Here is a 230,686-nt window from a genome sequence, read left to right as displayed (position 1 = left end):
GCTCGCGCAAGCCCCTGCAGGACGTGATGACGGCCACCCGGCTCAACCGCCCCCTGCATGCCTGCGGCGGGGCCCTGCAGCCGCATGCAGAGCGCCATCTGCGCAGCCGCCTGCGCCTGAGCCAGATCTACCCGGCGGACACCCTGGCCGAGACCCTGCAGATCGCCTCCCTGTGCCATTTCTCGCTGGATGAACTGCGCTACCAGTACCCCGAGGAAGTGGTGCCAGCCGGCTACACGGCCCGGAGCTGGCTGCGCAAGATGACCTACGACGGCATGCTGGCGCGATGGCCGCAAGGCGTTCCGCCCGAGCACCGCCAGACCATCGAGGACGAGCTGGCCCTGATCTGCGAGCTGGGCTATGAGCACTACTTCCTCACCGTGGCGGACATCGTGCGCTTCGCCCGCTCCCGCCAGATCCTCTGCCAGGGCCGGGGCTCGGCGGCCAACAGCCTGGTCTGCTACAGCCTGCACATCACCAGCATCGGCCCCGAGCGCGGCAACCTCCTCTTCGGCCGCTTCATCAGCCGCGAGCGCAACGAGCCGCCAGACATCGACGTCGACTTCGAACACGAGCGCCGCGAGGAGGTCATCCAGTACCTCTACGAACGCTACGGCCGTGACCGCGCCGCGCTGACCGCCGTGGTGATCCGCTACCGCGCCCGCAGCGCCCTGCGCGACGTGGGCCGTGCGCTGGGCATCGAGGAGGCGCTGGTCGAGCGCCTGGCCAAGGACCATTCCGGCTGGAGCCAGGAGATCCTGCCCGAGGACCGGCTGCAGGCGCTGCAGCAGGAGATCCTGGAACGCCAGGGCCGGGATCTCGTGCAGGAGCTGCCCCTGCGCCAGCTGATCGTGCTCGCGCGCCAGCTGATGGGCATGCCCCGCCACCTGAGCCAGCATGTGGGCGGTTTCGTGCTGACACAGGGCCGGCTCTCGCGCCTGGTACCCATAGAGAACGCCACCATGCCCGGCCGCAGCGTCATCGAGTGGGACAAGGACGACCTCGACGCCCTGAACCTGCTCAAGGTGGATGTGCTGGCCCTGGGCATGCTGTCCGCCCTGCGCCGCTGCTTCGGGCTGGTCAACGGCCTGCGCGAGGAGTACCGGGACCGCCCCCTGGATCTGGCCAGCATTCCCGAGGGCGACGACAGCACCTACGACATGATCTGCGAGGCCGACACCGTCGGCACCTTCCAGATCGAGAGCCGGGCCCAGATGTCCATGCTGCCCCGCCTGCGGCCTCGCTGCTTCTATGACCTGGTGGTGGAGGTGGCCATCGTGCGGCCGGGGCCCATCGAGGGCGGCATGGTCCACCCGTATCTTGAGAACCGGCGCAAGGGCAAGGACGGCATCCGCTACCCAAAGGAGGCGCTGAAGCAGGCGCTGGAGCGCACCTACGGCATTCCGATCTTTCAGGAACAGGTGATGCAGGTGGCCATGATTGCCGCCGGTTTCACCCCAGGCGAGGCAGACCAGCTGCGCCGCGCCATGGCTGCCTGGAAGCGCCCCGGCGACCTGGCCCAGTTCCATGCGCGCATCCTGAGCGGCATGCGGGCTCGCGGCTACGAGGACGCGTTCGCCGAGGCCATCTTCCGGCAGATCCAGGGCTTTGCGTCCTATGGATTTCCGGAGTCGCACGCGGCAAGCTTTGCCCTGCTGACCTATGCCAGTTGCTGGTTCAAGAGGCATGAGCCGGCGGCCTTTCTGTGCGCCTTGCTCAACTCCCAGCCCCTGGGTTTCTACACCCCTGCGCAGCTGGTGCAGGATGCGCGGCGCCATGGCGTCGAGGTGCGCCCCGCCGATGTGAACCTGAGCGATTGGGACTGCAGCCTGGAAGCCGCCCCTCGTACCGGCGAACTCGAGCGCAGCTGGATGCCGCCCGCCGCAGCGACACCCCCACAGGGCCAGGCCCGGGCCTTTTCCCACACCCGCCCGCAGCCGGCCGTGCGCCTGGGTCTGCGCCTGGTCGCCGGGCTCAGCGAGGACACGGGGCGACGCATCGTGGCCCTGAGAGACGGCCAGGCCCTGCCAAGGCCGAGCGGCCGCGCGCCCCAGCGGGATGCGCCCGCGAGCACGACCTGCAGCGCGCAGGAGCACCCGCCGCTGCCTATGCATGGGCAGCGGCCCTCGGACAATGCGCCGCCGGGCACGGGCACGGGCACGGGCACGGGCATGGGCATGGGCATGGGCATGGGCATGGGCATGGGCATGGGCATGGGCATGGGCATGGGCATGACATCGTCGGGCCCCTATCTGGATGCGCAAGACCTGGCCCTTCGCGCCCGCCTGGACGGGCGCGAGATGCAATTGCTGGCCGCCGCCGATGCCCTGCACAGCCTGGCCGGTCACCGCCGCCAGCAGATCTGGGAAGCCAGCGCGCAGGGGCATACCCCGGCCCTGCTGCAGCAAGCACCCATCCAGGAAGCCCCCCTGCAGCTGAGCCTGGCCCCCGAGGGCGAGGAACTGCTGTGGGACTACCGCTCCCTGGGCCTGACCCTGCGCCGCCATCCACTGGCTTTGTTGCGCCAGCGCCTGCAGGACCATGGCCTGCGGAGTTCGGCCCAGCTGGCCCGCGTCCCGAACGGCCGCAAGGTCCGGACTGGCGGCCTGGTCACGGTGCGCCAGAAGCCTCAGACGGCCAAGGGCACGCTCTTCATCAGCCTGGAAGACGAGCACGGCAGCATCCAGGTCATCGTCTGGGCGGATGTCTATGCCCGGCATCGCAGCACCATCCTCGGCGCGCGCCTGCTCGCGGTCCAGGGCCGCTGGCAGCGCAGCCGAGAGGGCATCTGCAATCTCCTGGCAGAGAGCTTTGAGGACCTCAGCCCCTGGCTGGGGCGCATGGCGGAGGAAGCGGGGAGCCGGGATTTCCGATAGGCCGTTGGCCTGCAACGGGGGCGCCACCCAGGCACTCTTGGCCAGGTCAATAGCAACGGTATTAGCATCCATGGCGGACTCCTCTCGTTTGAAGACCTGATCCCCACACCCATGAAGACCAGTGAGCGCATCTTGCGGCCCGAACAAACGGGGGAGTCCATCCCATCACTCAACCGGACCCGCAACGGCATGCCGCCTACGGGCCTCACTTCATTCTGGCCCTGCGGCGTCCTGCCGTCGCGGGCCGGTCAGCTCAAACGTTAGGTTCGTAAACCCACCCACCCTACCCCATGCGCGCATCAAATCTACTCGCGGGTCTTTTCTGGATCGTTCCCGCTATCGCCGTTTCCCAGGGCCTTACGGCTCACACCGCAGCGGTCGCCGAAGTTCAGGCGCTGCATGAGAAGGTGCTACGCGCTCACCGAGAGAGCAATGTCGAGATACTGCTGGAAGACGAAGCGGCCGACTATGTTGTGGCAAGTCGAGGCGAGATAACCAGACCAACGATTCAGCAACGCCGCGAGCGCCTAGGCGCATACCTCAGAGCGAGTACGTTCGCTGAATACAGAGACTTGGTCGAACCAGTAGTCTCAGTGTCGGCAGATTCAACGCTTGGCTGGGTGGTTGTTCAAGTCACTGCGCGTGGCAGGCAGAAGGCATCGTCGGGTGAGGAAGTACCCATCGAGTTCACGAGCGCCTGGATAGAGCTATACGAGAAGCGTGCGGGCAGATGGCAGCGCACCGGGAACGTCTCAAACTTCAAGCCGTAGCGCCGCAGGATGCGAGAGCCGAATATGGAGCCGCGGGCGACGTGCCCGCCATGCTTCGCCAGCTCTCAGGGTTGCCTACGTCCGAAGGCGAAAGCGAACCGTGGCTCACGTTGTGGAGTTCGCTCGCTCACCGCGTCAACACTGTCGCATTGATTCCCTCATCAAGACCTGACCCCGATTGATCTGCATTGCACACGTCGACCCGGACGAAGGGCTGAACAGCGAATAGACTGCCGCTCTACAGAAAGCCCCATTGCAGTCGCGAGAACGGTTCCGCGCGTCGTGGAGAAGCGGCTCGCTGGTCTCAAGGCCTTCTGCGAACACCAGCCCAGCCATGAAGCCCCTAGTCCCTGAGCTGTCCTGATCTTCAGACCCGCCATGCAAATCACACCCCAGGCTCCCCGATACCAGCTGAGCATCAATGCAGATGGCCTGCAGGCGGCCATTCCCGCGCGGCGCAGCACCTTCGCCCTGCTCTTCCTGCTGCTCTGGCTGGGCGGTTGGGCCTTCGGTGAGATGCAGGCCATCGAGCAGTTGCTGCATCCCTCGGACATGGCCCCCACCGCCTTCCTCGCCTTGTGGCTGGCCGGCTGGACGGCCGGCGGTCTGGCGGCCGTCGGCACCCTGCTCTGGCAGATCGCCGGGAGGGAGCTGCTGACGGTCAATGCCACGGCGCTGGCGCACCGCATCGAGGTCTTCGGACTGGGGCTCACGCGGAACTATGCCGCCCATGAGGTCAAGGCCCTGCGCGCGGCGCCGGACAGCGCCCTGGCGCAGTACCAGGCCTTGCTGCCGCCCTTCATGGGCCCGGCACGCGGCGCATTGGCCTTCGACTACGGCGCCAGGACCATACGCCTGGCTCCGGGCATCGACGAGGCCGAGGCCAGAGAACTGGCGGCACAACTGGCCAGCCGCCTGCCAGCCGCGGCGCGGGCCGCGGCCTGAACGCGGCAGTGAACGCAGCGGTACAGGCCGAAGGCAAGAACTGACCCTCACGGAGCATTCCCTTATGGGCATCTGCTGCAGCATCTACGCCCTCGACCCCGAGCAGCTGGCGCGGCTGCGCGCCGATCCACCCCTGATCTGGCGGCTTGTGGAACCCGAGGACGAGCGCCCCTACCTCGCGGAGTTCGCAGCCACGCAGCGGGTCTCCTGGCTGCAGCGGCTCTTCGGCCGCGGCAGGACGCCTGCCACGCCTGCGGTGGCCGTGCCGGATCTTCCAAAGCAGGCGCTGGACGTGCTGGACCTCGACAAGTCCTGGGACGGCCTGCGGCACTGCATAGGCCTGTGCGCCCCCGACGCGCCGGACTTCTTCGCCGGCGACGGCACCATCGGTCACATCGAGGTGGGCTATGGTCCGGCCCTCGGCGTCGACGTCAACACCCTGGCCCGCTATGCCGCGGCGCTGGAGGGGGTCGACGAGGACCGCCTGCTGCTGCAGCTGAGTGCCTCGGGCTTGCAGGACGTCTACCTCGGGAATCTCTGGCGCAGCCGGGATGCAGACGCCGAAGCCTATCTGCTGGACAATTTCCGCGAACTCCTCGGTTTCGTGCGGCAGGCCGCCGCACTGGGGCTGGCCGCCGTGATCTGCTACAGCTAGCGGCCCCGGCACGCAGCCGGGGAGCGAAACCCCGCTGGGAGACTCCATGCCCTCCTCCTTCATCCAGCCGATCTCGATCGCTGCGCTGGCCCTGGCTGCCGTCGGCGCCGCCCTCCCCGCCCGGGCGCAATCCGTGGACGGCATGGCCTGGCTGGCTGGCTGCTGGCGCGGGCATTTCGGCGAGGCCGGCACGCTGGAGCAGTGGCTGGCGCCCGCAGGCGGCACCATGCTGGGCATGAGCCGGACGGTCAAGCAGGGCAGGACCGTGGAGTTCGAGTTCCTGCAGCTGAGGCAGCTGGCGGACGGCACCCTGGCGCTGATGCCCCAGCCGGCGGGCAAGCCCGCGACGGTCTTCCGCCTGCTGAGCAGCGGCCCTCAGGAGGCCGTCTTCGAGAACCCGGCGCACGATTTCCCCCAGCGCATCGCCTACGCGCGGCCGGAGGAGTCGCGACTGCTCGCCAGCATCGAGGGCCTGCGCGAAGGGACGCCGCGGCGTATCGAGTTCGCCTTCTCGCGGGTGGCCTGCGAGGCCCCCCTCGAGCAGGACTGAAGCGGGAGCAGCCAGCCCTCGCCACGGCGCCCCTGCTGGCGCTCCGCCGCCACAGGGCCCGCGCGTCGGCGGGCTGCGGGCATCGTTCGCACCGCCCAGCCCCGGGCAGAAAGGACTGGAACGGCCCGCCCTGCACCGCCAGCAGCCAGCGCTGGCCCCCGCAGCCCTGCTTCTGGCATGCTGCACAGCGGCACTGGTGATGCGGCGCAGGCCATGGCTCCCATCCTGCAGGCCCGGTCACGCAAGCCCCGCCACGCAACACCTGGCCCCTCGAAGCACGCCACGCTGGCGCTGTCCAGCGCGCGGTGCAGAACCAGGTCCAGCACAAAGCCCAGCACAAAGCCCAGCACAAAGCCCAGCACAAAGCCCAGCACAAAGCCCAGCACAAAGCCCAGCACAAAACCCAACACAAGGGAGACCCCGTGTCCGGAGGAGATTGGAAAGCGCTGTTCCATGCGGCCTGCAGTGGGGACCTGGCCCTGGTCGGCTATCACGCCCGTAGCGGGGTGGACCTCAACGACGCCCACCCGGAGTTCCTGGGCACGCCGCTGGTGGCCTGCATCCTGGCCGGGCAGGAGGCGGTGGCGCTGTACCTGCTGGCGCAGGGTGCCGACCCGCAGCTGCGCTCCGAATTCGACGGCGCCACGCCGCTGCAGGCGGCTCGTCGAGCCGGCCTGGCCAGCGTGGAGCAGTGTCTGCTGGCGATGGGCGCGCAAGAGGCGCCGGCCACCCCGCTGCACCGCAAGGGGTTCGGCAGATGGCTGCTGCGCCGGGTCGGTCTGGCGGTCTAGGCTCGCCGGACTGCCCCGCAAGGGCTGCCGCGCCCACGCCAGGGGCCGGGTGGCTTCAGCCCCGGCCCGCAAGACCTGACCCTCGCCAGCCGGGGCCCGCTGCCGGCCCCACTTCCTCTTGAGCCAGAAGTGCTGCCTTGAGACACCTTGCCAGGCCCCTGCCGCTGGCGGCCACCACCGGGCTGGCGCACGGCCGGCTGCGCGTCCGGGTGAAGTCCGAGGCCTCCGAGCCTGCTGCCTTCGCCCCCTGGGCTGGTCCAGCGAACGGCCAGGGGCCGGGGTGGCCGGGGCATCTCGCGTCTCCTCTTGAAGGCCGGCGTCCGGCAGGGGTGCCGGGGCATTCACCTCGGCCTCAAAATCACGGCGACCTGGCCAGCGGCGCCCTGCGGCGCCGTTCCCCTCCAAGGAGACCCCATGTTCGACCACGTCAAGTTCGGCGTCAGCGACTACGAAGCCAGCAAGGCCTTCTTCCTTGAGGCGCTCGCGCCGCTGGGCGTTGCCGCCGTCGGCGAGGGCGTTCCCAGCTATGGGATCGAACTCTGCCAGGCGGGCAGCGAGATCTCGCTGTGCCTGCACCTCAGCCACGAGAAGCCGGCCCCCCTGCACCTGGCCTTCCGCGCCGGCAGCCGGGAGCAGGTCGATGCCTTCTACCAGGCCGCACTGGCCGCCGGTGGCAGGGACAACGGCCCGCCCGGCCTGCGCCCGCATTACCACGCGGGCTACTACGCGGCCTTCGTCATCGGCCCGGACGGGCACAACATCGAGGCCGTGTTCCATGAGCGCGGGGCCGCCTGAAGGCCTAGGTCCGGGTGATGGACACCCCGCCGTCGACCAGCAGGGCCGCGCCGGTGGTGAAGGACGAAGCCTCCGAGGCCAGGTACAGCACGGTGCCGGCGATCTCCTCGGGTGTCGCCAAGCGCTTCAGCGCATGCAGGCTGCCGACATGCCGGACCTTGTCCTCGGTGTCCGCAAGCTGCCGGCCCATGGGCGTGTCCGTGCCGCCGGGCAGGAGGGCGTTGACCCGGATGCCCTGCGCGCCAAACTCCGCGGCCAGGGCCTGCGTCAGGCCCAGCAGGCCGGACTTGCTCGCTGCATAGGCGGCCATGCCGGGGAAGCCCACCGTATAGCCGACGAAGGTGGAGGTGAAGATCACCGAGCCCTGCCCCCGCCGCAGCATCACGGGGATTTGGTGCTTGGCCGCCAGGAAGGCACTGCTGAGGTTGACGGCCAGGGTCTCGTCCCAGGCCTCGCGGGCGATCGAGGGGCTCTCGCCCATCGCGCCCAGGGTACCGGCGTTGTTGAAGGCGATATCCAGGCCACCGAAGGCCGACACCGCCTGCCCGACCAGGGCCTGCGCATAGGCCTCATCCTGCACATCGCCGGCACAGGCGCAGGCCTGCCCTCCGGCCTGGCGGATCTCCTCGGCCACGGCCTCCAGTCGTTCCCGGCTGCGCGCCCCCAGGACCAGGCGCGCGCCCTCCCTGGCCATGGCCAGGGCCGCTGCCCTGCCTATGCCTGAACTCGCGCCCGTCACCAGGGCCACCTTGCCTGCCAGACATGCCATCGTTCACTCCTTTGACGTTGATTGAGGCAGGGCATGCTCGCCGCCCTGACCGCAAATGGCATTCCGTTTCTTGCGGCCACGCCAGCGGCAGGCCAGGGCAGGCAGTCGGAGGGCTATCATCCCCGGCCATGCCTGCGGCCCGATCCATGGGCTGACGCCGCCCGCCTCCGGCAGCGACAGGACCCTTCGGATGTTGAACGCACACGCAAGCCCCGCGGCCCGGCCGGCCGCATCCCGCGCAGCTCCCGGCCAGGCGTCTGCGCGGCTGTGGTGCGCTGCACTGCTGCTATACGCCGCGCAGGCCGCGCAGGCCGCGCAGGCCGCAGATCGCCCCGGCTTCGCGCTCAGCTTCCACCCCGTGGGCAGTTCGGCCTTCGACGGCCCGCCCCGGATCGGCGAGCCGGGCTTCATCCCGCCCGTGGCGCTGACCATCGTCGCGCCCCAGGACGCCCGCTGCCTCGCACGCAAGCCCGCGGGCGAGTACGAAGCCCTGATCGAGGCCGACGGCCGCGTGGCCGGCGTGCACTCGCACCACGAGCCCGTGGAGGGCGATGCCTGCGAGAGGACGCAGCTCTTTCCCTACATCCGCCAGTGGCGCTTCGCACCGGCCATCTGGGAGGGCAAGCCCATTCCGGTCTACCTCTGGATAGGCATCGAAGGATCGATCGAGATCAGCCCACGGCGTCGCTGACGCCTGGCCGCAGGCAGCAAGGCCCGTGACCAAGGCCCGCTCCAGAAACGACAAGGCCCCGGGCAGGGGTGCCCAGGGCCTTGACGCTCCTCGTCCTCCAAAGGCCTGACGGCCTTTCCGGCACTCAGTACTTGTAGCTGGCGTTCACGTAGAAGGTGCGGCCCAGCGGATTGGCATAGCGCGCATCAAAGCCGATCTGGTTGCCGCCGCCTGCGGTGCGCAGCGAGAAGGGCGGCGCCTGGTCCAGCACGTTGCGGATGCCCACGGTCAGCGCGGTGGACTTCAGCAACTGCATGCGGGTCTGCCAGTCCAGTGTGCCGTAGGACTCGACGTCACGGATGACCGTGGCATAGGCGCCCAGGCTGCCGTCGGCATTGACCACGCGCACCTTGCCGTCCGCGGCGGACTGCTCCTTGTCGTGGTAACCGCTGCGCCAGTTCCAGGTGGCCGTGTGGCTGAACATGCCGTGGCTCAACGTGGCGCTGGCGCGCTGGATCACGCGGAAGGTCACGGTGTTGTAGGCGTCGAAGCGGCCCACCGAGTTCTCCACATTGCCCGCGCCGTCGTCGATCTCGGACTTGAGCATGTAAGTGCCCGACCAGCTCAGCGCCAGCCGCCCCAGGCCCTCGAGCTTGTGGGCGTAGGCCAGTTCCCAGTCCACGCCGCTGTAGCGGGAGCTGCCGAGGTTGTAGCTGGGCAGCAGTACGGCCAGCTTGTCCGAACCCCGGGCCGGGTCGTAGACGGTGCGGATCAGGCTGTCATAGGCCGTCGGGTTGCCGAAGACCAGGGTCTCGGGCAGCGAGACGATCTGGTGCTTCATCTTGACCGCCCAGTAGTCGAGGCCGGCGCTCAGGCCCTTCAGGGGCTCGAACTTGAGGCCCAGGGTCATGTTGCGGGACTCCTCCGGCTTCAGGCCGTTGGCGCCGGACAGCGGATTGCCGCCGCTGAGCAGGTCGTACTGCGTCGTGCCCTCGCAATTGACGGCGCGCGGGTCCGGCGCCTTGACCGGGCAGGCATAGGAGCCGCTGGTGTTGGTGCCTCCGGAGATGGCCCGGGTGATCAGGTCCATCTCGGGCACCTTGAAGCCCGTGCCGTAAGAGCCGCGCATCAGCAGGGTCTCCAGGGGCTGGAACTTGAAGGCCAGCTTGTAGGTTGCCTTGCTGTTGGCATTGCCCTGCTTGGCCGGCGCTGCGAGCTTGCCCAGCTCGTTCAGCACGATGTTGTTCTGCACGGCGGTGTAGTCGTCGTAGCGCAGCGCGGCCGTGGTCTCCAGGGTCTTGGTGAGCGGCAGGGCCAGCTCGGCGAAGAGGCCCCAGTTGCGGCGGCTGGCCTCGATGGGCAGGGCGCCGGTGCCGCGGCCAAAGGCGGTGTCGGTGCCGCTGTGCAGGGCATTGGGCCCCATGGCCAGGGCGCTGGGGTCGTAGTCGTACTTCTGGCGGCTCAGGTCACCGCCGGCACCCAGCATGGCCGGGCCGGCCGGCAGGCGGAAGAGCTCGCCGGACATGCGTGCGCTCACGGTGTCCAGCGCGGTGCGAGTGCTGTCGTTGCGCTCCTTCAGGATGCAGGGCGCGAAGGCACTGGCATTGCCGCCCACGGGCGCGAAGGGATTGAACTTGCCGCTGTCCAGCAGGCCCTGGTAGCAGCTCTGGCGCAGGTAGCCACCGTCGTAGTAGGTGTCGGCGCGGCTGGTGGAGTGCACGTAGCTGGCGCTGTAGTCGAAGTCGCGCCAGACGCCTTCCACGCCCACGGCGAGGTGGCGGGCATCCGTCTTGAACAGGTCGGAGCGGCCGCCGGCATCGCTGAAGCGGTTGTTGGTCGTGGCCTTGCTGACATTGGCCGGGTCAATGCCCAGCTTGGCCAGGTGGGGCTGAACGTTGGCGGCATAGAGCGGATCGCTGAGGCTCAGCGAGATGGCCTGGGCCACCGGCGCATGGCGCTCCTTCAGCTCGAACTTGGAAGCCACGGCCTCGAAGAAGGCGCTGGTGCTCTCGTTGAGCTTGACGGTGCCGGACGCGAAGAGGCTGTCGCGCTTGGTGGAGGGCAGCAGCTGTACGGTAGCGGCGTAGTCGAACTGGCAGGCCTGGTCCAGGCTCACCGTGGCCAGCACGGTGTTGGGACCGCACTTGCCGTTCTTGAGGTAGTCCGGCGAGAAGGTCACCGCGCTGACGGCGCTACCGCCCGGGCCGGTGAGCGGATTCTTGAGACCCAGGGTCACCGAGGACGGCGCCGTGTTGCGGGCCGATTCATACAGGGTGTAGGCCTTGCCCTCGTGGGTGAACGGCACGACGCCGGAGCGGGCGAAGTCCCGGTCGGATGCATTGAGCTCGTTCTGACGCTCGTGGGCGAAGGCCAGCATCAGGTTGTAGCCGTCTACGGGATAGTCGCCAAAGCCCTTGCTGAGGTTGATGCTGCTGGAGCGGCCACCGTGCTTCTGAGGCACGGAGACCGAGGCATCCAGTACCAGGTGGGTCTGGTTCTTCTTCAGGATGAAGTTCACGACACCGGCCACGGCATCGGAGCCATAGAGGGCCGAGGCGCCGTCGGTCAGCACTTCCACCCGCTCGATGGCGGCCAGGGGAATGCTGGAGAGGTTGACCGCAGAGCCCGCGTTGTAGGCAGCCAGGCGACGGCCGTTCAGCAGCACCAGGGTGTAGGAGGCGCCGATGTTGTGCAGCGAGGCGTTCTGCACGCCGCCGGGGCCGTCTCCGTTGACGGAAGCGGACGAGGTCTGGAAGCCTTGCATGGCCGGCAGGGCCTGGATCAGGTCCTCCACATTGCGGGCGCCTGAACGCTCGATGTCAGCACGGCTGAGCGTCTGCACCGGCAGCGCGCCCTCGTTGGCAATGCGCTTGATCGAGGAGCCCGTGACTTCCACGCGCTCCAGCGTCTCCTGGGCCAGCACCCCTCCGGTGGCGGCCAGCCCCAGCGAGAGGAGGATGGCCTTCGTGATCAGATTTTTTTTCAAGATTGCACCTGTGTTGCACCTCGTGGTGCAGCGGTTGTTGGGCGGCGGAACCGTGTGTCCCGGCCTGGGAGCCCTGCGTGTCCCGGTGGTTCCGCTGACCGTGCCGTGGGCTTGGCTGCACGTTGGCGATCTTGTATATCGCTCGCGCTTTTGTAATATATTGAATGTCGACTAACTAGCAGGATAGGTGTTTCCAGCAAGACAAAGCGGGCCTCGCCGTGCTAGTCACCTGCGCGCGGCACGCGTGGGCGGGCAGGTGGCACACTCGCGGCTCTGGCAGGGAGATGCGATGTTCGACACGTGGAACTACATGGGCCTGGGCGCCGTGCTGCTGCTGGCGCTGCACGCGCTGTGGCAGCAATGGCAGCTGCGCAGGCTGCGGCGCTGCGGCCTCTATCCGGCGCGCGGCCAGGCGAGGGCCGAGGATGTGCGCCGACTGGTCCAGGCCGGCGCATTTCACTGGGCCATGCGCTGCCACCGCGAAGTGCATGGCAGCAGCCTGCTCGAGGCTCGGGCCGCGGTGCAGTCGCTGCGCGAGGGCAGCGCCTCGGACGGCATCCTGGAGGTCGCCCCCCTGCAGCTGCGCCCCGGCACGGCAGGGGACTTCGAGAAGGCCTTCGCCCAGGCCCAGGCCCTGATCGAGTCCATGCCCGGCTACCGCAGCCACGCGCTGCAGCGCTGCCTGGCGCGGCCGGACCACTACCTGCTGCTGGTGCGCTGGGACAGCGTGGCCCACCACGAACAGGGCTTCCGCCAGTCCCCCGAGTACCAGCAGTGGCGCGCCCTGCTGCATCACTTCTACGACCCCTTCCCCACCGTGCTTCACTACGAAGCCGTCACCGCCTGCACCTCCCCCCAAGGCGCATCAGCCTGAGCCTGCACTCCATGCCCCGATACATCGCCCTCCTGCGCGGCGTCAGCCCGCAAAATGCCAAGATGCCCGTGCTCAAGGCCTGCCTCGAAGAAGCCGGCTACACCGAGGTCCGCACCCTGCTGTCCAGCGGCAACGTGGTCTTCGACAGCCGCGCCACGCCGCTGCCCACCCTGGAGCGGCGCCTGGAGCAGGTGATCGAGGCCGGCATGGGCCGACATTTCCCCGTCATCCTGCGCAGGCAGGACCAGCTGCAGTCCTGGCTGGCGGCAGACCCCTTCGCAGCCCACGAGCTGCCTGCCGATGCCAAGCGCATCGTCACCTTCCTGCGCTGCCCGCCCGAGACGGCACCCGCCCTGCCCTGGATCGCCGACGGGGTGCACGTCCTGGCACTCAGTGGCAGCGAGGTGCTCAGCGCCTACCGGCCCCATGAGGAGGGCCCTGTCTTCATGCGCATGCTGGAGAAGGCCTTCGGGAAGGACATCACCACCCGCACGCTGGACACCGTGCGCAAGTGCGCCCAGGCCTGAGCGCCCGAGGCGCCGCCATGCACCAGCGCCCCGAGCCCGGGCACCCGATGCCCCTTCTTGCAGCGAATCGGGGCGAGGTTCACACTGCCCCTGGTCCGTAGCCAAGGAGCCGCTCATGGCGCTTTCCCATGTCACCTCCGGCCAGCCCGTGCTGGTCCAGCCCCTGGGCCCCCGCTTGCGGGACGCCAAGACCAGCGCGCTGTTCAAGTCCCAGGACCTGGAGCTGATCCACCTGGTGCTGCTCAAGGGCAAGTCCCTGCCGCCGCACAAGGTGGCGGGCGAGATCACCGTCCACTGCCTGGAAGGGCGGCTGGAGGTCAGCGTGGACGGGCACAGCCAGGTGCTGGCGCCCGGCCAGCTGCTCTTCCTGCAGCGCAATGTCCTGCACGGCGTCACAGCCCTGGAGGACGCCTCCGGCCTGGTGACCATCGCGCTGCGCCCCGGCCCCTAAGGCCGTCCCGCCCCTGACTTGCGGCGCCCCGGCCGCGCCCGGGCACAATCGCCGGGCTGGCCGCCGCCTCCCGTGGCGGCCCCCCGGACGCCGCCGCCATGCAAGACCAAGACCCCCACGACCAGCGCCTCACCGAGCTGGAAATCAAGGCCGCCTACACCGAGGACATGCTCGACGAGCTGAACCGCGTCATCGTGCGTCAGCAGCAGCAGATTGACGCCCTGCTGCGCGAGCTGCTGCAGCTGCGCGACCGCATGCCCGACGGCGTTGGCGGCTCCACTCGCAACCTGCGCGACGAACTGCCGCCGCACTACTGAAGCCCCCATGAGCGCACCACAGCCCCAGGCCCTGCTGATCATCGACGTGCAGCAGGCCCTCTTCGAACCGCCGCCCTTCGAGGCCGCGGCTGTCATCGAACGCATCAATGCCCTGGCCGAACGCTTCCGCGCCCGGGGTCTGCCGGTCTTCCTCATCCAGCACCAGAGCGCGCAAGGCGTGCTGCAGGCCGGCTCGCCCGGCTGGGCCTTTGCCCAGGGGCTGCAGACGCAGCCCACGGACACCGTCACGCCCAAGACCACGCCCGACTCCTTCCTGCGCACCCCGCTGGAGCCGGCCCTGCGCGAAGCCGGCGTGAGCCATGTGGCCGTGTGCGGCTATGCCAGCGAGTTCTGCGTGGACACCACCGTGCGGCGCGCGGCCGCCCTGGGTTTCGAAGTGAGCCTCGTGGCGGACGCCCACACCACGCACGACAAGGCCCATGCCAGCGGCGCGCAGATCAGGGCCCACGAGAACGCCACGCTGCCCAGCATCAGCAGCTTCGGCCCGCGCATCCGCGCCCTGCCGGCAGCGGAACTGGCTCTGTAACGCCTGTAACGCGAGGCGCAGGCTCGTGAAGCCCGGACGGCATCACCACCCGGACCACAATGCCGCCGTGAGCCCCGACATCCGCCCCCTCGCCACCGATCCCGCCGGCCCACCGCTGGTGATCGCCCTCGACAGCCAGCAGCTCACGCTGAAGGAGGGAGACGCCCCGCCCCGGCGCCTGCGCAATCGCCTCCTGCCCCGCCTGCTCGCCGCTCTGCTCCTGGCCCATGCCGAGGGGCAGGCCTGCGAGGCCCGGCCCTGCAGCCGCAAGGCCCTGCAGCAGCGCCTGGGTGACCGTGCCGAGCTGCACCGCACCCAGCTGTGGCGCGCCCTGCAGGCCCTGGACGACAGCCCGCTGTGCGGCCTGATCCGCCACGGTGCCCGCTCCGCCGGCCCCTTCTGGCTGGACGAAGAACTGCTGGCCCGCTGCCGCTGGCAACGCCACGGCCTGGCCCTGGTCCAGGCGGACTGGCTGGCCCTGCTGGCTCCCTCGCCCACGGACGCCCGGATCGCAAGCCCTGCCCTGCCCCGCCAGGCCCTGCCCCTGGCCTATGTCCAGGCCCTCTCACGCGCCGACCTGGCCCTGGAACGCGGCGAGCTCTATCCCGCCCGCCTGGCCCTGGCCCAGGCGACGGACCATATACCCGTGGGCGACCTCGCCGCCCAACTGTCCTTGAGCCTGCGCCGGGCCCGCATCGCACGCCGCCTGGGCGACTGGGCCACGCTGCAGCAGGAGCTGCGCACCCTGCGCCAGGGCCTGGAGCAGCCCGGCCTGCCCCTGGGCCAGGCCCGCCAGATCGGCTGGCGCCTGGCGGTGCTGGAAGCCTGGCACTGCCATGGCAGCCTGGGCGAGAGTGCCGTGGCCCTGCAGAAGCTGGCCGGGCTGGATGAGCAAGACCTGGCCCTGGACGCCGGCCTGCTGGTCGACTACCTCAATCTGCGCGGCATGGCCGGCCGCGAGCTGGCCCTGCAGGCGGCCTCGGCCGAGCAGGCCTGCGCCGCGCTGGAGGACCTTGCGGCCGCCCTGCGCCAGGCCAGCCTGGCCGGCCTGCCGGACGCCCTGCAGGTCAGCGCCGCCAACCTTTCCAATGCGCTGTGCCTGCTGCAGGGCGCCGGCCTGCTGCCGCCCCGGCGCGGGGCCGAGGCCTGGGGCTGGCTGCTGCTCAGCGAGAGCGTCTGCGAACGCTGGGGCCTGGCCCGGCATTCCCTGCTCAACACCATCTTCCTGCTGCGCATCGCGGAGCAGCAGGGCTGGACCTTTGCCCAGGCCCAGCAGCGGGCCGAGGCCGAGGGCCTGCCCCTGGCGGGCGACAGCTTCCGCAGCCTGGCCGCCGAACGCTGGGAGACCTGCCGCCGCCTGCATTCCCAGCTGCCAGCCGAGCAGCGCTGCGCCTTCCTGCTGCTGTGGGCCCGCCATGCCTGGCGCGAGGGCGACGCCCTGTGCGCCGCCGAGCTGGTGCAGCAGGCCCGCCACCACGGACGCAAGCTGCGCGCCGAGTCCCAGCGCGAGCGCTACGAGGGTGAGGCGCGACAGCTGATGGCCGCCCTGGGCCTGAGCGCGCAACAAGCGTAACGCCGCATTGGCGCTGACACGCCGCGGCCCCGCAGACACACTGCCATCTCCCATCCACGAGGAGATTTCATGAGCTTCCCCGCAGTAGTCCGCCGCGCCCTTCCCGCGCTGGCCACCTCCGCAGTCTCTGCCGCACTCACCGCTTGTACCGCACTCGCCACCCTGAGCCTGGCCCTGTACTGCGGCACGGCCTCGGCCGGCGCCGCCGAGCAGTTCCGCATCGCGCCCGAGCTGGACCAGGGCTTCCGCGCCCTGGGCACGCACGGCGTGTTCGTGCTCTACGACGAACAGGCCCAGCGCTGGACGGTGTCCGATGCCCGCCGCGCCTACCAGGCCTTCCGCCCGGCCTCCACCTACAAGATCCCCAACACCCTGATTGCGCTGGAAGCCGGCGTCGCGCAGGACGAGACCCAGGTCTTCAAGTGGGACGGCCAGAAGCGCTGGAACGAGGACTGGAACCAGGACCAGACCCTGCAGACCGCCTTCCACTTCTCCGCGGTATGGGTCCACCAGGAGATCGCCCGCAAGGTCGGCGCCGAAGGCCTGCAGTCCCGGCTCTGGGCCTGGCGCTATGGCAATGCCGTGGCCGGCCCCCGGCACGACAGCTACTGGCTGGACGGCGATCTGCGCATCACCGCCGTGCAGCAGGTCGAGTTCCTGCGCCGCTTCGCCGAGCACCGCCTGCCCATCAGCGAGCGCACCGAGACCGTCGCCCGCCGCGTCTTCCTGCGCGAGGAAACGCCGGGCTGGCGCCTCTTCGCCAAGACCGGCTGGGACGGCAGCGGCCCGGTGGAGCTGGGCTGGTTCGTGGGCTGGACCGAGCGACGCAACGGCGCCGGCCGCTGCGTCTTCGCGCTCAACATGGACATGCAGGTCGACCCCAAGTCCCTGCCTGCGGGCAGCAAGCCGCCATCGCAGCATGAGCTGATCCGCCAGCTGGGCCCGCATCGCGAGCGTCTGGCGCGCCAGACGCTGCAGGCGCAGGGCTGCCTGGACTGAGGATCAGGCCTGGGCTGGCGAGCCAGCCAGGTCGCCCCCGGCCTGCAGCCAGGCGATGGTGTCGCCGATCAGGTGGCCGGCGATGCTGAAGCGTGGCGGCAGGCCCGGCAGGGCGTCGAGCTCGAACCAGTCGGCATGCTCGATCTCGCCGGGCTGCTCGCGGATCTCGCCGCCCGCCCACTCACAGCGGAAGGCCAGCATCAGGCTGTGCGGGAAGGGCCAGCTCTGGCTGGCGTAATAGTGCAGGTGCCGGACCTGCACGCCCACCTCCTCCGCCACCTCGCGGTGCAGGCAGGCCTCCAGCGACTCGCCGGCCTCCACGAAGCCGGCCAGGGCGCTGTAGAAGCCCGGCTTGAAATTCGGCGAGCGGGCCAGCAGCAGTTGCGGCCGACCCTCATGACGGCGCCACACCAGGGCCATCATGGCCGGGTTGATGCGGGGATAGGCCACATGGCTGCAGGACGGGCAGCGCCGCGCACGCTCCTGCGCCTGGCGCTCGGTGGGCGTGCCGCAGACGCCGCAGAAGCGGTGCGCGCGGTCCCACTCCATCACCTGGGCGGCGCGGCTGGCGAGCTGCAGCAGGGGCGCGTCCATCTGCATCATGGCGGCACGCAGGCCCTGTGCCTCCCAACCCTCGGGCACCGCGGCGGCCTGCTGGGTCCAGCAGTCCAGGCCGCCGAGCCGGCCGAGGTAGTGGCGCTCGGCAGTCGCGGTGAAGGCGTCGGGCTGCGGGCTCAGGCCTTGCCCCTCGATGTGCACCAGCAGCTGGCCCTCGACAAAGACCAGGTGCCAGCCCAGCGCGCTGGGTGCAGCCGGCGCCTCGATGCCGGGGATGAAGCCTGCGGAGTCGTCCAGGTGTGTCATGCACCGCACTGTAGAGGCATTCAGGCCGGACCGCTGCGTCGGCGTGCGCGTGGCGCGCGCGGGGCTGGCAGGGCTGCGAAGCCCTCGACCAGATGGTCCACCAGGGCCCGCACCCGCTGCGGCAGGAAGCGCTGGCTGGGCATCACGGCGTGCAGGGGCAGCTCGTCCCCCAGCCAGCCGGGCAGCACGCGCACCAGCTGCCCCTCCAGCAGCGCCCGGCGCACGTCCAGCTCGCTCTTGTAGATCAGCCCCTGGCCTTGCAGCGCCCAGCGGTGGGCGATCTCGCCGTCGTCGGTGCTCAGCCGGCCCTGAACGGGATAGCTCTGCGGCTCGGCCTCGGGTGTTTCGGTCGGCCGCAGGCGCCAGGCGCGCTCGTGGCGGTTGCGGATGCGGAAGGTGATGCAGTCGTGCCGGGCCAGGTCTTCCGGCGTGCGCGGCATGCCGGCCCGCTTCAGGTAATCCGGGCTGGCCACGATGTGCCGCCGCACCAGGGCCAGGCGGCGCGCAACCAGGCTGGAGTCCGGCAGCTGGCCGTAGCGCAGGGCGACGTCGATCTCGTCCTTGTAGATGTCCTGCAGGGAATCGCTGACGCTCAGGTGCAGCTCGACCGCCGGATGCCGCGCCATGAAGTCCTGCAGCAGGGGCAGCAGCCACTGCCGCGTGAGGTCGCTGGAGGCGCTCAGGCGGATACGACCGCGCAGCCGCTGCGCAGCCTTGCCCTTGAGGCTCAGCGGTGCCTCGCTGACCTGGGCCAGGCCTTCCTCCAGCAGCTCCAGGGCGCGCTGGGCGTAGTCCCGCAGCTGTTCGCCAGCGGCGGTGAGGCGCAGGGCGCGGGTGCTGCGCTCCATGAGGCGCACGCCCAGCCGGGCCTCCATGCGCTTGAGCATGGCGCTGGCGGCGGCGGGGCTGAGCTGCATCTCCCGCGAGGCGGCGCTGAGGCTGCCGCGGCGGGCGCATTCCACCAGCAGGCGAAGTTCGGCGGTATTTTCAATCTGCATTTGAAAGTGAATGATGCCAGAGACTCTGGTTTGAAAGTGAGCCTGGCCGCAAAGTCTGCCCCATGCACACCGCTGTGGTCTGCAACAGCCTCAACAGGAGTCCCTCATGAAAGCCGTCGGCTACTACCAGTCCCTGCCCATCAGCGCCCCCGAGTCCCTGATCGACCTGACCCTGCCCGAGCCCCAGCCCGGGCCCCGGGACCTGCTGGTCGAGGTGCGCGCCATCGCCGTCAACCCCGTGGACGTGAAGGTGCGCCAGCGCCGCCCCTCCCCCGACGGACAGGCCCAGATCCTGGGCTGGGATGGCGTGGGCGTGGTGCGCGCCCTGGGTGCCGAGGTGAAGGGCTTCGCCGTGGGCGATCGCGTCTGGTGGGCCGGCGAAATCACCCGCCCGGGCAGCTATGCCGAGCTGCAGGCCGTGGACCACCGCATCGCCGCCCACGCCCCCGCGCGCTGGACGGACGCGCGGGCCGCCGCCCTGCCCCTCACTGGCATCACCGCCTGGGAGCTGCTGTTCGACCGCCTGCAGGTGCAGCAGTCGCCCGAGCGCCCTGTGAGCCTGCTGGTGACGGCGGCTGCGGGTGGCGTGGGCTCCATCCTGCTGCAGCTGGCCCGCAAGCAGCCGCATCTCACCGTCATCGCCACGCTGGGCGACGCGGCCTCGCGCCCTGAGGAAGTCGCACGCCTGAAGGCCCTGGGCGCCCACCACGTGATCGACCACCGCCAGCCCCTGGCCCCGCAGGTCGCCGCCCTGCAGGCGCAAGGCGTGCCGCCGGTGCGCCACATCGCCAGCCTCTCGCACACGCCCCAGCATTTCGCCGACTTCATCGCGCTCATCGAGCCCCAGGGCCGCCTGGCCATGATCGACGACTTCGAGCCCGGCGCCCTGGACGTCATGCTGCTCAAGGGCAAGGCCCTGTCCCTGCACTGGGAGATGATGTTCGCCCGCCCCCTGCACCAGACGCACGACATCGCCGAGCAGGGCCGCCTGCTGGCCCAGCTGGCGCAATGGGCCGATGCCGGCCAGCTGCAGAGCACGCTCAGCGAGGTGCTGGGGCCCATCGACGCGAAGCACCTCAAGCTGGCGCATGAGCGGCTGGAAAGCGGGCATACGCAGGGCAAGTTGGTCCTCGAGTACTGACGTCCCCCCCCCTACGGCCTCCGGCCGCCCCCCCAGGGGGGCACACCCGTAGGGCCGGCGGAGCCGGACCCTCGGGTGTCGTGCCGGGGCGAGCGCCGGCTGCGCCGGGCGCTCTTGGAGGGTCGGGTGGGCGGGCGGGTGGATGGGCGGGCGGGCGGTCGGTCGGGCTTGGGCGTGACGCTTGGTTCGTGGCGATTGGCCAGGTCGGGGAAGCGCGGGGCACTTGAGCACATGGCGCCTCGCGAGCATGCCGGTAGGGCCGGCGGAGCCGGACCCTCGGGTGTCGTGCCGGGGCGAGCGCCGGCTGCGCCGGGCGCTCTTGGTTCTTGGTTCTTGGTGGAGGCAGGGTCCGCGGATAGGGGCCAGGCCCCGACCCCGCCACGTCGCTCAGGCGGGCTGCAGGGCAGCCTGCAGCGCAGGTGCCGGACGCTGGACCGTCCGGCGCTCCAGCAGCAGCAGGCTCAGCGCCGCAGGCAGCCCGCCCGGCATCACCATGGCCAGCCAGAGAGCGCGGCGGCCGGTCGACAGGGAGCTGCCGCGCAGCCACCAGAGCGTCAGCGCCAAGGCAGTCAGGTGCAGCAGCAGCGCCGCTACGACAACGCGGGCCGGCCGCGCCGGCAGCAGTTCTGCCGGCAGTTGGCGGCCCTCGCCCAAGCGATGCGGCAGCTCGCGCAGGGCGTACTGCAGGGGGGACAACCACCAGGCCACGTTCTCGTAGAGCATGCCAAAGTCCCCACTGATCGGCCGGCTGGCCATGACCTCGCTGCGGCCGTCGGGCGCCGCATGGACCAGCAGTTGGCGGATCGCCTCGCCCTTGTAGAAACCGCCGAAGGTCAGGCCGAAGAGCCAGCCATCACCGAGCTTCACGTGATCCAGTCGCGAGAGGCTGCCGTGGCCGCTGCTGGTTTGCATCGGCTGCATGAAGGGCAGTCCTGGCAGCTGCAGCTGCACAAGCGGGGCACCGGCCCGGCCCTGCGCCAGGGCATGGACGCGCAGGCCGCCGCTGCTGACGACGATCAGGTGAGCGCCGTCCGGCTCGAAGACCGGGGGCGCGATGAAGACCTCGCCAGGCGGCAGGCGCAGGACCTCCGTGCTGGCCTGGCTGGGGCGGTCGATGGCATAGAGCCGGTCGCTCGTCATCAGGAAGCGCTGCTCGATCACCAGGGGCACGGCGGGGAACGGCCTCAGGTCCCCGACCCCGCCCACACCCCAGCGGCCCTGCGCCCGGCCGCTGCGGGTGTCGTGACCGTGGAAGAGCAGATCGTCGTGGCTGAAGGTCCATTCGATGTGGCGCTTGTCGTCCACCCACTGGAGGGGGCGCCGCTGGTAGGCCTGGTGGCGCACTGGATACTCCCGCAGCCGCGTGAACTCGAGCTCGGGCCCCCAGGGCCCGTCAGCCCGGGCCAGGGCCTCGGACCAGGCCGGCGCCCGTGGGTCGGCGCTGAGCTTGAGCAGTGTCGCCAGGAGCTCACGCGGCTCCATGCGCTGCGACTCGGTGTAGCCCCCCGACGGCGGCACCGGCATGTTGAGCGAATGCCTGCCGGCAAACATCAGCAAGAACTCATAGCCTATGGCCGCCACCACCAGGGCATAGCCGATGCCGATCTGCAGCGGGAGTGCACCCAGCACGACGAGCAGCGGATGGCGCACCGGGGCCTCGCGGTCAGGTTTGAACTGCGAAACCGCAACGGCAAGCAGCCAGACGAGGCCCGTGATCTCCAGCATCAGCAGCGGCAGGCTTGCCGCGAAGGACCACATCAGCCAGACAGGGATGATGGCCACGACGATGGCAAGGGGGCGCGGGCTCAGCACCGTGCACACCCCGGCGACCCAGGCCATGCAGGCCAGCACCCAGGCGTGCAGGGGCATCAGGTAGTGGTGTGAATCGACGAGCCGCGGCGTCAGCAGGTCCACACCGGCCAGCATGAGCAGCCGGGGCAGCGTCACGGCAACCAGCAGCAGCACAGCCGCTGCGGCCACGATGGAAAAGCAGATCGCGCGATGCGGCAGCGGCCGGTGCAACAGCCACAGCCAGCGCGAGGGGCGCCTGTAGACGCCGAGCTGGTAGAGCCCCAGCGCAAAGGCGCCGGCCATATAGACCGCCATGAAGAGGCGCTCGACCTCATGAGGCTGCTGCTGCATGTCGGTCATGCGGTTGAGGAACAGCAGCACCAGCAGGTGCGCAGCAGCCAGCAGGGCAGCGAGCAGACGGAAGCGCCGCAGCTCGCCCAGAAACAGGTCTCGGTTGATGGACATGGGGGCCTCGATTCAGTGCTGGGGCGCCGCGTGATTGCGGGACAGGAAGGCGTTCACCGCTCGGTCGAGCCCAACCGGCATCGGCCTTGCGGAGCGCGCGCCCAGCCTGGTGAGGTGCTCGCCGAAGTCCTCGCCCTGCTCGAACACCAGGCAATGAGTCAGGCCGTCGATCTTCTGCAGCTGCAGCAGCCCCGGCAGCTCGCGCAGCTGGGACGGCGCCGCGAAGGGGATGTCCGCAACCCACAGCTGCACGCGCTCGCAGAAGTCGTCGGGTGCAGACATGTGCTTCAACTCGCCGCGCTCCAGGATGATGAGGTTGTCGGCCACTCGCTCGATCTCCTCCATCTGGTGAGAACAGTAGACGATGGTGCAGGCGCCCTGCAGATTGCAGAACATCAGCGCCTCCAGGAAGGCTCTCTTGGCAACCACGTCCAGTCCCAGGGTGGGCTCGTCCAGGATCAGCAGCTCGGGCGACTGCGCCAGCGCCATCGCCAGGCTCAGGCCGGCGCGCTCACCGCGTGAGAGCTCGCTGATGCGCTGGCCGGGATCGATGTGGAAGTTGCCGACGACCTCCCGGTAGCGGGCGTGGTCCCAGCGCGGGTACTGGCGCTGCTGCATGGCCACGGCATCGGCCACGCGCAGCCAGTCGGGCAGGGTGTGTTCCTCGTTGACGTAGCCGATGCGCGCGCGCTGTGCCGGCGCCAGCGCCTCGGGCGCCACGCCCAGCACGCGCGCGCTGCCGGAGCTGGGCGACTGGAAGCCCAGCAACACCCGGAACAGCGAGGACTTGCCCGCACCATTGGCACCGACGATGGCGTGGATGTGGCCGCGCGGCACCTTCAGGCTCAGCTCGTGCAGCGCACGCTTGTGGCCGTAGTGCAGACACAGCCGCTCGGTCTCGATCACGTAGTCTGACGTGGCGGGGGCGGTCTGGCCCTCGGAGGGCCCGCCGTCCCCCGTCGGCGCGGGCATTTCGACAAGGCGCAGCTGCGCCTGTTCGGACATGGCATTCATGGAGATATCCTGTTGAGGAGGCCTGGGACCCAGGGATCAGGCGGACTTCTTGGCTGCCAGCGGCGCGAGCTCCTGCTCCACGCGGGACAGCACGCTCGCGGGAAGAAAGCCGAGCCCGATGACGTCGTTGACGAAGCGCTGCACCGCCTCGTCCAGCCGCCGCTCGCGCTCACCCTTGCTGAGCCGCTGGCGTGGCGCGGCGACGTAGAGACCCAGGCCCTGACGCGCCTCCAGCCAGCCCTCTGCGGCCAGCTCGCCATAGGCCTTGGCGACGGTGTTGGGGTTGATCATCAATTGCATCGCAAGTCCGCGCACACTGGGCAGCTGCTGGCCGACCTCCAGCTCACCGGCGGCAATCGCGCGGCGCACGCCATCGACGATCTGCTTGGCAATGGGGCGCGGATCGCCGGTGGCAATCTGGATCATCAAGGGCGTGGTGCGGGACATGGCCGGCTCCTGGTGGTGTATTTACTGTACTAGTGTTCGTAGTACAGCATGAGCTTCGTAGGCCGTCAAGGGTCTTTGCGGCACACTGCACGGCATGACTGCCGTCAAGCCAGCGCTTCCAGCCCCTGCCTCACCGGCCTTGTTCGGGAATGCCCGGGCCTTCGAGGCCTGGCTGCGCAAGCATCACGCCAAGTCTGACGGCCTCTGGCTCCAGATCGCCAAGCGCGGCGCGCCCGAGCCCAGCGTCAGCTACGCCGAGGCGATGGAGATCGCGCTGTGCTGGGGCTGGATCGACGGGCAGAAGAAAAGCCTCGATGACCATCACTATCTCCAGCGCTTCACGCTGCGGAGGCCGCGCAGCATCTGGTCCAAGGTCAATGTCGAGAAGGTGGCCGCGCTGATCGAGGCCGGCCGCATGCAGGCACCTGGCCTGGCGCAGGTCGCGGCCGCCCGGGCCGATGGGCGCTGGGCGCGGGCCTATGACGGCGCGCGCACGTCCGTGGTGCCCGAGGACCTGCTGGCGGCGCTCGAGGCCGCGCCCGATGCCAAAGCCTTCTTTGCGACCCTCAATGCCAGCAATCGCTACGCCGTGCTGTGGCGCATCCAGACCGCCGTGAAGCCCGTGACGCGCGCCCGGCGCATCGCCCAGCTGGTGGCCATGCTGGCGCGCGGGGAAGCCATCCACCTCTTCAAGCGCCGCGACAAGAGCTGAGCCGCCAGCCTGCGGGCAAGCGCCCTCGACCGCACGGGCGCCAGGGCGTTGCCCATGAGCGGCTGCGTCCTCAGGCAAGACCCTCTGCCCGAGAGTCAGCGCATCGGCCGCAGCGCCCTTGACGCCTGCACGGACGATCCACGCGGCGCCTACCAGCTCGCCTGGAGAGAGCCGCCGCGGAAGCGGCTGTCGCGGGTGATGGCGCCCAGGTCCACGAACTCGAAGTCCGAGGCCTTGAGTGTCTTGAGTTGCGAGATCGTCGCGTCCTGCCATTGGGCGCTGGGCTCGCCCTGCACATAGAGGTCGGAACCGATGTCCGCCACATAGAGGCCGTAGCGCTGCATGGCCAGGGCCAGGGCCTTGGCCTGGGCGCTCCAGGAGGCGGGCGGCGTGAAGCCGGCCTTCAGGCGCAGGACGGCGCCGAAGGGCACGCCGCCCGGGGTGTCGCCACCGGCATGGTGGCGGGCCGGCCAGACGTTGCTGCGGGCCAGGACGCTGTCGCGCAGGGTGACGCGCAAGGCGTGGCGGATGTCGCCCGTGCTGGCCTCGGCGGCGCGCGCCAGCAGGGGCAGCAGAGGCAGGCCGGCTGCATCGCCCGAGGTCCAGGTGTCGGGGCGCAGGGCGTTGCTCTTCAGGTCCCATGCGGCGGTCGAGTAGGCGTACCACTGGCCGCCCAGCTGGTAGCTGGCGTAGCTCTCCCACAGCCGGCAGCGGCCCTGCTCGACGACCAGGACGTGCCGATCCCCACACAGCTGCGCATCGTTGCAGGCGCCGCCTTCGGCCTTGAGCAGATCGTCTCGCGGGTAGGGGAAGCGGCGGTTACCGGCAGGCAGCGTGGTGCAGTCGCGCACGATGTCGTAGCCGCCGGCCACGGGCGTCGCGCAGTCGCTCTCGTCAGGCGCGCTGTCGCCGCTGCCAGCGCGCGGGTCGGTCGGGTTGAAGGCCACCGTGGGCCAGCTCGTCGTGGCGGAGGCCGTGCTGCTGCCGTCCACCACGTTGTAGGGGATGCCGTAGTAGTCGGCCGTCTGCTGCGGGTTCTCGTTCGTCCCCCAGTCCGGATGGAAGGCCCGCGTGGCGCCGATGCTGGCGATCCAGCCGGCGCTGCTGGCGTGCACGGGGAAGCGCTGCACGTCGTCGATGCGGGTGTTGAAGACGGCCGAGGCGGGGAAGAGCTCGCAGCCGCCGAGCTGGGGAGCAGCGCTGGGCGTGGGCGTGGGCGTGGGCGTGGGCGTGGGTGTGGGTGTGGGTGTGGGTGTAGGCGTCGGAGTCGGAGTCGGGGTCGGTGCCGGCGAGGGCGCGTCGGCGCCACCGCCACCACCGCAGGCTGAAAGGGCGATGGAACTGGCCAGCAGGGAGGCCTGGCCCGCCCGCTTGATCTGGTTGCTACGCATGGCTCACTCCGCGCGACGAGAGGCGCCGCGTCTCCGGCTGGCATTGAAGCAGGGGCGCTGGGCACTCGCTGCAATCATTTGTGACAGCGCCGATGCGGGATCGGTGCAGGGTGCCAGCCCGCACAGCACGCCCCTCCCCTGACAATGCCCGCCAGACCCGGAGGACCGAACGATGACGAAATTCCTGATCTCCTTCCCCGCCCAGGCCATGGATGTCCCCGCTAAGGACCTGCCCGCCGTGGGCGAAGCCGCGCGCCAGGTCATCCGCGAGGCCAAGGCGGCCGGCGTGTACGTGTTCGCGGGCGGTCTCAACGGGGCCGTCCCGCCGCTGAGGGTGGCCGCCGACGGCACGGCAACACACGACACCTATCCCCAGACCAAGGACTTCGACGGCGGCTTCTGCGTGCTGGAGCTGCCCTCACGCGAGGCGGCCCTCCATTGGGCCGCGAAGCTCGCCGAGGCCTGCCGGTGTGCGCAGGAGCTGCGAGAGTTCGGGCATGACCCGGAGAGCTGATAACGGCGCCTGTGGCGATGGCCTCGCAGGCGCCCCAGGGGCGACATGACCGCCCGCCCGATTCAGGCTTTCCTGCTGCACGCCGTGGCCGGCAGGGCGACGCCGGTCCGCATCGCGTCATCAACGAGCGGCCCCGTTGCCTTGCGCATGATGTGCATGTCGGGGAACTGCACATCCCTGCCCCTGTCGACCCAGCCATGCCTGGCATAGAACGCGAGGGCACGACCGTTGGTGGAAGACACCCGCAGCCACGCGCCTGACAGGCCGCAATCCCGCAGCAGCGTCAGCGCATAACCCTCCAGCTGGGCGCCCAGACCGCACCCTCGGCGGTCGGCCCGGAGGTAGAACAGGTTCACCTTGCCTGCCGAGGGCTCCTCGGGGTCGCGAATCAGCTCGATCTGCCCGACGATCTCATCGCCCAGCCAGGCATGGACACAGCTCCCGGGTAACGCTGCCATGTAGCTCGCCAGCCGCTGGAGATAGGCCTCGCCTGCGGGACCGGCCGTAGCCCAGAAGCGGCGATCATCGCCATCTCCGCAGACATAGGAGTCGGCGCGGAACTCGACGCACAGGGCGCCGTGGCGATCGAGGTCGATCGGACGGAAAGTGAGCAGTGGCGTCTGCATGGACATGCACAGCGGCCCCTATCAGAACTCAGCCCGCCATCAGAAGTGAATGCCCCGCATCATCTGCTGCAGCGCAATCGCCTCCGGCGAGAGCTGCGGCTTGCCGCCCTTCTCGCCCTTGGCCGCATCGCTGTCGGGGAACATGCGGAAGCTGGTGTTCATCACGATCTGGGCCACACGCGGCATCAGCGCATGCAGCAGCTCGCCAGTGATGCCCAGGCGGGTGGCGATGCGCACGGGCTTGGCGATGCAGGCCTGGGCGATCATGTCCGCGGCTTCCTCGGGGGCCAGCGTGGGCACATTGTTGTAGATCTTGGTAGGCGCGATCATGGGCGTGCGCACCAGGGGCATGTTGATGGTGGTGAAGGTGATGCCCAGGTCGGCGTACTCGCTGGAAGCGCAGCGGGTCCAGGCGTCCAGCGCGGCCTTGGAGGCCACGTAGGCCGAGAAGCGCGGTGCGTTGGTCAGCACGCCGATGGAGGAGATGTTGACCACATGCCCCTTCCTCTTCGCGACCATGCCCGGCAGCAGGCCCATGGTGACGCGCAGGCAGCCGAAGTAGTTCAGCTGCATGGTGCGCTCGTAGTCGTGGAAGCGGTCGTAGCTGGACTCGATGGCGCGGCGGATGGAGCGGCCGGCGTTGTTGATGAGGAAGTCGACGCCGCCGAACTGCTCGTTGATCCAGGCGATCATGCCGGCGCAGCTCTCCTCGTTGGCGATGTCGGCCGAGTAGCTGTGCACCTGAGCACCCTTGCCGGCGTGCTCGCGGATCTCCTTCACGGCCTCGTCCAGCTTGCCCTCGTCGCGGGCGCAGATGATGGTGATGGCGCCGGCCTCGGCAAACTTCTTGGCCGCGGCCAGGCCAATGCCGGAGGAGCCGCCCGTCACCAGCACGACCTTGCCGCCGGTCGCGCCGCGCAGGCTGCGGTCGATGAAGAGGTCCGGGTCGAGATGGCGCTCCCAGTAGTCCCACAGGCGCCAGGCGTAGTCATGCAGATTGGGGCAGGCAATACCTGACCCCTTCAACGCCTTGTCGGTCTCGCGGCAGTCGAAGCGCGTGGGGTAGTTGATGAAGGTGAACATGTCCTCGGGCAGGCCGAGGTCCTTCATCACGGCCTGGCGGATGCGGCGCACCGGCGCCAGCGCCATCAGGCCCTTCTTGACGCTCTTGGGGATGAAGCCCAGCAGGGCCGCATTCACGAAGAGGTTCATCTTGGGCGCATGCGCGGCCTTGGAGAAGATGTCCAGCACATCGCCCACGCGGTAGCCCACCGGGTCCACGAGGTGGTAGCAGCCGCCGCCCGCCTTCACATGGTGGCTGATGTGGTCCAGGGCGTTGACCACGTAGTCCACGGGCACGATGTTGACGCGACCGCCTTCCAGGCCGATGGAGGGCATCCAGGGCGGCAGGATCTGGCGCAGGCGCTGGATGGGCTTGAAGAAGTAGTAGGGGCCGTCGACCTTGTCCATCTCGCCGGTCTGCGAGTCCCCCACCACCATGGCGGGGCGGTAGACGGTCCAGGGCTTCTTGCAGTCCTTGCGCACGAGCTTCTCGCTCTCGTGCTTGGTCATGAAGTAGGGGTGATCGAGGTTTTCCGCCTCGTCAAACATGTCTTCGCGGAACACGCCTTCGTAGAGGCCGGCCGCGGCGATGGAGGACACATGGTGCACATGCCCGGCGTCGATGGCCGCGGCAAAGTCCAGCATGTTGCGTGTGCCCTCGATGTTGGTGCGGACCTGGCTTTCCTCGTCCGCCTTCAGGTCGTAGACGGCGGCAAGGTGGTAGAGGTGGTCGATCTGACCCTTGAGGCTCTTGATGTCCTCGCTGCTGACGCCCAGCTTGCGCCCGGTGAGGTCGCCGTAGACCGCAATCGCCCGGCTCTTGCTGACGCCCCAGTAGGCCAGCAGCTCGGGCAGCTTGTCGCGGCTTTCCTCGCGCATCAGGAAGTACACCGTGCTGCCGCGCCTGGCCAGGAGCTTCCTGACCAGCCGCTTGCCGATGAAGCCTGTGGCGCCCGTGACGAAGTACTGCATCGTGTCTCTCCTGTGTTCTTGATTGGCCTGTGGGAGGGAGGTGTCGGCTGATTCTTGTCCAAACCCCGGGTTTCACCGCTGCGCGCTTTCCCCAGGGCCGACTCTAGAGCATAGAGACCGCACACTAGGATTGGGCAAGCGGCGCCGTGTGGCCGGGCCTATAGTGGTTCCATCCCTGCTGGAGGGCCTGCGCTGGCGCCACAATGCCGCGTGGAAAGTTTCAGCGACTCTCGCGTAGTTCCACCTCAAGAAAAGGACTCAACAATGGTCAAGAAGCTGCAGAAAATGGCTGCCAAGAACAAGGCCTCCGCCAACAGCGCTTTCGGTGGTGCACTGCCCGCCGGCCTGCTGGACAACCAGGTGGCCCAGACGATCAAGGATTCCGCACAGCAGATCTGGGCGGCCGGCCTGGGCGCCTTCTCCAAGGCTCAGGGCGAAGGCGGCAAGGTCTTCGAAACCCTGGTGAAGGAAGGCATGAAGCTGCAGAAGAAGACCCAGTCTGCCGCCGAGGAAAAGCTCGGCGCCGTGGCCAACAAGATGAGTGGCATGGCCGGTGAAGTCGGCGCCAAGGCCGGCCAGCACTGGGACAAGCTGGAAACCATCTTCGAGGAGCGCGTGGCCCGCGCCCTGAACCGCCTGGGCGTGCCCAGCAGCAAGGATGTGGAGCAGTTGATCGCCCGCATCGACGCGCTGAGTGCCGCCGTGGGCATCGTCCCGGCCAAAAAGCCAGCCAGGAAGGCGTCCGCGGCAAAGCCTGCAGCCAAGGCTGTCGCCAAGCCCGCGGCCAAGCCCGCAACCAAGGCTGCCGCCAAGCCCGCGGCCAAGGCTGCTCCCAAGGCTGCGCCCAAGAAGGCTGCCGTGAAGGCGGCTGCCAAGCCTGCTGCAAAGAAGGCAGCTGCCAAGCCGGCCACCAAGCCTGCGGCGAAGGAAGCCGTGTTCAAGTCCGCCGCCAAGCCCGCCCGCAAGGCGGCCGCCAAGCCGGCTGCACCGGCACCGGCAGCCCCGACCGCCGAGGCCACCCAGGCCTGATTGCCACGGCAAGCCACATCAGGGCCCGGCCATGACCGGGCCCGCAAGGCGCCCACAGAGCGCCCCCAGACCAGCCGCCTCGCGCCAGTCCCGATCCAACGGGGCGAGGCTCATCGAGGCGGCTTGTCCATTTCTTGAGCGAGACAAACAGGATCCGCCATCGCATGAACGCCCGTTCCCGCACCAGCACCCCGAAGGTCCCTGCCGCTCCTGCGGCGCCCCGGCGGCGGCGCGCTGACCAGCCCAAGGGCGGACCGCGCATCGGCCTGGCGCTGGCCGGCGGCGGGCCGCTGGGCGCGATCTACGAGATCGGCGCGCTGTGCGCGCTGGAAGAATCCATCGAAGGCCTGGACCTGCGCAATTGCGACAGCTACATCGGCGTCAGCGCAGGCGGCTTCATCGCCGCGGGCCTGATCAACGGTCTCTCGCCGCGCGATCTCTCCGAGGCCTTCATCGAGAACAGCGCCCGCTCGCCCGACAGCTTCGACCCCTCGGTCCTGCTGCATCCGGCCTGGGACGAATACTGGCGCCGCCTGCGCACGGTGCCAGAGCTGGTCGGCACAGCCCTGTGGCAGACCCTGGTGCAGGGCCGCTCCGTGCTGGGGGCCTTCGAGCGCCTGGGCCGCGCCCTGCCGGCGGGGCTGCTGTCCGGCGAGGCCCTGGCCGAGCAACTGCACGCGCAGTTCAGCCGCCCTGGCCGCAGCGACGACTTCCGCGAACTGCGCCACCGCCTGGTCCTGGTGGCCACCGACCTCGACAGCGGCGAGGCCGTGCCCTTCGGCCTGCCGGGCTGGGACCATGTGCCCGTCTCCAAGGCCGTGCAGGCCAGCGCCGCCCTGCCCGGCCTGTTCCCGCCCGTGGAGATAGACGGCCGCTTCTACGTGGACGGCGCCCTCAAGAAGACCATCCACGCCTCCGTGCTGCTGCAGGAAGGCCTGGACCTGCTGCTGTGCCTGAACCCGCTGGTGCCCTACGAGGGCGAGCCCGGCGTGCAGGAACACGAGCCGCACCGCAGCAGCCGCCCCAAGGGCCAGCGCATCCCGCGCCTGGTCGACGGCGGCCTGCCGGTGGTGCTGTCCCAGACGCTTCGCTCGCTGATCCATTCCCGCCTGGAACTGGGCATGAAGGGCTATGCGCGCAGTCATCCGGGCACCGACATCCTGCTCTTCGAGCCCAGCAAGCGGGATGCCGAGCTCTTCATGGCCAACACCTTCAGCTACTCGCAGCGCCGCCATCTGGCCGAGCACGCCTACCAGGCCACGCGCCGCCAGTTGCTGGAGCGCGCGCAAGACCTGACCCCCCAGTTGGCGCGCCACGGCCTGACCCTGCGCATCGATCGCCTGTGCGACAGCAAGCGTGAACTAGTACCGGGGGCGCTCAAGCAGCCCAGCCGCGCGGCCATCGCCATGGCACGCCTGGATCAGGCCCTGAGCCTGCTCGAATCAAGGCATGGCGTGCGCACGCCCTGAACACAGGATGTCGAAAGGCGAGGTCCGCGTGAAGGGCTTCACAGCCCACAAGGCCTGACCCCACAGGCTGAGGGGGCCTCCGGCTGAACAACTCAAAGAACAATGGCGCCATCGCACCGCTGGTGTTTCTTTCAGCTGTTGAATCCGTGTCCAAGAAGTTCCTCATCGCCCTCGGCCTGAGCGCCGCCTCCCTGCTGGCCCAGGCCACGCCGGTCAACCTGATCAGCAATGGCAGCTTCGAGTCCGTCTCGCTGGCCAATGGCAGTTGGACCACCCTCGGCAGCCTGAGCGGCTGGACCATCGGCCCGCAGAACGTCGAGGTGCGCCACAACGTCGCGGGGTCGGCCTTCGCCGGCCTGAACTTCGTCGAGCTGGACACCAGTCGCAACAGCTGGATCTCCCAGACCTTCACGACCACCGTCGGGCAAACCTACCACCTGAGCTTCATGTGGGCCAACCGTCCTGACCAACTGGGCGCCAGCAGCAATGGCATCAGCTGGCAGGTCGATGCCCTGAATGGCGTGGTCGGCAACAACACCGTCACGGCCTGGACCCAGTTCGAGCAGGACTTCGTGGCCACCAGCACCAGCACCACCCTGCGCCTGGGCGCCTCGGGCAGCTCCGACGGCATGGGCACCTCGCTGGACGCCGTGTCCATCACCCAGTTGCCGGCCGCTGCCAGGAGCACCGTGCCCGAGCCCGGCAGCCTGGCCCTGCTGGCCATGGCTGCTGGTGCCCTGTTCGCGGCACGCCGCCGCAAGGCTTGAATTTCAGGACAAGTACAAGAGACGTCGTTGGGTAGATAGAGCGGGCCCCACCCGCAGCCTGCAGCTCCGAGCTGCTGTTCCATTAGAAGAAGCGAGAAGAGGCCCCGTGTGTGGGGCCTCTTCTTGTTTTCGGCGCAGGTTCTCAGCCCAGGTAGCGGGCGCGCAGATGAGCCTGGAAGTGCGTCGGGTTGAGCGGCTCGCCGCTGGCGCGACGCACCAGCTCCGGGGTCTCCCAGCGGCTGCCTTCGCTCCAGATGCGGCTGCGCAGCCAGTCGAAGACCAGGCCCAGCTCGCCGCGCACGATGCGGGCGTCCAGGTCCGGGGTCTCGCGCCGCATGGCCGCGAAGAACTGGGCGGCGTACATGGCGCCCAGGGTGTAGCAGGGGAAGTAGCCGAAGAGGCCGGCGCCCCAGTGCACGTCCTGCATGGGGCCGTCGCTGAAGTTGCCGCGGGTGTCCAGGCCCAGCAGCTCCTGCATCTTGGCGTCCCACAGGGCGGGGATGTCGTCCACCTCGATCTGGCCCTCGATCAGCGGGCGCTCGATTTCGTAGCGCAGGATCACATGGGCCGGGTAGGTGACCTCGTCGGCATCGACGCGGATGTAGCCGGGCTTCACACGGGTCAGCAGGCGGTGCAGATTGCCCACCTCGAAGGCCGGCTGATCGCCCAGGTGCTTCAGCAGCAAGGGGCGCAGCAGGCCGGCGAAGCCGGGGTGGCTGCCCAGCTGCATCTCGAAGGAGAGGCTCTGGCTTTCGTGCAGGCCCATGGAGCGCGCATTGGCGATGGGCAGGCCCAGCCAGTCGCGCCGCAGGTTCTGCTCGTAGCGGCCGTGGCCGGTCTCGTGGATGGTGCCCATCAGGCTGGGCAGGAAGTCGTCCTCGCGATAGCGCGTGGTCATGCGCACGTCCTCGGGCACGCCGCCGCAGAAGGGGTGGGCGCTCTCGTCCAGGCGGCCGGCCTCGAAGTCGAAACCCATCAACTGCATGGCGTCGTGGCCCAGGGCCTTCTGGGCCGCCTGCGCGAAAGGCGGCACCGGGCGGACCACCGCCTCTCGCGATTGTTTCTCCAGCACGTCGCGGATCAGGCCAGGCAGCCACTGGCGCAGATCGCCGAAGACGCGATCCACCTCGGCCGAGCGCATGCCGGGCTCGTACTGGTCCATGAGGGCGTCGTAGGGGGCAAGACCTGTCACCGCCGAGAGGCAGCGGGCCTCCTCGCGGGCCAGGCGCACGACCTCGCGCAGGTTCTCGGCATAGCCAGCCCAGTCATTGGCGGGGCGCTGGCTGCGCCAGGCATGCTCGCAGCGCGAGTTGGCCAGGCTCTTGGCCTCGACCAACGCCTGCGGCAGCGCATTGCTGGCGCGCCAGGCGCGCTGCATCTCACGCAGGTTGGCGCGCTCGATGTCGTCGAGTTCCTCCTGCGCTGCAGCCTCCAGCAGGCGCTGGAGTTCGGGCTCGGTGGCCAGTTGGTGCAGGAGCCCCCCCATCTCGGCCAGAGCCAGAGAGCGGGCCTCGTTGCCCTTGACAGGCATGTTGGCTGACTGGTCCCAGGACGCGATCGAGTGCAGATGGGACAGGCGGTGCATGCGCACATGGCGTGCGCACAGCGTTTGATAGGCGGTCTTGCTCATGGTCTTGTCTCTTGTCCGATGGCAGCGCGGCCATCGTCATTCATGAAAGGGCGCTTCCTCGACGCCCGGCCGGCGGCATCCAGGCGGCCGGCCACTCGTGGCTGCGATTGTGGCCGCCTTTGAGCCGCATCAAGCGCCCCACTGGCCCGGGAAAACCCACAGCAGCAGGGCCGTCATGCAGAGATAGCGCAGGAACTTGCCCATGCTCATGTAGAGCAGGCAAGGCCAGAAGGGCAGCTTCAGCCAGCCTGCCACCGCGCACAGGGGATCCCCCACCAAGGGCAGCCAACTCAGCAGGCAGGCCCGCGGCCCGAAGCGCTCCAGCCAGCGCAGGGCCTTGTTGGCCGGGCTGTGGTGGGATCGCCCTTCATAGAGCCGCTCCGCGCCATAGCCCATGCCCCAGGTGATGGCACCGCCCAGGGTATTGCCCGCCGTGGCCACCAGCACGGCCGGCCAGAACAGGGCCGGCTCCAGTTTGACCAAGGCCAGCACAGCAGGCTCCGACCCCAGCGGCAGCAGCGTGGCCGACACCAGGGCAATCACGAAGATCGCCGGCAGGCCCACCTGAGGCAAGGAGAAATAAGCCAGCACAGCGGCCAGCGCGTCCATCACCGATTGCTCCATGCGGGCCATTATGCGAGGGACGCCACAGTTCCCTGATCCATCGGCTTGCAGCCATGACGGAAGGCATGCACACTCAGCGGTTCAGGGAGCGCACAACTGGACCGGGGCAGTACGACCCTGTCCGGGCTTGGCCATCAAAGAGGTCACGGGCAATGCTGAATTTCGCAAGGACTGGGTTCGTCTGTTTCGGGCTCTTGGGCTCGACGCTGGGTCTGGTCCACCCAGCCATGGCACAAGACAGCTGCAAGCACCTGCTGGCCTCCGGCAACCCGCAGTACCCGCCCTATCTGTGGCGCGCCCCGGAAGACGAAGGCAAGCTCGTCGGCGCCAACGCCGAGATGATGCAGTGGCTGTCCAAGGAGATTGGCATCCCCATCGAAGTCCGTTACGTAGGCCCCTGGGGCCGTGTGCAGGAAGAGGTGCGGGCCGGCAAGGTGGACCTGATCGCAGGCGCCTTCTTCACCGTGCCGCGCACCGAGTACATGGATTACTTCCACCCGCCCTTCCGCGACACCCGCTCGGCGGTCTGGACCAAGGACGGCAGCAAGCTCAAGTACCGCCGTTGGGGCGATCTGCAGGGCCGCCAGGGCGTCACCGTGATCAACAACAGCTTCGGTGAGGAGTTCGACCGCTACGCCCGCGAGAACCTCAAGATCACGCAGGTGGCCAGCCTGGAGCAGGCCATCCAGATCCTGCAGAAGGGCCGCGCCGACTACCTGGTCTACGAGGACAGCCCCGGCGACGCCTTCCTGGCCAAGATGGCCATCACCGACGTCAAGCAGCTCGAGGGTGCTGTGGCCAAGGAGCCGCTGTACCTGACGCTCTCGCACAAGTCTGCCTGCAACACGCCCGAGCTGCGCGGCAAGCTGGCGCGGGCCGTCTACAAGCTCTCCAAGACCACGCAGATGAACGACTGGATCAGCCAGTCCATCCAGCTCTGGCGCAAGCAGAACGTGCCGGCGCAATGACCGCGCGGCCGGCATGAGCCTCGGCCAGCGCGCCTGTGCGTGAAGGTTTGCGCGCTGGACGTCATCCGCTGGGGCCTCATGCCGGGCCCGCACCGGCCCTGCGCGGACCTCCGGGGTGGCGGGCGTTATAATCTTGCCTCTTTTTTGAGCAGCCGCCAGCCCCTCCCCATGCCCTCCATCCTGCCCACACCGCTGCGGCTAGGCGCCCATGTGCTGCCGAACAATCTGTTCGTGGCGCCCATGGCCGGGGTGACGGACCGCCCTTTTCGCATGCTGTGCAAGCGTCTGGGCGCGGGCTATGCCGTCTCCGAGATGGTGACTTCGCGCAAGGACCTCTGGAACAGCCTCAAGACTTCGCGCCGTGCCAACCACGAGGGTGAGACAGCCCCTATCGCCGTGCAGATTGCCGGCACCGAGGCCCAGATGATGGCCGAGGCCGCGGTCTACAACATCCAGCGTGGCGCTCAGATCATCGACATCAACATGGGCTGCCCCGCCAAGAAGGTCTGCAACAAATGGGCCGGCTCGGCCCTGATGCAGAACGAGCCCCTGGCGCAGGAGATCGTGCGCGCGGTGGTCGAGGCCTGCCGGCCTTTCGACGTGCCCGTGACGCTGAAGATGCGCACCGGCTGGAGCGCCGAGGCCCGCAATGCCCTCGTCCTGGCCCGCATGGCCGAGGACGCCGGCATCGCCATGCTGACCATCCACGGTCGCACCCGCGAGCAGGGCTACAAGGGCCTGGCCGAGTACGACACCCTGCGCAGCGTGAAGGCGGCGGTGGGCATCCCCGTGGTCGCCAACGGCGACATCGACAGCCCCGAGAAGGCCCTGCAGGTGTTGCAGCACACCGGCGCCGATGCGCTGATGGTGGGCCGCGCCGCCCAGGGCCGGCCCTGGATCTTCCGCGAGATCGCCCATTTCCTCGCCACCGGTGAGCAGCTCCCCGCACCGCGGGTGCTGGAGGCGCGCGACTGGCTGCTGGAGCATCTACAGGACCACTACAGCCTCTACGGCAGCGACAGCGGCATGCGCAGCGCGCGCAAGCACATCGCCTGGGCCGTGAAGGCACTGCCCGGCGGAGAGGATTTCCGCCAGGCCATGAACCGGCTGGACAGCTGCGAGGCGCAGGTCCGGGCCCTCTCCGACTGGTTTGCCGCCCTGGCCGACCAGCACGAGCGCCTGCCCTACCTCCCGCCCGCCCTGGACGCGGCCAACGACGACGACGCAGAAGAACAAAGGCTATCGGCATGACGCCCAAACCCATCGACCAGTGCATCCGCGAGAACCTCGAGGCTTACTTCCGCGACCTCGACGGCGAGGTGCCGCACTCCATGCACGACATGCTGATCAAGCTGGTCGAGAAGCCCCTGCTGGAAGTCGTGATGGCCAAGGCCGACGGCAACCAGAGCAAGGCCGCCGAATGGCTGGGCATCAACCGCAACACCCTGCGCCGCAAGCTCAGCGACCACGAGCTGCTCTGAGCGCCCTGGCCCGCGCTGCTCCACCGAACCCCCACCATCCCGAGTCCACCATGACGCAACTGACTGCCCTGATCTCCGTGTCCGACAAGACCGGCATCGTCGATTTCGCCAAGGCCCTGCACGCCCTGGACGTGCGCCTGCTCTCCACCGGCGGCACCGCCAAGCTGCTGGCCGACGCCGGCCTGCCGGTGACCGAAGTCGCCGACCACACCGGCTTCCCCGAGATGCTGGACGGTCGCGTCAAGACCCTGCACCCCAAGATCCACGGCGGCTTGCTGGCCCGCCGCGATGTGCCCGAACACATGAAGGCCCTGGCCGACCATGGCATCGCCACCATCGACATCCTGGCCGTCAACCTCTACCCCTTTGAAGCCACCGTGGCCAAGGCAGGCTGCACGCTGGAAGACGCCATCGAGAACATCGACATCGGCGGCCCGGCCATGGTGCGCAGCGCCGCCAAGAACTGGAAGGACGTCACCGTGCTGACCGACGCCTCCCAGTACGCAGACGTGCTGGAAGAGCTCAAGGCCGCCGGCAAGACCAGCGACAAGACCCGCTTCGCCTGCAGCGTGGCCGCCTTCAACCGCATCGCCCAGTACGACGCCGCGATCAGCAACTACCTCAGCGCCCGCCAGGACGACGGCAGCCTGGCCACCTACCCGGCCCAGATGAACAGCACCTTCGTGAAGGTGCAGGACCTGCGCTACGGCGAGAACAGCCACCAGACCGCCGCGCTGTACCGCGACCTCTTCCCCGCCCCCGGCTCCCTGGTGACGGGCAAGCAACTGCAGGGCAAGGAGCTGTCCTACAACAACATCGCCGATGCCGACGCCGCCTGGGAATGCGTCAAGTCCTTCCAGGCCCCGGCCTGCGTGATCGTCAAGCACGCCAACCCCTGCGGCGTGGCCGTGGCCGCAACGCCGGCCGAGGCCTATGCCAAGGCCTTCAAGACCGACCCGACCAGCGCCTTCGGCGGCATCATCGCCTTCAACCGCGAGGTGGATGGCGCGGCGGCCGAGCTGGTGGCCAAGCAGTTCGTCGAGGTGCTGATGGCCCCGGGCTTCACCGCCGAGGCCCGCGAGATCTTCAAGAGCAAGGTCAACGTCCGCCTGATGGAGATCGCCCTGCCCCCGGGCGGCGACACCCCGTGGCTGCAGGGCCGCAACCTGGGCGACAGCAAGCGCATCGGCTCGGGCCTGCTGCTGCAGAGCGCCGACAACCACTTCCTGCAGAAGTCCGACCTCAAGGTCGTGACCACACTGCAGCCCACGGCCCAGCAGCTCGATGACCTGATGTTCGCCTGGACCGTGGCCCAGTACGTCAAGAGCAATGCCATCGTCTTCTGCGGCGGCGGCATGACCCTGGGCGTGGGCGCCGGCCAGATGAGCCGCGTGGACTCCACCAAGATCGCCGCCATCAAGGCCGCCAACGCCAGCCTGGACCTGAAGGGCTCCGTCGTGGCGAGCGATGCCTTCTTCCCCTTCCGCGACGGCCTGGACGTGCTGGCCGATGCCGGCGCCAGCTGCGTCATCCAGCCGGGCGGCTCCATGCGTGATGAAGAGGTGATCGCCGCCGCCAACGAGCGCGGCGTGGCCATGGTCTTCACCGGCGTTCGCCACTTCCGGCACTGAAGGCTCCCCCCCTACCGGCTTCGCCGGCCCCCTCGAGGGGGCACGCCTGACGGCCCGGCAAAGCCGGATCCGCAGGCGTCGCTCTGAACGAAGCCCACCGGGTTGCACCGGTGGGCTTCTTCACTTGGGCGCTGGTGTCGCGAAGAACAGCTCGTGCGGCGCGCTCGCTACGTTGCAACACCTCAGTCATCGAGTCAGTACTCCCTCGTGCAAGAGCCGGGATGCGGGGGCGGGATTGCGTAGGTAAAGGAGGAGCCGGCGCCGCAGGCGCCGGCGGGGGACACGGAGCAATCGCGCCCCCGCGTCCCGGCGATGCTCAAGTCGGCGCAGACATACCGACACCCACTGTCACCTCCGCGACTAGACCCGTCTCTCTAGCCCCGGGTCGCCACGCTTGGTGGTCGGGCGGTTTGGCCTTAGCCTCCCGGCAGGAGACACACCGCCATGGAACATTCGACCCAGGAAGCCCTGCAGCTGGCCTTCGAGACGCAGCGCGCCGCCTATGCACGCGAGCCCATGCCGACCCTCGCGGTGCGCAAGGACCGCCTGCAGCGCCTCATCGCGATGACGCGGCAGCACGAGCAGGCGCTGTGCGAAGCCATCGCGCAGGACTTCGGCCACCGCGCCCACCAGGAAACCCTGCTGGCCGAGATCTTCACCACCATCACCGGCGCCGAGCACGCCCTCAAGCACCTGCGCGGCTGGATGAAGACCCGCCGCATGCCCACGGCCCTGCACTTCATGCCCGGCCGCAATGCCCTCATGCCCCAACCCCTGGGCGTGGTGGGCATCATCGCGCCCTGGAACTACCCCTACTACCTCACCACCGGCCCCGCCATTGCCGCTCTGGCCGCCGGCAACCGCGTGATGATCAAGCCCTCGGAGCTGACGCCCGCCACCTCGGCGCTCATGGCCCGCATGGTCGCCGAGCACTTCAGCCCCGAGGAGATGACGGTGCTGACCGGCGACGCCGACCTCGCCCGCGCCTTCTCCGCCCTGCCCTTCGATCACCTCTTCTTCACCGGCTCCACCGCCGTCGGCCGCCATGTGGCCCAGGCCGCGGCCAAGAACCTCACCCCGGTCACGCTGGAGCTGGGCGGCAAGTCCCCCGCGATCTTCGACCGCAGCTGCGACCTGGAGCTCAGCGCCTCGCGCCTGGCCTACGGCAAGCTGCTCAACGCCGGCCAGACCTGCGTCGCCCCCGACTACGTGCTGGCCCCGCGCGACATGGTCCGCCCCCTGGCCGAGGCGGTGCTGCGCCACTGGCGCCGCATGACGCCCACCGTGCACGCCAACCCCGACTACACCAGCATCGCCACGCCCCGCCACCGCGCCCGCCTGCAACAGCTGCTGGACGACGCCCGGGCCCAGGGCGCCGAGCTCCTGCCCAGCCACCCGCAGGAGCTGGACCCCGGCGCCGGCCGCAAGCTCACGCCCCATGTGGTGCTGGAGGCCAAGGCCTCCATGCAGCTGATGCAGGAGGAGATCTTCGGCCCCATCCTGCCCATCCTCCCCTATGACGGCCTGGACCAGGCCATCGCCCAGGTGAATGCCGGCGACCGCCCCCTGGCCCTCTACTTCTTCGGCGAGGACCGTCAGGCCCGCGAGCAGGTGCTGAGCCAGACGCACGCCGGTGGCGTCACCATCAACGACTGCATCTGGCACCTGGGCCAGGAATCGCAGCCCTTCGGCGGTGTGGGCGCCAGCGGCATGGGCGCCTACCACGGTGAATGGGGCTTCGACACCTTCAGCAAGCTCAAGCCCATCTTCATCCAGTCCCGCTTCGCCGGCAGCCGCCTGTTCCAGCCGCCCTATGGCGAGACCTTCAAGACCCTGCTCGGCCTGCTGCGCAAGATTGCCTGAGCCACCGGGGGTCTAGGCAAGACCTGACCCCATGTCCCGACAAGGAGCCAGCGCATGATCTTCGACCAGAGCCATGACTACCTGATCGTCGGCGGCGGCTCCGCCGGCTGTGCCCTCGCGGCGCGCCTCAGCGAGGATCCGACGGTCGACGTGCTGCTCATCGAGGCCGGCGGCCCCGGCAACAGTTGGGTGGTGAACACGCCCACGGCAGGCGTCTTCCAGATCCCCACCTCGCTCAACAACTGGGCCTTCGAGACCGTGCCCCAGGCCGGCCTGAACGGCCGTCGCGGCTACCAGCCCCGCGGCCGAGCCCTGGGCGGATCCTCGGCCATCAATGCCATGGTCTATGTGCGCGGCCACCGCGCGGACTACGATCACTGGGCCGCCCTGGGCAACCCCGGCTGGTCCTTCGAGGAGCTGCTGCCGCTGTTCATCAAGAACGAGTGCAACGAGCGCCTGAGCGCCCCCTGGCATGGACAGGACGGCCCGCTCAAGGTCAGCGACCTGCGCACCGACAGCCCCCTGCACCAGGCCTGGCTGGACGCCGGCCGCGCCATGGGCCTGAAGATCACCGACGACTTCAACGGCCCTGATCAGGAAGGCATCGGCGTCTACCAGGTCACGCAGCACCAGGGCGAGCGCTGGAGCGCCGCCCGCGCCTACATCGAGCCCAACCGCCACCGCCCCAACCTGCGCGTGATCACCGGCGCCCAGGTCGAGCGCGTGCTCTTTGAAGGGCGCCGCGCCGTGGGCGTGCAAATGCGCCTGGGTGGCCCCCGCGTGCAGATCCAGGCCCGGCGAGAGGTGGTGCTCAGTGCGGGCGCGCTGCAGACGCCGCAGCTGCTGATGCTCTCCGGCATAGGCCCGGGCGCACATCTGCAGGACCTGGGCATCCCCGTTCTGCACCACCTGCCAGGCGTGGGCGAGAACCTGCAGGACCACCCCGACTTCGTCCACGGCTACCTCAGCGACAGCCTGGACACCGTGGGCATCTCGCTCAAGGGCGGTGTGCGCCTGGTGCAGAACATCGCCCGCTACCAGCGCGAGCGCCGGGGCATGATCAGCTCCAACTTCGCCGAGTGCGGCGGTTTCCTCAAGACCCGGCCGGATCTGGCCCTGCCCAATGTGCAGCTGCATTTCGTCGTGGCCCTGGTCAACGACCACGCCCGCGAGCTGGGCCTGGGCCATGGCCTCTCCTGCCATGTGTGCCTGCTGCGCCCCAGCAGCCGCGGCAGCGTGCGCCTGGGCGGCCCGCGCGTCGAGGACCGGCCCCTGATCGACCCAGCCTTCCTGGCTGACCCGGCCGATGTGGACGAGCTGGTCGAAGGCTTCAAGCTCAGCCGCGAGCTCATGCGCCAGCCCTCGCTGCGCGCCTTCTGGACCCGCGAGCTGTGGCAGGCCCAGGCCGAGACCGATGACGAGATCCGCGCCCTGCTGCGCCGCCGCGTGGACACCGTCTACCACCCCGTAGGCAGTTGCCGCATGGGCCGCGATCCCATGGCCGTGGTCGATGCAGAGCTCCGCGTGCACGGGCTGCAGGGCCTGCGCGTGGTGGACGCCTCCATCATGCCCACGCTGATCGGGGGCAACACGAACGCGCCCTGCATGGTGATCGGGGAGAAGGCGGCCCTGATGATGCGCGCCATGAACTGAGGTGCCCCGGCCACGCCACCGCATGGGCCCTCCTTTCCGACCCGTCCCTCAGACATCCGCCTGACTCCCCTCAGCGTCCTCCGCGCCCCTCAGCAAGGACTGAAAGGAAGAGGGTCTCCATGCCCAGCTGCTCCGGGCACTCCGCGCGCTGCCTGAAAGCACCGCTCAGCATGACCCGCCGACGCCCGGTCGACTGCACCAGCTCCCGGGAGGCCTCGACGCCATGCACCCCCACCGCGGCCTGTGCATGCCACCGTTGCGCCAGCTCACCCCAGGCTCGCGGGAGGGATGCATGGCAATTGGCGGACAGGCTGAATTCAAGTCTGAACAGGAGAGGCTTTCCATTGAGGTTCGAAAACGGGCGCTTCGTGTACGAGAAGCGCTGCACCAGCCCGGGATTCTGAATCTCGCACGAGATCTCGGCATCCGTGCCGGCCTGATCACAGGAGAAGGAAAACTGCTCGCGCAGCGCGGCCAGCAGATAGCCGCGCGAGACGCCGTCGTGGCGAAGCATGGCTTGCGCCAGGCGATCAATGCGTTCGAAGTCCGGATCTGCAGTGGCGTACGCAGGCAGCACGACCTGCCATGCCAGCGTTGCAAGCGGCAGGCAGCGCAGCGCGCGCACCATCCCCGGACCCTGACAGGCTCGGCTCATCTTCCCTCCTTCAACGCCCACCTCTCGATCACCCCCTTCTGCACAGCCCTGGACCGCCCCATCGGGCGCGCCGGCAGGCAAGACCTGGCCCTCGTCATCGCAGACCGGCCTCAGTCCTCGGTCTTGTGCACCGCCAGAGATTCCAGGGGCGCACCGATCTGCGCCAGGACCTGCACGGTGACGGTCTGCGTGCGGGCACCAGCGGCCGGCACGGGGCCCACCGGCGTCCGGCGGATCTCCGAATGATGGCTGCAGGCGAGCAAGGGCGCCGGCTCGCAGCGCAGACCGACGGCCTCCAGGTCAGCCCGCGAGGGAAGCCGGGCGCCATCTCCCAGGCGCTCCCGCAGCAGCCGCCGCGCCTGCTCCGCCAGGCCGCGATCCGTGCTCATCCACTGATCGCGGACCAGCGCCGAGAGCGGGCTGTCATTGGGCAGGCTGAGGCTCACCCGCACCCCCGGGAAGGGCGTGCATCCCGCCTGCGTCCCCAGCATCACCGCCAGGGGCAGGAGGAGCCGACAGAGGACAAGGACTCGCCCGCCCGGCCCTGGCCGCCAGCGTTGGCATCGACGCATCTCAGTAGCCCGGCTGCCGTTCCTCTGACACCGGCTTGCGCGCCCGGGCCTCGATGGCGGTGGCGAGCTTCACCATCCCGCCCGCGCCGCTGACCTGCACCGCCTGCGGCGCGCCGTCCACCAGCTGGTCCACATGCCAGACGCGCACCCGGGCCGGGCCCTCGGGGACGCCGGAGAGCAAGACCTGACCCTTGTCGTCGCTCACCGCCGCCCAGGGGGTGTCGCTGACGTAGACATGGCCCCGCATCGAGCCGTGCAGATGGCAGCCCAGCAGATAGGGCCCGGGCTGGCTCAGCTGCTGGGTGGCGGTGGCCAGAGGCTGGCCTTCGCGCTTGGCCGAGAGCTTGAAGCTGAAGCCCTGGGCAGGGTCCAGGTAGACGCCGCCCGGACCGCTCAGGCCACCGCGCACATGGTGGTTCCATTTGTCCATATTGGTGAAGACCACCTTGGCGCCGGGCGAGACCACGCTCACCTGCGGCTGGAAGCGCATCTGCTGCTGGGTGATGGTCTGCTCCAGGCGCGGGGCGGGGCGCGGGCCGGGCTGCTGACTGTCCAGGAGCACCACCGCTTCGGGCAGGGGTCTGCCGTTGCGGTCCAGGACCTGGATCTGCATGTCGGCCGCCCACGCGGCCGCAGAGACACTCATGAGGCCGGCCAGCAGCGCCGGCCTGGACAAGGGGGAACAAAGCATCGCCTGAATCTCCTGAAGGGCTGGGGCGGCATGCCACGGCAGGGCGCCGCCTGGGGTTTCCTCTCCATCCTAGGGCCGTCGGGTGCGCCGTCAGCCCCCTAGAATCCCGCCCATCATGTCCATTGCCGACTCCACCGGCCTCTTCCTGGCCTTCCTGGCCCGCCTGATCACGGGCGCCCAGGGCCACTGGAAAGGCTGCCCGCCCATGGCGGAGCAGCGCATCTACTTCGCCAACCACCAGAGCCATTTCGACTGGGTGCTGATCTGGGCCTCGCTGCCGCGCGAACTGCGCGCCGCGACCCGGCCCATCGCCGCACGCGACTACTGGACCTCCAGCCCGCTCAAGACCTGGCTCACCTCCAATGTCTTCAATGCCATCTACGTCAGCCGCACCCGCAGCACGCCGGACGAAGACCCGCTGGAACCCCTGGTCGAGGCCCTGTCCAAGGGCGACTCGCTGGTGATCTTTCCCGAAGGCACGCGCTCCAACAAGGGCGAGCCCCAGGCCTTCAAGGCCGGGATCTTCCACCTGGCCGAGCAGTTCCCGCAGGTCAAGCTCATCCCCACCTGGATAGACAACGTGCAGCGCGTCATGCCAAAGGGCGAGGTGGTGCCTGTGCCCATCCTGTGCACCGTCACCTTCGGCGCGCCCATGCAGCTCAAGGAGGGCGAAGACAAGCGCGCATTCCTGGAGCGCGCCCGCGCCGAAGTCATGGCCCTCAAGCCTGGAGGGTGGCGCGAATGACCTGGCTGCGCTGGCTCAAGTCCCTCAATCCCAGCGAGCAGGTGGCCTTCCTGTTCGTGATGCTCTTCGGCGCACTGATGCTCACCAGCATCGGCAGCTTCCTCTTCTCGCTCAAGAAGCGGGCGGAGGACGAGGACGACAGCGAATGGCACCACGGCTGGAGCCGTTTCCGCCATGAACTCAACATGCTGTGGCTCTTCGCCAGCCTGTTCTGGGCGGCCTGGATCTCCGGCCCGGTGGGCGCGACCCTGCTCTTCGGCGTCTTCAGCTTCCTGGCGCTGCGCGAGTTCATCACCCTGATGCACACACGCCGGGGCGACCATCGCAGCCTGATCCTGGCCTTCTTCGTGATCCTGCCCCTGCAGTACGTGCTGGTGGGCACGCGGCAGTTCGACATCTTTTCGGTGCTGATCCCGGTCTACGCCTTCCTGGCCATCCCGGTGGCCAGCGCCCTGGCGGACGACCCACGCCGCTTCCTGGAGCGCAACGCCAAAATCCAGTGGGGCATCATGGTCTGCGTCTACGGGCTGTCGCATGCGCCCGCCCTGCTGCTGCTGGACTTCCCCGGCTTCAAGGGCCGCGGCGCCTTCCTGCTCTTCTACCTGGTGATCGTCGCCGCCTGCGGGCAGATTGCGCAGTACCTCGCCGCCAAGCGCCTGCGCCGCCGCCCGCTGGCGCGGCGCATCAGCCGCAGCTTCTCCATGCGGGCCTGGTGGGCAGGCACACTGACCGCCGCTGTCGTGGGCACCCTGCTCTACTGGATCACGCCCTTCAAGGCGGGCCAGGCCCTGGTGATGTCCTTCATCGCGGCGGGCGCTGGCAGCTTCGGTGCCCTCGTGATGAAGGCGCTGAAGAAGGACGCAGGCGTCGAGTACTGGGGCAACCGCAGCAACATCACCGGCGCGGTGGGCCTGCTGGATCGCATTGCCGTGCTGTGCTTTGCCGCGCCGGTGTTCTTCCATTCGGTGCGCTGGTACTTCAAGCTGCCGCTCTGAAGGCAGTGAAGGAGGCCCTCAGCCGCCGGGTGGCCCAGGCTGGACCAGCAGCGCCATCAGCAGGGCCACTGGCAGCAGTTGCTCTCGCTCCTGGGCTTCACGCGGCAGGTACAGCCGCGGCTGCCAGTGGCTCACGTCCACGAGCGCCACGGTGCGCCCCTGGCGCACGATGGAAAAGCCCAGGGGTCGCCCCATCAAGCCACCTGCCGGGTTCTGGTGCAGCGAGTGGACGAACAGCCGCTCCCCATCAGCCAGCGTCCACTCGCCTCGCAGTTCCGCGCCCTGATCAGGCCGGCCCGTGGCCTGGGTCCACAGCCGGATCTGCGTCTGGACCTCGCCCTGCCGAACCTGGCATTCGGTGACCAGCGGCCGCTCCAGCTGGAGGCCGAAGAGCTTCAGCTGCTCCCGGCTGCTGCGGCAATCGCCGCCCAGGGCGGGCTCACCCTCCAAGGTCACCGAAAGACGGCCGCTGCCGCTGGCAAACACGCCGAACCACTCTGACGTCGATGCCGAGCGACTGAAGCTCAGCACCCGCCCATCCAACTGGCTGCGGCCGCTGCGGCTGACCCCGATGTCAGGAAGGTCCACCCGCGCAAGCGACTGCTTCAGCTCGTCGGGCACCCACAGCCGGGGCTCCATGCGGGCGCATCCCGCCAGCAGGCTCCCCGCCAGTCCGGCCAGCAACAACCGTGTCCATGCCGGTCCGGCCTTGGGCTTGCTCATCCTCGTCTCCTTGTGTGCTGATGAAACGCCATCGTGCCCGCCGGCCTGCGGCGAAGGAAGCGGCCCAGGCCTGCCTGCACAATGGCGGCACAGTGGCCACACACAAGTCACACCAAATTCGTGCCAGGAATGGGTGCCGGGACGGCGCCGACGCTGCTGAACTTGGGTATTCTTGGCCTCCCGCCGAACCGCCCCTCTCCCCGAGCTTCCCGCCCTCATGCGCATTCTTGGCATCGACCCCGGCCTGCAGACCACCGGCTTCGGCGTGATCCACGCCGACGGCCCGCGCCTGAGCTACGTGGCCAGCGGCACCATCCGCACCACCGGCGTGCCCACGGGTGACCTGCCGGGGCGGCTGAAGATCCTCTACGACGGCATTCGCGAGGTGCAGCAGCGCTATGAGGCCCAGTGTGCCGCGGTGGAGATCGTCTTCGTCAACGTGAACCCGCAATCCACCCTGCTGCTGGGCCAGGCCCGCGGCGCGGCGCTCACCGCCCTGGTTTCCTGCGACCTGCCGGTGTCCGAGTACACCGCCCTGCAGATGAAGAAGGCCATCGTCGGCCATGGCCATGCCAAGAAGGACCAGGTCCAGGCCATGGTCCAGCGCCTGCTGAACCTGCCCGGCCTGCCCGGCAAGGACGCGGCCGATGCCCTGGGGATCGCCATCATGCACGCCCACGCCCGGGTGTCCTTCGAGGCCATGGGCAAGCACACCGAGCTGCAGCGCAAGCAGCATGCGCAGTTCAAGGGTGGGCGGACATACTGAGCCCTCGCGCGGCGGCGCAAGCCCCGCGCCAGACTGAACCCTTAGCATGGGCTCTCATTGACCAGGAGCCGTTCATGCTGGGCATCGCCGACTACCCCGCCTTCGTCATCGCCGTGCTGGTGTTCCTCGCCATTCCGGGACCAGGCAACCTGGCCCTGGTCAGCGCCACGGCGCAGGGCGGCGTGCGCGGTGGCATGGCGGCGACGCTGGGCGTGATCCTGGGGGACCAGATGCTGATGTGGGCGGCGGTGGCAGGTGTGGCGGCGCTGCTCGCCGCCTCGCCCACGGCCTTCAGCGTCGTGCAGTGGGGCGGCGCGCTGTACCTCGGCTGGCTGGGCTGGCAGATGCTGCGCGCCAGGCCCGGCGAGGCCGCGGCACTGCAGCTGCGTCCCGGTCACTTCCTGCGCCAGGCGATGCTCATCACGCTGCTCAACCCCAAGGCCATCGTCTTCTACATGGCCTTCTTCCCGCTCTTCGTCGACCCGGCGAAGCACCGCGGCCTGCTCACCTTCGCCGTGATGGCCGCCACCATCGCCGCCCTCACCTTCGCTTACGGCCTGGTGGCGGTACTGCTGGCGCACCGCCTGGGCGAGCGGGTGCGCGGCAGCCCGCGCATGGGCCTGTGGCTGCGGCGGGTGGCGGGGATGTGCCTGATCGGCTTCGGCGTGCGGCTGCTGAGCCGCTGAAGGGCTGGCCTCGGCAGGATTGCTTCGCGCGTCCTGCACAATCGAGCCGCACTCGCAGCCCGGCTGCCGAGGGCTCACCCGGCCGAGGCGATGTGCAGCCCAGGGGGTGAGGATCCGTCCCATCCCATGGCTCCCCAGATCGCATTCATCGACGGTGTCGGCGGCAAGCGCTACATGCGCGGTCGCCTGATCCGCTACTTCCAGGGCAAGGGGCAGGCGGTCCACTGCTTCGACTACACCCCGTCCCGCCAGTCCGTGGATGAGATTCGCGCCCGGCTGCGGGACTTCCTGCGCCAGGTGGCCGCCCGGGGCGAGTTCCACGCCGTCGGCTATTCCTTCGGCGGCGTGCTGCTGCGCCTGGCCCTGGCAGACCTGCGCGCCGAGGGCATACAGCCGCTCAAGGTGGCCCTGCTGGCCTCCCCGCTGACGGCCATGCGACTGAGCATGCGGCTGCGGCACTGGCGGCTTTACCGCGGGATGTCCGGTGAATGCGGGCAGTTCGCGGCCCAGCAGGCGCTGATGGCCCAGGTGCCCTTGCCCGAGGTGCCGACGGCCTGTATCTACGGCACCTGGCCCTGGCTGGGTGTCTTCGGCTGCTTCTTCGGCAATGGCATAGGGAACGACGGCATGGTGGCGGTTGATGAGGCCGTGGCGCCGCAGCATCGGCATCTCCCGGCCTTTCCAGTGGCCGCCAGCCACGCCTTCATCCCGGCCAACGCCCAGGCCCTGGAGGTCCTGCACGGCTGGCTCCAGGGCCCGGCAGCCTGAGCTTCCGGCACTGCAGCACGGACTTCGGGCAGCGCTCACCGCCGCAGCTTGCAGGGTCCGGGCCCGCATGACCGACAATCACGCATGACCCGCAGCACCCCCAGCAGCCCGACGGCTGCCCCCACCGCTGGCGCTTCCGCCACCACCACCTCCTTCTCCACACTGCCCCTGCCGCCCGCCATGCAGGCGAACCTGGCGCAGCTGGGCTACCTCTCGATGACGCCCATCCAGGCCGCCAGCCTGCCCCTGGCCCTGGCCGGCAAGGACCTCATCGCCCAGGCCAAGACGGGCAGCGGCAAGACGGCCGCCTTCACCCTGCCCCTGCTGATGAACCTGAACCCGCGTCGCTTCGCGGTGCAGGCCCTGGTGCTGTGCCCCACGCGCGAGCTGGCCGAGCAGGTGACGCAGGAGATCCGGCGCCTGGCCCGCGCCGAGGACAACATCAAGGCCCTGACCCTGTGCGGCGGCGTGCCCGTGCGCAACCAGCTGGCCAGCCTGGCGCATGGCGCCCACATCGTCGTGGGCACGCCCGGCCGCATCCTGGACCACCTGCAGCGCGAGACCCTGGACCTCTCCGCCCTGAACACCCTGGTGCTGGACGAGGCCGACCGCATGCTGGACATGGGCTTCGCCGAGGACATCGCCCAGGTGATCGCCTGCGCCCCCAAGGCCCGCCAGACCCTGCTGTTCTCGGCCACCTATCCCGAAGGCGTCAGCTCGATGGCCTCGCGCTTCATGCGCGACCCGCAGGAGGTGCGGCTGAAGGAGGCTCACGCGGCCACCAAGATCCGCCAGCGCTTCTACGAGGTCAGGGACAGCGAGCGCCTGCACGCCGTGGGCCTGCTGCTCAACCATTTCCGCCCGGCCAGCACCCTGGCCTTTTGCAACACCAAGCAGCAGTGCCGCGACCTGGTGGCCGTGCTGCGCGCCGAAGGCATCGCGGCCCTGGAACTGCATGGCGACCTGGACCAGCGCGACCGCGACCAGGTGCTGGTGCAGTTCGCCAACCGCAGCTGCAGCGTGCTGGTGGCCACCGACGTCGCCGCGCGCGGCCTGGACATCGCCCAGCTGGAAGCCGTGATCAACGTTGACATCACGCCCGACGCCGAGGTCCACACCCACCGCGTGGGCCGCACAGGCCGGGCGGATGGCGAGGGCTGGGCCTTCAGTCTGGCCAGCCTGGACGAGATGGGCGCCGTGGGCCGCATCGAGCATGCCCAGGGCACGCCCTTCACCTGGCACCCGCTCTCCGAGCTGACGCCGGCCGAGGGCGGCGAGCCGCTGCACCCGCCCATGGTCACGCTGCAGATCCTGGGCGGACGCAAGGAAAAGATCCGCCCCGGCGACGTGCTGGGCGCGCTGACCAAGGACCTGGGCTTCCCCGGCGCCCTGATCGGCAAGATCAACGTCAACGAGTTCTCGACCTACGTGGCCGTGGACCGCAGCATCGCCCAGCAGGTGCTGCGCGGGCTCAACGCGGGCAAGGTCAAGGGCAAGTCGGTGAAGGTGCGTGCGCTGTGAGCACGGCCATGGACACCGGCGCTGACAGCTTCGCCGCCCTGGGCCTCTCGCCCGCGCTGCTGAGGGCAGCCCGCGAACTGGGCTTCGAGACCCCCACGCCGGTGCAGGCTGCAGCCATTCCCGCCGCCCTGGCCGGGCGCGATGTGCTGGCCTCGGCCCAGACCGGCTCGGGCAAGACGGCGGCCTTCGCCTTTCCCGTCCTGCAGCAGGTCGAGGGCCAGAACGGTCGCACTGCCGCGGGCGCCGCGCGCCACCCGCAGGTGCTGGTGCTGGTGCCCACGCGCGAGCTGGCCGCGCAGGTGGGCGCACTGCTGCGGGCCGCGGCGCGCTGCCTGGCGGTGTCGGTGAAGGTATCCATCCTCTATGGCGGCGTGTCCATCAACCCGCAGCTGATGGCATTGCGCGGCGGGGCGGACATCGTCGTCGCCACGCCCGGCCGCTTGCTGGACGTGGTCGAGCACAACGGCCTCTCGTTGTCAGCCCTGCGCTGCCTGGTGCTGGACGAGGCCGACCGGCTGCTGGACGCCGGATTCGCTGACGAGCTGTCCCGCGTGCTGGCCTTGCTGCCGGCGCAGCGCCAGAACCTGCTGTTCTCTGCCACATTCCCGCCTTCGGTGCAGGCGCTCTCGGAGCAGTTGCTGTGCGATCCCGTGAGCGTGGAGATCGGGCAAGACCTGACCCTCGATACCGCTCAGGGCGAGCGCAAGCTCACCGAGCGCGCCATCGCCGTCGATGCCGCGCGGCGCACACCGTTGCTGCGCCATCTGATCGAGCAGGAGGGCTGGCCGCGCGTGCTGGTCTTCGTGGCTACGCGCTATGCCTGCGACCACGTAGCCGACAAGCTGCGCCGCGCCGGCCTGGCCGCCGCGGCCTTCCATGGCGATGCCAGCCAGGGCGCACGTTCGCAGGTGCTCGCTGCCTTCAAGTCGGGCGAGCTGCGCGTGCTGGTGGCCACGGACCTCGGCGCGCGGGGCATCGACATCGCCCAACTGCCCGTGGTGCTGAACTACGACCTGCCTCGCTCCACGGTGGACTATGTGCACCGCATCGGCCGCACGGCGCGCGCAGGGGCCGAAGGGCTGGCCGTGAGCTTTGTCAGCGCGGCCACCGAGGCGCATTTCCGACTGATCGAGAAACGGCAGGGTTACCGGGTGTCCCGCGAGCAGCTTGCCGGCTTCGAGCCCACCGAGACGGCGCCCCCGGATGCTGCCACGGGCGGCATCAAGGGCAGACGGCCCAGCAAGAAGGACAAGCTGAGGGCGGCAGGCGGCTAGCGGTGGGAAGGCCGGTGGCCGGCCTGCGGACACTGGCGGTGCAACGCCCTGTCGCCGCCCCGCTCGCCCGCAGGCACGGGACGCACTGGCAAAAAAAGGCCCCGCTCGAGGCGGGGCATCAAGGGACTGGCATGCAGGTACCAGAACCGAAGAGCCGCTGATGAGCTCAGCAGCAGAGACAAGGGTTTCGCAGGCTCAACGCAGGGTGTAGCGCGCGGCCAGCTGGATGGTCGGGCCGTAGCGGTCGTCGTAGAAGCCGCCATAGCCGGTGGAGAAACGCGGCTTGATGTCGAAGACGTTCAGCACAGTCAGGTTGAGCTTGAGGTCCTTCCAGCCGGTATAGCCCACCGACAGGTCCCACACCGTGCGGCTGGGCATGCGGCCGGGGTCCACGCCGGGCTGCAGCACGGCAGGGCTGCTGACGTTGAGCACGCCGGCATAGGTCAGGCCGTTGAGCTGCACGCGCCAGGCGCCTCGCTCACCGCCCACACGCAGGGTGTTGCGCCACTTCTCCTGGCTGTAGCCGCCCACGCGATCCTGCAGCTCGCCGTCGGGCGTGAAGGCCGACTTGTAGCGCAGGATGGCGTTGTACTCGTTTTCCAGCCAGAAGCGGATGCCGGCCCATTGCTGCTCGAGGCGCAGCGTCCAGTCCACGCCGCCGGTCTCCACGCCGCCCACGTTCATGTAGGGCAGGGTCAGGTACTTCAGACGGCCGTTCTTCAGGCCCGGGTAGCGCTGCTCCAGCACGGGATTGCGCGGATCGCGGGTGACGAGATCGGCGTAGCCGGGGATGTCGAACTCATGGTCGATCAGGTACTGACCGTCCAGCAGGTTGATGGAATCCTTCTGCTTCAGGTAGTACAGGTCCACCGTGGTGTTCAGGGCCTTGGACGGGTTGAAGGCCAGACCGGCACTCCAGATGGAGCTGCGCTCGGGCTTGAGGTCTGCATTGGGCACATAGGTCAGGCGCGGGTAGTAGGCGCACTGGTCGTAGTTCAGGCCCATGGGCTTGCAGCGGATCCAGTCACGGATGCCCTCGCCGGGGTAGGCATTGGTCGAGCCCATGTGCATCTGCGGCAACGAGGGCGCCTTGAAGGCCGTGTTGTAGCCCGCGCGCAGCAGCCAGTCGCCGCTGGGGCGGAAGGCCACGGCGATCTTGGGGTTGGTGGTGGTGCCGAAATCGCTGTAGTGGTCGCTGCGCAGGGCCAGCTGGATCTCGGTGGCCTTGTTGGGCTGGAGATTGAATTCCACGAAGCCCGAGGTCACCTTGCGGCTGCCATCCGAGGAGGTGCCGCTCCAGTTCTCGATGTTTTTGGCGGCCACCTGAGGGTCGGCCACTTCCTTCATGCGTTCGTGCATGAGCTGCAGGCCCGCGGCCATGCCCAGGGGGCCGCCCAGGAAGCGAGTCACCTCAGGGTTGCTGACCTTGGCATCCAGGGTGTTGAGGGTGGAGGTGGCCTGCTTGGTGACGTCGGTCAGCAGGGCCTCGGCGGCGGCACGGCTGTTCACCGGCACGAAGGGGTTGTAGCCCCCCTTGGCCAGGGCGTTCAGCACGGCGTCGCGCTTGAGCATATTGAATTCGGTCTGGTCGCCACGGCTGCGGCTGAACATGGCGGCTGCTTCCCAGTCCCATTCGCCCTTGACCCCACGCACGCCGGCCAGGGCGCGGCTGCTGCTCACCAGGGAGCGGGTGCCGCGCTGACCCGCCTCGTCCACCGAGCGGTAGGCCTGCAGCGGGCTGTTCTCGTGGACCACGCCCTTGTCGTCCACCCAGCGCCCCAGGGCCGGCACATAGGCGGCCATGCCCGGCGTCACGCGATGGTCGACGCCCGATTCCATGGTGGGATACCCGCCACGCCAGTCTGTCTTGTTGTGGCCCAGCACCAGCTCGCCAAAGAGGCTGGTGTTGCTCCCCAGGGACTTGCTACCCATCAGGGCAGCGTTGACACGCTCCAGGGTGGGCGTCAGCTCGGCGTCCGCCGCGACGTCGGTGCGGCAGTATTCGTCACCGATGTCGTCCACGGCCACCTGGGCCGACGGGCAGGCCGGATGTGCCTTGCGGTAGCCCTCATCGATGCGCTGGATGGAGCCGGGACTGCGGCTGGTGTCGCGCAGGTCCAGGCCGCCGTAGGGGCGCAGGTCGCTGCTACGCGTGAAGGCGTGCTTGCCCGCCAGGACAGGATCGCGGCGCGAAGCCGCCACCATGGCCAGGAGGTTGTAGCCGTCGCGGTCGAGATCCCCCCGACCGGCGGTCAGGCTGAACTCGCCCCGGCGCTGGTCGCCTGCCGTGCGCTGGCCCAGCTTGCCGGCCAGCTCCATACCCTGATAGTCGGTCTTGGTGACGAAGTTCATCACGCCGGCCACGGCGTCAGAACCGTAGAGCGCCGAGGCGCCGTCACGCAGGATCTCCACCCGCTCCACCGCCGCCAGCGGGATGGTGTTGAGGTCCACGAACGGCGTGTCGGTGCCCGCGGCAAAGGCGTAGCTCGCCAGGCGCCGGCCGTTGAGCAGCACCAGCACGTTCTGGGCGCCCATATTGCGCAGGCTGGCGCTGCTGGCCCCGGCCGAGAAGGAATTGCCGTTGCTGCCGTCGTCAAAGGCCGTCACCGCGGCCATCTTGGACAGCAGTTCCACCGTCGAGGTGGCGCCGGTGGCTTCGATGTCGGACCGCTTGTAGACGGCGATGGGGCTGGGACCCTCGGCACTGATGCGCTTGATGCTTGAGCCGACGATCTCGACCCGCTGCAGGGTCTGGGGCGCCTTCTCGGCGGCGGGCTCCTGGGCAGGAGCCTGTGCCTGGGCCTGTGCGGCAAGCGCGGCCAGGGCGCAGGCAAGCAGGCTCAGCCGGGCCGGTAGCGGGCGCTGGGGGGGGCGTGTCATGGAGTCTCCTCGGGGGGTGTTCTGTGAAGCTCAGGGGGCCGTCATGCGGCCAAAGGACTCATATCCTTCACAAATAATTCTGGCATTTCGCCAATATATTTATCTAAGGACTTGCCCCAGGGCCTCGAGTGCCCCGGATTGGCACAGATTGGGACAAGCCTGCCGCGGAGCGCACCCCCGCCTCGGTGTTTACGGCATATTGTTCATATATTTGTAGCATTTTTATTGGATGCATCTTGAAATGTGCGCAGCACGCCCGGCGGCGTGCACAACACCCCCTCAACGGAGACCAAGATGTCCGAAACCTCAAGAAGTGCGTGGCCCTCCCTGCGTCCTGCCCTACCTTGGCTGACGCTGGCCCTGGGCCTGGGCGCCCTGTCCGGCGCCCAGGCGGCCGACACCGCCAGCCTGCGTGCCCGCCAGGCCCAGCAGGCCCACAGCACCCTGCCCGGCGACCCCCTGCAGGGCGAACATGTGGGCAAGAAGGGCCTCCACCCCTCCCAACTGCCCCTGCGCAACGCGGACAGCCTGACCCCGCCCGAGCAGCGCGCCAGCCACAAGCCCGAGAACAGCAACGCGCGCCGCCGCAGCCTCGCCGTGAAGACCCTGGCTTCCGGCACCACCGCCTGCACGGGCAACGATTTCGTCGGCAAGAGCGGCAGCACCCTGCTGAGCTTCATCGACAACGCCGCCCTGCGCGAGTGCATGTACCAGCTGTACGTCGGCTCGGCTGCGCAGTACCGCACCGTGTTCAGCGACGCCAACATCATCACCGTCGCCGATGAGCTCAAGCGCCGCGCCGTGAGCTACAACGGGACCGACAGCAACAAGGCCATGAACCTGCTGTCCTTCCTGCGTACGGCGGGCTACTGGAACTATTTGTCGGTCCGTGGCGACAGCTACAACGGCATCCCCGCCGGCAGCGCCGCCATGCTGAGTGCGGCGCGCGGCGCGCTGAACCAGCTCATGAGCGCCCCGGCCTTCATGAACCAGACCGAGGACAACAGCTACTTCGTCAGCGAAGTCTTCAAGACCGCAGCCTCCGGTTTTGCCGCCAACATGGCCCCCACCGCCAAGCGCTGGATCGACCAGACCCAGGCCAGCACCTTCGCCCTGGGCTACTGGACCAACGAGGCCATCCTGGCGGCGATGAACGTGCTCTTCTACGGTGACGGCCAGGACGACTTCGCCAGTGCCGCGGCCAATGACGCCAGCTATGCGCGCTCGCTGGATGCCTTCCTGACCCGCAACCGCGCGCAAGCCGGCACCAGCTACGCCTACCACCTGAGCAATGCCATGGGCGAGATGCTGCGCTTCCTGCGCTATCCGTCCCTGACGGCCACGGTGCGCACCCTGGGCGTCAACCAGATTGCCGGCTACAAGGCCACGGATGACGCCACCATCGACGTCTGGATGCGTGCCGCCACCATGGTCGACCAGTACGACAGCGCCAACTGCGGCAGCTACGGCACCTGCAATGCCTACGACACCGTGGCCCGCATCAAGCTGCCGATCAGCCATGCCTGCGGCACCCAGTACGTGATCCGCGCCCAGGCCATGACCGCACAGCAACTGGCCGACACCTGCACCAGCATCACCAACCAGACCGGCTACTTCCATGGTCTGTTCGGGACCAATGCCTCGCAGCCGGTGGCCAATGACACCAACGCCAAGCTGGAACTGGTGGTCTTCGACAGCTACGCCCAGTACTCCCGCTTCTCCGGCTTCCTGTTCGGCAATGACACCAACAACGGTGGCATGTATCTGGAAGGAGACCCCTCCCAGCCCGGCAACCAGGCCCGCTTCCTGGCACACCGCGCCGACTGGCTGGGCAGCTTCGAGATCTGGAACCTGAACCACGAGTTCACTCACTACCTTGACGGCCGCTACAACCTGTGGGGCGGCTTCGGAGCCTACCCGCTGGAGCTCAACGGCGCCGTGAAGAACTCCTCCGTCTGGTGGATCGAAGGCGTCGCCGAATACGTGTCCTACAGCTATCGCCGCGCCTACAACGCCGATGCGACCTCGCGCGCCCAGACCGCCCCGGTGGCCCTGAGCGAAGTGATGCGCAACACCTACAGCAGCGGCCAGACCCGGGTCTACAACTGGGGCTACCTCGCGGTGCGCTACATGCTGGAGCGCCAGCCCAGCCAGGACCAGGCCTTCCTGCCCCTGATGCGCAAGGGTGACTACGCCGGCTACAGCAGCCGCATCGACGCCATTGGCACCAGCCTGGACGCGGACTTCAAGTCCTGGCTCACCCAGTGCATCGGCAACGGCGAGCTCGCCAGCCCCAACTGCACGAGCCGCCGCGCGAACACCCTGCCGCTGCTGAATGCTGACGCCATCGGCGCCTGCAATCTCTCCAGCACCAGCGTGCTGGCCAACGGCTGCAGCCGCGCCCTGAGCGGGACGGGGCCCTTCAGCTTCTCGATGAACGCCAACAGCTGGCAACTGGCCATCTTCCGCCTCTCCAACCTCAAGGGCGGCGCGGACATCTACGCCAAGGCCAGCGGCTGGCCCAGCACCACGGACTACGACTTCAAGGTTGGCGGCAGCAACACCGACCTGCGCCTGCCTCTGCAGACCCGCGGCGCTGGCTACGTCTACGTGATGGTGGTGCCCCGCAGTGACTTCGTCTCCGGCACCCTGCGTGGCATGTTCAGCGACCTGCCCCTGCAGCCGGCCGCCCCGGACTGGAGCCAGGGGCCCGTCTGCACGGACACCAGCGGCTACGCCCTGAACACCAACGGCTGCGTGCGCACCGGCCTGACGAGCAATGGCAGCAACCCCGGCTGGTATGCCGTGCTCGTGCCCACCGGCAAGAGCGCCATCACCGTCAAGACCACGGGCGGCACGGGCAATGCCGACCTCTACCTGAAGCACCAGGGCTGGCCGTCCACGACGAGCTATGGCTGCCGCTCGGTCGCGTCCGGCAACACCGAGACCTGCCGCCTCAGCGGCCTGGCCTCGGGCACCTGGGTCTATGTGATGCTGACGCCCACCTACGGCAACCTCAGCATCGCCGCCACGGCGGACTGATGGGCAGAGGGATGCAGCGCTTGCGCTGATGACAGGAAGGGCCGGCGCTTGCCGGCCCTTCTTCTTTTTTTCAGGGCGATGGAATATTCGGCCTGGCCCAGGTGTTCTACGTTCACCTCAACCGGAGACGCCCATGAAGCACCCTCGCCTCGCCCCCTCCCTGATCGCCGTGATCACGCTGTCGCTGGCGGCCTGCGCCAGCACCCCGCCCGCGCCGGCCCGCGCGCAGGACGGCGCTCTGGTCGGCGCCAATGGCATGACGCTGTACACCTTCGACAAGGACAGCGCCGGCAAGAGCGCCTGCAACGGCCCCTGCGCCAGCAACTGGCCGCCGCTGATGGCCGCGGCCGATGCCAAGGCCGGTGGTGACTGGACCGTGATCACCCGCGACGACGGCAGCCGCCAGTGGGCCTACAAGAGCAAGCCGCTGTACTACTGGGTCAAGGACCAGAAGCCCGGCGACCGCACCGGCGACGGCTTCAACAAGGTCTGGCGCCTCGCCACCCCATGACCCTGGACGACACGCTCCCCCACCTCCCCCGGCTGCGGCGCCATGCCCGCCTGCTGACGGGCGATGCGAGCCGTGCCGACGACCTGCTGCAGGACACCCTGGAGCAGGCCGCGCGCAAGTCCCATCTCTGGGAGGCTCCGTCGGTAGAGCGTGTCCCTGGTGCCGCGTTGCGGGCCTGGCTGCTGACCCTGATGCACCGACGCTTTCTCAACCAGTGGCGCGAGGAGCAGGCCCACCGCCAGGAAAGCCTGGACGAGTCCCACGAGCTGCAGGTCTTGCATGCATCGCAGGAATCGCGCTGGCAGCATCGCCCCCACGAGCAGCTCCAGCTGCGCCTGGACCTCGAACGAGGCCTGGCCGCCCTGCCCCTGGCGGCACGCGAGGTGTTGCTGCTGGTCTGCGTGGAGGAGCTGAGCTACGAGGCCGCTGCGCAGGTGCTGGAGGTGCCTGTGGGCACGGTGATGTCCCGACTGTCGCGCGCCCGCGAGCGCCTGCGCGTACTCATGAACGAGCCGGCCCGCCCCGTGACCGGCGCGCCCGCCCTGCGAGTCGTCAAATGAGCCCGGCCCCGCTGCCCCAGGAATCCGCATGAGTGCCCCCCACGACCCCCACGGCCCCGGCAATGCCGGGCAAGACCTGACCCCCACGCCGCCGCCTGACGAAGCCAGCCTGCATGCGCTCGTGGATGGTGAGCTGACGTCCGACGAGGCCCAGGCCCTGCGCCGCCAGCTGCAGGACTGGCCCGAACTAGCGGCCAAGGTGCAGGACTGGCAGGCCCAGCGCGAGGCTCTGCAGGCCCTGCACGCCGACGAGCTCCAGCAGCCGGTGCCCGCACGGCTGCTCGACGCCTGGCACCGGGCAGCGCCGGGCAGCCCGGCCGGCGCCGCCGCGCCCCCCGCCGACGGCGAAGCGCCAGGCCACACGGGCGTTTCCAGCGCGACCGCCGCCTCGATGCCATGGTGGGCCCATCGCCAGGTCGCCATGTGGCTGCTGATGGGTAGCGTGGCGGTCTCCGGCGCCGCCGGCACGGGCCTGGGCTGGTACTGGGGCCAGCGGGAGGCTGGCACGGCGGGCTCCCCCCATGCGTCGCAGGCCTCGCTGCGCCAGGCCGCGCCCCCGCCTTTCGTGCGCGACGCCGCCATCGCCCACGCCGTCTACCAGGTCGAGCGCCGCCATCCCGTCGAGGTGGCCGCCACGGAGCAGGACCACCTGCTGCAGTGGCTCTCCCGCCGTCTGGGCCAACCCCTGCGCGCACCGGACCTGCAGCCCGAGGGCTACCGCCTGATGGGCGGCCGCCTGCTGCCGGCCGGCGAGGCCGTCGCCGGCCACACGCTGGCGCGCGCCCAACTGATGTACGAGAACGCCCAGGGGCAACGCCTGACCCTCTATATCGCCGTCGACGGCAGCCCGGCCGGCCGCCAGGGCGGCACCGCCTTCCGCCGCAGCGAGCAGGGCCAGGGCGAGCAGCTGACGCGTAGCATCTACTGGATGGACGGGCCGCTGGCCTATGCGCTCAGCGGCTCGCTGGAGGCGGGGCAGCTGGATCGGCTGAGCCAGCGGGTGTATCGGGAGTTGCGGGGGTGAGGGGTTTGCGGAGAGTTGGACTGCGGGGGGTGGCTGTTGCAGGCTGGATGCAGATCTTTGGATTCGGCTCGTGAATGTCTGCGCCGACGGCAAGCTGACTTTCGCCTCTGGGCAGCTCTACTGGCGGATTCGCTCTGGAACCCGCTCCTCGTCAGTAGCGTTAATGACGGGCCGCGTGAGATCAATCGCGGGAACCTCAATGCCCGTTTCGTCATTTTCTTGCTGCCCGGAGCCTGGCCCGGTTCGCGCATCCCAGGATGCAGTCGTCAGCGGCAGGCCCACACGAACGACGAGAGCGGACTTCCTGGGACGCCAAAGCGCTGCCTAGTCAACCGACTTCTTGTTACGGTATAAGCAGCCCAAAGGGAGAATGGGCATGTACATACAGTCACCCGATGAGCGGGCTTACCAGATCGCCGGTTTGCCTTCCGGCAATGCCACCTTCGTGGGGCGTGAGGCTCTTCTGAACGATCTCGACCGCTGGTTCGAAGACCACCACAACCGGTTCATGCAGGTGACTGCGGATGGCGGCACCGGCAAGACCGCGTTGGTGCATCACTGGCTCAGCCACGGCCGTTGCTTCCAGATTTCCGGCGCCCAACGGCCGCCGACCATCGCGGTGCACTCGTTCTATCTGCAGGCCAAATCCGGAAGAACTTCGGTTGAAGAGTGTCTCGAGAACCTGTTCATAGGAGTCTGCGGCAAGGGTCAGGCATCACCAAGATCTAGCGATCAACTGGTTGCAAGCATCGCTGACGCCTGCGCATCCGGGCCGACCTTGCTCGTGCTGGATGGCTTTGAAACCCAGCAGAACCGCGACGGACTGATCGAGGCCGAGTACCTGCTGCTGGCGGAACTCTTCCTTCGGCTCGAAGAGATCACGACATGCAAGATCCTCGTGACGAGCAGGCGCAGGATCGTCGAGAGCGGCATCCCGACTACCTACTCGCCTTCTCTCGTCGAGCTACCCGGCCTCGAAAGGCCGGACTTGTGCGGCCTTTTTGAGCAGGCCTTTCCGGGCGCAGACCCCGGTGCAATACACGGAAAAATTTCTGCGTGCTTCCCTGAGAGAACCCCGGCGCTGGTGGCTGTTCTTGCGCTGAACGCGCTGTCAGAGACCGGATCAGCGGACGCGCTGCATGAAGTCATACCATCGCCGCGCGATGTTGAGTTGCGCAACGCCGATGGTGTTCCGACGATCGTTCCACAATTGGTGGCGCGGTCCTACGAAAAGCAACCAGAGGATGGCCAGTTCATCCTGCGGCTGGTGGCGCTCTCGGACGCGGAGGTTGGGGTTGGCCTAGGGAGCGAAATCGCGGCCAAGCTCGGACGTCGCTGGTCCCAAGCGGAATACGACCGCCTCTCCAAAATGCGCCTAGTCATCGCCAGGTACACCGGGCCTGATCTGACAGGACTGGACATGCACCCGCGCGTGCGGGACAGCCTGTCGTCACTCGCCAAGCAACTGAACGAAGCCGACTTCAATGCCATCGGCAGGTCGCTTGCGGAAGTGTGGGAAGCCCGCGCACGAGCGTGCGGCCCTAATGATCGCAAGCGGGCCCTCGAAGACATGCTGAAGGCGATCGTGTACCGTCTTCGCATTGGGGACCTGCAACACGCGCTCGTTAACAACTACTTGGACTTCTTCTCGGGCGAACCGAATCCTGCCCGCCCCAAGGAGCCCCCCGAGTGGCGGTCGGTCAGGAAGGATCTCGCCTACACGCTTGAAGACCGTGCGCTGGACACACTGGAGGATGCGCTGGTCAAAGAGTTGCATAAGCCTTTGCGAGAGGAAGAGGCTATCTTGTACCGCGAGGCGCTCAATGGACTGAAGCGTCGGCAGTTGTACGTTCGACGCTCCATCGGCCTCATCGACAAGGCAGATGTACTGGGTATGAGCCTGGCCGGCGACGAGGCTACAGCGCAACCGCCACTGGAAGGGGCGATGACGGCGCAGACGGTCCTGACCAAGCTGATCCGCGGTGAGGTCAACAACACCGCGAAGGACGCGAGCGGCGCGGCCTACTGGTCCGCGAAAGCGGAACGCCTGGCTGGACTCGCCGCGCCCAGCTTGGGCACTTTTCCGACGATCAGGTCACTCGTCTACAAGGGCGCATACCTTCACCGGCTCGACAAGAATGAAGAGGCGCTGGAGGTCTTCGAGACCGCCTGCTCCTTACAGAAGAAGCTTCATGAGGACAGGCCTGACACACCGTCCTGCTTGATCGGTCTGAACGCATTTCTATTTTTGTGGTTCTTGATCGAGACCGGTCGGTTTGAGCGGGCCCAGGAACTGGTCGGTGAGGTCCATGGGGTCCTGGCCTTCATGGACAGATCACCTGCGCTTGCCGGCCAGACCCAACAGTGGCTGCTGATGCTCGTCATCCCGGAGGCGTGGCTACTACAGGAACGAGCCCTCGCTGCGGTGGAGCAAGGCCGGCACACCGATGCACAAACCTGGATGGTGGAGTCGGAGCGGCTCATCTGGAAGCTCAAGGACGAGGATCGCAAGAATCGTTGGGCGATTCCCTACGACATGCGATCAGTCTTCGTCCGCACCAGTCTGCGCTCGAGGATCATCCAGAAGCAAATCGATGTTGCGATCAAGGAACTGAGACACCAGATCAAGGTCTACAAGCTGTCTAAGGCATTCCTCTTCGCGGCCGATTGTCAGGGAGACCTGCTGCGCTTTTACGCCTCGGCACATCGGTTTTCTGACGGCACCTGGACCCGACCGAATCCGTCCGTGGCGCTGGCCGCTGCACACGAACTTGCGGACCTGTCGACGAAGTATCCGTTCGTGCAACAGAACTGGCGTCGTATGGCGCCGTTGCAGCACATCCGGCTCAACCCGCTTTCCTAGGAGAACTGTTCGCCATGCTCGATCGCTACAAGTGCTTGGACCGGTTGTCGGAAGGACTCGCACAAGGTAAGACCCTGCGAGAGGCGCTGGAGACCGTGAAGCTGTTTCGCTTTCTGATCCTCGGCACCGAATGGGCCTCCGGCAATGGGGGGCTCAGCACCTTCAACCGGAAACTGTGCATCGCCCTGGCCGAACTTGGACACGAGGTCGTTCTGTATCTCAGTTCGACCCCTGGCAGCTCGCGCGCAGACGAGATCGCGGACGACGCGGAGGCTGCCAAGTTTGGCGTCAAGTTGGTGCGAACGCAGGGCAAGTGGCGGGATGTCGTGCCTCCAGCAATCAAGAACCTTAAGCCGGAATTCATCGTCGGGCATGACCGTCATAGCGGTGGCGACGCGCAGCGGCTGCAGAACGACTACTTCCCGAACGCGCGCAACGTTCTCTTCATCCACACCGATCCGGCGATCGAGATGTTCAAGGGCGACGACCCGATAGAGCAGAGCAGGAAAAAGCATGAACGCGAGGGTATTCAGCGCGCGCTGATAAAGAACGCCGATGTGGTTGCTGCCGTGGGGCCGCGCCTCCACACGCACTGCGCAGAAATCGTTAGGGGCTTCCTCAGCCCGAATCAGTGGGTGCTGATTGAATTTATTCCCGGATTCGTTGCCCGGGAAGAAGAACCCTGCCCTGAGTTACAAGACGGAAGAAAGGTCACGCACAAGGCGCTCTTGATTGGTCGCGCCGAGGATGCCTACCTCAAGGGGCTCGACATCTTCCAAGCGGCCGTGGAGAAGCTCAAGGACGAGAATTTGCCCACCACGGGGACAGTGTTCGGCGCCCCAATCGATCAGATCTCTCGCCTCTATAACGACGAAGACTTCGGATCGACCGGCGACGTCCTTGGGTACAGCTCCGACCCTGAGCTGATTGGTGAGCAATTCAGGTCGAGTCATTTCGCCTTGCTGCCCTCGCGCGAGGAGGGCTTTGGCTTGGTGGCGCTTGAAACGCTGGAAGCCAACCGGCCTGTGGTTGCGACGGAGCGCAGCGGCTTCGCGGAATGGCTGGTGCGGGAGATCGAAGAGCGGGCTCCCCACCTCCGCCAAGTGGCCCAGAGCTGCGTGTTTGCAGCCCCAAAGAAAATGAAGGGCGCCGACGAGGAGGATCTCCTTGCGGGTTGGGCCGATGCGTTGGCTGCCAAACTGCGACCGCTGATCCTGAACTATCCCGCTTGCGTCGAGAACGTCCGCCAGTTGCGAGAAGTTCTCCAGCCGTTGAACTGGACCTTCCGCGCGTCGGAGTTCGTCAACAGCCTGCCGGCCGCAAGCAAAGCAGCGAACCTCACTGTCCCTCGTCGTGGAAACTAGGATCATGGCCTCCACGCAAGTCATCAATTCCCCAGCCGGTAGAGCTGCCGCCACCCCTGTCGAGCTGCGCAGTTCGATTGATCTCGTGCCTCACGCAAAGGGAACACTGCTGGTGCTGGGGGGGTTGCTGGCGGACCAATTGGCCGACGCACCCAGCCGGGCCGACGTCGTGGCGCAGGTTGGACGATCTAACGGTTGGTCAACTATTCGCTTCAACTATCCTGGCCACGGCAAGACGCACGCGACCAGATCTGGAGGGTCTCTTTCGGACATTAGCCTGACGTCGATGCTGAACTCGGCGCTCGATGTGCTCGGCTACTTTGCTCCCACGACGGTGGCATTCGTGGGTTCGTCGATCGGGGCAGGGTTGATGCCCTTCCTGGCGGTTCGAGCGGCCGGGCTCGGCATGAATGTGGTCGGAGCATTCGGGGTGTCCGCCGTGCCTGCGGCAGCATTGGCGGCCTTCATCTACCAGCAACTCGACCAAGACGCGCGACGGCGATTCGACGAAGGCTATCCTGTCGAAATCAAGAGTCCGACGCTCGACGAGCCGTTCACGTTGAGTCGGACCCAGATTGCCGATCTCCCGAGCTTTGGTTACAACGGCCTAAATGGGCGGCTCGATGGCGCCAGCGTCAAGTTGCTCGTCGGCACAAAAGATCCAATCTCAACGCAGCCCTTCAACGTCACACTGGCGGGTGCTCTCGGCGGTACGCCAGACAGCGTGACCGTCCTCGACAATGAAGGCCACGAGATCTCGTACTCGGCGATGGAGCGAGAGCTGCGTCGCTGGACTTCCCGCCTGTAGTGCCAAGATCCCGCTACGAAGGCGAGCGTCAGCTTGAAGGCGCTTACCGGAAGCTCGCGCTTCGACGACGACTGACTGCAAGCGCTGCAAAGCCGCCCCCCGCAGTCGCAAAGAAAAAGGGCGCCGCAAGCGGCGCCCTCCAGGCAATCCTCGCAGTCAGCTGACCGGATCAGCCCTTGCGCCGCCTCACCAGCGCCACGCCTCCCAGCGCCAGCAGGCTCAGCGCCAGGCTGGCCGGCTCAGGCACAGCCGAGGCCGCGCCCTTCACCGTGTAGGCGCCGCTGCTCTCCACACCGCCGGTGAGGCTGTAGTGAAGGTAGGCGTCGCTGCTGTCAAACGACCCGGAGGTGAAGCTGAGGGTCCAGTCCGGCGTGCCGTCCAGGTAGCTCAGGCCCAGGAAGATGCCGTCCTGGAAATCGGCCATGGCCGTGGCGTTGAGGCCGTGGCTGGCGCCGAGGAAGTCCAGGCCGAAGCTGCTCAGCGCCACGGACTCGAAGCCGCTGAAGCTCAGGGCAGCATCGTCGTAGCTGAAGAAGCCGGTGAAGGTTTCGTTCAGCAGCGGGCCGGCATCGATCAGGCCCTCGAAGGTCTTGCTGACAGGCGCGGCCTGCGCGCCCAGGCTCAGGCCAGCCATCAGCGCGGCGCCGGCAACCAGTGATGCGATTGTTTTCATGATGGATCCCTCAGGGTTCAAAACTTGAAGATGGCAGGCACCACGGCGCTGCAGCCCAGGCCCTTGAGCAGGACCACGGGGCGCGACTTGGCCGTGCCCAGAGCGCCGTCGGGGTCGTAGCCGACCAGGGCGCCGCCGGTGGACGGCGTGCAGGTGACGAAGCCCTGCCCCAGCGGATCGGCGCTGCTGATGCCCACGTTCTTCAGCAACTCGGCAAAGACCAGCAGGTCCTCGCCGGGCGTGAAGTCGTTGATGGTATCGATGCCGTCCGCGCCGCTGCGGTAGACGAACTGGTCACGGCCCTTGCCGCCGGTCAGGGTGTCGCGGCCCAGGCCGCCTTCGAGGACGTCGTCACCGGCCGTGCCCACCAGGGTGTCATTGCCAGCGGTGCCGACGATGCTCTTGGTCAGGTCCAGGCCCATCACCATGGGGTCGTGGTCCGAACTCTTGTAGGCCGTGGCCGTGTAGTAGTCCGGGCCGCAGCTGGCGCAGGCAGGTTGCTTGAACTCCAGGTTGTAGTCGATGAAGGTCGGCTCATCGGCGTTGATGTGCCAGGACGTGGCGTACACGACCTTGGGGCTGAGCTCCGCGGTGCTGAAGCCATGATCCAGGCGGCCGGCCATGGCGTCGAAGACGTAGGAGTAGTCCGCCGGGTCGAAGCGGCCGACCTGGTCGACGATGCTGCCGTCGCTGGTCAGCGCGAGGATGGGGTCTTCCTTGGCGTAGGCATTGAAGTCACCCAGCATCACCACTTGCGGCGTGCCGAAGCTGCTCTTCACCGTGCCCACGAAGGTCTTCAGGCGCAGCGCCTGGCTGACGCGCGTGGCCGTCCAGCAGCCCTGCAGGCCGTCGTCCACGTCCGGGCCCGAAGAGGGGCAGCCGCCCTTGGACTTCAGGTGGTTGACGATCACCGAGAACTTCTCGCCATTGGGCAGCAGGAAGCCTTGGGCCAGCGGTGGGCGGTTGTTGATGCTGTCCGGATCCGAGATTGGCACGCCGTTGAGCGTCAGCTTGCCCGGCTTGTAGATCATGGCCACGCGGATGGCATCGTCGCCCGTGCCCTGGGCGGGGATGGGAACGGGGGCGTAGGTGCCCGCGCCGACTTGCGCATTGAGCGAGTCCACCAGGTGCTGCAGCGCCGTATTGCCGTTGTTCTGGATCTCCATCAGGCCCACCACGTCGGCATTCAGGCCAGCCAGGTTGGCGACGATCTTGGCGCGCTGGCGCTGGAACTCCGCCAGGCTGTCCGCACCGCGGCAGTTGCTGGCCGAGACCGAGCCGCCCATGGCGCAGCCCTGGCCGGTCTTGCCGTCGAAGGTCTGGCCGTTGGTGAAGGTGGTGAAGAAGTTCAGCACATTGGCGCTGGCGATGCGCACATTGCCGCCCGTCACCTGCGGCGTGGCCGTGCGCGGGTTGGTGCGCGCGAAGTCCGGAGCCGTCAGCGGGTGGACCTTGTAGGAGCCGGCGCCACCGCTGCTGCTGGTGGCCAGGCCGTAGTCCACCACGCCGGTGAGCGCGGGCAGGGTGTCACCCGCACGCACCGTGCCGTCCGCGGCCATGAAAGGCGTGGGATTGGGGTTCTGCAACGAGGTGCTGTCGTCCAGGATGATGGCGCGGCGCAGGTTGTCGGCCTTCAGCGCACGGGCATCGGGGCCCGCGGGCAGCACGTTCGTCGGCGTCAGCAGGCGGCCACCAGCGGCCAGGGTCAGTTGACCGAAGCGGCCCAGGAAGTAGTTCTGCTGCACGGTCAGCGGGCCGCGCAGGGTCACGACCATGCCTTCATAGGCTTCCAGGCCATCGGCCGGCAGCGTGGCCAGGTCCACCTCCACGGGCGTGACGGCATAGCCGCTGCCCTGCACCACGATGGCCGTGGGCGAGGTCAGCTGGGTCAGGGGGCGAGCCAGGGTGCCGGCATTGCCCGCAGAGCCGACGTTGAACTCGGCCACCTTGGCATTGAGCTGGATGAGCTGGCCCACGCTCACGGTAGGCGCAGTGCTGGTGAAGACGAAGATGCCGTCCGAGGTCGTCGGGTCGCCGTCGCCCACCGGGTCCTGCAGGAAGAAGCCGTTGCTGTTGAGCTTGGTGACCACGCCGCGGGTGGTCAGCGTCTGGCCCTCGTAGGGGCTCTTGGCGCCATTGCCCTGGATCTTGTAGATGGGCACGGGGCCGCTGACATTGATCTTGAAGCTGCAGCTGGCGTGCTGGCCGCCGTCGTTGCTCCAGTCCAGGCTGAGGCTGTAGAGACCAGGCAGCACGCTGCTGTCCACGCGCACCGCCTGGCTGGCCGTGCCGCCGACGCTGCCGGCAGTGCTGAAGCCGTTCAGGGTGATGCCCGCGGGCCAGGTGCCCACGATGCTGGCGGCGTTGACGATGCTGTCGGCGTCCGCTGCCGTCACGGTCACGGTGCTGGTGGCGCCCGAGGTGGCGTTGCCATCCGGGCAGCTGGGCACGATAGGCTGGACCACCGGCACGCCGCCGCAGGCCTTGAAGGCGCTGGCTCTGTTGCGCGGCAGGGGCGCGGCCAGGCTGAAGTCGGCGCTGTTGTTGTTGCTGTCGGTGCAGCCGTCGGCCGCGCGGAAGGCGGCGTTGCTGACGCTCAGGGTGGGCGTGGGCGAGCCCTCGGTGGGCGTGGCAGCAGTGCCGAAGCTGACGATGTCCTCGACACCGGCCGGGTTGGTGCCGCTCAGCGCCGCCGTGCTGCGCACCAGAGCGACCTTGCCCGCACTGGCAGACATCGGGATGTTGCCCGTGACGTCACCGGGGACGTCCACGGTGCCACCCGCACCCGCCTGCTGCTTGATCAGCAGGTACTGGCCGGCCTGAAGCTGGGTGCCGGCGGGGATGCCGGTCACCTGCCAGCTGCTGCCGCCCGAGGAGGCGTACTGGACCGACCAGCCGCCGATGCTCACCGCGGTGGCGCCTGCATTGAAGATTTCGATGTAGTCGTTCTTGTAGCTGGCGCCAGTGTTGCCACCTGCGCCGTAGATCTGGCTGATCACGACGCCGCTGGGCGAGGCCAGGGCCGTCGGCGCGGCGAAGGCCACGGCCAGCAGGAATGCCAAGGGTTTGAGCTTCATGGTTTGCATCTCGAGTGCTGCTAGGGGTAGGACTCCGTGTGCAGGGAATGGCGCCCGATGGACCAGGCCCTCGCCCGGTGGCAACCAGGAGATCGCAGGAGCGGCGGTCGGCACGGCAGCAGCCCGGCAAAGGCGCAAGCCTTTGCCATCACCGGAAGCCGCAAAGGTTTGCGTCGTCCTGCCCACGCCTGATGGCGCCCTGCTCCTGCGTTCCCTCGCTGCGCGATCCCATGGCGGCGACGAATGTGCTCATCTCCGCTGCACGGTTTGCGCCCCGGCCCACGACCTCTGCCACGGCGCACGCGCATGCTAGCGAGCGCATGTGACAAATTCACGCGCCGGAACAAGGGGGGTCGGTTCTTGCCAAAGGCTCCGGGCACGCCCCATGCATCAACTTGACGCACCGACGCTGGCCGCCTGGCGCCCTTGTCCACGGGGCGACCTCGCATGCCCGGTGCCGGCAGCGCCCAGGCCACAGGCGCGGCAGCCCCTTGTCGCCCTGGGGCAAACCATGTGGAAGGCAGGCAACAGCCTGGCCCTGCTGCTGCAGCACGACGGCCCGCAGCAGGCCATGGGAGGGCGGTAGATGCCAGGATCGCGCGGCACGCGGCGTCACCTTTGGATGCGTCTGAGCGGCCTTGGCACAATGAATGGCGCTGGCTACCGCCGGATGCGCTTAAGCTCCGCCCCCCATGACACTCACCCGCCTTCTTTCGGCCTTCGTGGCCCGGCACTGGCGTGCCTACGCCTCGTCCGCCGTGATGCTGGCCATCATCGCCCTGCTGACCGTCTGGATCCCTCGCCAGGTGGGCCATCTGGTCGATGGTCTGGCCCAGGGCCGGCTGCAGGGGTCGGCGCTCTTGATGCAGCTGGGCCTGCTGCTGCTGGCGGGCCTGGTCATCTACCTGCTGCGGGTGGGCTGGCGGCTGCAGCTCTTCGCTGCGGCCTATCGCCTGGGCCGCGAGCTGCGCACCCGCCTCTATGAACGCATGACCCTGCAGGGCCCCGCCTTCTTCCAGGCCCAGCGCAGCGGCGACCTCATGGCCCTGGCCACCAACGACATCGACGCCGTCGAGATGGCCGCCGGCGAGGCTCTGCTGGCCGCCTTTGACGGCAGCCTGACCCTGATCCTCGTGCTGAGCATGATGACCTTGGGCGTGGACTGGCGCCTGGGTCTTGCAGCCCTGCTCCCCTTCCCGCTGATGGCCCTGGCCTTCTGGTTCATCTCCAACCATGTGCACAGCGCCTGGAAGGATTCGCTGGCCCGGTTCTCCAGCCTCAACCAGCATGCGCAGGAAAGCCTGGCCGGCGTGCGCACGCTGCGCGCCCTGGGCCTGGTCCCGCGGGCCGGACGCCAGTTCCACGAGCTGGCCGACCATGCCGGCGAGGCCGCTTTTCGCGCCCAGCGCTGGGAGGCGGCCTACGAGCCGGCGGTCGGCGTGGCCCTGACCAGCGCCAGCGCCATCGCGCTGGGCCTGGGCGGCTGGCTGGTGGCCCGGGAGGAACTCAGCATCGGCCAGCTCACCAGCTTCACCATGTACCTGGGCCAACTGATCTGGCCCATGTTCGCCGCGGGCTGGGTGCTGTCCCTGCTGGAGCGTGGGCGTGCCGCCTGGAACCGCCTGCGGCCTGTGCTGGACGAGCCGCTGAGCCTGCAGGATGGCGGCAGGCTGGCCATGCCCACCGAGGTTCCGGTGCACCTGCAAGGCCTGGGCTTCAGCTACCCCGGCAGTGACCGCTCGGCCCTGCATGACATCAGCCTGAGTCTGACGCCGGGCCACACCCTGGGCATCGTGGGCCCCACTGGCGCGGGCAAATCCACGCTGCTGAAGCTGCTGCTGCGCCAGTTCGAGCCCGATGAGGGTCAGGTCTTGCTGGGCCAGCTGCCCCTGGTGGACGTGCGCCTGGAGGCGCTGCGCCGCGGGCTGGCCTGGGTGCCGCAGGAGCCCTTCCTGTTCTCGGCGTCCATTGCCGAGAACATCGCCCTGGCCCGCCCCGAGGCCGGTCGAGAGGCCATCGAGCAGGTGGCCCGCCTGGCCGCAGTGCACGAGGACATCGTCGCCCTGCCCCAAGGCTACGAGACGCTGGTGGGTGAGCGCGGCGTGACACTCTCGGGTGGCCAACGACAGCGCGTGGCGATTGCCCGGGCCCTGCTCAGCGAGGCGCCGCTGCTGATGTTGGACGATGCACTCTCTGCCGTGGACACCGGCACCGAGACCCAGATCCTGGCCCATCTGCGCGAGCTGCGCCAGCAGCATCCGGAGCGCGGCCTGGTGGTGGTGAGCCACCGCCTCAGTGCGGTCATGGAGGCAGACGAGATCGTGGTGCTCAAGGCCGGCCGCGTCGTCGAGCGCGGCACGCACGAGGCCTTGCTGGCCCTGGGCGGCTGGTATGCCGCGCAATGGCGCTATCAACAACTGGAGGCCTCGCTCGATGCAGCCTGAGGAAAAGAACACCACGGCCAGCCGCTGGCAGGCCGTGGGACTGCTGCTGGAGGCTGCGCGGCCCGAGAAGCGCAGCCTGCGCTGGGGTGCGCTGTGGTTGCTGATGGCCGCCGGCCTGGAGGCCATGGGCCCGGCCCTGGGCAAGCGCTTCATCGACGAGCACCTGCTGCCGCGGCAGTTCGAGCTGCCGGCCATGGCGGCATTGCTGTGCGGCCTGCTGGCCTGCGGCTGGATCGCCTCCTGGGTGCGCTATGCCCAGCTGACACGCATGGCCGGCGTGGCCCGGCGCTCAGTGCTGCGCCTGCGCGACCGCGTCTTTGCCCACGTCATGGGCCTGCCCATGGCCTTCTTCGACCGCTCCATCTCGGGCCAGCTGCTGAGCCGCGTCACCAACGACACCGAGGCGGTGAACCAGCTTTACCGCCAGGTGCTCTACGTGATGCTGGATTCCGGGCTCGTCGTGCTGGGCGCCCTGGCTGCCATGGCCTGGCTGGACTGGCGGCTGATGCTCATCGTGCTGGCGCTGGTGCCGGCCAGTGTGCTGATCATCTGGCTCTACCAGCGCTGGAGCGCCCCGGCGGTGCAGCGGGCACGAGAGCTGCGCTCCGACATCAACGCCCAGATGGCCGAGAGCCTGGCCGGCATGGCCGTGCTGCAGGCCACCGGCGCGGCCGGGCGCTTCGCCCAGCGTTTCGAGCAGACCAACGGCAGGCACTGGGAGTCCCGCATCGCCGAGCTGCGGGCCAATGCCTGGCTGCTGCGGCCGGCGCTGGACCTGCTGAATGTGCTGCTGATCATCACCCTCATCTTCGGCTTCGGCCAGCGCGAGGCCCTGCATGTGGCAGGCCTGGGCGAGGCCATGGAGGTCGGCCTGCTCTATGCCTTCCTGAGCTACATCTCGCGCGTGGTGGAGCCGCTGATCCAGATCACCATGCAGTTCGGCCAGCTGCAGCAGGCCATGATCGCGGCCTCACGGGTGCGGACGCTGCTGCAGGAGCCCGCCGAGCTCAACCAGCAGCAGTCCGAAGCTCGCATCGAGCGGGGCGAACTGCGTGTGGAGCGCCTGCGCTTCGCCTACAAGGACAGCCCCGCGGGCCAGCCCCTGTGGGTGCTCAAGGACCTGGACCTGCACTTCCCCGCCGGAAGCTTCACCGGCATCGTCGGTCACACAGGCTCGGGCAAGAGCACCCTGCTGGCCTTGCTGCTGCGCTTCTACCAGGCACAGCAGGGCGGCATCCTGATTGACGGGCAGCCCCTGGCCCACATCCCGGACGCTGCCTTCCGCGACGCCGTGGGCCTGGTGCCGCAGGAGCCCTACCTGATGGCCGCCTCGGCGCGCGAGAACATCACCATGGGGCGCGACATCTCCGAGGACGCCATGATCCGCGCAGCCCGCCAGGCCCGCATCCACGACTACATCGCCAGCCTGCCCCAGGGCTATGACACCCTGCTGGGCGAAGGCGGCGCGCGCGTCTCCACGGGACAGAAGCAGTTGATCGCCATGGCCCGCGCCCTGGCCGGTGCGCCGCGCCTGCTCTTCCTGGACGAGGCCACCGCCAGCATCGACAGCGCCACAGAGGCCTTGATCTCCGAGGCCCTGCGCGAACTGCACGGCGAGGTGAGCGTGATCGCCATCGCGCACCGGCTCTCGACCATCCGCGAGGCGGACCAGATCCTGGTGCTCAACCACGGCCGCCTGGCCGAGCGCGGCAGGCACGAGGCGCTGATGAACGTCGAGGGCGGGATCTATCAGCGGCTCGTGCAGTTGCAGGCCCTGGAGGACTGAGCGAGGCGGCCTGCCCCACCGCCTGCACTCAGAGCATCACGGCCAGGCGTTCCAGCAGCAGCACGCCGAAGAAGCCGAAGGCCGCGAGGATCGTCCACTTGACCAGCAGCTGCCCGCGCCGCCGCCACAGGGGCTGGCGCGTACCGATGTACAGCGCGAAGCACAGCAGCGCGCCCAGCAGGAGCAGACCGAAGACGAGGCGGAAGAGCATCATGGGTGCGATGCCTCCGCCCTTTCAGGCACGGGGCGCAGCAGCTCTTCCAGAGTCTCGAAGTAGCGCCGATGGGTATGACGGACGTCCTGCTCGCTGTCGGCCTCCAGCAGGATGATCTCGAACTCGCCACCGGGCTCGCGCAGCTGCGCCAGCTCACAGTCCAGCCGCGCGCGCTCGGCCTCCTGCCGCTGCTCGTCGGCATAGGTGAGGAAGTCGACGAGGGTCGCTTTCCGGCGGTCGTAGCGGACAAGGAAGATCATCGGGGGCGGAATTGTTTCAGCTCGGCAGCAAGACCTTCGAGCAGCAGTTTCAGCTCTTGGCGCTTCAGCTGGGCCTCGATGAAGCGTTGGTCAAGCTGCGCCTTCCAAGCGGCCCGCCTATTTTCCAGCATTCGGTAGCGCTCCAGGAACTCCTGCTCTTGCGTTGTCAGAGTGTCACTTGGCCGACAAAGAAAGTCAGTCAAATCGGGCAACGGCGGCTCCGCGCTGGCCAGTTTGAACAGACGCAAATCCCTGTCCTCCATTGCGGCGATGCCCTCGGCGGTGTTGTGCAAGACTTTCTGCACAGGGGTGGGGCCTCCTCCGTACTTCACTTCATTGCCAAAGATGTCCGCCAGCATCTCGGAGAGGCTTGCCCACAGGTGCTGCAATTCTGTACGAACCTGGATCTCGACCCAACGCTCCAGCACCTTGACAACCAGGTGCACGGCTCGATAGCTATGGCTAGGCACTCTCCTTCGATCATGCAACTGCACATGGAGGAATGCTGCGGAAATCCTCGAAACCGCGGATTCCTGCGCTTGCAGGTCTCCGACCACCAGCCGGCACCCCGCAATATCCTGAATCTGCCCCAGTCGACACGACTGCCGGCGCAGCTTCTCCACGATCGCCTGCGTCGACTTCGCGCCGCGCACCGTCACCGGCACATCCATCGTCTCGCGCAAGGTCGCCAGCACCCGCTCGCTGGCCGGCCCGAAGGACCGACGGTACTCGTCCAGCATCCGCAAGTCCGCCTCGATCAGGGGGCCGGCGCGCAGCCGCTCCCCCAGTCGGGTCAGTTGCGAGCCGCTGATGCTCATCGCATGGGGCCAGGTCTTGCCAAGGCCATCACCACGCCGGCGCCAGCGCCGCAAAGCCCTGCGGCGCCTCGCGCTCGTCTTCGAAGCTGACGATCTCGTAGTTGGCCTCGTCTGCCAGCAAGGCGCGCAGCAGCTGGTTGTTCAGGGCGTGGCCGCCCTTGAAGGAGGTGTAGGCACCCAGCATGGGATGGCCGGCGACGTGCATGTCGCCGATGGCATCGAGGATCTTGTGCTTGACGAACTCGTCGTCGTAGCGGAGGCCATCGGCATTGAGCACGCGGTAGTCGTCCACGACGATGGCGTTGTCCATGGCGCCGCCCAGGGTCAGGCCGCGGGAGCGCATCAGCTCGATGTCCTTGGTCATGCCAAAGGTGCGGGCTCGGGCAATCTGCTTCTTGTACTGGCCCGAGCCCATGTCGAAGGTGAACTGCTGGCCCGTAGCGGCAACGGCGGGGTTGTCGAATTCAATCTGGAAGGACAGGGTGTAGCCATGGAATGGCTCCAGCCGCGCCCACATCAGGCGCTTGCCCTCGCCCTGGCGCACCTCGACGGTCTTCTTCACCCGCAGGAAACGCTTGGGCGCGTCCTGCAGCTGGATGCCGGCGCTCTGCAGCAGAAAGACGTAGCTGGCGGCCGAGCCGTCGAGGATGGGCACCTCGTCGGCGTTGATGTCCACGTAGAGGTTGTCCAGGCCCAGGCCGGCACAGGCGGACAGCAGGTGCTCGATGGTCTGCACTCGCGGCGCCCCAGGGTCGCCGCCGGGACTCACTGTGGTGGCCATGCGGGTGTCGCAGACGGTGCTGGCGCGCACGGGAATGTCCACCGGCGTATTGAGATCGATGCGGCGGAACACGATGCCGGTGTCCGGTGCTGCGGGCCGCAGGGTCATCTCGACCTTCTGGCCGCTGTGGATGCCTACGCCGACGGCGCGGGTCAGCGACTTGAGGGTTCTTTGCTTGAGCATCCGCCTATTGTCGGCGATCAGGCTCCGCCCTGCCCGCCCGGGGCCATGGAAGGCTGCGCCGCATCGGCCGGGGCAGCGCCATCCGCCCCCTTGCTCACCGGCAAGCGCAGGCTCAGGCGCGTGCCCAGGCCCGGCGCGCTCTCCACGTGCAGGGTGCCGCCCAAGCGCTGCACCCGCTTGACCTGGTTGCGCAGTCCCCGGCCCTTGCGTGCCCTGGCCATGTCGAAGCCCTGGCCGTCGTCCTCGACGCGGATCTCGATGCGATCACCCAGGTCCCGCGTGGCAATGCGCACGCGCTGGGCGCGGGCATGCTTGAGTACATTGTTGAGCGCCTCCTGCAGCAGGCGCAGCACGTGCAGCGCATCTGGCGGCTCCAGCCATGCCAGCGGGGGCAGGTCTTGCACGTCCCACTCCATCACCAGGCCGGAGCCCTGCAGGCGCTTGGCCAGGCGATAGCGCATGGTGGCCAGGAGGGAGACCAGGTCATGGCCCACGGGTTCCAGCGAATCGATCACCAGGCGCAGGTCGTCCACGCATTCGCGCAGCACCTCCACCACCGTCGTCTGCTCCATGCTGCCCTGCTCCACCGCCACCATGGCCGAGAGCAGGGAGGAGCCCAGGCCGTCGTGCATGTCCTGCATCAGGCGCTGGCGTTCCAGCAGCAGGGCCTGCTGACGTTCGGCCTCGCGCAGTTGCTCATGCTGGGCCGAGAGCTGGCGGCTCTGCTCGGACAGGCGCAGTGCGAGGTGCTCGTTGGCCTGCTCGACCTGGTTCAACGCGCCCAGGTAGCGGCTACGCACGGCGTAGAGGAAGCTGGCTACGATGATCAGGGTGCTGAAGGGCATCAGGTAGATGTGCTCAGGCCAGCCCCAGCCGGCCAGCAGGCCCAGGTCATGCACGCCCAGCACCAGGCCGATGACCAGTGCGATGACGATGGCCCACAGCTCGCGGCTGCGTGCCTGCCAGGCCACCCGCAGCATGAAGCCCGTTCCGAGGAGGCCCACGACGCCGTTGGCCAGGTGCTGGGCCACCACGGTGTCGTAGAAGCGGCTCCAGGTCGGCAGGGTCAGCAGACCGGTCACCACGATGAAGCCCAGACCGAAGCGCTCGAAGTGGCGGTAGCGGGTGGGCACGAAACGAAGCGCGAACATGAAGGTCAGCAGCATCACCCAGGACATGGAGGCGTGCGTCAGCCACCAGAACCAGTCCAGGGCGTTGAGGCTGCGCGGCATGTCCAGGTGGTAGTGCAGGTTGCGCAGCAGCCAGGCCAGGCTGGCCAGGGTGAAGAGCAGGTAGGCCGGCTCCTGGCGGCGGCGCCACCAGAGCGTCATCGAGAACACAGCCAGCACGACCAGCGTGAGACCCGTGGCCTGCGGCACGCCGATCTGCAGGGCCCAGCGCCGTTCGACCATGGGCTCCAGGTCCTCGCGGGCGCCCAGCCAAGCGGTGGTGACGGTGTAGAAGCCCTTGCTGTGCACGGGCACGGCCAGGATGATCTCCATGTCCTGCCCCTCGTGCAGGGCTGTCAGGGCGCCGGGAATCAGGGCCCACAGCGGCCGCACCCACTGCTCGCGGGCCCCCGCCTGGTTGTCGTAGATGGGGCGCCAGCCGTCCTCGGTGCGTACCAGCACCGCGGTGGCCAGGCCCACGATCTTCGGGCTGTACAAGGCCACGCTCGTGGGCCAGCGATCGTCCGGCGCACGGTAGCGGAAGCGGTACCAGCGCATCTGGTACTCGGCCGGGCCGGAGAAGTCGGTGCTCAAGGCACGCTGGCGGATGTCAGGCAGGCTGACCTGCCGCCAGGCAGACGCGCTCTCTGGCGGTAGCAGGGCTGCCGGCAGTGCGGCATTGCTGCCGTCGATACGGCGCAGCGCGGCCCACCAGGCCTTGAGGTCTTCACGGCTGAGCGCCGTCAATGCCAGCTCGGCCGTGCGGGCCTGCTCCCCCGCCCGCATGGCGGGCAGCTCAGGATGCAGGCGCGGCGGCACCTGGGCCTGGAGCAGGACGGGGCACAGCAGCACCGCCACAAAGCCCAGGACCACCCAGGAGAAATGCAAGAACCTGTTCGGCCAACGACGCCGCCCAACAACAGCCATGAGTTATTGAAATGATGGCGGCATGCATGCCGCGAAGCGGCTGCAGTCTGCGCCGAGCAGCAGAGACTGCCAAGACGGGAGTCCCGCACAAGCAAGGGGAACGTCGCGTAAATACGAAGCAGGCCCCGGTGCGTTTACAAACAAAAACACCCGTCCGCGCCTGAAGGAGGTAAGGCGCGACGGGTGAAGTCAGCAAGGCCCACCGGCGGGCACAAGTCGCCGGGGGCGGCGGGCTTGTTCAGCCCGAGGGAGACTCAGTCTGCCTGCTTGCGCAGAAAGGCCGGGATCTCGATCTCGTCCATGCCATTGGAGGACAGAGCCTCGACCTTGGCGGCTGCCGTGCGGCCATGACGCCAGACGCTGGGCACGCTCATGCCGCCGAAGTCCTGGGCCACCGACTGCGCGGTGGGCACAGGAGCGCCCATGGCAGGATTGCCCATCATCACGGGGTTGGTCAGCACTGGCATGTTGTCGGTGCCGGTGCGCAGCTGGGTCTGCTGCTGCACCACCTGCAGCGGCTGCTGCTGGGCGGCACGGCGCGACAGGCCGGTGGCGATCACGGTGACGCGCATGGCGTCGCCCAGGCTCTCGTCATAGGCGGTGCCGTAGATGATGTGGGCGTCCTCGGCCGCGTAGCGCTTGATGGTGTTCATCGCGTTGCGGGACTCGCTGAGCTTGAAGTTGCTCTTGCCCGCGGCGATCAGCACCAGCACGCCACGTGCGCCGGAGAGGTCAATGCCTTCCAGCAGCGGGCAGGCCACGGCGGCCTCGGCGGCCTTGGCGGCGCGGTCGGGGCCAGTGGCTTGCGCCGTGCCCATCATGGCCTTGCCGGGCTCGCTCATCACGGTCTTGACGTCTTCGAAGTCGACGTTCACCAGGCCGGGGATGTGGATGATGTCCGAGATGCCGCCCACGGCGTTCTTCAGCACGTCATTGGCGTGCGCGAAGGCCTGGTCCTGGGTGACGTCCTCGCCCAGCACGTCCAGCAGCTTCTCGTTCAGCACGACGATCAGGGAGTCGACATTGGCTTCCAGTTCGGCCAGGCCGCTGTCGGCCGCCTTGATGCGGCGCGAGCCTTCGAACTCGAAGGGTTTGGTCACCACACCCACCGTCAGGATGCCCATCTCCTTGGCCACACGGGCGATCACGGGGGCCGCGCCGGTGCCGGTACCACCGCCCATGCCGGCGGTGATGAAAAGCATGTTGGCACCTGAGATGGCCTCGCGGATGCGGGCCTCGGCCTCCTCCGCGGCAGCCTTGCCGGCCTCGGGCTTGGCGCCTGCGCCCAGACCCGTGGTGCCCAGCTGCAACAGCTGGTCGGCCTTGGAGCGGTTCAGTGCCTGTGCATCGGTATTGGCGCAAATGAATTCCACGCCTTGCACGCCCTGATCAATCATGTGATCGACCGCGTTGCCGCCGCCGCCACCGACACCAATCACCTTGATTTGGGTGCCCTGATCAAACTCTTCGATCATCTCGATCGCCATAACATACCTCCTTCAGCAATTGTGCAGTTGCCAGCAGAAAAAAACGAGAGGGATCAACCCTTTTTCTTGGGTACCCCCCTTGTTTTTTGGGGGTTTGTATCCCTTTACACCACATTCCCGGGCCCTTGCGGGCTCATCCCGGTCCCATATTCACCAACGCGTCCTCTTCGAATGCCTCAAACCCGGCCCATACCCTTTGGCCGGGTGGCCTCAGAAATTCCCCAGAAACCAGTCCTTGGCACGGCCAAACAGGGTTTTCACCGAGCCCGCCTGCTGCGCGGCCTTCAAACCGCGGGTGCGCGACAACCTCGCCTCTTCCAGCAGCCCCATCACCGTGGCGGAGCGCGGGTTGGCCACCATGTCGAACAGGGCGCCGCTATAGGTCGGATTCCCCCGGCGCACGGGTTTCAGGAAAATGTCCTCGGCCAGTTCGACCATACCCGGCATGACGGCAGAGCCACCGGTCAGCACAATCCCCGAGGACAGCAGCTCCTCATACCCGGATTCCCGGATGACCTGCTGGACCAGGGAGAAGATTTCCTCGACTCGGGGTTCAATAACGCCTGCAAGTGCTTGTTTTGAAAGCATCCGCGGGGCCCGATCCCCCAAACCCGGCACCTCAACCTGATCCGAGGGGTCGGCCAGCAATTGCTTGGCCACGCCATGCTCGACCTTGATTTCCTCGGCATCCTTGGTGGGCGTGCGCAGGGCCATCGCAATATCGCTGGTGATCAAATCCCCTGCGATGGGAATCACGGCGGTATGGCGGATGGAGCCGCCGGTGAAGATGGCGACATCCGTCGTCCCTGCGCCAATATCCACCAGGGCCACGCCCAGGTCGCGCTCGTCCGCAGTGAGACCGGCCAGGCTGGAGGCGCTGGGGTTGAGTACCAGCTGGTCCACCTCCAGGCCGCAACGGCGCACGCACTTGACGATGTTCTCGGCCGCGCTCTGGGCACCGGTCACGATGTGGACCTTGACTTCCAGGCGGCCGCCACTCATGCCGATGGGCTCCTTGACCTCGTGCCCGTCGATCACGAACTCCTGCGGCTCCACCAGCAGCAGGCGCTGGTCGTTGGGGATGTTGATGGCTTTGGCCGTCTCGACCACCCGGGCCACGTCCACCGGCGTCACCTCCTTGTCCCGCACGATGACCATGCCGGTGGAGTTCTGACCGCGGATGTGGCTGCCGGTGATGCCGGTGAAGACGCGGCTGATCTTGCAGTCCGCCATCATCTCGGCCTCTTTCAGGGCCTGCTGGATGGACTGCACGGTGGCATCAATGTTGACGACCACCCCACGCTTGAGCCCATGCGAGGGCGCCACACCCAGGCCCGCGATGCGCAGCTCGCCGTTGCCCATGACCTCGGCCACCACGGCCATGATCTTGGCGGTGCCGATGTCCAAGCCGACGACCAGATCCTTGTATTCCTTGGCCATGTCAGTCCTTCGTCAATTCTTCTTGGCGCCGGGCTTGCCCGGCGTCGCTGCTGATGTCGAGATGCCGCGCAGGCGGACCGCATAGCCATCGACATGGCGCAGGTCCGCGCTGAGCACGGCGGTATGGAAGCGGGCCGTGACCTGCGTGATGCTGGTCACGTACTGCGTGTAGCGGGCGAGCACCTCGGCATCCGTGCCGCGGCCCAGTTCGATGACCGTGCCTTTTTCGAGGGTCGCGCGCCAGGAGCCGCGGCCGGAGAGATCCAGGCGGCTGATGCTGTCCTCCAGGCGCGCGGTCTGGGCCTGCAGCTGGCGCCACAGCTGCAGCATGTGGGCCGAACTCTTCTCGGGCCCCGAAAGCACCGGCAGTTCCTCGTCCTCCACGTCCCCCAGATTGGCCTGGAAGACCTCGCCGTGGTCGTTCACCAGCAGCCGCTCGACGCTGGCATCGCTGTCGGCATCAGCCCCTTCTGGCTTGGTTTCCCAGTAGGCGGCGGGCTGGTGCTCCTCCAGCGTCACCAGCAGGCGAGCCGGCCACAGGCGCTGCACGGTGGCATGGCGCACCCAGGGCACGGCCTCAAAGGCAGCGCGTGTCTGCTGCAGATTCATGCTGAGGAAGCTGCCACTCATGCGCGGCAGGGCGTTCGCCCGCAGCGAGGCGGCGCTGTTGCGGTTGACGTCACCTTCCACCGTGATGGAGCGGATGGCGAAGACCGGCTGTCGCACCAGCCATTGCAGGCCCAGGCCCAGGGTCACCAACAGCACACCCAGCACCAGCAGCGCCGACACGCCGTTCATCAGGCGGATGTCCGGCGGCAGCGGGGTGTGGAGGCTGGGGGAGCGCATGGCGTCGGCTTTGGGATGGCGCCTGGCTCAGGCCTTGAGCCCGGACGGCTGGCGCTCGGTCTGTGCCTGTGCCAACAGCCACAGGCACAGCTGCGGGTAGGCAATGCCCACGGCCTGCGCGGCCTTGGGCACGAGGGAGTGCGAGGTCATGCCGGGGCTGGTGTTCATCTCCAGCAGGAAGGGCTTCATGTCGGACTTGCGCAGCATCAGGTCGGCGCGGCCCCAGCCACGGCAGCCCAGCAGGCGGTAGGCCTTGAGCACCAGCAGCTGGATCTCGGCCTCCAGTGCCGGCGGCAGAGTGCCAAAGCAGTACTGCGTGGTGTTGGTGATGTACTTGTTCTCGAAGTTGTAGTCGCCGCGCTCGGCACGGATCTCGACCACGGGCAGCACCACCGCCTCCGCCCCCTGCCCCAGCACGGCGCAGGTCAGCTCAGGGCCTTCGATGCATTCCTCGAACAGCAGCTCGTCGTCGAAGCCCAGGGCCAGCTCGACAGCCTCCTGCATCACCGAGTAGCCCATGGCCTTGCTGATGCCGATGCTGCTGCCCTCGTGCGGCGGCTTGACGACCACGGGCAGGCCCAGCTCGTCGGGGATGGTGCGTATGCGCTCGCGCGTCAGCTCCTCGCGGGTCAGCGCGATGTACCTGGGCGTCGGCAGGCCTTCGGCGGCCCACACGCGCTTGGTCATGGTCTTGTCCATGGCCACGCCGGAGGCCGTCACGCCAGAGCCGGTGTAGGGAATGCCCAGCCATTCGAGGGCGCCCTGCAACGAGCCATCCTCGCCGCCGCGGCCATGCATGGCCACGAAAACGCGATCGAAGCCCTCCTCCTTGAGTGCCTGCAGCGGGCGCTCGGCCGGGTCGAAGGGATGAGCGTCCACGCCCACCGACTGCAGCGCCGCCAGCACGCCCTGGCCGCTCATCAGCGAGACGGGCCGCTCGGCGCTGTGCCCGCCGAAGAGCACGGCGACCTTGCCCAGGGCCTTGGGATCGATGTTCAGGTCCAGGCTCATGCGGCCGACTCCTTCAGCAGTTCAACGGTGCGGGCCGGCACGGCGCCGATGGAGCCGGCGCCCATCACGATGACGACATCACCATCGCAGCTCTCGCTGGCGATGGTGGCCGGCAGCAGGTCCACGTCCGGTACGAAGACAGGCGTGCCGCCCGCTTTCTCGATGGCGGCCACCAGGGCCTGGCCGTCAGCATCAGCGATGGGGGCTTCACCAGCGGCATAGACCTCGGTGAGCAGCACCGCGTCGGCCTGCCCGATGACGCGGACGAAGTCGGCGAAGCAGTCGCGGGTGCGGGTGTAGCGATGCGGCTGGAAGGCGAGTACCAGGCGGCGGCCGGGGAATGCGCCACGCGCGGCGGACAGCACGGCGGCCATCTCCACGGGGTGATGGCCGTAGTCGTCGATCAGCGTGAAGCGGCCGCCGTCACCGGCCTCGAGCTCGCCGTAGCGCTGGAAGCGCCGGCCCACGCCGCCGAACTTGGCAAGTGCCGCAACGATAGGGGCGTCCGGCAGCTCCAGCTCCGTGGCCACAGCGATGGCAGCCAGCGCGTTGAGCACATTGTGCTGGCCGGCGAGGTTCAAGGTGATGTCGAGATCGGCCAGCTGCACGCCATCAAATCGGCGCTGCACTGTGAAGCGCATCTGGCCGCCGGCCAGGGCCTGCACATCGACGGCGCGCACGGCGTTGTGCTCGCCCAGGCCGTAGCTGACGATGGGGCGGGACAGCAGGGGCACGATGGAACGCACGCCCTCGTCGTCGCCGCACAGGACGGCTGCACCGTAGAAGGGCATGCGGTGCAGGAAATCCACGAAGGCCTGCTTCAGCCGCGCGAAGTCGTGGCCGTAGGTGTCCATGTGATCGGCGTCGATGTTGGTGACGACGGCCATCACGGGCAGCAGGTTCAGGAAGGAGGCATCGGACTCGTCGGCCTCGACCACGATGTAGTCGCCCTGCCCCAGCGCCGAATTGGCGCCGGCCGAATTGAGCTTGCCGCCGATCACGAAGGTCGGATCCAGGCCGGCCTCGGTCAGCACCGTGGTCACCAGCGAGGTGGTGGTGGTCTTGCCGTGCGTGCCGGCGATGGCGATGCCCTGCTTCAGGCGCATCAGCTCTGCCAGCATCACCGCGCGCTGCACCACGGGGATGCGGGCGGCGCGAGCGGCCAGCACCTCGGGGTTGTCGGCCTTCACGGCGGTGGAGGTGACGAGGACCTGAGCGCCCGCGATGTGCCCGGCCGCGTGGCCGATGTGCACCTGCAGGCCCAGCTGCGCCAGGCGCTGGGTGGTGGCGCTCTCGCCCTGGTCGGAGCCCGAGACGGTGTAGCCCAGCTTGTGCAGGATCTCGGCGATGCCGCTCATGCCGGCACCACCGATGCCGACGAAGTGAATGTGCTTGATGGCGTGTCTCATGGCTTTGTCAGGGCTTCACCAGCCGCTCGATTTCATCGGCCACACGCGAGGCCGCCTGGGGACGGGCCAGGGCCCGGGCATGGGTGGCGAGCTGCAACAGGCGCTCGCGGGTGAGGGTGGCCAGCAGCTGCTGCAGGCGCTCAGGCGTCAGCTCGGCTTGCGGCAGATGCAGGGCTGCGTTCTTCTCGGCCATGTAGGCCGCGTTGTCGCGCTGGTGCGAGGTGGTCTTGACGACCAGGGGCACGAGGATGGACGGCACGCCCGCGGCGCACAGCTCGCTCAGCGTCACGGCGCCGGCGCGACAGAGAATGAGGTCGCACGCGGACAGCTCTTGTGCCATGTCGTCGATGAAGGGCCGGACGTCAGCCTCCACGCCGGCGGCCTTGTATGCGGCCTGCACCGCCGCCTGCTGGCCCTGGCCGGTCTGGTGCACGACCAGGGGCCGTGACTCGACAGGCATGCAAGCCAGGGCCTGCGGCAGCACGTCGTTGAGCGCCTTTGCACCCAGCGAGCCGCCCACCACCAGCAGGCGCAGCGGGCCGCTGCGGCCTGCATAGCGCTCGGCAGGTGCCGGCAGAGCCTCGATGGCGGCGCGCACCGGGTTGCCGCTGACCAGGGCCTTGTCGCCCAGGGCCTGGGCAGCCTCGCCCTCAAAGCCGAAGGCGATGCGCTGCGCAAAGGGCTTGAGCAGGCGGTTGGACATCAGCGGCGCGGCATCGGCATTGACCAGGACCAGGGGCTTGCGCATCAGCCAGGCCATGAAGCCGCCGGGCACGCAGACATAGCCTCCCATGCCCAGCACGGCGTCGGCGTCGCGGGTGACGTAGACCATGCGCGACTGCACGAAGGCCTTGACCAGCGTGAAGAGGCCGGTGACGGTATGGCGCAGGCCCTTGCCGCGCAGGCCGGCAAAGGCCAGGCGATCCAGAGGGATGCCGGTGGGCGGCACGAGGCGGTTCTCCATGCCCGTCTCGGTGCCTATCCAGCTGACGCTCCAGCCGCGGCGCTTCATCTCCTCGGCCACGGCCAGGCCCGGGATGATGTGGCCGCCGGTACCGGCCGCCATGATGACGAGGTGGCGGGTGCTCATGTACGCCCCCCGCGCATCAGCTGCCGGTTCTCGATGTCGATGCGAAGCACGATCGCCAGGGCCACGCAGTTCATGAGGATCGCCGAGCCCCCGAAGCTCAGCAGCGGCAGCGTCAGCCCCTTGGTTGGCAGCGCGCCCAGGTTCACACCCATGTTGATGAAGGACTGAGCGCCCACCCAGATACCTATGCCCTGCGCATAGAGCCCCGCGAAGACGCGGTCCAGCGCGATGGCCTGGCGGCCGATGTGGAAGATGCGGCGGGTCAGCCAGAAGAAGCCGAAGATCACGATGGCCACACCAACGAAGCCCAGCTCCTCGCCGATCACGGCCAGCAGGAAGTCGGTGTGGGCCTCGGGCAGGTAGTGCAGCTTCTCCAGGCTGCCGCCCAGGCCCTGGCCGAAGAACTCGCCGCGACCGAAGGCAATCAGCGAGTGGGTCAACTGGTAGGCCTTGCCCTGGGCGTACTTCTCGTCCCAGGGGTTGAGGTAGGCAAAGATGCGCTCGCGGCGGAACTCGCTGAAGGTGATCATCAGCACGAAGGCACCGATCAGCACCGCCACGATCAGGAAGAACATGCGCCCGTTGACGCCGCCCAGGAAGAGGATGCCCATGGCAATCGCCGCGATCACCATGAAGGCGCCCATGTCCGGCTCGGCCAGCAGCAGCACGCCCACCACCGCCAGCGAGACGGCCATGGGCCAGACCGCCTGGAAGAAGTTCTCCTTCACATCCATCTTGCGGACCATGTAGCTGGCCGCGTACATGGCGATGCCCAGCTTGGCCAGCTCAGAGGGCTGGAAGTTCATCACCCCCAACGGCAACCAGCGCCGCGCACCATTGACGCCCTTGCCCACATGCGGGATGAGCACCGCCACCAGCAGCACCAGGGAGGCCACGAAGAGCCAGGGCGCCACCTTCTCCCAGGTGCTCACCGGCAGCTGCACCGTGATCAACCCGGCCAGCAGGCCCAGGCTGATGGCCACGATGTGTCGGGTCAGGAAGTGCGTGGGCAGGTACTTGGCGAACTTGGGGTTGTCCGGCATCGCGATGGAGGCCGAATAGACCATCAGCAGACCCAGGGCCATCATGGCCAGCACCACCCACAGCAGGGTGATGTCAAAGCCCTGCAGGCGCGTGGGCTGGCCGGCCGAGGTGGAGACCCAGTCGCGCACGGGCACGGTCTCGGCGGCGCCGGTGTCGTGAGCTGCGCTGCGACCAAGGAGGCCGCGAAGCTTGGCGCCCAGGCCCAGGAGTGCGTCGGCAGCCATCAGGCCAGGCCCTCCTCGTTCGCCAGCTCCTGCACCGTAGCCACGAAGACCTCGGCGCGATGGGCATAGTTGCGGAACATGTCCAGCGAGGCGCAGGCCGGGCTCAGCAACACGCTGTCCCCCCCCTGGGCCTGATCCAGACACCAGCGGGTGGCGGCTTCCAGGCTCTCGTGCGTCTGCAGGGGCAGGTCCAGGCCGTCCAGCACGGCGGTCAGTTCGGGCGCATCGCGGCCGATCAGGGCAATGGCGCGGGCGTGCTCGGCCAGGCCTTCACGCAGGGGAGAGAAGTCCTGGCCCTTGCCGTCGCCGCCCAGGATCATCACGAGCTTCGCAGGCGCACGATCGGCCCCCAGACCCTTGATGGCTGCCACAGTAGCGCCGACGTTGGTGCCCTTGGAATCGTCATAGAAGTCCACACCACGCACAGTGGCCACGTACTCCACGCGATGTGGCTCGCCACGGTACTCGCGCAGGCCGTGCAGCATGGGGGCCAGCGCACAGCCGGCCGCGGAGGCCAAGGCCAGCGCGGCCAGGGCGTTGGCTGCGTTGTGGCGGCCACGCACGCGCAGGGCGTCGGCAGGCATCAGGCGCTGGAGCAGGATTTCCTCGGGCTCGTCCTTGCGCCGTTTCACGGTGTCATCGGACTCGCGGGCGCGCACGAGCCAGGCCATGCCGCCCTCAACCACCAGGCCGTAGTCGCCGGGCTTCGTGGGCGCGTTGAGGCCGAAGCGCACCACATCGCGTGACACCAGCTTCGTGGGACGACCGCGCCCCTGCTTGACGGGTACGGGGGCCGGCACCATGGCCTCGACCTCGGGGTCGTCGCGGTTGATCACCATCAGCGCCTGCTGGCCAAAGATGCGGGCCTTGGCACGGCCGTAGGCGGCCATGTCGCCATGCCAGTCCAGGTGGTCCTGGGTCAGGTTCAGCACGGCGGCGGCGGTGGGCTCGAAACCCACCACCGTGTCGAGCTGGAAGCTGGAGAGTTCCAGCACCCAGACCTCGGGCAGGTGCTCGAAGACCGGCGGCTTCGGCGGCGGCGGCTTGATGGGCAGGGGCTGCTCGTCCAGCAGGGCGGCGACGGCCTCGAGGGCGGTGGGCTCCTCGGCCGGCAAGAGCGGGACCTCGGCCTGAGCCTCGGCACCGGCGATCTCAGCGATCTCGGCGGCCGCTGGCGCGGCGTCATCGGCCAGCATCTCGCCAGGAGCGGCTTCGGCGACGGCTTCGGCGGCGGCTTCGTCCGGATCCTCGCCCTCCTCCGCCACCGGCAGCGCCTCGGCCTGCGGGGCCTCGGTGCTCAACTCGCTGGCGGCTTCCAGCGGCAGCGTGTCCTCCTCGGCCGATGCCTCGGGTCCCTCAACGGCCGCCGATGCCGGCTCCAGGTCCATGGCCGCACCCAGCAGGCCCAGCATGCTGGGGCCGATATTGCCGGCCACGGCCACGCGCTTGCCCGCGCGCTCAGCCAGCAGGGCCGTCATGCAGGTGGTGGTGGTCTTGCCATTGGTGCCGGTGATGGCCAGCACAGCGGGCTCGTAGCGGCGCTCGGCCTTCAGATCGGCCAGGGCACGGGCGAAGAGATCCAGTTCGCCCTGCACCGGGATGCCGGTGGCCTTGGCCAGCGACAGCAGGGGCACGAGGCGGGTGTCCAGCGGCGAGAGGCCGGGGCTCTTGAGCATCAGCTGCACGCCCTGCAGCGCCGAGTCCGGCAGCTCGCCATGGAAGAACTCGGCCGCGGGCAGTTGCTCGCGCAGGGCGGCCAGTTGCGGCGGCTGCGCGCGCGAGTCCCAGACCTGGATACGCGCCGCGCCATGCTTCGCGCCCCAGGCGGCCATGGCCAGGCCGGAGTCTCCCAGACCCAGGATCAGCAGGCTCAGGTCCTTGAGGTGTCGCATGGCCTCAGCGCAGCTTCAGGCTGGACAGGCCGATCAGGCACAGCAGCATGGTGATGATCCAGAAGCGCACGACGACCTGCGTCTCCTTCCAGCCCGACTTCTCGAAGTGGTGGTGCAGCGGCGCCATCTTGAAGATGCGCCGGCCCTCGCCGAACTTCTTCCTGGTGTACTTGAACCAGCTCACCTGCAGCATCACCGAGAGCACCTCGGCCACGAAGACGCCGCCCATGATGCCGAGCACGATCTCCTGGCGCGTGATCACGGCCAGGGTCCCCAGGGCGCCGCCCAGCGCCAGGGCGCCGACATCGCCCATGAAGACCTGGGCCGGGTGGGTGTTGAACCACAAGAAGGCAAGACCTGCCCCCGCCAGTGCACCGCAGAAGATCAGCAGCTCGCCGGCCCCGGGGATGTAGGGCAGCAGCAGGTACTTGGAATAGACGGTAGAGCCGGTCAGGTAGGCGAAGATGCCCAGGGCCGAGCCCACCAGCACCACCGGCATGATGGCCAGGCCGTCCAGGCCGTCGGTGAAGTTCACCGCATTGCTGGTGCCCACGATGACGAAGTAGGACAGGCCGATGAAGCCGAAGACGCCCAGCGGATAGCTCACCGTCTTGAAGAAGGGCACCATCAGGTCGGCCTTGGGCGGCAGCTCGGTGGAGAAGCCACTGGAGATCCAGCGGAAGAAGAGTTGCACCACGCCCAGGAAGCTGGTCTCTGAGACCGAGAAGGCCAGGTACAGCGCTGCGATCAGGCCGATCAGGGACTGCCAGAAGAACTTCTCGCGGCTCTTCATGCCCTCGGGGTCCTTGTAGACCACCTTGCGCCAGTCATCGACCCAGCCGATGGCGCCGAAGCCCATGGTGACCAGCATCACCACCCACACGAAGCGGTTGGACCAGTCGAACCACAGCAGGGTGGAGATGCCGATGCCGATCAGGATCAGCACCCCGCCCATGGTGGGCGTGCCGCTCTTGGCCAGGTGCTGCTGCACCCCGTACTCGCGGATGGGCTGGCCGATCTTCATCTCGGTCAGGCGGCGGATCACCCAGGGCCCGAAGGCCAGGCCGATCAGCAGGGCCGTCATGGCCGCCATCACCGCGCGGAAGGTGATGTAGTTGAAAAGCCGTAGGAAGCCCCACTCGGGGAACATCCCGGTCAGCCATTGCGCCAGACTAAGCAGCATGTGCGCCTCCTTGGTCCTGCGTGCCGGCCAAGGCCGCCACCACCCGTTCCATGCGCATGAATCTCGATCCCTTGACGAGCACGTTCTTGACTTCCGGTGCGGCGTCCAGCGCCGCGATGAGCTCGTCCACCGTCGCGAAGGCGCGGCAGCCCCTGTGGCTGCCTGCGCCCTCCGACGCCTCAAAGGCCGCCGCCGCATGGGCCGCCGCCGGCCCCGCACACCACAGCGCGGCCAGGCCCCGCTGGGCCGCATAAGCCCCCACCTCGCGGTGGAATTCCGGGCCCTGGTCACCGACCTCGCCCATGTCGCCCAGCACCAGCCAGCCGCTGCCGGGCAGGTCGGCCAGGACCTCGATACCCGCCCGCACGCTGTCCGGGTTGGCGTTGTAGCTGTCGTCGATGAGGGTCAGGTCTTGCCCGGCCCGCTGGATCCGGCGCAGGGCCGAACGACCCTTGACCGGGCGGAAGGCCTCCAGGCCCTGCACCACGAAGGCCAGCGGCACGCCCGCGGCCAGGCAGCAGGCGCTGGCGGCCAGGGCATTGCGCACGTTGTGCAGGCCGGCGACCGACAGCACGACAGGTGCCTCACCCGCGGGCGAGTGCAGCTCCAGGGCCCAGTGGCCAGCGTCCACCCATTGCGCGCGGCCGGTCACGTCGGCCAGGCCCTGCAGGGCGAAGCTCAGCTGCGCGCGCGCGCCGGCCAGCTCATGCCAGACGGGCGCGCAGGCGTCCTCTGCCGGGAACACGGCCACGCCGGTGACGGGAAGGGCGCGGATCACCTCGCCGTTCTCCCGCGCGGCGGCCTCCACCGTGCCCAGGAACTCCTGGTGCTCGCGCTGGGCGTTGTTGACCAGGGCCACCGTGGGCTGGGCCATGGCGGCCAGCGGAGCGATCTCGCCGGGGTGGTTCATGCCCAGTTCGATCACCGCGGCACGGTGCCAGCGGGTGTCGTCCTGGCGCAGGCGCAGCACGGTCAGGGGCACGCCGATCTCGTTGTTCAGATTGCCTTGCGTGGCCAGGGCGTCCTCGCCCAGCCAGGCCGTCAGGATGCTGGCGATCATCTGCGTGACCGTGGTCTTGCCATTGCTGCCGGTCACGGCGATGACGGGCAACTGCAGGCGCGCACGCCAGGCCTGAGCCAGCAGGCCCAGGGCCACCTTGGCGTCCGGCACCTCGATGCCGGGCAGGCCGGCGGCCTCCAGACCGCGCTCGGCCAGTGCCGCTGCCGCACCAGCCTCGCAGGCCTGGGCGAGGAAGTCGTTGGCGTCGAAGCGCTCGCCGCGCAGGGCAACGAAGAGGTCGCCGGGCTTCAGGCTGCGGGTGTCGCTGTGCACGCGCTGCAGCAGGGTGGCACCGTCGCCCACCAGCCGGGCCTGCGGCAGCAGGGGCTGCAGCAGGGCGTGGGCCTGGGCCAGGGTCATGAGGCAGGCAGTGCTCACAGGCCGGCCCTCTCGATCAGGGCGGCACGCGCCTCCTCCACGTCGGAGAAGGGTTGGCGCTGGCCCTGGATCTCCTGGTAGTCCTCGTGGCCCTTGCCGGCCACCAGGATCACGTCGGACGGCTGCGCGCCCAGCACCGCCTCACGGATGGCCACGCGGCGGTCCACCAGGGCGCTGTGAGCGGCGCCTGCAGGCAGGCCAGCCACGATGTCGGCGAGGATATGCGCCGGGTCTTCAGTGCGGGGGTTGTCGCTGGTCACCACCACCTGGCCGGCCAGGCGGGCAGCGATGGCGCCCATCTGCGGGCGCTTGCTCCGGTCGCGGTCGCCGCCGCAGCCGAACACGCAGACCAGTTTCCCGCCACGGGCTTCGGCCAGGGGCGAGAGTGCGGCCAGGGCCTTCTCCAGGGCGTCGGGCGTGTGGGCGTAGTCGACCACCAGCTGCGGCAGCTCGCGGCCGTTGCCCACGCGCTGCATGCGGCCGGGCACTGGCGTCACCAGGCCGGCCACCGGCACGATGGCGTCCAGCGTGTGGCCCAGGGCACGCAGCCCGCCGATCACGGCCAGCAAATTGGCCACGTTGTATTCGCCGATCAGGCCGGTCTCGACCAGGTGCTCGCCGCCCTCCTGCTCCCTCAGCGTGAAGGCCAGGCCGCCGGCGCGGTAGTGCAGCTCATGGGCCGAAAGGCGCACATCGCTGCGGTTCAGGCCGTAGGTCCAGAGGTCCAGCGTGCCTTGCGACTGCAGCTCAGCCGCCAGGGCCGCGCCCTGCGCGTCGTCGGCATTGATCACCGCCGCCTGCAGACCGCTCCAGCCGAAGAGTTCGCGCTTGGCCTCCCAGTAGGCGGCCATGCTGCCGTGGTAGTCCAGGTGGTCCTGGGTGAAGTTGGTGAAGAGCGCCACGCGGACCTGCGTGCCGTCCAGGCGGTGCTCCTTGATGCCGATGGACGAGGCCTCGATGGCGCAGGCGCCGAAGCCCTCGTCGCGCATGCGGGCGAAGGCCTGCTGCAGCATCACGGGGTCAGGGGTGGTCAGGCCGGTGTACTCGATGACGGCGCCTTGTGCTGTGCCCGGGATGGGCGGCACGCCCACGCCCAGGGTGCCGATCACGCCGCAGCGCTGGCCCAGCAGGGTCAGGGCTTGCGCGGACCACCAGGCGGTGGAGGTCTTGCCATTGGTGCCGGTGGTGGCGACCACGGGCAGCGCCTGGCTGGGCTGGCCGTAGTACTGGGCAGCGATGGCGCCGGTGCGGCTCTTCAGGCCGGGCAGAGAGGCCACGCGGGCGTCCACGAAGCCGAAGGCCTCGACGCCCTCGTCCTCCACCAAGCAGGTCGCAGCGCCGGCAGCCAGGGCGGCGGCCACGTAGGCACGGCCGTCGCGCGCGTAGCCGGGCCAGGCGATGAAGGCATCACCGGGCTGGACCAGGCGGCTGTCGGTACGCAGGGCGCCCGTGGTCCATTCCTGGAGCCAGCGGGCGGCAGCCTCGGGGGATTTGAGACGGGTCAGCATGCTCAGAAGCTCTCTTCCACCGCCTCGAGCTTCTGGCTCGCGACGATCTGTGTTTTGACATCCAGGTCCGGCTGGACGCCCATCAGGCGCAGGGTCTGGGCCACGACCTGGCTGAAGACCGGGGCGGCCACGGCGCCGCCGAAATAGACGCCGTTGCTCGGCTCGTCCACCATCACCGCGACCACGATGCGCGGTTTGCTGATGGGCGCCAGGCCCACGAACCAGGAGCGGTACTTGTGGCCGGCATAGCCCTTGCCTTCCTGCTTGTGCGCGGTGCCGGACTTGCCGCCGATGCTGTAGCCCGGGACCATGGCCGCCGGTGCCGTGCCGCCCGGGGCGGCGGCCGTCTGCAGCATGGCGCGCACCTGCTGGGCGACCTCGGGTTTGAAGACGCGCAGGCCGCTCACCGGCTCGCTCGTGGGCCGCTTCATGATGGTGATGGGGATCACCTCGCCGTCCCGCGCGAAGGTCGTGTAGGCCCGGGCCAGCTGGAACAGCGAGGCCGAGAGGCCGTAGCCGTAGCTCATGGTGGCCTGCTCGATGGGCCGCCAGCTCTTGTAGGGGCGCAGCTTGCCAGTCATCGCGCCGGGGAACTCCAGCTGCGGGCGCTGGCCCAGGCCGATGGCGGTGAACATCTCGTGCATCTCGCGGGCCGGCATCTGCATGGCGATCTTGGCCGTGCCCACGTTGCTGGACTTCTGGATGACCTGGGCCACCGTGAGGTCGCCATAGGGGTGGACGTCGGTGGGCGACCAGCCGGCGATCATCACGGCGCCGCGGGCGGTGTTGATGACGGTGTCCGGGCGCACGCGACCAGTCTCCAGGGCCAGACCGATGGTGAAGGGCTTCATCGTCGAGCCGGGCTCGAAGACGTCGGTCAGCGCGCGGTTGCGCAGCTGCTCGCCCAGCAGGTTCTGGCGGTCGCCCGGGTTGTAGCTGGGCCAATTGGCCAGGGCCAGGACCTCGCCGGTCTGCACGTCCAGCACCACCACGGAGCCGGCCTTGGCCCGGTGCTCGGCCACGGCGTCGCGGATGCGCTGATAGGCGAAGAACTGCACCTTGGCGTCGATGGAGAGCTGGATGTCCCGGCCATTGCTGGCCGGCACGCGCTCGCCCATGTCTTCCACCACGCGGCCCAGACGGTCCTTGACCACGGCACGACTGCCGTCGCGGCCCTGCAGCGCCTTCTGAAAGGCCAGTTCGATGCCTTCCTGTCCACGCTCTTCCAGGTTGGTGAAGCCGACGATGTGCGCGGCAGACTCGCCCTCGGGGTACTGGCGCTTGTACTCGCGGTCCTGGAAGATGCCCTTGAGGTTGAGCGCCTTGATCCGGGCGGCGGTGTCGTCGTCGGCCTGGCGGCGCAGGAAGACAAAGCGGTTGGACGGGTCCAGGCGCTTGTCCAGCTCCTGCGGGCTGATCTTGAGGATGCGGGCCAGCTCGCGGCGCTTGTCGGGGTCGGTGTCGACGTCCTTGGGGAAGGCCCAGATGGAAGGCACAGCCACGCTGGAGGCCAGCACCTGGCCGCTGCGGTCCTTGATCTGGCCGCGGCTGGCGGGCAGCTCCAGGGTGTGGGCGTAGCGGGCCTCGCCCTGGCGCTGGAAGAAGTCCTGTGCGATCAGCTGCACATAGACGGCGCGCCCCAGCAGCCCGGCAAAGGCCAGGCCCACCAGGGCGACGAGGAAGCGCGAGCGCCAGGGCGGCGTCTTGGCGGCCAGCAGCGGGCTGGTGGCGTAGTTGACGCCACGCGGGCTCAGGGCATTGCCAGCCGGGCGCTTGGTGCTCATGGCTGGCCCCCAGCGGCGGCCGAGGCCGGACGTCCACTCAGCTCCACGGTCTGGGTGATGGCGGGCGAAACGGCGCGCATCTTCAGGCGCTCGCGGGCGACCTGCTCCACGCGCAGGTTGGTGGCCTGGGCATGGCGCTCGGCCAGCAGGCGCTGGTGGTCGGCCTCCAGCTTGCGGCCCTCGTTCTGGGCGCGGTCGACCTCGGTGAAGAGACGGCGCGCCTCATAGCTGCTGCGCACCAGGTAGTAGCCCGAAACCATCACCGCAGCCAACAGCACCAGCGTGATGCGAGACCACATCAGCGGCCTCCCTTGCGCCTGCCCGGCTTGGTGGCGGCCGGCGCTTCGACCAGGGGCGCGTCCGTGCGCTCAGCCACCCGCAGGATGGCGGAGCGCGAGCGCGGATTGGCCCGGACCTCGGCCTCGCTGGGCTTGATGCGGTCCAGGGCCTTCAGGACCAGGGGCTTGGGCGCGGCGAACATCGCGCGGCGGTCGACCACGTCCTTGCTGTGCTGGGCGATGAAGTTCTTGACGATGCGGTCTTCCAGCGAGTGGAAGCTGATCACCGCCAGGCGGCCACCCGGGCGCAGCAGGCGCAGGGCCGACTTCAGCCCCTGCTCGAGCTCCTCAAGCTCGGCGTTGACGAGTATCCGTAGAGCCTGAAATGTGCGCGTTGCAGGGTCCTGGCCCGGTTCGCGGGTTTTGACCGCACCAGCCACGACTTTGGAAAGCTCGGCGGTTGTTCGAACAGGGCTCCCGCCTTCCCGGCGAGCAACAAGCGCCTTTGCAATCGGGAGAGCAAACCGTTCTTCGCCATAGTCGCGTATCACCTCAGCAATCTGGCGCTCGTCGGCACGGGCCAGGAAATCCGCGGCACTCTCGCCGCGGGTCGTGTCCATGCGCATGTCCAGCGGGCCGTCGAAACGGAAGCTGAACCCACGCTCGGGGTTGTCGATCTGCGGACTGGAGACGCCCAGGTCCAGCATCAGGCCGTCGATGGCGTGCACGCCCAGGCGCTCCAGCTCCTCGCCCATCTGGGCAAAGGGGGCGTGGCAGATGCAAAAACGCGGGTCCTCGACCCGCGTCTCGCCTGAGGTGGCGGCCGCGATGGCCTCGGGGTCCCGGTCGATGGCGATCAGCCTGCCGTCCGGGCCCAGCCGGCTCAGCAGCAGGCGTGAATGCCCGCCACGGCCGAAGGTGCCATCCACATAGATGCCGTCCGGCCTGTGAAGCACACCTTCGACCGTCTCATTCAGGAGGACGGTGGTGTGCTTGAAGGGCTCGGGGGCGGGGGCGGTGGTGGCGCTCATGATCAGAAGCTGAAGTCCTTGAGCGCGTCCGGCAGCTCGGATTGCATGACCTGGGCCTCGTGGGCGGCATAGGCCGCGGCGTCCCAGAGCTCGAAGTGGCTGCCCATGCCCAGCAGCATCACGTCCTTCTGGAGGCTGGCGCTGGCACGCAGTTCAGGGGCGATCAGCACGCGGGCGGCGCTGTCGATCTCGACGTCCTGGGCATTGCCCAGGAAAACACGCTTCCAGCCGGCCGCCGACATGGGCAGCGCGGCGATGCGGTCACGGAAGGTTTCCCAGGCCGGGCGGGGGAAGACCATCAGGCAGCCCTCGGGGTGCTTGGTGATGGTCAGCTGGCCGTTGCACAGGCCCTGCAGCAGCTCGCGGTGGCGTGTAGGGACGGTCAAGCGCCCCTTGGCGTCCATCGCCAAGGCACTCGCCCCTTGAAACACGTAATTCGCCACAGCGACCCACAATCTGACAATTTCTCCCACTTTACTAACCGACTTCAGCCAGGTCAAGGAAAATCGGAAAAAAGTTCAATGAAATCAATCACTTACAGTTGATTTCACCACCACGCCGCAGAAAAAAAGTCGTTCAAAAATAAGGACTTGCGGATCGCACTAAAAGTGCTGGATGAACTGCGGGGGCAGGGATTGGGGGCTTTCCCGGAGCCCCCCCCCCCCGAGGAGCGCGGAGCCGCAGAAGCAGTCGGCGAAAGCTGCCCTTACACTCGCCCCCAACGTTCACGCAAACGCTTTCATACCGCTACGCCCATGGCTCGAACCCCCGCACCGCCCTCGGCCCGCAAGTCCGGCCCCGTCACGCTCGGCATGGTGGCCGAGGCCAGCGGCGTGTCGCCCAGCACGGTCTCCCGCATCCTCAACGGCACGGCGGTGGTGAGCGCGGAGAAGAAGGCGGCGGTGGACCGCGCCATTGCAGAGCTGGGCTTCGTGCCCAACCCCATCGCCCGCGGCCTGGCCGGCGGGCGCACGATGAGCATCGGCGTGATCACCCAGTTCATTGACAGCCCCTTCTTCGGCGTCGCCATGCGCGGCATCGAGGAGACGCTCAGCGAGGCGCACTACAGCGCCCTCTTCGTCAGCGGCCACTGGGACGTGGAGGTGGAGCAGCGCTGCATCGACACCCTCATGGGCCGCCGCGTGGACGGCATGATCATCCTCAACGGCCGGGTGGGCGACACCGCCCTGCGCCAGTTGGCCAAGCAGGTGCCCACCGTGGTGACGGGGCGCAGCATCAAGGCGCCCAATGTCTACGCCATGGACTACGACCACCGCGAGGGCGCGCGCCTGGCCACCCAGCACCTGATCGCGCGGGGGCACCGGGACATCGCCCACATCGGCGGCGACCAGAGCCATTCCGACGCCCGCGAGCGCCTGGCCGGCTACCAGGCCGCGCTGGAGGCGGCCGGCATCCCCTTCCGCCCCGCCCTGGTGGAATGCGGCAACTACCTGGAGGAAGGCGGCCGCCAGGCCGCGGAGCGCCTGCTGGCCAGCCCGCAGCGCTTCAGCGCCCTCTTCGCCGCCAATGACCAGATGGCCATGGGCGCCGCCGTGGCCCTGCACAAGGCCGGCCTGCGCGTGCCGCAGGACGTCTCCCTGGTGGGCTTCGACGACCTGGCCCTGGCCATGCACATGACCCCGCCCCTCACCACCGTGCACCAGGCCAGCCTGGAACTGGGCCGGCTCACCGCCCAGGCCCTGCTGGAGATGCTGGCCGGCGGCAAGCCCACCCTCAAGCTGCCCGAGCCCCGCCTCGTGGAGCGCGACTCCGTGGCCGCCCTGGCCCGCGGCGCCAGCCGCTGAAGGCGCCGCCAGAAATCGGTTTCACTCCGCTGCAGCCTGCCCTGGCGGGCCGCTGTTGCTTTGTTGCCGGGCAGCACATCCGTATTAGGGTGATGCCTAGGTCACATCGCTTGGTGGCTGGCGCTACTATTTGAAAGCGCTTTCAATGCAGCAGGGTTAGAAGCGCCCCTGCTGCCACACCAATACCACCAGGAGACAGACCCATGACCCGCAACCCGCGCCGCCGCCACGTCGTGCCCCTGAGCCGGCTGGCCGCTGCCTGCGCCGTTCTCATCGCCCCGACCCTGCATGCCCAGCAGGCCGAGCCCGCCAAGAAGGACGACAGCGCGCAGCTGGACACCGTCGTGATCACCGGCATCCGCAAGAGCCTGGACAGCTCCCTGGACCTCAAGCGCAAGGCGCAAGGCGTGGTGGACGGCATCGTGGCCGAGGACATCGGCAAGTTCCCGGACACCAATCTGGCCGAGTCCATGCAGCGCATCGCCGGCGTGTCCATCGACCGCGCCAACGGCGAGGGCTCGCGGGTGACGGTGCGTGGCGTGGGCCCCGACTTCAACCTGGTGCTGCTCAACGGCCGCCAGATGCCGGCCGCCAACCTGGCCGACACCACGGCCTCCAACGCGCGCTCCTTCGACTTCGCCAACCTCGCCTCGGAAGGCGTGGCGGCGCTGGAGGTCTACAAGACCGGCCGCTCGGAGAACCCCACCGGCGGCATCGGCGCCACCATCAACATCAAGACGGCCCGGCCGCTGGACAACCCCAAGACCGTGGCCAGCCTCGGTGCCAAGCTGGTCAGCGACGACTCCAACAAGCGCCTGCCCGGCCTGATCGCCGGCTCGCAGACCACGCCGGAGCTCTCGGGCATCTACAGCCAGGTCTTCGCCGACGGCACCTTCGGCATCGCCCTTAGCGGCAGCCTGCAGAAGCGCAATTCCGGCTACAACCAGGCCGGCGTGCCCAATGGCTGGTACAGCAAGCCCGGCAACCTGGCCAATGCCAATGACTGGACGGCCCTGCCCCTGCCCACCGAGCCGGGCGCCAGCAAGATCACCAACCGTCCCAAGCTGACCGACCTGTACGAGGTGCCCCAGAACCTCATGTACAGCATGAACGGCATCGAGCGCACCCGCACCAACGGCCAGTTGGTCCTGCAGTACCGCCCGATGAAGGACCTGACGCTGACCCTGGACAAGACCTACTCCGAGAACAAGATCCACACCAAGCGCAGCGAGCTCTCGGCCTGGTTCAACTTCGCCTACGACAAGACCACCTGGGCGGACGGCCCCATCGCCTCACCCCTGATCTTCTCGGAGCTCTACACCAACGGCCCGGCCGACGTGGCCATGGGCGGCGCCTACTACGGCACCAAGAACAAGAACGACTCCACCGGCTTCAACGCCGCCTGGCGCGCCTCGGAACGCCTGAAGCTGGAGCTGGATGCCCACCACTCCGTCGCCACTGCTGGCGCCGACAGCCCCTACGGCACCAACAACGCCCTGGGCGTCTCCATGCAGAACCGCGCCAGCGACCGCGTGGACTTCTCCGGCAAGTTCCCCGTGCTGGGCATCGGCCTCTCGGGCAATCCGGCGGACAGCGCCAGCCTCATGCAGGTCACGGGCTCGTCCTTCCGCAACGCCTACATGCGCAATGCCATCGACCAGGCGCAGATCAAGGGCAAGTACACCCTCTCGGACGCGTCCAATCTGGACTTCGGCGTGGGACTGACCAAGGTGAACAACCGCACCGCCTTCGCCAATGTCCAGCAGAACGACTGGGGCGGCCACAACAAGCCCAGCGACTACGCCGACACCCTCTGGCAGGCCGACACCATCCAGCAGTACTTCAGCCGCGCCATGGGCTCGGTGGACCGCTCGGCCATGGTCAACAACTTCTTCGTCTGGGACTTCAATGCCGTGCGGGACGCCGCCGTGAAGGCTGACGGCAGCGACAAGTGGTTCAAGTCCAGCGACAACTTCGACGACGACCGCCGCACCCAGGAGCGCAGCACCAGCGCCTTCGTCCAGTACAGCGCCGACTTCGACTGGGGTGTGCCCATGAGCGCCGCCCTGGGCCTTCGCTACGAGCGCACCAAGGTCGAATCGCAGGCCCTGGTGCCCATCGCCACGGGCATCCAGTGGGTCTCGGCCAACGAGTTCGCCATCCTCAAGGGCGCGCCTGGCTTCACCAGCCTCTCCGGCAAGTACAGCTACGTGCTGCCCAGCATCGACTGGGAGGCCGAGCTGAGCAGCCAGTGGAAGGTGCGCGCCAGCTTCGGCGAGTCCATCGGCCGCCCCGGCTGGGACAAGATCCAGGGCGGACAGACGCTGACCGAGTACCGCGCCGGTGGCGGTTCGGGCAACCAGGGCAATCCGGGCCTCAAGCCCCTGCTGTCCAAGAACTTCGACGTCTCGGCCGAGTACTACTACGCCAAGAGCAGCTACGCCGCGATCGGCATCTTCCGCAAGAACATCAGCAACTACATCGGTACCAGCGTGGTCCCGATGACGCCCTTCAGCCTGAGTTCGCCCATCAACGGCGCGCTGTTCAAGGAGGCGTCCACGGCCTGCGGCGGCGCGGACCTGACTTGCGTGCGCAACTACCTGCTCAACACCTACAACGGCCGCATGGGCATCGTGAAGACCGGCGTGGATGGCTCGGGCAACGCCCTGGGCACCATCGCCGGCCAGGCGGGCGACCCGCTGGCGGTGTTCAACATCAGCGTGCCCACCAACCAGCGCAGCGACCACATCAACGGCATGGAGCTCAACGTGCAGCATGCCTTCGGCCGCAGCGGCTTCGGGCTGGCCGCCAACTACACCTATGTGCGCTCGGGCCTGAAGTTCAAGAACGAGGACCTGAAGGACCAGAACGCGCTGGTGGGCCTCAGCAACTCGGCCAATCTGGTGGGCTTCTACGAGGACGACCGCCACAGCGTGCGCATGGCCTACAACTGGCGCGGCGAGTTCCTCAACAGCACCAATGCGGCGGTGAACGGCGGCTCCGGCCCGTCCTACACCGAGCCCTATGGCCAGTGGGATCTGAGCATCGGCTACAAGTACAGCCCACGCTTGAGCTTCCAGTTCGAGGCGATCAACCTGAACGACGGCGTGATCCGCACGCACGGCCGCACCCACCTGGAGGTGCAGTCGGTGACGCAGACCGGCCGCCGCTTCATGGTCGGTGCGCGCTACACCTACTGAGCGCCGCACTGGGGAGCGCCGCCACGCGCCCCTCGCTCAGGGATCCTGCCCTTCCCGGCGGGATCCCTGTCTCTCTACCATCGGCCCACGCCAGCCTCGGATCCGCCATGCGCCCCGCCCTGCTCGACAACATCAGCCACCAGGCCCTGCGCCTGGACCCCGCGCCCTCGCGCGCCCTGGGCGATGACCTGCCGGTCGTGCCCACGGTGCCGGCGGAGTTCCGCCTGCTGCAGGCCTGCTTTCCCATCGTCTTCCAGGCTGGCACCGGGGAGCTGCCCTTCCAGCCCGTGGCCCTGATGAGCCTCAGCGGCGCCGGCAACCTCTTCCTGGGCCCACAGGGCTGGGAGGCGCCGCATCTGCCCTGGGCGCTGGAGCGCCAGCCCTTGATGGTGGGCCGCGATGCCTCGCAATGGGTCGTGCACATCGACCTCGACAGCCCCCGTCTGAGCGAACAGGGTGGCGAACCCCTCTTCCTGCCCCAGGGCGGCCTCTCGCCGCTGCTGGAGCATCGCATCAGCGTGCTGCAGGCCCTGCACGAAGGGCTGCAGACCCTGCCGGCTTTCATCGATACCCTGCTGCAGCTCGAACTGCTGGAGCCCATGGCCCTGGACCTGCCGCTGCCCGGTGGCGGCACGCGCCGCATCGGCGGCTTCCATGTGATCCACGAGGAGCGCCTGGACGCCCTGTCCGGCGCCGTGGTGGCCGACCTTCACGAGCGCGGCTACTGGCTGCCGCTGGCGATGGCCGTGGCCTCGCTCTCGCGCTTTGGCGACCTCGTGCAGCGCGAGCAGCGCCGCGCCTGAGACGCCTGCGATGCGCGAGCTGCCCTGCATCCCGGGCCAGGTTCCCGCCACGCTGACAGGCAGCGGGCCGGACAGCGAGCAGCCCTGCGTACTGCGCGGCCTGGTCTCGCACTGGCCCCTGGTGCAGGCCGCCCGCCGCGGCCCGCACGAGGCCGCATCCCTGCTGCGCCGCCACTGGCAGGACGCCACGGTGGGCGTCTACCAGATGGCGCCGGAGACCGCCGGCCGCATCGCCTACACACCCGATTTCAAGGGCTTCAACTTCAGCCGCGCCCTGCTGCCCTTCGGCACGGTGCTGGACCAGCTGATGGCCGCGCTGGACGACCCCGCGCCGTCCACCGTCTACATGGGATCGACCACGGTCGAGACCTGCCTGCCCGGCCTGCTGGCGGACCATCCGCTCGCCTTCGAGGCCGAGGAGTCCCCCTTGGTGAGCCTGTGGCTGGGCAACCGCGTCACCGTGCCGGCCCACCAGGACTGGCCGGCCAACATCGCCTGCTGCGTCAGCGGCCGGCGCCGCTTCACGCTCTATCCGCCGGATGCCGTGGGCGATCTCTACATCGGCCCTCTGGACCTCACGCCCGCCGGCCAGCCCATCAGCCTGGTCGATGCCGCCGCGCCGGACCTGCAGCGCTTCCCCCGCTACGCCGCCGCCCAGGCCCGCGCGCAGAAGGTGACGCTGGAGGCCGGTGACGCGCTCTACATCCCCAGCCAGTGGTGGCACCAGGTCCAGGCCCTGGACCCCTTCAGCGGCCTCGTCAACTACTGGTGGCGCCGCACGCCCGCCTGGCAGGATTCGCCCATGAGCGCCCTGTGGCTGGCCCTGGCCACCGTGCGCGACCTGCCGCCGGCCGAGCGCGACGCCTGGCGCGCGCTGTTCGACCATTACGTCTTTGACGCCGGCCCCGAGACGGCGGCGCATCTCCCGCCCGAGGCCCGGGGCGTGCTCGGTCCGCTGGACGAGACCGCCCACCGCCGCCTGCGCGCCCTGCTGCTGAACAAGCTCAACCGATGAGCGACCATCCCACGAGGTTCCCCATGACACCCTTCCACACTTCGCAAGCCGTGCGCCGCGTCGTCATCGCCGGGGGCGGCACCGCCGGCTGGATGGTCGCGGCCCTCATGGGCAAGCTGCTCGGGAAGCAGCTGCAGATCCGCCTGGTGGAGTCCGAGGAGATCGGCACCGTGGGCGTGGGCGAGGCCACCATCCCGGCCCTGCACGCCTACCACGAGCTGATGGGCATCCAGGAGGCCGAGTTCATGGCCGCCACCCAGGCCACCTTCAAGCTGGGCATCCAGTTCGAAGGCTGGAAGGCGCCGGGCGAGTCCTACATCCACGCCTTCGGCCGTACCGGCCAGGACCACTGGAGCGCCGGCTTCCAGCACTTCTGGCTCAAGGGACAGCGCCAGGGCCTGGCCCGGCCCTATGGCGAATACTGCCTGGAGCTGCGCGCCGCCGAGGCCCAGCGCTTCGCGCACCTGCCGCGCAACGGGCTGAACTACGCCTACCACCTGGATGCCTCGCGCTATGCCCGCTTCCTGCGCACGATCGCCGAGCAGCACGGCGTGCAGCGCCTGGAGGGCAAGATCGCCGAGGTGCTCGCGGACGGCCCGGACGGCGCCCTGAGCGCCCTGCGCATGCAGGACGGCAGCCTCGTCGAGGGCGACCTCTTCGTCGACTGCACGGGCTTCCGCTCCCTGCTGCTGGGCGAGACCCTGGGCGTGGCCTACGAGGACTGGACCCACTGGCTGCCCTGCGACCGCGCCGTGGCCGTGCAGACCGCCGCCGTGCGCGAGGCCCCGCCCTACACCCGTTCCATCGCCCACGACTTCGGCTGGCAGTGGCGCATCCCCCTGCAGCACCGCGTGGGCAATGGCCTGGTCTACAGCAGCCAGCTGCTGGCCGATGCCGACGCGCCGGAGGTGCTGCGCCAGCACGTGGAAGGCGAGCTGCTGATCCAGCCGCGGGTGCTGCGCTTCACGCCGGGCCAGCGCCTGCGGACCTGGGAGAAGAACTGCATCGCCGTGGGCCTCTCGAGCGGCTTCATCGAGCCGCTGGAGTCCACCAGCATCCACCTGATCCAGCGCGCGGCCATCCGCCTGCTGCAGATGTTCCCGGCGGGCGGCATCCAGGCCTGCGACATCGAGGAATTCAACCGCCAGACGCAGAAGGACCTGGAGCACATCCGTGACTTCATCGTCCTGCACTACCACCTCAATGCCCGCAAGGGATCGGCGCTGTGGACGCATTGCCGCGAGATGACCGTGCCGGCCAGCCTGCGCCACCGCCTGGACCTTTTCGCGCAGACCGGCCGCGTGTTCCGCCCTGCCGACGAGCTCTTCGCCGAGAACTCCTGGATCCAGGTCATGCTGGGCCAGGGTCTGACGCCCCAGGCCTATCACCCCGTGGCCGACCTGATGGGCGAGGCCGAGCTGCGGCAGTTCCTGGGCAGTCTCCATGAGCAGGTGGCACACACGGTGCAGTCCCTGCCGGCCCATGAGGCCTATGTGCGGCGATTCTGTGCGGCGGCCCAGGCCAAGGCCGGGCACGCCATGGCCTGAGCCCTGGAAAGGCGGGGTCCACCGGGCCTGCGCCATTGACATCGGCATCTGGCTTCCCTATAGTTTGAAAGCGCTTTCACGATCAATGGCGGCAGCCAGCTGAATCGACCGGCGCGGCCTTCCGGCCCACGACACCGAGGCGCCATGCAGCGCCCGAAAAAAGACGAGAGACAACGTGGACGCACAGCGCGTGGATGCACAACAGGTAGATGGACAAAGACGGGCCGGCCTGGGGCTGGCCCTGGGCCTGTGGGCCGGCGCCGGCCGGGCGGCCACGCCGCAGCGGCTGAGCGTCGCGGCCTATCCCAAGCTGGACGCCATCGTCCGCGCGGCCGTGCCGGCCTGGACGGCCCGCCACCCCGGCGTGGAGGTGGAGGTCATCAGCCGCGAGATGAACGACCACCACACGGCCATGATCACCGCGCTGTCCACCGGCAGCCACCTGCCGGACCTGATGGCGCTGGAGGTGGGCTATGTGGGCCGCTTCGCCCAGGGCCGCGGCCTCTTCGACCTGCGCCAGGCGCCCTGCCAGGCGGACCGCCTGCGCGAGCGCTTCGTGCCCTACACCTGGGGCCAGGCCAGCAACCGCCGCGGCGAGGTGGTGGCCCTGCCCTCGGACATCGGCCCCGGCACCCTGCTGTACCGCCAAGACCTGCTCAGCCGCGCCGGCCTGCAGGCCTCGGACCTCAACGGCAGCTGGGCCGGCTATGTGGCCGCCGGCCGCGAGATCCGCCGCAAGACCGGCGCCTACCTGCTGGCCCATGCGCGGGACATGAAGGACATCCTCATCCGCACCGGCGTGGCGCCCGGCGAGGGCCTCTACTTCAGCGAGGACAACCGCGTGCTGGTCAACGGCCCGCGCTTCCGGCGCGCCTTCGAGCTGGCCCGCCAGGTGCGCGCCGAAGGCCTGGATGCCAAGGTCTACAACTGGTCCAGCGACTGGACCGAGGGCTTCCGCCGCGGCCTCATCGCCACGCAGATGATAGGCGCCTGGCTGGTGGGCTTCATGGGCTCCTGGCTGGCGCCCAAGACCCGCGGCCTGTGGCGCGCGGCCCAGCTCCCCGAAGGCGCCTTCGCGGCCTATGGCGGCAGCTTCTACGCCCTGCCGGCCAAGGGCGATCCGGCCCGCCGGGCCCTGGCCTGGGACTTCATGCAAGACCTGACCCTCAACAAGACCCTGCTGCTGGACGCCTTCCAGACGCACGACATCTTCCCCGCCCTGGTCGACACCTTCGAGGACCCCTTCTTCGACGAGCCGGTGGCCTTCCTCGGCGGCCAGCGGGCCCGGCACCTGTGGCGCGAGGCCGCGCGGCGGATCACGCCCGTGGCCGTGCACCGCCAGGACGCCTTCGCCGACGAGGTCATCAACACCGAACTGGACAAGGTCCTGACCCGCGGCAAGGACATCGCCAGCGCCCTGGGTGACGCCGAGCGCCTGCTGCAGACGAGGGCCCAGCGATGAAGCGCCTGCGCATCCGCCCCTCCGGCGCGCCCTACCTCTTCCTGGCGCCCTTCCTGCTGCTCTTCGCCGTCTTCGGCCTCTTCCCGCTGCTGTTCTCGCTGTGGCTGGCCCTGAACCGCTGGGAGCCCACCAGCGGCCTCGCGGCCATGGAGTGGGTGGGCCTGGAGAACTTCGCCTTCGCGCTGAAGGACGCCTGGTTCTGGAAGTCCCTGGGCAACACCGTGTGGCTGGGCGTGGCCAGCGCCGTGCCGCAGCACCTGGTAGCCCTGCCCCTGGCCTGCGGGCTGCAGGCCCTGGGCCAGCGCTGGCGCAATGCGCTGATGGGCGCCTACTTCCTGCCCTACATCACCTCCACGGTGGCCATCGCCATCCTGTTCAGCGCGCTGTTCTCGACCGACTACGGGCTGATCAACAGCGGCCTCGGCGCCCTGCGCCAGCTGCCAGGCCTGGGCCTGCTGCTGCCCGCACAGGCCATCGACTGGCTCAACGACCCCGACCGCCTGCGCCCCGCCATCGCCCTGGTCGTGTTCTGGCGCTACGTGGGCTTCCACACCGTGCTCTACCTCGCCGCCCTGCAGACCATCCCCAAGGACCTGTACGAGGCCGCGACCATGGACGGCGCCAGCCCCTGGCAGCGCTTCCTGCACATCACCCTGCCGGGGCTGCGCAGCATGATGCTCTTCGGCTTCACCCTCTCGGTGGTGGGCAGCCTGCAGCTCTTCGAGGAGCCCTTCGTGCTGACCAACGGCCGCGGCGGCAATGACCAGGCCGGCATGAGCAGCGCGGTCTACCTCTACCGCCTGGCCTTCGACTTCAACGACTTCGGCGCGGCGGCAGCGATGTCGTGGCTGCTGTTCGCGGTCCTCGCGGCGGCCACGGCGGCCCTGCACCGAGCCTTCGGCAAGGAGCGTGCGTGATGAGCACCTGGCCTGTTGTGAACACCTCGCGGTGGCTGGCCTACGCCCTCGTCGGCGTCGGCGCCCTGCTGATGCTGGCGCCCTTCTACGTGATGTTCGTCTTCGCCACGCAGTCGCGGACCGACATCTTCAGCGTGCCCCCGCCCCTGTGGTTCGGCGATGACCTGCTGGCCAATCTGCGCCTGCTGGGCGAGCGCATCCCCTTCTGGCGCAGCGTGGGCTGGAGCCTCTACGTGGCGCTGATGTCCACGGCCCTGACGCTGCTCTTCTGCGCCATGGGCGGCTATGCCTTCGCGATGTTCGAGTTCCGCTTCAAGCGCCCGCTGTTCGCGCTGGTGCTGGGCACCATGCTGCTGCCCAGCTTCATGAGCATGATTCCCAGCTTCATGGTGATGGACCTGCTGGGCTGGATCGACGAGCCGCGGGCCCTGTACCTGCCCGGCGCGGCCAATGCCTTCGGCATCTTCCTGATGCGCCAGTACGTGCGCAGCGCCGTGCCCCGTGAACTGGTCGAGGCCGCCCGCATGGACGGCTGCGGCGAGTTCGGCCTCTTCGTGCGCATCGTGCTGCCCCTGCTCAAGCCGGCCCTGGGCACGCTCGGGCTCATCAGCTTCATCGGCAGCTGGAACAACTTCGTGGGCCCGCTGATCGTGCTGCGCAGCCCGGAGCATTTCACCCTGCCCCTGGCCCTGCGCCTGCTGCAGAACCCGGTGGACACCGAATGGGGCGCCCTCATCGCAGGCGCTGCCGTCGCCACCCTGCCCCTGATCGCCCTCTTCATGCTGGCCTCACGCCAACTCATCGCCGGCCTGACGGCCGGTGCCGTCAAGTGAGCCGGCCCCTTTCGACACCCGCCCTTCCTTCGCTCACCCGACCCATGACCGACCCGACCACCGCCCTGCACTTCCCGCCCGACTTCGTCTGGGGCGTCTCCACCAGCGCCTTCCAGATCGAGGGCGCCGCCGACGTCGACGGCAAGGGCCCCAGCATCTGGGACACCTTCTGCCGCCAGCCCGGTGCCATTGCCGACGCGAGCGACGGCCGCGTGGCCTGCGAGCACTACCAGCGCTGGGCCGATGACCTCGACCTGATCCAGAGTCTGGGCGTCAACGCCTACCGCTTCAGCGTGAGCTGGCCGCGCGTGCAAGCCACCGGCCAGGGCGCCTGGAACGAGGCCGGCCTGGCCTTCTACGACCGCCTGGTGGACGGCATGCTGGCCCGCGGCCTGCAGCCCCACCTGACCCTCAACCACTGGGACCTGCCCCAGGCCCTGCAGGACCGCGGCGGCTGGGCCAACCGTGAGACGGTGGACCATTTCGTCGACTACGCCCTGGGCATCCAAGGCCGCCTGGGCGACCGCCTGGCCTCGCTGTGCACGCACAACGAGCCCTGGGTCGTGGCCGTGCTGGGCCACCAGAACGGCGTCTTCGCCCCCGGCCTCAAGGACGAGGCGCTGGCGCTGCAGGTCTCGCACCATCTGCTGCTGAGCCACGGCCGCGCACTCAAGGCCCTGCGCGCCGCGGGCGCAAAGGAGAAGCTGGGCATCGTACTCAACCTCGCGCCCACCCATCCGGCCACGCCCTCGGCCGCGGACAAGGCCCGCGCCGTGCTGGAGGACGGCCGCCTGCTGCGCTGGTACATGGACCCGCTGTGCCAGGGCCGCTATCCGGTCGACATCTGGCTGGACCTGGGCGACAAGGCACCGAAGATGCACGATGGCGACCTCGCCGAGATCCGCCAGCCCCTGGACTTCCTGGGCGTCAACTACTACTCCCGCTCGGTGCAGAGCGCCGACAAGCCCTGGGACCCCAAGGCCGCGGGCAAGGAGGTCAGCGAGATGGGCTGGGAGGTCTACCCGGAAGGCCTGACCGAGCTGCTGCTGCGCCTGCACCGCGACTATCCGCAGCTGCCCAGCCTGTGGGTCACCGAGAACGGCGGCGCCTTCCCCGACCCCTGGGTGGACGGCCGCGTGCAGGACGAAGCGCGCACCCGCTACCTCCAGCGCCACATCGCCGCCGTGCATGCGGCCCTGCAGGAGGGCGTGCCGGTCGATGCCTACATGGTCTGGAGCCTGCTGGACAATTTCGAGTGGTCCTCGGGCTATGCCAAGCGCTTCGGCATCGTGCACGTGGACTACGAGACCCAGCAGCGCACCCCCAAGGACAGCGCCCGCTGGTACCGCCAGTTCCTGGCCGCGCAATCCAAGGGAGCCTGAGGTGGCACGACTGAGCCTGCAAGGCATCCACAAGCGCTACGGTGAGCAGGACGTCATCCGCGGCATCGACCTGGAGATCGAGGACGGCGAGTTCCTCGTCTTCGTCGGCCCCTCGGGCTGCGGCAAGAGCACCACGCTGCGCATGATCGCGGGCCTGGAGGACATCTCCGAGGGCACGCTGCTGATCGACGGCCAGCGCGCCAACGGCCTGCCGCCGGCCGAACGCGGCGCGGCCATGGTGTTCCAGAGCTACGCGCTGTACCCGCACATGAGCGTGGCCGAGAACATGGGCTTTGCCCTCAAGATGGCCGGCGTGCCCAAGGCCGAGCGCGAGGCCCAGGTCCGCAGGACGGCCGAGACGCTCAAGCTCACCGCGCTGCTGGACCGTCGCCCGGCCCAGCTCTCGGGCGGCCAGCGCCAGCGCGTAGCCATCGGCCGCGCCATCGTGCGCAAGCCCAAGGTCTTTCTCTTCGACGAGCCGCTGTCCAACCTGGACGCGGCCCTGCGCCTGGAGATGCGCATCGAGCTGGCCCGCCTGCACCGCGCGCTCGGCGCGACCATGATCTACGTCACCCATGACCAGACCGAGGCCATGACCCTGGGCGACCGCATCGCCGTCTTCCACCAGGGGCGCATCGAGCAGCTGGGCACACCGCTGAGCCTGTACGAGGACCCGGCCACCGAGTTCGTGGCGGGCTTCATCGGCGCGCCGGCCATCAACCTCGTGGACCGCCCCGCGGCCGGCGCCAGCGCCGCCCACCAGGCTCTGTGGTCGCGTTGGGCCTGCGCCCTGCCCGCCCCCGCCCAGCGCCTGGGCGTGCGCCCCGAGCACCTGCAGCTGGCGCCCGCCAGCGAAGGCGTGCCGGCCCAGCTGGACTTCGCCGAGCACCTGGGCGACACCCACCTGCTCTACGCGCGCGTTGACGGACTGGACAAGGCGCTGACCCTCAAGATCAACGGCACGGTGCCGGCCCTTCAGGCGGGCGATCGCATCGGACTGACGGCCTTGCAGGCGCGGGTCCTGGGTTTTGACGAGCTGGGGCAGCGCGTGCGGGGCTGAAGGAGCGCTGAGCCCGCGCCGCTAGCCTCCCCTGCCCAGGCTCTCACCCTGCATGGGGCCACAGAATGTGGGTGCCATGGCGTCGCGGGATTCGCCAGCCTGGCGAGCGCAGGGCGGGCCGCCAGATCTGTCCCGCTGGAGTCGCATGAGAAGAGCGTATGCTCAGCGTCGGGCCGTCAAGGCCTTCGCCGGTGCAGGATGCCGGCAGGCAGCCGCCGGAGCGCTGGCAGCGTCCGGAGGGGCTCAACCCCGCTGATGAAGGAGTTGGCGCGCATGACTGCCACTGACGGCCTGGATGCCGAACAGCAAAGGCTTGTTGCGCTGCGGCAGGAGATTGCGGCGGCAGAGGCCACCCTCCTCTCGCTTCAGGCGGCAATCCAGTCCGCGCAGGCCGAGCCTGGACAGGAAGCGATGCACGGCATGGCAGCCGAGAACCAGCGCCTGACGGCCGCCAACCTTGTCGCCCACCAGGAAACCGCCACCGCGTATGCAGCCCTGGAGAAGGCCGTCCATGCCTCCCGGACGGATGCGCTGACCGGTCTGTTGAACCGTCTGGCGCTGTGGGACCGCCTGGAGCATGACCTCGACCTGGCCCGGCGCCATGGCTCCATGCTGGTCGTCTGTTTCGTCGACATCGACGGCTTCAAGCATGTCAATGACACCCTGGGCCATGCCATCGGCGACCAGCTGCTGCAGGCCATTGCCCGGGCGCTGGTCGGGGCCGTCCGTGCCAGCGACACCGTCTGCAGGCTGGGGGGCGACGAGTTCGTGGTGTTTGCGCAGATCAGCTCGCACGAGGACGGCATCCAGCTGGCAGGAAAGCTCGCCGATGCCATCTGCCGCCCGCTCCAGCTTGAGCAGCGCCAGCTGATGGCTTCTGCCAGTGTGGGATTCAGCATGTTCCCCGAAGACGGCGACACCGTGAGCACCCTGCTGAGCAAGGCGGATGAGGCCATGTACCGCATCAAGAAGGCCAGGGACGTGCCGCCGGTCTAGCAGGCGGGCGCTGGCGGTCCGCTCAAGGCTGCTTCTGGTAGACCCTCACATGCTCGATCTCGTAGCTCAGCGGGAAGATGCTGTCGTCTACCGTGCCGCCCAGATCACCGCCGATGGCAAGGTTGAGGATGAGGATCTGCGGCGCATCGAAGGGCCACTGGGCCGGGCCGGTGCCCAGGTTGTCGTAGCGGGCGTGCTCGACACCGTCGACGCCGAAACGGATGCCCTGCGGCGTCCAGAGCATCTGGTAGTCGTGGAAGGCGCTGCAGGCCGTCGGCAGCTGCACGGCCCCGCCCTTGCCGCTGCCGCCTGAACCGCTGGTGGTGTGCACGGTGCTGAAGACCTTGGCGGGCTCGCGGCCGACCTGCTCCATGATGTCCAGCTCGCCCTGCGCGGGCCAGCTGCCCTGGGCACCCAGCATCCAGATGGCCGGCCAGCTGCCGCGGCCGCAGGGCAGCTTGGCGCGGACCTCGAAGAAGCCATAGGTCCACTGGGCCTTGCCCGCGGTGAGCAGGCGGGCGGAGCTGTAGCGCTGGCCGCCCCAGTCGGGCTGGTCGGAGCGGCTCTCCAGCCGCGCGGTGATCACCAGGCGGCCTCCCCTGACCTCACTGTTCTCCAGCCGCGCAGCGCTGTAGTACTGCAACTCGTGGTTGAACCAGCCGCTGGCGTTGCGGCCGGTGTCGTAGGACCAGCGACGCGCATCGGGCAGGCCAGGCTGCTCGAACTCGTCGGCCCAGACCAGGATATGGTCCGCGGGGCGGATCAGCGGGCTGGGCGCAGGCGTTGGCGCAGGTGTTGGCGTTGGCGTGGGCGTGGGCGCAGGGGTGGCTGCCGGCGCGCCGCCGCCGCCGCAGGCCGCCAGGGCCAGGCCGGCGACAGCAGGCCAGCGCCTCATGGACTGCAGGAGGACGCAACGGCGGGGTGCTGGGGCCGGCACTGGAGGAAAGGTCGGGGGCATGGAAGTCTCCGCCCGGCACCTGTGCGGCCCCCGGCGCCGCAGACGGGGTCGGGTGGCAGGGGTGGCCATCGCAGGCACCGATGGTTAATTTATGAAAGCGGTTTCATTATCTGGATGTCAGCGCCAAGGTCGTTGAGTGGAAACACCGATGCTCGAGAAAATTTGCCCTCTTGCGGCTTGAAAGCGTTTTCAATCACAATGCTGACACCCCAGATAGCACCGCACCAGGAGACTTCCATGAGCCAGGCTTTGCCTACACAGGCCCCGTCCACCCAGGCCCTGTTCCCGCGCCTGCTGGGCGACATCGGCGGCACCCATGCACGCTTCGCCTGGATGGACAAGCCCGGCGCCGCGCTGAGCCATGTGCAGACCTACCGCTGCGCCGAGCACGCCACCCTGGGCGACGCCATCCGCCAGTACCTCAGCGACCAGGACCAGGCCCGCCCGGCCGCCTGCGCCCTGGGCATCGCCAATCCGGTGACCGGCGACGAGGTGCGCATGACCAACCACCACTGGGCCTTCTCCATCACCGCCCTGCAAAAGCAGTTGGCCCTGCAGCGGCTGGAGGTGATCAACGACTTCACCGCGCTGGCACTGTCCCTGCCCAGCCTGGAGGGCAGCGCCCTGCAGGATCTGGGCGGCGTACGCCCGGCACCGGCGTGTCTTGCCCGACCCCAGGCCCCCCTGGCCCTGCTGGGGGCGGGCACAGGGCTGGGCGTGTCGGGCCTGCTGCCCTCGGCCCAGGGACCCGTGCCCTTGTCCGGCGAAGGCGGCCACGCCACCCTGAGCGCCATGGACGAGGAGGAGGCCGCAGTGCTGGCCATCCTGCGCAGAGGCTTCGGCCATGTGTCGGCGGAGCGGGCGCTCTCGGGCCCGGGGCTGCTCAACCTCTACCGGGCCGCTGCGCAGCTGCGGGGCAAGCCTGCCGATCCATCAATGCAGCCTGAACGCATCCTGCCCGGCGCCCGTGCCGGCGATCCTCTGTGCCGTCGCGCCGTGGACCTTTTCTGCAGCTTCCTGGGCAGCACGGCCGGCAACCTGGCCTTGACCCTGGGCGCCACTGGCGGGGTCTACATCGGCGGCGGCATCGCGCCGCGCATGCTGCCCGAGTTGCGGGCCTCGCGCTTCCGGGAGCGCTTCGAGGGCAAGGGCCGCATGCAGGCCCTGCTGGCCCCCATCCCCTGCTTCGTCATCGACAGCCCCACCTCGCCCGCGCTGCTGGGCGCCGCCCGAGCCCTGGACCGCGTCCACTGAATAGCGGCCTGCCTTTCCCAGCTTGTCGCGACTTTTGCCACGCCTGATTTGGTACAAACAAGACAGCGCGCGCGCCTGGAAGCAGCAGAGGCTGCGCGAAGGCGTGCACAATCCCCGCAGGTGGCTGGCACCGACCTTGCTGAGGCCTTGGCAGACCACCGCCCGGCGCTGCCTGCGCCGGACATGGACGGTCCAGGAGTCTTTGTTTGAGTCGCAAGCGCACCAGTTCGCTCTTCGTGGCCCTTGCCATCGGTATCAGCACCGGCCTCTTGCTGCCGGCGCTGACGGTTGGCGGCCTGCTGATCGGCCTGCGCGAACCCCAGGTGGCCCAGCAAAACCTGGAACGCGACCTGCAGGCCAAGCTCGATGTGCTGGCCAGCAGCCTGCCCGAACTGCTCTGGAACCTGGACCAGGTCGCCGCCCGCGAGGTCGCTGCCGCCATCATGAAGTCCCCCGACGTGGTGCGCGTGGCCGTCAGCGATGCCTCCCAGGGCCTGCCCTTCATCGAGATGCGCTACCCCGAGCGCCAACTGGGCCAGCTGATCAAGGGCGAGCGGGACATCTTCCGTGGCAGCACCCGCATCGGCCATCTGCAGCTCGAGATCGATGACCACCTGGTCGCTGCCGCACTGACCCGCCAGCGCTGGCTCTATGCCGCCACCGTGGGCGGCCAGCTGCTGATCTCCGTGGCCCTGGTGCTGCTGGCCCTGAACTCCCGCGTGATGCGCCCGTTGCGCGCGCTGGGCCGCTTTGCCAACGACATGGCACAGGGCCGCTTCAGCACCGAGCTGGAAGGCGGGCGCAATGACGAGATCGGCCGCCTGGGCAAGCACCTGCAGGACATGCGCGACGCCCTGCAGCATCAGTTCGAGGCCCAGCGGCAGCTGATCGAGCGACTGCGCGGCATGGCCGAGACGGTGCCGGGCGTCGTCTACCAGCTGCGGCGCAGCCCGGAGGGCCAGTTCAGCTTTGCCTATGTCAGCGAGGCGGTGAAGGACTACTTCCGCGTGCCCGCCCAGCTCCTGCTCAGCGAGGCCGAGGCCCTGTTCGAGCGCATACACCCCGAGGACCGCGAGGCCGTGCGCGAGGCCCTGGCCTCCTCGGCCCGGCACCTGAGCCCCTGGCAGCAGGAGTTCCGCACGGACAACGCCGATGGCAGTGAACGCTGGCTCTATGGCAATGCCATCGCCCAGCTGGAAGACGGTGGCTCAGTGCTGTGGCACGGCTTCCTGACCGACATCTCCCGCCAGCGCCGCGACGCCCTGGAGCTGGACCGCTATCGGCATCACCTGGAAGAGCTGGTGGAGGCCCGGACCCAGGCCCTGGCCACCGCCACGCAGGCCGCCGAGGCCGCCAACCTCGCCAAGAGCGCCTTCCTCGCGAACATGAGCCATGAGATCCGTACGCCGATGAACGCCATCATTGGCCTGACGTACCTGGCGCGCCGGGACAGCACCGAGCCCATCCAGCAGGACCGGCTCAAGAAGGTGGCCGACGCCGCCGAGCACCTGCTCAGTGTGATCAACAATGTGCTGGACATCTCCAAGATCGAAGCTGGCAAGCTGCATCTCGAGGCGGGCATGTTCTCGGTCAACCAACTGCTGGACAACATCGCCAGCATGATGGCTCAGCGTGCGGCCGAGAAGCAGCTGCAGGTGCAGCAGGACGTGCCCGACGAACTGCAGGACCGTGTGCTGATGGGCGACGCCCAGCGCATCACCGAGATCCTGATCAACTTCGCCGGCAATGCGATCAAGTTCACTGACCACGGTTTCGTGCGTCTCAACGCCCGCGTGCTGGCAGAAACGCCCGGCCTGCTGCGCTTGCGCTTCGAAGTGCAGGACAGCGGCATTGGCATCAGCGAGGAAGCGCAGGCGCGCCTGTTCCAGGACTTCGAGCAGGCCGACAGCTCCACGACCCGGCGCTATGGCGGCACCGGCCTGGGCCTGGCCATCTCGCGCCGCCTGGCCCGACTGATGGGCGGCGAGGTGGGCGTGCAAAGCACGCCCGGCGAAGGCAGCCTGTTCTGGCTGGAGCTGGAGCTGCCGCTGTCCGACCAGCCCCTGGCCGCTGCAGGCCTGCAGCGGGGCCAGGCCGCACGCGAGCTGCTGGCGCCCTTCCTGGGCCGGCGCGTACTGCTGGCCGAGGACAATGTGGTCAACCAGGAAGTCGCCGTGGCCCTGCTCCAGAGTGCGGGGCTGGAGGTGGATGTCGCCAATGACGGCGTCGAGGCCTGCGAGATGGTGCAGCAGGGCGACTACGGTCTGGTCCTGATGGACGTGCAGATGCCGGCCATGGACGGTCTGGACGCCACCCGCGCCATACGCGCCACCGAAAAGGGCCGGCAGCTGCCCATCCTGGCCATGACGGCCAACGCCTTTGCGGAGGAGCGCCAGCGCTGCCTGGATGCCGGCATGAATGACCACGTGGCCAAGCCGGTGGTGGCCGAACAACTCTTCCTGACCCTGCGCCGCTGGCTCCACGCCAGCACTGGCCACTGATCCAGGCCAGCGCTACAGTCCGTACGCAAGGCTGCCAGACTCAGCCTGCAGGAGGGCCTCGTGAAGATCTGGATGCTCTGCCTCTGGCTGCTGTGCTGTGGCGCCAACGCACAGGCCCAGCAGCGGCTGATCCTCACCACCGAGGAGTACCCGCCCTACAACATGAGCGACCCCCAGGGCCGCGTCACCGGCGTGGCCACGGACATCGTGCGCAGCCTCCTGGACAGCGCCGGCATCGAGTACGAGATCACCGTCTATCCCTGGGCGCGTGCCATCGCCATGGCCCGTACCCAGGTCAATACCTGCGTGTTCTCGATGTCCCGCACGCCCGAGCGGGAAGAGCTCTATCGCTGGATCGGCCCACTGGTAAGCAATGACTGGACACTCTTCGCCCGCAGCGGCGCGAGCCGTCCCAGCCACCTGGAGGAAGTGCAGAACATGCGCATCGGCAGCTACCAGGGCGACGCCATCGTCAGCTATCTGCAGGCCCGGGGCTATATCGTCGAGGCCGCCCCCAGCGACGACGCCAATCCGCGCAAGCTGCTGGCTGGCCGCATCGACTACTGGGCCACAGGGCGCCTGATCGGCCAGTACCGGCTCAAGCAGCAGGGCATCAGCAATATCGAAGCTGTGCTGAACTTCAACCGCACCGAGATGTACCTGGCCTGCCACCGACAGCTGCCGGAGGAGACCGTCAGGCAACTCAACAGCCAGCTGCAGGCCCTGCACCAGAAGGGCGTGATCAAGAGCATCTACGCCCGCTTTGGCTACACGCTCTGAATCCGCGGCCTGCGCCGATGGCGCTCATTGCGACTCCTTGATCAACCGCCCCGAGCCCGCCTGCACAGGCCGGGCATTCATGGGATAGAGCTTGCCGAAGATGTTCAGCTGATTGGCCGAGAGCTGCACGGGCTGGCGCATCACCATCCACAGCACACCCTCCGAGCAGGGCGGCGTGGTCAGCGAACCCATGTAGGTGTAGTAGGCCCGGTCCTCAGGCAGCAGCTGACTGAGGTCCATCTGGCCCGGCGCTGGCAGGGCCTCGCCCTTCTCCAGCGGCAGGTTGTTCCAGACGGTCTGCACCAGCGGATGATCACGCCCGCGCTCCAGCAGCACGGCCACCACGGCCAGCCGGCCGTCCGGGTCCTTGTGCACCAGGTGGGCCACCATGTCGAACTGGCGGCCGTTGATGCGCTCCTCGCTGGGTCTGTGGAAGTGGAACTGCAGCAGCTCGTAGCGGCGTCCCATCACCTGGAGGCTGTTGCCAGGCGCGATGTTCACCTGGATGGTGTGGCCGTTGTCCAGCACGGCAAAGCTGCTGGGCTGGTAGTCGAACTGGATCTTCTCCAGGTCCACGCGGATGCCATCCCGGATGTCGATGGGGCTCTGGCGCTTGCCGGTGGCGCAGAGGCGGTACTCGGGCTTGAGTTCCCCCCAGTGCTCGGGCCCACCCTCGCCCTCGTAGGCCCAATGCAGCTCGCCGCCGTGGCCCCTGGGTTCTGCGCGCTTGCTGGCTTTGGGCTCGGGCCTGGGCTCGGCTTTGGGCTCCGGCCTGCCCGAGGCGGGAGCTGGCTCCTGCCTGGTGGACAGGCGCTCAGCCAGGCGCTGGCGCAGCAGGCCCAGGTTCTCGGTGGCGCCCTCGTCCTTGCCCGTGCCGTCCTTGGCCGGCCCTTTCTCGGCGGCGGACTTGTCCTGCCTGTCGGACTTGTCGGACTTCGACTCGCTCTTCTCAGCCGGTGTCGAGCGGGCCTGCACAGGCCCGGACCAGGCCAGGCACAGGGAGGCCGCCATCAGCCAGGTCAGCAGCCAGGCCAGCGCCGGGCGATGAAGGGGAGACAGGGGCAAGGCAGCGGTTCGATGGTGCATGGATGGCTCCTGCGCATCCGCAGCCATGCCCGGCGACAGGTCTGGCCGGCTGGTGACGCGCCTGTTTCTACATCGGCCGGATGACAGGAGTCTTGAGCCCTGCGCCCTCCGGAGCGCAGCCGCTCAGACCTCGCGCTTGACCCATAGCCATGCCAGCAGGCCGATGGCCATCATGCCGGCCGAGGCCAGGGCCAGGGCCAGGGTCGAATGCATGACCAGGGGCACGAGCACGCCCGCCACCAGGCCATTGGCCGCGCTGCTGATGCAGGCCTGCAGGGAGGACGCCATGCCGCGGCGCTCGGGCACTTGGTCCAGCACCATCAGCGTCACTACCGGCACCATGAGGGCCCAGCCCAGGGCAAAGGCCCCGATCACCGGCAGCGCCCACCAGGCACTGGGCGGCAAGGCCAGGTTCAGCGCCACGTTCAGCAACGCCATGAGCAGCATGATGAAGAAGCCGCGCCGGATCTGTGCACGAGGCTTGATCTTGCCGGCGAGCCGCCCGCTGAACCAGGCGCCGCCCATGATGCCGCCAATGCTGAACAGGAAGAACAGGAAGAACTGCGTAGGCGCGAGCGCCAGATGCTCACCCAGGAAGACCGGCGCGGCCAGCACATAGAGGAACATGCCGTTGAAGGGCACGCCGCTGGCAATGGTCAGCAGCAGGAATTTGCGGCTGCCGCAGAGCTGCCAGTAGCCCCGCATCAGGTCGCGCGGATGGAAAGGCTGGGCCAGGTCCTTGTGCAGGGTCTCGGGCAGCAGGCGCCAGTTGGCCAGGAACAGGGCCGTGCCCACCAGCACCAGGAACCAGAAGATCGCGTGCCAGTCCGCATGGACAAAAAGGAAGCCACCCACCATGGGCGCCACCGCCGGGGCCACGCCGAAGAACAGCGTCACCTGCGACATCACCCGCTGCGCCTCGGAGGGCGGAAACATGTCCCGGATGATGGCCCGCGACACCACCACGCCCGCGCCAGCCGACATGCCCTGCACCGTGCGGAAGAAGATCAGCTGGCCGATGCTGGCCGAGAGCGCGCAGCCCAGCGAGGCCAGGGCGAAGATGGCCGTGCCCACCAGCACCACGGGGCGGCGGCCGAAGCTGTCGGACAGTGCCCCATGAAAGAGGTTCATCACCGCGAAGCCCAGCAGATAGCTGGACAGGGTCTGCTGCATCTGCACCGGGGTGGCGTCCAGCGCCCTGGCGATGCCGGCGAAGGCCGGCAGGTAGGTGTCGATGGAGAAGGGGCCCACGGTGCCCAGGCAGGCCAGCAGGACGGCCAGTGTCCAGCGCGGACCGCGCCAGAGGGTGCCGGCATCAGGATTCATCGGGAATGTGCGTTGTGCGCCTGATCCGCGGGCGAGGCCCGGGCGACGCATGAAAAGGAGCGGGTCAGTGTAGCGGGCAGCGTCGGAATGCGCTGCCGACTGCCCTAAACTCCGGCGCGCTTGCGTGAATCCTCAACATGCCCGAACCCTACGCCATTGGCATCCTCGGACTGGGAGTCATGGGCCAGCGAATGCTGGACCGGCTCCACGGCCATCCTCGCTTTCAGCCCTTGTGCGCCTGGGACCCCGATCCCGAGCGGCGTGCCGTGCTGCGCACCCGCCATCCCCGGCTGCAGATCCCTGACGAGCCCGAGCGCTTGCTGGACTGGCCTGGCCTGCGCGGCATCTACATCGCAAGCCCACCCGCCTCGCACCTGTACTGGGCCGAACGCGCCTTCGCCCTGGGCCTGCCGGTGCTCTGCGAAAAGCCGCTGGCCGTCGACGCTGCGGCTGCGGCCCGCACGCTGCAGCTGCAGCGCCAGGGGCGGCACCGGGCGGCCGTGAACTTCTCGCTGGCCTCCAGCACCGGCCTGGCCCAGCTGCAGTCCTGCTTCGGGGCGGCCTCGCGCCATCCCATGGGCGAGCTGGAGTCCGTGCAACTGACCCTGCGTTTCGCGAGCTGGCCCCGCCCCTGGCAGCGTGAGGCAGGCGCCTGGCTGGCCGGTCGTGCAGAAGGGGGTTTCTGCCGCGAAGTGCTGTCGCACTTCATCTTCGTGCTGCAGCGGGTGCTGGGCGCTGCCGAGGTGGTGCACAGCGAGCTGGTCTACCCGGCTCAGCCGGAAGCAGCAGAAATCGGTCTGCGCGCCCGGCTGTTCGCTGCCGGCGTGCCCATTGACATCGACGCCGCCGTGCTGGGCCAGGAGGCAGACGTCAACGAGATGCGCTGGCGGGCGCGCGGCGGTGAGGTCTGGCTGGGGGACTGGTTCCGCCGCATCCGCCTGCGCAAGGACGAGGACTGGCGCGAGCTCGGTGAACGCGACCTGCGCCCCGACCTGACGGAGGCCGACCTGCTGGAGCACTGGGGCGCCCTGATGGACGGGCGTTCACATGCCCTGCCCAGCTTCGCCGAGGCCCTGGCCGTGCAGCAGACCATCGAGGCCCTTCTGCGCGAAGGCTGCCGGTCGGCGCCCCTGCCGGTGAATATGGGTGAAGCAGATCGATAGGCCGGATTCTGTGCAAGACCTGCCCCTTTCGGGCCAGGTCTTGTGACCGCCATTCCTCTGGGCCGGGCATCACTGCCCGGCTCGGTGCCACCTACCCGCCAGCTCTGCGAGCCGCATCATCGCTGGCCTACTTGGTGTTGCTGCGCGTAGAGATTGCCCGTTTCACCCAGGCCGGGCCTTGCCCAACCTGGGTGCTGTTCGGCTCGGGCTTTCGCCCGAGGTCCCGTGGCTTGCACCACGGTCCCCGCCGGCTTGCGCCGACGCCTCACAGACCACCTGAGTTGGGGCCCGATCTGACTCGTCTCTGTTGCTCTGATCCTCGGCTTTCGCCGGGCAGCCGTTAGCTGCTACGCCGCTCTATGCAGTCCGGACCTTCCTCCAGTGCCGTGTTTCCACGCTTGCACCAGCGGCGGTCTGATCTGCTTCACGCCGCGCATTATCCCTGAAGCCAGGACAGTGCCTGACAGTTGAGACCGCCCGAGCCGGTCGACGGAGCATCAGGCGCGCGGCACGATGGCGTAGCGCGGGTCGTGGTTGAAGTAGTAGGTGTTCCTGGACCAGGGCCCCACGACCCGCCAGGCTTCCGCCTGGTCCGGGCTGCCGTTGGTCAAAGCAATGGCAGCCGCGGCGATGGCGCCATAGCCCTCCACCGTCACCTGGTAGGTGCCCGGTGCACCGCCGCCCGGGAAACCGCTGCTGCTTTCCGCAGGCATGCCCGTGGGGGTGTTGCCCTCGGCCAGGAAGGGGAAGCCGTCGTAGAGGTCATCCAGGGTCTGGTAATAGCTGCCATCCTTCTTGTTCTGCGGGAACACGTAATCCGCCAGATGACGGGGATGGGCGGACTTGGCTATCGTCATGGCCTGTGACGCCACCCAGTTGGCCAGGGGCTGTGCGGCAGTGCAGCCCAGCTCCACCGCGTGGTTGATAGACAGGGTGATGAAGTTCTGCATCCACGGCGCCGTCGCTGCACCGCCCCAGTCGTCCGGCGGCGTGCCGACGGAACTGATGAACTGGTCGCGCGTGTAGCCGCCGTTGCCTTCCCAGTAGGCCAGTGCATTGGGACGCGGCTTGGCGGGCCCGTTGGAATACCAGGTCATGTGGTTGGCATTCCAGCTGACGCGAACGGGGTGCGAGTCCAGCGGGCTGCTGATGGCATAGAGGCCGTAGCGTTGGGCGAGCGCTTCGGTGAGGCTTTGCTCCAGCAGCGCGCGTTCCGGGCTGCCATCCAGCGCGGCCCACCAGGCGCGGGCGCGGTTGCGGAACTGCCAGCCCCAGCCCCGCACCTGCACGCCGTTGATGATCATGGACTTGTTGGACGCGCCGCTGCCTACCGAATTGAAGGACAGCCCCGGATTCACCACGAACAAGGACCAGGCCGCCAGCTGCAGCAGCTTCTCCTGCCAGAAGGCCTGACCGGTGCTGAGATACATCCACCAGAAGGTGCCCGGTGTGTGGGCCACATCGTGCTGCCAGCCGTCCCGGGTGGTGCTGAGGGTGCCGTCGACCTTGAAGCGATCGACCACGCCCGCCTGACTCCAGTAGTTGTTGTTGTCATGCAGGAAGACCGTCGGCCGTGACAGCTTGGAGAGGATTCGCCCCTGCCCCGAACTGCTGCCGAAGATGGTCTTGGCACTGTCGCCCTCCCGGAAGAAGAAGGCCCAGGAGCCGGCCAACTCGGCCTGCCGCTCGCAGATGGCATGCATGGAGGCCGCGCCCGAGTACATGGCGACGCAGTCCCATTTGGGCATCAGCCCCAGGTCCTGGCGGCCACCGACGCTGGACATGGCCACCTGCCAGTAGCCCCTTGCTCCCAGGCCCTGCGGGCGCGCCGCAAAGTCGCTGGCATAGCTCGACACCGAACCGGCGTGGATGACGATGCTGCTGTCGAAGTTGGGCATGGCACGCGTCTTGGCCAGGTAGGCCACGCCGTGCTTGATGTTGGCACGCGGGATGTCGCGTCCGCCCCAGTAGGCGCGCGACTGCCAGGTCCCGGCATAGAGGTTGACGCTGGACTGGGACAGGCGCACGGCAGGGCTGGACTTGCCGGTGGCGAAACTGACGGAGAGCGTCAGCTCGTCCTTCAGCCGGGTCACGTCAGCCACCTCGATGATGTGGCGCACGTGGTAGTGGCCGAGGGTAGGCCAGAACTGCACATGGAACATGGGGCGCACGGCTCGCGTGGCATTGCTACCGATGTCGAAGGCCTTGGTCTTGTGGTCGCACAGCAGCACCGTGGTGCACAGCGGCCCTTGAGTCCAATAGCGGCTCTGCACGCCACCGGCAGCGGTCTCGGCAGCCAGGCCGGCGTCGGTCTGGGCTGCCAGCATGTCGCGGGCGGACACCTGCTGTTCTGTCGTCCCCGTCTGCCCGAAGCGGAGGCTGATGGTCGCGTCGAAGTCGAACTTCTCCAGCATGTCCGCGATGGACAGGGGTGTGACGGCCGGCCTGGGCTGGTTGCCAAAGCTCAGCACGCGCTCGGTGGTGCCCAGGCTGGGCAGGACCACCGAGATGACGGCGAACTTGACAGAGCCGTCGGCATGGCGGCTCTTCACATCGGCCTGGGAGGCCACGAGCACGCCGTCCAGGAAGACGCTGGGCGTATCGGCGATCTCGCCTGCAGCGAAAGGCCGGCCGAACTGCAAGGGGTAGTTGATCTCGCTACCGGTAGACAGGCTGACACGCAGCTGGTTGTCGTTGCTGGCAGGCCCGCCCCCTTCGATGGGCGTGGTGCCGGCCGGGCTGCTGGTGGGTGTGCTCGCGGGGCTGCTCTGGGAAGACGTGGTACCGCCGCCGCCGCAAGCCGTGAGGTGCATGCCGCCGAGCATGCTCAGGGCCGAGCCCAGCATGAACTTCCGGCGGACAACCTTCACCTCTTTCCCATTTGAATCATTCATCGTACTGCCCTCTCATGTGAAGCCGCCAGGACGCCAGCCCGGCTTGGCGTAACTCTGCGCGCGATTGTGAGACCGGCCGGGCAGTCAAAGAGTAAGCAGCTGTCCCAGAACCTGGTATCAAATGCCTCACGCCTGACGCGCAGTTACTTAGAACATCTTGTCATAAGGCTCGGCGCTACCATTGACGGCCTAGCACAGGAGCGACCATGCCTTTCGACAACGTTCTGGCCACCATCGGCAACACCCCGCACATCCGCATCAACCGTCTGTTCGGCAATGCCCAGGTCTGGGTGAAGTCCGAGCGCAGCAACCCGGGTGGCTCCATCAAGGACCGCATCGCTTTGTCCATGGTCGAGGACGCCGAGGCGCAGGGCCTGCTCAAGCCCGGCGCCACCATCATCGAGCCGACCTCCGGCAACACTGGCGTGGGTCTGGCCATGGTGGCGGCGGTCAAGGGCTACAAGCTCATCCTCGTGATGCCGGACAGCATGTCCATCGAACGTCGGCGACTGATGCTGGCCTACGGCGCCAGTTTCGACCTGACCCCCCGCGAGAAGGGCATGAAGGGCGCCATCGCTCGCGCCGAGGAACTGGTGGCGAGCACGCCCGGCGCCTGGATGCCCCAGCAGTTCAGGAATCCCGCCAACGTGGCCGTTCACGTGCGCACCACGGCTGAGGAGATCCTGCGCGACTTCCCCGGCGGCCTGGACGTACTGATCACGGGTGTGGGCACCGGCGGCCACATCAGCGGTACCGCCCAGGTGCTCAAGAAGGCCTGGCCGCAGCTGAAGGTGTTCGCGGTGGAACCGGCGCAGTCGCCCGTGATCAGCGGCGGTTCGCCCAGCCCCCACCCCATCCAGGGCATCGGCGCTGGCTTCATTCCCGACAACCTGCACACGCAGCTGCTGGATGGCGTGATCCAGGTCGAAGCCGAGGAATCGCGTGAGTACGCCCGCCGCTCGGCCCGCGAGGAAGGCCTGCTGGTGGGCATCTCCAGCGGTGCGACGCTGGCCGCCATCGCCAAGAAGCTCGCCGAGTTGCCCGCTGGCGCCCGCGTGCTGGGCTTCAACTACGACACCGGCGAGCGCTACCTCTCCGTCGAAGGCTTCCTGCCTGCCTGAGGGCGCGCAGCGGCCGCCGCCAGGCCCAGCATCCTCCATGAGAAGGGCCCCTCACGAGGGGCCTTTCTACTTGCCAGCCAGCAGGGCCGCATGGTGTTCAGTGCGGACTCATTCCTCCGCACCATCCTGGCTGGGCACGTCATTGTCCCGGGCGGCCTGGCGCTTGAGCTGAGCCTCCAGCGGCGCCAGCGACTGCACCAATGCGTCCACCGGCTTGGGCGAGGCCAGGCGCACGGACGGTGGCGGCAACACGCTCAGGTAGGCTGGGCCGAACCAGTGTTGCTGCTCCCATCGCTTGCCCACCATGAGGCCCATGCTGACCACCAGCAGGCCGAGCAGCCCACCCGCCAGCATGCGCCGCGCCCGCGGCCAGACCAGCGTGGCATGCCACCACAGCAAGGTTGCCAGGCCCAGGGGGAAGACCAGCGCCTCGACCACCATCAGCCGTGGCCACGAGAAGGCATAGGCCACCACAGGCAGGCCCATGCCCAGCAGATGCAGGCCCACCAGCACGACCAGCACCCGGCGCAGATGCGGCAGGAAGGCAAACCAGCGATGGAACAGCATGCTCACCAAGGCCCACACCCCCGACCAGACCAGCACCAGGGCGAAGGGCAGCAGCAAGGCCGGTGCGTACTGGATCCAGGGCGTGCCGGGGTCCGAACCCAGCCACTGGTCCAGCCACAGCAGCACGGCCCACAGCAGGGCAAGACCTGGCACCAGCAGATGGCGCAGGCGGCTGCGCGCGAACTCCGGATGAGCCAGGGGCTTCTCGGGCGCCAGCGCGGTGCGCGTGCTGCGCAGGCGCAGGCGGGTGTTGCCCAGTTGCCAGACAGTGTCGTCAGGCAGCTCGCGAGCCTCGCCCGGCGCCAGACGATGCCGGCCCAGCCAGCCCCCGTTGAGGCTGGGCAGCAGGCGCAGCTGCAGCCCGGCCGCATCCCAACTCAGCTCGGCGTGCTCGCCGGCCACATGGGCATCGTCCAGCACCAGCCCGCAGGACGGCGAGCGGCCGATACGCAGGGGCCATGCCTGCACCTTGTGGACCGAGCGCACCTGGCCGTCGCGGTCCAGGACTTCGATCACTGCGGCCTGGTCCATGCGAAGCCTTTCAGGTAGTGACGGGTGAGGGTCTGGGCGTTGGCGAAGCTGACGCCCTTGGCGTCGAAGCGGCCCAGCGCGCCTTCGGTGTTGGCATCGACCGTGGTGACCAGCACACTGAGATCATGCAGGCCCGGCAGCTTGCGGTAGGCCCGCAGGCAGACCACCGCACGCAGGGGCAGGCCCTGCTGCTCGACGAAGTCTTCGCGGCAGTAGGGGGCGGTGCGGTCGCGGTCGTCGCGGCCCAGGCGTTCGTTGCGGAAACTGTTGCCGTACTGGCGTGCAAAGCGCAGCGAGCCCAGCTTGCTGCCGTCATAGGCCTCGTGGGCCATGTCCAGGTAGCCGGTCTGCATGCCGCCGTTGATGTAGATGGCGTGCTCCATGCGGCATTGCGAGCGCTGGAACTCCAGACCTTTGGTATCGGCCCCCGTGCCGCGACCCCAGCAGCGCATGTACTGCTCCTGCGGCACCGGCAACTGGTAGCGGGCATGGCCTGCGTCGCGCCAGGGCTGTTTGACGAAGGCCTGCACGAGTTCGTCCTGATAGGCCATCAGCTGCGCGGTGAGCTGAGGCCAGACGGGCTTGTCCAGGGGCTTGGCGTCGCGGCTGCGGGCGAGCAGCTCGGCCGCAAAGGGGCCCGGCACCAGGAAGCTCATCTGCTGAGCGAGGAACATGACCGAGACATTGATGCCCACCACGCGGCCGTCTTCGTCGACCACCGGGCCGCCGCTCATGCCCGGGTTGATGGCGCCAGAGTAGTAGATCAGCGGATCGAAGCTGCGCTCGACCAGGCCGTTGTAGGTGCCCTCCACCACGGCAAAGGCCACGTCGTGCGGATTGCCCATGGAGTAGATGCGGTCGCCCTTGGACAGCGGCTGCTCGGGCGGGCGGAAGCGCAGCACGCCATCGGGCTTGAAGTCCTTGATGCGCAGCAGCGCGAGGTCGCGGCGGACATCGATGTCCAGCAGCTCGATAGCCCCGCTCTCGCCTTCGGTGGTGCCGTAGCGCAGGCGGTAGCGGTCGGGCTCCAGCGCAAACTGGCTGATCACGTGATAGTTGGTGATCACGTGGCCCTGCTCGCTGACCACGAAGCCCGAGCCCACCGAGGCCTGGCTGTCCTGGCTCTTGAGCAGGGTGCGGATCTGCATCAGCTGGCCGCGGGCACGCTCGTAGACGCGGCGGGCGACGGCTGAGACTGGCACAGGCTTCTTGGCCTCGTCCTGCGGCGCAGACGCGGCTGGGCGTGCGCCCGACTGAGCCCAGGCCGCCGGGGCCGACCCAAGGCTCAGGGCCAGCGCCAAGGCCAGGCCCCAGGCGGGGCGATGGCGGCGTTTGGAGATTGGATTCAAAGAGACTCCCTTGCTTGACTTTGCCGCGATGCTAGCTGCATTGCGGGCCCTGTGCCGGACGAAACACGCGGACGAAACACCCGGGCATCGTCGTAGAAGCCAGCCTCGGCATTGGCGGGCCACCAGCCCGGCACGCCCAGCACGGGCAGCGGGGCAAAGGGCTTGCCGGACCAGGCCGCTGCGTCCAGGGTCAGCGGGTCCTGCAGCAGCACATGGGCGCAGATGGGCGTACGCGGCTGCATGAGTTTCTCCATCAGCGCGTGGCCCAACAGGTGCAGGCGGGCCTGGGACCACAGCGGGCGCAGCTCGATGAAGAGCCTTCGCCAGTCCCGTGCAAGCAGAGCCTGGCCCAGGGCCGGTGGCGCCTGCAGCCAGGCGCCGTTCTCGTCGAAGAGGGTCAGGGCATCGCGCAGCGGGCCGCGCCGGCCCTCGTCCTGAGCCATCTGCAGGCCCTGCTGGTGCAGTGCGTTCAGCCGAGCCTTGAGCACGGGCCAGCGCAGCCAGACCAGGCCGTTGAGGGCGTCATGCCAGTGCTCGCGCGTGGGGACGGCGGCCTCGCGGGCGATGAAGCACTCGTAGCCCTGGCCCTCGTCCAGGGCCGACTGCGGCACGAAGCGCAAGACCTGACCCCGCACCCGCGGCCTCGCCGCTGCGGGCTGCTCGTCCACCAAGGCATTGAGCGCCTGGGCCACCGTCTGGCCGGCTTCCAGGCGCTGCTGCAGGGCCAAGCCTGCGGCGCAGTAGTCGGCCAGCCAGGGCGCAGTCCAGTCCGGGTCCGGGCCCGGCAGCACGGCCTCGCTCAGGGACAACTCCTCAGACCAGTTGCCAGGCCAGGGCCTCGCCGCCACGCAGAGGCTTAAGCAGGGCATCGCCGAAGGGCACGCTCTCCGGCAGGGTCCAGGCCTGCTTGCGCAGCGTGACGGTGCCGCTGTTGCGCGGCAGGCCGTAGAAGGCCGGGCCGTTGAAGCTGGCGAAGGCCTCGAACTTGTCCAGGGCGCCCAGGGCCTCGAAGGCATCGAGGTAGAGCTCCAGGGCCGACAGCGCCGTGAAGCAGCCGGCGCCGCAGACGGAGTTCTCCTTCATCTGCGAGGCGTGCGGCGCGCTGTCGGTGCCCAGGAAGAACTTGGGGCTGCCCGAGGTCGCGGCCTTGATCAGTGCCTGGCGGTGCTCCTCGCGCTTGAGCACGGGCAGGCAGTAGTAGTGCGGGCGCAGGCCGCCGGTGAAGATGGCGTTGCGGTTGTAGAGCAGGTGCTGGGGCGTGAGCGTGGCGGCCACGTGTTCGTCGCTGGCCATCACGTAGGCGGCGGCTTCCTTGGTGGTGATGTGCTCGAAGACGATCTTGAGCTCGGGGAAGTCCTTGCGCAGCGGCGTCATGACGCGGTCGATGAACACGGCCTCGCGGTCGAAGACGTCGATATCCGGGTCCGTCACCTCGCCATGCACCAGGAAGCGGATGCCCTCGCGCTGCATGGCCTCCAGGGTCTTGTAGCACTTGCGCAAGTCGGTCACGCCGGCATCGCTGTTGGTGGTGGCGCCGGCCGGGTAGAGCTTCAGCGCGACCACGCCCGCCGCCTTGGCCGCGGAGATCTCTTCGGGCGGCGTGTTGTCCGTGAGATAGAGCGTCATCAGCGGCTCGAAGCTCACGCCCGCGGGCACGGCGGCCAGGATGCGCTGGCGGTAGTCCGCGGCCTGTGCGGCGGTGGTCACCGGCGGGCGCAGATTCGGCATGATGATCGCGCGGCCGAACTGGCGGGCCGTGTAGGGCACCACACTCTGCATGGCGGCGCCGTCGCGCACGTGCAGATGCCAGTCGTCGGGGCGGGTGATGGTGAGTTCGGTGAGGGGGGCGGGGGTGCTCATGGGGGCGTATTGTCCCAAAAGCGGGAGGAAGCCTCCTGGCTCACCGAAGTCGTGACCGATGATCCAGGGCGATGGCGTTCGGCGGCGCCCGCGCAGTGGGCCTTACGGTAGACACCCGCGGCCAGCTTGGTGAGCGGGGTGTGTGGAGGTGGGTGCTGTGCAGCTGTCTCGGTCGGTCAACGCCATGTGCCATATGTCCGATCATGAGCCTAATGCAGACGTTTGGCCCATGCATAGCGCGGTCTTTCTGCTGGCGTGCAACGGTGCCTTCGCTCGGCTTGTTCAGGCTTGCTTCCGCTCGAGCCCCATCGTACGCAGCGCCTTCGGAGTGGGTAGCGATGTACGTTCAATGTGCAAGCTGTCTACATCGACTCAAAGAACTTTCCGAGGTCCGTTGCAGCCAGCTCAGCCTTGGTCATGTGTTTGGCTGCTCGCCAGCTCTCGCCTTTGCCCCAGAAGGCCACCCCCTGTTCGGCGTACGGATCGAGCGCTTTGTACCGGTCTGGCGCGAAAGCAGCATCGAGTGACTGCTGCGTCAGGTAGTTCTCGATTGCTCGACGCTCGGTAATGCAAACGTTGATCTCCAGCATGTCGCAGCTGTCGCTGAAGCGCTGCCTAGCCTTCAGCGCAGGACCGCCAGCCTCTTTGCGTTCGCTGTCTACCAGCGCGAATACCTTTCCGTCTGGGCCGGCAAGACGCTTCACCTCGCTCAGTTCCTCGTCCCTCCTGCCGTTTGCCATCGCATCGCCACCCAACGGCAAGACCACGGTGCAATGATCTTTGTCGTAAAGGCGAAGCAATGCCTGAGCGGTGCGGACGTCGTTGACGCCCTCAACGAGCAGGATGGTGTTCCAGCCCAACTCTTGCAGCCCGGCTATGCCCAGCGAACCAAGGAACTCGGCCAACTGAGGCGTGCGCTGATATGGACGGACCGTTGATCCATGGCCTTGTCGCTGCACCGTGAAACACTGGTCGGCCGCTTGGCGGGCAAGACCAATGGAGTGCGTTGCGAACATCACGCCGTGCGCCGAGTAGTTGGCCAGCGTGGTCAGGAACTCGCTTTGGAGGCTGGGATGCAGGTGCAGTTCTGGCTCGTCGATGACGATCATCGAAGGCTTCTTGATGAGCGCATTGGCCAGAATCAAGACCATTTGAGAGAAGCCGGCGCCAAGCTCTTGCAGCTTGTGAGGGCGCCCGTCCACAACGACCTGCAGTGACTTGCCGTCGGCCGTGGCGGAAATATCGAGTGAGCCGGCTCCAATCAGCCGTTTGACGTCTTCAGTGACCTCTTGACTAGCTCTATTTTGGCTCCGGTTGGGGCCAGTCTTCCATTGATTCCACTGGGCGATGAAGCCCGTTCCGATGTAGGCATCGAAGTGCGTCCCAGCACCTTCGTTGATTGCGTTTCGGAAGGGGCCGACGTATTGGATTTCGCGCAGAAACTGGAGGAACTTTCGTATCGGGCCGACGGCATACACCGTATTGCCAACCGTCAACCGATTGTCTGTATGAGACGTTCTCTGGTTCAACGGAGGCAGCTCGCTGCCGTCTGAGTCGAAAAGGGCCACGCGATAGAAGGATGCTGTCTGATCAAAGATGACACGCATCTTCGCCACCGACAGGACTTTCTCTCCCTCATTCAGTGTTGGCTCGAAATCAATCGAGCACTCCGGATACCTCCGCTCGCACAGAATCTCGGCGGGCTCGTACAGCCCGTGGTTTACGTTCCATCCCATTTGGTGCGCGAGGCCCGTCCAAGTGCCCTGCGCCATCTGGTCCGCAATGCCCACGATGACACCGCGCATCTCATACGGGAACCGGATGAGCGCGGATTTGCCTGAGTTGTTGGGGCCGACGAAGGAGGTGAAGCCTTTGCTGAACTCAAGCGTGGCAGGCGCCTCGCGGCGAAAGCAGCGGTAATCGTAGAGCCGAACCTTGCCAGTCATTTCTGCCTCCCTTGAACTTGTCGCGTCATCCTACCGGGCGCAGCGAGCGCGACGCGACTTACCGCAACGTGTTGAGTGTGGTGAGTGCGAAATGGGGAGGCGGTCAACGAGCTGCACGGATACCAAAATCAGCACCAAGCAGAAGGTTGCGGGGAGGGGGCAAAGCTGCCGGCCGAGCTTGCGGACGCCCACTTGGCAGCTTCGGGCGAAAGCGGTCGCTGATGTCCCGAGCTGCGACCGCCGCACATCAGCCCAAAGCCGCCTCCGCTCCCATCAGCACACAAACAAAAAAAAGGCGGCCCCTCCGGACCGCCCTTCCAATCAGACCGAAGCCCCGATCACTTCTTCGCCGCGTACTCCTCCATCGGCTTGTCATTCGGATTCGCCCAGGCGTTCTTGGTGGCCTCGTTGAGGGGCATGCCGATCTTGGCGCCTGCGGGCGGGATGGGCTGCAGGAACCACTTGTCGTAGGTCTTGGCCAGCTCGCCGGACTTGATCATGCCCTTGATGCTGTCGTCCACGGCCTTCTTGAAGGCAGGGTCGTCCTTGCGCATCATGATGGCGATGGGCTCGACGGAGAGCACCTCGCCGACGATCTTGTAGTCGGCCGGGGCCTTGGAGGTGGCGATGTTCTTGGCCAGGATGGAGCCGTCCATCACGAAGGCATCGGCGCGGCCGGATTCCAGCAGCAGGAAGCTGTCGGCGTGGTCCTTGCCGAAGACCTCCTTGAAGTCCACGCCGGTGGCGCGCTCATGCTTGCGCAGGGTCTGGACCGAGGTGGTGCCGGTGGTGGTGGCCACATGCTTGCCATTGAGCTGCGCAATGGAGGTGATGCCCGAATTGGCCTTCACGGCGATGCGCACTTCCTCCACGTAGGTGGTCACGGCAAAGGCCACATCCTTCTGGCGCGTGGCGTTGTTGGTGGTGGAGCCACACTCCAGGTCCACATTGCCGTTCTGCACCAGCGGGATGCGGTTCTGCGAGGTCACGGGCTGGTACTTGATCTCCAGCTTGGCCAGGCCCAGCTGCTTCTTCACGTCTTCCAGCACGTGGTGGCAGACGTCGATGTGGAAGCCCACGTACTTGCCGTCGCCAATGGTGTAGGACAGGCCGGAGGACTCGCGCACGCCCATGGTCACGGCACCGGAATCCTTGATCTTCTTCAGCGTGTCCTCGGCATGGACCGCCGTGGCGGCCAGCATGGCCAGGCTCAGCACAGTCAGGCTCTTCTTCATCGGGTTCACTCCTTGATGACAGGGGATGGGGTTGGCGCGGCCGCGGGCAGCGCACACGTGACGAGCTTGTACCGCAAAAATAGGCGCGCCGGGCAGCGGACCCTCAGCCGCCCTGGGCCGCGCCCTGCTCTTCCTTGAGGTAGTTCCACAGCGCCAGCGCCGCGGGCTTGCTGCGCTTGGCGATGGCCGGACGCTCGCGGTAGATGCGCAGGTCCATGCTCAGCTCGAACTGGCCTTCCGGCGCGGCGCGCACCAGGCGGCCGGACTTGAGCTCCCGCGCCACCGAGCTGGCCGGCAGGAAGGCCAGGCCGTGGCCCTCGATGGCCATGGCCTTGAGGCTCTCGGCCATGTCGGTCTCGTAGAGCGCATCGAGGTTCAGGGGCGTGGGCGAAGCCTTGACGATCAGCTCCACGAGCCGGCCCAGGTAGGCCCCCGCGGCGTAGCTGAGGAAGGGGATCTTCTGGCCCGGGTGGCCGGGCAGGCTGAACAGGGGGCGGCCCTGCGCATCGGAGCGGGCGTAGGCGGCCAGGGTCTCGTGGCCCAGAGAGGCCATCTCGTAGCGCTCGGGGTCCAGCTGCAGGGGCTGGCTCGCGTGGTGATACACCACCAGCAGGTCGCAGTTGCCTTCGCTGAGCTGCAGGGTGGCGTCGTGCACGTTCAGGGCATTGAGCCGGCTCTTGACCGCGCCGAAGCGCTGGCGCAGCTCCATCAGCCAGTGCGGGAAGAAGCTGAAGGCCAGGGAGTGCGGCACGGCGAACTCGATCATGTCCTGCCCGGCCGACTGGTGGCTGCGCAGCATGTTGCGCGTGGCCTGCAGGTTGCCGAGCACCTCCATCGCCTGCCCCAGCAGCGTCTCGCCAGCGGCGGTCAGGCGCGTGGGGTAGGACGAGCGATCCACCAGGTCCACGCCCGCCCAGGCCTCCAGCGCCTGGATGCGGCGCGAGAAGGCCGGCTGGGTCACGTGACGCAGCTGGGCCGAACGCGAGAAGCTGCGCGTCTCGGCCAGGCTGACGAAATCTTCAAGCCATTTGGTTTCCACGGCGGCAGTGTAGCGAAGGGGTCGAAGGTGTGATCACGGGGATCAATGGGCGGCCTGCTGCAGGGCCCACATGCGGGCATAGCGGCCGTTCTGCGCCAGCAGCTGGGCGTGGGTGCCGCGCTCGATGATGCGGCCCTGCTCCATCACCAGGATCTCGTGGGCGTCCACGATGGTGGAGAGGCGGTGCGCGATCACCAGCACGGTCTTGTCCTGCGCCGCGGCTTCCAGCTCGGCCTGGATGGCGCGCTCGTTGCTGGAATCGAGGGCCGAGGTGGCCTCGTCGAAGATCAGGATGGGCGGATTCTTCAGCAGGGTGCGGGCGATGGCCACGCGCTGCTTCTCGCCGCCCGAGAGCTTGAGCCCGCGCTCGCCCACCGTGGTCTCGTAGCCCTTGGGCGTGGCCGCGATGAAGCCGTGGATGTGGGCCGCCTTGGCTGCGGCCTCGATCTCGGCCTGCTTGGCGCCGGGCCGGCCGTAGCCGATGTTGTAGGCGATGCTGTCGTTGAAGAGCACGGTGTCCTGGGGCACGATGCCGATGGCGCGGCGCACGGAGCCCTGCTGCACGGTGCGGATGTCCTGCCCGTCGATGCGGATGCGGCCGCCGTCGACGTCATAGAAGCGGTAGAGCAGGCGGGCCAGCGTGCTCTTGCCCGAGCCGCTGGGGCCCACCACGGCTACCTTCTTCCCCGCCGGGATCTCGAAGCTGATGCCGTGCAGGATGGGCCGCTCGGGGTCGTAGGCAAAGCGCACGTCCTCGAAGCGCACCGCGCCGCTGGACACCTGCAGGGCCGGCGCGCCCGGCGCATCGGCCACCTCGCGGTCGCGGGCCAGCAGCTGGAACATCTTCTCCAGGTCGGTGAGGCTCTGCTTGATCTCGCGGTAGATCACGCCCAGGAAGTTCAGCGGGATGTAGAGCTGGATCATGAAGGCGTTGACCATCACCAGATCGCCCAGGCTCATGTGCCCGGCCACCACGCCCTGCGTGGCGCGCCACAGCATGGCCACCAGGGCCAGCGCGATGATCAGCTGCTGGCCGGTATTGAGCATGGACAGCGTGCTCTGCGACTTCAGCTGCGCGCGGCGCAGCTTCTCCAGGCTCTCGTTGTAGCGGCTGGCCTCGAAGTCCTCGTTGTTGAAGTACTTGACGGTCTCGTAGTTCAGCAGGGAGTCGATGGCCTTGCTGTGCGCCACCGAGTCCAGCTCGTTGAGCTGCTTGCGGAACTGCGTGCGCCATTCCGTCACGTAGACGGTGAAGGCGATGTAGATCACCAGCGCGGCGATGGTGATCAGCGCAAAGACGGCATCGAACTTGATCCCCAGCAGGCCCAGCACCAGCACTACCTCGATCAGCGTGGGCAGGATGCTGTAGAGCGAGTAGGAGATCAGCGAGTGCACGGCGCGGGTGCCACGCTCGATGTCGCGCGTCATGCCGCCGGTCTGGCGCTCCAGGTGAAAGCGCAGGGAGAGGTCGTGCAGGTGGCGGAAGACCTGCAGGGAGATGGCCCGCGAGGTGCCCTCGGTGGCCTTGGCGAAGACCAGCTCGCGCAGCTCGGTGAACAGCGAGGTCGAGAGCCTCAGCAGGCCGTAGGCCACGAGCAGGCCCACGGGCACCGCCAGCATCGCCTCGGCCGAACCGGGCTTGAGGCTGAGGCTGTCCACCAGCTCCTTCAGCAACAGCGGCACGCCCACATTGGCCAGCTTGGCAGCCAGCATGAAGCCCAGGGCCAGGCTCACCCGCCAGCGGTAGTGCCACAGATAGGGCATGAGCTTGGCGACGGTGCCCCAGTCGCCCTTGACGGTGGTGTCCAGGCGGGGCGCGGCGCCACCCTGGGCCGAGCCTGCGTGCGAGGAGGAGGCAGAGGTCGTGACAGAAGGATGACGGCGCATGGTGATAGGGAGAGAATGGGCCGCATTGTCACTGCAGTCCCGATTGCCCATCATGTCCGACACCCAAAGCCCCCTGGCCCCCGCCCCCAGCGCCGCCCCCGCCCCTGACGCCCGCGTCTGGCCCCGCGAGCTGGTGCTGCGCGTGATGCCCATGCCGGCGGACGCCAACCACAACGGCGACGTCTTCGGCGGCTGGATCATGGCTCAGGTGGACATCGCCGGCTCCATCCTGCCGGCGCGCCTCAGCCGCGGGCGCATCGCCACCGTGGCGGTGAAGGAGTTCCTCTTCAAGCAGCCGGTGTCCATCGGCGACCTGCTCTCCTTCTACGCCCAGGTCGTGCGCGTGGGCCGCACCTCGGTCACGGTGCAGGTGGAGGTGATCGCCGAGCGCAACCCGGCCAGCCCGCATGTGGTCAAGGTCACCGAGGCGCAGCTGACCTACGTGGCCATCGACAAGGACGGCAAGTCCCGCCCCTTCAGCATCGAGGATTGAGCTCGGCTCCATGCAGGACGGCCTGCTGATCCTCGGCGGCGGGGCGCTCGGCAGCGCCGTGGCCGCCAGCCTGGCCGAACGCCCCGGCTGGCGCGGCCGCATCACGGTGCTGGAGCGGGACCCGGCCTACGAGCAGGCCTCCTCGGCGCGCTCGGCGGCCTCCATCCGCCAGCAGTTCTCGACCCCGCTGAACATCGCCCTGTCCCTGCACGGCCTGGAGGTGCTGCGCGCCGCGGGGCCGCAGGCCGCGCTGGTGGAGCAGGGCTATCTCTACCTGATCCCGCCCTCGGGCGCCGCGCAGCAGGAGGCCCTGAACCGCCTGCAGCGCCAGCAAGGGGCTGATGTGGCCCTGCTGGACCTGCCCGAGCTGCAGCGCCACTTCCCCTGGCTCGCCACGCAAGACCTGGCCCTGGGCAGCTGGGGCCGCAGCGGCGAGGGCTGGTTCGACGGCTGGGGCCTGCTGCAGTCGCTCAAGCAGCGGGCACAGGCCGCGGGCGTGCAGTACCTGAAGGACGAGGCCCTGCGCTTCGAGCTGGACGGCCAGGGCCAGGTCTGCGGCGTGCAGGCCACCAGCGGCGGTCTGCTGAAGGCGGACCGCTTCGTGCTGGCCTGCGGCGCCTGGTCCGCTCCGCTGGCGGCCACAGCGGGCATCGCCCTACCCGTCAGCGCCCGGCGGCGCAGCGTCTATGCCTTCCGCACAGACGAACAGGCGCCGGGCTGCCCCCTGGTCATCGACCCGTCCGGCCTGTGGTTCCGCCCCGAGGGCGCGGGCCAGTTCATCTGCGGCGGGCCGCCCTTTGGCGAGGATGCGCCGGACCTCCCGCTGGATCCCGAGGACTATCTTTTCGAGGAGCGCCTCTGGCCCGCACTGGCCGAGCGGGTGCCAGGTTTTGCCAGCCTGCGCCAGGAGCGCAGCTGGGCGGGCTACTACGAGATGAACGACGTCGATCACAACGGCCTCGTGGGCCCCTGGCCGGGCCAGGAGCGCCTGCTGATGGCCTGCGGCTTCTCGGGCCACGGGCTGCAGCATGCGCCGGGCGTGGGCCGCGGCCTGGCCGAGTGGATCGCCAGCGGCCGCTACGAGACCCTGGACCTCTCGCCCTTGGGCCCGGACCGCCTGCTGCGCGGCGAGCCCTATCGCGAGCTCAACGTGATCTGAAGGCCGCTCAGTCTGCGGGCGACCAGATCCGGCGTTCGCGCACCAGGCGCTGGCTCAGGGCCTGCGCCCAGACCTCGTAGCCGGCCGGCCCCGGGTGAAAGCCGTCCTCGGCCATGTGCTGGGCGGCGGCCGGGCCGTGCAGATGCGCCGGCAGGGACTGCAGGCCGCGGTCACGCCGGCCCATCAGGTGGCGGGCCAGGCGGCGGTTCAGGCGCTGGGACTGCGCGCCCAGCATCCATCGCAGGGGCTGGGGCAGCAGCGGAAAGGCATGCATGGGCGGCACGGCGCTGTGCAGGCTGTAGCGCACACCGCAGCGCTGGCGGGCCAGCTCGTGGATGGCGTCGAGGTCACGCAGGCAGTGGCCGGCGCGGCGCTGGCCGACGACGTCGTTGACACCCAGGGCCGTCACCAGCACGTCGGCCGGCTGCAGCTCGGCCTGCGCCAGGTGCTGGCGGGCATCGGCGCTGTCATGGCCGGTGCGGGCCACCAGCTGCCAGTGCACGCGGCCGCCCAGGGCCTGGGCCAGGTGCGCGGCCAGGCGGCCGGCGAGGGCCAGGTCTTGCGTGGGAGCGCCCACGCCCGCGCCGGAGGAATCCCCGACGATGAGCAGGCGCAGCTGCAGCGCGCCCTCCCCGGCCTGCCCGGCCCGGGCGCCGGCAGCCTCGGGCAGTTGCAGGGCGCGTTTGCGCACCTGCCGGCCCTGCCACAGCAGCACCGGCGCCAGCAGCAGCTTGGCCGGGCCCAGCATCAGTCGAACTGGGAGAAGTCGGGCTGGCGCTTCTGGAAGAAGGCCTGGAAGGCCTCGGTGGCCTCGGGCGAGCGCAGGCGGGCACCGAAGATCTCGGCCTCGGTCTTGATGGCTTCCTGCAGCTGCTCGATGCTGTGGCGGCGCATCAAGCGCTTGCTCTCGCGCACGGCGCTGGGCGCCAGGCTGTTGAAGCGCTCGGCCACACGGCGGGCCTGGTTGACGACCTCGCCGGCCGGCAGCACGGCGTTGGCGATGCCGCATTCCACGGCGTCTGCGCCGGTGAAGGGGTCGCCCAGCAGCAGCTTCTCGGCCGCCTTCACATGGCCCATGAGGCGGGGCACGACCAGGCTGGAGCCGAACTCGGGCACCAGGCCCAGGCTCACGAAGGGCATGGCCAGACGGGCGTCGTCGGCCACGTAGACGAAGTCGCAGTGCAGCAGCAGCGTGGTGCCGATGCCGATGGCGGCGCCGTTCACGGCCGCGATCACCGGCTTCTCGCAGCCCAGCAGGGCGCGCATGAACTGGAAGACCGGCGCGTTCTCGTCCCGCGGCGGGCTGCCCATGAAGTCCTCGATGTCATTGCCCGAGGTGAAGATCTGGGGCTGGCCCTGGATCAGCACGGCGCGCACGGCCTTGTCGCCATTGGCGGCGATCAGGGCATCGGCCATGGCCTGGTACATGGCGCGGGTCAGGGCATTCTTCTTCTCGGGGCGTGCGATCTCGAGGGTCAGCACGCCGTTGACGGTGGCGGTCTTGATGGTCACGGCATTCTCTCCAGGCAAATTCCTTGGGGGCGGATGATGCCAGAGCAGGCGCGCTGCACTGGCGATTCAGAAGGTCAGGCCGCAGCAGGCTGCAGCCGCTCCCAGTGGTGGGCGAGGTGCATCAGGTGGGCCCGCTGGTACTCGGGCTTGCTCAGCGGCCCGTAGGCGAAATGGGGCTTCAGCGGGCCGGTCCAGGCGGCGAAGGCGTCCATGGCGTCCAGCAGGCGCTGCACGCCGTGCTTGAGCGTGGCCTCGGCGTCCAGGGCCGGGGCGCCGGGGATGGGCTCATCGCGGTCGTGGTTCATCTTGCCGCGGGCGTCGAAGAGCGCGAAGGCGGTCTTGCCCAGGGTGGACTGGAACCAGGCCGGCTTGGGCGCCGGATAGCCGCTCATCGAGTACTCGATGCTCTGGGCCAGGTGCTCCAGCAGCTGGGGCACGGTCCAGGCGCCCTCGTGCTTGCGGGCGTGGAAGCGCAGCTCCAGCACGGCCTTCTGGGCCTGGGCCCAGCCCTGGAAGCCCTCGGGCAGCTGGCCCTGGCAGCCGCTCAGCAGGCCGGTGCCCGAGACCAGCGCCGCGCCAAGCACCAGGCGGCGCGAGGGTTCGGCGGCGCGATGGGGGTCAGGTCTTGCGTCCATGCTCAGGCGCCTTGCAGCCACAGACTCACGCGCGGCCAGAGCTTGGCCTCGAAGCGGGCGCGGAAGAAGCCGAAGTGGCCGATGCGGCGTTCGCCCACGTCCTTCGGGGCGATGTGCTGCAGCTGCGGCTGCGCGCCGGCATAGAAGCTGTGCAGGTGCTCGATGCTGTAGCGGGACATGAACTCGTCGTCCGTGAAGGACAGCGACAGCATGGGCGTCTGCAGGCTCGCGTAGCGCTGGCGAAGCGCCTCGCCGCCCTCGCCCATCATGTACTGACGGTCCAGGCACCAGCGGCGCCACTGCGCCATGACGCCGCGCGGCAGGTCCCCGACCTTGCGCAGGCGGCGGCCCGGGAAGTAGCCGAACAGCGGCAGCGTGAGCGGCACCACCACGTACCACAGCCACCAGACATAGCGCTTGAGCTGGGCGGCGTTGCGGCGCCAGTAGCCGCTGCCGCTGCCCACGGTCACCGCCTTGGCGATGCGCTCGCGGTTGGGCAGCAGGCCCAGGATCTGCCCGCCCAGGCTGTGGCCCAGCCAGTGCAGCGGGCGGTCGGGACCCAGCAGGCGCGAGAGCTCGTCCACTGCGCCGGCCGCGTCCTGCTCGGCCCAGGTGCGGATGTCCGCGTCCAGGCCCTTGAGCGAATGCCGCATCTCGGCCGGGCGCGAGGCGCCCATGCCGCGGTAGTCGAAGCTCATCACCAGCCAGCCCTGGGCGGCCATCCAGTGGGCGAAGTCGGCGTAGTAGCGCTGCTCCACGCCCATGGCCGGGGCGATCAGCAGGCCGGCCCGGGCCGTGGCGGGGTCGCCGTAGAGATGACCGCTCAGCGCGAAGCCGTCGCGGGCCTTGAAATGCAGCATGGAGTGCTCCTTCCTCGACAGATGCGGACCTGCAATGAAAAACGCGGCCCGCAGGCCGCGTTCTCAGCAGTGAATCACAGGCGTTCCAGGATGCCTGCGGCACCCTGGCCGGCGCCCACACACATGGTCACCATGCCGTACTTGCCGCCAGTGCGGCGCAGGCCGTGGATGACCGACGCGGCGCGGATGGCACCCGTGGCGCCCAGCGGGTGGCCCAGGGCGATGGCGCCGCCGTTGGGGTTGACCTTGGCGCGGTCCAGGACGATGCCCTTGCTGTCCAGGTCGTTCAGCACGGCCAGGGATTGGGCGGCGAAGGCCTCGTTCAGCTCGACCCAGTCCAGGTCAGCGGCCGTGATGCCAGCCAGCTTCAGGGCGGCGGGGATGGCCTCGATGGGGCCGATGCCCATGATCTCGGGCGGCACGCCGCGCACGGTGAAGGACACGAAGCGGGCCAGCGGGGTCAGGCCGAAGCGCTTGACGGCGGCTTCCGAGGCCACGATCAGGGCGCCAGCGCCGTCCGAGGTCTGCGAGCTGTTGCCGGCGGTGACGCTGCCCAGGCCGGTGGCCTTGCCCGTGGGGTCCTTGGGGGCTGCGAACACGGGCTTGAGCTTGGCCAGGCCTTCCAGCGAGGTGTCCTTGCGGGGGCCTTCGTCGATGTCGACCGTGCGCTTCTTCAGGGTGATCTCGCCGGTGGCCAGATCGGGGATGCGCTCGAGGATCTCAAAAGGCGTCATCTCAGCCTTGAAGTGGCCGGCCTCGATGGCGGCCAGGGCGCGGCGGTGGGACTCCAGCGCGAAGGCGTCTTGATCTTCGCGGCTGACCTTCCACTGCTGGGCGACCTTCTCGGCGGTCAGGCCCATGCCATAGGCGATGCCGATGTTGGCGTCGCGCTCGAAGATGGCGGGAGACAGCGAGGGCTTGTTGCCGCCCATCGGGACCATGGACATGGACTCGACACCGGCGGCGATCATCACCTCGGCCTCGCCCACGCGGATGCGGTCAGCGGCCATCTGCAGGGCGGTGATGCCCGAGGCGCAGTAGCGGTTGACCGTCACGCCGCCCACGGAATTGGGCAGGCCGGCCAGCACGGCGCCGACGCGGGCGATGTTCATGCCCTGCTCGCCTTCGGGGAAGGAGCAGCCCACGATGGCGTCTTCAATGGCAGCCGGATCCAGGCCCGGCACCTGGGCCAGGGCGGCCTGCATGGCGCGCACCAGCATCTCGTCCGGACGGGTGTTCCTGTAGTAGCCGCGGCCGGACTTGCCGATGGGCAGGCGCGTGGCGGCGCAGATATAGGCTTCTTGCACTTGCTTGGCCATGATTTCAACCTTTCAGTTCTTGGCGGGCGCTGGGGCGTTCTTGGGAACCCAGGCCCAGACAAATTCACATTCCACCGGGTTCAGCCCGGCCTCGTCGGTCACCGTCACCTGCACGCTCACCTCGCCCTTGGGCTCGGCCTGCATCAGCTGGCGCTGCTGCTCGGTCAGCACGGCACGGGCGCTGAGGCCGCCCGTCGCGCGCTTCCTGAAGGCCAGGTGCATGGACTTGCACAAGGGCAGGCAGTCGTCGCGCACGTTCATGCCCACCACCATGCCCGTGGCCGTTTCGGCCAGCAGGCCCATGGCGGCGGCATGCACGCCACCGATGTGGTTCTGCACCGGGCGGCGGTTGGCGATGGCGATCTCCGCCACCGCCGGCTCCAGCCGCAGGAAGTCCAGCTTGGCCGTGCCGGTGAAGGGCACGGCGCGGCGCAGCACCGCATTGCGCGCCAGAGGGCGCAGGGCGGCGGGCAGCGCGTCCAGTTTGGACAGGGTGCGGGCGAGGCGGTTGGCAGCAGTCATAGGACGTATGTGGGCTATCACCGGGCGTAGCGAGCGGACGTCAGGCTAGGCGGACGGAGCGCAGGAACCGGAACGTACTGGAGGTACGTGAGGATTCCGAGCACCGCCCAACGACGCATGACGTTCGCGCAGTAGCCCCACTCAGTTGCGCACCGGCTTGCCGGTCTGGAGCATGCCCATGATGCGCTCTTGCGTCTTGGGGTTCTCCAGCAGGCTGCAGAAGTGCTTGCGCTCCAGGGTCATCAGGTATTCCTCGTCGACCACGGTACCGGCTTCCACTTCGCCACCGCAGACCACGTCGGCGATCAGGCTGGCCAGGTGGTAGTCGTGCTCGCTGATGAAGGCGCCGTCACGCATATTGGCCAGCTGGCCCTTGATGGTGGCGATGCCGGAGCGGCCGGCCACGGGGATGCGGGCCTTCATCGGGGCGCGATAGCCGGAGTCGGCCATGGCCTTGACCTGGGCGCTGGCCACGAAGAGCAGCTCGTCCTTGTTCGGAACGATCAGGTCGGAGTCCAGCAGGAAGCCGTTCTTGCGCGCTTCCACGGCCGAGGTGGCGACCTTGGCGGTGGCCGCGGTCGTGAAGCCGTCCTTCAGGAAGGCGAAGATGTCGGCACCGGAGTTGCCAGCGGCCGCCATTTCAGCGGCACGGCGGGCGATGTAGGTCAGGCCGCCGCCGCCGGGGATCAGACCCACGCCGACTTCCACCAGACCGACATACGACTCCATGTGCGCCACGCGGCGGGCGCAGTGCACGGCGAGCTCGCAGCCGCCGCCCAGGGCCAGGCCGCGCATGGCGGCAACCACGGGCACCTGTGCATAGCGCACGCGCAGCATCATGTCCTGCAGCTTCTTCTCTTCCGGGGCGATGCCCTTGGCGCCCTTGGTCATGAAGACGGGCATCAGGGCTTCGAGGTTGGCACCGGCCGAGAACACATCGTCCGGCGACCAGATCACCAGGCCCTTGTACTTCGCTTCGGCGATCTCGACAGCCTTGAGCAGACCCTCGGTCACGGTCGGGCTGATCAGGTGCAGCTTGGCGGTGATGGAGGCGATCAGCACCTCGCCGTCCAGGCTCCAGACGCGCACTTCCTCGTTCTTGAACTCTTCCGTGCCGGCCTTGAGGGGCTCGACAGCGCCCTCGCCCACCAGGGACTCGGGGAAGGCCTGGCGCTCGTACACCGGCAGCTTGGCGCGGGGCTTGAACTTGCCTTCGGCGGCGCTCCAGGAACCGTTGGCGCTGTGCACGCCACCGTTCTCGGCCACGGGGCCTTCGAACACCCAGGCGGGCAGCGGGGCGCTGGCCAGGGTCTTGCCGGCTTCGATGTCTTCCTTGATCCACTGGGCGACCTGCGTCCAGCCGGCGGCCTGCCACAGCTCGAAGGGACCTTGTTGCGAGCCGAAGCCCCAGCGCATGGCGAAGTCGATCTCGCGGGCGGTGTCGGCCACGGTGGCCAGGTGCACGGCCACGTAGTGGAAGCTGTCACGCAGGATGGACCACAGGAACTGGGCCTGCGGGTTGCTCGATTCGCGCAGCAGCTTGATGCGGTCAGCCGCGGGCTTCTTCAGCATGCGGGCGACGATCTCGTCGGCCTTCTTGCCGCCGGCCACGTACTCGCCCGTGGCGAAATCGAGGCGCTGGATGTCCTTGCCCACCTTCTTGTAGAAGCCGGCGCCGGACTTCTGGCCCAGGGCGCCCTTCTCGATCAGGCCGGCCAGCACCTTGGGCGTGGCGTAGGTCGAGAAGAAGGGGTCGTCCTTCAGGTTGTCCTGCATGGTCTTGACGACGTGGGCCATGGTGTCCAGGCCCACGACGTCGGCCGTGCGGAAGGTGCCGGAGCTGGCGCGGCCGAGCTTCTTGCCGGTCAGGTCGTCGACCACGTCGACGGACAGGCCGAACTTCTCGGCCTCGATCATGGTGGCCATCATGCCGGCGATGCCGACGCGGTTGGCCACGAAGTTGGGCGTGTCATTGGCGCGCACGACGCCCTTGCCCACGGCGGTGGTCACGAAGCCTTCGAGCTGGTCGATCACTTCCGGACGGGTCGTCGGGGTGTTGATCAGCTCCACCAGGTACATGTAGCGCGGCGGGTTGAAGAAATGGATGCCGCAGAAGCGCGGCTTGATCTCTTCAGGCAGAACTTCGGAGAGCTTGGTGATGCTCAGGCCCGAGGTGTTGGAGGCCACGATGGCGTGCGGGGCGATGAAGGGAGCGATCTTGGTGTACAGATCCAGCTTCCAGTCCATGCGCTCGGCGATGGCCTCGATGATGAGGTCGCAGTCCTTGAGCAGTTCCAGGTGCTCTTCGTAGTTGGCCTGCTGGATCAGCGCGGCGTCCTCGGGCACGCCCAGGGGAGCAGGCTTGAGCTTCTTCAGGCCTTCGACGGCCTTGGTCACGATGCCGTTCTTGGGGCCTTCCTTGGCCGGCAGGTCGAACAGCACCACGGGCACCTTGACGTTGACCAGGTGCGCAGCGATCTGCGCGCCCATGACGCCAGCGCCGAGCACGGCGACTTTGCGAACTTGGAATCGACTCACGGAATTACTCCTCTTTCAATTCAGGGGGTGGACGCCGCCTTCGGCAGGCTGCGTCCGCTTGAGGCCTTACTCGACGCGGACCCAGACCTGGGTGCGGTAGAAGAAGCCCACGTAGCCGCGCATCTCCAGCTTCTTGCCACCTTCGATGGGCTTGAGCCGGGTGCGGTAGGTCTTGCCGTTGTTGGGATCCAGGATCTCGCCACCGGTCCACAGCGCCTTGTCGTCGGCGTCGTGCTTGACGCCGCGGATGATCTGCAGGCCCAGCACCGGCTTGTCCTTGCGATCGTCCTTGCAGAGATCGCACTTGGAGTCCTGGTGCGTGGGGTCGAAGATCTTCTCGATGTTGCCGACCAGCACGCCATTGCTTTCGCTGATGCGCACCAGGGACTTCTCGGTCTTGCCGTCGTCATCGATGGTCTTCCACAGGCCCACCGGCGAGCTCTGGGCCCAGGCGGGTGCGGCGAGCAGCACGGTGGCGATCAGGGAAGTGGCAAGGGCACGTGTCATGGGCGAGTCTCCTGTGTTTTATGTGAACGCCCCACCTTCTCCGAGGCGGGGCTTCGGGAGCGCCAGCATCGCAGAGCCTTTCCTGCTCTGCAATGCCAGGTCCTTCATTGACCCTGTCTTCAGAACAGGGCTTCGTCCATGGCCATCAGCGGCTGCAGGCCGGCACGGGCGGTGCGGATCAGCGAGGCCGTCTCGGGCAGCAGCTTGGCGAAGTAGAAGCGGGCGGTGTGCAGCTTGGCGGTGTAGAAGGGGTCGCCGCTGCCCTGCTTCTCCAGGGCGATCTTGGCCGAACGGGCGAAGAAATAGGCGAAGCACAGATGGCCCACGACGCGCAGGTAGTCCACCGCGGCGGCACCCACTTCATCGGGGTTCTGGAAGGCCTTCATGCCGATCTCGGTGGTCAGCTTGGTGACCTTGTCGCCCAGGTCGGCCAGCGGGTTGATGAACTCCTGCATGGCTTCACTGGTGCCCTCTTCCTCGACGAAGCTGGCGATCTTCTTGCCGAACTTCTTCAGCGTGGCGCCGTTGTTGCCCAGCACCTTGCGGCCCAGCAGATCCAGAGACTGGATGGTGTTGGTGCCCTCGTAGATCATGTTGATGCGCGCATCGCGCACGAACTGCTCCATGCCCCACTCGTGGATGAAGCCGTGGCCGCCGAAGACCTGCATGCAGTGCGAGGTGGCGATCCAGCCGTTGTCGGTCAGGAAGGCCTTGATGATGGGAGTCAGCAGGGCGACTTCGGCCTCGCATTCCTTGCGCTCGTCCTCATCGTCCGAGGAGAGGGCCTTGTCCAGCTGCAGGGCGACGTAGGTCGACAGGGCGCGGCCGCCTTCGGCATAGGCGCGGGCGGTCAGCAGCATCTTGCGCACGTCGGGGTGCACGATGATGGGGTCGGCAGCCTTGTCCGGTGCCTTGGGGCCCGAGAGGGCGCGCATCTGGATGCGGTCCTTGGCGTAGGTCACGGCGTTCTGATAGGCCACCTCGGTCAGGCCCAGGGACTGGTTGCCCACGCCCAGGCGGGCGGCGTTCATCATCACGAACATGGCGGCCAGGCCCTTGTTGGGCTCGCCCACCATGGTGCCGATGGCGCCTTCCAGCACCATCTGGCAGGTGGAGTTGGCATGGATGCCCATCTTGTGCTCCAGGCCGGCACAGAAGATGCCGTTGCGCGCGCCCAGGGTGCCGTCGGCGTTCACCAGGAACTTGGGCACGATGAACAGGGAGATGCCCTTGGAACCGGCAGGAGCGTCCGGCAGGCGGGCCAGCACCAGGTGGACGATGTTCTCGGCCAGGTCGTGCTCGCCGGCCGAGATGAAGATCTTGGCGCCGGTGATCTTGTAGGTGCCGTCAGCCTGGGGCTCGGCCTTGGTGCGCAGCAGGCCGAGGTCGGTGCCGCAGTGCGGTTCGGTCAGGCACATGGTGCCGGTCCACTCGCCGCTGGTCAGCTTGGTCAGGTAGGTGGACTTCTGCTCGGGCGTGCCATGGGCGTGTAGGGCCTCGTAGGCGCCGTGGCTCAGGCCGGGGTACATGGTCCAGGCCTGGTTGGCCGAGTTCATCATCTCGTACATGCCCTGGTTCACCAGCACCGGCAGGCCCTGGCCACCGTAGGCCGGGTCGCAGGACAGCGCAGGCCAGCCGCCTTCCACGTACTGCTTGTAGGCTTCCTTGAAGCCCTTGGGCGGGGTGACCTCATGCGTGGTCTTGTCCAACTTGCAGCCTTCGGCGTCACCGCTGAGGTTCAGCGGAGCGATGACCTCGGCGCAGAACTTGCCGCCCTCTTCCAGCACCGCGTTGATGGTGTCGGCGTCGATGTCGGCATGGGCGGGGAGCATCTTGAGCTCGTCAACCACATTCAGCAGCTCGTGCATCACGAACTGCATGTCGCGCAGGGGAGGGGTGTAGGTGGGCATGGTCGGCTCCTGTGTGGACTTGTGGTGAGAGATCAGGCGCGCTTGCGCGAGGCGGCAGCGCCGCGGGACTTGGACCCCGTGTCGGGGGCATCGGTTTCGGGCCCCTGCCCCCGGTCGACCTGATGGCCAGCCGCGGTGATGCAGGAGGCGATGACGCGCTCGAAGCCCTTGCCGGCGCGCTCCAGGGCGCCGGGGCTGCGCATGAAGCGCGCATCGTGGTGAAGGGAGAGGATCAGGCCGTGCAGCTCGAAGAGGATCTGCAGGGCGTCGGTATCGGCGGCCAGATGGCCTTCTTCCTTGGCCAGAAGAATGGCCTTGTGCAGGGCCGCGTGCCAGGCCTTGACCATGGACACCAGCGCGTCGCGCACCGGGCCCGGGCGGTCGTCGAACTCGACGGCACCGGAGATGTAGATGCAGCCCGAGTCGATTTCCACCGACACGCGACGCACCCAGCGCTCGTACAGGGCGCGCAGGCGCGGCAGGCCGCGCGGTTCGCGGATCGCCGTGAAGAAGACCTCTTCCTCGAATTTGGCGTGATACTCACGCACCACCGCGATCTGCAGTTCCTCGCGCGAGCCGAAATGGGCAAAGACGCCGGACTTGCTCATCTTGGTCACATCGGCCAGGGCGCCGATGGACAAGCCCTCCAGGCCCATGTGCGAGGCCAGTCCCAGGGCCGCCTCCAGAATGGCGGCGCGCGTCTGCTGCCCTTTTTGCAGGGAGCGGACGGCACGGCGCGGAGCCCGGGTCTCGGGCTTGCTGGCGGGCGTGGTGGCGGTGGGCACGGTGGTCTTTCGTGAGCGCTGAGGGCGTCAATAATAAAACGAACGATCGTTCTATTTTTGCCCAAAAGACCGCCCCCTGTGCAAGCCTCGCACCGGGCTTTCTAGGGGCATCCGCCTAGAAGCGCACGCTGGGCCGCTGGATTCCAGGGTGAACCCTGATATTTGCTGCAATGCAGCAGATGGCCAGACAAACCCAACAACGGACGGCCTGAGTCCGCAGCGGGGCAAGAGGCAGACCTGCCAGTCTGAGTGGCCTCGATGACAGGCGCTTGACGGGTGGCCAACGGCCCACAGTGCCCCGGATCGCGGGCCCTGCCCTCGTCGGCGCCTTGAGTCCGTCGGCGGACCTGCAGTACCCTGAGGGCTTGGAGGTCAGCGCCGTGGATGTTCTGCAACTGGATGTCTCGGGGCGACCGCAGGCCTGGATCACCACCCGGGACGCGGCCGCCCTCTATGCGAATGACGGCATCGCCTGGACCCTGGGCGAGCCCTGCCAGGTCCTGCGCGGCGGGCTGCAGCGGCGCACCGGGCTGCAGTCCCGCATCGAGGTCCACCCCATCATCGCCGTGCGCGGGGCCGTGCCCTCGCGGGCCTGGCGCCAGGAACCGGCGCTGTCCAACCACAAGCTCTTTGCCCGCGACCGCTACCTCTGCGCCTACTGCGGCCGCGCTTTCCCCGAGGACGACCTCACCCGCGAGCACATCGTGCCCAGCTCGCGCGGCGGGCGCGACAGCTGGATGAACTGCATCACCGCCTGCCGCAGCTGCAACGGCCGCAAGGCCGACCGCCTGCCCGAGGAGGCCCGCATGAGCCTGCTCTACCTGCCCTATGTGCCCAGCCTCCACGAGGACATGATTCTGCGTGGCCGCCGCATCCTGGTCGACCAGATGGAGTTCCTGCTGGCCAGCGTGCCGAGGAGCAGCCGGCTGCATGGGTGACACGGCGGGATCGCCGCCGTGAATGCAGCCCTCAGAGTGGGGACACCGGCCGGATTCGCTCTGCGTTCAGCAGATGAGCAGGATTCGTCGACTGATGGGCCGCGTCGGCGAACTTGCCATCCATGAGGTCCAGCGTAGGCACGCTTCCAGCGACAGGAGCGCGCCCACGCAATCGGCAGCCCTTCTGGCTCGCTCAGCTTCATTCGGATCCACAAGGAGCAGCGGGCGCGGGCATGACATTTCAGGGTTTTGGCCGCCGCCCCCAACGCTGGTACATGCATTGCGTCCTGGAGGAACTGTGATGCCCTCTTTCAAGCTCAACGCCCGTCGTCAGGCCAGCGTTGATGCCGCTGGCGAGTCGGCACGCCAGGCCAGCCCCGGGCCGGCCGTCACGGAACGTACACAAAACTCCGACCCAGTCGTCACGTACGGTGCTCCGTCGAGCCGCCCTCGCTGGGTAAAGTAGCGTCAAGGCGTCAACGCCGCTGCCTCCACCACGTTTGTGGTGGCAGACACCACCAGGAGAATCCTCACCATGAACAAGACCTTCACCCTTTGCGCCAGCGTCCTCGCCCTCAGCCTGCTGGGCGCCTGCTCCACCAGCAACCCGGACGTCGTCCAGCGTCATGACGCCCAGCGCATGTCCCAGGTCGTGGACGCCACCGTGCTGAGCGTGCGCCCCGTCACCGTGGACGGCAGCCAGAGCGGTGCCGGCGCGGTGACCGGCGGCGTGGTGGGCGCAGTGGCCGGTTCCTCGGTGGGCGGCCGCCGCGAGGGTCAGGTCGTCGGCGTGCTGGGCGCCGTGGCTGGCGCCGTGATCGGCAACGCCATCGAGCGCAGCGCCACCCGCGAGGAAGCCCTGGAGATCCTGGTGCAACTGCGCAATGGCGAACGCCGCTCCGTCGTACAGGCCAAGGGCCAGGAGAACTTCATCCCTGGCGACGCGGTCATCCTCGTGACCACCGGCGGCAAGACCCGCGTGAGCCGCGCACCCGTGGTCAGCCAGCCGGCGCCTGCTCCGGCGCACTGAGCCTCATGAGGACCGGCCTCGTCTCACCCAGGCTGGGAAGCGGGGGATGCAGGACATGCGGGGCACATGGGGACCCCTGAGGCTGTCAGTCCGCCAGGCTTGGGCTGAGCCCAGGCCGGCATCGAATGCGCACGCCCGGCTCAGCCCCTGAACCCGTGAGGCTGCCTCTGCCAGGCGCGGCAGCCCGCCGGCTGCCATGTGGCGCCATGCGCCCGAGGGCAGGGCCGGCAAGAATGGAAAGGTTCCTCACGGAACGAGGGGGGGTGACAACCGACCCCCCGCGTCCCGGGGACGCCCTTCGGGGGGGGCTGCCATCAGGCCGCCAAGCAGCGATGCTTCGGCCCATAGAAAACGTCGTGAGTCCCCGACATGCCCAGCCTCAGTCTCGACTTCTACTTCGCCCCCTACCAAGTCCGCCCGGTCAGCCATCCGGAGATCCAGGAAATGCCCGCATCCCTGGATGGGCTGGAGGTGCGGGACAGCACCCTGGCGGAATGGCTGGAGGTGGGCACCGGCTTCGACCATCTGACGCCTCTGGAGTCCCTAGACACCGACCAGCTGGATCAGCTCCCGGCCAACTGAGGACACGGTCTGCCTGCCGTCAAAGGTGCCAGGGCAGACCCGGCAAGGCCCGGCACGGCGGGTGGAGCCAGTCCACGGGCCAGGCAAGGGACAGGGCGCCTCGGCGCCCTTTTCCATGAGTGGCCGTGCGCCCGGGATAGGCCGCCATGGCCGGATCGATGGCCGGGCTCCCGCCACGGCCCGATGCTCAGCGCAGCAGGCCGACCGAAATCTCCGTCTCCGGCAGATTGGGCATGAAGGCATGGCGCGTGGTCTTGTAGGGCAGCAGCTGCTCGCTCTCCACAAACCCCATCAACTCGCTGTAGGAGTAGCCGCGGCCCGAGGCCCAGCAGCGCACGTCAATGCGCTTGTCCCCGTACTGCAGAGGGATGCAGGGCAGGCGGCGCAGGCCCAGCAGGCGTGCCGCAGCCAGGCGGTGGTTGCCGTCCATCACATAGCCGCTGCCAGCCTCCACGGGCAGGGCAGAGGTCCACAGGCCCAGTGCCGCAATGCGGCTCGCCAGCTCCTGCACATGGGCGGGGTCGATGATCTCCGATTGCCTGAAGAACTCGATGGGGCGCACGGCCACGAGGTAGCGAACCTGGCTGCGGACTGCGTCGGTATTGGCCTGTTCCAGATCGCTGGCCGCCTCGGCGGGCGGGGCGAAGATGCGGTGGACTGTCTCCGTCATGGTGTCAGCTCACTCTGCAAAGAGGCGGTGCGAGAAGAAGAGGGCGGCGGGTCAGCAGGACCTGCGGCTTGCGGTTCGGACTCATTCTGGGCTCCCTGGCCCGACAGCTGCTAACGCGCTGCCGGTGCGCCTGGATTTTCGCCAAAGCCACGGCAAAAGTCCCGCCCAAAAGCCGGCCGAAGGATGTACGAACGAACAGGTTTCCCGGCTTGCCTCCTTCTATATCCTTCGGCCCGGTCGACGCCAGCCATGCATGGAACGCCCTGCGTGCTGGATTCCCCAGACCCCGAACTCCCGCAGGCCCCTCATGATCGCCGTGCACCTCCATGCCGTCGCCAAGACCTACCACCTGGATGCCGTGGGCGTCGCAGCGCTCCAGGACATCAACCTGGAAGTGCGTGCCGGCCTGCTGACCGTCATCAGCGGCGCATCCGGCAGTGGCAAGACCACGCTGCTGAACCTCATCGGCGGCCTGGACCGCCCTGACGCCGGGCGCATCCACGTAGCGGGCCACGACATCGTCGCGATGGACGACGACCAGCTCTCCGACTTCCGCGCCCGCCACCTGGGCGTGGTCTTCCAGAACTTCAACCTGCTGCCCGTGCTCAATGCTGCGGAGAACGTCGAATACCCGCTGGTGATGCTGGGCATGGACAAGGCCGAGCGCAAGGCGCGTGTTGCTGACATGCTGGCTGCCGTGGGCCTGTCCGAGCAAGCGCGTCGGCGCCCGGGCGAGCTCTCGGGCGGGCAGCGCCAGCGCGTGGCCATTGCGCGAGCCCTCGCGGCACGCCCCCAGCTGGTCCTCGCCGACGAGCCCACGGCCAACCTCGACAGCCAGACCGGCGCCAGCATCATCGAGCTGATGCGCCAGCTTCAGCGCGAGCAGCAGGTCAGCTTCGTCATCTCCTCCCATGATCCCCAGGTCCTGGCGGCCGCTGACGACACAGTCCGCATCAAGGACGGCCGCATCGTCGAGCTGCGCCGTGCCGACGCCCTGAAGGTGGCCGCATGAACACACTCTCCCTGGCCTGGCGCAATCTGCTGCGCAACCGCCGCCGCTCCATCACCACGCTGCTGGCCATGATCGTCGGCGCCAACGCGGTGCTGCTCTTCGGCGGCTACAGCCGCAACATCACCTATGGCCTGCAGACCGACTACGTGAAATACGGTGGCCACCTGCAGATCCAGCGCGAGGGCTACTACCGCTACGGCAGCGGCAACCCGGCCGCCTACGGCCTGGCGCAGTACCGCGAGATCATCGCCGCCATCCAGCAGGACCCGGTGCTCAAGCCCCTGGTGCTGGTGGCCACGCCGACCCTGCAGTTGCAGGGCATCGCAGGCAACTTCGGCGCCGGCGTCTCCCGCACGGCCCTGGGCCTGGGGGTGGTCGTCGAGGACCAGAACCGCATGCGCGCCTGGAACGGCTACAACTTCCCCGTGCAGGTGCCCCAGATGGCCCTGACCGGCACAGGCCCCGAGACCGCCGTGCTGGGCACCGGCCTGGCCCGCGTGCTGCAACTGTGCGGACCGCTGAAGCTGCAGGACTGCCAGCCCGCTGCGGCCGCCCCCAAGCCCAGCCCCAAGACCTCCGCCGCCCCCGCTGCGGATCTGCCCTCAGACATCGCCGCCCTGGGCAGTCTGGCCAATGGCGCCGAGACAGCGCCGCAGGCCACGGCCGCCGCCATCGAGATGCTGGCCGCCACTGCGCAGGGTGCGCCCAATGTCGCCCGCTTGCAGGTGGTCAAGGCCGAGGAGCAGGGCGTCAAGGAGTTCGACGACGTCTACGTGGGCCTGCACCTGGCCCAGGCCCAGCAACTGGTCTTCGGCAAGGAAGCCCCCAAGGCCACGGCCATCGTGCTGCAGCTGCAGCACACGGACCAGATTCCGGCCGCCAAGGCGCGACTGGAGCAACTGCTGGCCGAGCGCTTCCCGCAGGAGCCGGTCGAGGTGCTGGACTTCAGCGCGCTCAATCCCTTCTATGGCCAGGCCCTGGCCATGTTCGCCACGCTGTTCGGCTTCGTGGCCCTGCTGATCGCAGCCATCGTGCTCTTCACCGTGGGCAACACCATGAGCATGGCGGTGATCGAGCGCACCGTGGAGATCGGCACCCTGCGCGCCATGGGCCTGCGCCGCGCCAAGCTGCGCCGCCTCTTCATGCAGGAGGGCCTGCTGCTGGGCATCGTGGGCGCGGTGCTGGGCGTGAGCATCGCCGCCAGCCTGGCCGGCCTCATCAACCACAGCGGCCTGACCTGGACGCCGCCGGGCCGCTCGCCGGTGCCGCTGATCATCCGCGTCTGGGGCGAGACCGGCCTCATCGCCGGCACGACCCTGGGCCTGATCCTGGTCGCCTCGCTCTCGGCCTGGCTGCCCTCGCTGCGCGCCGCCCGCCAGAACATCGTGGATGCCCTGCGCCACGTCTGACCGCCCTTGTCCCCTGCCCCTAAGGCCTTTGTTCCTCATCGCGGAGCTTTCCCATGAACACCGTCCACCGTCTGCTGCCCCTGCTGATCTCCGCCCTGGCGCTGGGCGCCTGCGCCCCGCACGGCGACATGAGCCATGCGCGCATGGAATCGCACCCCGCCCCCGACCTCAACCTCGCCCTGCAGCGCAACACCGATGCCGGCACCTACCGCATCGAGCTGAGCCCGCCGGCCGAGCCACTGCGCGTCAACAAGATCCACAGCTGGAACATCCGCCTGCTGGACGCCCAAGGCCAGCCCGTGCCCGATGCCCGCATCGCGGTGGACGGCGGCATGCCCGAGCATGGTCACGGCTTTCCCACGCAGCCGCGGGTCAGCGCCGCGGGCGTGCCGGGCGCCTATGTGCTGGAGGGCATGAAGTTCAACATGACCGGCTGGTGGGAAATCAAGCTGGAGGTGCAGTCCGCCCGTGGCGCCGACCGCATCACCTTCAACACCGTGCTGCCGCCCTCGGCCTCCTGAGGCCAGGTACTCGTCATCCGCAGGACGCCCCATGCGCCTCTTCCAGACCACCCTGATCCTGCTCTTTGCCCTGGGCACGCTGGCCGGTGCGCAGGCCGGTGCGCAGGCCCAGAGCGCATCGGGCACCGGCGCTGCGCCTGGCCTTGTCCGGCCCTCGGCTGCAGCCGAGGCCCCGCAGCAGACGGCTGAGCGCCTGAGCCCCTACCGCCCCCGGCACGGACGCAGCAAGCCCCTGGTTGCCATCGTCGCCGAGAACTACTACACCGAACTCACCGACTACGTCCTGCCCTACGGCGTGCTGAGCGCGGCCGGCGTGGCCGAGGTCCAGGCCCTGGCCACCCAGCCAGGGCCCATCCGCATGTTCCCCGCTCCCATGAATGTGGAGCCGCAGGCCACCACCGCCCGCTTCGACCAGGAGCACCCGGAGGGCGCGGACTACGTCATCGTGCCCGCCGTGCACAAGGACGACGACCCCGCCCTGCTGGCCTGGGTCAAATCCCAGGCAGCCAAGGGCGCGACCATCGTCGGCGTGTGCGACGGCGTCTGGGTGCTGGCCCGCGCGGGCCTGCTGGACGGGCGCCGAGCCACCGGCCACTGGTACTCGCGCGACGATCTGCGCAAGAAGTTCCCGCAGGTGCAGTGGCAACAGCATCTGCGCTACGTCGAAGACCGGCGCGTGATCACCACCACGGGCGTCAGCGCCACCATCCCCGTGTCCCTGGCCCTGGTCGAGGCCATCGCGGGCACCGAGCGTGCCACGCAGCTGGCCCGCGAACTGGGCGGCGCCGGCATGGCTTGGTCGGCCCAGCACCCCGGCGAACGTTTCCAGATGAGCTGGAAGCACAAGCTCACCATCGGCGGCAATGCCATCGCCTTCTGGTCCCACGAGGACGTCGGCATTCCGGTGGACCAGGGCGTCGACGAGATCGCCCTGGCCCTGAAGGCCGAGGTCTACTCCGCCACCTACCGCTCCACGGCCCTGACCGTGGCGCCCCGCCCCGGCACGATCCGCTCGCGGCGCGGTCTGACCCTCATCCCCGACCGCGTGGTGGGTGCCGACGCGCCGCGACGCATGTTGTCAGCCCCCGATGCCGTGGAGCCCTTGCTCGCCCTGGACCAGGCGCTCAAGGGCATCGCCGCCGACTACGGCCCCCGCACCGCCGCCTGGGTGGCCCTGCAGATGGAATACCCCGGCTACTGAAGCCCCGGCCGTCCGCCCACCGCTCCCCGCAGGCGGCGCCGCGGCGCCCCGGCTCACCACGCCACGTCCCCACGTCCATGACTGAGCCCATGTCCGAGTCACCGTCCACCGCCGTCCCGTCCGACCCCGCCCTGCCCTCCTGGGTGGCGCTGCTGCGTGCCCAGGCCGCGCGCAGGCCGGATCATGCCGCCCTCGTCTTCCTGCCCGATGGCGAGCGCGAGGGCGCAAGGCTGAGCTATGCCCAGCTGGACCTGCGTGCCCGCGGCCTGGCCGCGGCCTTGCAGTCGCAGGGCCTGCAGGGCCGCCATGTGCTGCTGATGCTGCCCTCCGGCGTGCATTACGTGCTCAGCTTCCTGGCCTGCCTCTACGCGGGCGCCATTCCCGTGCCGGGCTACCCACCCAGCAACAGCATGCATGCGCGGCGCATGGCCCACATCGCCGGCGACTGCGAGGCCCGCGCCGCCCTGGTCAGCGCCACGCAGGACGGCAGCGAGGCCCTGCGCGAGGCCTGCGCCGGCTTGGCCTGCCCAGTGCTGCGCATCGACGACGATGGCCGGCTGCAAGGCCCGGCAGGCGAAGCCTGCGATGCGGACTCCTGGCAGCCGCCCCTGCTGGACCGCGACAGCGTGGCCTACCTGCAGTACACCTCAGGCTCCACCAGCCAGCCCCGCGGCGTCATCGTCACGCACGGCAATCTGCTGGCCCATGCCGCCGGCTGGCATTGCGCGCCGGGCCTGGGCGAGGACGATGTCTTCGTCAGCTGGCTGCCCCTGTTCCACGACATGGGCCTGATCCTGGGCCTGCTGCAGATGTTCCATGAAGGCGGCACCGTGGTGCTGATGCCGCCCCTGGCCTTTGTGCAGCAGCCCCTGCGCTGGCTGCAGGCCCTCAGCCACTACGGCGGCACGGCCAGCTATGCGCCCAACTTCGCCTACGAGCTCTGCTGCCAGGCGGCACAGGCCCAACCCACGCTCGCCCTGGACCTCTCCCGCTGGGCCGTGGCCGGCAACGGCGCCGAGCCCGTGCGCGCCGAAACCCTGGCCCGCTTCCACCAGCAGTTCGCCCGCTTCGGCCTGCGCGCCGAGGCCCTGAGCCCGGGCTACGGCCTGGCCGAGGCCACGCTGACCGTCACCCGCCAGCCCCGCCTGCAGGCGCCGCCCGTGGTGCACGCCAGCAGCGCCGCCCTGGCCCGCGGCCTGCTGCAGCAGGCCGAGGCCGGCCAGCCCTGCACCGCGCTGGTAGGCTGCGGCCAGGCCTGGCCCGGCGCCGAGGCCGTGATCGCCGACCCGCAGCGCGCTGAAGCCTGCCCGGACGGCCGCATCGGCGAGATCTGGGTGCGCGGCGCCGTCGTCGCCCAGGGCTACTGGCGCCAGGCCGCGCTGAGCGAGCAGGCCTTTCTGGCCCGCCTCGCCGATGGCAGCGGCCCCTGGCTGCGCACCGGGGACCTGGGCGCCTGGCACGAGGGCCAGCTCTTCATCACCGGGCGGATCAAGGACGTCATCGTGATCCGCGGCCAGAACCACTACCCCCAGGACCTGGAGCGCAGCGCCCAGCAGGCGCACGAGGCCCTGGCCGGCGCGCAGGGCGCCGCCTTCGCCATCCAGAAGGACGGGCAGGAGCAACTGGTGCTGCTGCAGGAGGTGCGCCGCGCCGAGCGCCACCGCCTGGACGGCGAGGCCGTCACCACCGCCCTGCGCGAGGCCATGGCCGCCCAGCACGGCCTGCACCTGCATGCCGTCTGCCTGCTGCGACCGGCCAGCCTGCCCATGACCTCCAGCGGCAAGATCCAGCGCCATGCCTGCCGGCAGCTGTTCCTGGAAGGCGGGCTCAAGCCCCTGCACCAGTGGCAGGACACTGCCCCGGCCACGCCCGCTGCACCGCCCATTGCCCCAAGCACAGCCCCAAGCACAGCCCCAGGCACTGCCGCAGCCGCACGCCCCGCCAACCCCGAGCTCTCCCGCTGGCTGCTCGCGCGCTGCGCCGTGCTGAGCCACCTGCCACAGGAGCTGCTCAGCACCGAGCAGAGCTTTGCCAGCATGGGACTGGACTCCCTGGACCTGGTGACCCTGTCCGGCGAGCTGTCCGCACACCTGGGCCGCCGGGTGGAGCCCACCCTGCTCTATGCCCAGCCGCGCATCTCGGCACTGCTGGCAGCCCTGGGCAGCGAGGGGTCTGCCCTCACCGACAGCCCCCGCCCGGCCCAGGCCCAGGACGAGCCCATCGCCATCATCGGCATGGCCTGCCGCCTGCCGGGTGCCGACGGCGCCGAGGCCTTCTGGCAGTTGCTGGACCAGGGCCGGGACGCCATCACCGAAGTGCCCGCCGCACGCTGGGACGCCCAGGCCATCACCAGCGCAGAACCCGGCCAGCCCGGGCGCAGCTGCAGCCGCTGGGGCGGCTTCATCGAGGGCATCGAGCAGTTCGATGCGGCCTTCTTCGGCATCTCCGCCCGCGAGGCCGACGCCATGGACCCCCAGCAGCGCCTGCTGCTGCAGACCTGCTGGCATGCCCTGGAAGACGCCGGCCTGCGCGCCGAGCGCCTGGCGGGCAGCGACACGGGCGTCTTCATCGGTGCCATGACCCACGATTACCAGCTGCTGCAGCTGCGCCAGGGCCAGCCCCTGGACGCCTACTTCGGCACCGGCAACCAGGCCAGCATCCTGGCCAACCGCCTGTCCTATGTGTTGGGCCTGCAGGGCCCGAGCTGGACGGTCGAGACCGCCTGCTCCTCCTCCCTCGTGGCCCTGCACCAGGCGCGCCGCGCCCTGCTGGACGGCGATTGCGGCCTGGCCCTGGTCGGCGGCGTCAACGCCCTGCTGGCGCCGGATCTGTACGTGGCGCTGTCCCAGGCCCAGATGCTCTCGCCGGACGGCCGCTGCCGCGCCTTTGACGCCAGCGCCAACGGCTATGTACGGGCTGAGGGCTGCGCCATGGTCGTGCTCAAGCGCCTGTCCGAGGCCCAGCGCGACGGCGACCGCGTGCTGGGCCTGCTGCGTGGCTCCGCCGTCAACCAGGACGGCCGCAGCAACGGCCTCACCGCCCCCAACGGCCCAGCCCAGCAGGCGGTGATGCGCAAGGCCCTGGCCGGCGCCGGCCTGCAGGCTCAGTCGGTGAGCTACCTGGAGGCACACGGCACGGGGACCTCGCTGGGGGATCCCATCGAGATGGAGTCCATCCAGCAGGTCTACGGCCGCACGGCCGGCGCGCCGCTGTGGGTGGGCTCGGTCAAGAGCAATATCGGCCATGCCGAGCCGCTGGCCGGCCTGGCGGGCCTGTGCAAGGTCCTGCTGGCCCTGCGGCATGAGCGCATCCCGGCCAGCCTGCACGTGCAGCAGCTCAACCCCCTTCTGCGCCTGGAGGGCGGCGGCTGCCAGGTGGCCCGCGAGGCGCAGCCCTGGCCCCGCGGCGCCGCGCCGCGCCGGGCGGCCGTGAGCTCCTTCGGATTTGGCGGTACCAATGCGCATGTGATCCTGGAGGAGGCGCCTGCCTGCCCTGCCCCGCCGCGGCCAGCCGCCGCGCAGGGCCCGGCGCTGCTGCTGCTGTCCGCCCGCAGCGAGCGTGCGCTGCAGCAGCTGGCCCGGGCCTATGCGCAGCAGCTTGATGACGCGCAGGCCCCGCTGCCCTTGATCTGCCAGGCCGCAGCCCTGCGGCGCTCCGCCCTGCCCCATCGCCTGGCGGTGGTGGCCGAGGATGGCGCCACCGCGGCCGCCGCCCTGCGCGCCCACGCCCGCGGCGAGGCGGATCCGGCGCTGTTCACCGCTGAGCACCCAGTGGGCCCGGCGCACCGCACGGCCTTCCTCTTCACCGGCCAGGGCAGCCAGTACCCGGACATGGGTCGCGGCCTTTACCGCAGCGAGCCGGTGTTCCGCCGAAGCATGGACCACTGTGCCGCGCTGCTGCAGCCCTGGCTGGGCTTCTCGCTGACCGAGGCCCTGTACCCCGAGCCCCCTGGCGCCGTCACGCCCCTGCAGCTGGACGACACCGCCCATGCCCAGCCCGCCCTCTTCGCGCTGGAGTGGTCCCTGGCCCAGCTGTGGGCGGCAGCAGGCGTGCGGCCCGATGTGCTGCTGGGCCACAGCCTGGGCGAGTACGTGGCCGCCTGCGTGGCCGGCGTCTTCAGTCTGGCCGACGGCCTGCGCCTGGTCGCCGAGCGCGGCCGCCTGATGCAGGACCTGACCCCACCCGGCGCCATGCTGGTGCTGCAAGGCCCCGCACCCGCTCTGCAGGCCCTCTGCCAGGACGCACTGGCCGGCAGCGAGCTGGCCCTGGCCGCCCGCAATGCGGTCGACTGCCTGGTGCTGGGCGGCGCCCCCGAGGCCGTCGAGCGCTGGCAGGCGCGGGCCCTGCAGCACGGCCTGGAGGCACGGCGCCTGACTGGCCAGCGCGCCTTCCATTCGCCCTCGATGCGGGCCATGCGGACCGCCTTTGCCGAGGTGCTGGCCAATGTGTCGCTGCAGCCACCGCGCCTGCCTCTCATCAGCAACCTCGACGGCCAGCTCCGCGGCGAGGCCCTGGCCTGCACCGACTACTGGCTGGACCACGCCTGCCAGACCGTCGAGTTCGAGGCCGGCCTGCAGACCCTGGCCACCCAGGACTGCAGCCGTCTCATCGAGATCGGCCCGGACCCGGTACTCAGCAGCCTGGCCCGCCGCCACCCCCTGCTGGACAGCGCCGGCCGCCTGTGGCTGAGCAGCCTGCGCCGCGGCCGGGACGAGGCCCGACACTGGCTGGAGGCCCTGGCGCGCTGGAGCGTGTCCAGTGGCGAGACCGATTGGCCGGCTTGGTACGCAGCCCGTGGTGACGACGGCGCGCAGGCCTGGCAGCAGGTCCAGGGCCTGCCTGTCTATCCCTTCCAGACCGAGGCGCACTGGTTCCAGCCCGCCGCCCCCGGCTCGGCAGGCGGACACCTGCCGGCAGGCACCCTGGGCCAGCGCAAACCCGCCGCGGCCCCAGTCCCCGTGGAACCGCCCACCCGCCCCGCCCTGCCCGCCACCCTGCTGCAGCTGCCGCCCGAGGCCGCCCGCCAGGCCCTGCTGGACCATCTGCGGCAGCAGGCCTTCCAGGTCCTGCGGCTCAGCCCGGCACGCAGGCAAGACCTGACCCCCAGCTTCCCCGACACCGCACTGAGCCAGCTGGGCTTCGATTCCCTCATGGCGCTGGAGCTGCGCAAGCAGCTGGCCCATGACACCGGCATCGAGCTGCCGCTGCGCCAGCTGCTGGCCAACACCACGGCGCGTGAGCTGGTGGCCGTCCTGCACCGCCTGCTGCTGCTGCAGGACATGCGCCCCGTCGACGCCACCCCCAGCGCCGAGCAAGGCCTCGAGGAGATCCTTCTGTGAACACCGACTTCAGCATCAGCCAGCCCCCGGCCCTGGACGACGAGGCACCCGCCGCGGCCCCGCAGGACAGCATGGAAGCCCTGTTGCTGCGCTTGCGCCAGCGCGGCATCCAGCTGCAGGCCGAGGGCGCGCAGCTGCGCATCTCGGCCCCCAAGGGCGCCCTGGACGAGGAGCTGCGCGCAGCGCTGAGCGCCGGCAAGTCCGAGATCCTGCGCCTGCTGCAGAGCCAGGACCGCCGCAGCGCCCTGCCCCAGGTCCAGCCCCGGCCGGCGCAGCGCCACGAGCCCTTTGCACTGACCGACGTCCAGCACGCCTACTGGATGGGCCGCCAGCCCTTCGTGGAGCTGGGCGGCTTCTCCACCCACTGCTATTTCGAGTTCCAGCGCGAAGGGCTGGATCTCGCTCGGCTGGAGGCGGCGCTGCAGGGCCTGATCCGCCGCCACGACATGCTGCGCGCCGTGATCAGCGAGGACGGCACCCAGCGCGTGCTGCCCGAAGTGCCTCTCTACCGCATCGAATGCCTGGACCTGCGCCAGCAGGCCGATGCGCAGGCCGAGGCCGCCCTGCTGGCCCAGCGCGAGCAGCTCTCGCACAGGCGCGGCCCCGTCGACCAGTGGCCGCTGTTCGCCATCCGCGCCGCCCGGCTGCCGGGGGAGCAGCTGCGCCTCTTCGTCAGCCTGGACATGCTGATCATCGACGCTTCCAGCATGTTCCTCTTCTTCCAGGAATGGCGGCAGGCCTACGAGGACCCGCAGCACCTGGCCCCGGCGCAGACCTTCAGCTACCGCGACTACGCCCTCTTCGAGCAAACCCTGCACGAGCAGCCCGAGTTCCAACGCGCCCGCGACTACTGGACAGCCCGCCTGGACTGCCTGCCCCCCGCGCCGGCCCTGCCCCTGGCCCGCCAGCCGCATGAGCTGGCCGAGGTGCGCTTCGCGCGCCGCGAGCAGCGCATCGCCGCCGCGGACTGGGCCCGCCTCAAGACCCTGGCCGCCCAGCACGGAGCCACGCCCACGGTGCTGCTGATGACGGCCTTTGCCGAGGCCCTGCGGCGCTGGTCCGCCACGCCGGACTTCAGCCTCAACGTCACCCTCTTCCACCGCTTCCCCATCCATCCCGAGGTGGAGCAGCTGATCGGCGACTTCACCGCCACCAGCCTGCTGGCCTCGCAGGCGCAGGCGGGCGACCGCTTCACCGACCGCCTGCAGCGCCTGCAGGCCCAGCTGGCCGAAGACCTGGACCATCGCGCCTACAGCGGCATGCGCGTACTGCGTGACCGCGCCCGCCACCTGGGCCATGCGCCGGGCGCGGCCATGCCCGTGGTCTTCACCAGCACCCTGGCCCTGGACGGCCGGCAGTCCACCACCGGCGGCCTGAGCTTCCTCGGCAACATCGTGCACGGCGTCAGCCAGACCCCGCAGGTCTGGATGGACCACCAGATGGCCGAGTTCGACGGCGAGCTGCGGCTCTTTCTAGACGCCATCGAGGACCTCTTCCCTGCCGGCCTGCTGGACGACTGCTTCGGCGCCTACGCCCAGCTGCTGCGCACCCTGGCGGCCGATCCCGCGGCCTGGACGCAGCACCCCCTGCCCTCGACCCTGCCTGCGAGCCACCTGCCCCTGCTGACGCAGTTCAATGCCACCGACGACCCCGTCATCGGCCACGGTCTGCTGCAGGACGGCCTGATCGCCCAGGCCCGCCGCCAGCCCGAGGCGCTGGCGGTGATCGCCGCCGACGGCCAGCTGTCCTACGCCCGCCTGGCCCGCGAGGCGCAGGCGCTGGCCGAGGCCCTGCAGGCCCTGGGCGCCAATCGCGAACAGCCGGTGGCGGTGATGATGGACAAGGGCTGCGAGCAGGTCCTGGCCGTCTACGGCGTGCTGATGGCCGGCGCCGCCTACCTGCCCATAGACACCCGCCTGCCGGCCGAGCGCCGCCGCCACCTGCTGAGCGCCAGCGGCGCCCGCCTGCTGCTCACGCAGCGCGTGCACGCCCCCGTGCCGGACGTTCCGCCCGGCGTGCAGGTGCTGTGCCTGGGTGACGAGGCCCTGGCCGCCCCGGCCATCGCCCCGCCGCCGGCATCGACCCGCCCCGGTGACCTGGCCTACGTGCTCTTCACCTCCGGCTCCACCGGCCAGCCCAAGGGGGTGATGATCGAGCATGCCCAGGCGGTCAACACCCTGCAGGACATCAACCGCCGCATGAAGGTGGGCCCCGAGGACCGGGTGCTGGCGCTGTCGGCCCTGCATTTCGACCTCTCGGTCTATGACCTCTTCGGCGTGGTCGCCGCCGGCGGCTGCCTGGTGATGCCCGACCCGGCACGCCTGCACGATGCCCAGCACTGGGCCGAGCTGGTGCAGGCTCACCGCGTGAGCCTGTGGAACTCTGTGCCCCAGCTGCTGCAGCATTTCGTGGAGCACCTGGAGCACCTGCAGTCGCAGGGGGCGCCCCTGCCCTCCACCTTGCGCCAGGCCATCCTGAGCGGCGACTGGATACCCGTGAGCCTGCCGGACCGCGCTCGCCGCGTCTGCCCTAGCCTGCAGCTGCTGGCCTCGGGCGGCCCCACGGAAACCGCCATCTGGTGCACGCAGTACCCCATCGGCGAGGTCGACCCGGCCTGGTCCAGCATTCCCTACGGCCGGCCGCTGGCCAACCAGCGCATGTGGGTGATGGACGCGCTGCTGGAGGAGCGTCCCGTCGGCGTGGCGGGCGAGATCTGCATCGGCGGCGCCTGCGTGGGCCGCGGCTACCTGGGCGACGAGGCCCAGACCGCGCAGCGCTTCCTGCGCCACCCGCGCACCGGCGAGCGCCTGTACCGCTCGGGTGACCTCGGTCGCGTCACCCCGGACGGCCAGATCGAGTTCCTCGGCCGCCAGGACCACCAGGTCAAGATCAACGGCCTGCGCATCGAGCTGGGCGAGATCAACGCCTGCCTGCTGCGCCAGCCCGGCATCCGCCAGGCCTGGACCGGCGTGCGCACCGAAGGCGCGCAGAAGCAGCTGGTGAGCCTGCTGGTGGTCGACGCCGACGCGGCGGACTGGCCCGCCCGACTGGCCGACGGCTCCCTGCGCCAGGCCCTCGCGGCCTGGTTGCCCGAGTACATGCTGCCCCAGCGCTTCCAGTTGCTGGAGGCCCTGCCCCTGAGCGCCAACGGCAAGGTGGACGCGGCCCAGTTGCAGGCCCTGCTGCAGCAGCAGAGCCCCGAGGGCACGGCGCCCACGGGGCAGGCAAACGCCGCAGCCCTGGCCCTGCAGGAACAGCTGCTGCCGCTGTGGCAATCCCTGCTGGGCAGGCAAGACCTGACCCCTGCCCAGAGCTTCTTCGACGTCGGCGGGGACTCCCTGCTGGCCCTGCGCCTGCTGAGCCGCGTGCGCGAGCAGCTGGGCCTGCCCGCCGCGCTGCAGGGGCGGCTGATGCAGTGCTTCTTCCAGCAGCCCCGCCTGGCGGACTTTGCCGCCGCGCTGGCCGGCCTGCAGTCATCGCAAGACGCCGACAGCGACGCTGGCCTGCCCCTCATCGAGCCCACCCCGGTGCCGGACGGCGAGGACTTCCCCGCCGCCGACGTGCAGCTGGCCTTCCTGATGGGCGATGGCGAGGACCTCGAATTCCACGTGCGCACCCACCACTACGTCGAGGTGGAGATGCCCGCCTTCGACACGGCCCGCTACGAGCAGGCCCTGCAGCGCGAGCTGCAGCGCCAGGCCGCCAACATCGTGGTGGCCACGCCCGAGCTGCGCCTGCGCCCGGTGCGAGACCTGACCCCGCTGCCTCTGACCCTGGACGACTGCCGCACGCTCGATGCCGCCGCCTGCGAGGCCCGGCTGCTGGCCACCCGCGCCCGCATGGAGCGCCAGACCCTGCCCGTGGACCGCTGGCCCTGGATGCAGGTGCACGCCACCCTGCTGCCCGGCGGCGCCGCGCGCCTGCACATCAACTGCAATGCCGTGTTCTGGGATGGCTTTGGCACCCAGCAGTTCTTCGCGAACGTGGAGCGCTGCTACCGCGACCCCGCCCTGGTGCTGCCGCCGCTGTCCCTGAGCTTCCGCGACTGCGTGCTGGCGCTGGAGCGCCTGGAGCAGAGCCCCCAGGGCGAGCGCTCGCGCCGCTACTGGATGGACCGCCTGCCCGGCATGCCTGCCGCGCCCGCCCTGCCCCTGAAGCCGCGCCTGAACCGCCGCCAGCGCTCGATGATGAAGCGCCGGGACATGGACCTCAGCGCCGCGCAATGGCAGGCCCTGCGCCAGCGCTGCGAGGCGCGCGGCCTGCGCCCGGAGGCCGGGCTCTTCGCCGCCTACGCCCAGGTGCTGTCCTTCTGGAGCGGCTCGCGCCACTTCCTGCTCAACAACATGGTCTCGCACCGCCTGCCCCTGCATGAGCAGATCTTCGAGATCGTGGGCAACTTCTCCGCGCTGTACCCGCTGGAGGTGGACTGGCGCGAGGGCGGCAGCTTTGCTGAGCGCTGCCGGCGCCTGGACCAGCGCATGCAGCAGGACCTCCAGCACCTGCACTGCAGCGGCGTGCAGGTGCTGCAGGCCTACAACCGCGTGCACGGCCAGGCCGGCCGCGCCGCCTGCCCCTTCGTGGTGGGCAATGGCCTGGCCATGAAGCCCTTCACCCGCTCCCTGCACGGCTGCCTGGAAACGCCCCAGGTGCTGCTGGACAACCAGTTCTTTGGCCTGGAGGACGGCGGCGTCTGGATCACCTGGGATGTCTTCGAGGACGTGTTCCCGGCCGGCCAGGTCGATGCCATGTGGAAGGCCTACGCGCGGCTGCTGGCCCTGCTCGCCGATGACGAGGCCGCCTGGGACAGCGAGGGCTTCGACCTGCTGGACGCGCCGGCCCGCGCCCTGCGACTGGCCTACAACGACAGCGCCGCCCCGCGCCCCGAGGGCCGCCTGCTGCAGGCCGGCCTGCTGGATCAGGCCCGCGACCGCGGCGAGGCCCTGGCCCTGGTCAGTGAGGGACGCCGCCTCAGCTATGGCCAGCTCGCCGCCGAGGCGCTGGCCCTGGCCGCCCGGCTGCAGGCGCGCGGCCTGCAGCCCGCCGAGCCGGTGGCCGTGCTACTGCCCCGCGGTCCCTGGCAGGTGATCGCCGTGCAGGCCATCCTGGCTGCCGGCGGTGCCTATGTGCCCATGGACCCGCAGTGGCCGGCGCAGCGCCTGCAGCAGCTCCTGCAAAGCACGCGCGCCCGCCTGGCCCTGTGCCTGTCCAGCCTGGAAGGCGCGCCCGCGCTGCCGGGGCTGGACTACCTCGCCCTGGACCGCCTGCCAGCGCAGGAGGCGCCTGCCTGGCAGGCACCCGCCTGCGGCGAGACGCAGCTGGCCTACATCATCTTCACCTCGGGCTCCACCGGCGTGCCCAAGGGCGTGATGATCGACCACCGCGGCGCCCTCAACACCATCGCCGACATCAACCGCCGCTTCGCCGTGGGCCCGGCCGATGTGCTGTTCGGCGTGTCCTCCCTGTACTTCGACCTCTCCGTCTACGACCTCTTCGGCAGCACCCTGGCCGGCGCCTGCCTGGTGCTGCCCGACGCGGCCACCGGCGTGGACCCTGCCGCCTGGCTGCGCCAGATGCAGGACGAGGGCGTGACGGTCTGGAACTCGGTGCCCGCGCTGATGCAGCTGCTGGTCGATGCCGCGCTGGAGGCCGGCGTGCAGTTGCCGCAGCTGCGCCTGGTGATGCTCAGCGGGGACTGGATCCCGGTGACCCTGCCGGACCAGATCCGCCGCGTCGCGCCGAATGCCCAGGTGGTGAGCCTGGGCGGCGCGACCGAGGCCTCGATCTGGTCCATCGTCTACCCCATCGACCAGGTGCCGCCGGACTGGCCCAGCATCCCCTACGGCCGCCCCCTGGCCAACCAGCGCTGGTACGTGCTGGATGAGGACGGCCACGAGCTGCCCGACGGCGTGCCCGGTCAGCTGCACATCGGGGGCACGGGGCTGGCCCTGGGCTACTGGGCGGACGAGGCGCGCACCGCCGCGGCCTTCATCACCCATCCGCGCAGCGGCGAGCGCCTCTACCGCACAGGCGATCTCGGCCGCCTGCTGCCCGAGGGCCAGATCGAGTTCCTGGGCCGCGCCGACTTCCAGGTGAAGATCCAGGGCTACCGCATCGAGATCGACGAGATCGAGCATGTGCTGCTGTCCCATCCCGCGGTGCGGGCGGCGGCGGTGGCCGTGGTCGGCGGCCAGGCCGGCAAGCAGCTGCAGGGCTTTGTGGTCTCCGACGAGGATCTGGACCTGACGGCCCTGCAGACGCACCTCGCCGCACGGCTGCCGGCCTACATGGTGCCCAGCCGCCTGCAGCGCCTGGCCCGCCTGCCCCTCACCGCCAACGGCAAGCTGGACCGCCCGGCCCTGGCGTCCATGGCGGTGAACGAACCGCGCGAGCGCAGCGCCGTGGCCCCGCGCACGGCGCTGGAGCAGAGCCTGGCCGACATCTGGGCCGCTGTACTGGGCGTACAGGCCGGCGTGCACGACGACTTCTTCGCCCTGGGCGGGCAGTCCTTCGCGGCGGTGCGGGTGATGACGCGGGTGGAGCAGTGCCATGGTGTTCGCCTGCCGCTGTCGCTGATGCTGGAAGGGCGCACCATCGCCGCCTTGGCCCAGGCCATCGAGCAGGCCCAGGCCTCGCGTGCCGTGGCCGCCAGCGCTGCGCCGGCCCGGCGCTCGCGCGCCCTGGTCTGCCTGCAACAAGGCAGCAGCCAGGAGCCGGGCTGGTACTTCGTCCATCCGGCGGGCGGCCATGTGCTGTGCTACCGGGAGCTGGCGCAGGCCATGCCGGGCCACTTCCATGCCTTCCAGGCGCCGGGGCTGTCGGGTGACGGCGCTCCGCTGGACGAGGTCCCCGCCCTGGCCGCCCACTATCTGACCGCCCTGCGGCAGCACCAGCCGCAAGGCCCCTATCGCCTGGGGGGTTGGTCCTCCGGCGGCACCATCGCCTTCGAGATGGCCCGCCAGTTGGAGGCCGAAGGCGAGCAGGTGGCCTGCCTGGCCCTGCTGGACACGCCGGCCCCGCACGCAGACGAAGCGGCGCAGGCGCCCAGCCCGCGCCAGCTGCTGCAGTGGTTCCTCCAGGACCTGGAGGCGCCGCTGTCGCCAGCGCTGCTGGCCCGAATGCAGGCGCAAGACCTGACCCTCGCGCAGGCCCTGGACCAGCTGCATGACCAGGGACTGGCCCGCCACCTGGACGCCCGTGCGCTGCAGGCCGTGCATGCCGTCTTCAGCGCCACGGTCAGCGCCTGCCAGCGCTACCGCCCTGGTCCCGTCGCCCTGCTCGCGCCGCTGCTGGTGCTGCAGGCCAGCGAAGGCGAGGTGGCCGAGTTCGCCGGCCACCCGGACGCCCATCGCACTGACTGGGGCTGGCGCGCCCATGCCGCCGGCCGCCTGCGCAGTCTGCGTGTGCCGGGCAGCCACTACAGCCTGTTCCGGCAGCCACACCTCGATGGCATCGCAGCGCTGCTGAAAACCCCTTTCTGAACCAATCAGGAGCAAGACATGACCCCCTCGTCCCCCCTCTCCACCGCTTCCCTGCCGCTGCGCCTTGCCTTCACCTGGCTGGGCCTGGGCCTGACCCTGCTGATGGTGATCAGCTCCACCCTCGTCAAGGCGGCCATCCAGACCGACTTCAGCGAATTCATCCACCACCCCGGCCCGCGCGGCTGGGAGGTGTTCTCCCTGCAGTTCTTCCTCTACCTCGCCATGGGCACCGGCGCCCTGTACCTGCAGGCGGCCTGGTTCCGCTGGCTGACCCTGGTGCTGCTCACCCTGGCCGGTCTCTACATGCTGGCCCACCAGATCTCGCACATGGCCGAGGGCTGGCGCTACGGCCTCACCGGCGCGATTGACCTGGCGCACCACCTGCTCAGCGCCCTGGGGGCCTGGCAAGCCTGGCGCTGGACCCGTCAGGCCAGCCCACAGGGCTCGGCCGCTCTGACGCAGCCGGAGGCCGCGTGATGAGCCCTGCGTCCTTCGCTGCCACAGAGCCGCCGCGCCTGCTGCTGTTGTGCTTCGCGCATGCGGGCGGCCACACGGCCTGTTTCCTGAACTGGCAGGCGCAGATGCCGGCCGGCATCCGCGTACTGCCGGTAGAACTGCCCGGCCACGGCCGGCGCCTGCGCGAGGGCCTGCAGACCGACTATGCCCGCCTGGTTGACGGACTGACCGCCCAGCTGGCCCCGGAGATCGAAGCCCTGCAAGACCAGCACCCCGGCCTGGGCTATGCCGCCTTCGGCCACAGCGCTGGCGCCAGCTTCGGCTTTGGCGTCTGCGCGCGGCTTGCTGAGCGCCTGGGCGAGGCGCCGGTGCATGCCTTCTGGTCGGCCGGCGCGCCGCCGCACATTCCCCGCCCGCCGCGCTCGCGCTACAGCGATGCCCAGCTGCTGGAGGAAGCCCGTGCCCTGGCCGGCACGCCCACCGAGGTCCTGGACAACGCCGAGCTGATGGCCTTCTTCCTGCCCATCCTGCGTGCCGACTTCGCGGCCTTCGAAGGGGCTGGCCTGGACGCCGAACGCCGCCTGGACTGCCCCTTCACCCTCTTCGCCGCTACACGCGACCGCATCCCGCCCGAGGACATCTGGGCCTGGCAGCGCCACAGCAGCCAGGGCGCGCGCCGGGTGCTGCTGGACGGCGACCATTTCTCGGTGCTCTACGCCCCTCACGCCCTATGGAGCCATGTGCGCCAGACGCTCAGCGAGGAGCTGACGACATGCTGATCAAGCCCCACCCGCGACGGCAGCTGTGCAGCGCCGCCCTCGCCCTCCTGGCCTGCCCCACGCTGGCCGTGGCCGGCCCATCGGCAGAGGACGTCATCGAGCGCTTCGACAAACTGCTGTGGGGCAGTACGCTGCAGGGCCAGTTCGAGATGACCATCACCACGCCCTCGTGGTCGCGCAGCCTGACGCTCAAGCTCTGGACTCACCGCCCTGCCAAGTCCTTCGTGCGCATCGTCGCGCCGGCCAAGGACGCTGGCATCCTCTCGCTGCGACTGGGCTCTGAGATGTGGAACTACCTGCCCAATATCGAGCGCAGCATCAAGGTGCCGCCGTCCATGATGCTGCAGCCCTGGCTGGGCTCGGACTTCAGCAACGACGACATGGTCAAGGAAAGCAGCATCGTCCATGACTACCAGCACCGCATCGTCGCGGAGCCCAAGGTGGACGGCGCCGAGGCCTACGAGATCGAGTCCCTGCCCCGCCCCGAGGCCGCCGTGGTCTGGGGCCGCCTGCTGAGCCTGGTCCGCAAGGCCGACTACGTGCCCATCAGCACCCGCTTCTTCAACGAGCGCGGCCAGTTGGTGCGCACGCTGAGCTACTCCGACGTGCGCCTGCTCGGCGGCCGCCAACTGCCCACGCGCTGGGAGATGCAGCCCGAGAACCAGCCGGGCAAGAAAACCACCCTCGTGATCCAGGAAGCGCGCTACGACCAGCCCATCGCGGACGAGGTCTTCTCGCTCCAGAACCTCAGCCGGAGGCGCTGATCCATGCCCAGCATCCCCCTCATCGAAGCCCGCGACCTCTGCCGCGAGCACCCGCAAGGCGAGCAGACCGTGGCCGCCCTGCGCCACGTCCATCTGCGCATCGAGGCCGGCGAGTTCGTGGCACTGGCCGGGCCCTCGGGCTCGGGCAAGACCAGCCTGCTCAACCTGCTGGGTGCGCTGGACCGACCCAGCAGCGGCGCGCTGCGCCTGGACGGCCAGGACCTCGCCCTGCTCAGCAAGACCGAGCTGGCCGGGCTGCGCCTGCACAAGCTGGGCTTCGTCTTCCAGCACTACAGCCTGATCCCCGTGCTGTCGGCGCTGGAGAACGTCGAGTACGTGCTGGTGCTGCAGGGCGTGCCCCCGGCCGAGCGCCGCCAGCGTGCCGCCGCGGCCCTGGCCTCTGTGGGGTTGGGCGAGATGCTGGACCGCCGGCCCGACCAGCTCTCGGGCGGCCAGCAGCAGCGTGTGGCCGTGGCCCGCGCCATCGTCGGCCGGCCCAGCCTGGTGCTGGCCGATGAGCCCACCGCCAACCTGGATTCCGAAACCGGCGACGGCCTGCTGGCCCTGATGCGCGACCTCAACCAGCGCACCGGCACCAGTTTCGTGATCGCCACCCATGACAGCCGTGTCATGCAGAGCGCCAGCAGGCTCGTTCGCCTCAAGGATGGCGCCATCGTCGAGGACTCCGCCCATGCCCTTCCTGAAGCTTGCCCTGCGTAATGTGCGCCGCCAGGTGCGGCGTTCCCTGCTGATCCTGAGCGTGACCAGCCTGGGCGTGCTGGCCATGGTGCTGGCCTGGTCCGTGCTGGACGGACAGAACCAGCAGATGGTGCGCAACATGACCGAGGTCTACAGCGCCCACGCCCAACTGCAGCGCGGCGACTTCCTTGACCAGCCCAGCCTGGACCTGAGCTTCCCGGCCCGCATGGCCGCTGACCTGGCCGGCCAGCCCGGCGTGAAGGCCGTCAGTTCCCGCATCAGCGGCACGGGGCTGCTGAGCGCCGCCACCCAGGTGCGCGGCGTGCTGCTGGTGGGCATAGACCCCCTGCAGGAGCCCCAGGTCACCCGCCTGGACCGGCAGCTGGTGCAAGGCCACTACCTGCGCCCCGGCGAGCGCGGCGGCCTGCTCCTGGGGCGCAGCCTGGCGACCAGCCTGGGCGTGCGCCCGGGCGAGGAGGTGGCCGTCCTGGCCGAGGGTCGCCATGCCGCCATCGGCTCGCTGCGCCTGCGGGTCAGCGGCATCTTTGACACCGGCAACTCCCACACCGACGCGCAGCAGGCCTTCCTGACCCTGGCCGACGCCACTGAGCTCTTCGGCACCGAGGGCGAGATCACCAGCGCCGCCCTGCGCCTGGACAGCCTGGCCCAGGCCCCACGCATCCTGCAGCAGCTGCAGGCCGGCCTGCCCTGCGGTCTGGTACTGCGGGACTGGGCGGCCCTGCTGCCTTCGGTGGCGCAGTCCGTGCAGTTCCACGAGGGTCTGGCCCACCTGCTGATGCTGATCCTCTTCGTCGTGGTGGCCGTGGGCCTGGCGACCAGCCTGCAGATGTCCGTCTCGGAACGCCTGGGCGAATACGGCACCCAGCTGGCCCTGGGCACCACGCCCTGGCAGTTGTGCCGCAGCATCGTTTATGAAGGCCTGCTGCTGAGCGGCCTGGGATTCCTGATCGGCTACGCCCTGGCCGCCCTGCTGGCCACGCATCTGGCACGCGAGGGCATCAGCCTGCCCCAGCACGGCGAGGCCCTGGAGACCATGCAGGGCCTGGGCCAGCGCATCCATCCCTACCTGGACCCGCGCCGCCTGCCCACCCTGCTGGCGGGCCTGGGCCTGGTGAGCCTGCTGGCCACCCTGCTGCCGGCCTGGCGTGCCGCACGGCTCACGCCGCTGGCGGCTTTGCGTGGGGTCTGGCTGGAGCGCCCGCCACGGCGCCGGGCCTACCGCGCGCCCTCGACGAGCAGCCCGCGCTGGCCCACCCTGGCCCTGGCCTGGCGCAATGTGCGCCGCTCGCCCTGGCGCTCCGCCCTGGCCGGCGCCGCGCTGAGCCTGGGTCTGGCTGCCTTCATCTTCGTACAGGCCCTGGCCGCGGGCTTCATGAAGCAGATGAGTGACAACACCACCGGCTTCGTCACCGGCGACCTGCAGGTCCAGCACCCGCTGTTCCGCCACCAGATGCAGCCGGACTGGCATTTCAACGAGCAGGAACCCTGGCTGGCACGGCTGCGCGAGCGGCCCGAGGTGGCGGGCCTGAGCCTGCGCCTGCAGTCCGAGGCCACGGTCAGCAGCACCCGCAAGGCCGAGGCTGTGCTGCTGGTGGGCATGGACGCACAGGCCGAGCAGCAGGTGACGCGCCTGCATGAGGCCATCGTGCAAGGCCGCCTGCCCGCCCGGCCACACGAGGCCGTGCTTGGCAAGAAACTCGCGGAGCGCCTGGACCTCCACCTGGGCGAACGCCTGGTGGCCATGGCCCAGGGCGCAGACGGCGGGCTGGTGTCGGAATCCTTCGTGGTCAGCGGCATCCTGGACACTGGCGCTCACGGGCCCGACACCGGCATGGTCTACATCGATCTGGCGCGCGCCCGCCAGCTGGTGGGCCAGCCCGGCAGCGCCAGCGCCGCCCTCATCCGGCTGCAACAGCCAGCGGGCCTGCCCGCGCAGCGCGCGCAGCTGCAGGCCCTGCTGCCCACGGATGGCAGCCGCCAACTGCTGAGCTGGCAGGAGCTGGTGCCCGAGGTGGCCCAGACCGTCAATCTCGTCAAGCACGGTGTGCTGCTGATTCTGGCCATCGTCTTCGGCATGGTGGCCACCATCGCGATGAACAGCCTGCTGATGTCAGTGATGGAACGCAGCCGCGAGTTCGGCACCCTGATGAGCCTGGGCGCCAGCCCGCGCACCCTGCTGCGCCTGGTTGCCGGCGAAGCAGGCGTGCTGGCCGCACTGGGGGCCGGCGCGGGCCTGCTGATGGGCGGTGCGCTGGTGGCGCACTTTGCCTGGACCGGCCTGCGCCTGCGTGCCCATGGCGCTGAAACCCTGGGCCTGGGCGACATCGTCCACCCGCAGTTCTCCGGCCCGGCCATGCTGGGCGCGGCGGCCGTGCTGTGCCTGCTGGTACTGCTGGCATCCCTGGTGCCGGCCCTGCGCATCGGGCGCCGCGAGCCGGTCGCGGCCCTGCGTCAACCTTGAAGACCTCACCATGTTCCGTTCTCCCCTCCAGTCCTTGAGCCTCCTGCTGCTCCTGGCCCTTCTTGCAGCGTCCGACGTGCAGGCCCATGGCAGCCACGTGCATGTCCAGCGCAATGCGGCCGGGCCCTTCCCGGTCGAGCAATTGGACTTCGGCATGCCCGGCAATCCGCGCAAGATGCAACGCACCTGGCTGCTGGAGCTGGGGGACGACGAGCGCTTCGATCCCGCCCAGCTCAGCATTCCCCTGGGCAGCACCGTGCGCCTGGTCGTCAGCAACAGCGGCAGCCGGCCGCATGAGTGGGCCCTGGGCACCCCGGCAGCGCTCAAGGCCATGGCCGAGGACCGCCGCCAGCGCGGCAAGCCCCTGGAAGACAGCGTGCACGCCTTCACCATCGCCCCCGGCGACAAGGAAGAGGTCGTCTGGGAGTTCAACCGCCCCGGCACCCTGCACATCCAGTGCCTGGATCCGGCCCATGCTGGCAAGGTCCAGCCCGGCCGCATCCTGGTCCAGCCCAAGCCATGAGGAAGGCTCGCGCGGCGCGCAGCGGGCCCGGCCTGCTGCGCGCCCTGAGTTTGAGCCTGCTGGCCTCCTGGCAGGCCGCGCAGGCGCAGTCCGCCGAGGCGGCGGAAGACCGCTGGCGGCTCACCGGGAGCTATCGCGCCCTGGGTGTCCGGCAGCGGCCGGCCGATCTGCCCGCCCAGCAGAGCCTGGGCCAACGACTGCGCCTGAGTCTCTCTGGCGAGCTGGCAAGCTGGCCGCAGGGCGACCTGCGCCTGCAGCTGGACCACGACAGCGAGCTGCTGGCCGGCAACAGCGCCTACCGTGCTGCGCTGGATGAAGCCATGGCCGCGCCACAGGACCAGGCCCTGCGTGACCGCAGCGTCTGGTGGCGAGACCAGCACAGCCTGGGCCGCCAGCAGTGCTTCCGCGCCTTTGTGCAGGCTCGCTCGGGCGACTTCAGCGCCACCCTGGGCCGACAGCGCATCGCCCTGGGCCAGGGCCGCCTATGGAGCAGCCTGGACCTGCTGAATCCGCCCAATCCCCAGCAGATCGAGCGCGAGGACTTCATCGGCGTGGACGCCCTGTTGGTGGAACAGGCCCTGGGGCCGATGTCCCGCGCCAGTCTGGTGCTGGCGCCCACGCCCGGCGGCGGGCCCCGGCGCTGGCTGCTGCAGTGGCGTACGCACTGGCAGTCCATGGACCTCAGCTTCAGCCACGCCCGCTACGGCCAGGACCGGCTGCTGGCCGTGGACCTGGCGGGGCAATGGGCCGATGCCGGCCTGCGCGCCGAATTCACCCGCACCGCGCCCCCCTCGGGGCCTGCATGGTTCAGCGGCGTGCTGGGCGCGGACTACGCCTTCAACCCCGTGCTCAGCGCCAGCCTGGAGTGGTACTGGAGCACGCAGCCGGCTGCACAGCGCCTGCAGCCACCCGCCTCGGGACAGCCTCAGCCCCCGCAGGCCCGCCACGCCCTGGGCCTGAGTCTCAGCTACGAGCTCACGCCCCTGCTCAAGCTGCAGGGCCTGTGGCTGCGCAACGCGGGCGACGGCAGCCAGCTGCTGGCGCCGGGCCTGAGCTGGTCGCTCAGCGATAACGCCGTGTTCAGCGCCGGCCTGCAGCGTTTCAGCGGCAGTGCCCGCAGCGAGTACGGCCCGGGCGGACGCCTGGCCTTTGCGCGCTACCAGCGCTACTTCTGAGCCGCCCCGCGGTCCCGGAAACGAAAGAGCCCCACCTCGCGGCGGGGCGCTCTGCTGTGACGCCGGTCAATGGGCCAAATCAGTGGGCCAAATCAGTGCGCCAGATCAGCACGCCGGGTCAGGGCTGCGGCTCAACGCTCTTCCATGGCCGCCGCCAGCGCCGGCCCCTGCGCGTCGCCCACGGCGGTGCGCAGCAGGCCCTGCAGGTTGGCGCGGCGCATGAGGTTGGCATCGGCATCGACGGCAGGCACCTCGCCCGAGGCCAGGGGCGGCGAGCTCTCGAAGAGCCGGAAGACATCGCCGGGGCTGACGCCCAGGGAGCCGCGGCGGCGCAGCACGTCGCGATAGCGATGAAAGGGCAGGCCCGGCATTTCATGGTGCAGCTGGTGCGCCCAGGCGCCATGCGGGAACACGAAGAAGCGCCACAGCGGCGAGGGCTCGCACAGCGAGAGCGTGTGCGCGCCGACATGCTCGCAATAGCCCCGCAGCCGGAACACCGCCCAGAAGCCCGTGGCATAGCCGCCGAACCACAGGGCCAGCAGCAGGGGCCAGGCGGCGTAGTCCAGGGCCTGGCCCACGCCGTAGGCAAAGGCCGTCAGCAGGGCCAGGCGCAGCAGCACCTGGGCCAGGCCCAGGGCCAGGTCCCGGGCGATGGCGCGGCGGCCGCGCGGCAGATGGCGCAGGCGCAGGGGGAGGATGTCACTGTCCTGGTCCTTGGACTTCTTCAGCAGGTGCATCAACAGCTGGTTGATGCGGGCGAAGCAGCGCGGCGAGGCCATCCAGAGGATGAAGATGATGGCGCCCGGCAGCGCACCGCCGCACAGGGCCATGCCGGTGAACAGCGCCACCTTGCTGCGCCGGATGGGCAGGCCCCAGCTGTTGTCCACGCGCTTGAAGACGAGTTCGGGGTCGCGCAGGGTGCCGGTGTGGATCTTGGGATGGTGGCCCTCGTTGTGGAACATGCGCCAGGCGTCAAGGCTCACCAGCAGGGGACCGTAGACGAAGAACACGGCCAGCAGGTCATTCAGTGTGCCGTTGGGGCAGATGGTGCGGTGGCCGGCGTCATGGGCCAGCAGGGCCAGACGGTGCTGGAAGACGCCCACCATCCACATGCCTGGCGCCAGGCAGAGAGCCTTTAGCGCCCAGTGCTCCACCTGGCCGAAGGCCCAGAGGCTGCAGGCCATGGCCAGGGCGATGCCCGCCCAGTCCAGCAGGGCACGGCCCAGCCAGGGCCAGATGCGGCGGTCGGCCATGCAGTGCGCTTCGTAGCGCTGGCGCTCGGCCTTGGCGTCCAGGGTCAGTGTGGCGGACATGGGGCTTCTCTCCCGAAAGGTGTGCTGAATGAGTGCCTGGGGGCGTGATGACAGGGCGCAAGCTTGGTCCCTCGCCCCTGGCCCTGTCACCTGACCCTTGGGGCAAGCCGGCCGGCCCTCATTCCGGCACGCTGGACAGATCGGCGCAGACCTGGGCGATGGCGCGCACGAAATGCTGGGCCTGGGCGTCACTGAGGGTCAGGGGTGGCTGGATGCGCAGCACCTTGCTGTTATTGGCCGTGACAAAGCTCAGGATGCCGTGCTCCTGCGAGAGCTTGCTCACGATGCGCAGCACCAGCATCTCCTCCAGGCTGCGCTCCAGCTCCGGCACGGCCGCCTCCAGATGGGCACGCGCGCGGTCGGACAGGAAGCGGTACAGGGCCCGGGGCTGGCCCGGCAGGCGGGCGCTGAACTCCTGGACGAAGGCATCCACCGCGCCCTCGAAGCTCGGGGCGAACTCGATGGCGATCATCAGCCCGCGGCCCCTCACCTCGCGGATCAGGCCCTGTCCCGCGGCCACTTCGCGCAAGGCCGCCAGCAGGGCCTCGCCCGTGCGCAGGGCGCGCCCGGCCAGGTCTTCCTCCTCGACCACGGCCAGGGCCTCCAGCGCCACCGCCGCCGCGAGGTTGCCGCCGCCGAAGGTGGAGCTGTGCAGGCTGAAGCGGTCGCGGCTGCCATAGGCGCGGTCCCACAGCTCGGGCCGGGCCAGCATGGCGCCGATGGGTACCAGGCCGCCGGAGAGGGACTTGGCCAGCACCATCAGGTCCGGCGCCACGCCCTCCCATTCGCAGGCGAACATCCGGCCCGTGCGGCCCAGGCCGGTCTGGATCTCGTCCAGGATCATCAGGCAGCCATGGCGATCGCAGAGCGCCCGCACGCCGCGCAGATAGCCCTCCGGGGGCAGGATCACGCCGCCCTCGCCCTGAATGGGCTCCAGGATGAAGGCAGCCACATCGCCGGCCTGCAGCGCGGCCTCCAGCGCATGCAGGTCCCCGAAAGGCAGGGCGCTGCAGCGCTCGATGAGGGGCATGAAGGGCTGGCGGTGCTTGTCGCGGCCCGTCACCGAGAGGGCACCCAGGGTCTTGCCGTGGTAGGCGTTGTCGCAATAGAGCACACGGCGCTGCCCGGGCCGGGCGGCGGCCATGGCCAGCTTCAGCGCGGCCTCCACCGCCTCGGTGCCGGAGTTGCAGAAGAACACCCGCGAGAGCCCGCCCGGCGCCAGCGCGGCCAGGCGCGCGGCCAGGCGGCTGCTGTGCTCGGGGGCCGAGACGTACTGGACGAAGCTGGGCGCCTCGCTGTCCAGGAAGCGCCGCAGCGCGCTCACGCAGCGCGGGTGGTTGTGGCCCATGTTGAGGCAGCCGTAGCCCGCTACAAAGTCCAGGAACTCGCGGCCCTGGGCGTCCTGCAGGGTGCAGCCCTGGGCCTTCACGAAGACGTGGTCGATGTGGTTGAGCTCGAAGAACTCACGCATCACCGGGTTGATGTGGGCACCGAAGTCCTGCAGGACCTCCTCGTGCAAGCCACCGGGGCGCGGCACGGCCCGCGGGGCAGCCGGCGCATGGAAGCGTGCCAGGGCCCGGACGTCCGCGGGCTTGAGCGGCTCGCCGCCCGCGCTCATGCGCTCGGGCGTGATGCCGTGGCGCTCGGCCAGGCGGCCAATCTCGCGCACCTTGTCCACGTCCAGCTCACGGCCGATGGAAAAGGCCTCGCGACGGCCCTCCAGCGCCAGCACCATGGTCTCGGCCAGGCAGCCGTTCATCATGCGGGTGGGGCTCAGCCCAAGGGTGTCAGTGCCCAGGCTGAAGGCGCGGTCGGCGCTGACCAGGCCGCCGTCGATGACGAGCACATCCGCGCGACGGCGAGGGGCCGGCCGCACGTCGCGAGGCAGCGCGGCATCCACCACCACGGAGCCCGGCGCCAGGCGTGCCTCCTCGATGACATCGCCGCTGGACGTGGCCGCGAGGTAGAGCCGGGGCTGCTCGTAGCAGTCCTCGATGCGGTCCGTCAGGCGCACGCGCTCGCGCAGCTCGGGCCCCAGGTACTGAAGCTGCTCCGCCAGCCGCTCGCCCCCGCCGCGGTGCACCAGCAGCAGCCGGCCCACGGAATCCGCCAGCAGCTTGGCCACCACCAGGGCGATGGAGCCGGGGTAGCCCACAATGGCCACCTCCTGCCGCTGCGGGTCAAGCTCCAGCAGCGGCATCAGGTCCAGCAGATTGCGCCAGCTGGCGTAGGCCGTCAGCGAGTTGCCCGTGGTGACGGGAACGCGGGCGCGCTCCAGGGTCTGCAGCCCGCGGTTGCCCACGATGCCGGTGAAGCCGCCCAGGCCCACCAGCTCGGCCCCCTGCCCGGCCAGCGCATCCACCGCACGCAGTACGCGCTCGGCGATCTGACGCGGCTGGCGCAGCATTTCCTCGGCCGTCAGGGGCAGGTACTGCAGCAGACCCTCGCAGCGAGCGCCCGCGCCGCTGTGGATCTGACCGAAGTGGGCGAAGGGAACCAGGCTGCGGGCCTGCCAGCGCGCAGGGTCGAAGCCCTGCTCGGCATCCTGCACGGCGCGCTCGATGAGGTCGCACATCTTGACCTGGCGCTTCAGGGCCAGGCTGGTAGGGTGGGCGATGAAGCCGAATTTCATGGCGCATGTTCCTCGCTGGGCGTGATGCGGCTCCAGGTGCCTTCGGAGGCCAGGCTCATGCCGTCGCCGCTGGAGTTGTGGGTGAGCTGGACCTCGAAGACATTGAGCCGGCCGCGGGCCAGGAGGTCCTCGCGCAGACGGTCCTCGTCAAAGCGCAGCAGGCGGCGGCGCTGCAGGGTCAGCGGGCCGTGGGCCTCGCTGGCCTCGGCCCGCGGCCGCCAGGGCACGTGCACCTGAGCCGCGCCGTCGCGCGCGAAGCGCAAGTCGATGTAGCTCTGGATGATGGAGAGCATGCCGTTGTGCAGGTAGAAGACGCTGACGTTGACCTCGCCCGCATCCGACCGCTGGCCCATCTGGCGCAGCAGCTGCAGCTCCACGTCTGGCACCAGGGCGCGCGCGCCGTCGCCGATGAAGGCCAGCACCTGGCGCGGGCTGTGCAGGGCGATGGCCGGCAGGGCCATCAGCGCATCGCCCATCAGCGCGCGGCCATACCAGCCGGAGAAGCCCGGGTCGGTGCGCGGCAGGTTGCGCAGGGCAGAGACGCCGCAGCGGCCCACGTCATACACCCCGTGGTAGCGCAGGCCCTCCTCCTCGATCAGCCGGCGCAGCAGGCCGCCCAAGCGATGAAAGAAGTAGTTGGCCGTCATGGGCAGGGTCTCGATGCGGTCCACCAGGTGGTCCGGCGGGCAGTGCCGCGCCTCGGCCAGGGCGGCCTGTCGCCAGCGCAGCACCTCGGGGTCCACCTGCAGGGCGTCACGCAGACGCTGCAGGAAGTCCATCAGGTCCATCTGCAGGGGCAGGTCGGCGAAGGGGGCCAGGTCTTGCCCTCGGTTCGTGACCTGCACGATGTGCAGGTGCCGCGCCAGGCGGCCCTCCGAGAAGGGCGTGCAGATCTGGTCGATGCGGCTCTTGAGGAAGCACAGGCTCTGGGCCTCGACCGGCCGCAGGGTCTCGCCCTCGTGCAGGTAGCGGTGCACCGCGCGGCTGAAGCCGTAAAGGCCCAGCGTACCCAGATAGTGGGGCTGCTCGCGTCCGCCCGCATGGGCCGCCACGCTGCCGGGATGCGCGATGCCGTCGCACAGGGCGATGCCAGCACGCTGGGCGATCTCGTGCACGAGGGCGCGCTCGTCCGCGCTGAGGCGGCCGCAGAACCACAGCAGGCGGCGCCGCTGGTGATTGACCAGGGACAGCAGGGCCTGCCAGCGCGCCTCATCGACGGGGGCCGGCATCGCCTGGCGCGGCGGCCGCTGGCTGCGCGTGAGCAAGTCCTGCTCGTCGATGGCCGCGGCGCTCTCCAGCACGGCGGGACTGGCGAAGATGACCACCGGCCCTTCTTCCCGGGCCAGCGCGGCAAAGGCCTCCAGCAGGCCGGCTTCCAGCTGATCGACGGTCTCGATGTAGACCTGCGGCAGGCCGCGGGCCTGCATCAGCGCGCGGCCGTCGCCGGCCTGCTCCACCGTGCCCTGGAAGGCGTGCCACTGGCCGCGGGCGCTGTCGGCGCAGACGATGAAGCCCGGCGCGCGGGTGCGCTGCAGATTGGCCAGCGTGCCCTTGAACTCATCGACCATGCCCGAGGTGACCGCCAGCACGAAGGCGCGCCCGAACAGCTGCCAGCCGGCGATGGCTGCGCAGGCCAGGCCATGCTCGTTGAGGCCGACCAGCTGCGGTCGTTCGTCCGCCTGGCCCAGTTGGCGCATGCCCTCGATGAAGGCGGCGATCACCGAGCCGGTGTAGCTGTGGAAGTCCCAGCGCCCGGGCCAGCGCTGCTGCATGAAGGCATGCAGGGCCCGGGCCAGGGCAGGCGGGCGCTCGGTGGCGTCAACGCTGCGGGACAGCAGGCGGTTGTGGTGGGCATGGTCCAGGTGGTCCAGCAGCACGCGAAGCAGGTCTGCCCGGCGCATGGCCGCCTCCGGATGGGGCAGGCGCAGATGCAGACCCCCAGTGCTGGCGGCAGGCCAGAGGGCCGATGGGTGCTGGGGAAAGTCATCGCCATCGGCCTGCAGGTAGAGCAGGAAGGAGTGCGGAGAACAGCGTAGTGGCTGGCCGGCCTGCTGCGCACGGCCCCGCAACCAGGCGGGCAGCTGCAGGGCCTGGGACGCGTCGGCAGCCTGAATTACGAACAGCTCCTGGCTGCAGCCGCGCAGGCCGTGTGCCGGATCCTGCAGGGCCTGCTGCCAGTCTTGCGGGGTGTCGAAGAAGAACACACGCAGGGCCAGGGGCCTGGCCTGCTGCGCGAGGTAGCGCCGCGCCTGGTCCAGCAGGCCGGCGTAGAGAGCCTGGGCCGGCTCCGCGGGCGATGGGTCAGCCGGTCCATGCAAGGCATCGACCACCACGGCTATGTCCCGGCGCAGCCAGGGCTGCGCGGCCAGGACGCAGAGCGCCAGCGTCTTCATGGGACCTCCTCGATGGGCAGGCCCGCACTATGCACAAGGCAGCGGCCTTCAGGCGTGCTGGGCGGCCTGTCCGAAAGGACAAAGACGCAAGCAGGCTTGTCCGCGGTGGGAAGGTCCTCACTACCATGCCGACCCATCGCTCCGACCCAGAGCGGCCCGCTCTTCCCGTCGGCGCTGACGCCCGGGATGCACGTCCCAATCAGGCATCTGCAAGCCCATGAAGCATCTTCGTCTCTCCCGACCTCAGGCAGGACTAGGCGCCACGCTCCTGGCCCTGAGCAGCTCCGCAGTGCAGGCCCAGGGCGTCGGCACCGACGCGCAACTCGCGCCCGTGACGCTGACCGGCGCCGCCGTGCGCAGCGGTCTGGCCGCCAACCTGCCCAGCAACAGCGCCAGCGTCACGGCCGAGGAGCTGCGCGAGCAGAACCTGATCAACCCGGAAGACGCGCTGCGCTACCTGCCCAACACCAGCATCCGCAAGCGCTACATCGGCGACCGCAATGCGCTGATCGGCGGGCGCAGCTTCGGCACCCTGCAGCCCGGCCGTGGCTTGGCCTATGTGGACGGCTACCTGATCTCCAACTTCCTGGGCCGCTTCGACGCGCCTCGCTGGAACGTGATCACGCCCGAGGCCATCGCGCGGGTGGACCTGCTCTACGGCCCCTTCTCCGCCATCTACCCCGGCAACTCCATCGGCACCACCGTGGTCACCACCGAGCGCGAACCGCGCCGCCTGGAGGCCTCGGCCCGGTTGAGCGGGCACAGCCAGCGCTTCGAGCTCTACGGCTTCTCGGAGCGCTACGGCGGCTACCAGTTCTCCAGCTACGTGGGCACGCGCCTGGACAGCGGCCTGTGGCTCAGCGCGGCCTACAACCGCCAGGACAGCGAGTCCCAGCCGATGAACTACTACACGCTGGGCGTCAACGCCAAGACCGGCAGCTTCGATCCCGCCCGCCCGACGGACAAGCGCGTCAGCGGCATCACCTACGACACCGACCCTCTGGGCCAGCCCCGCGCCATCCTGGGCGCCGGCAGCGGCGCGGTGGACCACACGCGCCAGGACACGCTCAAGCTCAAGGCCGGCCTGCCCCTGGGCGAGCGCTGGGTGGCCAGCGGCATGCTGGCCCTGTGGACCAACAGCACCGAGAACAGCAATCGCAGCTTCCTGCGCGATGCTGGCGGCGCCACCGTGTGGTCCGGCCGTGTCAGCGATGGCCAGTACAGCTTCGACGTGCCTGACGGCAGCAAGAGCGCTGCCGCCTTCGCGCCCTCCGAGCGCGAGGAGCGCCACCGCCACGTCGGCCTGACGCTCAAGACCCGCGGCCCTGCCGAATGGAACGGCTCCCTGGTCTATTCCAACTACCGCATCCTCAGCGACCTCAGCCGCCAGGCCAACCTCGCCGAGGACCAGGCCCGCCAGGGCGGCCCCGGCGTCTGGACCTACCGCGACGGCACCGGCTGGAACACCCTGGAAGCCCAGGCCGTGTACCGCGCCCGGGACAGCCAGCATGCCTGGGTGCTGGGCCTGCACCGCAATGCCTATGTGCTGGACAGCCCCAGCTACCAGGCCCCGGACTGGCGCAAGGCCCTGGGCGCGCTCTCGCAGCGCTACCAGGGCCGCACCGAGGTGCGCGCCGCCTATGTGCAGGACAGCTGGCAGCTGCATCCCGACTGGCGCCTGACCTCGGGCCTGCGCCAGGAATGGTTCCGCAGCACCGACGGCCTGCAGCTGCTGCGCCTCAAGGCCGCCGACTGCAAGCCCGGCGCCAGCACCCGCTGCCTGCCCGCCCCCGAGGGCATGGCCGACCGCGTCATCCCCTACGAGGCCCGGCGCCTCTCCGGCGCCTCGCCCAAGCTCTCCCTGGCCTGGCAGCGGGACGTCGAGACCCTGCTCAAGCTCAGCTTCGGCCGCGGCGTGCGCTTCCCCAATGTGGAAGAGCTCTACAACGGCACCCTGACGCCCAACAGCGAGACCACCAGCGACCCGAACCTGCGCGCCGAACGCTCCAACGCCTGGGAGCTCAGCGGCGAGAAGGACTGGGGAGCCCAGCGCCTGCGCCTCTCCCTGTTCCTGGACGATGTGCGGGACGCCATCCTGCGCCAGTCCGACAACAGTGGCGGCGTGACCCGCAACCGCGTCTCCAATGTGGACCGCGTCCGCACCTACGGCGTGGAAGCGGTGTGGCAGGTGGACGACCTGCTCGTGAAGGGTCTAGGCCTGGACCTCAATGCCGCCTGGGCCCGCTCCCGCGTGCTGGCCAATCCGCGCGACCCGCAGTCCGAAGGCAAGACCTGGCCCCGCATCCCCACGCTGCGCGCCAACGCCCGCCTGGTCTACCGCCCTGACGCGCAATGGATGGGCAGCCTGGGCCTGCGCCATTCAGGCCGGGCCTACAACGACCCCTACAACCGCGACGTCAACCCCGACGTCTACGGCGGCGTCTCCTCCTTCACCCTGCTGGACCTGCGCCTGAGCCGTCAGCTGGGCCTGGGCCTGGAGCTGGCCGTGGGCGTGGACAACGTTGGCAATCAGCGCGCCTACCAGGCCCACCCCTACCCCGGCCGCACGCTGTTCACCGAGCTGCGCGCCAGCCTCTGAGCCCTCATCGACTGCCTGAAAGAGGATGCCCATGCACCCGCTTCTGAACGCTGGCGCCCTGCGCCCCCTGGCCTGGCTGCTGGCCTTCGCACTGGGCGCTTCAGCCCCCGCCCTGGCGGCTGACGCCAAGCCCGCCACGCATGCGTCCGGCATGCACGCCAAACCCAAGACCGCCAAGGCCCGCAGCGCACTGGCCATCAGCGTGGCTGCCGCCGAGGATGGCAGCTTCTGGATGGTGGGCCTCGACGAGCAAGGCCGTCTGGCCCTGCAGCGCAGCACCGACCAGGGCCGCAGCTGGGACGCCCCGCGCCTGCCCGACATCGGCAGCGACGGCGTAGCCGCCGACGGCGAGAGCCGGCCCAAGATCCTGTTGGGCAAGGACGGCCTGATGCTGCTGTCCTACAGCAGCCCCCTGGCCAAGCCCTACACCGCCCAGGTGCGCCTGCTGCGCTCCACCGACATGGGCCGCAGCTTCGCGCCACCGGTCACCGTGCATGCGGACCGCCAGGTCATCACCCACCGCTTCGAGTCCCTGGCCTTCGACGCCCAGGGGCGGCTGCACACCCTCTGGATCGACAAGCGGGACCTCGAGGCCAGCAAGGCCGGCCCCACGGGCGAGGGCGTGCCCTACCGTGGCGCTGCCATCTACCGCAACGTCTCCGTGGATGGCGGCCTGAGCTTCGGGCCGGACACCCGGGTGGCGGACCACTCCTGCGAGTGCTGCCGCATCGCCCTGGCGCCCGCGCCCGAGGGCGGCGTGGTCGCGATGTGGCGCCATGTCTTCGCGCCCAATGAGCGTGACCATGCCTTCGCTCGCCTGGGCGAAGACCTGGCCGCCGGGACCGCCCCCACCCGCGCCACCCAGGACCGCTGGGCCCTGGACGGCTGCCCCCACCATGGCCCCGGCCTGGCCCGCGATGCCGGCGGGGGCTACCACGCCGTCTGGTTCGGCGATCGTGGCGGCCTGGTCTCGGTGCGCTACGGCCGCCTGGACGAGGCCGGCCGCCCCGTGGGCGAGGTCCGCCTGCTGCCCGACGAAGCTGCAGAGCATGCCGATGTGCTGAGCAGCGGCCCCCATGTGGTCATCACCTGGCGCAGCTTCGACGGCCAGCGCACCCGCTGGCGGGCCTGGGTCTCCGAGGACGGCGGGCAGCGCTTCGCCCTGCGCGAGCTGGGCCGTACCACTCAGGACAGCGACCACCCCAAGCTCTTCCTGGCCGGATCAGCCATCTACGGCCACTGGCGCAGCACCGAAGGAGTCCGCATTGAACGCCTCACGCCCTGATCACCGCCCGCCCCCTGCGCGGCATCTGCACCGCTGGGCCTGGGCCGGCCTGCTGGTCCTGCCGCTGGCGGCGCTGGCGCACCCCAGCCGGGTCGAGACCCTGGACACCGCCGCCTGGTCGCGCCTGCAACTGAGTGAGAAGGGGCCCAGTGCCGTGGTCTTCAGCACCACGGACTGCGCGCACTGCCCGGGCGTGATCGCCCAGGTGTCCGGTCACATCCGCGCGCAGAAGAGCCATGCCCGCCTCATCGTCGTGGTGATGGACGGCGCCGGGCCCGAGCTGCTGCGCCACGAGGCCTACCTGCCCGCGGACCGGCTCTTCGTCTTCGACCCCGCTACGCCGCCGGCCGTCCTGCGCCATGCGGTGGATCCGCGCTGGCGCGGCGTCACGCCCTATGTGGTGCTGATGAAGCCGGCGGGCCCCGCGCTGACGCAGGCAGGGCCGCCCTCCGCGGACCTCCTGCAACGCTGGCTGGGCGACACCGGCGGCAGCGCCACCGGCCTGGCGCGGCCCTGAGCCGCAGAGCGCCCACCATGCCCGAAAGGGCAGTTGGGCGCCCGCCCCGCCTTGGCTAATCTGCGCCCGCGAGCCCGCGCCCGGCGGGCCTGCCAACGACCTGAGGGATGGACCCCATGCTGAAGAATCCGGCCCCCGCCTGGGGCCTTGCCCTGCTGTGCGCAATCGCCCCCCTGCGGGCCCTGGCCCTGGACGCCCAGCAGATGCTGGCCGCCAGCGACGCGGTGCGCAACCCGTCCAAGCCCTTCGTCACCACAGTGAGCCTCAATGAGTACAAGGGCGGCAAGGCCAGCGACAGCAGCACCCTGCAGGCCTACTCGCGCGCCGAGCCCGGCGGCCAGTTCCGCACCCTGCTGCGCTTCGCGGCCCCGGCGCGCGATGCCAACAAGCTCATGCTCAAGACGGGCAATGACCTCTGGTTCTTCGACCCCGCCAGCAAGGCCAGCGTGCGCATCTCGCCGCAGCAGCGCCTGCTGGGCCAGGCGGCCAATGGCGACGTGGTCACCGTCAACTTCGCCCAGACCTACCAGGCCAGCCTGGTCCAGGAGGAAGAGGTGCAGGACGGCGAGCGCCAGAACCGCCGCGCCGTCAAGCTGCAGCTGGAGGCCAAGGCCGCGGACGTCACCTACCACGCCATCGAGATGTGGCTGGACCGCGAGAACTTCCGCCCCATCAAGGCCCGCTTCCTCAGCGAGAGTGGCCGCCTGCTGAAGACGGCCTTCTACCGCCGCTTCAAGGAAGAGCTGGGCGCCGTGCGGCCCACCGAGGTCGTCATCATCGACGGCCTGGACCCGGCCCTGGTGACCGTCATGCGCTATGGCGAGTTCCAGGCCCGTGACATTCCCGACAGCTGGTTCCAGCGGGACTATATGGCGCGCTTCCAGGCCGACTGATGCGCCGGATGCCCCACTGCTCTACCGGCTGGATCGGCTGGATCGGCTGGATGGGCCGGACCGGCCTGCTGCCCCTGCTGCTGCTGGCCGCGCAGGCCCGCGCCCAGGGCACGCCGCCCCCCGATGCCGAGCTGGCCGGCCTGGCCCTGGCCGACGCCGCCCCCACCGAGCCCGCCCCCACCCGCCGCGCCTGGCAGGCCAGCGTGGAGCCGGCCCTGCGCCAGGTGCGGCTGCGCGATGACGCCGGCCCCTGGCGCTCGGCCCAAGGCCTGGGGCTGGACCTGTCCCTGGACCTGCCCCTGGGTGGCGAGGGGCCACGTGCCTGGCGCCTGCTGGCCGCCAACCGCCTGGACCTCACCGGCCCCGAGCGCCTGCCCGGCGAGCGGCGCGCCATCAACACGCTCAAGGAGCTCTACGCCAGCCAGCGTCCCAGCGCCGAATGGGTGCTGGATCTCGGCCGCATCAACCACCGCCTGGGTGTGGCCAGCGGCTACAACCCCACGGACTACTTCAGGCGCCAGGCCCTGCGCAACACCACAGCCATCGACCCGGCCAGCCTGCGCGAGAACCGCCTGGGCGCCGCGATGGCTCGGGTGCAGAAGGTCTGGGACGGTGGTTCGCTGACAGGCGTCTGGGCCCCCCGGCTGGCCAAGGCACCGTCCACAGGCGCCTGGAGCCCGGACTGGGGCGCCAGCAACGACCGCCCGCGCTGGCTGCTGGCCTGGACCCAGCAATGGGCAGAGGATCTCGCCCCGCAATGGCTGCTGCACGGGGACGGCCAGCCAGGTCACTCGCCCCAGCTGGGCCTCAACCTCACGCGCCTGCTCAACCAGGGCTGCGTGGCCCATCTGGAGCTGAGCACGGGCCGCAGCCGCAGCCTGCTGGACCAGGCCTTGGGGGACCTCGACGCGCCTCTGGCTCTGCACACCCAGCTGGCCACCGGCCTGAGCTGTACCACCTCGCGCAAGCTGACGCTGACGGCCGAGTGGCAGCACAACGGCCTGGCGCCCGGCCGCGATGCCTGGTCCGCCCTGCAAGCCGGCGACCCCCGGCGCTACTGGGCCTACCGCCAGACCGCCCAGGCCCTGCAGGAGCCCGCCACGCGTGACAGCCTCTTCCTGATGCTGCGCTGGCAGGACGCGCTGATGCCCAGGCTGGACCTCAACGCCTTCGCCCGCTTCAGCCAGGTCGACCACAGCCGGCTGGTCTGGCTCGAGGCCCGTTATCGCCAGGACAGCACGGACTGGGCGGCACAATGGCAGCAGCATCGCGGCCAGGGTCTCAGCGAGTTTGGGGCCCTGCCCCAGGCCCGCGTGATCCGGCTGCTGGTGCGCCACTACTTCTGAGCCGCTGGCCCTGCCCTTGCCTTGCCCCCGCCCCGCATGCTGGATGTCTGGTACTCCCTCGCGCCACCCGAAGGCCCGCCTATGCTCGATGCCCAGGAGCAGGCGCGCCATGCGCGCTTCCTGTGCGAGCGCACGGCGCGCACCTATGCCCACGCCCACACGCTCAAGCGCTGCCTGCTGAGCCGCCACCATCCGCTTCAGGAGCCGCTGAGCTGGCGCTTCGAGAGCGGCCCGGCCGGCAAGCCGTCCCTCATCGCGCCGGCCCCCTGCCATTTCAACCTGAGCCACAGCGGCGATGCCATCGCCGTGGCCGTGGCCGGGCAACCGGTGGGGCTGGACATCGAAAGCCACCGCGTGCTGAGCGATGGCCTGGCCATCGCCCAGCGCGTCTTCCATCCGCGCGAGCGCCTGTGGCTGCAGGACCAGCCCGATTTCACGGCCGCCTTCTACCGGCTCTGGACCCTCAAGGAAGCCCTGCTCAAGGCCACGGGTGAGGGCTTCACCCAGGCGCCCGAGGCCTTGTGCTGGGACGAGCTGGACGCCCCCATGCCCGCCATCCACCACGCCGGCCAGCACTGGCATGCCCTGGGCCTGGCCCTGCCGGGCACCAGCCTGGCCGTGGTCATGGGACAAGCGCAACTGCTGCGCGAGGCCACGCTGCATGAGCTGCAGTCCCGCGAGGGCGAGCGGCTGCTGGGGCGCCTTCACCCCTTCCCTCAACCCTGAACGGGGATCTTCCATGTCACGTCACTTCATCAGCGGCGGTCCGGGCCTGCCGGACTGGCCCTCGCCCATCAGCCAGGCGGTGGTCGTGGACCGCAGCTGCTACCTCAGCGGACAGCTCTCGCTTGATGAGTCCGGCCGCTATGTGCCGGGCACGCCGGCCGAGGAGGCAAGGCGCGCCTTCGGCAATCTGTTTGCCGCCCTGCGGGCCGCTGACTTCGGCCCCGAGCACCTGGTCTTCGTGGACATTGCCTTCACCGACCTCAGCGCCCTGGCCGAGGTCAACCAGGTCTATGCGGAACTCTTCCCGGAAGGACGCCGCCCGGCCCGCACGGTCTACGAGGCCGCGGCCCTGCCCTTTGGCGGGCAGGTCAAGGTGATGGGCGTGGCCGTCAAGAGCGCGGACGGCGACTGAACCATGGCGTCCGGACAAGGCACCTTGACGACGGCCCCTGAGTACCATCACGCCACGATGGTGACAGTCAGCATCGATTTGCCGATTTTCAGTTCGCCAACAGAGGCTTTGGGCTACTTTGCAGGGCCTGTTCAACTCCCTTGCATGCCGGAGCGCGGCAAGCCCTTTCCGTGGCCTGAGGAGTGGACGAGGCAGTTCAGCGAGATCTTCGCAGAGCAGTCGTCACAGGTCTGGAGCATCAATGATTGGCGCATCCTCCGGCGTCTAAGAGCGTGGTCCTGCATGGCCTTGTATGCAGCGATCCCGTCCAAGCCAGAGGACTCGCACGTCACCTGGAGCGTTGCACCGGTCTCTTGTTTGCCGAACACGAGCACTGAGCTGCTCTAGAGCCGGCTCAGTTTGGGCTCCAGCGATGCAGCACCAGCTTGGCCATCCTGCTCGCCGCTTGCAGCGGTAGTCGATTCAGGGCGTCGCAGACATACGCACAGAGCTGAACGCCGTCGATGGCCGCCGCCGGCCTCCCGCGCGGCAGCGGCCTCGGGCTCAGCGGGACGGCGGCCGAAGCCCGCTCAGGGCGCAGGCGCCGGCTGCACCGCCGGCTTCTCCAGCACCGGGCCGGAGAGAGCACGCAGGAAGCTCAGCAGCTGGGCCTGCTCCTGCGGGCCGAGGTCGCGAGGCTTGAGCTCGCGCAGTTCCGAATGGCCCAGCTCGGCCTCGGGGGCACGCGCATAGTGAGCGAGGACCTGCTCCAGCGTGGCGAGCTGCCCGGCATGCATATAGGGCGGACGCAGGGCCACATTGCGCAGGCTGGGCGTCTTGAAGGCGCCCACCAGATGCGGATCCTTGGGGTTGGCGAAGCGAAGCTCCTCGCACTGCTGCGGCTTGGCGTCGCTGTAGGGCCCCAAGCAGTTGAACTCGTCCGCCAGCGCCGCACGCAGGCCATCCACCCGGCCGCGCTCGGGCTGAGCGGGATTGAGGGGCGGGATGCCGGTGTTGTGGAAGTGCTGGTCCGTCATCAGCGGGCCGGCATGGCAGGTGATGCACTGGCCGCGACCAATGAAGAGACGCAGGCCGGCCTTTTCCTGGTCGTTCAGCAGCCCGGCGCCAGCGCTGCCATTGCCCTTGAGCGTAGCGGCGATGTAGCGATCCACCCGCGACTCGCCGTACTGCAGCCGGGCCTCGAAGGCCGCGATGGCCTTGCCCATGTTGGCGTACATGCGGTTGATATCCTCGCGGCGCGCCTCGGGGATGGTCGCCCAGGCGGCGCGCTCGGCCTCGCTGCCCTGGGGGCTGGCATGGGCGGGCAGGCCGTCCAGGCGGGGCAGCTCGCCGAAGAGCTCGCGGTAGGGCTGGGCATAGTGGCGGCTCAGCAGGTGGGCGTACTGGAGGCGGTTGCCGCCATGCTCGCGGGCGTCCTCCAGCGGGCCCAGGGCCTGCGCCCAGAGGCTGTCCTTGCGGCCGTCCCAGAAGAACCAGGCGCTGTGCGCCATGCCGATGGAGGGCATGGTGCGGCGCAGGCCTTCGGCCACGCCCAGGCCGCGCGGCCGTCCGTCCTCGAACTGGCCCTGCGGGTTGTGGCAGCTGGCGCAGGAGACCTTGCCATTGCTGCTGAAGCGCACATCGTTGAAGACCTGCTTGCCCAGGCGCGCCGCGGCTTCATTGCCGACGAAGCGGTTGCTGGGATCGGGATCGGGGCTGCGCAGCTGGGACAACTGCAGGGAGCTCATCAGGGCCAGCTCCTGAGCCGACCAGCGGTCCTGCCCTCCCGGGGCCCCCTCGGAAGGGGCCAGGCCCAGCACCGCGCCGCCTCCCAGGGCCAGCAGGCACAGGCCCAGGCCCAGGCCGGACTTCAGATGACGTCGCCAGCCCTTGCGGCGCACGGGCAAGGCCGGCACCAGTTCGACACCCAACGATCGCTTCATCAATCCACTCCCATCAGGCGACGTGCGTTGCCCGACATCAACCAGGTCCGCTGCCCGCGCGAGATGCCCGCCAGCGGGCCGTCCGCGGCCAGGAACATGTCCATGACCTTCTTGTGGCCGCCCGAGTAGCGGAACACCGGCCAGTCCGTGCCGAACAGGATTTTGTGGTTCAAGTTGAGCCTGAACAGCTCGGCCAGTGCCGCCTGCCAGCCCGCCGGATGCTGCGATCCCAGGAAGGCGCTCACGTCCAGGTAGACGTTGGGACGGTAGGCACACAAGGCGGCGCAGGCTTGCACATGGTGGATCGCGCCATGAGCCAGGATGAAGTTGACGCCCGGGAAATCCAGGGCGGCCTGGTCGACCAGGTCCGGGTGCGAGAACCGGAAGGACAGGCTGGGGCTGGTGGGTCCGATGTGCATCAGCACCGGCAGCCCGCGCGCCTGGCACAGCTCGTAGAACGGATAGAGCGAGCTGTCGCTGGGGCTGTAGCCGCAGGGCGGATAGAGCTTGAGGCCCTTGAAGCCATACTCGCTGACGCCCCGCTCGAACAGGGCCAGGCCGTCCGCCCCCCAGCGGGGGTCCACGCCGCCGAAGACGAAGAAGCGCCCGGCATGGCGCTTCAGGATCTCATGATGCTCGGCGAACATCTCCTCGATGCTCAGCGCGCTCTTGATCACATGGGTGAAATCGGGGAGCAGCAGCACAGCCTGGTGGATGCCCGCCTCGTCCATCTCTGCCACCAGGGTGTCGCCCTGGTGGTCCTGGCTCATGCGCAGGTACATCTCCATCAGCTCGGCCATGGATTTGCGCACGCCTGTCGCCGCCAGGCGCGCAGCCACATTCCGGCACAGGCCCTCGTAGAAGCCTTCGGGAATAAAGCGGGTGGAAGCGATGTGGCAATGCGCGTCCAGCACATGGCCCGTGTAGACCGGGCCGGCCGCGGCGGGCGTCGCCGTCATGCCGTCTGCCCTTCAGGCTGCACGCGGGCCACGCGCGCCTGCAGCATCTGGACCGCACGGGCCTTGAGGTCGGACACCTTCTGCATCATGAAGTGGCCGGCGTGGACCTTGCCCTGGGCACGGGCATAGTCCGGCAGCGTGCCGTAGGTCTGGAAGCCGAAGCGCTGCCAGGCGTGGTGGGCCGGCGTGCCGTCGCGCACGTCCAGGGTCAGCAACTCGACGCCGTCCTGCTCGCACTGCAGGGCGATTTCCTGGAAGGCCACCGGCAAGACCAGGCCGCCACGGTAGTCCTCGTGGATCATGCCCTTGGCCAGGTCGGTGATGTGGCGGTTGTTGGGATTGAGGTTGCGCCGCAAGGTGCACAGCCCGATCAGCTCACCGCCGCCCGTGTGGATGCTCAGCAGGCGGATCTTGCCTGCGGCCAGGTTGCCGCGCAGGTCCTGCAGGTACTGGCGGGCCTCGGCATCGCTGATCTCCTCGGCAAAGCCGATGATGGGCGCGGAGGCCGTGGTGAGGCGCATCAGGCCGATGATCCGGTCCTCCAGCGCCGCGTCGATCTGCTGCGGCCAGCCGTAGCAGAGCTCCACCGTGCCGAGGGCACCCATGGGGACTTGGTAGCTGGCCTCTCCGGCCTGGTTCAGCGTGCGGTTCATGTCCATCCTTGTGTCGTGGGTTCAGGCCTGCGGGCCCTTGAGTTCGTCCAGTACCGAGCCCAGCTCATGGCTCCTGAGCCACTGGTCGTCATAAACGGTGTCCAGGTACTTGACGCCGCTGTCAGGCATCACCAGCACCACATTGCAGGGACCTTGCAGGCCGGCGAGGAAATGGCGGGCAGCGGCACTCACCGATCCCGAGGAGCCGCCCAGCAGCAGCCCCTCGTCCAGGGCCAGGCGGCGGGCAGCGACGAAGGCCTCGTGATCACTGACCTTGCGCACCTCGTCCACCAGCTCGGCGCGGACATTGCCCGGCGTGAAGCTCAGGCCAATGCCGTTCTGCAGGAAGGGCTTGAACTCGCCGCCAAAGACCACGGAGCCCTGCGGCTCCACGCCCATCACCCGCAGCGCCGGATTGCGCTCCTTCAGGTAGCGGGCCACGCCGCTGAGATGGCTGCCAGTGCTCACGCAGCCGATCAGCATGTCGACCTGCCCATTGAGCTGGCGGTGGATCTCCGGCCCGGTGCCGTAGTAGTGGGCGTCGATGGCGGCAGGGTTGTTGTACTGGTCCAGGTTGACGCAGCGCGGGACGGTGGCGGCGATGGAGCGAGCCACGGCGATGCGCTTCTTCTGGAAGCCGCCGCTTTCGTCGGGGGTGGTGACCATCTCGACCTGGCCACCGAAGGCCCGCACCAGGTTCACATTGGCCTTGGGCGTCTTGGGGTCCAGCACACAGATGAAGCGGTAGCCGTACACCGCGCAGAGCATGGCCAGGGCATGGCCCATATTGCCGGAGGTGGACTCGACGATGGACCAGCCGGGCTCCAGTGCGTGGTCGCGGCGGGCCTGGTTCAGCAGCTCCATGGCGCTGCGGTCCTTGACGCTGTTACCGGGATTGCGGCACTCCAGCTTGGCGAAGACCTGGATGCCGCGCGAGGCATCCGACAGGCTTCTGAGCTTCAGCAGGGGCGTGTCCCCGATCAGTTCGGCAATATTGTTGGCGTACATGGTGAGACTACTCCCTGCTGCTTGACGGTGTTCGGGGACTGTAGTGAGCGCCCATCCGGGCGGGTAGCTGTCCGTTTGGGTAAGACGGGCCCTGTGCACCCACGCAAGCGCGGGAGGGCCTGCCGGCCTCAGAGCTCGCCGGAGACCAGCGCCTCCTCGGCCGGCGTGAAGCGACGCAGGCGCGCGTCCGTGATGTCCAGCTGCAGTCCGTCGCGCATGAAGGCGCGCTGCAGGCGCGCGATCAGCGCAGCATCCTGGTGGATCAGGTAGTGGCCGGCGGCGCGCAGGCCCAGCTGCAGGGTCTGTGACGTCAGCACGCCCATGGCACGCGCCCGTTCGGCGCAGGTGGCGGTGTCGCTGTCGCCGATCAGCAGCAGGCAGGGTTGCTCCAGCGGCGGCACGTCCGGCGGCAGCCTCATCGCATGGTCCCGGAAGTGGATCAGCTGGCGGCTGTACTGCCGCATGCGCTCGGCAGACACGTAGGGCTCATGCAGCCAGTGCGCCGTGTGGGCATCAGGCAGGCTCCACAGGCGCTGCGCATCCTCTGCAGCACCGTCACCCCTTTTCAGCAGGGCAAGCATGGAGCGGGCCATGCTGTCTGCGGCGGCAGGCGTGCGTTGCACCAGGCGGCACATGGTGTTCAGGCTGGTCTCGAAGCTCGAATCACCGCCCGCCCCGCAGTCGACCCCCGCATACGAAGGGGCCACGAGGCACAGCGAGGCGACGTCCTGCGGCAGCGCGCGGGCCAGGTCCAGCGCGAACTTGGCGCCGCCGCACCAGCTCAGCAGGTGCAGAGGGCCCTTGCCCTGCGTGGCCAGCCACTGGCGCACGCTTTGCAGGAACTGTGGCCAGGAGTTCTCGTTGTCGTAATAGGTGCTGGACAGGGCTTGCGACTGCAGCGCCGCATCGTCGCGGGCCTCCAGGGTCAGCACGGTGCAATGCGGGCTCAGTGCCAGCGCCAGCTCGCACCAAACGTCGAGGCTGAGACCGAAGGCATTGAGCAGCAGGAGGGTGTGCGGCCCCTCGCCAAGTCGCCAGACCCGCAGGGGAGCGCCCTCGATGGTCTGCAGACGCATGCCGGGCAGGCTTGCCCAGCTGTGTACCTTGGGCACCGCATCGGCCTGCTGGGCCTGGCGCAGGGACGTCAGATGCGCCTGCCAGGCGGCTTCCCAGCCCGGGGAAGCCCCGGCGCAGGCCACGACGCTGTCGAAGGACTGCACATCGAGCAGCGCCTCCTGGCCCAGGCGCCAATGCTGTCGGGCCTGCAGGAGGCTGTCCTGCAGCAGCTCGCTGAGAGTATTGGCCGCGCAGGAGGCATCGGCCACTGGAATGTCCAGCGCCACGGCCAGCTCGCGCAGCAGCAGCGAGCCGCCACGCATTGCTGGGGCATGCAGCAGATGGCAGCCGGGCGCAAGTCCTGCGGCCGTACCGGCGAGAAAGGCCTGCAGTGCCACGGGCTCCAGCAGATGCAGGCCGGGCCCCTGCCCGCCACTGAAAGGCAGGACCAGGGGATGCTTGGAGAAATAGTCCGGGACGCGCCTTCTGGCCCCCTGCAGCCACTGCACCAGGTCCTGGCTCAGAGCGTCCAGGGCCGCGGGCAGCCGCGACGCGTCCGCCGCACAGTCGCTCACGGCATGAGCCAGCACGAGGCAATGCAGCGTCGCCCCCCCGATCTGCGGGGCCAGGGCAGCACCCAGCAGGGCCATCAGCCGGCCAGGGCTGCAGAAAGGCGCAAAGCCCGCGTAGGGCAGGACCACCTGCAGCCGGCCCTGGGCCACGGCCCGCGCGCGCAGCGTGGCGCTGAGCGGCAGCGCCGCCTCGGCTGCAATCAGCTGGCGCACCGTCGCCTCATCAACGAAGAGCGTGGCCGGCCAATCAAGCGCCGAGGCTTCCTGCTCCCAGGCCCTCACCAGCCGATGCCAGCCTGCGTCTGCAGCGCACTGAGACTCGCCCGCGGGGGCGCCATCCTGCATGACTTCCAGCATGCCCACCTCAGACCTTGGCGCCCTGCAGGGCCTCGACGAGATCCAGAGCGTCTCCCACGGTGGCGAGCTTGGCGATGGCCTCGGTGTGCTCGGCAAAGCTGATACCGAAATGCTCCTCGGTCAGGGCCATCAGGGAGATGAGCGAGATCGAGTCCAGCATCAGGTCGCTGGCCAGGTTGGAATCGCGCGAGACCGTGTCCGCAGCCAGCTCGACCGGGGTGATCTGCGCGATCAGGTTCAGGAAGGCATCGAAATGTGCCGCGGACTGTTCATGCATGGAAGGCTCCATTGGGAAGCGGACGCACCGTCATGCGGGTAGCGCATGCGGCTTCCGCCAGGCAGGGCGTTTTATACCGAGGCCCTGCCGCCTTGCCTACCTGACCTGAAGTACGGGTGCGGGCGGCTGCCCCAATGGACAGGTTCGGGCCGGCGCCTCGCTACGTACAGTGACCGGGCACTCTTTCACGATCGACCCAACAATCACTGCCGGAGCCCACCATGACTGTTTCCGCCCCCGCCGTGGCGCTGGACAAGGACGCCTTCGCCATCCAGCTGCGCGCGACCCTGGATTCCCACCTGACGCTCAACCATCCCATCTTCAAGGAGCTGTTCACGCCCGAGCGGAACTGGCATCTGCTGAAGATCATCTCCCTGGAGGGCTACCAGATCACCAAGTACTTCCTCGAGTACATCGAGAACCTGTACTTCCGCTGCCCCCTGCCCATCCACAAGCGCCGCCTGCTGTTCAACCTGTTCGAGGAAGAGACCGGTCGTTTCTCCAAGACCAAGAACCACGTGGAGCTGATGGAAGACTTCATCCGCGCCCAGGGCATCAGCGACGAGGAGCGCGACGCCTGGACGCCCTCCGAGGCCACCAAGGAGCTCATCCACTACCGCCTGGACAACTGCAAGGGTGAGCACACCTACCACATTGGCGCTGCGGCCGTGATGATCGCCAGCGAGGGCCAGAGCCTGGAGACCCGCGCTGGCGAGGCCCGCCACGCCATCCTGGGCAAGATCTATGGCCTCAGCGAAGAGAGCACGCGCTTCTTCTCCGTCCACCAGAAAGAAGACGTGGCCCATGTGGCCGAGGGCATCCAGCTGGTCGCCGAGCTCTGCACCACGCCGCAGATGCAGGCCGAGGCGCTGCACGCCATCGACTACACCTGCAAGCTGTTCTGGAACATGTACGAGAGCGCGGCCCAGAAGTACTACGCCGAGCGCCCCGCCGCCGGCCAGGCCCTGGAAGCCCAACCCGCCTGAGGCACCGGACATGCGCATCGCCGACATCCTCGCTCGCCTGCAGGGCCGCCCCACCGCCCTGGTCCTGGTCGACGACAAGGGCCAGGAAACCCACAAGACCTTCGACGACCTGCACCGCGACACCCTGCACGTGGTCGAGCGCCTGCGGGCGCTGGGCCTGGGCCCGGGCTGCCGGGTCGGCATCGCCGCGCCCAGCGGCTATGGCTGGATGGCCTGGGACCTGGCCTGCGTGGAGTTGGGCTGCGTCTCGGTGGCCCTGCCCAACGAGCGGCCCAGCCGCCCCTGGGCCGAGCTGATCGAGGCCTACCAGCTGAGCGTCATGGCCGCGGAACCGGCCTGGCTGGAAGGCGGCGATGCCTCGCATGACAGGCTGCAGAGCATGGCCCTCGATGCGCCCATGCCCGTGAAGACCGTGGAGCCGCGCCCGCTGGAGCACCAGCCGGGCACGCACTCCCTGGTCTTCAGTTCCGGCACCACGGGCAAGACCAAGGGCCTGATCATCAGCGCGGCCGGCACCGAACGCCTGCTGCAGCTGTACCACGATGCCTTCGGGGTGGAGGCGCAGGACAGGTTCATGACCTTTCTGCCCTTCGCCAACTACCAGCAGCGCATGATCTACTACTTCTGCCTCTACCACGGGGTGGAATTCGTCTCGGTGCCCTTCCCCCTGCTCTTCACGGGGCTCAAGAAGTACCAGCCGACCTTCGTCATCGCGCCGCCCATCCTCTACGAAACCCTGCAGGCCCTCACCCGCGCCAGCGCAGGGCCCCAGGCTGCGCAGGACCCTGAGCTGCTGACCCGCAAGCTGGCTGAGCTGACCGGCGGGCGCATGCGTTACATGATCACCGGCATGGCGCCCATCAAGCGCGCCGCGCTGGACTTCTTCTGGCAGCACGGCGTGGCCCTGTACGAGGCCTTCGGCATCACCGAGGCCGGCATGGTGGCCTGGAACAAGCCCGGCCAGGTGCGCGTGGGCAGCGTGGGCAAGCCGGCCGAGCCCGGCAGCGTGAGCCTTTCGGACGAGGGTGAAGTCATCGTGCGCCGCGACGCCCTGCTCTCCCTGGGCTACTTCGAGTCCTCGGAGGAAGACGCGCGCTCCACCTTCATCGAGCCCGGCGCCGTGGCCACCGGGGACATCGCCGAGTTCGATGCCAACGGCTTCCTGCACATCGTGGGTCGCAAGAAGGACGCCATCATCACCAGCAACGGCGAGAAATTCCACCCGGAGCCCATCGAGTCGATGCTGCATGCCGACCCCCGCATCAGCGTGGCCGTGGTGCTGGCCGGCGCCCGCCAGGGCCTGGCCGCCGTGATCTCGACCAAGCTGCATGAGGACGAAGCCGCCGTGCAGGCCCTGCGCGCCCATGTGCAGCAGGTCAACCAGCAGTTGCCGGCCCAGCAGCAGATCAAGCAGCTGATCTTCACCGGCCAGGATTTCAGCATCGAGAACGGCATGCGCACCAAGAACATGAAGCTGCACCGCAAGGCCATCGCCGCCGCCTTCCTCGAGTCCGCCTGACGTGCAGGGCCGGTCTGGCGCCGGCCCGCACCCGCGCTCCTCGGGGCCTCCGCCGTGATGGCCCCGGCCCGTCACCTCCACACGACACGCCCCATGGACCGCTCACTCTTCCCCCTGCCGCAGCTGCCGGCTTCCATCATCGAGACCCTGCAGGCCTGGCGCGACCAGACCCCCGACCGCCTGGCCCTCACCGTGCTGCGCGAAGGCGAGGAGGTCGAGCGCCAGGCCAGCTATGCCGAGCTGCATGACGAGGTCACGCGCGTGGCCGCCGCCCTGCATGCGCAGCTGCCCGCGGGCGCGCGCGTGCTGCTGCTCCTGCCCACCGGCCTTGAGTTCGTCAGCGCCTTCTATGGCTGCCTGATGGCGGGCATGGTGGCCATTCCCGCCCACCATCCGCAGCAGGCGCGCAAGCTGGCGCAGTGGCAGAAGCTGCAGGCCATCGTGGACAGCAGCGGCGCGAGCTTCGTGATCGCGCCGGACAAGTCCCTGCCCCTGCTGCAGCAGATGCAGGCGGAGCAGGGCCTCTTCACCGGCTGCCGCCTCAGCGACTATGCCGCCCTGCTGGATGCCGGCACCGGGCCCATCCCCGCCCTGCCGCTGCCGCGCGCCCAGGACCTGGCCTTCCTGCAGTACACCTCCGGCTCCACCGGCACGCCCAAGGGCGTGATGATCACGCACGGCAACATCATCAACAACCAGCAGGTGATCGCCCAGCTGATGGGCCACCACCGCGACACCCGCGTGGTGTCCTGGCTGCCCCTGTACCACGACATGGGCCTCTCGGCCGTGCTGCAGATGGGCTCGGTCGGGTCCAGCCTGGTGCTGATGTCGCCCGTGGCCTTCGTGCAGAAGCCGTTGCGCTGGCTGCAGGCCATCTCGCACCACCGCGCCACCACCTCGGGCGGCCCCAACTTCGCCTACCAGCTGGCCGCCCAGGCCCTGCAGTCCGACGAGGCCCAAGGCCTGGACCTGCGCAGCTGGGACCTGGCCTTCTGCGGCGCCGAGCCCATACAGCGCAGCACCGTCGAGGACTTCCTGGGCGCCTCCGCCGCCCATGGCTTCGCCCCCGGCGCCTTCTTCCCCTGCTACGGCATGGCCGAGGCCACCGTGCAGGTCACGGGCGTCGACAAGGGCGAGGGCATCCGCTATCTGGAGGTCAGCAACGCCGCCCTGGCGCGTGGCCGCATCGAGGCCCCAGCCCCCGGCGCCCCGGACGCCGACCGCAAGAGCCTGGTCTCCTGCGGCAGCACCCGCCTGGGCCATGAGCTGCTGGTGGTCGATGAACAGGGCCGGCCCGTGGCCGACGCGCACCAGGTCGGCGAGATCTGGGTGCGCGGCGGCAGCGTGGGCGCCGGCTACTTCGGCCTGCCTGAGCTCAGCGAGCAAACCTTTGGCGCACGCCCGGCTGCGGCCTCGGCCGCCGAGGGCGGCTACCTGCGAACGGGGGACCTGGGCGCCGTGATCGACGGCCAGCTCTACGTCACCGGGCGCGTCAAGGACCTGCTCATCATCCGCGGCCGCAACATCTACCCGCAGGACGTCGAGGACTGCGTGCAGGACGCCGTGCCCGAGCTCAAGCGCGGTGCCGGCGCGGCCGTCTCCGTGCTGGTCGACAAGGAAGAGAAGCTGGTCGTGGTGCAGGAGATCGGCCGCAGCCAGCGCCGCAGCCTGCAGCTGGACGACACCCTGCGCGCCATGGTCCAGGCCATCGGCGAGGACTTCGGCCTCACGCCGCACCAGGTGGTGCTGGTGGAGCCCGCCACCATCGAGAAGACCTCCAGCGGCAAGATCGCCCGTGCCCTGTGCCGCAAGGCCTATCTGCAAGGGCAGCTGCGCGTGGTCGCCAGCTGGACCGAGGGCCTGGGCGAGGCCGCCGCCGAGGCGCCTGCCGCCACCCCCGCCACGCCGCTGGCCGAGCCCGTCGGCGGCCTCAGCCTGCAGCGCCAGGTCGAGCAGATCATTGCCGGCGTGGTCGCGGAATTGCTCAAGACCCAGCCCAGCCGCGTGCCCCTGGACCGCGCCTGGGTGGAGATGGGCTTCGACTCGGTCAATGCCCTGCAACTGGCGCTGAAGGTCGGCCAGTCCACGGGCATCGAGTTCGAGGCCACCGTGCTGTGGGACTGCGCCAACATCGCCGAGCTGGCCCAGCATCTGGCCGGCCAGAAGGGCGCTGCCGAAGCCCTGGCCTCGCGCCCGGGGGCAGCGCTGCCAGCCGCGGCGGTCGCCACAACTGCTCCGTCCCCCTCCACCCCGGCCCCCGCCCCCGCGGCGCTGGCCCACACCCTCCACTCCCTGTCCGATGCCGAGGCCGAGGCCTTGCTGCTGAAGGAACTGGAACGCTAGTCCCCTGCCCATCATGAGCGAGTCGACCCCCGATCTCTCCCCCATCAAGAAGGCCCTGCTGAAGATCGAGTCGCTGCGGCGCGAACTCGAGGAGGCCCGGCAGGGCAAGGAGGAGCCCATTGCCATCGTCGGCATGGGCTGCCGTCTGCCCGGCGGTGCCGACTCGCCCGACCGGCTCTGGACCCTGCTGGCCGAAGGCCGCGATGCCATCGTGGAAGTGCCGCCCGACCGCTGGACGGACGATCTCTTCGACCCCCAGCCCGGCCGCCCCGACACCAGCTACAGCCGCCACGGCGGCTTCATCGAGGACGTGGACCGCTTCGACGCGGCCTTCTTCGGCCTCTCCGGCCGCGAGGCCCGGCGCCTGGACCCGCAGCAGCGCCTGCTGCTGGAGTGCAGCTGGCGGGCGCTGGAGGACGCGGGCTTCTGCCGCGAGAGCCTCAAGTCCCAGCTGACCGGCGTCTTCGTGGGCCTCTCGCTGGACGACTACGCCCGCCTCAGCGACCACGTGCCGCCCGCCGAGCAGAGCTTCGCCCAGACCTCGCTGGGCACGGCCCGGCCCTTCTCGGCCGGCCGCATCGCCTACCTCTTCGGCTTCCACGGCCCCACGCTGCAGCTGGACACGGCCTGCTCCTCCTCCCTGGTCACCACCCACCTGGCCTGCCAGGCCCTGCGCAACCGCGAGTGCGACCTGGCCCTGAGCGGCGGCGCCAACCTGATGCTCTCGCCCGAGATGAGCATCGCGCTGAGCGAGCTGCAGGCCCTGTCGCCCGACGGCCGCTGCAAAACCTTCGACGCCGCCGCCAACGGCTATGTGCGCGGCGAGGGCGCCGGCATGGTGGCGCTGATGCGGCTGTCGGACGCGCAGGCCCAGGGCCGGCCTATCCGTGCGCTGATCCTGGGCTCTGCCATCAACCACGACGGCCGCAGCAACGGCATGACCGCCCCCAACGGCCGCGCCCAGCGCGACGTGATCCGCGCCGCCCTGCAGCGCGCCGGCCTGCGACCGGAGCAGGTGGACTATGTCGAGGCCCACGGCACCGGCACGCAGCTGGGGGACCCCATCGAGCTGCGCGCGCTGGAGGAGGTCTACTGCCGCGACGTGGCCCGCAGCCAGCCCCTGCATGTGGGCAGCATCAAGACCAATATCGGCCATCTGGAAGGCGCGGCCTCGGTGGCGGCGCTGATCAAGGTGGCCTGCTCGCTGGAGCGCGGAGAGATCCCCCGCCACCTGCATTTCCAGAACCCCAGCACCCATGTGGACTGGGCGCGCAACGGCATCCGCGTGACGGACCAGCACATGGCCTGGCCGGCCCACGACGCACAGCGCCGCATCGCCGCCATCAGTGCCTTCGGCATGAGCGGCACCAATGCGCATCTGATCATCGAGGCGCCGCCGCCCGCGTCAGCGCCTTCAAGCGAGCTGCGGGACGAGCGCCCGCAGCTGCTGGCCTTCTCCGCCCACAGCCCCGAGCTGCTGGCCCGCAGCCTGCAGGACGCCGCCGCCCTGCTACGCCAGCCCCAGGCCCCCGCCCTGCCGGACCTGGCCTGGACCCTGCGCCACCACCGGGACCGCCAGGCCTGGCGTGCCTGCGTCGTGGGCCAGGACCGCGAGGCCGTAGCGGCAGCCCTGGACGCCGAGGCCCGCCGCTGGGCGCAGGCGCGGGACGCCACCCCCGCGGGCCGCTCCCGTCTGGCCCTGCTCTTCACCGGCCAGGGCGCCCAGACGCCCGGCATGGGCCGTGCGCTCTACCAGAACTTCGCGCTCTTCCGCCAGGTCGTCGACGCCTGTGACGAGCGCTTCGAGGGCCGGGCCGAGCACGGCCTGATCGACGTACTGTGGGGCGACCGGCAGGACCTCATCCACGAGACCCGCTACACCCAGCCCGCCCTCTTTGCCCTCGAGCTGGGCCTGGCCCGGCTGTGGATGAGCTGGGGCCTGGAGCCCGAATTCCTGATGGGCCACAGCGTGGGCGAGTACGCGGCGGCCTGCGTCGCGGGCGTCTTCACGCTGGAGGAAGGCATGGACCTCATCAGCGCGCGCGGCGCCCTGATGCAGGACCTCTGCCCGCCAGGCCGCATGACGGCGGTGCTGGCCGCTGCGCAAGACCTGACCCCCTTCCTCGAAGCCTGGCGCGGCCGCGTGGAACTGGCCGGCGACAACGGCCCCGCCAGCGTGGTCGTGGCCGGCGACGACGAGGCCATGGACGCGTTGCAGGTGCAGCTGGAGCAGGCCGGCCTCCAGTGCCGGCCCCTGCAGGTCAGCCGCGCCTTCCATTCGCCGCTGATGGAGCCCATGCTGGCGGCCTTCGCCGACGTGGCACGCCAGGTCCGCTTCCAGCCGCCGCGCCTCCCGCTGGTGTCCAACCTCACCGGCCGGATCGAGCAGGAGCGCTTCTGCGATCCGGACTACTGGGTCCAGCACGTGCGCCAGGCCGTGCTGTTCCGCCCCGGCCTGCAGACCCTGCTGGAGGCCGGCGCCACCGACTTCCTGGAGATCGGCCCCGGCCAGACCCTCAGCAAGCTGGCCCGGGCCTGCGCCGCGCCCAAGGCCGTCCGTCTGCATCACAGCCTGGACGGGCAGGCGGACCTCACCGCCCTCTGGACCAGCCTCGGCGCCCTCTTCGCCGCCGGCCAGGAGCCCGGCTGGAACGCCGTCGACCGTTCGCTGGACCAGCATGGCGCGCCGCAGCGCGTCCCCCTGCCGCCCTACCCATTGGCGGACACCCGCTACTGGCTGGGCGAGCGCAAGCCCGCGCGCGCCGGCCTGTTGCAGGGCTCGGCCTTCCTCGGACGCCAGCCCCGCGATGCCAGCCTGCTGGGCCCGGCCCTGCACCTGCCGGGCAGCGGGCGCGAGCGCCGGCATGAGCAGCGTCTGTCGCTGGTCAGCCATCCCTTCCTGGCCGGCCATGCTGTCCATGGACAGCCGCTCTTCCCGGCCGCGGGCTACCTGGCCCTGATGCTGGACGCCATCAGCCCCGGCAGCACAGAGGCCCGCCTGCCGCTGCAGCTGCGCGACATCGCCTTCGAGCAGGCCCTGCCCCTGTCCGCCGAGCAGGCCCTGCGCCTGGTGACGGTGCGGGCGCCCGGCGAGTCCGGCGAGTCCGGCGAGTCCGGCGAATCCGTCGAGCGCATCGAGATCCACACAGCACCCGAGGCGGGCCCGCAGCCCCCGGCCTGGACCCTGCATGCCAGCGGGCAGACCGGGGCCCCCGAGGCCGCCGCTGCCCAAGCCGCCACGTTGCAGGCCTGGCGCGAGCGCTGCACCGAGACCCTGGCGCCCGAGCAGCTCTACGAGCGCCTGGCCGAAGCCGGGCTGCAGTACACCGGCGCCTTCCGCGCGCTGGGCGGCCTGTGGTGCGCCCCGGCCACAGAAGGCACGGAAGCCTGGGAGGCACTGGGCCTGGTCGAGCGCGTGGGCGCGGCCACCGGAGCCAGCCACTTCGCCGATCCGGCCCTGCTGGACGCCTGCCTGCAGGTGGTGGCCGCCGCCTGCCTGCAGCAGGGCATGGAGGGTCAGGTCTTGCTGCCCGTGGGCTTGCAGGCCCTGGACTGCCATGCCGCCAGCGGCCGTTCGCAGCGCCTGTGGTGCGCGGTGCGGGTGCAGCCCTCGGGGGCGCAGCGGCGGGCTGATCTCTGGATCCATGACGAGCACGGCCAGACCGTGCTGGCCCTGCAGGGCCTGCAGCTGCACGCGGTCGCGGCCGCCCAGCTGCGGCCTGCCTCCGCGGCGCCGGTCCAGGCCCACAGTCTGCGCTGGCAAGCCTGGACGCCCGTCGCACGCAGCGGCACCGCGCCGCAGGTGGCCCTGCTCTCGCCACTCGCGGGGCCTGAGGCGATGGCCGATGACCTGCGCAGCCTCTGGCGTGATCACCAGCTCCCGCTGGACCTGCTGCCCGCAGCCCCCAAGGCGGGCGAGGCCAACGCCACCGAAGCTCGCGCGCACTGGCAGCAGGCCCTGCGCGACTGGGCGGCCCGGGCTGCGCCGGGCCAGCCCCTGGTCCTGCTGCACGACTGGCAGCCGCCCTTCACCGACGACGCCAGCGGCCCTCAGCGGCTGCAGGCCGTGGGCGAGGCCTATGCCGCCGTGGCGGGCCTGTGGCAGGCGCTGCAAGGCGTCGAGCTGGGCGAACGCCCGCTGAGCCTGGCCCTGCTCACGCATGGCGCACAGGCCGCCGGGGCCGAGGCCGTGCAAGCCGAGCAGAGCGCCGCCTGGGGCCTGGGGCGCAGCCTCATGCACGAGGCCGCCGAGCTGCCGCTGCTGCTGCTGGACCTCCCAGCCACGCCCACGCCCGAAGCCCTGGGCCTGCTGCCGCGCTTGCTGTGCAGCAGCGAGCTCGGCGAAGAGCGCCAGTTCCTGCTCCGCGACGAGGGCCTGCTGCTGCCCCGTCTGCAGGAACGCCCGCTGGCATCGGCCCAGCCGCTGGCGCTGGAACCCGGTACCTATCTGCTCACAGGCGCCCGCGGCGCCCTGGGCCAGCAGCTGCTGGACCGCCTGCTGCAGGGCCCGGGCCGGCGCATCGTCGCCCTGGGCCGCCACTTGCCCGAGCCCGCAGAGGTCGAACGCTGGCAGCAACAGGCCCGCGCGGCCGGCAGCGAGCTGGTTTGGCAGCAGCTTGACGTGGCGGACGGCCCGGCCGTGCAAGCCCTGGTCGACGGCCTCTCCCGTGACGGAGGGCCGGCGCTGAAGGGCGTCTTCCACTGCGCCGGCGTGCTGCAGGACGGCCTGCTGGCCTCGCAGGACCAGGCCCTGGTGCGTCAGGTCCTGGCGCCCAAGCTGGCCGGCGCCTTCCATCTGCATCAGGCCACGCAAGACCTGACCCTGCAGCACTTCGTGCTCTTCTCTTCGGTGGTCTCCTGCATCGGCTCGCCCGGTCAATGCGCCTACGCTGCGGCCAATGCCTACCTGGACGGCCTGGCCCAGCTGCGCCGCAGCCGCGGCCTGGCAGGCCTCAGCCTCAACTGGGGCCTGTGGGGCGGCGAGGGCATGGCCGGGCAGCTGGACGAGGCGCAGAAGCAGCGCGCCGCAGCTTTCGGCCTGCTGGACATGCCACCCGAGGCCGCCCTGCAGGCCCTGGACGCGGTGCTGGCCGAAGTGCAGGCCGATGCACAGGCCGAAGTGGGGACCGACACGCCGTCCTCTGCGGGCGAGCACCAGCGACTGCTGTGGTCTGTGGACACGGCCCTGCTAGCCCAGCGCACCCGGGCCCCGGGCCTGCGCAAGTTGCTGGCCGATGTGGCAGGCAGCGCATCCACGCGCCAGGCCGACGTCGGACTGCCGGCCGGCCAGCTCAAGGCGGCGCTGCAAGGGCTGTCGGGCGACGCGCTGCATCAGGCCCTCAGCCAGGCCCTGGTCGACGCGCTGGCCAGCACCCTGCAGACGGACGCCCGCCTGCTCAGCCCGCAGCGGCCGCTGATCGAGATGGGCATGGATTCGCTCATGGCCGCCGAGTTCCGCAGCGGCATCCGCCGCGAGCTGGGCGTGGACATCCCCTTCGGCCGCCTGCTGGAAGGCGCCAGCCTGCAGGACGTGGTGGAGACCATCGCCCGCAAGCTCGAGCAGGCCGCCGCACCGGCATCGACGACGTCTGACGCACCGGCCACCCCGGCCGCGCAGACCCTGGACCAGGTCTCCACCGAGGCCTTCTTCGACATGGAAATGGAAAGCGGTCAGCTATGAGCTCGCTCGACTACATCAATGCCCTGGCCGCCCGCGGCGTGCAGCTCTGGACCCAGGACGGCAAGCTGCAATACAAGGCCCCCAAGGAGCTGATCACGCCGCAGCTGCTGGCGGAGCTCAAGGCCCACAAGGAGGGCCTGATCGCGCTGCTGGAGCAGTTCGGCACCAGCGCGGGCAGCTATGCGCTGTCCTACTCGCAGAAGTCGCTGTGGTCGCTGCACCAGTTGCAGCCCACCAGCGCGGCCTACAACGTCACCTATGCCTGCCGGCTGGTCGACAACCTGGACCTGCCCCTGCTGGCGCGCTGTGTGGACTACCTCATCGCCCGCCACCCCATCCTGCGCACCCGCTACGAGGTCAGCGAGGGCCAGCCCCGCCAGCAGGTGAGCCTGGATGCCGCGGCGCGCCTGGACGTCGAGCGCGTGCAGGGCCGCACGCTGGAACAGGTGCTGCAGTGGGTGGATCTGGAGGCCAACAAGCCTTTCGACCTGCGGGTGTCGCCCATTCGGCTCAAGCTGCTGGTCAACGAGAGCGAAGGGCCTGCCGAGGCGCCCCGCCATGCGCTGCTGCTCAATGTCCACCACGTGGCAGCGGACTTCTGGTCCCTGGAGATCATGGTGCGCGAGCTGTCCGCGCTCTATGCCCTGGGCCTCGCCGGGCAGCCCCTGCGCCTGGCGGCACTGCAGCACCAGTACAAGGACTTCGTCCAGCACGAGGCTCAGCGCCTGGCCGGTCCTGAGGGCGCGGTACTCGCCGCCTTCTGGACCGAGGAGCTGCAAGGTGAACTGCCACAGCTGGCCCTGGACGGTGACCGTCCGCGCCCGCCCCTCAAGACCGAGGCCGGCCGTGTCTACAGCCGCACGCTGGACCCGGCCCTGTCCCTTGCCCTGCGCCAGGCAGCCCGCGAGCAGCGGGTGACGCCGTACATGTGGATGCTGGCCGTCTACCAGCTGCTGCTGCACAAGCACACGGGCCAGGACGAACTCATGATAGGTGCGCCGACCTCCGGCCGGAGCATGCCCGGCAGCGAGCAGGTGCTGGGCCACTTCGTCAACACCCTCCCCCTGCGCTGCCGGCTGCAGGGCCTCACGCGCTTCGACCAGCTGCTGGAGCAGACGCGCCAGATGATGCTGCGCGTGCTGGATCACCAGGATTACCCCTTCCCGCTGCTGGTCGAGCGCCTGCGCCCCGCGCGCGACGCCAGTCGCTCGCCGGTGTTCCAGCTCATGTACAACTGGAACCAGCTGCGCAAGGGTTCAGAGGCTGTCCAGGAGCAGGTCCTGTTCGGCCCGGTGCTGGCCGCCTCCAGCACCGGCACCCGCGGAGCCACGCATGACCTGACCCTCAACATCCAGGACGACGGCCAGGACTACGTCGCCGCCTGGACCTACAACTGCGACCTCTTCGACGAGGCCAGCATCGCCTGCTTCGGCGCGCAGTTCGAGCAGCTGCTTGCGCAGTCGCTGAAGCAGCCCGCAGCACTGCTGGCTGAGTTCCGTCTGCCTGACGCGGGACTGGTCGAGGCCTCGCCCGGTGCTTGGCCCGGTACTTCGCCCGGTTCTTCGCACGAAGCTTCGCCACTCACGCCGGCCCTGCTAGGCAAGACCTGGCACCAGGCCTTGCTCGACAGGGCTCGGGCTCATCCGGAGCAGCCCGCCCTGCAGGACGAGGCCCGCGACTGCACGCTGGGCCGGCTTGCGCGGCAGGTTCAGTCCTGGCTGGAGGAGCTGCAGGCGCAGGGCCTGCGCGAGGGCAGCCGTGTCGGCCTGACGCTGAGCCACCCGCTGCAGGGAGCCCTGCTGTGGCCGGCCCTGCTGGCGCAGGGCGCGCAGGTCTGGTGGCTGGGCCCCGAAGACAGGGCCACAGGCCTGGACCTTCACGTTCGCGCCCCGACGGCGTCCGGTCAGTGGCTGCCAGCGCTGCAGTGCCTGCCCGGCGATGCGGCGGCCGATGCGGCCGATGCCGCCCCGGCCGCCAACCCGCTGGTGGGCCAGGCGGTGGGCGAGGCCCTGCAGCTAGGCCCACAGGACCGCCTGCTGCTGCCCTGGACCCCTGAACCTGCGCAGCTCGCGCTGGCCAGCGCCACCCTGGCCCTGGCCTGGGCACGCGGCTGCACGGTGCAACTGGCGGCGCTCTCGCCGACCGCACAGACCGCACAGACCGCACAGGCCCTGGCCAAGGAACTCGCGGCCCCCATTGCCACCTTTGAGCCCACGGGCCTGCTGCTGCCGGCCCTGTTGACGCCCTCGCTGGCCCAGGCCCTGCGCGCCCTGCCGGCTGACCATCCGCTGCCCCGCCTGCTGGCCCAAGGCATGCACGCGGAGCCCGTGCTGCGTTGGGCTGGGGCCGCGCCACGGTTCCTCCGCCTGGACCCCGCGTTCCCCGCGGCTTCGCCCTGGGTCTTCGAACCTGCGCCCCAGGGCTGGCGCTTGCTGCCCCTGGCGGGCTGCTGCGCGCCGCAGCTGCGCTCGGCCGCAGGTGAGCCGGCCGCGCCGCGTCAATGGGCCTGGGCCGACAGCGGTCCCGGTGGTGCCCCCGCCCTGCGCCTGCGTGCGCTGGGCGCCACCCTGCATTGCCCGGACCCCGGTGCACGCCGCGTGAGCCGGGGTGAGCGAGGCCTGGACGCCGGACCGGTCGAGCGCTGCCTCATGCAGCAGGCCGGCATCGCCCTGGCCGTGCTGCTGGAGCGCCCTGGTGATGCAGGCCCCGTGGCCACGGCCTATGTGCTGCGCCAGAGCGGCCCTGCCGTGTTGGACGATGCCACGCTGAACCAGCAATTGCAGGACCGCCTGCGCGCCGAGCTGCCTGAACAGCAATGGCCGCAGGCCCTGGTGCTGCTGGAGCAGCTCCCCCTGGACGCCGCACTGCGTCCGGACCTGGCCCGCCTGCCCGAGCCCGATCTGCAGGCCCAGGGCCGCGCCGCCGGCAGCGCCGTTGAGGAGCAGTTGGCCGTCCTGTGGTGCGAGGTACTCGGTCTGGAAAGCGTCACCATGGACGACGACTTCTTCCAGCTGGGCGGTGACTCCATCCTGGCGGCTGTCATCGTGTCCAAGGCTGGGCAGCAGGGCTTGTACCTGCGGCCCAAGGACCTGTTCGAGCACAGCAGCATCGCGCGCCTGGCCCGCGTCGTGAGCAGCACGCCGGGCATCGACGTTGACCAGGGCCCCGTCCTTGGCGACTTCCCCCTGGGCCCGGCTGCGCACTGGATGTTCGACAAGGTCGACCAGGACCTGGCCCACTTCAACCAGGCCCTGCTGCTGGAGTTGAACGAGACGCCCGACCCCGCGCTGATGCAGCAGGCGCTGCAGCTCCTGGCCCAGCACCACGACGGACTGCGCTCGCGCTTCGAGCAGCGGGAGGGCGTCTGGCTGCAGTGCATCGCCGCCGCGGAGGCGCGCGCACCGGACTTCGCGGTGATCGACTGCCGTTCGCCCAACGGCCAGACCTCGCTCCCTCGCTGGCGCGAGGCCATCGAGCAAGCGCAGACCGGACTGGACCTGGCCCAGGGCCCGCTGTGGCGCCTGCGCTGGCTGCAGGGCGGCAGCCTGCAGCAAAGCCGCCTGCTCGTCGTCATCCATCACCTGCTGGTGGACGGCGTGTCCTGGAACATCCTGCTGCAGGATCTGGGGCTGCTCTACGGGCAACTCAAGTCTGGCAGCAGCGCGCCCTTGCCCCTGAAGACCAGTTCGGTGCGCGACTGGGTGCAGGCCTGGCAAGGTCGACTGGGCGAGGCGACCCTGGACGCGGATCGCGCGCACTGGCGCCAGTTCGCCGGCCAGTTGCAGGCCCGCATGGCCGACGGCCAGGAGCGCCCGGCGCTGATGCGCCATGCCCTCAAGCCGCGCGCACCGCGTCATGCCGAAGAGGCGCATGGCTGCTGCCAGGTGCGGCTCAGCGCCGCGCAGACGGCGGCCTTCCGCGGCCCGGCCCATCAAGCCTATGGCACGGATGCCAACGATCTGCTGGTCGCGGCCCTGCTGGCCGGCTTCCAGCACTGGGGTGGCTGCCAGTCCCTGCTCCTTGACCTGGAAGGCCACGGCCGCGAGGCCCTGGCCGAACAGCTGGACCTGAGCCGCAGCGTGGGTTGGTTCACCTCCATCTACCCCGTGCTGGTGGAGGGCGCCGGCATCGACGATCCCGGTCGCCTGATCAAGACCGTCAAGCAGCGCCTGCGCGAGGTGCCGGGCAAGGGCGACAGCTTCGGCCCACTGCGCTATCTCGCGCCGGCTGGCGATCCCCTGCGCCAGTCTCTGGAGGCCATGCCGCCCTCGCCGGTGCTCTTCACCTACCTGGGCGTGGTGGAACAGATGGTGGGCAGCAGCGCCCTCTTCACCGGCCGTGCCGAGCCGGCAGCGGGCATACGCAGCCCGCGCCAGGCCCGCACGCATTTGTTGGACGTCTGCGCCTACATCAGCCAGGGCCAGTTGGTCCTGGAATGCGCCTTCACCGGCGCCAGCGCCGTGGAGGAAACCATGGGCTGCCTGATGACCAGCATGGCCGAGGCCCTGGGCACCCTGCTCACGCACTGCGAGAGCGCCGAAGCAGGCGGGCTCACGCCCTCGGACGTTCCTGCCATCGACATCAGCCAGGACGGACTGGACGAGCTGCTCCAGGAACTGGACGGCCTGCTCTCAACGCCGGCCTGAGGCCCGCCCCCTGCATCGCACCACGGCACCATGAATCCCAACGTCGACACCATCCACTACCTCAGCCCCCTGCAGCACGGCATGCTGCACCACTCGCGGCTGGACCCGCGCTCCGGCGTCTATGTCGAGCAGTTCTCCTGCCTGCTGCGGGGCACGCTGGAATGGGACCGCTTCTGCCAGGCCTGGCAGGCGGTGGCCCAGCGGCATGATGTACTGAAGACTCTGTTCATGCGCCTGCAGGAGGCCCAGCCCCTGCAGGTGGTGCTGAAGTCGGTGCAGTTGCCCATCACCCAGTTGGACTGGTCGGCCCTGGACCCGCTGCAGCAGCAGGTGCGCTTCGAGGACCTGCTTCACAGCGACCGCGTACAGGGCTTCGACGCCGGCCGCCCGCCGCTGATGCGCCTGCACCTGATCCGCCTGGACGCGCAACAGACACGCTTCCTCTGGACCTACCACCATGCCATCCTGGATGGCTGGTCCATGCCCATCGTGCTGGCGGAGGTCTTCGAGCACTACGCCGGCCGCCTGGCGGGGCAGCCGCGCCCGGCCCGGGACTATCGCCACTACCTCGCCTGGTTGCGTCAGCAGGATGCGCCGGCTGCGCTGGATTTCTGGAAGGCGCAGCTGGCCGGCTATCGACAGGTCCTGCGCTGGGCCCCTTCCATGCAGCCGTCCGACGCCGACGCCGATGCCCCACGGCGCCTCGGCCACTGGCAGGGCCAGATGCCGCCGGCCTGGGTCGCCCAGGCACAGCAGCTGTGCCGCAGCAGCCGACTGACGCTCAACACCCTCTGCCAGGCCGCCTGGGCCCTGCTGCTGGCGCTGCATGCGGGGCAGGACGATCTCTGCTACGGCATGGTGGTGTCAGGCCGCAATCCCGCCCTGGCTGGCGTGGAACGCATGGTGGGTCTTTTCATCAACACCCTGCCCATGCGCGTAAAGCTGGACGCCCAGTCCTCCGTGCAAGACTGGCTGCAAGGCCTGCAGCAGCAGTCCCAGGAAGTGGAGGCGCGGGCCTACAGCGCCCTGTCCGAGGTGCTGGCCTGCAGCGAGCTGCCGCGCCAGCAGGCCCTGTTCGATGCCATCTATGTGTTCGAGAACTACCCTGGCCAGGCGGCCTTCCGCGACATGGTGGCGGCCCACGGCCTACAGGTCGACGATGTGCGGGCCGTCGAGGAAACCAGCTACGGCCTGGCACTGATCGTGCTGCCGGGCGAGTCCCTGCAGTTCACCCTGAGCCATGATCAGGCCCAGTTCAGCCGAGAGGCCATGGCCAGCCTGGGGCAGCAGTTCCAGGCCCTGCTGGAGCGCCTGGTGACCCAGCCTCAAGCAGCGCTGGGCAGCATCGGCCTTCTGCCGGCGTCCGTGCCGACGGCGCCAGGGGATACGACGGCCCCCTCGCGCAGCCTCCTGTCTCTGCTGGAGGAGCGCGCCCGCCTGCATCCGCAAAGGGCGGCCTTGCTGGCGGGCGAGGGAGACTGCTGCAGCCATGCGCAGTTGCTCGACGCCTGCCACCAAGGGCTGGCCGCCTGGCGGACCCAGGGCCTGCAGGCGGGTGACCACGTGCTGCTGTGCCCGGACGAACAGGCGCCAGTCCAGAGCCTGGCCATGCTGCTGTCTGCCCTTGCTGCCGGATTGGACTGTCTCTGGCCCGCGCAGGCGAGCAACGACTGGCCTCCGCACCTGATGCAAGACCTGAGCCCAAGGATGCGTGTCTGCGCAGGCGCACTGCCCCCGGGGGACGCCTCCAGCACTGGTGGGTTTCTCGCCTGGTCGACCTTGCTGAGCGAAGCACAGGGCCGGCCCGACACCTCCACTCAGGCTCCCAGCTCGACTGGCACCTGCAGCCTGCTGGACAGCCTGGCCGAGCCAGGATCGACGGGCCCGGCAAAGACCCGCCTCATCCGGTACACCCAGGCGCAGTTGGTCCAGGCCCTGGGCGCCGGGGACGCTGGCAGCGCCCCTGCGCAACTGGCCGCGACCGGCTGGCTGAGCGGCAGGGCGCTGTGGTCCGCGTTGCGCACCTTGCTGCAAGGCGGCACCCTTCACACACTGACGGCGAGCGAACTCGACACCCTGCTGCAAGGCAAGGCCACCGAAGCCCTGGCCTTCGACAGCGTGCTGCTCAGCACCGATGAAGCCCGCCGTCTGGACCGGCTGGCCGAGCTGCCAATGGTGATGCCGACCCCGGCCCTGGCTTGCTGGTCCGTGGATGCGACGACCCTGAGCCCCGCCGGCCAACGGGTTCTGCAGCGGCTGGCGCCCCAGGCCCGGCTGCAGCGAGACTGGCACCTGCCCGCCCATTCGCTGCCGCATGCCCAGGCGGTGGGCTCGACCGCGCACCTGGTCCTGCGGGCCGCGCCAGGCACCGTCCTGCAGTTGCGGGACCCGCATCAGCATGCAGCCGCGGCCTATGCCCGCGGCCAACTGCAGCTGGCCGGCGCCAGCGTGCCCAGCCTGCTGCGCATCGAGCACAGCAGTGCGGGCACCGGAGGCTGGCTGGCGGGCCAGCAGCCGCGCCTGTTGAGCGGTCTGCCGGCCTGGCAGGGGCCGCAGGGGCTGGCCATCGAGGCGCACACCCTGCTGGACTCGCCCACACACGAGGCGCTGGCCTGCGGCGGTGCACTCGAACGGGCTCTGATGCGCACGCCAGGCGTCCGGGAGCTGGCCCTGATCGAATTCGTGGACGACGAGGGTCGCTGGACGTCCTGCCTGTTCCTGGTGCCCATCGATGGGGCGGACCCCGCCGAGCTCTGCGCCTTGCTGCTCAAGGCCGCCGCCGCCCACGGCCTGCAGGGGCTGCAGTCGCGTGTGCTGCCGGCGCTGCCGCGCCTGGCCGGCGCCGACGGCGTCCCGGGCCGCATGGACCGCCAGGCCCTGCTGCGCCTGGCGCAGGCGCCTACCGACGCGGGGGCGCATGTGCCCCCCCGCGACGAGCTCGAGCAGCAGTTGCACGCCATCTGGGCAACCCTGCTCAAGACCCCGCAGATCAGCGTGCATGCCAACTACTTCGATCTTGGGGGGCAGTCCTTGCTGGCCTCGGTGATGCTGTTCCAGATCGAGGAGAAGCTGGGCATGCGCCTGGGCATGGAGCAACTGATGGCAGGCCCCACCATCGCCGAGCTGGCCGCCCGCCTGCGCACGGGCGAGCAGGCCGCTGAGCAGGCCCCCGTTGACCTGCCCGCCGAAGCGGTGCTCGACGCCGCCATCACCCCCGCGGCCCCGCCCCGCCAGGGCGAGCCCCGCGAGGTGCTGCTCACCGGCGCGACCGGCTTCCTGGGCGCCCACCTTCTGGCCGAGTTGCTGGCGAGCACAGAGGCTCGGGTGCATTGCCTGGTACGGGCGCGCGACGCCGCCAGCGGTCATCAGCGCCTGGTCGAGGCCCTGCAGACACACGGCCTGTGGGACCCGCGCCATGCCGCGCGCATCGTGGCCCTGCCCGGCGACCTGGGCGCACCGAACCTGGGCCTGACGCCCACGCTCCATGCCCAGATGGCCGCGCAACTGGACGCGATCTATCACAACGGCGCGATGGTGAACTTCGTCTACCCCTACGCCATGCTGAAGGCCGCCAACGTGGACGCCACGGCTGACATCCTGCGCCTGGCCTGCGCCGACCACGCCAAGCCCGTGCACTACATCTCCACGGTGGGCGTGCTCAACCGCCGCGCTGAGACGATTGGCGAAGACCTGGACCTGCCCTTCCACGATCTCCTGCAAGGCGGCTACGAGCAGAGCAAGTGGGTGGCCGAGCAGTTGGTCGCCCAGGCAGGGCGCCGCGGCCTGCCGGTGTGCATCTACCGGCCCTCGCGCATCGTGGGGCACTCCGTCACAGGCCGCATGAACACCGACGATCTCTTCAGCCGCCTCATCAAGGGCATCGCCGTCTTTGGCAAGGCCCCGCGGGACGTCGGCTTCGACAACATCCTGCCCGTGGATCTCGCCGCGCGCCTGATCGTGGAAGCCTCCCGGCATCCCGCGGCACCCGGCCATGCGGTGCATGTGCTGAACCCGGTGTGGAATTCCCTTGACGAGGTGGTGGACCTCATTGAGGCACGCGGCTTCGCGCTGGAGCGCCTGCCTTACGAGGACTGGCTGGCCCAGTTGAGCGACCACGTGCGCCAGGACAGCAGCCATCCCCTGGCCATGCTGATCCCCGTGCTGCACAAGCTCAATCCGGTGGCGGACCCGAGCGTCGGCGCCCGTCTGCCCATCGCCCTGGATCATCTGAAGGCCTGGGCGCCCCGGGCACTGGCAGAAGGCCTGCGCCCCGCCGCCGAGTGGCTGGACCGCTACTTCGAGAACTTCGAACAGAGCGGCTTCCTGCCGTCTGCCGGAGGCGCGGCCCCGACTATTCAATCAATTACTCAACAAGAAAGGTAAAACTTACCAAAATCGGGCTGAAATTAGCATCGTCACCGTCTTACAAACAGTGTCAGTCCTTACAGGTCAGAGCGTTTGTTCATGGGATATTTTCTCGCCGGAACGTCGCTTATCCTATTCAACACTGAGGCTGCCATTGCTGTCTTCAATGGTCGGCACAATTCGAGGCGTTAGGCGCAGGTTTCTATCGCCACAGAGAGAACCGCATAGTTTTCTCTATATTTCGCCCTGACCCTCTCCACCCTCCGTGGAGTCCGGGTCATCGTGTTGACACAGGAAAGCCTTCTGATCACAGCCGCGATGCAGCACCTTTGCTGCCCGTGCTGGGATAGGGAGTTATTTGTTCTAAGAGATAGGTATGTCTAATATTCACGCCACAACCGGAGAATTGGAAACCCTCTCGAAAATCATCAATGAAATCCGCCCTTCAGCAGATTTCATTGACCAGCTGGATCAATTTACCCAGCGTCTCAACGAGGTGATTCCATTCAAGCGCTGTTTGCTGCTCCACGAGCGCGAAGGCAAGGCTCTGTCAAGAGGTTTTGCTTATTACAACGGGGGACAGGATGAGGGGTTTGTCGGGCAATCCAAGCTGAGCAGTGCCATTGGCATCGAGGCCTACAGCGCGCGCTTTGCCAAGTTCAACCAGATCGACCATGCCTTCCAGTGGGCCAGCCGCGACCACCTCGACCTGGGCGTGCCAGAAGGTTCGAACGAGTTGCTGGCGCGCATGCAAGGGCGCTCCGGGCTGGCAGCCAGCGTGCGCTCGGCCATCTCTGGCACCGATGACGTCCACACCTTCTGGCAGTTTGAATGCGACGAGGTCGGCGGCCAGCATCCGCTGCTGCTGAGTTTCGTTGCCTTCTACCTGCACTCCACCTTCACCCTTCATGCGGTGGACCATCAGGTGAAGGACGACTTCTTCGGCATCAGCCTGACCAACAAGGAACGCGACGTCCTGCGCTGGGTGGTGGAGGGGAAAACCTCCTGGGAAATCGGCCGCATCCTCTACACCTCGGAGCGGACCGTCAAATTCCACCTGAAAAACGTTTACGCCAAACTCAATGTCTCCAATCGGGCCCAGGCGGTTGCCGTGGTCAACCGCCTGAGGCTGATCTGACATGGAATGCTCCTGTCCAGGCGCGAGAAGATCGCCGCCCTTATGGAAAGGGACGGCCCACGCTACCGCGCTGATGCGCCGTCCCTGATGCCATTGCGCAGGTAAGCACGGCCACCGCCGGCAAGAAGCCGGGCGTTGGCCTGGCTGGGCAACTGGCGATCAGGGCCTTCGCCTTCGCTTCACCCCCTTCCCATGGGAAAGCGGGCGAAGCGAAGGTTCTGCCAGGTGAGGCGAAGGCTGGCCGCTGCCGGCCCGGCGCGGAGACCGGGCCGCCGACTCAGGCGCGTTTCATGTCGCGCTCAGCCTGAACTTGCTCACCGCCGCCAGGAGGCCGTCCGCCTGGGTCTTCAGGGACTCGGCCGCCGCGGCGGACTCCTCGACGAGCGCCGCGTTCTGCTGGGTCATGCCGTCCATCTGGACGATGGCGGTGTTGACCTCGCCCACGCTCTGCGTCTGGGCCTGCACGGTGGAGGCGATGTCCCCGATCAGCTGGCGCACGTTCTGCACCGACTGCACGACCTGCTCCATGGTGCTGCCCGCCTCGCCCACCAGCTGGCCGCCCCGGTCCACCTGCTCGACGGAGTTCGAGATCAGGGCCTTGATCTCCCGCGCGGCCTGGGCCGAACGCTGGGCCAGGGTGCGGACCTCGGCGGCCACCACGGCGAAGCCACGGCCCTGCTCGCCGGCCCGGGCCGCTTCCACGGCGGCGTTCAGGGCCAGGATATTGGTCTGGAAGGCAATGCCGTCGATCACGCCGATGATGTCGCCGATCTTGCGCGAGGAGGTCTGGATGCCGTTCATGGTCTCCACGACCCGGGCCACCACGCTGCCCCCCTGTGCCGCCACCTCGGCAGCGGCCTGCGCCAGCTGGTGCGCCTGCTGGGCCGAGGCCGCGCTGTGGCGCACGGTCTCCGCCACCTGCTGCATGGCCGCGGAGGTCTGCTCGATGCTGGCTGCCGCCTGCTCGGTGCGGGCCGACAGGTCGTGGCCCCCGCTGGACACCTCCTGCGCCGCCACGGCCACCGCGTCGGCCCCGCGCCGCACGCTGCTGACCGAGGCGTTCAACGCGTCCTGCATGCGGGCCAGGGCACGCAGCAGGTCCCCCAGCTCATCGCGGCGGTCCGAGCTGACGGGGAGGCTCAGGTCGCCATCGGCGATGCGGTCGGCGGTCGCCGCGGCATGGGCCAGGGGCGTGGTCAGCGAGCGGGTCAGCAGCACGGCCACGAAGGCGCCCAGGAGCAGGGCCACGACAATCATCAGGCCGATGCCCCAGCGCACCGAGCTGTAGTCCCGGTGGCTGCGCTGTGAGGCCGCCGCTCCGCCCGCGGTGTTGCTCTCGGTGAGCTTGACCATGGCGTCGGTGGTCGCGCGGAAGGCCTGGCGGGAGTCGCCCCGGAGGTAGGCGCGTGCGTCGTCGGTGCGCCCATCCTTGAGCAGGCCCAGCAGCTGCGGCTGGCTGGCCTGGTAGCGCTGTACCGCGGCCTGCAGGGCCGCGAAGGCCTGGCGCTCCGAGCCCTCGCCCAGCGTGCCCTCGTAGGCCTGCATCAGCTTGGGCAGGACCTCCCACTGCTTGGCGATGCGGGCGGATTCGTCCTTCATGGACTTTTCATCACCGCCCAGCAGCATCTGCAGCTCGGCGCGCCGCATCTGGTTCAGGGCCTCGTTGATGCCGGCCAGCTGCTGGGTGCTGGGCAACCAGTCCTCGGCCAGGGCCGTCACGCTGTCATGGACCCGGCTCACCCGGTCCAGGGCATAGAGCCCCATCGCCAGCACCAGTGCCAGCAGCACGGCAAAGCCGGCCGCCAGACGCACCCCCACTCGCAGGTTCGACAAACGCATCTGAGTACTCCTTGGGGCCTCGCCGGGCCCGTCGAGATCCATGGCCGCCAGGCTTGCGCCCCCGGGACGACAAGCCACCGCCGCCCGGAGCTTCCGGAGGGCCGGCGCCTGACCTTAGCAGCCCGGCCGCCCGCTGGGAAGCCGGCCCGTTGCGGCCGGCACAAGCTGCCCTGCATCAGATTTCACGCCCGGCTTCACATGCTTTGCACTTTTTCTTGGAGGACAGCGACGGCACCCCTCGCAAGAATGAAAAGCGCATAACAAGAAGGCACGCCATGAATTTTCAGCAACTTCGATCCGTCCGCGAAGCCCAGCGCCGCGGCTTCAATCTCACCGAGGTGGCCGCCGCCCTGCACACCTCCCAACCCGGTGTCAGCCGCCAGATCCGCGAGCTGGAGGACGAGCTGGGCATCGAGATCTTCATGCGCGCCGGCAAGCGCCTGACCGGCCTCACCGACCCGGGCCGCAATGTGCTGCCCATCGTCGAGCGGCTGCTGCAGGAGGCCGAGAACCTGCGCCGCGCCGGTGACGACTTCGCCCGCGCCGGCCGTGGCGTGCTGCGCATCGCCGCCACGCACAGCCAGGCGCGCTATGCCCTGCCCCCGGTGGTGAGGGACTTCCGCGTCAGCCATCCCGAGGTGGAGCTGACCCTGCAGCAGGGCTCGCCTCAGCAGGTCGCCCGGCTGCTGCTGGACGGCGAGGCCGACATCGGCATCGCCACCGAGGCCCTGGCCCAGTACGAGGACCTGGTCGCCCTGCCCTGCTACCGCTGGACCCACACCGTGGTCACGCCCCGGAACCACCCCCTGGCCGAGGCCCAGCGCCGCGGCGAGACGCTCACCCTGGAGCGCCTGGCCGACTACCCCATCGTGACCTACGAGACCGGCTACACCGGCCGCTCCCACATCGACCAGGCATTCAAGGCCGCGGGCCTGGCGCCGCACGTGGTGCTGGCCGCCATGGACGCCGACGTGATCAAGACCTATGTGGAGCTGGGCCTTGGCGTGGGCATCGTCGCGGCCATCGCCTATGACGACGAGCGCGACCGCCACCTGGCGGCCATCGACGCCCGCCATCTCTTCGCCGACAACATGACCCGCCTGGCCCTGCGGCGCGACGCCTATCTGCGCGACTACGCCTATGCCTTCATCGAGACCTTCGCGCCGCCCTGGACGCGCGAGGCGGTGCATGAGGCCCGCGAGGGTCAGGTCTTGCCTGCCTGAGCGGCCGGGGTCATCGACGGGCGGCGCATGAGCTGCTGCGTTCTTGTTCCTTCCGTGTACCTGCCCGGCTGCCTAAGCTGGGCACCAGCACCCGCCGCATCGGGCGGGCTTCACCGACCACAGGGAGCTTCCATGAGCATCACCGCCATCAATGTGCGCAACCAGTTCCGCGGCACCGTCAAGGAGATCATCGAAGGGCCGGTCGTATCCGAGGTCGACGTGCTGACGGCCGGCGGACTGATCGTCACCTCCGTCATCACCACGCGCTCCATCAAGGACCTCGACCTGGCCGTGGGCCGCGAGGTGGTGGCCCTGGTCAAGTCGACCGAGGTCTCGATCGCCACGCTCTGAGGAGACCGCCATGGCCTACCGCGCCCCCCGCCTGCTCATCATCCCCGGCCTGCACGACAGCGGTCCCGCCCACTGGCAGACCTGGCTGCAGCAGCAGTACCGGGACTCGCGCCGCGTGGTGCAGCGCGACTTCAGCCAGCCCGACCTGCCGCGCTGGGCCGACCGCATCCAGCGCACGCTGGAGAGCGCCGGCCGCGAGGAGACCGGCGGCGAGTGGGTCGCCGTGGCCCACAGCTTCGGCTGCCTGGCCCTGGCCCGGCATCTGGCCGACCACCCCGACACGCCCATCCGCCAGGTCCTTTTCGTGGCGCCGGCAGAGCCGGACAAGTTCGGCCTGGCCGAGGCCCTGCCCCACCACCGCCTGGCCGTGCCCAGCAGCCTGATCGCCAGCCAGAACGACCCCTGGATGAGCGCGGCCAGCGCCCTGCGCTGGGCCAGCCGCTGGGGCGCCAGCTACAGCAACCTGGGCGCGGTGGGCCACATCAACAGCGAGTCCGGCTTCGGCCCCTTCCCCCTGGCACGGCGCTGGGTGGAGGCGGCACGAGCCCGCGCGGCGCGCGAGCAGCGGCCGGCGCATGCGGCCATCCAGGAGTGGCGCTTCGCCGTCTGAGCCGGCGCTGCGAGGCTCAGGCCGCGTAGGCCCAGCAGGCCTCGGCGGGCAGGTCCACCCAGTAGTCGCGGCCCGCCTCGCGGGGCGCATGGCCGAAGGCACGCAGGCGCAGCCCGCTGCTCTCGAACAGGTACTCCCAGCGGTCGCCCAGGTACATGGAGGTGATCATGCGGGCCTGCATGCGGTTGGGCCCCGGCTCGTCGGCCACGCCCACGCGCTCCAGGCGGATGACGACCTGGGCCTTGTCGCCCACGCGCAGCGGGCTGCGGCTCTGCGCCAGCAGGGAGCCGGCCGGCCCCTGCAGGCGCACGGCGTCGGCGCCGACCTGATCCACCGTGGCCTCAAAGCGGTTGTTGCTGCCCATGAATTCAGCCGTGTAGAGCGTCTGCGGGGCGCCGTAAAGCTCTTGCGGCGTCCCCTCCTGCTCGATGCGGCCGTTGCGCAGCAGCAGGATGCGGTCGCTCATGGCCATGGCCTCGGTCTGGTCATGGGTCACGCACAGGGCCGAAAGGTTCAGCTTCACGATCAGCGCTCGCAGCCAGGCCCGCGCCTCCTCGCGCAGCTTGGCGTCGAGGTTGGACAGCGGCTCGTCCAGCAGGATCACCGGCGGGTTGTAGACCAGGGCCCGGGCGATGGCCACGCGCTGCTGCTGGCCGCCCGAGAGCTGGAAGGGGTAGCGCTCGCCGAGATGGCCCAGGCCCAGGTTGTCCAGCGCCGCCTGCACGCGGGTCTTCACCTCGGCCGCGGGCACCTTGCGAAGCAGCAGGCCATAGCCCACGTTCTGTGCCACGGTGCGGTGCGGCCACAGGGCATAGGACTGGAAGACAAGGCCCAGCGAGCGCCGCTCGGCGGGCTGGTCGATGCCGCGGGCGGCGTCGTAGAGCGCCTCGCCGTCGAGCAGGATGCTGCCCTGCGAGGGATGCTCCAAACCCGCCACGGCGCGCAGCAGCGTGGTCTTGCCGCTGCCCGAGGCGCCCAGCAGCGAGACCACCTCGCCGGCCTTGAGCTTGAAGGAGACGCCCTGCAGCACCGGCACCGTGCCGTAGCCCAGGTGGATGTCGTTGACGACGAGCTTAGTCATGGAGCTTCACCCCGAAACGCAGTGCCACGGCCAGACCCAGACTGACCATGACGATGTTGATGACAGAGAGTGCGGCGACCAGGTCCGTGGCCCCTGAGGCCCACATGGACACCAGCAGCGCGCCGATGACCTCGGTGCCGGGCGAGAGCAGGTAGACGCCGGTCGAGTACTCCCGCTCAAAGATCAGGAAGATCAGCAGCCAGCTCGACAGCAGGCCGAATCGCACCAGCGGCAGCGTCACATGCCGGCTGACCTGCGAGGCCGTGGCGCCGACGGTGCGAGCCGCCTCCTCCAGGTCCGGCCCCACCTGCATCAGCGCGCTCTGCACCACACGCTGCCCGTAGGCCAGCCAGATCACGGTGTAGGCGACCCAGATGGCGACCATGGAATTGCGCCATTCCTTGAGGCCGGGCACGAAGAGGAAGACCCACAGAAAGGCCAGACCCGCCAGCAGGCCCGGCACGGCGCGAGGCACCAGCACCAGGTAGTCCATCAGCTGGGTGGCCAGGTCCTTGCGGCGATGTCCCGCAAAGGAGATGGCCGTGTAGCAGGCCACCGCCAGCGCCCCGCCGATCACGCCCATGCCCAGCGTGTTGAGGATGGCTCGCACCAGGTTGTCCTGCTCGAAGACGTCCACGTAATGCTGCAGTGTGAAGGCCTCGACCAGGGAGATGCCCTCGCCCCACTGCGACACGAAGGAGCGCAGCACCACGCCCGACACCGGCACGAAGACGGTGAGGAACAGCCACAGCGCCACGATGCCAAGGGCCAGCCAGCGCCAGCCGCCAAGGCGCAGGGGCACTTGCCGGCCGCCCTTGCCTTTGATGGAGACGTACTTGCTGGCGCTGCGCAGCAGGCGGCGCTGCAGCAGCACCAAGGGGAAGGTCACCAGCACGATCAGCACCGCCACCACGGCCATCAGGTGATAGGACGGCGAGCCCAGCTTGCTGGCGAGCTTGTACATATAGGTCGTCAGCACCAGGTAGCCATTAGGATCGCCCAGCACCAGGGGCAGGCCGAAGACCTCGAAGCCCAGGAAGAAGACCAGCACCCCCGCGAAGAGGATGGAGGGCATGACCATGGGCAGGCTCACGTCGCGAGCCACGCGCAGCGGCGAGGCGCCGGCCACGCGGGCGGCCTCCTCCACATCACTGCCCAGGTTGCGCAGGGCGGCCGAGGCGTAGAGGTAGACGTGCGGCACATGGGTCAGCCCCGCGATGACCGCGATGCCGCCGATGGAGTACACATCCCACCACTCCGGCCCGAAGGCCTGCCGCCACCACAGGGTGTAGAGCCCACTGGGCCCGGCGGAGACCACATAGCCCAGGGCCAGCACCACGGCCGAGACGAAGATGGGCGTCAGCAGCAGGGGCTCGATCCAGCGCCGGCCCGGCAGGTCGGTGCGCACCATCAGGAAGGCCAGCAGCGCGCCCTGGGGCACGGCGATGGCCACCATGCCGCCCGCGATCAGCAGCGAGTTGCGCAGCGCGAACCAGAAGTCCGGATCGTCGAAGACGAAGCGGTAGGCCTCCAGCGAGACCTCGTGCCGGGGCATGAAGAAGGGCGCGGACAGCAGGCTCTGGTAGCCGATCATGGCCAGCGGCAGCAGCACCACCAGCACGGTGAGGCCGATCACCAGGAAGCGGCCCAGGGCCGGCAGGCCCGGCAGCACGGGGCGCCCCGGGAGGCCTGGCGATCGGCCGCGCTGGCGCGGCAGGGATGGGGTCATGGACATCAGGGTCACTCCCGGGGGTCAGGTCTTCACTTGCGCGCGACGTAGCCGCGCCAGGTCTTGATGAACTCCAGGCGCTTGCCCTGCTCCAGGTAGGTCAGCAGGTTCTGGTCGATGGCGATGGGGCGCAGGCTCAGGCCCAGCTCCTTCTGCAGGGCCTGGGCCGTCATCTCGCCTTCCACGTCGGAGCGGATGGAGTAGAGCTCGGAGGCTGATGACAGCGTGGTCTGGCCGCGCCGGGACAGCAGGTAGTCCAGCCACAGCTTCGCCGCGTTCGGGTTCTTGGCTCCCTTGGCGATGAAGGCCACGCGGCTCATCACCAGGGTGTGGTCCTTCAGGAGCGCGTAACCGATGTTGCTGTCCTTCTTGGCGCGGGCGTGGGCATACGAGGTGATCATGTTGTAGCCCAGCAGCTGCTCGCCCGAGGAGATGCGCTCCATCATCGTGCTGCTGGAGGACTGCAGCTTCACGCCGGCCCCCGCCATGGCCTTGACCACGTCCCAGGTCAGCGCGGGGTTCACGTGCACGTCCGCCGTCAGGTAGAGGAAGCCCACGCCGGCCTTCTCGATGTCGTAGGTCGTGACCTTGCCCTGCAGGCGCGGGTCGGCCAGCAGCTTGACGAGATCGGCGTGGGTCCTGGGCAGGTCCGCGGCCGGCAGCAGGCGCTTGTTGTAGACCAGGCCCAGCGGCTCGAAGGTCGTGCCATAGGCCGTCTTCTGGTAGACAGCCCAGGCCGGCAGCGCCCGGGTCTCGACGGACTCGTAGGGCTGCGCATAGCCGTCGGCCACGAGCTTGACGGCCTGGTCCATGGCCGAGTTCCAGACCACGTCGGCGCTGGTCGTGCCGGCGGCGGTCTCGCTGATGAAGCGGTTGAACAACTCCACGCTGTTCATGTCCATGTACTCGACCTTGACGCCGGGATAGAGGCTCTCGAACTCCTTGACCAGGGGCTTGCCGGCCGCAGCGTCGGTGGGCGTGTAGATGGTGACCTTGCCCTCCTTCTTCGCGGCGTCGATGAGGGTCTGGTAGCTGGCCGGATAACCGGCGGGCACCTGGGCCAGGGCGGCGCAGGACAGGGCCGTGGCGGCCAGCGCCAGGCAGGTGCGTCGGGTGATGTGAGGCATGGTGGACTCCTGGAATGGCGGCTTCAGAAACGGTGCTGGATGCCCACGCCGAAGCTGGACTGGGTGTCGGCAAAGGCGGCGTCATCGCGCGAGACGCTCACCACGCCGCTCTTGGCCCCGGCCGTGGAGGCCACGGCATACAGCCAGGTGCGCTTGGACAGCGCGTACTTGGCGCGCAGGGCCAGCAAGTGCGGGTTCTCCGGGGTGAGAGGGCCGCTCTTGATGGACTGGAAGTAGTAGGCCGGCGTGAGGTCCAGCTGCGGGGTGACGGCCCAGGTGGCGCCGATCCAGCCCAGGGTGCTCTTCTGCTCGGTGCCGGCGGTGGGCGTCTTCCTGTACTGGCGCAGGGCCACGAAGAGCTTCACCGGCTTCATGTCATAGCTCAGACCGAGATGGACGGTCTGCTCCTTGCTCGTGGCGCCAGTCTGCTGGTCGCGCTGGTCCATCACCAGCACGGCGCCCAGGCCATCAGCCTCGTAGACCGCACCGAGCGCGGCATAGCGGCCGGTCGAGGCGCCCTCGCCCGCGGCCACCGTGGCACCGAGCTTCACGGGGCCGAACCTGCCTTCGTACTTGATGAGGTTGGGCGCGCCGGTGATCATGCCGTCCTTGCGCGTGCCAGCCGCACCGGCCGAGGTGGCCCAGGAGTAGAAGGGCGCATAGCCCATGGGGTCGAAGGGCAGCAGGAAGTCGTAGGCGGTGGTGTAGGAGCGGCCCGCGACGACACGGCCGAAGGCCCCCTGCAGGCCCACATTGGCCTGGCGCCCCCAGTAGTTGGACGCTGCCGCGCCCGTGTCCATGCCGACCTCGGCCTCCAGGTTGAACACGGCGCTCAGGCCGCCGCCCAGGTCCTCGCTGCCGCGCAGGCCCCAGCGCGAGGTGTTCATGCCGCCCGAGGTCACCGAGGTCCGGCTGCCGCCCGTGGCCGACATGTGGTTGCGGTGCTCGACGATCACGTCGGCGATGCCGTAGATGCTCACCGAGCTCTGGGCCACGGCACTCAGCGGCGCCGCCAGGCACAGGGCGGCCAGGCCGCAGGCGCTCAGGGGACGGGAAGTCTTGTTCATGGAGGTCTCCGTTGGTTCTTGGGGTCGGGAAAAATCGGTCGGGACGCCTGGAAAGACGGGGGATCAGGCAGTTGCAGGCAACACCTGACCCCGGCCTGTCCCTCACGACAGGTCCGCGCAGTCCAGGCGGGGAAGGGTCAGGCGCCCGTCATCGGCGCAGGCCGAAGCGCTCGGCAATGTCGGCGAAGCGTCGGGTCTGGTCCTCGAGATGGGCCTGCAGCGCAGGCCCGGTCAGGGCCAGCGGAAAGAGGCCGTGCTGGGCGCGCAGCTTGTCGAAGGCCGGCGTGGCCATCAGCTGCTCGAAGCGCTGGCTCCAGGCCTGGAAGGCAGCATCCGGGACCTTGGGCCCCATGTAGAAGCCACGCACGCTGGGCCAGACGATGTCCACACCCTGCTCGCGCGCCGTGGGCACCTGGGCCAGCAGACCCGGCAGGCGCTGCTCCGACATGACGGCCAGCACGCGGAAAGGTCCGTTGGGCGGCAGCTTGTCCGCCACCTCCGAGGCATCGCCCGCGTAGACCTGCACATGCCCGGCCTTCAGCGCCGCCGTGGCCTCGCCGCCGCCCTCGAAGGCGACGAAGCGCATGGACTTGTGGTCCACGCCCGCCGCCGCTGCCAGCAGGGCCGACTTGACCCAGTCCTGGCTGCCTATGGTGCCGCCGGCCGCGAAGGTGACCTTGCCCGGCTTGTCCTTCAGCGCCGCCAGCAGGTCCGGCAGGGTCTTCCAGGGGGACTGGCTGCTCACCAGCACGATGCCGTAGTCCGCGCCGATGGCGGCCAGCCAGCGCACGTCCTGCAGGCTGTGCCGCCCGAAGCGACCCTGGGCCAGGTTGAGCAAGGAGCCGCTGGAGAAGGCGACCAGGGTCTGCGCCTCGGCCGGTCGCCGGGTGGTGAGGGTGTCGAAGGCAATGGCACCGACGCCGCCTGGCATGTAGCTGATGCGCAGGGGCTGCGCCCCCAGGCCGGCCTGGGCAAGGGCCGCCTGCGCCAGCTTGCAGCTCAGGTCGAAGCCACCGCCCGGCTTGGCCGGGGCAATGCACTCGGGCGGTGGCGCGAATGCGGGCGCGGCTGGCTGGGCCTGGGTCGCTGGCGCCATCGCCAGGGCCGCGAGGACCAGTGCCGCCATCCATGGAAAGGCTTTGGGCATGTCGTCTCCGTGCGGTGATCTTCGCCGTCCCCCGGAAGCCTGGGCCTTGGGGAACGGTCTGCCACCTGCTATGGGCGCACTCTACGAAGCCGTGGCTTTCAGTCGCCTTTCAGTGGCCGCTGCGTTGCCACGGCGTCACTGACAGGCAGCAGGGGCAGCCGCAGGCTCACGGCCGTGCCGCGCTCGCCGCCCTCGGATGACAACTGGGCGGCCGAGACCTCCATGCGCCCGTGATGCCGCTGCAGCACGGCCCGCACGATGGCCAGCCCCAGGCCCGAGCCCGGCAGCGCCACATTGCTGCCGCGGAAAAAGCGCTCGCCGGCCCGCGGCCTTTCGGCAGCCGGGATGCCGGGGCCGTCGTCGACCACCCGCAGGCAGGCGCCTTGCGCGTCGGCGAAGACCTGCACCGTCACCTGCCCGCCCGGCTGCACATAGCGCAGGCTGTTGTCCAGCAGGTTCAGCAGGGCCTCGCGCAGCTGGCCCGCATGGCCCAGCACGAGGACGGGCTCCGGGGCCGGCTCCAGCCCCAGGTCCACGCCGCCGGCGCGTGCGGCGGGCCAGCTGTCCCGGGCGCAGCGCTCGGCCAGGGCGTTGAGGTCCAGCGCCTCCATCTGCACCTCGGCCGTGTCGGCGCGGGCCAGGGCCAGCATCTGGTTGGTGCGCCGCACCGTGTCCTCGATCTGGGACTTCAAGGCCACGAGGGCTTCGCTGACGCGCGCCGGATCCTGCTCGCGCAGGGCATAGCCCACCTGCGTGGACAGTGTGGCCAGGGGCGTACGAAGCTGGTGCGAGGCATCGTCCACGAAGCGGCGCCGACCCTCGATGAGCTCGCGCTGCCGCTGCAGGTGGTGGTTGATGGCCCGGACCAGGGGCGCGGCATCCGCCGGCACCTGGGTCTCGTCCACGGGCGAGAGGTCGTCCTCGGAGCGCGCCTCCACCTCGCGCCGCAGCCGCTCCAGCGGCTGCAGGGCCCAGCCGATGACCAGGGCCAACGTGGCCGTGACCACCAGGATGGTCAGCGCATCACGACCGATGGCCTGGAGCAGCAGGCCCCGGGAAAACTCATTGCGCGAGGTGGTGGACTCGGCCACCTGGATCACCAGCCGGCGTCCCGGGTGTTCGGGATCCAACTCGCGCGACAAAGCCCCGACGCGCACCGGCTCGCCGAAGTACTCCGCGTCGATGAACTGCGGCACGCCCAGGGCCAGACCTTTGGGCGGCAGGGGCAGGCCGGCATTGCCGATCTCGACCAGGCCGTCGTCCGTGCTGACGCGGAAGAAGACCTGCCCGCTGGCGGTCAGCTCGAAGAACTCCAGCATGCGGTAGGGCAGCTCCACCGACAGGCCGGTATCCGTCGACACATTGCTGTCGATGGCCTTGATGGCCCCGAGCAGCGAGCGGTCATAGGCCGCATTGGCCGCCTGCAGGCCCGTCTTCCAGGTCAGGGCGGATTCGATGCTCACCATGACCAGCATGATGGGCAGGGACAGGGTCAGCAGCGTCCGCCGCACGCTGAACCGGTGCCAGGCGGCCGGCAGCTGCGGCAGCTGCAAGCCCAGCCTCACGCAGGCTCCAGCACATAGCCCAGGCCGCGCAGCGTGGTGATGCGGACCTTGCCGGACTCCAGGCGCCGCCGCAGCCGATGAACGAGCACCTCCACGGCCTCGGGCCGCACGTCCTGCTCGTCCGAGAAGAGGCGCTCCAGGATCTCCTGCTTGGAGAGCGGCTCGCCGCTGTGCTGGATCAGCGTGCGCAGCACCGCATGCTCGCGGGGCGACAGGGCCAGCGTTTCGCCGTCCAGCGTGAACTGCTTGGTCGCAGCGTCGTAGGAGAGCGGCCCGCAGCTGAAGCGCGGCTGCTCGCGCCCGCGCGAGCGGCGGATGAGGGCCACGAGCCGGGCCTCCAGCTCCTGGATCTCGAAGGGCTTGGCGAGGAAGTCGTCCGCGCCTTCGTGCAGGGTGCTCACGCGCTCGGCCAGGGAGTCGCGCGCCGTCAGCACCAGCACCGGCACCCGCGAGTCCGCCTTGCGCAGCTGGCTCAGCACCTCATGGCCGCCCAGGCCCGGCAGGCCCAGGTCCAGGATGAGCGCGTCGTAGCGCGTCGTCTGGAGCTGGCCGGCCACCAGCCGGCCGTCGTCCACCCAATCCACGACGAAGTCGCTCTGCCGCAGGGCGCGGACCAGCCAGTCGGCAAGGGCACGTTCGTCTTCGGCAAGGAGCAGGCGCATGGCGGCAATGCTAGCCCAGCCGCCCCCTCATCGCCTTGAGCCGAAAACTCGCCGCGCACCGTGCTGATCAGACCAGCACCATGGCCCGTGGTGAGCAGCGGCAAAGCGCCCATGGCCATGGCTTGCCCCGATTGGCACTGGCTAGGGCATCCCCAGCTTGGAACGCGTGTTAAACCTGGCGACCAGGAAGTCAATCAGCACGCGGACCCGAAGCGGCACGTGGCGGTTTCCTGGGTAGAGCAGCGAGAAGGGCCGGGAACTGCCGCCCCACTCGGTCAGCGCCTCCTTGAGCCGGCCATCGCGGAGCTCCTCCTCCACCAGGAAACGATAGGTCTGCGCCAGACCGGCGCCACTGCGCGCAAGCGTGATCGGACCCAGGATGTCATCGGCACAGCGGAGTCGGCCGTGCGTGGCGACCTCCAGTGTCTCGCCCTCCTTCTGGAAAACCCAAGGCACGGCTGAGCCTGTGCTTGGCAGCAGGAACTGGATGCACTCGTGATCCTTCAGTTGGGCGATGGTGCTGGGTTGCCCGAAGCGCTTCAGGTAGTCCGCCGAGGCCACCACGACCAAAGCAGCATCCTCAAGCTTCCTGGCGACAAGACCCGAGTCGGGCGGGTTGCGCCCCTGAATTGCGAGGTCGAAGCCTTCGCCGGCAAAGTTGACGTTCCTGTTGGTCATCTGCACTTCAAGGGCGATGTCCGGGTACTTTCTTGTGAACTCGTGCAGCACCGGCAAGACGCGAAAGTGGCCGTAGGACGTTGGCAAGCTGACCCGAACCAGCCCTGACGGTTTCACCTGCTGGCCCGTGATCTCGCGCTCTGCTTCAGCAAGTTGCGCCAGCGCTTCCCGGCATTGCTCGAAGAAGCGCTGGCCATCCACCGTCAGGCTGACGCTGCGTGTTGTGCGGGTGAACAAGCGGACGCCCAGGCGTGTCTCCAGGCGGTTGACGGAGCGACTGACTCCTGCCGTGGTGAGCCCCGCCGCGCGTGCGGCGGCCGAGAAGCCCTGGTGCTGGGCCACAAGACAGAAAAGCTCAATCCCGCTGAGCAACACAGAGTTCGGCGCCACCTCTTCGGTGGAATGTTTGAGCGAATAGCGCACGAAAAGATAAGGACAGGGTGAGCTGCCTGTCTCACCTGTAAAGCTGGACGATGTCTGAACCTGTTGCCGCCGGCTAACCCTAGCCAAACCGACCACCAGCCTTTGCCGCTCGCAGGATCAGTTTCGGCGCATCTCAATAGTTGCCGATATATGACCTTCGACACCCCGCAAGAAATGGCAGTTATCGCTGCTAATGAGCTGGGATAACCTTCAAAGTATTGGTGGTCGCACTGACTCAAACATTTACTGATTGAGTCATTTAAAGAAGTAGAAAACCGGACAACCGGCAGAAGCGCTGCTTCAGTTTTCTCACCACAAGACCCTATTCTGGTTACCCCATAAATCTGACAATGACTGCTTTGGCTAAGCTAGTCAGTGGAGCGTTTTGTCGAAAATTATTGAGTAATTCGATGATTCTAATAATTTCATTCGAGGCTGATGCGCATGCGAACATTGTGAGTCGAGCGCTTCAATCAATTGGTCATCGATGTGAGATTCGTGGTGCATTTGGATTTCCATCGGAAGAATGCATATCGCTTCAGTTTCCCAAGCGTCATGGCAATGCCTGGATTGGGCTTGACGACGATGAGATATCAGTGATTTGGTATAGGCGGGATGCAGTAATTAATAGGTTGAGCTCGATTGAGGCCAACAGGATGCGGGTGATTGAGCAGGAATATATTGCTGCGCGCCGTGCATGTTACTCCGCGCTAGGTCGATTCAAGTCGCTATGGGTCAATGATTGGAAAAATGCGTGGGCTGCTGAAGAGAAGCTGCTGCAGCTGCAGATTGCCAGCAGTGTTGGATTTGAAGTGCCGGATACGCTAATTTCCAATGATCCGGCGGAAATAAGAAGCTTCTGCAGCAGGCATGAAGATGGTGGGGTGGTTCACAAGATGTTCCGTCAGGCGAGCTTTGGTCACAAGACCAGTTGCACTGCCCTTGTGACGCCTACAGTTTTGGCGAATGACAAATTGCTGAGTGGAGTTCCCGGAATTTATCAGAGACGTGTCGATCTGGAGTTTGATATAAGAGTCTTGGTTGCAGGGCAGTCGTTCATTTCGGCCCGCCTTCAAACCGAAGATAAGCGATTCGTTGATTCGAGAGTGTTGACACACAGAGCGGGATGCGTTCATCCCTGGGACCTGGATGAGCGTACCAAGGCTATGTGTCTTGACTTGATGAAACATCTTGGCCTTGTCAGCGGATCCATAGACCTTGGCGTCACAAAAAATGGTGAGATCGTCTTCTTTGAAGTGAATCAGGCGGGCAATTTTCTGTGGGCAGAGCAAGCCAACCCAGATCTGCCGTTGCTGGATTTCTATTGCGATTTCCTGATATCAGGGGATCCGGATTTTGAGTACAAGCCTGGATCAAGGAATGGATTGACGTTCGCCTCATTCGTCAATTGAAGTTCTGTTTAATGAGGCAATTTGGAGGAAAAATGAACGAAAAAATCGAACTGCTGGGCGAAGCCCTTGCCGTGGAACTGTCTGACGCTGAAGTCAAGCATGTTTCTGGCGGCGGTGCTAACGTGGCAACGCGGGAGAACAGCTGCTCCGACCCCAAGGCAGGTGGGGCTGTGGTTTGCACCAGCCAGACTGACAACATTTACGTTGACTAAATAGATCGGTTTGTCAATGTTTTGGCGGCAAGTCTCTTGGCTTGCCGCCATTCCTGCTTTGGGGGCGTGATGAAGAAAATGTGCTTGATGGTTTGTGCGCCTATGCTTGCGCTTGCGAATGTGTTTGCAAACGAACCGGAGATCAAGAAGGAGTCTCCACCACTTCCGGATTTTAAAATATCAACATCGTGTGATTGGCAAGCAGAGGTTCGTCGCACAAACACCTGGCTTGAGCGCGATCAAAAAGGCAGGATTGAGCTGGGCAAGCTGATTGATGCAAATCCCTCTGGAGTCCCACGCGAAGAATATGATCGAGTGAGTAAAGCCTTGAAGGAAGAGGAGTCCTTGCTGCAGGCAGAGCTTGAGGATCTTGTCATGCGTTGCGGCTGGCCATCCAAAACCGCTTTTGGGAATAGAGCTGGTGAGAATGCCTGGTTTGTCGTGCAGCATGCACCGCCTGAATTCAAGATTCGCTACCTGCCACTCGTACAAGCCGCAGCTGAGGCTGGGGAACTTCCAAAGCGTATGTGGGCAACGCTCTATGATCGAGTTCAACTGAGCCAGGGGCGACCGCAGCGGTACGGTTCTCAAATTTGCGATGAGGGCAATGGAACGCGGCGCGTTTGCGACATCGAATCTGTCGAAGGCATTGACATGCGCAGGGCGGAGGTTGGCATGGTGCCAGTTTCATGGTGCGCCTACCTTTCGATGAATGGTGCAACACATCCCATCTGCGAGGTCGGCGCACCGGCTTCAGCGAATAGTGGCAAGCCAAATGCAACTTCGCCGTGAGGTAGAGCCCGATTGAGACGCGACAGCGCGCCGGAGTTCAGCGCATCTCGTCGGGTTGCTGTCGACGTTGCAGTTCAGAGCCGCAGGCTCCCTGACAGTGGTCGATGTCGCCCAGCAGCGCTAAGGTCCAGTCGATGATCTGGCGCGCCTGGTGCCATTGCCATCTGTGACGCTGGCGCCAGCTGTCGGGTCCCGGACGAATATCGTGGCCATCGACTGGGCTACGCGCTGGGGCTTCATCGCCATCAAAAGCCACAAGACCGCAGCAGCGGCACACGCCTTCCTGGCGGCTGTGGCGAGGGCGGCGCCGTTCAAGATTCGAGACCGCTGCACAACTGAACCCATCGCGCGCAGCCACTCGGCCCACACGCTGAAGATTTCGGCATGCGCAAAGGATTCGAGTTTTTGGGCCCGTTTGGGGACCTTTCGAGCCCTTCCCCCAGGCCCTTGGGCCCCTCAAGACGGACTACTGCTCGGACACGGCTGCAGTCGCCCGCTCTGCAGCTTCCTCGTCGCCTTGAGCAGATTGAGCCCCAGCGCCGCCCAGGCCATCTGCGCCTGCGTCTTGGCCGCCCCGAAGCACCGTGCCCGGCCCAAGTGGAAGCGCCGCTTCATCGTGCCGAAGCCCTGCTCGACCTTGTAGCGCAGCGTGGCGATGGCCCGGTTCATCCGGGTCTGCAAGGGATGCACAGGATGGCCCCGGC

Annotated in this window: 176 protein-coding genes, 2 other RNA genes and 1 pseudogene (1 of these 179 cut by a window edge); 96 read left to right on the top strand and 83 right to left on the bottom strand. The window is 68.9% G+C overall.

All coding sequences use genetic code 11. From position 1 onward, the window contains the following. The 6 genes from ACS5PK_RS10465 to ACS5PK_RS10440 form a co-directional block, all read left to right on the top strand. Positions 1 to 2,876, top strand: the 3' portion of a protein-coding gene (locus ACS5PK_RS10465) for an error-prone DNA polymerase (RefSeq protein WP_439440350.1). Its footprint begins 871 nt before the window's first position; the window shows 2,876 of its 3,747 coding nt (coding positions 872-3,747); the start codon falls outside the window, past its left edge; its stop codon occupies positions 2,874 to 2,876. A gap of 1,148 nt (positions 2,877 to 4,024) precedes the next feature. Beyond that, entirely contained in the window at positions 4,025 to 4,591 is a 567-nt protein-coding gene (locus ACS5PK_RS10460; protein ID WP_439440174.1) for a hypothetical protein, read from the top strand. Between the two features lie 64 nt (positions 4,592 to 4,655). Next, a complete protein-coding gene (locus ACS5PK_RS10455) occupies positions 4,656 to 5,246 on the top strand; it encodes a DUF1877 family protein (protein ID WP_439440173.1) in 591 nt (196 codons plus the stop codon). Positions 5,247 to 5,292: 46 nt separating this feature from the next. Next, on the top strand, positions 5,293 to 5,796 hold the full coding sequence (locus ACS5PK_RS10450) for a DUF6265 family protein (RefSeq protein ID WP_439440172.1): 504 nt from the start codon (positions 5,293 to 5,295) through the stop codon (positions 5,794 to 5,796). A 422-nt stretch (positions 5,797 to 6,218) separates the two neighbouring features. After that, positions 6,219 to 6,587: an ankyrin repeat domain-containing protein gene (locus ACS5PK_RS10445; protein WP_439440171.1), complete on the top strand. Its 369-nt coding sequence runs from the start codon at positions 6,219 to 6,221 to the stop codon at positions 6,585 to 6,587. A gap of 414 nt (positions 6,588 to 7,001) precedes the next feature. Then, on the top strand, positions 7,002 to 7,382 hold the full coding sequence (locus ACS5PK_RS10440) for a VOC family protein (protein WP_439440170.1): 381 nt from the start codon (positions 7,002 to 7,004) through the stop codon (positions 7,380 to 7,382). A 4-nt stretch (positions 7,383 to 7,386) separates the two neighbouring features. Here ACS5PK_RS10440 and ACS5PK_RS10435 read toward each other — a convergent pair whose 3' ends face one another. Further along, positions 7,387 to 8,151, bottom strand: a complete 765-nt coding sequence (locus tag ACS5PK_RS10435; RefSeq protein ID WP_439440169.1) for an SDR family oxidoreductase — start codon at positions 8,149 to 8,151, stop codon at positions 7,387 to 7,389. Positions 8,152 to 8,341: 190 nt separating this feature from the next. Between ACS5PK_RS10435 and ACS5PK_RS10430 the strand changes: the two genes are divergently transcribed. Continuing rightward, on the top strand, positions 8,342 to 8,842 hold the full coding sequence (locus ACS5PK_RS10430) for a hypothetical protein (protein ID WP_439440168.1): 501 nt from the start codon (positions 8,342 to 8,344) through the stop codon (positions 8,840 to 8,842). Positions 8,843 to 8,966: 124 nt separating this feature from the next. Here the strand turns inward: ACS5PK_RS10430 and ACS5PK_RS10425 are convergent, their stop codons facing one another. Further along, positions 8,967 to 11,807: a TonB-dependent receptor domain-containing protein gene (locus tag ACS5PK_RS10425; RefSeq protein WP_439440167.1), complete on the bottom strand. Its 2,841-nt coding sequence runs from the start codon at positions 11,805 to 11,807 to the stop codon at positions 8,967 to 8,969. Between the two features lie 556 nt (positions 11,808 to 12,363). Between ACS5PK_RS10425 and ACS5PK_RS10420 the strand changes: the two genes are divergently transcribed. The 7 genes from ACS5PK_RS10420 (at position 12,364) to ACS5PK_RS10390 (ending at position 17,095) form a co-directional block, all read left to right on the top strand. Beyond that, positions 12,364 to 12,681: an antibiotic biosynthesis monooxygenase family protein gene (locus ACS5PK_RS10420; RefSeq protein WP_439440349.1), complete on the top strand. Its 318-nt coding sequence runs from the start codon at positions 12,364 to 12,366 to the stop codon at positions 12,679 to 12,681. Positions 12,682 to 12,692: 11 nt separating this feature from the next. Continuing rightward, a complete protein-coding gene (locus ACS5PK_RS10415; protein WP_439440166.1) occupies positions 12,693 to 13,208 on the top strand; it encodes a DUF1697 domain-containing protein in 516 nt (171 codons plus the stop codon). 115 nt (positions 13,209 to 13,323) lie between these two features. After that, complete coding sequence (locus ACS5PK_RS10410) at positions 13,324 to 13,659, top strand: cupin domain-containing protein (protein ID WP_439440165.1); 336 nt, start codon at positions 13,324 to 13,326, stop codon at positions 13,657 to 13,659. A 98-nt stretch (positions 13,660 to 13,757) separates the two neighbouring features. Then, the gene (locus ACS5PK_RS10405; RefSeq protein ID WP_439440164.1) at positions 13,758 to 13,976 is read left to right on the top strand and encodes a SlyX family protein; all 219 of its coding nucleotides are present in this window, start codon (positions 13,758 to 13,760) and stop codon (positions 13,974 to 13,976) included. A gap of 7 nt (positions 13,977 to 13,983) precedes the next feature. After that, positions 13,984 to 14,523: a cysteine hydrolase family protein gene (locus ACS5PK_RS10400; RefSeq protein WP_439440163.1), complete on the top strand. Its 540-nt coding sequence runs from the start codon at positions 13,984 to 13,986 to the stop codon at positions 14,521 to 14,523. A gap of 67 nt (positions 14,524 to 14,590) precedes the next feature. Continuing rightward, complete coding sequence (locus tag ACS5PK_RS10395; protein WP_439440162.1) at positions 14,591 to 16,096, top strand: hypothetical protein; 1,506 nt, start codon at positions 14,591 to 14,593, stop codon at positions 16,094 to 16,096. Positions 16,097 to 16,165: 69 nt separating this feature from the next. Continuing rightward, positions 16,166 to 17,095, top strand: a complete 930-nt coding sequence (locus ACS5PK_RS10390) for a penicillin-binding transpeptidase domain-containing protein (protein ID WP_439440161.1) — start codon at positions 16,166 to 16,168, stop codon at positions 17,093 to 17,095. A gap of 3 nt (positions 17,096 to 17,098) precedes the next feature. Here the strand turns inward: ACS5PK_RS10390 and nudC are convergent, their stop codons facing one another. Next, a complete protein-coding gene (gene nudC / locus ACS5PK_RS10385; protein ID WP_439440160.1) occupies positions 17,099 to 17,959 on the bottom strand; it encodes an NAD(+) diphosphatase in 861 nt (286 codons plus the stop codon). Positions 17,960 to 17,979: 20 nt separating this feature from the next. Beyond that, the gene (locus tag ACS5PK_RS10380) at positions 17,980 to 18,957 is read right to left on the bottom strand and encodes a LysR substrate-binding domain-containing protein (protein WP_439440159.1); all 978 of its coding nucleotides are present in this window, start codon (positions 18,955 to 18,957) and stop codon (positions 17,980 to 17,982) included. 106 nt (positions 18,958 to 19,063) lie between these two features. Between ACS5PK_RS10380 and ACS5PK_RS10375 the strand changes: the two genes are divergently transcribed. Beyond that, positions 19,064 to 20,098 (top strand): zinc-binding alcohol dehydrogenase family protein, encoded by a 1,035-nt coding sequence (locus ACS5PK_RS10375; RefSeq protein WP_439440158.1) that lies wholly within the window; start codon positions 19,064 to 19,066, stop codon positions 20,096 to 20,098. A 387-nt stretch (positions 20,099 to 20,485) separates the two neighbouring features. Here the strand turns inward: ACS5PK_RS10375 and ACS5PK_RS10370 are convergent, their stop codons facing one another. The 3 genes from ACS5PK_RS10370 to ACS5PK_RS10360 are packed head-to-tail and all read right to left on the bottom strand — an operon-like array spanning position 20,486 to position 23,815. After that, positions 20,486 to 22,354, bottom strand: coding sequence for a hypothetical protein (locus ACS5PK_RS10370; protein ID WP_439440157.1), 1,869 nt, complete (start codon positions 22,352 to 22,354; stop codon positions 20,486 to 20,488). Positions 22,355 to 22,366: 12 nt separating this feature from the next. Then, positions 22,367 to 23,368, bottom strand: coding sequence for an ABC transporter ATP-binding protein (locus ACS5PK_RS10365; RefSeq protein ID WP_439440156.1), 1,002 nt, complete (start codon positions 23,366 to 23,368; stop codon positions 22,367 to 22,369). Between the two features lie 36 nt (positions 23,369 to 23,404). Then, a complete protein-coding gene (locus ACS5PK_RS10360; protein ID WP_439440155.1) occupies positions 23,405 to 23,815 on the bottom strand; it encodes a GntR family transcriptional regulator in 411 nt (136 codons plus the stop codon). A 94-nt stretch (positions 23,816 to 23,909) separates the two neighbouring features. Here ACS5PK_RS10360 and ACS5PK_RS10355 point away from each other — a divergent pair, with 94 nt between their 5' ends. Continuing rightward, a complete protein-coding gene (locus ACS5PK_RS10355) occupies positions 23,910 to 24,527 on the top strand; it encodes a YdeI/OmpD-associated family protein (RefSeq protein WP_439440154.1) in 618 nt (205 codons plus the stop codon). A gap of 149 nt (positions 24,528 to 24,676) precedes the next feature. Here the strand turns inward: ACS5PK_RS10355 and ACS5PK_RS10350 are convergent, their stop codons facing one another. Beyond that, the gene (locus ACS5PK_RS10350; RefSeq protein ID WP_439440153.1) at positions 24,677 to 25,918 is read right to left on the bottom strand and encodes a hypothetical protein; all 1,242 of its coding nucleotides are present in this window, start codon (positions 25,916 to 25,918) and stop codon (positions 24,677 to 24,679) included. A gap of 172 nt (positions 25,919 to 26,090) precedes the next feature. On the opposite strand from ACS5PK_RS10350, the gene ACS5PK_RS10345 reads away from it, so the two are divergent. Further along, the gene (locus tag ACS5PK_RS10345; RefSeq protein WP_439440152.1) at positions 26,091 to 26,432 is read left to right on the top strand and encodes a YciI family protein; all 342 of its coding nucleotides are present in this window, start codon (positions 26,091 to 26,093) and stop codon (positions 26,430 to 26,432) included. A gap of 62 nt (positions 26,433 to 26,494) precedes the next feature. On the opposite strand, the gene ACS5PK_RS10340 is transcribed toward ACS5PK_RS10345, so the two are convergent. After that, complete coding sequence (locus ACS5PK_RS10340) at positions 26,495 to 27,064, bottom strand: GNAT family N-acetyltransferase (protein WP_439440151.1); 570 nt, start codon at positions 27,062 to 27,064, stop codon at positions 26,495 to 26,497. Positions 27,065 to 27,097: 33 nt separating this feature from the next. After that, complete coding sequence (locus ACS5PK_RS10335) at positions 27,098 to 29,092, bottom strand: SDR family oxidoreductase (protein ID WP_439440150.1); 1,995 nt, start codon at positions 29,090 to 29,092, stop codon at positions 27,098 to 27,100. A gap of 285 nt (positions 29,093 to 29,377) precedes the next feature. Between ACS5PK_RS10335 and ACS5PK_RS10330 the strand changes: the two genes are divergently transcribed. From ACS5PK_RS10330 to ACS5PK_RS10320, 3 genes are all read left to right on the top strand, one after another. Next, entirely contained in the window at positions 29,378 to 30,121 is a 744-nt protein-coding gene (locus ACS5PK_RS10330; RefSeq protein WP_439440149.1) for a phasin family protein, read from the top strand. A gap of 164 nt (positions 30,122 to 30,285) precedes the next feature. Then, positions 30,286 to 31,590, top strand: coding sequence for a patatin-like phospholipase family protein (locus tag ACS5PK_RS10325; protein WP_439440148.1), 1,305 nt, complete (start codon positions 30,286 to 30,288; stop codon positions 31,588 to 31,590). 146 nt (positions 31,591 to 31,736) lie between these two features. Next, positions 31,737 to 32,357 (top strand): DUF642 domain-containing protein, encoded by a 621-nt coding sequence (locus ACS5PK_RS10320; RefSeq protein WP_439440147.1) that lies wholly within the window; start codon positions 31,737 to 31,739, stop codon positions 32,355 to 32,357. Positions 32,358 to 32,499: 142 nt separating this feature from the next. Here ACS5PK_RS10320 and ACS5PK_RS10315 read toward each other — a convergent pair whose 3' ends face one another. Continuing rightward, positions 32,500 to 33,987 (bottom strand): carboxypeptidase M32, encoded by a 1,488-nt coding sequence (locus ACS5PK_RS10315; protein ID WP_439440146.1) that lies wholly within the window; start codon positions 33,985 to 33,987, stop codon positions 32,500 to 32,502. A gap of 129 nt (positions 33,988 to 34,116) precedes the next feature. Beyond that, positions 34,117 to 34,611, bottom strand: coding sequence for a YqaA family protein (locus tag ACS5PK_RS10310; RefSeq protein ID WP_439440145.1), 495 nt, complete (start codon positions 34,609 to 34,611; stop codon positions 34,117 to 34,119). A 227-nt stretch (positions 34,612 to 34,838) separates the two neighbouring features. On the opposite strand from ACS5PK_RS10310, the gene ACS5PK_RS10305 reads away from it, so the two are divergent. The 6 genes from ACS5PK_RS10305 to ACS5PK_RS10280 all read left to right on the top strand — a co-directional run bounded on the left by ACS5PK_RS10305 (position 34,839) and on the right by ACS5PK_RS10280 (position 42,207). Continuing rightward, the gene (locus tag ACS5PK_RS10305; protein ID WP_439440144.1) at positions 34,839 to 35,579 is read left to right on the top strand and encodes a substrate-binding periplasmic protein; all 741 of its coding nucleotides are present in this window, start codon (positions 34,839 to 34,841) and stop codon (positions 35,577 to 35,579) included. Between the two features lie 168 nt (positions 35,580 to 35,747). Next, the gene (gene dusB / locus ACS5PK_RS10300) at positions 35,748 to 36,830 is read left to right on the top strand and encodes a tRNA dihydrouridine synthase DusB (protein WP_439440143.1); all 1,083 of its coding nucleotides are present in this window, start codon (positions 35,748 to 35,750) and stop codon (positions 36,828 to 36,830) included. After that, positions 36,827 to 37,060 carry a Fis family transcriptional regulator gene (locus ACS5PK_RS10295; RefSeq protein WP_183104897.1) on the top strand — a complete coding sequence of 78 codons (234 nt, stop codon included), beginning with the start codon at positions 36,827 to 36,829 and terminating at the stop codon, positions 37,058 to 37,060. The genes dusB and ACS5PK_RS10295 overlap by 4 nt, the downstream gene beginning before the upstream one ends. Before the next feature lie 50 nt (positions 37,061 to 37,110). After that, a complete protein-coding gene (purH, locus tag ACS5PK_RS10290) occupies positions 37,111 to 38,691 on the top strand; it encodes a bifunctional phosphoribosylaminoimidazolecarboxamide formyltransferase/IMP cyclohydrolase (protein WP_439440142.1) in 1,581 nt (526 codons plus the stop codon). 444 nt (positions 38,692 to 39,135) lie between these two features. Further along, positions 39,136 to 40,554 (top strand): coniferyl aldehyde dehydrogenase, encoded by a 1,419-nt coding sequence (locus ACS5PK_RS10285; RefSeq protein WP_439440141.1) that lies wholly within the window; start codon positions 39,136 to 39,138, stop codon positions 40,552 to 40,554. A gap of 54 nt (positions 40,555 to 40,608) precedes the next feature. Then, positions 40,609 to 42,207, top strand: coding sequence for a GMC family oxidoreductase (locus ACS5PK_RS10280; protein ID WP_439440140.1), 1,599 nt, complete (start codon positions 40,609 to 40,611; stop codon positions 42,205 to 42,207). Positions 42,208 to 42,277: 70 nt separating this feature from the next. Here the strand turns inward: ACS5PK_RS10280 and ACS5PK_RS10275 are convergent, their stop codons facing one another. The 3 genes from ACS5PK_RS10275 to ACS5PK_RS10265 form a co-directional block, all read right to left on the bottom strand. After that, positions 42,278 to 42,862, bottom strand: coding sequence for a hypothetical protein (locus ACS5PK_RS10275; RefSeq protein ID WP_439440139.1), 585 nt, complete (start codon positions 42,860 to 42,862; stop codon positions 42,278 to 42,280). 110 nt (positions 42,863 to 42,972) lie between these two features. Further along, positions 42,973 to 43,353: a hypothetical protein gene (locus ACS5PK_RS10270; protein ID WP_439440138.1), complete on the bottom strand. Its 381-nt coding sequence runs from the start codon at positions 43,351 to 43,353 to the stop codon at positions 42,973 to 42,975. Between the two features lie 82 nt (positions 43,354 to 43,435). After that, positions 43,436 to 44,125, bottom strand: coding sequence for a cupredoxin domain-containing protein (locus ACS5PK_RS10265; protein WP_439440137.1), 690 nt, complete (start codon positions 44,123 to 44,125; stop codon positions 43,436 to 43,438). 115 nt (positions 44,126 to 44,240) lie between these two features. Between ACS5PK_RS10265 and ACS5PK_RS10260 the strand changes: the two genes are divergently transcribed. Next, a complete protein-coding gene (locus tag ACS5PK_RS10260; RefSeq protein WP_439440136.1) occupies positions 44,241 to 44,870 on the top strand; it encodes a lysophospholipid acyltransferase family protein in 630 nt (209 codons plus the stop codon). Beyond that, entirely contained in the window at positions 44,867 to 45,865 is a 999-nt protein-coding gene (locus ACS5PK_RS10255; RefSeq protein ID WP_439440135.1) for a phosphatidate cytidylyltransferase, read from the top strand. Before ACS5PK_RS10260 ends, ACS5PK_RS10255 begins: the two co-directional genes overlap by 4 nt. An 18-nt stretch (positions 45,866 to 45,883) precedes the next feature. Here ACS5PK_RS10255 and ACS5PK_RS10250 read toward each other — a convergent pair whose 3' ends face one another. Continuing rightward, entirely contained in the window at positions 45,884 to 46,588 is a 705-nt protein-coding gene (locus ACS5PK_RS10250) for a hypothetical protein (protein ID WP_439440134.1), read from the bottom strand. A 217-nt stretch (positions 46,589 to 46,805) separates the two neighbouring features. Between ACS5PK_RS10250 and ruvC the strand changes: the two genes are divergently transcribed. The 5 genes from ruvC to ACS5PK_RS10225 all read left to right on the top strand — a co-directional run bounded on the left by ruvC (position 46,806) and on the right by ACS5PK_RS10225 (position 51,603). Beyond that, a complete protein-coding gene (ruvC, locus tag ACS5PK_RS10245) occupies positions 46,806 to 47,354 on the top strand; it encodes a crossover junction endodeoxyribonuclease RuvC (RefSeq protein WP_439440133.1) in 549 nt (182 codons plus the stop codon). Between the two features lie 74 nt (positions 47,355 to 47,428). After that, positions 47,429 to 48,040 carry a LysE family translocator gene (locus ACS5PK_RS10240; protein WP_439440132.1) on the top strand — a complete coding sequence of 204 codons (612 nt, stop codon included), beginning with the start codon at positions 47,429 to 47,431 and terminating at the stop codon, positions 48,038 to 48,040. 126 nt (positions 48,041 to 48,166) lie between these two features. After that, on the top strand, positions 48,167 to 48,808 hold the full coding sequence (locus ACS5PK_RS10235; protein ID WP_439440131.1) for a hypothetical protein: 642 nt from the start codon (positions 48,167 to 48,169) through the stop codon (positions 48,806 to 48,808). Positions 48,809 to 48,892: 84 nt separating this feature from the next. Further along, a complete protein-coding gene (gene dbpA / locus ACS5PK_RS10230; RefSeq protein ID WP_439440130.1) occupies positions 48,893 to 50,329 on the top strand; it encodes an ATP-dependent RNA helicase DbpA in 1,437 nt (478 codons plus the stop codon). A gap of 8 nt (positions 50,330 to 50,337) precedes the next feature. Then, positions 50,338 to 51,603 carry a DEAD/DEAH box helicase gene (locus tag ACS5PK_RS10225; RefSeq protein ID WP_439440129.1) on the top strand — a complete coding sequence of 422 codons (1,266 nt, stop codon included), beginning with the start codon at positions 50,338 to 50,340 and terminating at the stop codon, positions 51,601 to 51,603. 195 nt (positions 51,604 to 51,798) lie between these two features. Here ACS5PK_RS10225 and ACS5PK_RS10220 read toward each other — a convergent pair whose 3' ends face one another. Next, positions 51,799 to 54,483, bottom strand: a complete 2,685-nt coding sequence (locus tag ACS5PK_RS10220; protein WP_439440128.1) for a TonB-dependent receptor plug domain-containing protein — start codon at positions 54,481 to 54,483, stop codon at positions 51,799 to 51,801. A 294-nt stretch (positions 54,484 to 54,777) separates the two neighbouring features. Between ACS5PK_RS10220 and ACS5PK_RS10215 the strand changes: the two genes are divergently transcribed. The 7 genes from ACS5PK_RS10215 (at position 54,778) to ACS5PK_RS10185 (ending at position 64,655) form a co-directional block, all read left to right on the top strand. Next, positions 54,778 to 57,525, top strand: a complete 2,748-nt coding sequence (locus ACS5PK_RS10215; RefSeq protein ID WP_439440127.1) for a collagenase — start codon at positions 54,778 to 54,780, stop codon at positions 57,523 to 57,525. A gap of 133 nt (positions 57,526 to 57,658) precedes the next feature. Beyond that, complete coding sequence (locus tag ACS5PK_RS10210; RefSeq protein ID WP_439440126.1) at positions 57,659 to 58,036, top strand: hypothetical protein; 378 nt, start codon at positions 57,659 to 57,661, stop codon at positions 58,034 to 58,036. Next, positions 58,033 to 58,596, top strand: a complete 564-nt coding sequence (locus tag ACS5PK_RS10205; RefSeq protein WP_439440125.1) for an RNA polymerase sigma factor — start codon at positions 58,033 to 58,035, stop codon at positions 58,594 to 58,596. The genes ACS5PK_RS10210 and ACS5PK_RS10205 overlap by 4 nt, the downstream gene beginning before the upstream one ends. A 28-nt stretch (positions 58,597 to 58,624) precedes the next feature. Continuing rightward, positions 58,625 to 59,620, top strand: coding sequence for an anti-sigma factor family protein (locus tag ACS5PK_RS10200; protein ID WP_439440124.1), 996 nt, complete (start codon positions 58,625 to 58,627; stop codon positions 59,618 to 59,620). Positions 59,621 to 59,996: 376 nt separating this feature from the next. Then, complete coding sequence (locus tag ACS5PK_RS10195; protein ID WP_439440123.1) at positions 59,997 to 62,483, top strand: hypothetical protein; 2,487 nt, start codon at positions 59,997 to 59,999, stop codon at positions 62,481 to 62,483. 14 nt (positions 62,484 to 62,497) lie between these two features. Next, entirely contained in the window at positions 62,498 to 63,847 is a 1,350-nt protein-coding gene (locus tag ACS5PK_RS10190) for a glycosyltransferase (RefSeq protein ID WP_439440122.1), read from the top strand. A 4-nt stretch (positions 63,848 to 63,851) separates the two neighbouring features. After that, positions 63,852 to 64,655, top strand: a complete 804-nt coding sequence (locus tag ACS5PK_RS10185; RefSeq protein WP_439440121.1) for an alpha/beta fold hydrolase — start codon at positions 63,852 to 63,854, stop codon at positions 64,653 to 64,655. 169 nt (positions 64,656 to 64,824) lie between these two features. Here ACS5PK_RS10185 and ACS5PK_RS10180 read toward each other — a convergent pair whose 3' ends face one another. Both ACS5PK_RS10180 and ACS5PK_RS10175 read right to left on the bottom strand, forming a co-directional pair. Continuing rightward, positions 64,825 to 65,328 carry a PEP-CTERM sorting domain-containing protein gene (locus ACS5PK_RS10180; RefSeq protein WP_439440120.1) on the bottom strand — a complete coding sequence of 168 codons (504 nt, stop codon included), beginning with the start codon at positions 65,326 to 65,328 and terminating at the stop codon, positions 64,825 to 64,827. A gap of 17 nt (positions 65,329 to 65,345) precedes the next feature. Beyond that, the gene (locus ACS5PK_RS10175; RefSeq protein ID WP_439440119.1) at positions 65,346 to 68,405 is read right to left on the bottom strand and encodes an ExeM/NucH family extracellular endonuclease; all 3,060 of its coding nucleotides are present in this window, start codon (positions 68,403 to 68,405) and stop codon (positions 65,346 to 65,348) included. 692 nt (positions 68,406 to 69,097) lie between these two features. Between ACS5PK_RS10175 and ACS5PK_RS10170 the strand changes: the two genes are divergently transcribed. Beyond that, positions 69,098 to 70,849, top strand: a complete 1,752-nt coding sequence (locus ACS5PK_RS10170) for an ABC transporter transmembrane domain-containing protein (protein WP_439440118.1) — start codon at positions 69,098 to 69,100, stop codon at positions 70,847 to 70,849. Beyond that, complete coding sequence (locus ACS5PK_RS10165) at positions 70,839 to 72,635, top strand: ABC transporter ATP-binding protein (RefSeq protein ID WP_439440117.1); 1,797 nt, start codon at positions 70,839 to 70,841, stop codon at positions 72,633 to 72,635. Before ACS5PK_RS10170 ends, ACS5PK_RS10165 begins: the two co-directional genes overlap by 11 nt. Before the next feature lie 28 nt (positions 72,636 to 72,663). On the opposite strand, the gene ACS5PK_RS10160 is transcribed toward ACS5PK_RS10165, so the two are convergent. The 20 genes from ACS5PK_RS10160 to mraZ all read right to left on the bottom strand — a co-directional run bounded on the left by ACS5PK_RS10160 (position 72,664) and on the right by mraZ (position 95,083). Next, positions 72,664 to 72,849 (bottom strand): hypothetical protein, encoded by a 186-nt coding sequence (locus tag ACS5PK_RS10160; RefSeq protein ID WP_439440116.1) that lies wholly within the window; start codon positions 72,847 to 72,849, stop codon positions 72,664 to 72,666. Continuing rightward, on the bottom strand, positions 72,846 to 73,109 hold the full coding sequence (locus ACS5PK_RS10155; protein ID WP_439440115.1) for a hypothetical protein: 264 nt from the start codon (positions 73,107 to 73,109) through the stop codon (positions 72,846 to 72,848). The genes ACS5PK_RS10160 and ACS5PK_RS10155 overlap by 4 nt, the downstream gene beginning before the upstream one ends. Next, the gene (locus ACS5PK_RS10150; RefSeq protein ID WP_439440114.1) at positions 73,106 to 73,927 is read right to left on the bottom strand and encodes a hypothetical protein; all 822 of its coding nucleotides are present in this window, start codon (positions 73,925 to 73,927) and stop codon (positions 73,106 to 73,108) included. The genes ACS5PK_RS10155 and ACS5PK_RS10150 overlap by 4 nt, the downstream gene beginning before the upstream one ends. 28 nt (positions 73,928 to 73,955) lie before the next feature. Further along, entirely contained in the window at positions 73,956 to 74,891 is a 936-nt protein-coding gene (gene lpxC, locus ACS5PK_RS10145) for a UDP-3-O-acyl-N-acetylglucosamine deacetylase (RefSeq protein ID WP_439440113.1), read from the bottom strand. 17 nt (positions 74,892 to 74,908) lie between these two features. Beyond that, a complete protein-coding gene (locus tag ACS5PK_RS10140; RefSeq protein ID WP_439440112.1) occupies positions 74,909 to 76,948 on the bottom strand; it encodes an ATP-binding protein in 2,040 nt (679 codons plus the stop codon). A 293-nt stretch (positions 76,949 to 77,241) separates the two neighbouring features. After that, positions 77,242 to 78,474, bottom strand: coding sequence for a cell division protein FtsZ (gene ftsZ, locus ACS5PK_RS10135; RefSeq protein ID WP_439440111.1), 1,233 nt, complete (start codon positions 78,472 to 78,474; stop codon positions 77,242 to 77,244). Positions 78,475 to 78,684: 210 nt separating this feature from the next. Beyond that, on the bottom strand, positions 78,685 to 79,914 hold the full coding sequence (ftsA, locus tag ACS5PK_RS10130; protein WP_439440110.1) for a cell division protein FtsA: 1,230 nt from the start codon (positions 79,912 to 79,914) through the stop codon (positions 78,685 to 78,687). Between the two features lie 12 nt (positions 79,915 to 79,926). Then, a complete protein-coding gene (locus ACS5PK_RS10125; protein WP_439440109.1) occupies positions 79,927 to 80,760 on the bottom strand; it encodes a cell division protein FtsQ/DivIB in 834 nt (277 codons plus the stop codon). Between the two features lie 27 nt (positions 80,761 to 80,787). Then, positions 80,788 to 81,771 (bottom strand): D-alanine--D-alanine ligase, encoded by a 984-nt coding sequence (locus ACS5PK_RS10120; protein WP_439440108.1) that lies wholly within the window; start codon positions 81,769 to 81,771, stop codon positions 80,788 to 80,790. Further along, positions 81,768 to 83,180: a UDP-N-acetylmuramate--L-alanine ligase gene (gene murC / locus ACS5PK_RS10115; protein WP_439440107.1), complete on the bottom strand. Its 1,413-nt coding sequence runs from the start codon at positions 83,178 to 83,180 to the stop codon at positions 81,768 to 81,770. Before murC ends, ACS5PK_RS10120 begins: the two co-directional genes overlap by 4 nt. 7 nt (positions 83,181 to 83,187) lie before the next feature. Next, positions 83,188 to 84,270: an undecaprenyldiphospho-muramoylpentapeptide beta-N-acetylglucosaminyltransferase gene (gene murG / locus ACS5PK_RS10110; RefSeq protein ID WP_439440106.1), complete on the bottom strand. Its 1,083-nt coding sequence runs from the start codon at positions 84,268 to 84,270 to the stop codon at positions 83,188 to 83,190. Then, on the bottom strand, positions 84,267 to 85,538 hold the full coding sequence (gene ftsW, locus ACS5PK_RS10105; protein ID WP_439440105.1) for a putative lipid II flippase FtsW: 1,272 nt from the start codon (positions 85,536 to 85,538) through the stop codon (positions 84,267 to 84,269). Before ftsW ends, murG begins: the two co-directional genes overlap by 4 nt. Further along, a complete protein-coding gene (gene murD, locus ACS5PK_RS10100) occupies positions 85,538 to 87,430 on the bottom strand; it encodes a UDP-N-acetylmuramoyl-L-alanine--D-glutamate ligase (RefSeq protein ID WP_439440104.1) in 1,893 nt (630 codons plus the stop codon). Before murD ends, ftsW begins: the two co-directional genes overlap by 1 nt. Positions 87,431 to 87,434: 4 nt before the next feature. After that, positions 87,435 to 88,613 (bottom strand): phospho-N-acetylmuramoyl-pentapeptide-transferase, encoded by a 1,179-nt coding sequence (mraY, locus tag ACS5PK_RS10095; RefSeq protein ID WP_439440103.1) that lies wholly within the window; start codon positions 88,611 to 88,613, stop codon positions 87,435 to 87,437. Further along, entirely contained in the window at positions 88,603 to 90,033 is a 1,431-nt protein-coding gene (locus ACS5PK_RS10090) for a UDP-N-acetylmuramoyl-tripeptide--D-alanyl-D-alanine ligase (protein ID WP_439440348.1), read from the bottom strand. Before ACS5PK_RS10090 ends, mraY begins: the two co-directional genes overlap by 11 nt. 14 nt (positions 90,034 to 90,047) lie before the next feature. Then, positions 90,048 to 91,559, bottom strand: a complete 1,512-nt coding sequence (locus ACS5PK_RS10085) for a UDP-N-acetylmuramoyl-L-alanyl-D-glutamate--2,6-diaminopimelate ligase (RefSeq protein WP_439440102.1) — start codon at positions 91,557 to 91,559, stop codon at positions 90,048 to 90,050. Positions 91,560 to 91,561: 2 nt separating this feature from the next. Further along, the gene (locus ACS5PK_RS10080) at positions 91,562 to 93,343 is read right to left on the bottom strand and encodes a peptidoglycan D,D-transpeptidase FtsI family protein (protein WP_439440101.1); all 1,782 of its coding nucleotides are present in this window, start codon (positions 93,341 to 93,343) and stop codon (positions 91,562 to 91,564) included. Then, positions 93,340 to 93,642: a cell division protein FtsL gene (gene ftsL, locus ACS5PK_RS10075; protein ID WP_439440100.1), complete on the bottom strand. Its 303-nt coding sequence runs from the start codon at positions 93,640 to 93,642 to the stop codon at positions 93,340 to 93,342. The genes ACS5PK_RS10080 and ftsL overlap by 4 nt, the downstream gene beginning before the upstream one ends. Then, positions 93,642 to 94,652: a 16S rRNA (cytosine(1402)-N(4))-methyltransferase RsmH gene (gene rsmH / locus ACS5PK_RS10070; protein WP_439440099.1), complete on the bottom strand. Its 1,011-nt coding sequence runs from the start codon at positions 94,650 to 94,652 to the stop codon at positions 93,642 to 93,644. The genes ftsL and rsmH overlap by 1 nt, the downstream gene beginning before the upstream one ends. 2 nt (positions 94,653 to 94,654) lie before the next feature. Further along, positions 94,655 to 95,083, bottom strand: coding sequence for a division/cell wall cluster transcriptional repressor MraZ (gene mraZ, locus ACS5PK_RS10065; protein WP_183104855.1), 429 nt, complete (start codon positions 95,081 to 95,083; stop codon positions 94,655 to 94,657). Between the two features lie 324 nt (positions 95,084 to 95,407). Here mraZ and ACS5PK_RS10060 point away from each other — a divergent pair, with 324 nt between their 5' ends. From ACS5PK_RS10060 to ACS5PK_RS10010, 11 genes are all read left to right on the top strand, one after another. Further along, positions 95,408 to 96,457 carry a LacI family DNA-binding transcriptional regulator gene (locus ACS5PK_RS10060; RefSeq protein ID WP_439440098.1) on the top strand — a complete coding sequence of 350 codons (1,050 nt, stop codon included), beginning with the start codon at positions 95,408 to 95,410 and terminating at the stop codon, positions 96,455 to 96,457. Between the two features lie 203 nt (positions 96,458 to 96,660). Next, positions 96,661 to 99,657, top strand: a complete 2,997-nt coding sequence (locus tag ACS5PK_RS10055; RefSeq protein ID WP_439440097.1) for a TonB-dependent receptor — start codon at positions 96,661 to 96,663, stop codon at positions 99,655 to 99,657. 107 nt (positions 99,658 to 99,764) lie between these two features. Next, complete coding sequence (locus ACS5PK_RS10050) at positions 99,765 to 100,460, top strand: SapC family protein (RefSeq protein ID WP_439440096.1); 696 nt, start codon at positions 99,765 to 99,767, stop codon at positions 100,458 to 100,460. A 10-nt stretch (positions 100,461 to 100,470) separates the two neighbouring features. Continuing rightward, the gene (locus ACS5PK_RS10045) at positions 100,471 to 101,475 is read left to right on the top strand and encodes a cupin-like domain-containing protein (protein ID WP_439440095.1); all 1,005 of its coding nucleotides are present in this window, start codon (positions 100,471 to 100,473) and stop codon (positions 101,473 to 101,475) included. Between the two features lie 23 nt (positions 101,476 to 101,498). Beyond that, positions 101,499 to 103,022, top strand: a complete 1,524-nt coding sequence (locus tag ACS5PK_RS10040) for a tryptophan halogenase family protein (protein WP_439440094.1) — start codon at positions 101,499 to 101,501, stop codon at positions 103,020 to 103,022. A gap of 175 nt (positions 103,023 to 103,197) precedes the next feature. Next, positions 103,198 to 104,484, top strand: a complete 1,287-nt coding sequence (locus ACS5PK_RS10035) for an ABC transporter substrate-binding protein (protein WP_439440093.1) — start codon at positions 103,198 to 103,200, stop codon at positions 104,482 to 104,484. Further along, a complete protein-coding gene (locus ACS5PK_RS10030; RefSeq protein ID WP_439440092.1) occupies positions 104,481 to 105,401 on the top strand; it encodes a carbohydrate ABC transporter permease in 921 nt (306 codons plus the stop codon). Before ACS5PK_RS10035 ends, ACS5PK_RS10030 begins: the two co-directional genes overlap by 4 nt. Further along, the gene (locus ACS5PK_RS10025; RefSeq protein WP_439440091.1) at positions 105,401 to 106,234 is read left to right on the top strand and encodes a carbohydrate ABC transporter permease; all 834 of its coding nucleotides are present in this window, start codon (positions 105,401 to 105,403) and stop codon (positions 106,232 to 106,234) included. The genes ACS5PK_RS10030 and ACS5PK_RS10025 overlap by 1 nt, the downstream gene beginning before the upstream one ends. A 44-nt stretch (positions 106,235 to 106,278) precedes the next feature. Continuing rightward, positions 106,279 to 107,616, top strand: a complete 1,338-nt coding sequence (locus tag ACS5PK_RS10020) for a GH1 family beta-glucosidase (protein WP_439440090.1) — start codon at positions 106,279 to 106,281, stop codon at positions 107,614 to 107,616. 1 nt (position 107,617) lies between these two features. Then, the gene (locus tag ACS5PK_RS10015; protein WP_439440089.1) at positions 107,618 to 108,676 is read left to right on the top strand and encodes an ABC transporter ATP-binding protein; all 1,059 of its coding nucleotides are present in this window, start codon (positions 107,618 to 107,620) and stop codon (positions 108,674 to 108,676) included. Positions 108,677 to 108,949: 273 nt separating this feature from the next. Next, positions 108,950 to 109,672: a diguanylate cyclase gene (locus ACS5PK_RS10010; RefSeq protein ID WP_439440088.1), complete on the top strand. Its 723-nt coding sequence runs from the start codon at positions 108,950 to 108,952 to the stop codon at positions 109,670 to 109,672. Between the two features lie 22 nt (positions 109,673 to 109,694). Here the strand turns inward: ACS5PK_RS10010 and ACS5PK_RS10005 are convergent, their stop codons facing one another. Next, positions 109,695 to 110,567, bottom strand: a complete 873-nt coding sequence (locus ACS5PK_RS10005) for a glycoside hydrolase family 16 protein (protein WP_439440087.1) — start codon at positions 110,565 to 110,567, stop codon at positions 109,695 to 109,697. A gap of 300 nt (positions 110,568 to 110,867) precedes the next feature. Between ACS5PK_RS10005 and glk the strand changes: the two genes are divergently transcribed. The 3 genes from glk (at position 110,868) to ACS5PK_RS09990 (ending at position 115,165) form a co-directional block, all read left to right on the top strand. After that, positions 110,868 to 111,884 carry a glucokinase gene (gene glk / locus ACS5PK_RS10000; protein ID WP_439440086.1) on the top strand — a complete coding sequence of 339 codons (1,017 nt, stop codon included), beginning with the start codon at positions 110,868 to 110,870 and terminating at the stop codon, positions 111,882 to 111,884. Positions 111,885 to 112,090: 206 nt separating this feature from the next. Next, entirely contained in the window at positions 112,091 to 114,385 is a 2,295-nt protein-coding gene (locus ACS5PK_RS09995) for a response regulator (RefSeq protein ID WP_439440085.1), read from the top strand. A gap of 60 nt (positions 114,386 to 114,445) precedes the next feature. Further along, positions 114,446 to 115,165 carry a substrate-binding periplasmic protein gene (locus ACS5PK_RS09990; RefSeq protein WP_439440084.1) on the top strand — a complete coding sequence of 240 codons (720 nt, stop codon included), beginning with the start codon at positions 114,446 to 114,448 and terminating at the stop codon, positions 115,163 to 115,165. Positions 115,166 to 115,189: 24 nt separating this feature from the next. Here ACS5PK_RS09990 and ACS5PK_RS09985 read toward each other — a convergent pair whose 3' ends face one another. Further along, a complete protein-coding gene (locus ACS5PK_RS09985; RefSeq protein ID WP_439440083.1) occupies positions 115,190 to 116,251 on the bottom strand; it encodes a carbonic anhydrase family protein in 1,062 nt (353 codons plus the stop codon). A 123-nt stretch (positions 116,252 to 116,374) separates the two neighbouring features. Next, entirely contained in the window at positions 116,375 to 117,577 is a 1,203-nt protein-coding gene (locus ACS5PK_RS09980) for a multidrug effflux MFS transporter (protein ID WP_439440082.1), read from the bottom strand. A gap of 137 nt (positions 117,578 to 117,714) precedes the next feature. On the opposite strand from ACS5PK_RS09980, the pseudogene ACS5PK_RS09975 reads away from it, so the two are divergent. Then, a pseudogene (locus tag ACS5PK_RS09975) lies at positions 117,715 to 118,023 on the top strand (Gfo/Idh/MocA family protein); the annotation flags it as partial. A gap of 698 nt (positions 118,024 to 118,721) precedes the next feature. Here ACS5PK_RS09975 and rnpB read toward each other — a convergent pair. Then, positions 118,722 to 119,166, bottom strand: an RNA gene (rnpB, locus tag ACS5PK_RS09970) — RNase P RNA component class A. A 71-nt stretch (positions 119,167 to 119,237) separates the two neighbouring features. After that, entirely contained in the window at positions 119,238 to 121,634 is a 2,397-nt protein-coding gene (locus ACS5PK_RS09965; RefSeq protein ID WP_439440081.1) for a hypothetical protein, read from the bottom strand. 206 nt (positions 121,635 to 121,840) lie between these two features. On the opposite strand from ACS5PK_RS09965, the gene cysK reads away from it, so the two are divergent. Then, entirely contained in the window at positions 121,841 to 122,755 is a 915-nt protein-coding gene (gene cysK / locus ACS5PK_RS09960; RefSeq protein WP_439440080.1) for a cysteine synthase A, read from the top strand. A gap of 108 nt (positions 122,756 to 122,863) precedes the next feature. Here cysK and ACS5PK_RS09955 read toward each other — a convergent pair whose 3' ends face one another. From ACS5PK_RS09955 to ACS5PK_RS09920, 8 genes are all read right to left on the bottom strand, one after another. Then, positions 122,864 to 123,853: an FHA domain-containing protein gene (locus ACS5PK_RS09955; RefSeq protein WP_439440079.1), complete on the bottom strand. Its 990-nt coding sequence runs from the start codon at positions 123,851 to 123,853 to the stop codon at positions 122,864 to 122,866. Further along, complete coding sequence (locus tag ACS5PK_RS09950; protein ID WP_439440078.1) at positions 123,835 to 125,202, bottom strand: S1 family peptidase; 1,368 nt, start codon at positions 125,200 to 125,202, stop codon at positions 123,835 to 123,837. The genes ACS5PK_RS09955 and ACS5PK_RS09950 overlap by 19 nt, the downstream gene beginning before the upstream one ends. Next, on the bottom strand, positions 125,199 to 126,005 hold the full coding sequence (locus ACS5PK_RS09945; protein ID WP_439440347.1) for a DUF3025 domain-containing protein: 807 nt from the start codon (positions 126,003 to 126,005) through the stop codon (positions 125,199 to 125,201). The genes ACS5PK_RS09950 and ACS5PK_RS09945 overlap by 4 nt, the downstream gene beginning before the upstream one ends. Before the next feature lie 10 nt (positions 126,006 to 126,015). Beyond that, positions 126,016 to 127,062, bottom strand: a complete 1,047-nt coding sequence (pyrC, locus tag ACS5PK_RS09940) for a dihydroorotase (RefSeq protein WP_439440077.1) — start codon at positions 127,060 to 127,062, stop codon at positions 126,016 to 126,018. 362 nt (positions 127,063 to 127,424) lie between these two features. Continuing rightward, positions 127,425 to 129,008 (bottom strand): ATP-dependent nuclease, encoded by a 1,584-nt coding sequence (locus ACS5PK_RS09935; protein WP_439440076.1) that lies wholly within the window; start codon positions 129,006 to 129,008, stop codon positions 127,425 to 127,427. 338 nt (positions 129,009 to 129,346) lie between these two features. Next, on the bottom strand, positions 129,347 to 130,243 hold the full coding sequence (locus tag ACS5PK_RS09930) for an amino acid ABC transporter substrate-binding protein (protein ID WP_439440075.1): 897 nt from the start codon (positions 130,241 to 130,243) through the stop codon (positions 129,347 to 129,349). 103 nt (positions 130,244 to 130,346) lie between these two features. Continuing rightward, a complete protein-coding gene (locus tag ACS5PK_RS09925; RefSeq protein WP_439440074.1) occupies positions 130,347 to 131,282 on the bottom strand; it encodes a LysR substrate-binding domain-containing protein in 936 nt (311 codons plus the stop codon). A 42-nt stretch (positions 131,283 to 131,324) separates the two neighbouring features. After that, complete coding sequence (locus ACS5PK_RS09920; protein WP_439440073.1) at positions 131,325 to 133,169, bottom strand: ABCB family ABC transporter ATP-binding protein/permease; 1,845 nt, start codon at positions 133,167 to 133,169, stop codon at positions 131,325 to 131,327. Between the two features lie 52 nt (positions 133,170 to 133,221). Here ACS5PK_RS09920 and ACS5PK_RS09915 point away from each other — a divergent pair, with 52 nt between their 5' ends. Together ACS5PK_RS09915 and ACS5PK_RS09910 are read left to right on the top strand one after the other, a co-directional pair. Beyond that, on the top strand, positions 133,222 to 133,662 hold the full coding sequence (locus ACS5PK_RS09915; RefSeq protein WP_439440072.1) for an acyl-CoA thioesterase: 441 nt from the start codon (positions 133,222 to 133,224) through the stop codon (positions 133,660 to 133,662). 10 nt (positions 133,663 to 133,672) lie between these two features. Continuing rightward, complete coding sequence (locus ACS5PK_RS09910; RefSeq protein ID WP_439440071.1) at positions 133,673 to 134,821, top strand: NAD(P)/FAD-dependent oxidoreductase; 1,149 nt, start codon at positions 133,673 to 133,675, stop codon at positions 134,819 to 134,821. A 7-nt stretch (positions 134,822 to 134,828) separates the two neighbouring features. On the opposite strand, the gene ACS5PK_RS09905 is transcribed toward ACS5PK_RS09910, so the two are convergent. The 11 genes from ACS5PK_RS09905 to ACS5PK_RS09855 all read right to left on the bottom strand — a co-directional run bounded on the left by ACS5PK_RS09905 (position 134,829) and on the right by ACS5PK_RS09855 (position 145,409). Continuing rightward, positions 134,829 to 135,569, bottom strand: coding sequence for an SGNH/GDSL hydrolase family protein (locus ACS5PK_RS09905; RefSeq protein ID WP_439440070.1), 741 nt, complete (start codon positions 135,567 to 135,569; stop codon positions 134,829 to 134,831). Next, on the bottom strand, positions 135,569 to 136,333 hold the full coding sequence (locus ACS5PK_RS09900; protein ID WP_347609545.1) for an enoyl-CoA hydratase: 765 nt from the start codon (positions 136,331 to 136,333) through the stop codon (positions 135,569 to 135,571). Before ACS5PK_RS09900 ends, ACS5PK_RS09905 begins: the two co-directional genes overlap by 1 nt. Positions 136,334 to 136,407: 74 nt before the next feature. Next, positions 136,408 to 136,968 carry a DUF1569 domain-containing protein gene (locus ACS5PK_RS09895; RefSeq protein ID WP_439440069.1) on the bottom strand — a complete coding sequence of 187 codons (561 nt, stop codon included), beginning with the start codon at positions 136,966 to 136,968 and terminating at the stop codon, positions 136,408 to 136,410. 2 nt (positions 136,969 to 136,970) lie between these two features. Next, the gene (locus ACS5PK_RS09890; protein WP_439440068.1) at positions 136,971 to 137,828 is read right to left on the bottom strand and encodes an alpha/beta hydrolase family protein; all 858 of its coding nucleotides are present in this window, start codon (positions 137,826 to 137,828) and stop codon (positions 136,971 to 136,973) included. Positions 137,829 to 137,902: 74 nt separating this feature from the next. After that, on the bottom strand, positions 137,903 to 139,147 hold the full coding sequence (locus ACS5PK_RS09885; RefSeq protein WP_439440067.1) for an acetyl-CoA C-acyltransferase: 1,245 nt from the start codon (positions 139,145 to 139,147) through the stop codon (positions 137,903 to 137,905). A 12-nt stretch (positions 139,148 to 139,159) separates the two neighbouring features. Beyond that, complete coding sequence (locus tag ACS5PK_RS09880; RefSeq protein WP_439440066.1) at positions 139,160 to 139,669, bottom strand: DUF4442 domain-containing protein; 510 nt, start codon at positions 139,667 to 139,669, stop codon at positions 139,160 to 139,162. 12 nt (positions 139,670 to 139,681) lie between these two features. Beyond that, positions 139,682 to 139,758: non-coding RNA, sX9 sRNA (locus tag ACS5PK_RS09875), on the bottom strand. 52 nt (positions 139,759 to 139,810) lie between these two features. Further along, the gene (locus ACS5PK_RS09870; RefSeq protein WP_439440065.1) at positions 139,811 to 142,207 is read right to left on the bottom strand and encodes a 3-hydroxyacyl-CoA dehydrogenase/enoyl-CoA hydratase family protein; all 2,397 of its coding nucleotides are present in this window, start codon (positions 142,205 to 142,207) and stop codon (positions 139,811 to 139,813) included. Between the two features lie 66 nt (positions 142,208 to 142,273). Further along, positions 142,274 to 142,714, bottom strand: a complete 441-nt coding sequence (locus ACS5PK_RS09865; protein WP_439440064.1) for a DUF2147 domain-containing protein — start codon at positions 142,712 to 142,714, stop codon at positions 142,274 to 142,276. A gap of 119 nt (positions 142,715 to 142,833) precedes the next feature. After that, complete coding sequence (locus tag ACS5PK_RS09860) at positions 142,834 to 144,624, bottom strand: acyl-CoA dehydrogenase C-terminal domain-containing protein (protein WP_439440063.1); 1,791 nt, start codon at positions 144,622 to 144,624, stop codon at positions 142,834 to 142,836. A gap of 32 nt (positions 144,625 to 144,656) precedes the next feature. Continuing rightward, positions 144,657 to 145,409, bottom strand: coding sequence for a TetR/AcrR family transcriptional regulator (locus ACS5PK_RS09855; protein ID WP_439440062.1), 753 nt, complete (start codon positions 145,407 to 145,409; stop codon positions 144,657 to 144,659). Between the two features lie 380 nt (positions 145,410 to 145,789). Between ACS5PK_RS09855 and ACS5PK_RS09850 the strand changes: the two genes are divergently transcribed. The 3 genes from ACS5PK_RS09850 (at position 145,790) to ACS5PK_RS09840 (ending at position 147,959) form a co-directional block, all read left to right on the top strand. Beyond that, positions 145,790 to 146,347 carry an HNH endonuclease gene (locus ACS5PK_RS09850; protein ID WP_439440061.1) on the top strand — a complete coding sequence of 186 codons (558 nt, stop codon included), beginning with the start codon at positions 145,790 to 145,792 and terminating at the stop codon, positions 146,345 to 146,347. 535 nt (positions 146,348 to 146,882) lie between these two features. Continuing rightward, complete coding sequence (locus tag ACS5PK_RS09845; RefSeq protein WP_439440060.1) at positions 146,883 to 147,377, top strand: glycine zipper 2TM domain-containing protein; 495 nt, start codon at positions 146,883 to 146,885, stop codon at positions 147,375 to 147,377. A gap of 369 nt (positions 147,378 to 147,746) precedes the next feature. Beyond that, entirely contained in the window at positions 147,747 to 147,959 is a 213-nt protein-coding gene (locus ACS5PK_RS09840) for a hypothetical protein (protein WP_439440059.1), read from the top strand. A 187-nt stretch (positions 147,960 to 148,146) separates the two neighbouring features. Here the strand turns inward: ACS5PK_RS09840 and ACS5PK_RS09835 are convergent, their stop codons facing one another. Further along, on the bottom strand, positions 148,147 to 148,629 hold the full coding sequence (locus ACS5PK_RS09835; RefSeq protein ID WP_439440058.1) for a ParB N-terminal domain-containing protein: 483 nt from the start codon (positions 148,627 to 148,629) through the stop codon (positions 148,147 to 148,149). A gap of 307 nt (positions 148,630 to 148,936) precedes the next feature. Here ACS5PK_RS09835 and ACS5PK_RS09830 point away from each other — a divergent pair, with 307 nt between their 5' ends. The 13 genes from ACS5PK_RS09830 to ACS5PK_RS09770 all read left to right on the top strand — a co-directional run bounded on the left by ACS5PK_RS09830 (position 148,937) and on the right by ACS5PK_RS09770 (position 172,467). Next, on the top strand, positions 148,937 to 149,641 hold the full coding sequence (locus tag ACS5PK_RS09830) for an ABC transporter ATP-binding protein (protein WP_439440057.1): 705 nt from the start codon (positions 148,937 to 148,939) through the stop codon (positions 149,639 to 149,641). Beyond that, on the top strand, positions 149,638 to 151,050 hold the full coding sequence (locus tag ACS5PK_RS09825) for an ABC transporter permease (protein ID WP_439440056.1): 1,413 nt from the start codon (positions 149,638 to 149,640) through the stop codon (positions 151,048 to 151,050). The genes ACS5PK_RS09830 and ACS5PK_RS09825 overlap by 4 nt, the downstream gene beginning before the upstream one ends. Before the next feature lie 53 nt (positions 151,051 to 151,103). Continuing rightward, positions 151,104 to 151,571, top strand: a complete 468-nt coding sequence (locus tag ACS5PK_RS09820) for a FixH family protein (RefSeq protein WP_439440055.1) — start codon at positions 151,104 to 151,106, stop codon at positions 151,569 to 151,571. Positions 151,572 to 151,602: 31 nt separating this feature from the next. Beyond that, positions 151,603 to 152,772, top strand: a complete 1,170-nt coding sequence (locus tag ACS5PK_RS09815; RefSeq protein WP_439440054.1) for a DJ-1/PfpI family protein — start codon at positions 151,603 to 151,605, stop codon at positions 152,770 to 152,772. 89 nt (positions 152,773 to 152,861) lie between these two features. Next, on the top strand, positions 152,862 to 158,111 hold the full coding sequence (locus ACS5PK_RS09810; protein ID WP_439440053.1) for a beta-ketoacyl synthase N-terminal-like domain-containing protein: 5,250 nt from the start codon (positions 152,862 to 152,864) through the stop codon (positions 158,109 to 158,111). After that, complete coding sequence (locus ACS5PK_RS09805) at positions 158,108 to 165,589, top strand: amino acid adenylation domain-containing protein (protein WP_439440052.1); 7,482 nt, start codon at positions 158,108 to 158,110, stop codon at positions 165,587 to 165,589. The genes ACS5PK_RS09810 and ACS5PK_RS09805 overlap by 4 nt, the downstream gene beginning before the upstream one ends. A gap of 18 nt (positions 165,590 to 165,607) precedes the next feature. Further along, on the top strand, positions 165,608 to 166,066 hold the full coding sequence (locus ACS5PK_RS09800) for a hypothetical protein (RefSeq protein ID WP_439440051.1): 459 nt from the start codon (positions 165,608 to 165,610) through the stop codon (positions 166,064 to 166,066). Further along, positions 166,066 to 166,824: a thioesterase II family protein gene (locus ACS5PK_RS09795; protein ID WP_439440050.1), complete on the top strand. Its 759-nt coding sequence runs from the start codon at positions 166,066 to 166,068 to the stop codon at positions 166,822 to 166,824. The genes ACS5PK_RS09800 and ACS5PK_RS09795 overlap by 1 nt, the downstream gene beginning before the upstream one ends. After that, complete coding sequence (locus ACS5PK_RS09790; protein WP_439440049.1) at positions 166,818 to 167,588, top strand: outer membrane lipoprotein-sorting protein; 771 nt, start codon at positions 166,818 to 166,820, stop codon at positions 167,586 to 167,588. Before ACS5PK_RS09795 ends, ACS5PK_RS09790 begins: the two co-directional genes overlap by 7 nt. A gap of 3 nt (positions 167,589 to 167,591) precedes the next feature. Further along, positions 167,592 to 168,308, top strand: coding sequence for an ABC transporter ATP-binding protein (locus tag ACS5PK_RS09785; RefSeq protein WP_439440048.1), 717 nt, complete (start codon positions 167,592 to 167,594; stop codon positions 168,306 to 168,308). Then, a complete protein-coding gene (locus ACS5PK_RS09780; protein ID WP_439440047.1) occupies positions 168,280 to 170,769 on the top strand; it encodes an ABC transporter permease in 2,490 nt (829 codons plus the stop codon). The genes ACS5PK_RS09785 and ACS5PK_RS09780 overlap by 29 nt, the downstream gene beginning before the upstream one ends. A 10-nt stretch (positions 170,770 to 170,779) precedes the next feature. Next, complete coding sequence (locus ACS5PK_RS09775; protein ID WP_439440046.1) at positions 170,780 to 171,292, top strand: cupredoxin domain-containing protein; 513 nt, start codon at positions 170,780 to 170,782, stop codon at positions 171,290 to 171,292. Further along, complete coding sequence (locus ACS5PK_RS09770; protein ID WP_439440045.1) at positions 171,289 to 172,467, top strand: hypothetical protein; 1,179 nt, start codon at positions 171,289 to 171,291, stop codon at positions 172,465 to 172,467. Before ACS5PK_RS09775 ends, ACS5PK_RS09770 begins: the two co-directional genes overlap by 4 nt. Positions 172,468 to 172,598: 131 nt before the next feature. Here the strand turns inward: ACS5PK_RS09770 and ACS5PK_RS09765 are convergent, their stop codons facing one another. The 3 genes from ACS5PK_RS09765 to ACS5PK_RS09755 all read right to left on the bottom strand — a co-directional run bounded on the left by ACS5PK_RS09765 (position 172,599) and on the right by ACS5PK_RS09755 (position 178,805). Beyond that, on the bottom strand, positions 172,599 to 173,780 hold the full coding sequence (locus tag ACS5PK_RS09765) for a fatty acid desaturase family protein (RefSeq protein ID WP_439440044.1): 1,182 nt from the start codon (positions 173,778 to 173,780) through the stop codon (positions 172,599 to 172,601). Positions 173,781 to 173,898: 118 nt separating this feature from the next. Continuing rightward, the gene (locus tag ACS5PK_RS09760; protein WP_439440043.1) at positions 173,899 to 176,412 is read right to left on the bottom strand and encodes an aminotransferase class III-fold pyridoxal phosphate-dependent enzyme; all 2,514 of its coding nucleotides are present in this window, start codon (positions 176,410 to 176,412) and stop codon (positions 173,899 to 173,901) included. Continuing rightward, the gene (locus tag ACS5PK_RS09755) at positions 176,409 to 178,805 is read right to left on the bottom strand and encodes a decarboxylase (RefSeq protein WP_439440042.1); all 2,397 of its coding nucleotides are present in this window, start codon (positions 178,803 to 178,805) and stop codon (positions 176,409 to 176,411) included. The genes ACS5PK_RS09760 and ACS5PK_RS09755 overlap by 4 nt, the downstream gene beginning before the upstream one ends. Positions 178,806 to 179,022: 217 nt before the next feature. Here ACS5PK_RS09755 and ACS5PK_RS09750 point away from each other — a divergent pair, with 217 nt between their 5' ends. The 7 genes from ACS5PK_RS09750 to ACS5PK_RS09720 all read left to right on the top strand — a co-directional run bounded on the left by ACS5PK_RS09750 (position 179,023) and on the right by ACS5PK_RS09720 (position 186,583). Next, positions 179,023 to 181,404: a TonB-dependent receptor gene (locus ACS5PK_RS09750; RefSeq protein ID WP_439440041.1), complete on the top strand. Its 2,382-nt coding sequence runs from the start codon at positions 179,023 to 179,025 to the stop codon at positions 181,402 to 181,404. Between the two features lie 31 nt (positions 181,405 to 181,435). Continuing rightward, the gene (locus ACS5PK_RS09745; RefSeq protein WP_439440040.1) at positions 181,436 to 182,689 is read left to right on the top strand and encodes a sialidase family protein; all 1,254 of its coding nucleotides are present in this window, start codon (positions 181,436 to 181,438) and stop codon (positions 182,687 to 182,689) included. Then, the gene (locus ACS5PK_RS09740; RefSeq protein WP_439440039.1) at positions 182,670 to 183,206 is read left to right on the top strand and encodes a hypothetical protein; all 537 of its coding nucleotides are present in this window, start codon (positions 182,670 to 182,672) and stop codon (positions 183,204 to 183,206) included. The genes ACS5PK_RS09745 and ACS5PK_RS09740 overlap by 20 nt, the downstream gene beginning before the upstream one ends. Before the next feature lie 116 nt (positions 183,207 to 183,322). Further along, positions 183,323 to 184,099, top strand: a complete 777-nt coding sequence (locus ACS5PK_RS09735; protein WP_439440038.1) for an outer membrane lipoprotein-sorting protein — start codon at positions 183,323 to 183,325, stop codon at positions 184,097 to 184,099. Positions 184,100 to 184,107: 8 nt separating this feature from the next. Further along, positions 184,108 to 185,445 (top strand): hypothetical protein, encoded by a 1,338-nt coding sequence (locus ACS5PK_RS09730; protein WP_439440037.1) that lies wholly within the window; start codon positions 184,108 to 184,110, stop codon positions 185,443 to 185,445. Between the two features lie 81 nt (positions 185,446 to 185,526). Next, positions 185,527 to 186,171: a 4'-phosphopantetheinyl transferase family protein gene (locus ACS5PK_RS09725; RefSeq protein ID WP_439440036.1), complete on the top strand. Its 645-nt coding sequence runs from the start codon at positions 185,527 to 185,529 to the stop codon at positions 186,169 to 186,171. Between the two features lie 13 nt (positions 186,172 to 186,184). Then, positions 186,185 to 186,583, top strand: coding sequence for a RidA family protein (locus ACS5PK_RS09720; protein ID WP_439440035.1), 399 nt, complete (start codon positions 186,185 to 186,187; stop codon positions 186,581 to 186,583). Positions 186,584 to 187,152: 569 nt separating this feature from the next. Here the strand turns inward: ACS5PK_RS09720 and ACS5PK_RS09715 are convergent. From ACS5PK_RS09715 to ACS5PK_RS09690, 6 genes are all read right to left on the bottom strand, one after another. Further along, positions 187,153 to 188,505 (bottom strand): cytochrome-c peroxidase, encoded by a 1,353-nt coding sequence (locus ACS5PK_RS09715; RefSeq protein ID WP_439440034.1) that lies wholly within the window; start codon positions 188,503 to 188,505, stop codon positions 187,153 to 187,155. Then, positions 188,505 to 189,464 carry an amidohydrolase family protein gene (locus ACS5PK_RS09710; protein ID WP_439440033.1) on the bottom strand — a complete coding sequence of 320 codons (960 nt, stop codon included), beginning with the start codon at positions 189,462 to 189,464 and terminating at the stop codon, positions 188,505 to 188,507. The genes ACS5PK_RS09715 and ACS5PK_RS09710 overlap by 1 nt, the downstream gene beginning before the upstream one ends. Then, positions 189,461 to 190,117, bottom strand: a complete 657-nt coding sequence (locus tag ACS5PK_RS09705) for a GNAT family N-acetyltransferase (RefSeq protein WP_439440032.1) — start codon at positions 190,115 to 190,117, stop codon at positions 189,461 to 189,463. Before ACS5PK_RS09705 ends, ACS5PK_RS09710 begins: the two co-directional genes overlap by 4 nt. A 21-nt stretch (positions 190,118 to 190,138) precedes the next feature. Continuing rightward, entirely contained in the window at positions 190,139 to 191,125 is a 987-nt protein-coding gene (locus tag ACS5PK_RS09700; protein WP_439440031.1) for a PLP-dependent cysteine synthase family protein, read from the bottom strand. A 128-nt stretch (positions 191,126 to 191,253) separates the two neighbouring features. Continuing rightward, entirely contained in the window at positions 191,254 to 193,110 is a 1,857-nt protein-coding gene (locus ACS5PK_RS09695; protein ID WP_439440030.1) for an alpha/beta fold hydrolase, read from the bottom strand. 7 nt (positions 193,111 to 193,117) lie between these two features. Beyond that, entirely contained in the window at positions 193,118 to 193,387 is a 270-nt protein-coding gene (locus ACS5PK_RS09690) for an acyl carrier protein (RefSeq protein ID WP_439440029.1), read from the bottom strand. Positions 193,388 to 193,608: 221 nt separating this feature from the next. On the opposite strand from ACS5PK_RS09690, the gene ACS5PK_RS09685 reads away from it, so the two are divergent. The 7 genes from ACS5PK_RS09685 (at position 193,609) to ACS5PK_RS09655 (ending at position 214,064) form a co-directional block, all read left to right on the top strand. Beyond that, positions 193,609 to 194,373, top strand: coding sequence for a TenA family transcriptional regulator (locus ACS5PK_RS09685; protein WP_439440028.1), 765 nt, complete (start codon positions 193,609 to 193,611; stop codon positions 194,371 to 194,373). A 10-nt stretch (positions 194,374 to 194,383) separates the two neighbouring features. Continuing rightward, positions 194,384 to 195,892 carry an AMP-binding protein gene (locus tag ACS5PK_RS09680; RefSeq protein WP_439440027.1) on the top strand — a complete coding sequence of 503 codons (1,509 nt, stop codon included), beginning with the start codon at positions 194,384 to 194,386 and terminating at the stop codon, positions 195,890 to 195,892. Positions 195,893 to 195,985: 93 nt separating this feature from the next. Beyond that, entirely contained in the window at positions 195,986 to 198,235 is a 2,250-nt protein-coding gene (locus ACS5PK_RS09675) for an AMP-binding protein (protein WP_439440026.1), read from the top strand. Between the two features lie 13 nt (positions 198,236 to 198,248). Continuing rightward, positions 198,249 to 203,915, top strand: a complete 5,667-nt coding sequence (locus ACS5PK_RS09670) for a type I polyketide synthase (protein WP_439440025.1) — start codon at positions 198,249 to 198,251, stop codon at positions 203,913 to 203,915. After that, complete coding sequence (locus tag ACS5PK_RS09665; RefSeq protein WP_439440024.1) at positions 203,912 to 208,561, top strand: condensation domain-containing protein; 4,650 nt, start codon at positions 203,912 to 203,914, stop codon at positions 208,559 to 208,561. Before ACS5PK_RS09670 ends, ACS5PK_RS09665 begins: the two co-directional genes overlap by 4 nt. 30 nt (positions 208,562 to 208,591) lie before the next feature. Further along, positions 208,592 to 212,944 carry a thioester reductase domain-containing protein gene (locus ACS5PK_RS09660; RefSeq protein WP_439440023.1) on the top strand — a complete coding sequence of 1,451 codons (4,353 nt, stop codon included), beginning with the start codon at positions 208,592 to 208,594 and terminating at the stop codon, positions 212,942 to 212,944. Between the two features lie 358 nt (positions 212,945 to 213,302). Next, a complete protein-coding gene (locus ACS5PK_RS09655; protein ID WP_439440022.1) occupies positions 213,303 to 214,064 on the top strand; it encodes a helix-turn-helix transcriptional regulator in 762 nt (253 codons plus the stop codon). A gap of 288 nt (positions 214,065 to 214,352) precedes the next feature. On the opposite strand, the gene ACS5PK_RS09650 is transcribed toward ACS5PK_RS09655, so the two are convergent. Next, positions 214,353 to 215,903, bottom strand: coding sequence for a methyl-accepting chemotaxis protein (locus ACS5PK_RS09650; protein ID WP_439440021.1), 1,551 nt, complete (start codon positions 215,901 to 215,903; stop codon positions 214,353 to 214,355). A gap of 275 nt (positions 215,904 to 216,178) precedes the next feature. Here ACS5PK_RS09650 and ACS5PK_RS09645 point away from each other — a divergent pair, with 275 nt between their 5' ends. The 3 genes from ACS5PK_RS09645 to ACS5PK_RS09635 all read left to right on the top strand — a co-directional run bounded on the left by ACS5PK_RS09645 (position 216,179) and on the right by ACS5PK_RS09635 (position 218,087). Beyond that, positions 216,179 to 217,126, top strand: a complete 948-nt coding sequence (locus tag ACS5PK_RS09645) for a CysB family HTH-type transcriptional regulator (RefSeq protein WP_439440020.1) — start codon at positions 216,179 to 216,181, stop codon at positions 217,124 to 217,126. Between the two features lie 132 nt (positions 217,127 to 217,258). Then, a complete protein-coding gene (locus ACS5PK_RS09640; protein WP_439440019.1) occupies positions 217,259 to 217,477 on the top strand; it encodes a TOBE domain-containing protein in 219 nt (72 codons plus the stop codon). 10 nt (positions 217,478 to 217,487) lie between these two features. Then, complete coding sequence (locus ACS5PK_RS09635; protein WP_439440018.1) at positions 217,488 to 218,087, top strand: RBBP9/YdeN family alpha/beta hydrolase; 600 nt, start codon at positions 217,488 to 217,490, stop codon at positions 218,085 to 218,087. A gap of 16 nt (positions 218,088 to 218,103) precedes the next feature. Here ACS5PK_RS09635 and ACS5PK_RS09630 read toward each other — a convergent pair whose 3' ends face one another. From ACS5PK_RS09630 to ACS5PK_RS09595, 8 genes are all read right to left on the bottom strand, one after another. Next, complete coding sequence (locus ACS5PK_RS09630) at positions 218,104 to 219,168, bottom strand: ABC transporter ATP-binding protein (RefSeq protein WP_439440017.1); 1,065 nt, start codon at positions 219,166 to 219,168, stop codon at positions 218,104 to 218,106. After that, positions 219,161 to 220,903, bottom strand: coding sequence for an ABC transporter permease (locus ACS5PK_RS09625; RefSeq protein ID WP_439440016.1), 1,743 nt, complete (start codon positions 220,901 to 220,903; stop codon positions 219,161 to 219,163). The genes ACS5PK_RS09630 and ACS5PK_RS09625 overlap by 8 nt, the downstream gene beginning before the upstream one ends. A gap of 26 nt (positions 220,904 to 220,929) precedes the next feature. Continuing rightward, a complete protein-coding gene (locus ACS5PK_RS09620; RefSeq protein ID WP_439440015.1) occupies positions 220,930 to 222,024 on the bottom strand; it encodes an ABC transporter substrate-binding protein in 1,095 nt (364 codons plus the stop codon). A 23-nt stretch (positions 222,025 to 222,047) separates the two neighbouring features. Next, positions 222,048 to 223,091 (bottom strand): porin, encoded by a 1,044-nt coding sequence (locus ACS5PK_RS09615; RefSeq protein ID WP_439440014.1) that lies wholly within the window; start codon positions 223,089 to 223,091, stop codon positions 222,048 to 222,050. 148 nt (positions 223,092 to 223,239) lie between these two features. Then, on the bottom strand, positions 223,240 to 224,238 hold the full coding sequence (locus ACS5PK_RS09610) for a tripartite tricarboxylate transporter substrate binding protein (protein ID WP_439440013.1): 999 nt from the start codon (positions 224,236 to 224,238) through the stop codon (positions 223,240 to 223,242). A 98-nt stretch (positions 224,239 to 224,336) separates the two neighbouring features. After that, positions 224,337 to 225,803 (bottom strand): sensor histidine kinase N-terminal domain-containing protein, encoded by a 1,467-nt coding sequence (locus tag ACS5PK_RS09605; RefSeq protein ID WP_439440012.1) that lies wholly within the window; start codon positions 225,801 to 225,803, stop codon positions 224,337 to 224,339. Next, positions 225,800 to 226,465 carry a response regulator gene (locus ACS5PK_RS09600; RefSeq protein WP_439440011.1) on the bottom strand — a complete coding sequence of 222 codons (666 nt, stop codon included), beginning with the start codon at positions 226,463 to 226,465 and terminating at the stop codon, positions 225,800 to 225,802. Before ACS5PK_RS09600 ends, ACS5PK_RS09605 begins: the two co-directional genes overlap by 4 nt. Before the next feature lie 141 nt (positions 226,466 to 226,606). After that, complete coding sequence (locus tag ACS5PK_RS09595; RefSeq protein ID WP_439440010.1) at positions 226,607 to 227,566, bottom strand: LysR family transcriptional regulator; 960 nt, start codon at positions 227,564 to 227,566, stop codon at positions 226,607 to 226,609. A 350-nt stretch (positions 227,567 to 227,916) separates the two neighbouring features. Between ACS5PK_RS09595 and ACS5PK_RS09590 the strand changes: the two genes are divergently transcribed. From ACS5PK_RS09590 to ACS5PK_RS09580, 3 genes are all read left to right on the top strand, one after another. After that, entirely contained in the window at positions 227,917 to 228,978 is a 1,062-nt protein-coding gene (locus ACS5PK_RS09590; protein ID WP_439440009.1) for a hypothetical protein, read from the top strand. A 32-nt stretch (positions 228,979 to 229,010) separates the two neighbouring features. Further along, positions 229,011 to 229,190: a hypothetical protein gene (locus ACS5PK_RS09585; RefSeq protein WP_439440008.1), complete on the top strand. Its 180-nt coding sequence runs from the start codon at positions 229,011 to 229,013 to the stop codon at positions 229,188 to 229,190. A gap of 69 nt (positions 229,191 to 229,259) precedes the next feature. Beyond that, entirely contained in the window at positions 229,260 to 229,982 is a 723-nt protein-coding gene (locus tag ACS5PK_RS09580) for a DUF6624 domain-containing protein (protein WP_439440346.1), read from the top strand. A 456-nt stretch (positions 229,983 to 230,438) separates the two neighbouring features. On the opposite strand, the gene ACS5PK_RS09575 is transcribed toward ACS5PK_RS09580, so the two are convergent. Next, positions 230,439 to 230,686, bottom strand: a 248-nt coding sequence (locus tag ACS5PK_RS09575; RefSeq protein ID WP_439440007.1) for a transposase, incomplete at its 5' end; no start/stop codon positions are given.

Origin of the sequence: Roseateles sp. DB2 (assembly GCF_051857535.1) — a bacterium.
GTDB lineage: Bacteria > Pseudomonadota > Gammaproteobacteria > Burkholderiales > Burkholderiaceae_C > Roseateles_B.
Note: the sequence above shows the minus strand (reverse complement) of the source record. Positions and strands in the feature narration are given on the sequence as shown.

What these genes read in the sequence shown, in the direction of transcription:
- ACS5PK_RS09920 (WP_439440073.1), bottom strand. Translation starts at nt 133,169, where the DNA reads ATGCGCCGTCATCCTTCTGTCACGACCTCTGCCTCCTCCTCGCACGCA.
- ACS5PK_RS09810 (WP_439440053.1), top strand. Translation starts at nt 152,862, where the DNA reads ATGTCCGAGTCACCGTCCACCGCCGTCCCGTCCGACCCCGCCCTGCCC.
- ACS5PK_RS09895 (WP_439440069.1), bottom strand. Translation starts at nt 136,968, where the DNA reads ATGGACGCAAGACCTGACCCCCATCGCGCCGCCGAACCCTCGCGCCGC.
- ACS5PK_RS10025 (WP_439440091.1), top strand. Translation starts at nt 105,401, where the DNA reads ATGAGCACCTGGCCTGTTGTGAACACCTCGCGGTGGCTGGCCTACGCC.
- ACS5PK_RS10200 (WP_439440124.1), top strand. Translation starts at nt 58,625, where the DNA reads ATGAGTGCCCCCCACGACCCCCACGGCCCCGGCAATGCCGGGCAAGAC.
- ACS5PK_RS10310 (WP_439440145.1), bottom strand. Translation starts at nt 34,611, where the DNA reads ATGGAGCAATCGGTGATGGACGCGCTGGCCGCTGTGCTGGCTTATTTC.
- ACS5PK_RS09785 (WP_439440048.1), top strand. Translation starts at nt 167,592, where the DNA reads ATGCCCAGCATCCCCCTCATCGAAGCCCGCGACCTCTGCCGCGAGCAC.
- ACS5PK_RS10180 (WP_439440120.1), bottom strand. Translation starts at nt 65,328, where the DNA reads ATGAAAACAATCGCATCACTGGTTGCCGGCGCCGCGCTGATGGCTGGC.
- ACS5PK_RS09775 (WP_439440046.1), top strand. Translation starts at nt 170,780, where the DNA reads ATGTTCCGTTCTCCCCTCCAGTCCTTGAGCCTCCTGCTGCTCCTGGCC.
- ACS5PK_RS10415 (WP_439440166.1), top strand. Translation starts at nt 12,693, where the DNA reads ATGCCCCGATACATCGCCCTCCTGCGCGGCGTCAGCCCGCAAAATGCC.
- ACS5PK_RS09825 (WP_439440056.1), top strand. Translation starts at nt 149,638, where the DNA reads ATGAACACACTCTCCCTGGCCTGGCGCAATCTGCTGCGCAACCGCCGC.
- ACS5PK_RS09755 (WP_439440042.1), bottom strand. Translation starts at nt 178,805, where the DNA reads ATGAAGACGCTGGCGCTCTGCGTCCTGGCCGCGCAGCCCTGGCTGCGC.
- ACS5PK_RS10405 (WP_439440164.1), top strand. Translation starts at nt 13,758, where the DNA reads ATGCAAGACCAAGACCCCCACGACCAGCGCCTCACCGAGCTGGAAATC.
- murC (WP_439440107.1), bottom strand. Translation starts at nt 83,180, where the DNA reads ATGAGACACGCCATCAAGCACATTCACTTCGTCGGCATCGGTGGTGCC.
- ACS5PK_RS09705 (WP_439440032.1), bottom strand. Translation starts at nt 190,117, where the DNA reads ATGAACCGCACGCTGAACCAGGCCGGAGAGGCCAGCTACCAAGTCCCC.
- ACS5PK_RS10235 (WP_439440131.1), top strand. Translation starts at nt 48,167, where the DNA reads ATGGCTCCCCAGATCGCATTCATCGACGGTGTCGGCGGCAAGCGCTAC.
- ACS5PK_RS09610 (WP_439440013.1), bottom strand. Translation starts at nt 224,238, where the DNA reads ATGCCCAAAGCCTTTCCATGGATGGCGGCACTGGTCCTCGCGGCCCTG.
- nudC (WP_439440160.1), bottom strand. Translation starts at nt 17,959, where the DNA reads ATGACACACCTGGACGACTCCGCAGGCTTCATCCCCGGCATCGAGGCG.
- ACS5PK_RS10020 (WP_439440090.1), top strand. Translation starts at nt 106,279, where the DNA reads ATGACCGACCCGACCACCGCCCTGCACTTCCCGCCCGACTTCGTCTGG.
- ACS5PK_RS09660 (WP_439440023.1), top strand. Translation starts at nt 208,592, where the DNA reads ATGAATCCCAACGTCGACACCATCCACTACCTCAGCCCCCTGCAGCAC.
- ACS5PK_RS09635 (WP_439440018.1), top strand. Translation starts at nt 217,488, where the DNA reads ATGGCCTACCGCGCCCCCCGCCTGCTCATCATCCCCGGCCTGCACGAC.
- ACS5PK_RS10165 (WP_439440117.1), top strand. Translation starts at nt 70,839, where the DNA reads ATGCAGCCTGAGGAAAAGAACACCACGGCCAGCCGCTGGCAGGCCGTG.
- dbpA (WP_439440130.1), top strand. Translation starts at nt 48,893, where the DNA reads ATGACCCGCAGCACCCCCAGCAGCCCGACGGCTGCCCCCACCGCTGGC.
- ACS5PK_RS09600 (WP_439440011.1), bottom strand. Translation starts at nt 226,465, where the DNA reads ATGCGCCTGCTCCTTGCCGAAGACGAACGTGCCCTTGCCGACTGGCTG.
- ACS5PK_RS09690 (WP_439440029.1), bottom strand. Translation starts at nt 193,387, where the DNA reads ATGCATGAACAGTCCGCGGCACATTTCGATGCCTTCCTGAACCTGATC.
- ACS5PK_RS10380 (WP_439440159.1), bottom strand. Translation starts at nt 18,957, where the DNA reads ATGCAGATTGAAAATACCGCCGAACTTCGCCTGCTGGTGGAATGCGCC.
- ACS5PK_RS09735 (WP_439440038.1), top strand. Translation starts at nt 183,323, where the DNA reads ATGCTGAAGAATCCGGCCCCCGCCTGGGGCCTTGCCCTGCTGTGCGCA.
- ACS5PK_RS09675 (WP_439440026.1), top strand. Translation starts at nt 195,986, where the DNA reads ATGGACCGCTCACTCTTCCCCCTGCCGCAGCTGCCGGCTTCCATCATC.
- ACS5PK_RS10215 (WP_439440127.1), top strand. Translation starts at nt 54,778, where the DNA reads ATGTCCGAAACCTCAAGAAGTGCGTGGCCCTCCCTGCGTCCTGCCCTA.
- ACS5PK_RS10355 (WP_439440154.1), top strand. Translation starts at nt 23,910, where the DNA reads ATGACTGCCGTCAAGCCAGCGCTTCCAGCCCCTGCCTCACCGGCCTTG.
- ACS5PK_RS10195 (WP_439440123.1), top strand. Translation starts at nt 59,997, where the DNA reads ATGTACATACAGTCACCCGATGAGCGGGCTTACCAGATCGCCGGTTTG.
- ACS5PK_RS09725 (WP_439440036.1), top strand. Translation starts at nt 185,527, where the DNA reads ATGCTCGATGCCCAGGAGCAGGCGCGCCATGCGCGCTTCCTGTGCGAG.
- ACS5PK_RS10315 (WP_439440146.1), bottom strand. Translation starts at nt 33,987, where the DNA reads ATGAGCAAGACCGCCTATCAAACGCTGTGCGCACGCCATGTGCGCATG.
- ACS5PK_RS09640 (WP_439440019.1), top strand. Translation starts at nt 217,259, where the DNA reads ATGAGCATCACCGCCATCAATGTGCGCAACCAGTTCCGCGGCACCGTC.
- ACS5PK_RS09695 (WP_439440030.1), bottom strand. Translation starts at nt 193,110, where the DNA reads ATGCTGGAAGTCATGCAGGATGGCGCCCCCGCGGGCGAGTCTCAGTGC.
- ACS5PK_RS10440 (WP_439440170.1), top strand. Translation starts at nt 7,002, where the DNA reads ATGTTCGACCACGTCAAGTTCGGCGTCAGCGACTACGAAGCCAGCAAG.
- ACS5PK_RS10170 (WP_439440118.1), top strand. Translation starts at nt 69,098, where the DNA reads ATGACACTCACCCGCCTTCTTTCGGCCTTCGTGGCCCGGCACTGGCGT.
- ACS5PK_RS09760 (WP_439440043.1), bottom strand. Translation starts at nt 176,412, where the DNA reads ATGAAATTCGGCTTCATCGCCCACCCTACCAGCCTGGCCCTGAAGCGC.
- ACS5PK_RS10275 (WP_439440139.1), bottom strand. Translation starts at nt 42,862, where the DNA reads ATGAGCCGAGCCTGTCAGGGTCCGGGGATGGTGCGCGCGCTGCGCTGC.
- ACS5PK_RS09685 (WP_439440028.1), top strand. Translation starts at nt 193,609, where the DNA reads ATGACTGTTTCCGCCCCCGCCGTGGCGCTGGACAAGGACGCCTTCGCC.
- ACS5PK_RS10120 (WP_439440108.1), bottom strand. Translation starts at nt 81,771, where the DNA reads ATGAGCCTGGACCTGAACATCGATCCCAAGGCCCTGGGCAAGGTCGCC.
- ACS5PK_RS09980 (WP_439440082.1), bottom strand. Translation starts at nt 117,577, where the DNA reads ATGAATCCTGATGCCGGCACCCTCTGGCGCGGTCCGCGCTGGACACTG.
- ACS5PK_RS10085 (WP_439440102.1), bottom strand. Translation starts at nt 91,559, where the DNA reads ATGCTGACCCGTCTCAAATCCCCCGAGGCTGCCGCCCGCTGGCTCCAG.
- ACS5PK_RS09655 (WP_439440022.1), top strand. Translation starts at nt 213,303, where the DNA reads ATGTCTAATATTCACGCCACAACCGGAGAATTGGAAACCCTCTCGAAA.
- lpxC (WP_439440113.1), bottom strand. Translation starts at nt 74,891, where the DNA reads ATGCTCAAGCAAAGAACCCTCAAGTCGCTGACCCGCGCCGTCGGCGTA.
- ACS5PK_RS09620 (WP_439440015.1), bottom strand. Translation starts at nt 222,024, where the DNA reads ATGCCTCACATCACCCGACGCACCTGCCTGGCGCTGGCCGCCACGGCC.
- ACS5PK_RS10370 (WP_439440157.1), bottom strand. Translation starts at nt 22,354, where the DNA reads ATGTCCATCAACCGAGACCTGTTTCTGGGCGAGCTGCGGCGCTTCCGT.
- ACS5PK_RS09580 (WP_439440346.1), top strand. Translation starts at nt 229,260, where the DNA reads ATGAAGAAAATGTGCTTGATGGTTTGTGCGCCTATGCTTGCGCTTGCG.
- ACS5PK_RS09845 (WP_439440060.1), top strand. Translation starts at nt 146,883, where the DNA reads ATGAACAAGACCTTCACCCTTTGCGCCAGCGTCCTCGCCCTCAGCCTG.
- ACS5PK_RS10155 (WP_439440115.1), bottom strand. Translation starts at nt 73,109, where the DNA reads ATGATCTTCCTTGTCCGCTACGACCGCCGGAAAGCGACCCTCGTCGAC.
- ACS5PK_RS09885 (WP_439440067.1), bottom strand. Translation starts at nt 139,147, where the DNA reads ATGGCCAAGCAAGTGCAAGAAGCCTATATCTGCGCCGCCACGCGCCTG.
- ACS5PK_RS09800 (WP_439440051.1), top strand. Translation starts at nt 165,608, where the DNA reads ATGACCCCCTCGTCCCCCCTCTCCACCGCTTCCCTGCCGCTGCGCCTT.
- ACS5PK_RS10285 (WP_439440141.1), top strand. Translation starts at nt 39,136, where the DNA reads ATGGAACATTCGACCCAGGAAGCCCTGCAGCTGGCCTTCGAGACGCAG.
- ACS5PK_RS10270 (WP_439440138.1), bottom strand. Translation starts at nt 43,353, where the DNA reads ATGCTGGGGACGCAGGCGGGATGCACGCCCTTCCCGGGGGTGCGGGTG.
- dusB (WP_439440143.1), top strand. Translation starts at nt 35,748, where the DNA reads ATGCCCTCCATCCTGCCCACACCGCTGCGGCTAGGCGCCCATGTGCTG.
- ACS5PK_RS10455 (WP_439440173.1), top strand. Translation starts at nt 4,656, where the DNA reads ATGGGCATCTGCTGCAGCATCTACGCCCTCGACCCCGAGCAGCTGGCG.
- ACS5PK_RS09615 (WP_439440014.1), bottom strand. Translation starts at nt 223,091, where the DNA reads ATGAACAAGACTTCCCGTCCCCTGAGCGCCTGCGGCCTGGCCGCCCTG.
- ACS5PK_RS09715 (WP_439440034.1), bottom strand. Translation starts at nt 188,505, where the DNA reads ATGAAGCGATCGTTGGGTGTCGAACTGGTGCCGGCCTTGCCCGTGCGC.
- ACS5PK_RS10360 (WP_439440155.1), bottom strand. Translation starts at nt 23,815, where the DNA reads ATGTCCCGCACCACGCCCTTGATGATCCAGATTGCCACCGGCGATCCG.
- ACS5PK_RS10250 (WP_439440134.1), bottom strand. Translation starts at nt 46,588, where the DNA reads ATGAGCAAGCCCAAGGCCGGACCGGCATGGACACGGTTGTTGCTGGCC.
- ACS5PK_RS10040 (WP_439440094.1), top strand. Translation starts at nt 101,499, where the DNA reads ATGACACCCTTCCACACTTCGCAAGCCGTGCGCCGCGTCGTCATCGCC.
- ACS5PK_RS10430 (WP_439440168.1), top strand. Translation starts at nt 8,342, where the DNA reads ATGTTGAACGCACACGCAAGCCCCGCGGCCCGGCCGGCCGCATCCCGC.
- ACS5PK_RS10390 (WP_439440161.1), top strand. Translation starts at nt 16,166, where the DNA reads ATGAGCTTCCCCGCAGTAGTCCGCCGCGCCCTTCCCGCGCTGGCCACC.
- ACS5PK_RS09750 (WP_439440041.1), top strand. Translation starts at nt 179,023, where the DNA reads ATGAAGCATCTTCGTCTCTCCCGACCTCAGGCAGGACTAGGCGCCACG.
- ACS5PK_RS09730 (WP_439440037.1), top strand. Translation starts at nt 184,108, where the DNA reads ATGCCCCACTGCTCTACCGGCTGGATCGGCTGGATCGGCTGGATGGGC.
- ACS5PK_RS10060 (WP_439440098.1), top strand. Translation starts at nt 95,408, where the DNA reads ATGGCTCGAACCCCCGCACCGCCCTCGGCCCGCAAGTCCGGCCCCGTC.
- ACS5PK_RS09860 (WP_439440063.1), bottom strand. Translation starts at nt 144,624, where the DNA reads ATGCCCACCTACACCCCTCCCCTGCGCGACATGCAGTTCGTGATGCAC.
- ACS5PK_RS10185 (WP_439440121.1), top strand. Translation starts at nt 63,852, where the DNA reads ATGGCCTCCACGCAAGTCATCAATTCCCCAGCCGGTAGAGCTGCCGCC.
- ACS5PK_RS09645 (WP_439440020.1), top strand. Translation starts at nt 216,179, where the DNA reads ATGAATTTTCAGCAACTTCGATCCGTCCGCGAAGCCCAGCGCCGCGGC.
- ACS5PK_RS09905 (WP_439440070.1), bottom strand. Translation starts at nt 135,569, where the DNA reads ATGCTGGGCCCGGCCAAGCTGCTGCTGGCGCCGGTGCTGCTGTGGCAG.
- ACS5PK_RS09840 (WP_439440059.1), top strand. Translation starts at nt 147,747, where the DNA reads ATGCCCAGCCTCAGTCTCGACTTCTACTTCGCCCCCTACCAAGTCCGC.
- ACS5PK_RS09585 (WP_439440008.1), top strand. Translation starts at nt 229,011, where the DNA reads ATGAACGAAAAAATCGAACTGCTGGGCGAAGCCCTTGCCGTGGAACTG.
- ACS5PK_RS10295 (WP_183104897.1), top strand. Translation starts at nt 36,827, where the DNA reads ATGACGCCCAAACCCATCGACCAGTGCATCCGCGAGAACCTCGAGGCT.
- ACS5PK_RS10450 (WP_439440172.1), top strand. Translation starts at nt 5,293, where the DNA reads ATGCCCTCCTCCTTCATCCAGCCGATCTCGATCGCTGCGCTGGCCCTG.
- ACS5PK_RS09930 (WP_439440075.1), bottom strand. Translation starts at nt 130,243, where the DNA reads ATGAAGAAGAGCCTGACTGTGCTGAGCCTGGCCATGCTGGCCGCCACG.
- ACS5PK_RS10030 (WP_439440092.1), top strand. Translation starts at nt 104,481, where the DNA reads ATGAAGCGCCTGCGCATCCGCCCCTCCGGCGCGCCCTACCTCTTCCTG.
- ACS5PK_RS10005 (WP_439440087.1), bottom strand. Translation starts at nt 110,567, where the DNA reads ATGAGGCGCTGGCCTGCTGTCGCCGGCCTGGCCCTGGCGGCCTGCGGC.
- ACS5PK_RS10280 (WP_439440140.1), top strand. Translation starts at nt 40,609, where the DNA reads ATGATCTTCGACCAGAGCCATGACTACCTGATCGTCGGCGGCGGCTCC.
- ACS5PK_RS10375 (WP_439440158.1), top strand. Translation starts at nt 19,064, where the DNA reads ATGAAAGCCGTCGGCTACTACCAGTCCCTGCCCATCAGCGCCCCCGAG.
- ACS5PK_RS10305 (WP_439440144.1), top strand. Translation starts at nt 34,839, where the DNA reads ATGGCACAAGACAGCTGCAAGCACCTGCTGGCCTCCGGCAACCCGCAG.
- ftsZ (WP_439440111.1), bottom strand. Translation starts at nt 78,474, where the DNA reads ATGGCGATCGAGATGATCGAAGAGTTTGATCAGGGCACCCAAATCAAG.
- ACS5PK_RS10175 (WP_439440119.1), bottom strand. Translation starts at nt 68,405, where the DNA reads ATGAAGCTCAAACCCTTGGCATTCCTGCTGGCCGTGGCCTTCGCCGCG.
- ACS5PK_RS10260 (WP_439440136.1), top strand. Translation starts at nt 44,241, where the DNA reads ATGTCCATTGCCGACTCCACCGGCCTCTTCCTGGCCTTCCTGGCCCGC.
- ACS5PK_RS10010 (WP_439440088.1), top strand. Translation starts at nt 108,950, where the DNA reads ATGACTGCCACTGACGGCCTGGATGCCGAACAGCAAAGGCTTGTTGCG.
- purH (WP_439440142.1), top strand. Translation starts at nt 37,111, where the DNA reads ATGACGCAACTGACTGCCCTGATCTCCGTGTCCGACAAGACCGGCATC.
- ACS5PK_RS09770 (WP_439440045.1), top strand. Translation starts at nt 171,289, where the DNA reads ATGAGGAAGGCTCGCGCGGCGCGCAGCGGGCCCGGCCTGCTGCGCGCC.
- ACS5PK_RS10220 (WP_439440128.1), bottom strand. Translation starts at nt 54,483, where the DNA reads ATGACACGCCCCCCCCAGCGCCCGCTACCGGCCCGGCTGAGCCTGCTT.
- rsmH (WP_439440099.1), bottom strand. Translation starts at nt 94,652, where the DNA reads ATGAGCGCCACCACCGCCCCCGCCCCCGAGCCCTTCAAGCACACCACC.
- murD (WP_439440104.1), bottom strand. Translation starts at nt 87,430, where the DNA reads ATGCGACACCTCAAGGACCTGAGCCTGCTGATCCTGGGTCTGGGAGAC.
- ACS5PK_RS10190 (WP_439440122.1), top strand. Translation starts at nt 62,498, where the DNA reads ATGCTCGATCGCTACAAGTGCTTGGACCGGTTGTCGGAAGGACTCGCA.
- ACS5PK_RS10240 (WP_439440132.1), top strand. Translation starts at nt 47,429, where the DNA reads ATGCTGGGCATCGCCGACTACCCCGCCTTCGTCATCGCCGTGCTGGTG.
- ACS5PK_RS10400 (WP_439440163.1), top strand. Translation starts at nt 13,984, where the DNA reads ATGAGCGCACCACAGCCCCAGGCCCTGCTGATCATCGACGTGCAGCAG.
- ACS5PK_RS09820 (WP_439440055.1), top strand. Translation starts at nt 151,104, where the DNA reads ATGAACACCGTCCACCGTCTGCTGCCCCTGCTGATCTCCGCCCTGGCG.
- ACS5PK_RS10090 (WP_439440348.1), bottom strand. Translation starts at nt 90,033, where the DNA reads ATGACCCTGGCCCAGGCCCACGCCCTGCTGCAGCCCCTGCTGCCGCAG.
- ACS5PK_RS10325 (WP_439440148.1), top strand. Translation starts at nt 30,286, where the DNA reads ATGAACGCCCGTTCCCGCACCAGCACCCCGAAGGTCCCTGCCGCTCCT.
- mraY (WP_439440103.1), bottom strand. Translation starts at nt 88,613, where the DNA reads ATGCTGCTTAGTCTGGCGCAATGGCTGACCGGGATGTTCCCCGAGTGG.
- ACS5PK_RS10255 (WP_439440135.1), top strand. Translation starts at nt 44,867, where the DNA reads ATGACCTGGCTGCGCTGGCTCAAGTCCCTCAATCCCAGCGAGCAGGTG.
- ACS5PK_RS09795 (WP_439440050.1), top strand. Translation starts at nt 166,066, where the DNA reads ATGAGCCCTGCGTCCTTCGCTGCCACAGAGCCGCCGCGCCTGCTGCTG.
- ftsL (WP_439440100.1), bottom strand. Translation starts at nt 93,642, where the DNA reads ATGTGGTCTCGCATCACGCTGGTGCTGTTGGCTGCGGTGATGGTTTCG.
- ACS5PK_RS10435 (WP_439440169.1), bottom strand. Translation starts at nt 8,151, where the DNA reads ATGGCATGTCTGGCAGGCAAGGTGGCCCTGGTGACGGGCGCGAGTTCA.
- ACS5PK_RS09590 (WP_439440009.1), top strand. Translation starts at nt 227,917, where the DNA reads ATGACTGCTTTGGCTAAGCTAGTCAGTGGAGCGTTTTGTCGAAAATTA.
- ACS5PK_RS09680 (WP_439440027.1), top strand. Translation starts at nt 194,384, where the DNA reads ATGCGCATCGCCGACATCCTCGCTCGCCTGCAGGGCCGCCCCACCGCC.
- ACS5PK_RS09700 (WP_439440031.1), bottom strand. Translation starts at nt 191,125, where the DNA reads ATGTACGCCAACAATATTGCCGAACTGATCGGGGACACGCCCCTGCTG.
- ACS5PK_RS09670 (WP_439440025.1), top strand. Translation starts at nt 198,249, where the DNA reads ATGAGCGAGTCGACCCCCGATCTCTCCCCCATCAAGAAGGCCCTGCTG.
- ACS5PK_RS09830 (WP_439440057.1), top strand. Translation starts at nt 148,937, where the DNA reads ATGATCGCCGTGCACCTCCATGCCGTCGCCAAGACCTACCACCTGGAT.
- ACS5PK_RS10345 (WP_439440152.1), top strand. Translation starts at nt 26,091, where the DNA reads ATGACGAAATTCCTGATCTCCTTCCCCGCCCAGGCCATGGATGTCCCC.
- ACS5PK_RS10080 (WP_439440101.1), bottom strand. Translation starts at nt 93,343, where the DNA reads ATGAGCACCAAGCGCCCGGCTGGCAATGCCCTGAGCCCGCGTGGCGTC.
- glk (WP_439440086.1), top strand. Translation starts at nt 110,868, where the DNA reads ATGAGCCAGGCTTTGCCTACACAGGCCCCGTCCACCCAGGCCCTGTTC.
- murG (WP_439440106.1), bottom strand. Translation starts at nt 84,270, where the DNA reads ATGAGCACCCGCCACCTCGTCATCATGGCGGCCGGTACCGGCGGCCAC.
- ftsA (WP_439440110.1), bottom strand. Translation starts at nt 79,914, where the DNA reads ATGGCCAAGGAATACAAGGATCTGGTCGTCGGCTTGGACATCGGCACC.
- ACS5PK_RS10210 (WP_439440126.1), top strand. Translation starts at nt 57,659, where the DNA reads ATGAAGCACCCTCGCCTCGCCCCCTCCCTGATCGCCGTGATCACGCTG.
- ACS5PK_RS09890 (WP_439440068.1), bottom strand. Translation starts at nt 137,828, where the DNA reads ATGCTGCATTTCAAGGCCCGCGACGGCTTCGCGCTGAGCGGTCATCTC.
- ACS5PK_RS09880 (WP_439440066.1), bottom strand. Translation starts at nt 139,669, where the DNA reads ATGACTGCTGCCAACCGCCTCGCCCGCACCCTGTCCAAACTGGACGCG.
- ACS5PK_RS10350 (WP_439440153.1), bottom strand. Translation starts at nt 25,918, where the DNA reads ATGCGTAGCAACCAGATCAAGCGGGCGGGCCAGGCCTCCCTGCTGGCC.
- ACS5PK_RS10160 (WP_439440116.1), bottom strand. Translation starts at nt 72,849, where the DNA reads ATGATGCTCTTCCGCCTCGTCTTCGGTCTGCTCCTGCTGGGCGCGCTG.
- cysK (WP_439440080.1), top strand. Translation starts at nt 121,841, where the DNA reads ATGCCTTTCGACAACGTTCTGGCCACCATCGGCAACACCCCGCACATC.
- ACS5PK_RS09720 (WP_439440035.1), top strand. Translation starts at nt 186,185, where the DNA reads ATGTCACGTCACTTCATCAGCGGCGGTCCGGGCCTGCCGGACTGGCCC.
- ACS5PK_RS09910 (WP_439440071.1), top strand. Translation starts at nt 133,673, where the DNA reads ATGCAGGACGGCCTGCTGATCCTCGGCGGCGGGGCGCTCGGCAGCGCC.
- ACS5PK_RS10050 (WP_439440096.1), top strand. Translation starts at nt 99,765, where the DNA reads ATGCGCCCCGCCCTGCTCGACAACATCAGCCACCAGGCCCTGCGCCTG.
- ACS5PK_RS09790 (WP_439440049.1), top strand. Translation starts at nt 166,818, where the DNA reads ATGCTGATCAAGCCCCACCCGCGACGGCAGCTGTGCAGCGCCGCCCTC.
- ACS5PK_RS10335 (WP_439440150.1), bottom strand. Translation starts at nt 29,092, where the DNA reads ATGCAGTACTTCGTCACGGGCGCCACAGGCTTCATCGGCAAGCGGCTG.
- ACS5PK_RS09765 (WP_439440044.1), bottom strand. Translation starts at nt 173,780, where the DNA reads ATGTCCGCCACACTGACCCTGGACGCCAAGGCCGAGCGCCAGCGCTAC.
- ruvC (WP_439440133.1), top strand. Translation starts at nt 46,806, where the DNA reads ATGCGCATTCTTGGCATCGACCCCGGCCTGCAGACCACCGGCTTCGGC.
- ACS5PK_RS10460 (WP_439440174.1), top strand. Translation starts at nt 4,025, where the DNA reads ATGCAAATCACACCCCAGGCTCCCCGATACCAGCTGAGCATCAATGCA.
- ACS5PK_RS09915 (WP_439440072.1), top strand. Translation starts at nt 133,222, where the DNA reads ATGTCCGACACCCAAAGCCCCCTGGCCCCCGCCCCCAGCGCCGCCCCC.
- ftsW (WP_439440105.1), bottom strand. Translation starts at nt 85,538, where the DNA reads ATGGCTGCCGACGCACTCCTGGGCCTGGGCGCCAAGCTTCGCGGCCTC.
- ACS5PK_RS09965 (WP_439440081.1), bottom strand. Translation starts at nt 121,634, where the DNA reads ATGAATGATTCAAATGGGAAAGAGGTGAAGGTTGTCCGCCGGAAGTTC.
- ACS5PK_RS10340 (WP_439440151.1), bottom strand. Translation starts at nt 27,064, where the DNA reads ATGTCCATGCAGACGCCACTGCTCACTTTCCGTCCGATCGACCTCGAT.
- ACS5PK_RS10125 (WP_439440109.1), bottom strand. Translation starts at nt 80,760, where the DNA reads ATGCGCTCCCCCAGCCTCCACACCCCGCTGCCGCCGGACATCCGCCTG.
- ACS5PK_RS09745 (WP_439440040.1), top strand. Translation starts at nt 181,436, where the DNA reads ATGCACCCGCTTCTGAACGCTGGCGCCCTGCGCCCCCTGGCCTGGCTG.
- ACS5PK_RS09815 (WP_439440054.1), top strand. Translation starts at nt 151,603, where the DNA reads ATGCGCCTCTTCCAGACCACCCTGATCCTGCTCTTTGCCCTGGGCACG.
- ACS5PK_RS10225 (WP_439440129.1), top strand. Translation starts at nt 50,338, where the DNA reads ATGGACACCGGCGCTGACAGCTTCGCCGCCCTGGGCCTCTCGCCCGCG.
- pyrC (WP_439440077.1), bottom strand. Translation starts at nt 127,062, where the DNA reads ATGAGCACCCCCGCCCCCCTCACCGAACTCACCATCACCCGCCCCGAC.
- ACS5PK_RS09865 (WP_439440064.1), bottom strand. Translation starts at nt 142,714, where the DNA reads ATGACACGTGCCCTTGCCACTTCCCTGATCGCCACCGTGCTGCTCGCC.
- ACS5PK_RS10365 (WP_439440156.1), bottom strand. Translation starts at nt 23,368, where the DNA reads ATGAATGCCATGTCCGAACAGGCGCAGCTGCGCCTTGTCGAAATGCCC.
- ACS5PK_RS09650 (WP_439440021.1), bottom strand. Translation starts at nt 215,903, where the DNA reads ATGCGTTTGTCGAACCTGCGAGTGGGGGTGCGTCTGGCGGCCGGCTTT.
- ACS5PK_RS10055 (WP_439440097.1), top strand. Translation starts at nt 96,661, where the DNA reads ATGACCCGCAACCCGCGCCGCCGCCACGTCGTGCCCCTGAGCCGGCTG.
- ACS5PK_RS09710 (WP_439440033.1), bottom strand. Translation starts at nt 189,464, where the DNA reads ATGACGGCGACGCCCGCCGCGGCCGGCCCGGTCTACACGGGCCATGTG.
- ACS5PK_RS10205 (WP_439440125.1), top strand. Translation starts at nt 58,033, where the DNA reads ATGACCCTGGACGACACGCTCCCCCACCTCCCCCGGCTGCGGCGCCAT.
- ACS5PK_RS09630 (WP_439440017.1), bottom strand. Translation starts at nt 219,168, where the DNA reads ATGACTAAGCTCGTCGTCAACGACATCCACCTGGGCTACGGCACGGTG.
- ACS5PK_RS10045 (WP_439440095.1), top strand. Translation starts at nt 100,471, where the DNA reads ATGCGCGAGCTGCCCTGCATCCCGGGCCAGGTTCCCGCCACGCTGACA.
- ACS5PK_RS09935 (WP_439440076.1), bottom strand. Translation starts at nt 129,008, where the DNA reads ATGACTGGCAAGGTTCGGCTCTACGATTACCGCTGCTTTCGCCGCGAG.
- ACS5PK_RS10410 (WP_439440165.1), top strand. Translation starts at nt 13,324, where the DNA reads ATGGCGCTTTCCCATGTCACCTCCGGCCAGCCCGTGCTGGTCCAGCCC.
- ACS5PK_RS09780 (WP_439440047.1), top strand. Translation starts at nt 168,280, where the DNA reads ATGCCCTTCCTGAAGCTTGCCCTGCGTAATGTGCGCCGCCAGGTGCGG.
- ACS5PK_RS09835 (WP_439440058.1), bottom strand. Translation starts at nt 148,629, where the DNA reads ATGACGGAGACAGTCCACCGCATCTTCGCCCCGCCCGCCGAGGCGGCC.
- ACS5PK_RS10330 (WP_439440149.1), top strand. Translation starts at nt 29,378, where the DNA reads ATGGCTGCCAAGAACAAGGCCTCCGCCAACAGCGCTTTCGGTGGTGCA.
- ACS5PK_RS09955 (WP_439440079.1), bottom strand. Translation starts at nt 123,853, where the DNA reads ATGGACCAGGCCGCAGTGATCGAAGTCCTGGACCGCGACGGCCAGGTG.
- ACS5PK_RS09625 (WP_439440016.1), bottom strand. Translation starts at nt 220,903, where the DNA reads ATGTCCATGACCCCATCCCTGCCGCGCCAGCGCGGCCGATCGCCAGGC.
- ACS5PK_RS10265 (WP_439440137.1), bottom strand. Translation starts at nt 44,125, where the DNA reads ATGCTTTGTTCCCCCTTGTCCAGGCCGGCGCTGCTGGCCGGCCTCATG.
- ACS5PK_RS10150 (WP_439440114.1), bottom strand. Translation starts at nt 73,927, where the DNA reads ATGAGCATCAGCGGCTCGCAACTGACCCGACTGGGGGAGCGGCTGCGC.
- ACS5PK_RS09665 (WP_439440024.1), top strand. Translation starts at nt 203,912, where the DNA reads ATGAGCTCGCTCGACTACATCAATGCCCTGGCCGCCCGCGGCGTGCAG.
- ACS5PK_RS09985 (WP_439440083.1), bottom strand. Translation starts at nt 116,251, where the DNA reads ATGCACCATCGAACCGCTGCCTTGCCCCTGTCTCCCCTTCATCGCCCG.